General features: G+C 34.1%; 169 protein-coding genes and 1 pseudogene (1 of these 170 cut by a window edge). 110 read left to right on the plus strand and 60 right to left on the minus strand.

Annotated elements, in window-relative coordinates:
• Nucleotides 1-365: 365 nt before the first annotated feature.
• Both ACHRV0_RS15675 and ACHRV0_RS15680 read left to right on the plus strand, forming a co-directional pair.
• Complete coding sequence (locus ACHRV0_RS15675) at nt 366-1277, plus strand: type IX secretion system membrane protein PorP/SprF (RefSeq protein ID WP_395441512.1); 912 nt, start codon at nt 366-368, stop codon at nt 1275-1277.
• A 20-nt stretch (nt 1278-1297) separates the two neighbouring features.
• Entirely contained in the window at nt 1298-3277 is a 1980-nt protein-coding gene (locus ACHRV0_RS15680; protein WP_395441513.1) for an OmpA family protein, read from the plus strand.
• Nucleotides 3278-3362: 85 nt separating this feature from the next.
• On the opposite strand, the gene ACHRV0_RS15685 is transcribed toward ACHRV0_RS15680, so the two are convergent.
• The 4 genes from ACHRV0_RS15685 to ACHRV0_RS15700 all read right to left on the minus strand — a co-directional run bounded on the left by ACHRV0_RS15685 (nt 3363) and on the right by ACHRV0_RS15700 (nt 8135).
• A complete protein-coding gene (locus ACHRV0_RS15685; protein ID WP_395441514.1) occupies nt 3363-4364 on the minus strand; it encodes a helix-turn-helix domain-containing protein in 1002 nt (333 codons plus the stop codon).
• A gap of 59 nt (nt 4365-4423) precedes the next feature.
• On the minus strand, nt 4424-5404 hold the full coding sequence (locus ACHRV0_RS15690; protein ID WP_395441515.1) for a helix-turn-helix transcriptional regulator: 981 nt from the start codon (nt 5402-5404) through the stop codon (nt 4424-4426).
• A gap of 297 nt (nt 5405-5701) precedes the next feature.
• A complete protein-coding gene (locus ACHRV0_RS15695; RefSeq protein WP_395441516.1) occupies nt 5702-7036 on the minus strand; it encodes a sigma-54-dependent transcriptional regulator in 1335 nt (444 codons plus the stop codon).
• 4 nt (nt 7037-7040) lie between these two features.
• Nucleotides 7041-8135 carry a sensor histidine kinase gene (locus ACHRV0_RS15700; RefSeq protein WP_395441517.1) on the minus strand — a complete coding sequence of 365 codons (1095 nt, stop codon included), beginning with the start codon at nt 8133-8135 and terminating at the stop codon, nt 7041-7043.
• A 350-nt stretch (nt 8136-8485) separates the two neighbouring features.
• Between ACHRV0_RS15700 and ACHRV0_RS15705 the strand changes: the two genes are divergently transcribed.
• Together ACHRV0_RS15705 and ACHRV0_RS15710 are read left to right on the plus strand one after the other, a co-directional pair.
• Entirely contained in the window at nt 8486-9016 is a 531-nt protein-coding gene (locus tag ACHRV0_RS15705; RefSeq protein ID WP_395441518.1) for a YcxB family protein, read from the plus strand.
• Between the two features lie 98 nt (nt 9017-9114).
• Nucleotides 9115-9513, plus strand: coding sequence for a hypothetical protein (locus ACHRV0_RS15710; protein ID WP_395441519.1), 399 nt, complete (start codon nt 9115-9117; stop codon nt 9511-9513).
• Between the two features lie 55 nt (nt 9514-9568).
• Here the strand turns inward: ACHRV0_RS15710 and ACHRV0_RS15715 are convergent, their stop codons facing one another.
• The gene (locus tag ACHRV0_RS15715; protein WP_395441520.1) at nt 9569-10693 is read right to left on the minus strand and encodes a glycoside hydrolase family 88 protein; all 1125 of its coding nucleotides are present in this window, start codon (nt 10691-10693) and stop codon (nt 9569-9571) included.
• 22 nt (nt 10694-10715) lie between these two features.
• Nucleotides 10716-13517, minus strand: coding sequence for a glycosyl hydrolase (locus ACHRV0_RS15720; RefSeq protein ID WP_395441521.1), 2802 nt, complete (start codon nt 13515-13517; stop codon nt 10716-10718).
• Between the two features lie 445 nt (nt 13518-13962).
• Between ACHRV0_RS15720 and ACHRV0_RS15725 the strand changes: the two genes are divergently transcribed.
• The 8 genes from ACHRV0_RS15725 (at nt 13963) to ACHRV0_RS15760 (ending at nt 25201) form a co-directional block, all read left to right on the plus strand.
• Entirely contained in the window at nt 13963-17106 is a 3144-nt protein-coding gene (locus tag ACHRV0_RS15725) for a SusC/RagA family TonB-linked outer membrane protein (protein ID WP_395441522.1), read from the plus strand.
• Between the two features lie 6 nt (nt 17107-17112).
• The gene (locus ACHRV0_RS15730) at nt 17113-18648 is read left to right on the plus strand and encodes a RagB/SusD family nutrient uptake outer membrane protein (protein WP_129024867.1); all 1536 of its coding nucleotides are present in this window, start codon (nt 17113-17115) and stop codon (nt 18646-18648) included.
• Between the two features lie 161 nt (nt 18649-18809).
• Nucleotides 18810-20339 carry a sialate O-acetylesterase gene (locus ACHRV0_RS15735; RefSeq protein WP_395441523.1) on the plus strand — a complete coding sequence of 510 codons (1530 nt, stop codon included), beginning with the start codon at nt 18810-18812 and terminating at the stop codon, nt 20337-20339.
• A gap of 249 nt (nt 20340-20588) precedes the next feature.
• Entirely contained in the window at nt 20589-21659 is a 1071-nt protein-coding gene (locus ACHRV0_RS15740) for a glycoside hydrolase family protein (RefSeq protein ID WP_395441524.1), read from the plus strand.
• Nucleotides 21660-21695: 36 nt separating this feature from the next.
• The gene (gene rhaM, locus ACHRV0_RS15745; protein WP_395441525.1) at nt 21696-22022 is read left to right on the plus strand and encodes an L-rhamnose mutarotase; all 327 of its coding nucleotides are present in this window, start codon (nt 21696-21698) and stop codon (nt 22020-22022) included.
• A 38-nt stretch (nt 22023-22060) separates the two neighbouring features.
• A complete protein-coding gene (locus tag ACHRV0_RS15750; protein ID WP_395441526.1) occupies nt 22061-23353 on the plus strand; it encodes a DUF4861 domain-containing protein in 1293 nt (430 codons plus the stop codon).
• A 36-nt stretch (nt 23354-23389) separates the two neighbouring features.
• A complete protein-coding gene (locus tag ACHRV0_RS15755; RefSeq protein WP_395441527.1) occupies nt 23390-24718 on the plus strand; it encodes a glycoside hydrolase family 28 protein in 1329 nt (442 codons plus the stop codon).
• Between the two features lie 306 nt (nt 24719-25024).
• Complete coding sequence (locus tag ACHRV0_RS15760; protein WP_029272605.1) at nt 25025-25201, plus strand: histone H1; 177 nt, start codon at nt 25025-25027, stop codon at nt 25199-25201.
• Between the two features lie 129 nt (nt 25202-25330).
• Here the strand turns inward: ACHRV0_RS15760 and ACHRV0_RS15765 are convergent, their stop codons facing one another.
• Nucleotides 25331-26806: a rhamnogalacturonan acetylesterase gene (locus ACHRV0_RS15765; protein ID WP_395441528.1), complete on the minus strand. Its 1476-nt coding sequence runs from the start codon at nt 26804-26806 to the stop codon at nt 25331-25333.
• 176 nt (nt 26807-26982) lie between these two features.
• Entirely contained in the window at nt 26983-29838 is a 2856-nt protein-coding gene (locus ACHRV0_RS15770) for a glycoside hydrolase family 2 TIM barrel-domain containing protein (RefSeq protein ID WP_395441529.1), read from the minus strand.
• 330 nt (nt 29839-30168) lie between these two features.
• On the opposite strand from ACHRV0_RS15770, the gene ACHRV0_RS15775 reads away from it, so the two are divergent.
• From ACHRV0_RS15775 to ACHRV0_RS15800, 6 genes are all read left to right on the plus strand, one after another.
• Complete coding sequence (locus ACHRV0_RS15775) at nt 30169-33576, plus strand: DUF4450 domain-containing protein (protein WP_395441530.1); 3408 nt, start codon at nt 30169-30171, stop codon at nt 33574-33576.
• Between the two features lie 142 nt (nt 33577-33718).
• Entirely contained in the window at nt 33719-35845 is a 2127-nt protein-coding gene (locus ACHRV0_RS15780; protein ID WP_395441531.1) for a hypothetical protein, read from the plus strand.
• Between the two features lie 228 nt (nt 35846-36073).
• Nucleotides 36074-37927, plus strand: a complete 1854-nt coding sequence (locus ACHRV0_RS15785) for a rhamnogalacturonan lyase (protein ID WP_395441532.1) — start codon at nt 36074-36076, stop codon at nt 37925-37927.
• A gap of 266 nt (nt 37928-38193) precedes the next feature.
• A complete protein-coding gene (locus tag ACHRV0_RS15790; RefSeq protein WP_395441533.1) occupies nt 38194-38655 on the plus strand; it encodes a hypothetical protein in 462 nt (153 codons plus the stop codon).
• Nucleotides 38656-38672: 17 nt separating this feature from the next.
• The gene (locus ACHRV0_RS15795; RefSeq protein WP_395441534.1) at nt 38673-39365 is read left to right on the plus strand and encodes a hypothetical protein; all 693 of its coding nucleotides are present in this window, start codon (nt 38673-38675) and stop codon (nt 39363-39365) included.
• Between the two features lie 12 nt (nt 39366-39377).
• Nucleotides 39378-40091 (plus strand): DUF1266 domain-containing protein, encoded by a 714-nt coding sequence (locus ACHRV0_RS15800; RefSeq protein WP_395441535.1) that lies wholly within the window; start codon nt 39378-39380, stop codon nt 40089-40091.
• Nucleotides 40092-40233: 142 nt separating this feature from the next.
• Here the strand turns inward: ACHRV0_RS15800 and ACHRV0_RS15805 are convergent, their stop codons facing one another.
• The gene (locus tag ACHRV0_RS15805) at nt 40234-41160 is read right to left on the minus strand and encodes an alpha/beta hydrolase (protein WP_395441536.1); all 927 of its coding nucleotides are present in this window, start codon (nt 41158-41160) and stop codon (nt 40234-40236) included.
• On the minus strand, nt 41157-42212 hold the full coding sequence (locus ACHRV0_RS15810) for a serine hydrolase domain-containing protein (protein WP_395441537.1): 1056 nt from the start codon (nt 42210-42212) through the stop codon (nt 41157-41159). The genes ACHRV0_RS15805 and ACHRV0_RS15810 overlap by 4 nt, the downstream gene beginning before the upstream one ends.
• 295 nt (nt 42213-42507) lie before the next feature.
• Here ACHRV0_RS15810 and ACHRV0_RS15815 point away from each other — a divergent pair, with 295 nt between their 5' ends.
• Entirely contained in the window at nt 42508-43563 is a 1056-nt protein-coding gene (locus ACHRV0_RS15815) for a hypothetical protein (RefSeq protein ID WP_395441538.1), read from the plus strand.
• A 214-nt stretch (nt 43564-43777) separates the two neighbouring features.
• Here the strand turns inward: ACHRV0_RS15815 and ACHRV0_RS15820 are convergent, their stop codons facing one another.
• Nucleotides 43778-44818, minus strand: a complete 1041-nt coding sequence (locus tag ACHRV0_RS15820; protein WP_099718710.1) for a GntR family transcriptional regulator — start codon at nt 44816-44818, stop codon at nt 43778-43780.
• 394 nt (nt 44819-45212) lie between these two features.
• On the opposite strand from ACHRV0_RS15820, the gene rhaT reads away from it, so the two are divergent.
• The 7 genes from rhaT (at nt 45213) to ACHRV0_RS15855 (ending at nt 54595) form a co-directional block, all read left to right on the plus strand.
• Entirely contained in the window at nt 45213-46262 is a 1050-nt protein-coding gene (gene rhaT / locus ACHRV0_RS15825; RefSeq protein ID WP_129025552.1) for an L-rhamnose/proton symporter RhaT, read from the plus strand.
• A gap of 24 nt (nt 46263-46286) precedes the next feature.
• The gene (locus tag ACHRV0_RS15830; protein ID WP_395441539.1) at nt 46287-48428 is read left to right on the plus strand and encodes a bifunctional aldolase/short-chain dehydrogenase; all 2142 of its coding nucleotides are present in this window, start codon (nt 46287-46289) and stop codon (nt 48426-48428) included.
• A gap of 360 nt (nt 48429-48788) precedes the next feature.
• Nucleotides 48789-50063 carry a TIM barrel protein gene (locus tag ACHRV0_RS15835; RefSeq protein WP_129025556.1) on the plus strand — a complete coding sequence of 425 codons (1275 nt, stop codon included), beginning with the start codon at nt 48789-48791 and terminating at the stop codon, nt 50061-50063.
• A gap of 145 nt (nt 50064-50208) precedes the next feature.
• Nucleotides 50209-51570 (plus strand): FGGY-family carbohydrate kinase, encoded by a 1362-nt coding sequence (locus ACHRV0_RS15840; protein ID WP_395441540.1) that lies wholly within the window; start codon nt 50209-50211, stop codon nt 51568-51570.
• A gap of 161 nt (nt 51571-51731) precedes the next feature.
• On the plus strand, nt 51732-52472 hold the full coding sequence (locus tag ACHRV0_RS15845; protein WP_129025560.1) for a (Fe-S)-binding protein: 741 nt from the start codon (nt 51732-51734) through the stop codon (nt 52470-52472).
• A gap of 142 nt (nt 52473-52614) precedes the next feature.
• A complete protein-coding gene (locus ACHRV0_RS15850) occupies nt 52615-54018 on the plus strand; it encodes a lactate utilization protein B (RefSeq protein WP_395441541.1) in 1404 nt (467 codons plus the stop codon).
• A complete protein-coding gene (locus ACHRV0_RS15855; protein WP_395441542.1) occupies nt 54008-54595 on the plus strand; it encodes a lactate utilization protein C in 588 nt (195 codons plus the stop codon). Before ACHRV0_RS15850 ends, ACHRV0_RS15855 begins: the two co-directional genes overlap by 11 nt.
• A gap of 76 nt (nt 54596-54671) precedes the next feature.
• Here ACHRV0_RS15855 and ACHRV0_RS15860 read toward each other — a convergent pair whose 3' ends face one another.
• Nucleotides 54672-55004, minus strand: coding sequence for a YegP family protein (locus tag ACHRV0_RS15860; protein ID WP_129025566.1), 333 nt, complete (start codon nt 55002-55004; stop codon nt 54672-54674).
• 194 nt (nt 55005-55198) lie between these two features.
• On the opposite strand from ACHRV0_RS15860, the gene ACHRV0_RS15865 reads away from it, so the two are divergent.
• On the plus strand, nt 55199-55684 hold the full coding sequence (locus tag ACHRV0_RS15865; RefSeq protein ID WP_395441543.1) for a copper resistance protein NlpE: 486 nt from the start codon (nt 55199-55201) through the stop codon (nt 55682-55684).
• 77 nt (nt 55685-55761) lie between these two features.
• On the opposite strand, the gene ACHRV0_RS15870 is transcribed toward ACHRV0_RS15865, so the two are convergent.
• From ACHRV0_RS15870 to ACHRV0_RS15885, 4 genes are all read right to left on the minus strand, one after another.
• Complete coding sequence (locus ACHRV0_RS15870; RefSeq protein WP_395441544.1) at nt 55762-56325, minus strand: DUF2911 domain-containing protein; 564 nt, start codon at nt 56323-56325, stop codon at nt 55762-55764.
• A gap of 129 nt (nt 56326-56454) precedes the next feature.
• The gene (gene uxuA, locus ACHRV0_RS15875; protein ID WP_395441545.1) at nt 56455-57639 is read right to left on the minus strand and encodes a mannonate dehydratase; all 1185 of its coding nucleotides are present in this window, start codon (nt 57637-57639) and stop codon (nt 56455-56457) included.
• Nucleotides 57640-57671: 32 nt separating this feature from the next.
• Nucleotides 57672-58484: an SDR family oxidoreductase gene (locus ACHRV0_RS15880; RefSeq protein WP_129025570.1), complete on the minus strand. Its 813-nt coding sequence runs from the start codon at nt 58482-58484 to the stop codon at nt 57672-57674.
• 129 nt (nt 58485-58613) lie between these two features.
• Nucleotides 58614-59063 (minus strand): YhcH/YjgK/YiaL family protein, encoded by a 450-nt coding sequence (locus ACHRV0_RS15885; protein WP_395441546.1) that lies wholly within the window; start codon nt 59061-59063, stop codon nt 58614-58616.
• 216 nt (nt 59064-59279) lie between these two features.
• On the opposite strand from ACHRV0_RS15885, the gene ACHRV0_RS15890 reads away from it, so the two are divergent.
• The 4 genes from ACHRV0_RS15890 (at nt 59280) to ACHRV0_RS15905 (ending at nt 63170) form a co-directional block, all read left to right on the plus strand.
• Nucleotides 59280-60287: a LacI family DNA-binding transcriptional regulator gene (locus tag ACHRV0_RS15890; protein WP_395441725.1), complete on the plus strand. Its 1008-nt coding sequence runs from the start codon at nt 59280-59282 to the stop codon at nt 60285-60287.
• Nucleotides 60288-60395: 108 nt separating this feature from the next.
• Nucleotides 60396-61034 carry an HAD family hydrolase gene (locus ACHRV0_RS15895; protein ID WP_395441547.1) on the plus strand — a complete coding sequence of 213 codons (639 nt, stop codon included), beginning with the start codon at nt 60396-60398 and terminating at the stop codon, nt 61032-61034.
• 573 nt (nt 61035-61607) lie between these two features.
• Complete coding sequence (locus ACHRV0_RS15900; protein ID WP_395441548.1) at nt 61608-62633, plus strand: NAD(P)-dependent alcohol dehydrogenase; 1026 nt, start codon at nt 61608-61610, stop codon at nt 62631-62633.
• A gap of 162 nt (nt 62634-62795) precedes the next feature.
• Entirely contained in the window at nt 62796-63170 is a 375-nt protein-coding gene (locus ACHRV0_RS15905) for an STAS/SEC14 domain-containing protein (RefSeq protein ID WP_089054731.1), read from the plus strand.
• 138 nt (nt 63171-63308) lie between these two features.
• Here the strand turns inward: ACHRV0_RS15905 and ACHRV0_RS15910 are convergent, their stop codons facing one another.
• From ACHRV0_RS15910 to ACHRV0_RS15920, 3 genes are all read right to left on the minus strand, one after another.
• Nucleotides 63309-63590, minus strand: coding sequence for a PrgI family protein (locus ACHRV0_RS15910; RefSeq protein ID WP_129024895.1), 282 nt, complete (start codon nt 63588-63590; stop codon nt 63309-63311).
• A 269-nt stretch (nt 63591-63859) separates the two neighbouring features.
• Nucleotides 63860-64243, minus strand: coding sequence for a hypothetical protein (locus tag ACHRV0_RS15915; RefSeq protein ID WP_395441549.1), 384 nt, complete (start codon nt 64241-64243; stop codon nt 63860-63862).
• 296 nt (nt 64244-64539) lie between these two features.
• Nucleotides 64540-65457, minus strand: coding sequence for a DsbA family protein (locus tag ACHRV0_RS15920; RefSeq protein WP_395441550.1), 918 nt, complete (start codon nt 65455-65457; stop codon nt 64540-64542).
• 165 nt (nt 65458-65622) lie between these two features.
• Here ACHRV0_RS15920 and ACHRV0_RS15925 point away from each other — a divergent pair, with 165 nt between their 5' ends.
• The 11 genes and pseudogenes from ACHRV0_RS15925 to ACHRV0_RS15975 form a co-directional block, all read left to right on the plus strand.
• Nucleotides 65623-65940, plus strand: coding sequence for a winged helix-turn-helix transcriptional regulator (locus ACHRV0_RS15925; protein WP_395441551.1), 318 nt, complete (start codon nt 65623-65625; stop codon nt 65938-65940).
• A gap of 56 nt (nt 65941-65996) precedes the next feature.
• On the plus strand, nt 65997-66395 hold the full coding sequence (locus ACHRV0_RS15930; RefSeq protein ID WP_395441552.1) for a hypothetical protein: 399 nt from the start codon (nt 65997-65999) through the stop codon (nt 66393-66395).
• 894 nt (nt 66396-67289) lie between these two features.
• Complete coding sequence (locus ACHRV0_RS15935) at nt 67290-69800, plus strand: DUF1963 domain-containing protein (RefSeq protein WP_395441553.1); 2511 nt, start codon at nt 67290-67292, stop codon at nt 69798-69800.
• A gap of 11 nt (nt 69801-69811) precedes the next feature.
• Nucleotides 69812-70213: a hypothetical protein gene (locus ACHRV0_RS15940; protein ID WP_395441554.1), complete on the plus strand. Its 402-nt coding sequence runs from the start codon at nt 69812-69814 to the stop codon at nt 70211-70213.
• 337 nt (nt 70214-70550) lie between these two features.
• On the plus strand, nt 70551-71624 hold the full coding sequence (locus tag ACHRV0_RS15945; RefSeq protein ID WP_395441555.1) for an SMI1/KNR4 family protein: 1074 nt from the start codon (nt 70551-70553) through the stop codon (nt 71622-71624).
• Between the two features lie 5 nt (nt 71625-71629).
• Entirely contained in the window at nt 71630-72088 is a 459-nt protein-coding gene (locus tag ACHRV0_RS15950; protein WP_395441556.1) for a hypothetical protein, read from the plus strand.
• A 42-nt stretch (nt 72089-72130) separates the two neighbouring features.
• Nucleotides 72131-72784 carry a hypothetical protein gene (locus ACHRV0_RS15955; RefSeq protein ID WP_395441557.1) on the plus strand — a complete coding sequence of 218 codons (654 nt, stop codon included), beginning with the start codon at nt 72131-72133 and terminating at the stop codon, nt 72782-72784.
• A gap of 23 nt (nt 72785-72807) precedes the next feature.
• Nucleotides 72808-73737 carry an SMI1/KNR4 family protein gene (locus ACHRV0_RS15960; protein ID WP_395441558.1) on the plus strand — a complete coding sequence of 310 codons (930 nt, stop codon included), beginning with the start codon at nt 72808-72810 and terminating at the stop codon, nt 73735-73737.
• A 120-nt stretch (nt 73738-73857) separates the two neighbouring features.
• Nucleotides 73858-74514, plus strand: a complete 657-nt coding sequence (locus tag ACHRV0_RS15965; protein WP_395441559.1) for an Imm19 family immunity protein — start codon at nt 73858-73860, stop codon at nt 74512-74514.
• 112 nt (nt 74515-74626) lie between these two features.
• Nucleotides 74627-75103, plus strand: a complete 477-nt coding sequence (locus ACHRV0_RS15970; RefSeq protein WP_395441560.1) for a TlpA disulfide reductase family protein — start codon at nt 74627-74629, stop codon at nt 75101-75103.
• Between the two features lie 98 nt (nt 75104-75201).
• A pseudogene (locus ACHRV0_RS15975) lies at nt 75202-75726 on the plus strand (thioredoxin family protein); the annotation flags it as partial.
• Between the two features lie 49 nt (nt 75727-75775).
• On the opposite strand, the gene ACHRV0_RS15980 reads toward ACHRV0_RS15975, so the two are convergent.
• On the minus strand, nt 75776-76510 hold the full coding sequence (locus tag ACHRV0_RS15980) for an AAA family ATPase (protein WP_395441561.1): 735 nt from the start codon (nt 76508-76510) through the stop codon (nt 75776-75778).
• A 31-nt stretch (nt 76511-76541) separates the two neighbouring features.
• On the minus strand, nt 76542-77273 hold the full coding sequence (locus ACHRV0_RS15985) for a YggS family pyridoxal phosphate-dependent enzyme (RefSeq protein WP_395441562.1): 732 nt from the start codon (nt 77271-77273) through the stop codon (nt 76542-76544).
• A gap of 161 nt (nt 77274-77434) precedes the next feature.
• Between ACHRV0_RS15985 and ACHRV0_RS15990 the strand changes: the two genes are divergently transcribed.
• The gene (locus ACHRV0_RS15990) at nt 77435-77662 is read left to right on the plus strand and encodes a thioredoxin family protein (protein WP_089054721.1); all 228 of its coding nucleotides are present in this window, start codon (nt 77435-77437) and stop codon (nt 77660-77662) included.
• Between the two features lie 80 nt (nt 77663-77742).
• Nucleotides 77743-78006: a DUF2024 family protein gene (locus ACHRV0_RS15995; protein WP_089054720.1), complete on the plus strand. Its 264-nt coding sequence runs from the start codon at nt 77743-77745 to the stop codon at nt 78004-78006.
• A gap of 57 nt (nt 78007-78063) precedes the next feature.
• Here the strand turns inward: ACHRV0_RS15995 and ACHRV0_RS16000 are convergent, their stop codons facing one another.
• The gene (locus ACHRV0_RS16000) at nt 78064-79476 is read right to left on the minus strand and encodes a PLP-dependent aminotransferase family protein (protein ID WP_395441563.1); all 1413 of its coding nucleotides are present in this window, start codon (nt 79474-79476) and stop codon (nt 78064-78066) included.
• Nucleotides 79477-79573: 97 nt separating this feature from the next.
• On the opposite strand from ACHRV0_RS16000, the gene ACHRV0_RS16005 reads away from it, so the two are divergent.
• Entirely contained in the window at nt 79574-80035 is a 462-nt protein-coding gene (locus ACHRV0_RS16005; RefSeq protein WP_395441564.1) for a cupin domain-containing protein, read from the plus strand.
• 12 nt (nt 80036-80047) lie between these two features.
• Nucleotides 80048-80944, plus strand: coding sequence for a dihydrodipicolinate synthase family protein (locus ACHRV0_RS16010; protein WP_395441565.1), 897 nt, complete (start codon nt 80048-80050; stop codon nt 80942-80944).
• Between the two features lie 63 nt (nt 80945-81007).
• Here the strand turns inward: ACHRV0_RS16010 and ACHRV0_RS16015 are convergent, their stop codons facing one another.
• Genes ACHRV0_RS16015 through ACHRV0_RS16025 form a run of 3 tightly spaced genes read right to left on the minus strand, consistent with a single transcriptional unit; the run spans nt 81008 to nt 83093 of the window.
• Nucleotides 81008-81301, minus strand: coding sequence for a DUF3861 family protein (locus ACHRV0_RS16015; protein WP_089054716.1), 294 nt, complete (start codon nt 81299-81301; stop codon nt 81008-81010).
• 17 nt (nt 81302-81318) lie between these two features.
• The gene (locus tag ACHRV0_RS16020; protein WP_089054715.1) at nt 81319-82047 is read right to left on the minus strand and encodes a LytTR family DNA-binding domain-containing protein; all 729 of its coding nucleotides are present in this window, start codon (nt 82045-82047) and stop codon (nt 81319-81321) included.
• Between the two features lie 2 nt (nt 82048-82049).
• Nucleotides 82050-83093, minus strand: coding sequence for a sensor histidine kinase (locus ACHRV0_RS16025; protein ID WP_395441566.1), 1044 nt, complete (start codon nt 83091-83093; stop codon nt 82050-82052).
• Between the two features lie 265 nt (nt 83094-83358).
• Here ACHRV0_RS16025 and ACHRV0_RS16030 point away from each other — a divergent pair, with 265 nt between their 5' ends.
• Genes ACHRV0_RS16030 through ACHRV0_RS16040 form a run of 3 tightly spaced genes read left to right on the plus strand, consistent with a single transcriptional unit; the run spans nt 83359 to nt 89117 of the window.
• Complete coding sequence (locus ACHRV0_RS16030) at nt 83359-84522, plus strand: efflux RND transporter periplasmic adaptor subunit (protein ID WP_395441567.1); 1164 nt, start codon at nt 83359-83361, stop codon at nt 84520-84522.
• A 2-nt stretch (nt 84523-84524) separates the two neighbouring features.
• Nucleotides 84525-87692: an efflux RND transporter permease subunit gene (locus ACHRV0_RS16035; protein ID WP_129024884.1), complete on the plus strand. Its 3168-nt coding sequence runs from the start codon at nt 84525-84527 to the stop codon at nt 87690-87692.
• 18 nt (nt 87693-87710) lie between these two features.
• Nucleotides 87711-89117 carry an efflux transporter outer membrane subunit gene (locus ACHRV0_RS16040; protein WP_395441568.1) on the plus strand — a complete coding sequence of 469 codons (1407 nt, stop codon included), beginning with the start codon at nt 87711-87713 and terminating at the stop codon, nt 89115-89117.
• A gap of 130 nt (nt 89118-89247) precedes the next feature.
• Here the strand turns inward: ACHRV0_RS16040 and fucP are convergent, their stop codons facing one another.
• The 7 genes from fucP to ACHRV0_RS16075 all read right to left on the minus strand — a co-directional run bounded on the left by fucP (nt 89248) and on the right by ACHRV0_RS16075 (nt 97290).
• Nucleotides 89248-90552: an L-fucose:H+ symporter permease gene (gene fucP, locus ACHRV0_RS16045; protein WP_395441569.1), complete on the minus strand. Its 1305-nt coding sequence runs from the start codon at nt 90550-90552 to the stop codon at nt 89248-89250.
• A gap of 148 nt (nt 90553-90700) precedes the next feature.
• Complete coding sequence (locus ACHRV0_RS16050) at nt 90701-91141, minus strand: MaoC/PaaZ C-terminal domain-containing protein (protein ID WP_089059310.1); 441 nt, start codon at nt 91139-91141, stop codon at nt 90701-90703.
• A 118-nt stretch (nt 91142-91259) separates the two neighbouring features.
• Nucleotides 91260-92318 carry a Gfo/Idh/MocA family oxidoreductase gene (locus tag ACHRV0_RS16055; protein ID WP_395441570.1) on the minus strand — a complete coding sequence of 353 codons (1059 nt, stop codon included), beginning with the start codon at nt 92316-92318 and terminating at the stop codon, nt 91260-91262.
• Nucleotides 92319-92424: 106 nt separating this feature from the next.
• Nucleotides 92425-93657, minus strand: coding sequence for an extracellular solute-binding protein (locus tag ACHRV0_RS16060; RefSeq protein WP_395441571.1), 1233 nt, complete (start codon nt 93655-93657; stop codon nt 92425-92427).
• Between the two features lie 5 nt (nt 93658-93662).
• Entirely contained in the window at nt 93663-94799 is a 1137-nt protein-coding gene (locus ACHRV0_RS16065; RefSeq protein ID WP_395441572.1) for a CaiB/BaiF CoA transferase family protein, read from the minus strand.
• Between the two features lie 194 nt (nt 94800-94993).
• The gene (locus tag ACHRV0_RS16070; protein WP_395441573.1) at nt 94994-96145 is read right to left on the minus strand and encodes a CaiB/BaiF CoA transferase family protein; all 1152 of its coding nucleotides are present in this window, start codon (nt 96143-96145) and stop codon (nt 94994-94996) included.
• Entirely contained in the window at nt 96142-97290 is a 1149-nt protein-coding gene (locus ACHRV0_RS16075; RefSeq protein WP_395441574.1) for an ABC transporter substrate-binding protein, read from the minus strand. Before ACHRV0_RS16075 ends, ACHRV0_RS16070 begins: the two co-directional genes overlap by 4 nt.
• A gap of 325 nt (nt 97291-97615) precedes the next feature.
• On the opposite strand from ACHRV0_RS16075, the gene ACHRV0_RS16080 reads away from it, so the two are divergent.
• From ACHRV0_RS16080 to ACHRV0_RS16100, 5 genes are all read left to right on the plus strand, one after another.
• Nucleotides 97616-98380 (plus strand): SDR family NAD(P)-dependent oxidoreductase, encoded by a 765-nt coding sequence (locus tag ACHRV0_RS16080; RefSeq protein WP_395441575.1) that lies wholly within the window; start codon nt 97616-97618, stop codon nt 98378-98380.
• A 127-nt stretch (nt 98381-98507) separates the two neighbouring features.
• Nucleotides 98508-99362: a fumarylacetoacetate hydrolase family protein gene (locus ACHRV0_RS16085; protein ID WP_395441576.1), complete on the plus strand. Its 855-nt coding sequence runs from the start codon at nt 98508-98510 to the stop codon at nt 99360-99362.
• Between the two features lie 166 nt (nt 99363-99528).
• Nucleotides 99529-100542, plus strand: coding sequence for a zinc-binding alcohol dehydrogenase family protein (locus ACHRV0_RS16090; RefSeq protein WP_395441577.1), 1014 nt, complete (start codon nt 99529-99531; stop codon nt 100540-100542).
• Between the two features lie 161 nt (nt 100543-100703).
• The gene (locus ACHRV0_RS16095; protein WP_395441578.1) at nt 100704-101501 is read left to right on the plus strand and encodes an SDR family oxidoreductase; all 798 of its coding nucleotides are present in this window, start codon (nt 100704-100706) and stop codon (nt 101499-101501) included.
• Between the two features lie 6 nt (nt 101502-101507).
• Nucleotides 101508-102344 carry an amidohydrolase family protein gene (locus ACHRV0_RS16100; RefSeq protein ID WP_395441579.1) on the plus strand — a complete coding sequence of 279 codons (837 nt, stop codon included), beginning with the start codon at nt 101508-101510 and terminating at the stop codon, nt 102342-102344.
• Nucleotides 102345-102913: 569 nt separating this feature from the next.
• Here the strand turns inward: ACHRV0_RS16100 and pelA are convergent.
• Both pelA and ACHRV0_RS16110 read right to left on the minus strand, forming a co-directional pair.
• Nucleotides 102914-104104 carry a pectate lyase gene (gene pelA / locus ACHRV0_RS16105; RefSeq protein ID WP_395441580.1) on the minus strand — a complete coding sequence of 397 codons (1191 nt, stop codon included), beginning with the start codon at nt 104102-104104 and terminating at the stop codon, nt 102914-102916.
• Between the two features lie 13 nt (nt 104105-104117).
• Nucleotides 104118-105800 carry a glycoside hydrolase family 28 protein gene (locus ACHRV0_RS16110; protein ID WP_395441581.1) on the minus strand — a complete coding sequence of 561 codons (1683 nt, stop codon included), beginning with the start codon at nt 105798-105800 and terminating at the stop codon, nt 104118-104120.
• A gap of 430 nt (nt 105801-106230) precedes the next feature.
• Here ACHRV0_RS16110 and ACHRV0_RS16115 point away from each other — a divergent pair, with 430 nt between their 5' ends.
• The 5 genes from ACHRV0_RS16115 (at nt 106231) to ACHRV0_RS16135 (ending at nt 112858) form a co-directional block, all read left to right on the plus strand.
• The gene (locus tag ACHRV0_RS16115) at nt 106231-108750 is read left to right on the plus strand and encodes a right-handed parallel beta-helix repeat-containing protein (RefSeq protein WP_395441582.1); all 2520 of its coding nucleotides are present in this window, start codon (nt 106231-106233) and stop codon (nt 108748-108750) included.
• 145 nt (nt 108751-108895) lie between these two features.
• A complete protein-coding gene (locus ACHRV0_RS16120) occupies nt 108896-109960 on the plus strand; it encodes a Gfo/Idh/MocA family protein (protein ID WP_395441583.1) in 1065 nt (354 codons plus the stop codon).
• Complete coding sequence (locus ACHRV0_RS16125; protein WP_395441584.1) at nt 109957-111537, plus strand: sodium:solute symporter; 1581 nt, start codon at nt 109957-109959, stop codon at nt 111535-111537. The genes ACHRV0_RS16120 and ACHRV0_RS16125 overlap by 4 nt, the downstream gene beginning before the upstream one ends.
• A 132-nt stretch (nt 111538-111669) precedes the next feature.
• Nucleotides 111670-112500, plus strand: a complete 831-nt coding sequence (locus ACHRV0_RS16130; RefSeq protein ID WP_395441585.1) for a hypothetical protein — start codon at nt 111670-111672, stop codon at nt 112498-112500.
• Nucleotides 112484-112858: a hypothetical protein gene (locus ACHRV0_RS16135; protein WP_395441586.1), complete on the plus strand. Its 375-nt coding sequence runs from the start codon at nt 112484-112486 to the stop codon at nt 112856-112858. The genes ACHRV0_RS16130 and ACHRV0_RS16135 overlap by 17 nt, the downstream gene beginning before the upstream one ends.
• Before the next feature lie 85 nt (nt 112859-112943).
• Here ACHRV0_RS16135 and ACHRV0_RS16140 read toward each other — a convergent pair whose 3' ends face one another.
• Nucleotides 112944-113150, minus strand: coding sequence for a helix-turn-helix transcriptional regulator (locus ACHRV0_RS16140; RefSeq protein WP_395441587.1), 207 nt, complete (start codon nt 113148-113150; stop codon nt 112944-112946).
• A 163-nt stretch (nt 113151-113313) separates the two neighbouring features.
• On the opposite strand from ACHRV0_RS16140, the gene ACHRV0_RS16145 reads away from it, so the two are divergent.
• Nucleotides 113314-113517, plus strand: coding sequence for a SymE family type I addiction module toxin (locus ACHRV0_RS16145; protein ID WP_395441588.1), 204 nt, complete (start codon nt 113314-113316; stop codon nt 113515-113517).
• A gap of 427 nt (nt 113518-113944) precedes the next feature.
• Here the strand turns inward: ACHRV0_RS16145 and ACHRV0_RS16150 are convergent, their stop codons facing one another.
• Entirely contained in the window at nt 113945-115159 is a 1215-nt protein-coding gene (locus tag ACHRV0_RS16150; RefSeq protein ID WP_395441589.1) for an MFS transporter, read from the minus strand.
• A gap of 100 nt (nt 115160-115259) precedes the next feature.
• Here ACHRV0_RS16150 and ACHRV0_RS16155 point away from each other — a divergent pair, with 100 nt between their 5' ends.
• From ACHRV0_RS16155 to ACHRV0_RS16325, 35 genes are all read left to right on the plus strand, one after another.
• Nucleotides 115260-116078: an AraC family transcriptional regulator gene (locus ACHRV0_RS16155; protein ID WP_395441590.1), complete on the plus strand. Its 819-nt coding sequence runs from the start codon at nt 115260-115262 to the stop codon at nt 116076-116078.
• A gap of 476 nt (nt 116079-116554) precedes the next feature.
• Nucleotides 116555-118741 (plus strand): alpha-rhamnosidase, encoded by a 2187-nt coding sequence (locus tag ACHRV0_RS16160; protein ID WP_395441591.1) that lies wholly within the window; start codon nt 116555-116557, stop codon nt 118739-118741.
• A 285-nt stretch (nt 118742-119026) separates the two neighbouring features.
• Entirely contained in the window at nt 119027-120706 is a 1680-nt protein-coding gene (locus tag ACHRV0_RS16165; RefSeq protein WP_395441592.1) for a hypothetical protein, read from the plus strand.
• Between the two features lie 139 nt (nt 120707-120845).
• Nucleotides 120846-121970 carry a glycosylase gene (locus ACHRV0_RS16170; RefSeq protein ID WP_395441593.1) on the plus strand — a complete coding sequence of 375 codons (1125 nt, stop codon included), beginning with the start codon at nt 120846-120848 and terminating at the stop codon, nt 121968-121970.
• Between the two features lie 142 nt (nt 121971-122112).
• A complete protein-coding gene (locus ACHRV0_RS16175; protein WP_395441594.1) occupies nt 122113-125439 on the plus strand; it encodes a glycoside hydrolase family 2 TIM barrel-domain containing protein in 3327 nt (1108 codons plus the stop codon).
• A gap of 237 nt (nt 125440-125676) precedes the next feature.
• Nucleotides 125677-129117 carry a glycosyl hydrolase gene (locus tag ACHRV0_RS16180; protein WP_395441595.1) on the plus strand — a complete coding sequence of 1147 codons (3441 nt, stop codon included), beginning with the start codon at nt 125677-125679 and terminating at the stop codon, nt 129115-129117.
• Between the two features lie 181 nt (nt 129118-129298).
• Nucleotides 129299-130723 carry a sialate O-acetylesterase gene (locus ACHRV0_RS16185; RefSeq protein ID WP_395441596.1) on the plus strand — a complete coding sequence of 475 codons (1425 nt, stop codon included), beginning with the start codon at nt 129299-129301 and terminating at the stop codon, nt 130721-130723.
• Nucleotides 130724-130914: 191 nt separating this feature from the next.
• Nucleotides 130915-133242, plus strand: coding sequence for a DUF5703 domain-containing protein (locus ACHRV0_RS16190; RefSeq protein WP_395441597.1), 2328 nt, complete (start codon nt 130915-130917; stop codon nt 133240-133242).
• A gap of 15 nt (nt 133243-133257) precedes the next feature.
• A complete protein-coding gene (locus ACHRV0_RS16195; RefSeq protein WP_395441598.1) occupies nt 133258-135717 on the plus strand; it encodes a T9SS C-terminal target domain-containing protein in 2460 nt (819 codons plus the stop codon).
• Between the two features lie 313 nt (nt 135718-136030).
• Nucleotides 136031-138049 carry a glycoside hydrolase family 127 protein gene (locus ACHRV0_RS16200; RefSeq protein WP_395441599.1) on the plus strand — a complete coding sequence of 673 codons (2019 nt, stop codon included), beginning with the start codon at nt 136031-136033 and terminating at the stop codon, nt 138047-138049.
• A gap of 153 nt (nt 138050-138202) precedes the next feature.
• Nucleotides 138203-139189 carry a pectinesterase family protein gene (locus tag ACHRV0_RS16205; protein ID WP_395441600.1) on the plus strand — a complete coding sequence of 329 codons (987 nt, stop codon included), beginning with the start codon at nt 138203-138205 and terminating at the stop codon, nt 139187-139189.
• Between the two features lie 686 nt (nt 139190-139875).
• On the plus strand, nt 139876-143094 hold the full coding sequence (locus tag ACHRV0_RS16210; protein ID WP_129023177.1) for a SusC/RagA family TonB-linked outer membrane protein: 3219 nt from the start codon (nt 139876-139878) through the stop codon (nt 143092-143094).
• Between the two features lie 21 nt (nt 143095-143115).
• Nucleotides 143116-145128: a RagB/SusD family nutrient uptake outer membrane protein gene (locus ACHRV0_RS16215; RefSeq protein ID WP_395441601.1), complete on the plus strand. Its 2013-nt coding sequence runs from the start codon at nt 143116-143118 to the stop codon at nt 145126-145128.
• Between the two features lie 86 nt (nt 145129-145214).
• Nucleotides 145215-146924, plus strand: coding sequence for a polysaccharide lyase (locus tag ACHRV0_RS16220; protein WP_129023175.1), 1710 nt, complete (start codon nt 145215-145217; stop codon nt 146922-146924).
• Between the two features lie 190 nt (nt 146925-147114).
• The gene (locus ACHRV0_RS16225; RefSeq protein WP_395441602.1) at nt 147115-147804 is read left to right on the plus strand and encodes a DUF3826 domain-containing protein; all 690 of its coding nucleotides are present in this window, start codon (nt 147115-147117) and stop codon (nt 147802-147804) included.
• Nucleotides 147805-147859: 55 nt separating this feature from the next.
• The gene (locus ACHRV0_RS16230; protein ID WP_395441603.1) at nt 147860-149566 is read left to right on the plus strand and encodes a polysaccharide lyase; all 1707 of its coding nucleotides are present in this window, start codon (nt 147860-147862) and stop codon (nt 149564-149566) included.
• 243 nt (nt 149567-149809) lie between these two features.
• On the plus strand, nt 149810-152962 hold the full coding sequence (locus ACHRV0_RS16235; protein ID WP_395441604.1) for a DUF6298 domain-containing protein: 3153 nt from the start codon (nt 149810-149812) through the stop codon (nt 152960-152962).
• Between the two features lie 275 nt (nt 152963-153237).
• Nucleotides 153238-154644 (plus strand): glycoside hydrolase family 140 protein, encoded by a 1407-nt coding sequence (locus ACHRV0_RS16240; RefSeq protein ID WP_395441605.1) that lies wholly within the window; start codon nt 153238-153240, stop codon nt 154642-154644.
• A gap of 187 nt (nt 154645-154831) precedes the next feature.
• Nucleotides 154832-156400, plus strand: coding sequence for a glycoside hydrolase family 28 protein (locus ACHRV0_RS16245; protein ID WP_395441606.1), 1569 nt, complete (start codon nt 154832-154834; stop codon nt 156398-156400).
• Nucleotides 156401-156479: 79 nt separating this feature from the next.
• The gene (locus ACHRV0_RS16250; RefSeq protein ID WP_395441607.1) at nt 156480-157397 is read left to right on the plus strand and encodes a glycoside hydrolase family 43 protein; all 918 of its coding nucleotides are present in this window, start codon (nt 156480-156482) and stop codon (nt 157395-157397) included.
• Nucleotides 157398-157607: 210 nt separating this feature from the next.
• Nucleotides 157608-159470: a six-hairpin glycosidase gene (locus tag ACHRV0_RS16255; protein WP_395441608.1), complete on the plus strand. Its 1863-nt coding sequence runs from the start codon at nt 157608-157610 to the stop codon at nt 159468-159470.
• A 202-nt stretch (nt 159471-159672) separates the two neighbouring features.
• Nucleotides 159673-162453, plus strand: a complete 2781-nt coding sequence (locus tag ACHRV0_RS16260; protein WP_395441609.1) for a glycoside hydrolase family 78 protein — start codon at nt 159673-159675, stop codon at nt 162451-162453.
• 211 nt (nt 162454-162664) lie between these two features.
• The gene (locus tag ACHRV0_RS16265; RefSeq protein ID WP_395441610.1) at nt 162665-164083 is read left to right on the plus strand and encodes an acetylxylan esterase; all 1419 of its coding nucleotides are present in this window, start codon (nt 162665-162667) and stop codon (nt 164081-164083) included.
• 284 nt (nt 164084-164367) lie between these two features.
• The gene (locus ACHRV0_RS16270) at nt 164368-166824 is read left to right on the plus strand and encodes a glycosyl hydrolase family 95 catalytic domain-containing protein (protein ID WP_395441611.1); all 2457 of its coding nucleotides are present in this window, start codon (nt 164368-164370) and stop codon (nt 166822-166824) included.
• Nucleotides 166825-167013: 189 nt separating this feature from the next.
• A complete protein-coding gene (locus ACHRV0_RS16275) occupies nt 167014-168582 on the plus strand; it encodes an MGH1-like glycoside hydrolase domain-containing protein (protein ID WP_395441612.1) in 1569 nt (522 codons plus the stop codon).
• Between the two features lie 19 nt (nt 168583-168601).
• Nucleotides 168602-169225, plus strand: a complete 624-nt coding sequence (locus tag ACHRV0_RS16280; RefSeq protein WP_395441613.1) for a hypothetical protein — start codon at nt 168602-168604, stop codon at nt 169223-169225.
• A gap of 202 nt (nt 169226-169427) precedes the next feature.
• Entirely contained in the window at nt 169428-172178 is a 2751-nt protein-coding gene (locus ACHRV0_RS16285) for a glycoside hydrolase family 78 protein (RefSeq protein ID WP_395441614.1), read from the plus strand.
• A gap of 143 nt (nt 172179-172321) precedes the next feature.
• Nucleotides 172322-173467, plus strand: coding sequence for an exo-alpha-sialidase (locus tag ACHRV0_RS16290; protein ID WP_395441615.1), 1146 nt, complete (start codon nt 172322-172324; stop codon nt 173465-173467).
• Nucleotides 173468-173563: 96 nt separating this feature from the next.
• Nucleotides 173564-174448 carry a sugar phosphate isomerase/epimerase family protein gene (locus ACHRV0_RS16295; protein ID WP_395441616.1) on the plus strand — a complete coding sequence of 295 codons (885 nt, stop codon included), beginning with the start codon at nt 173564-173566 and terminating at the stop codon, nt 174446-174448.
• 209 nt (nt 174449-174657) lie between these two features.
• Nucleotides 174658-177387 carry a glycoside hydrolase family 20 zincin-like fold domain-containing protein gene (locus ACHRV0_RS16300; RefSeq protein ID WP_395441617.1) on the plus strand — a complete coding sequence of 910 codons (2730 nt, stop codon included), beginning with the start codon at nt 174658-174660 and terminating at the stop codon, nt 177385-177387.
• A gap of 374 nt (nt 177388-177761) precedes the next feature.
• Nucleotides 177762-181283 carry a malectin domain-containing carbohydrate-binding protein gene (locus ACHRV0_RS16305; RefSeq protein ID WP_395441618.1) on the plus strand — a complete coding sequence of 1174 codons (3522 nt, stop codon included), beginning with the start codon at nt 177762-177764 and terminating at the stop codon, nt 181281-181283.
• 262 nt (nt 181284-181545) lie between these two features.
• The gene (locus tag ACHRV0_RS16310) at nt 181546-183966 is read left to right on the plus strand and encodes a sugar-binding domain-containing protein (RefSeq protein WP_395441619.1); all 2421 of its coding nucleotides are present in this window, start codon (nt 181546-181548) and stop codon (nt 183964-183966) included.
• A 215-nt stretch (nt 183967-184181) separates the two neighbouring features.
• On the plus strand, nt 184182-184829 hold the full coding sequence (locus tag ACHRV0_RS16315) for a Pr6Pr family membrane protein (RefSeq protein WP_129023157.1): 648 nt from the start codon (nt 184182-184184) through the stop codon (nt 184827-184829).
• A gap of 84 nt (nt 184830-184913) precedes the next feature.
• Nucleotides 184914-185240 (plus strand): hypothetical protein, encoded by a 327-nt coding sequence (locus ACHRV0_RS16320; RefSeq protein ID WP_395441726.1) that lies wholly within the window; start codon nt 184914-184916, stop codon nt 185238-185240.
• A gap of 122 nt (nt 185241-185362) precedes the next feature.
• Complete coding sequence (locus ACHRV0_RS16325; protein ID WP_395441620.1) at nt 185363-186709, plus strand: WG repeat-containing protein; 1347 nt, start codon at nt 185363-185365, stop codon at nt 186707-186709.
• A gap of 90 nt (nt 186710-186799) precedes the next feature.
• On the opposite strand, the gene ACHRV0_RS16330 is transcribed toward ACHRV0_RS16325, so the two are convergent.
• From ACHRV0_RS16330 to ACHRV0_RS16355, 6 genes are all read right to left on the minus strand, one after another.
• Nucleotides 186800-188134 carry a hypothetical protein gene (locus ACHRV0_RS16330; protein WP_395441621.1) on the minus strand — a complete coding sequence of 445 codons (1335 nt, stop codon included), beginning with the start codon at nt 188132-188134 and terminating at the stop codon, nt 186800-186802.
• Nucleotides 188135-188164: 30 nt separating this feature from the next.
• Nucleotides 188165-190543 (minus strand): TonB-dependent receptor plug domain-containing protein, encoded by a 2379-nt coding sequence (locus ACHRV0_RS16335; protein WP_395441622.1) that lies wholly within the window; start codon nt 190541-190543, stop codon nt 188165-188167.
• A 318-nt stretch (nt 190544-190861) separates the two neighbouring features.
• Nucleotides 190862-191869: an FAD:protein FMN transferase gene (locus ACHRV0_RS16340; RefSeq protein ID WP_129023153.1), complete on the minus strand. Its 1008-nt coding sequence runs from the start codon at nt 191867-191869 to the stop codon at nt 190862-190864.
• 149 nt (nt 191870-192018) lie between these two features.
• The gene (locus ACHRV0_RS16345; RefSeq protein WP_395441623.1) at nt 192019-194202 is read right to left on the minus strand and encodes a PepSY domain-containing protein; all 2184 of its coding nucleotides are present in this window, start codon (nt 194200-194202) and stop codon (nt 192019-192021) included.
• A 97-nt stretch (nt 194203-194299) separates the two neighbouring features.
• A complete protein-coding gene (locus ACHRV0_RS16350; protein ID WP_395441624.1) occupies nt 194300-194770 on the minus strand; it encodes a DUF2271 domain-containing protein in 471 nt (156 codons plus the stop codon).
• 113 nt (nt 194771-194883) lie between these two features.
• Nucleotides 194884-196383 (minus strand): ankyrin repeat domain-containing protein, encoded by a 1500-nt coding sequence (locus ACHRV0_RS16355; RefSeq protein ID WP_395441625.1) that lies wholly within the window; start codon nt 196381-196383, stop codon nt 194884-194886.
• Nucleotides 196384-197106: 723 nt separating this feature from the next.
• On the opposite strand from ACHRV0_RS16355, the gene ACHRV0_RS16360 reads away from it, so the two are divergent.
• Both ACHRV0_RS16360 and ACHRV0_RS16365 read left to right on the plus strand, forming a co-directional pair.
• Nucleotides 197107-198081, plus strand: coding sequence for a ribonucleotide-diphosphate reductase subunit beta (locus ACHRV0_RS16360; protein ID WP_129023149.1), 975 nt, complete (start codon nt 197107-197109; stop codon nt 198079-198081).
• A gap of 15 nt (nt 198082-198096) precedes the next feature.
• On the plus strand, nt 198097-199794 hold the full coding sequence (locus ACHRV0_RS16365) for a ribonucleoside-diphosphate reductase subunit alpha (RefSeq protein WP_129023148.1): 1698 nt from the start codon (nt 198097-198099) through the stop codon (nt 199792-199794).
• 257 nt (nt 199795-200051) lie between these two features.
• On the opposite strand, the gene ACHRV0_RS16370 is transcribed toward ACHRV0_RS16365, so the two are convergent.
• Together ACHRV0_RS16370 and ribB are read right to left on the minus strand one after the other, a co-directional pair.
• Nucleotides 200052-200624, minus strand: a complete 573-nt coding sequence (locus ACHRV0_RS16370) for a Crp/Fnr family transcriptional regulator (protein WP_395441626.1) — start codon at nt 200622-200624, stop codon at nt 200052-200054.
• A 1-nt stretch (nt 200625) separates the two neighbouring features.
• Nucleotides 200626-201288, minus strand: coding sequence for a 3,4-dihydroxy-2-butanone-4-phosphate synthase (gene ribB, locus ACHRV0_RS16375; protein WP_395441627.1), 663 nt, complete (start codon nt 201286-201288; stop codon nt 200626-200628).
• 326 nt (nt 201289-201614) lie between these two features.
• On the opposite strand from ribB, the gene ACHRV0_RS16380 reads away from it, so the two are divergent.
• From ACHRV0_RS16380 to ACHRV0_RS16400, 5 genes are all read left to right on the plus strand, one after another.
• Nucleotides 201615-203216 carry a Na+/H+ antiporter gene (locus ACHRV0_RS16380; protein ID WP_395441628.1) on the plus strand — a complete coding sequence of 534 codons (1602 nt, stop codon included), beginning with the start codon at nt 201615-201617 and terminating at the stop codon, nt 203214-203216.
• Nucleotides 203217-203513: 297 nt separating this feature from the next.
• Entirely contained in the window at nt 203514-204545 is a 1032-nt protein-coding gene (metN, locus tag ACHRV0_RS16385) for a methionine ABC transporter ATP-binding protein MetN (protein WP_395441629.1), read from the plus strand.
• Nucleotides 204538-205191, plus strand: coding sequence for a methionine ABC transporter permease MetI (gene metI, locus ACHRV0_RS16390; protein WP_089054837.1), 654 nt, complete (start codon nt 204538-204540; stop codon nt 205189-205191). The genes metN and metI overlap by 8 nt, the downstream gene beginning before the upstream one ends.
• A gap of 41 nt (nt 205192-205232) precedes the next feature.
• Nucleotides 205233-206051, plus strand: a complete 819-nt coding sequence (gene metQ, locus ACHRV0_RS16395; RefSeq protein ID WP_129023144.1) for a methionine ABC transporter substrate-binding lipoprotein MetQ — start codon at nt 205233-205235, stop codon at nt 206049-206051.
• A gap of 240 nt (nt 206052-206291) precedes the next feature.
• Nucleotides 206292-206891, plus strand: coding sequence for a murein L,D-transpeptidase catalytic domain-containing protein (locus ACHRV0_RS16400; protein ID WP_129023143.1), 600 nt, complete (start codon nt 206292-206294; stop codon nt 206889-206891).
• 265 nt (nt 206892-207156) lie between these two features.
• Here the strand turns inward: ACHRV0_RS16400 and ACHRV0_RS16405 are convergent, their stop codons facing one another.
• From ACHRV0_RS16405 to ACHRV0_RS16450, 10 genes are all read right to left on the minus strand, one after another.
• On the minus strand, nt 207157-207603 hold the full coding sequence (locus ACHRV0_RS16405; protein ID WP_395441630.1) for a CopD family protein: 447 nt from the start codon (nt 207601-207603) through the stop codon (nt 207157-207159).
• Between the two features lie 51 nt (nt 207604-207654).
• Nucleotides 207655-208383 carry an anaerobic ribonucleoside-triphosphate reductase activating protein gene (locus tag ACHRV0_RS16410; protein WP_395441631.1) on the minus strand — a complete coding sequence of 243 codons (729 nt, stop codon included), beginning with the start codon at nt 208381-208383 and terminating at the stop codon, nt 207655-207657.
• The gene (nrdD, locus tag ACHRV0_RS16415) at nt 208325-208564 is read right to left on the minus strand and encodes an anaerobic ribonucleoside-triphosphate reductase (RefSeq protein ID WP_394335287.1); all 240 of its coding nucleotides are present in this window, start codon (nt 208562-208564) and stop codon (nt 208325-208327) included. Before nrdD ends, ACHRV0_RS16410 begins: the two co-directional genes overlap by 59 nt.
• Entirely contained in the window at nt 208473-210596 is a 2124-nt protein-coding gene (locus ACHRV0_RS16420; protein ID WP_395441632.1) for a ribonucleoside triphosphate reductase, read from the minus strand. Before ACHRV0_RS16420 ends, nrdD begins: the two co-directional genes overlap by 92 nt.
• Before the next feature lie 11 nt (nt 210597-210607).
• Nucleotides 210608-211339, minus strand: a complete 732-nt coding sequence (gene ric / locus ACHRV0_RS16425) for an iron-sulfur cluster repair di-iron protein (RefSeq protein WP_129023140.1) — start codon at nt 211337-211339, stop codon at nt 210608-210610.
• A gap of 23 nt (nt 211340-211362) precedes the next feature.
• Entirely contained in the window at nt 211363-212877 is a 1515-nt protein-coding gene (nadB, locus tag ACHRV0_RS16430; RefSeq protein WP_395441633.1) for an L-aspartate oxidase, read from the minus strand.
• 18 nt (nt 212878-212895) lie between these two features.
• Entirely contained in the window at nt 212896-213828 is a 933-nt protein-coding gene (gene nadA, locus ACHRV0_RS16435) for a quinolinate synthase NadA (protein WP_395441634.1), read from the minus strand.
• Between the two features lie 246 nt (nt 213829-214074).
• Nucleotides 214075-216069 carry a TonB-dependent receptor domain-containing protein gene (locus ACHRV0_RS16440; RefSeq protein WP_395441635.1) on the minus strand — a complete coding sequence of 665 codons (1995 nt, stop codon included), beginning with the start codon at nt 216067-216069 and terminating at the stop codon, nt 214075-214077.
• A 62-nt stretch (nt 216070-216131) separates the two neighbouring features.
• Nucleotides 216132-216983: a hypothetical protein gene (locus ACHRV0_RS16445; protein ID WP_395441636.1), complete on the minus strand. Its 852-nt coding sequence runs from the start codon at nt 216981-216983 to the stop codon at nt 216132-216134.
• An 80-nt stretch (nt 216984-217063) separates the two neighbouring features.
• Nucleotides 217064-217435 (minus strand): hypothetical protein, encoded by a 372-nt coding sequence (locus ACHRV0_RS16450; protein WP_395441638.1) that lies wholly within the window; start codon nt 217433-217435, stop codon nt 217064-217066.
• Between the two features lie 125 nt (nt 217436-217560).
• Here ACHRV0_RS16450 and ACHRV0_RS16455 point away from each other — a divergent pair, with 125 nt between their 5' ends.
• The 7 genes from ACHRV0_RS16455 (at nt 217561) to ACHRV0_RS16485 (ending at nt 224263) form a co-directional block, all read left to right on the plus strand.
• The gene (locus ACHRV0_RS16455; protein WP_129023135.1) at nt 217561-218037 is read left to right on the plus strand and encodes a cytochrome c family protein; all 477 of its coding nucleotides are present in this window, start codon (nt 217561-217563) and stop codon (nt 218035-218037) included.
• 36 nt (nt 218038-218073) lie between these two features.
• Entirely contained in the window at nt 218074-220047 is a 1974-nt protein-coding gene (gene nosZ / locus ACHRV0_RS16460; protein ID WP_395441639.1) for a Sec-dependent nitrous-oxide reductase, read from the plus strand.
• 61 nt (nt 220048-220108) lie between these two features.
• A complete protein-coding gene (locus ACHRV0_RS16465; RefSeq protein ID WP_129022886.1) occupies nt 220109-221116 on the plus strand; it encodes a nitrous oxide reductase accessory protein NosL in 1008 nt (335 codons plus the stop codon).
• A gap of 35 nt (nt 221117-221151) precedes the next feature.
• Nucleotides 221152-222384, plus strand: a complete 1233-nt coding sequence (locus tag ACHRV0_RS16470) for a nitrous oxide reductase family maturation protein NosD (RefSeq protein ID WP_395441640.1) — start codon at nt 221152-221154, stop codon at nt 222382-222384.
• Nucleotides 222381-223103, plus strand: coding sequence for an ABC transporter ATP-binding protein (locus ACHRV0_RS16475; RefSeq protein ID WP_395441641.1), 723 nt, complete (start codon nt 222381-222383; stop codon nt 223101-223103). The genes ACHRV0_RS16470 and ACHRV0_RS16475 overlap by 4 nt, the downstream gene beginning before the upstream one ends.
• Nucleotides 223087-223854 (plus strand): ABC transporter permease subunit, encoded by a 768-nt coding sequence (locus ACHRV0_RS16480; protein ID WP_395441642.1) that lies wholly within the window; start codon nt 223087-223089, stop codon nt 223852-223854. The genes ACHRV0_RS16475 and ACHRV0_RS16480 overlap by 17 nt, the downstream gene beginning before the upstream one ends.
• A gap of 37 nt (nt 223855-223891) precedes the next feature.
• The gene (locus ACHRV0_RS16485) at nt 223892-224263 is read left to right on the plus strand and encodes a group III truncated hemoglobin (protein WP_129022883.1); all 372 of its coding nucleotides are present in this window, start codon (nt 223892-223894) and stop codon (nt 224261-224263) included.
• A gap of 152 nt (nt 224264-224415) precedes the next feature.
• On the opposite strand, the gene ACHRV0_RS16490 is transcribed toward ACHRV0_RS16485, so the two are convergent.
• The 4 genes from ACHRV0_RS16490 to ACHRV0_RS16505 all read right to left on the minus strand — a co-directional run bounded on the left by ACHRV0_RS16490 (nt 224416) and on the right by ACHRV0_RS16505 (nt 227490).
• Complete coding sequence (locus tag ACHRV0_RS16490; protein ID WP_129022882.1) at nt 224416-225012, minus strand: Crp/Fnr family transcriptional regulator; 597 nt, start codon at nt 225010-225012, stop codon at nt 224416-224418.
• Between the two features lie 427 nt (nt 225013-225439).
• A complete protein-coding gene (locus ACHRV0_RS16495; RefSeq protein WP_395441643.1) occupies nt 225440-226669 on the minus strand; it encodes an MFS transporter in 1230 nt (409 codons plus the stop codon).
• A gap of 5 nt (nt 226670-226674) precedes the next feature.
• Complete coding sequence (locus ACHRV0_RS16500; protein WP_129022880.1) at nt 226675-226884, minus strand: hypothetical protein; 210 nt, start codon at nt 226882-226884, stop codon at nt 226675-226677.
• A gap of 12 nt (nt 226885-226896) precedes the next feature.
• Entirely contained in the window at nt 226897-227490 is a 594-nt protein-coding gene (locus ACHRV0_RS16505) for a TetR/AcrR family transcriptional regulator (RefSeq protein ID WP_206733582.1), read from the minus strand.
• Between the two features lie 224 nt (nt 227491-227714).
• Between ACHRV0_RS16505 and ACHRV0_RS16510 the strand changes: the two genes are divergently transcribed.
• A complete protein-coding gene (locus ACHRV0_RS16510; RefSeq protein WP_129053490.1) occupies nt 227715-228116 on the plus strand; it encodes a DoxX family protein in 402 nt (133 codons plus the stop codon).
• A gap of 129 nt (nt 228117-228245) precedes the next feature.
• On the opposite strand, the gene ACHRV0_RS16515 is transcribed toward ACHRV0_RS16510, so the two are convergent.
• Nucleotides 228246-230174, minus strand: coding sequence for an OmpA family protein (locus tag ACHRV0_RS16515; protein ID WP_395441644.1), 1929 nt, complete (start codon nt 230172-230174; stop codon nt 228246-228248).
• Nucleotides 230175-230185: 11 nt separating this feature from the next.
• Nucleotides 230186-230686 carry the 3' portion of a type IX secretion system membrane protein PorP/SprF gene (locus tag ACHRV0_RS16520; protein ID WP_129022877.1) on the minus strand. Its footprint extends 423 nt past the window's final position, so 501 of the gene's 924 nt are visible here — the last part of the coding sequence; the start codon falls outside the window, past its right edge; its stop codon occupies nt 230186-230188.

Genomic DNA, 230686 nt, shown 5'->3' on the forward strand with positions numbered 1-230686 from the left:
GTACGATGACAGCGGAAAACAAGTACAAAGATCAGGTTATCTGTATATTAGTAATCAATAACAAATAATCAGTAATTACTAACTAACCAATACTTAAAAATGGAAACAGGACTGCGAGAGCGGTCCTTTTTTTATATAATGTAAACTCATAATACACAATTCAATTATCAATTGTAGATAATCAATAATCTGCTATACAGGTATTTATGTTGTTTTTAAGTCAAGTGGGCAGAATTGTCTTAATCTGTTATTTTAAAAACTTTTACTAGTAAAAATAGTTATAGAATAGAAAGAATTTTGCAACGTAATATTTACTATAAAATTATAAAAGAACTATTTAATAATAATTAAAATTAATTTATGTAATGAAAAATATTTTTTACACAGTAATAATATTGTTAATAGGAATTTGGAGTGCTTCGGCTCAGCAGGAATCCCAGTATACACAATACATGTATAATACAATGACTTTTAATCCAGGGTATACAGGATCAAGAGAAGTGTTAAGTGCTATGGCTTTATACAGAACACAATGGATAGGTCTTGATGGAGCTCCGAAAACAATGAATTTTTCGGTGCAGTCACCATTAGGAATCCATAGTGGTTTAGGATTAAATGTAGTAAGTGATAAAATTGGCCCAGTAACATCTACAGGTGCAACAGTAAATTATTCGTACACTATTTTAGGAAGTACAGATATTAAGTATTCATTTGGAATCTCTGGAGGTTTCAACAATTTCGATGTTGACTATACTAAATTGAATACACAAAATCCTGACCCGTACTTATCAGGTAAGATTTCTCAATTTTCTCCAAATGTAGGAGCAGGGTTTTATGTACATTCTTATAATTGGTATGTAGGATTGTCAGTTCCGCAGCTTTTAAAAACCTCTTTTTATGATGATGTTAAGGCAACAACCTATGCTGAAAAATCACATATTTATTTAATGGGAGGTTATGTATTTGATCTTAATCCGTATTTAAAATTTAAGCCGGCAGCCTTAATAAAAGCAGTTCCCGGTGCACCAGTTGCAGTTGATGTTTCTGCAAACTTTTTATTCAGTGACAAGTTCACAATTGGAGCAGCTTATCGTTGGGATGCAGCGGTAAGTGCATTGGCAGGTTTTCAAGTCACAAACGGTATTCAAGTAGGGTATGCATATGATCATGATACCAATAATATAGGAAATTACAATTCAGGGTCTCATGAGGTTTTTCTGAGATTTGATTTGTTAAGCAGATCTAAAACAAGATTAGTTACGCCAAGATTTTTCTAATAACCAAAATATATACTATAATGATTTATAAAAATTCAAATTTTATTTTTGTTTTCCTAATAGCTTGTATACTAAGTATTGGGAATATAAATGCTCAAGATAAAAAAGTGCAAAAAGCAAATGACGCTTATGATAAGTTTGCATTTATAAAAGCAATTAAATTATATGAGAACCAAATTAGTAAAGGAAATAATTCAATAGAATTATACCAAAAATTAGGAGATTCATACTATTATAATGGGAATTATCCAGAAGCAGAAAAATGTTATTCTAAAGTTATGAGTTCTACAGATAATATTAATCCAGAATATTATTTTAGATATGCGCAAACACTAAACAACTCTCAAAAATACAGTGAAGCAGAGGCAGTAATAAAAAAATATTACAAACGTTCCGGACAAAAAGATCTAAGTGAAGATTGGAATGAAATAAAATTATTAGAAGGAATTAAAAAACAATCGGGGCGTTATACTTTTAAACCTGTAGATATTAATACTTCATCTTCAGATTTTGGAGGTGTTTTTTATGGATCAAATAAAGTTGTTTATACCTCAGCAAGAGATACAGGGGGAGTATTTAAACGTAAGCACAGCTGGAACGAGAAATCATTCTTAAAATTATATCAGGCTGATATTACTGCTGATGGAGGTTTACAAAATCCAACTTTGTTGAAAGGGGATATAAATACAGAATATCACCAAAGCACTCCAGCAATTACTAAAGATGGTAAAACCATGTTTTTTACCAGAAACAATTATATTGATGGAAAATTAGGGGAAGACAAAAAAGGAACTACATATTTAAAAATTTATTCCGCTCAAAATATTGGAGGAAAATGGAAGAATGTAAAAGAACTTGCATATCCAGTAAACAGCGATGGTTTTTCATCAGCTCATCCTGCTTTAAGTCCAGATGAAACAGAACTCTTCTTTGTGTCTGATAGAAACAATTCATTTGGTAATTCTGATTTATATGTAGTAAGTTTAAGAAAAGGAGGTTTTGTGGGGAATGATGTTACTAAATTGAGTGATGAAATTAACACTTTAGGAAGAGAAACATACCCGTTTATGGATGCATCAGGGATTTTATATTTTTCTTCTGACGGACATCCCGGATTAGGTGGTTTAGATGTCTTTGCTGCAATGAAAGATGCCGCAGGTGTATATCATGTAGTGAATTTAGGCGATGGAGTAAACAGCAGTTCTGATGACTTTGCATATGGTATTAATGGAAAAACTAAAATGGGATATTTCTCTTCTGACAGGAATGGAAATGATGATATCTTCAGTTTTACTGAAAATCGTCCAGTAGCATTTGATTTTAATATAAAACCTATTGTTTTTGGTACATTGAAATATACTTCAGGCGGACGAATTGAAGGAGCAGCTGTCGAAATTTATAATTTAGACAATGAATTAATTAATACAGTTTATACTGATAAAGACGGAAAATATTCTGCAGAATTGATGCCTTTTATCGATTATAAAATAATCTATAAAAAGACAGCTATAGCAGAAAAAATTCAAATTGCACCTCCATTTAAGCCATTAGAAAAAAGAGAATATTCATTTGATTTTGTAAATGAAATGGAAGTAGTTGTTGATAATCAAATTAAAACAATGCAACCTGGAAATAATTTAAACGAAGTATTGAATCTAAAACCAATTTATTTTGATTACAATGGCTATAAAATACGTGAATCGTCAAAAGCAGAACTAGATAAAGTTGTAGAGACATTGTTGACTCGTCCAAGTATTACAGTACAAGTCAATTCGTATACTGATAGTAGAGGGCGTGATGAGTTTAATATGACTTTGTCTGAAAATAGAGCTAAAGCTACTGTTGATTATATTGTAAAACATGGTATTCCTGCTGATCGTGTTTCAGGTAAAGGATTTGGAGAAACTAAAATACTAAATAAATGTACTAACGGTGTGCCATGTACCGAAGCTGAACATCAATTAAATAGACGCTCAGACTTTATTATAAACGTAAAATAAAAATATGATAGCTGCAATAAAATAGCGATAAATGGTTTATAAAAGAATGCCCCTAAAAGTAAGATACTTTTTTGGGGCATTTTTTTTATTTTTTTGCTTGATACTTTCTTACAAAATCCTGACTGGGTTTTCTGTTGAAATACTTATAATATTGAGATGAAAAATAGCTTAATTTACTGTAATTGAATTCGTAGAGGATTTCGGTAAGAGAATTATAATTTCCGCTTTGCAATAGTTTTTGAGCATATTTCATTTTTTCATTGATAAAGAAATAATTTGGAGTTATGTTCATACATTGTTTAAACAACATTTTGTATTTAGACTCTGACATTCCTGCCATCGCAGCTAAAAAAGTCAGAGAGGGAAAAGGACCTGATAAATTATCAAGAAGATATGTTTTTGTTTTATAAATTGCTTCATCTTCTGCATTGGTTGCAAGATTGGCTTTATGTTCAGCGTCATAGAATTTACTAAAAAAATTACCAAGCAGTTTTAATGATATACCTTTTAAAAAGGAATCAAAAGATAAATCATTTATTGATTTACTTTTTAATGACTTAAGCAATAAAGTGCTGTTACTGTCAATGTGCCCATAATGGTAAAAGCTGGAATTAGATTTTTCATAGGATTTGTTTTCATGTAATTTTACAGAGTATTTTGCAATAAAGTCATTTAGTAAGTTTTTGTCTACAAGTATTCTCAATGCAAAAGTTCGTTCGTGCAGGTTAGGTTTGAAAGAGCTTGCGATTTGGTTGTCAATAATAGCCAGATCCAATTTATCAAAAGATCCAATTTCATAATTTTCATTATTAATCTTTATAATATTTACATGTTCACTTAAATCATAATGAAAAATATACAATTCATTTTCAGAAGGTTCTCGACATATTTTTAGAGAAGTGTTAAGGATTACGTCCATAAAAACAATCGAAATACCAGGTGTTATAGGAGTAAAATACAAACATCCATTACCAATTTTCTTTGGAAATTTTATTATTTTATCATCTATTACTGTTGTTTCAACTTGTTCCGCTAATTTGTGAAGCCATTCTGGGGTTAGGCTATAATAATGAAATATTTTCTTCATAGATAAATTTTTATTTTTAAAAGCAGTATTAAAATTAAACTTATTTACTTGACGATATTTTATAACTGTTGTACGTAAGCTTTTGGAGATAGACCAAAATGGTCTTTAAATTTTGATGCGAAATAAGAATTATGAGTAAAATGTAATTGATCAGAAATTTGAGAAATTGTTAACTGTTTTGTTTCCAATAAATCTTTGGCAAGCAATAATTTACACTCCATAAAAAATGAACTTGGAGTCTGGCAGGTTATTTTACTAAAAAGAGCCTTAAATTTTGATTCTGACATATTGGCTTTTTCAGATAAGGACTTAATACTTGGAAAATGACCTTCGATATTTTGAATTAGATACATTTGAATTGAAATGATAGCGGCTAAATCTAATTGATTAACTCTTTGAATTATGAGACGTTTGCTGGCTATTTTTTTTAGGTAATTTGCAATGAGCATATGAACTGTGCCAATAAGATGGAGGTTAAAAATAGGACCGCCTACTTCTTTTTTTCTTAAGTCAGTTAATAAATTATAACTGTCACTGCTCATTCTATCAAAGCGAACCATTGTATTTTTTTCAGGGTCAATAACTTCATTAATATTTGTTATTGTTAAATGATTTTTTACTACAAATTCTTTTATGGCACTCTTTTTAATAAATATACAAAGGGCGTATGCTTTACTGCCAGCTGTTACATGATAGTCAGACTCTAGTGATCCATCGATCACGGATAAATTATATTGCCATTTAGACACATTATATAGAAAATTATGGATAGAAATGGTAGCATCACCTTCTGTAAGATTATAGTAAAATGCGACAAAATCATCATTTAAATTTTTTTGTATAAGATGAAGGTTTTTTTTATACTCTACATCAATATAATAAGCAATAATTCCATCTCCGCAATCGAGAAAGTATCTAGTTCCAGTTTGTATATCTTCAGGTACTATAATAAAATTTCCGTCTATTTTTCCCCCAAATTGCTTTGCCAAATCTACTGTCCAGTTTAGATTGGCATCATAGTAATGTTCTATTGTTTTCACCTGAAGAATTGTTTGTTTTGATAAAGTTAATATTTTTTTTTGTTAATTAATTGATTTTCAAAGTGTTTTTGGACAGTAGGGAGGTAACAATAGGGGCAGGGTGGTAAAGTTCTGCTTTTATTATTTTGTAATATAAATCCTATTTTGATACTTGTTTGTCTTATAGTAGACAAAAGGCGTGCCTAATATTGTTATTTTTGTTTAGTAGTTGGGTGTCAATTAATTAATTTTTAATTTAATAAAAATGAGACTTTTTTGCTTTGGAATTATTCCCGGTTATGGGAATAATTCCCCGTTTTAGTTTGTTAATTTTTGATTTAAAGTTTTTCTGTCAATTTGCAGGATTTTTGCTGCTTTTGTTTTATTATTACCTACAACATTTAATATTTTTAAAATCTGCTCTTTTTCAAATTCTTTCAATGATTTTAGCGATTCTATATTTTCAGAAAAATGATATTTTAAGTGTTCAGGAATGTTTTCGACAGAAATTGTATTATCACTCATAATAATCATTCTTTGTATTATGTTTTCAAGTTCTCTGATGTTACCCGGCCAATTATAACGAAACAAAATTTCGGAGGCTTTATTATCGATTATTGCTTCAGGCTTTTCGTATTCAAGGCAGTATTTTGAAATGAAATGTTTGGCAATTGGTAAGATATCTTCTTTTCGGTCTCTTAATGGAGCGGTTTTTATATTTACGACATTAAGACGATAGTAAAGATCTTCTCTAAAAGTACCTTTTGAAATCATTTGTGATAGATCATTATTAGTAGCAGCTATTATTCTAATATCTATTTTTTCGGTTACTGTTGAACCTATTTTGGTGATTTCTTTTTCTTGCAGAACTTTTAAAAGTCTTGTCTGCACAGTCATTGGAGCATTGCCAATTTCATCTAAGAAAATGGTTCCTTTATGTGCAGCCTGAAATAAGCCAATTCTTGATTCTGCTGCGCCTGTAAATGCACCTTTCGCATGACCAAATAGTTCCGACTCTATAAGACTTTCGGGAATTCCGCCGCAATTGATTGTTATAAACGGCATTTTGGCTCGGGCACCTTGATAATGAATGGCTCTTGCAATTAATTCTTTACTTGTACCGCTTTCACCTTCGATTAATACATTTGCAGTGTTGCTTTTTACGCGCTCTATTGTGTCAACCAATTTTTTAAATTGCTTAGAATACCCGATTATTCCGGCATAATTATTCTCTTCGGATAATGAAAGTTTGCCTTCTGAGGATAATATTTGGTTGTTTTTTGCTCTTAAAAGCGAGTTTTCAACAGCTAGATAAAATTCTTCAGCAGTAAAGGGCTTAGCTAGATAGTCTAATGCACCAGATTTTAAGGCATTTATGGCATTCGCAATAGACGGCATTCCTGTTATAACTAATTTTGGAAGCGATGGAAAATGTTCGGCAGCATATTTTAACAACTCTGTACCGTTAAGTTCAGGCATGTAAAAATCTGTAACCAACAAATCAATTGAGTTGTGTTTTAGAACTTCAATTGCTTCTATGACAGAAGATGCCTTATAAGTAAGATAATTCCGCTTGGTTAAATAGCGTTGAATTAACTCAAGCATCTCATAGCTGTCATCTACAATTAGTATTTTTTCTTTTCGTAAAGGCATATCTTTATTCAGTTATAGGTAGTTTTATTGTAAAAATGGTTCCTTGAGGAAAATTGTCCTTAATTATTATTTCGCCATTATGAATTTTGACTATTCGAGATACCATTGTCAAGCCTATACCACAACCATCACTTGAAACTTTTGTTGTAAAAAAAGGATCAAATATTTTTGATTTGATGTTTTCCTGTATACCTTGACCTTGATCTTCTATGGTGATAAATAAGTAGTGAAAATCGTTTTCAATTGTCGTTTTTAGTATGCTTTTTTCTGGAGAAGCGTCGATCGCATTTATTAATATATTTAGTAAAGCTTGTGTTAGTTGTATAGAATCAACATAGATAGAATCAATTGTATTTTTATACAGCAGTTCATTTTTAATTTCTTTTCTTTGGAAGTTTTGCTTTAAAAGCGAAAATGCGAAAGTTATAATGGGCTTAATTTCTTGTTTTTCTAAATGATATGGAACATCACTGGTGAATGATAAAATTTTGTTTATAATTTTCCTGCTGTAAATTGCTGAATTTATTATTGTTGTAATATCTGCATCAATTTCGGGGTCATTATTATTAAGTTTGATTAGTTCTGCATATCCTAAAATATTCGCCAAAGGACTGTTGAGTTCGTGTGCAATACCAGCCGTCATTTCACTTAGTATTGATAAACGATCCATGCGTTCCATGGCTCTTATCAATTGGTTCTTTTTTTCTAAAATTTGAAACTTTTCTAAGTAATTTCCAATTTCAAATGCAATTGCGTGAAGGAGTTTTTGTTCCTCATCAAGAAAATGACTGTTGTTGTATTTATTTTTAGGATAATGTGCTTTTATAAAACCTGTATTTGCTCCCAAAATTGTTATATCACTGATTTGAAAGGCACTCTGTTTTGGCAGTTTCGACGTAGTCAAAACGAAATCTTGAATCTGAAGTTCAATAACTATATCGTCATTGTGCAGATAGGCTTTTTTTGTGCTTAGAATTATTTTTTGAAGAATCTTTTTTTCAGCACGATCTGCTTGTGCAATTATCGATGAAATTTCAAGAAGACATGTTAGCTCTTTAACTCTTTCTTTAAGCTTTTTTTCAGTTGACTCCAATTTCATTTTGTAAGAAATAAATTTTTTATCGTTCTAGATTTCGGCAAAAGTAATTATTTTTTTGAGGTAGAGATATTAAATGTGTTATTTGTTTAACTATTTGAAAATAAAATAAATACGAATTATTTTTATGGCTTATTTTGATATTTTTTTAACCTATAGAGGCTGTTTGGTAATTTGTTTTGTGCGATAAAATTGCTTATTTTATGTTATGATGTTTCTTACAACGGTTTCTTGTAGTTAATTAAAGTCTTATTTTGATAATATTATGTCTTAGAGTGGTCAAATGCGCTTAGGAGTTTGTTATAATTTTGCTCTACTGAAAACAAATCCAGCCTGCCAATTTTATTATGAGTATGAGAACTTCTAACTTTTCATTACAATTTGAATTGAATGTTTCTGAAATACAAAAATTAAACGAAATGTATTTTAAAAATATTTATAGAAATTGGATTTTGCTTTTTTTTGGAGCGGTATTGTTTTTTTTGATTTTTCTTGACCTAAGTACACAAGATGATCTTGTAGAATGGGTAATAAGAAGCTTAGTCCTGATTATACTTTTTCTTATGATTCAATACTCTTTTGTTAATTCAATTTGTGAAATCATTTTTCGATTGGCAAAAAAGTTGAAATCTGAAAAAGGCAAAAATAAGTATAGAATCAGTTTTACAGATTGTTTTATCCATGTTTATTCGCCGTTTGGTCATTTCACACATAAATGGAGTAAAATTGAAAAAGCAATATTAACCAAGAAGTTTTTGTTTCTCTACTTTAAAGAGCGAAATGGATATATTATTTCTATTTCAAATAAAAAGACTAATGAGAGGAATATAGAGGAGTTGATTTCATTTGTAGAAAACAACGTAATTCATGTTGTAAAAGTATAATTACAGCTGATATATAAAGTATTTAATAGATAATTTTAAGAGAGATGATTAGGAAAGAGAGAGTTTTAGTGCGTGATAATAAAAAAGTTTTTTTAAAAATGTTTAAAAGAAAATTTAAAGATGAATTTGAATTTTCTGAAGATTCATTTTTATTAAAAAACGAAGAAGAATCAAAAGATTTTGACCGTTCTATTTTTGTTATTTATGAGAAATCAGAATTAATCGATTTTTTAAAATTAGATAAAAAAGGGAGAAATGTTATGATCTGCTTTTCAAATAAAAATCTTCTAAGCGGCTTGTTTTTTCTAGAAGACATAAAAAACCTTTGTTTAGTTGATATTACAAAAAGCAGAACAGAAATATTTAGAGATTTAAAAGCATATTTTAAAAACAAATCCGATCTAATGCCTAAATTGCCAGAAATTGCATTTTCAAATCCAAGTTTTACCCAGATGCAGTTTAATAGTTTTCAAAAGGCTTTATTTCAAATGTCATAATCTGTACCTTGAAATAGAAATAAAAGAATGGGCATATTTTAATATGCCCATTCTTTTATTTTAACTTATAAATTTCTGATCCAGCTAGTAAAAAGCATCCTAAACCGTAATCTTCAAAATCAGGGATTTTGTCATAAGATAATGGCTGACCGTCCTTAGGTTCTTTTCCTGTTGATTGTAAATAACCTAAAAAACCATTCGTGTGAAGACTTTCAGTTGTTATGGCTTTCCATGCTTTTTGAATTACAGGCAGATAAATCTCTCTTTTTAAAAGACCATTGTTAATTCCGTATGCCATTCCGTAAATAAATAGCGCGGTGCCAGAGGCTTCTTTTTCGCCAAAATTTGTTGGATCATACAGACTTACATTCCAAAACCCGTCTGCTCTTTGTACGGGAACTAGTGCAGCCGCCATGACCTTCAAATCTTTTACATATTGATCTCTATGCGGAGCATTTTCTGGAATAATAGTTAAAACCTTTGCCAAAGCTGCAATTACCCATCCATTTCCGCGGCTCCAGTAGCAGTTTTTTCCATTTGGCTCTTTGTAAGGCGGATCAAAATCAGCATCACGCCACCATAAACCTTCTTTTGGGTTGAATAAACCATTGTCTCCATGTTTGTTTCTAGAGAACATATACATTTCATACATTTTCTCAAAATAACGATTGTCTTTCTCTAAAACTCCCATTTTTGCAAAAACAGGCATTCCCATTTGAATAGCGTCAATCCATGACCAGTCATTTACCTGAGGCGTATTTAAAAGCATATTAATGTTTGCCTTTGTGCTTTTGAGCTTTTTAGAATCAGGTTCTAAATTATACAAATCGATATAAGTTTGTGCAGCGCAGTAATTGTCAGCGTTTCGGGTTACGTTACCGCCATTAAATCCCCATTTATGAAATTCAGCCCATGCATAAGCATAATCATAAAATGAATCTTTAGGATAAATTTCATGCAGAGCCATTAATCCTTCATAATATACCCCTCGAGTCCAAATATTGCTCGGGCGTTCTTTGTTTGTAATTATAGTTTTTCCAGTATCAGGCCATTTTTGCATAAAATAATCATTTGCAAGTATCATTTGCTGCAGTACCTGTTTTTTGTCAAAAGGCTCTTGAGCATTTAAGCAGCCTGACGAGAAAACAAATAGGAGAGAAAGAAAGAATAGTTTTTTCATTTTTTAATAGATGGTTATATAATTAGTTTAGTTCTTTTAAAGGTGTTAGTATTACTGGTCCTAGAAGCCCGGATGGCATTGGATTCCATTTTGTCGCATCAAATTTTTTGTAATCTTTGTCAACCATATTTATTTCATGGAAGATTTTCCATTCCTGTCCTTTCAGTTCCATATCTCTTATTCTGTTTGCAGGAAGATTAGTGACCTCAATTTTCAAAATATTTTTACCCGGTTTTAGTTTTTGAATGTTCAATTTATACGGAACAGACCAAGCAGTACCTACAAATTCATTATTTATCCAGACCTTGGCACTTTCTCGAACATCGCCAAGATCAAGACTCCAATGACTTACTTTAGAATTTGGATTCTCAAACTGCAGTATATAAGCAGCTGTGCCCGAAAAGGCTTCGGCTTCAGAGTTTAATTTTGTCCAAGATTCTAATTTGGTAAGTGTGGTGCTTTGAGGTAATTGCGGCCCGCCTTTTTCAAAACTTAGTTTCCAAGTACCTGTTAAAGGAATTTGCGGAGATACTGTTTCATAATATTTCCATTTTTTTTGAGAAGCGCTATTCTCAGTTTTTAAAAAATAGGATTGCCCGGGTTCTATTTTCATTTTAACATAGGTCATTCCGTTCTTTTTGTCAACTTGAGCATTGCCGTATGCTTTTGTTAAAGGATCAAAAATAACAACCTCTTTATTTTCAATTTGCAGCGGAATAAAATCATCTATTGTTTTTGTAGTGTGATTTACTACATAATAAATTTTTTCGCCGTCAACATCTCGTCTGATGAATTTAAGTCCTGTATTGACAAGGTTTTCAGGCTGAATCTTGAGATTTTCTAAAGCTTTTAAAACATCAGAAACTGGCTCAATTGTATTTTTATTTGAGGTTAAAAGATTTTGAAGATTTTGTTCTTGTTTTTTATAATCATTGAAACCCGGAACAGATTCTGGCAGACCTTCAAAGATGATTATTGCTCCCGCTTTTTTTAGTTCGATTAGTTTTTGCATGGTTGCAAACGGCATTTTTTTGCAAGATGGAATAACCAATGATTTATAACGTACTCCAGACACTATTATATTCCCATTTGCAACTGTTGCTTCGGTGATAAAATTATCCGAGATAAAATCAACACTATATCCTTTTTTCATCAGGCTTTTTGTAGTGTCATAGAAAGAAGTTCCGTATAGCCATTCTGATAAAGAGTGTATTTTGAACTGATAAAACAAATTTCCATTTTGAAATTTATCCCAAGTATCAAAAATGGGCCAATAAAGAAGGATTTCATTATCAGATTTTCCTTGTTGAAGCATCGATTGGCAATTTGAAATATAAGAAAACAAAGCGGGAGCATCTTCCCAAATGGTATTATTAGTATTAAAATTAACAGAGGCATAAAATTCCCATCCCGGCCATGCAGCGCGAGTTGGAGAGTAAGTAGAGCCGTGTAGAAAAATATGATTAACACCATTTAGCATTAAATCTTCGGCTTCGGGTTTGCATTGTGACAGTGCGGTTTTAAAATGTTCTCGCAGCCACGTGAAAGTTTCAGAAGAGACTAAATTTTTCCCAGAAATATGTGCTGCCGACGATGCAAATTTTAGCATTACTGGATCAGCATCGCCTTCACGAATATCTTCTTTTTCACGTCGAAAACCCGGAATATCAAATGGCATAGAACCAAAAGTTTCGCATTCTGGAATATCAGCAGATGCATACAAATCTATTAAATTACCCGGTGAACCATGTGCCTGCAGTTTTGTTTTAAATTTTTTTGAATGTGCCCAGTTTGTCCATGACTTATCAAACTTATTGAGTAATAAATCAGCGATAGTTTGACGATAGTCGCTTCTAATTCGATTTCCAATTTCATTGTCAGTTTCATTCAATAAAATCGAAAGCTGTTTTTTTAAATCGTAACCTCTTAATTTTTGAAATTCTTCAAAGAAATTGGGCGTAAAATCGGTTCCGTAAACTTCAAAGCTGTCATTAAAAACAGCTCTTATTTTTCCTTCTCTACCCTTAAGAGCATTGTTAAACGGAACTACATATGCATTTAAAGCTTCTGCTGAGTAATGATCTAAAGTATATCCTTTTCCTCCGGGAGCGGCTCTTTTTACCTGCTGTCCTGTTTTTCCGCTAAAGACGGCATAAATGGTATAATTGGTTTGTTTAGCTTTCCAGTTTAGTCGGTTTGGTTCCATTTTATTGGGAAGCTTAATTGAAGATCCCTCAATTCCTTTATCTTTTGAGGCTGCTTTGTTTTTTTCGAGATTGTCCGTTAAATTTATGTAAGAACCATCGCTTCCGTAAGCTACAACATATAAAAGTTCAGCAGGAGTTTTTTCTTTACTGCTGTCAAGTGTTATATTTCGATCAAATGTTTCATTTTTTTTAAGCGGATATTTTTCAACAATGAGTTTAGTTGCAGCATAAGGCAAAGTAACATGCGATCCGCCATAAGGCCATCCAGTACCTAAAACCATATCAACCTGCATTTTCAGGCTGTCAGCAGTCTGAATAGTGTAATCCAGCATTTCCATCCACTTTGGAGAAAGATAATCTATATAATTATTTTCTTCTCCTTTTACGCCATAGATAGGAGTGATCTCTACACCGCCAATTCCGGCTTTATTAAAATCGATTAAAGTCTTTTTTAAATTTGGTTTATCAACAGCACTGCCCATCCACCACCAGCGTGTCCATGGCTGATTTATGTTTGTAGATTTTGGCCACGGTGAAGTATTGCTGTCCTGCGCAGAAAGATTGTAATTACAAATAAAAAATAAGGTAATAAAGCAGAATGTTTGAAGTCGTTTCATTATTGATCTAAAAGATTTACCTGTTACTAAAATGTATTAATTTTTTGTAAAAACAGAATTCGTAAAAACAGATTTAAAATTCACTGTACAAAAGTAAAAGTATAAGCAACCCATCAAAATGCTATCCTGTTGCGTCCTGTTTTTGTTGAATATTGTAAAAATTAAATTATCATTAAATAAGTTATAAAGTTTTTTAATTGATATTAATTTATGGAAATAAATAGGAATAGTGAAAAAATAATTTACTAAAATTTAGTATAATGTATTTGTGTGTTTTGTGTGCAATTATTGGTTGTAAATCAAGTAGTTGAGTTGTTTTTTGTTAAAGTAAACTTAATATTGTTTTGTAATATATTGAAAGTTAACAGGATACTACAGGATGCCGTGAAAGTCGCTTCTAAATAAATTTGGTTTGAACTAATTACCTAACCAAATTTAACTTTTTATGAAAAACAAGCTTAATCTTTTGCTGATTATAGCCTTATGTGTACTAGTGTATTCATCAGGTTATGCGCAAGGAAAAACGGTTACAGGAACCGTTACTGACCCAGCCAAATTATCGATACCCGGCGTAAATGTAATTGTCAAGGGAACGAATAGATCTACAAGTACTGATTTTGATGGGAAATACAGTATTAATGCTGCTCCGGGAGAGACTTTAGTATTTTCGTTTGTGGGATTTGTCAAGCAGGAAATAAAAATTGGCACTGCAGCAAGTTACAATGTTTCACTTGATGCAGAAAGCTCAAGCCTAAATGAAGTCGTAGTTATTGGTTACGGCACACAAAAGAAAAAACTAACAACCGGTGCAATTTCTGGAATAAAAACAGAGAATTTTACAGAACGTCCGATTTCGAGAATCGACCAAGGTTTAATTGGTCAGGTTGCGGGAGTTCGTGTAAAACAAACTACTGGATTGCCAGGACAGCCTTTTAGTATTGAAATTAGAGGAGCTGGTTCTATTACAGCAGGAAATGAGCCTTTGTACGTTGTTGATGGATTTCCAATTTATACTGAAGGAAGCAACAGTAATGGATCATTCTCAAACGGAAGTCCGCTGGACAACATGAATCCAAATGATGTAGCTTCTATCGAAGTATTAAAAGATGCCGCAGCGGCTGCAATTTATGGTTCGAGAGCTTCAAATGGAGTTGTGATTATCACCACTAAAAAAGGTAAAAAAGGTAAAACAAAATTTACTTTTAATATGTACGGCGGGGTCAATAAAGAAGCTAACCGCGTGGATATGCTTTCATCTCAAGGATGGATCGACAGAGCCAAAACAATGATTGATGCACAATGGGTGGGTTCAGGAATAGCAGGAGCATCAGCAAGCCAATCAAATGCAGAACGTATTGCGGCTTACAATTTAAAAAACCCAACAGCACCGCTTACAACAGCAAATACTAGATATTATACGTATCTGTATGATGACAGATGGGATATTCCGGGACATCCAGGATTAGATTATATCGATTGGCAGGATAAAGTTTTCCGTACCGGAGAATTCAATAATTATCAATTATCTGCTTCAGGAGCTACAGATGCTGTAAATTATTATGTGTCTGCCAATTATCAAAAAAATACAGGATACATTGTAGGTACAGATTATTCATTATTCTCAGCAAGAGCAAATGTTGACGTGAAACTATCAGAAAGCTTTAAAATGGGAATTAATTTAGCGCCTTCTTATTCTATTAAGAATGATCCAGGTGTTGAAGGTAAAGATAATACGTTGTTTAAAGCACTTACTGCCACGCCAGTTTTTGAAAGCGCTTCGAATGCTGCTGGAGAAAAATATACAACCAGATATGCTTGGGGAAGCAGTACTACAAATATGTTGAACGCTTTAGCAAGAACTGGAAGAAATTCTATGTATAGAAATTTAATTTCTGGATATGCAAGTTATCAATTCGCTAAAAGTTTTACTTTAAAAAGTACTATTAACTTTGATAATTCTGATAATACTACTGAAAGTTACACGCCAAATGATGTAATAGCAAGTATTAGAGGAGCTTATAATACTTACAGAAGACAAAATATCGTTAATGAGAATACGTTAACGTATGACAGAACTTTTGGCTGCCATAGTTTTAATGTGCTTTTGGGACAGTCGTTCAACTCATACGAAATAACAAAATCGACACTTTCTTCTGGAGCACTTTATAATAGTTCAAGTATTGAAACACTTCCAGCAGGATCAATTGGATCTACAAATGCAGAAAAAAGTACATTACTGTCTTACTTCGCTCGTTTACAATACAACTTTAAAGAGCGTTATATTTTATCAGGAAGTATAAGACGTGACGGCTCATCTAAATTTGGTTCTGATAGAAAATGGGGAGATTTTTACTCCTTTTCATTAGGATGGAGAATTAAGCAAGAATCATTCTTAAAAGAGGTGAACTGGCTTAGCGATTTGAAACTTAGAGCAAGTGCTGGTACAAACGGAAGTAATAATATTGGCAGCTACGGATCTTATGCAACGCTTGGAACATTCAATTATTCAATAGGCGGTGCAGTAGCAATTGGTCAAGGAGCAGCTTCAATTCCAAATCCTACTTTACATTGGGAAGAATCAAAAAGTATAGATCTTGGAGTAGATTTTGGATTTATCAAAAACAGACTTTCTGGAACATTTGAAGTTTACAGAAAAAACAACAGCGAATTACTTTTAAGAGTTCCTGTTCCTGGAGATTCAGGTTTTCCTACTTACCTTACAAACATTGGAGAAGTTCAAAATCAAGGTTGGGAATTTGAGCTAAATTCATTAAACATTAAGACACCAAGTTTTGAATGGAGAACATCTGCAAACATAAGTCATAACGAAAATAAAGTAGTAGCATTAGGACCAGATCAATCTAAAATTGAAATTAGTAACTCATTTGACGGAGGTGTGCCATTCATTAAACTAGAAGTTGGAAAACCAATGTATACGATTTTTGGATTAAAACAAAATGGAGTAGTTACGCAAGCAGATATTGATACTGGAGGTACTACAATTGGAGGAAATAAATTAGTATTAGGAGATCCTAGATATATAGATCAAAACGGAGATAAAAAAATCAATTCAGAAGACCGTGTTGATTTAGGAAACCCAACACCAAAATACACTTGGGGAATTACAAATAGTTTTAAATACAAAGATTTAGATTTAAATGTTTTGGTTCAAGGTCAAAACGGAGGTACAGTTTATGGTTTAACAGGTCGTGCAATTGACCGTACTGGAATGGGATCTGTAGAAAATTCATTAAATGTAGATCCTGCAGTTAGAGGAAACTGGAGAACTTCTTTTGGGTATCAAGCCAATTCTGACTGGTTGTACAAATCAGATTATGTAAGTATTAGAAGTATTTCTATTGGATATAATCTAAGACAAGCCTTAAAAGGAATTACAAGAATTGATAATGCAAGATTATATGTAACAGGAGAAAACTGGTTCTACTGGAACAAATATAAAGTTGGTTTCAATCCAGAAGCAGTAAATACTTCAGCAAGTTCAAACAGTGATTTCTCTGTGCCGGTAGATTACGGTGGAGCGCCTTTGGCAAAATCATTAGTTATCGGACTAAACATTAATTTTAATTAAACGAAAATGAAAAAATATATCTTCATAGCAGCAGGTGCGTTAATGTTGTTCGCACAATCATCTTGTACAGATGAGCTGACTCAGCTGCCTTTATCGCAAGGCACGATCGAAAATTTTTATGCAACGCCGGGCGATTTTGTACAGGCAAGAAATGCAACTTATTCTGTTGCTTTTCACGGAGCAACTGTATATGGTTATGCAAACCGAGTAATGAATTTAAGTGAAACCAGATCTGATAACTTGATGGCTACAACAACAGCATCTAGAGACTGGGAAGGAATTAATAGTTTTTACACTTCTATCAGTTCAAATACTTATGTGAAAGAAGCATATCTTACCAATTATAATGCAATCTATAAAGCAAATCAGTTATTAGAAAAAATTGCAGAAAAAGGAGATGTAATTTTTACAAATCCAGCTGATAAAACCGCAATGGCTGCCGAAGCACGTTTTCTTAGAGCATTTTGTTATTTTGATTTGTTAAGATGGTTCGGGCGTGTGCCATTAATTGACAGAACAATGACTGCAGGAGAAGCTTCGAAAATAAAAAGAACTGCAGTTGCAGATGTTTACAAACTAATTATTTCAGATTTAGAATTGGCAATTCCAGATTTGCTTCCTTCTTATGATAATGCAAATTACGGACGTGTTACAAAATATGGAGCAAAAGCACTTTTAGGACTTGTTTATATGACTCGTTCAAGCCCAACTTACGGAATTGACGGTGCAATGTTAGGTTTAAATGAGTGGGACAAAGCGTATCAACAACTAAATGATATTAAGTTGAGTGGTTTATATGCCTTTGGTACAGATTACGAACCAATTTTTAAAACGGAAGGAAATGCCAATAAAGAAAACGTATTGACTATTTCTTACACACAAAATATTTCGACTCCTGTAGGAGGAAACTTTATGGTAGAGTTAGGGTACGAACCTTATTTTGCCTCTGTAAATTTATCAGCACAAGGAGCTTTAGAAGCAAGACCAATTTCGACTGGTTTCATGAAATTGTTTACAGCCGCTGATAAAAGACAACTTTATGGTATTGCTACAAGTTATACTGTAGCTTCTGGAACTTACAAAGGAAGTTACACCCTGCCGGTTTTCAAAAAATACATCGATCCTGCGAGATACGGAAACGGACGCGAAGATTGGGGAGTTGATTTTATGATTACTCGTTATACTGATGTTTTAATGCTTATGGCAGAATGTACACTTCATGGCGGCGGCGGTACTCAAGCAGATGTTGATGCAATTGTTAATAGAGTAAGAACCAGAGCTGGCGTGCCTGCAAATGCAGTAAATATTACTTTAGATCAATTATTTGAAGAAAGAAGAAAAGAGTTTTTTGCAGAAGGAACAAGATGGTTTGATTTAATTAGATCAGGAAAAGCAGTGGCTACGATGAACGCTTGGAGAATTGCTGAAGATACTGAGAATAAAATCAGAACAATCGATAACAACTCATTATTATATCCAATTCCGTTACAAGAACTTCTTGCAGTTCCAGGGCTTTATGATCAAAATTTAGGTTACGATTAGTAATTAGTATTTTTTTTATATATTTTTTGTTTTTAAAAAGCTGTCTTTTTCAGACAGCTTTTTTAGGTTTTATGTGTAAAAAAAAAACAGGTAAGCACAGGATGCAAAAAAAGAACAGCTAATTTAAATTTAAAGTGTTACTTAGATAAAAAAAACTAACAATGAAAAATCCAAATAAAATTCTTTTACTTTTATTGGTTTTGAGTGCAAAAATCTCACTTTCAGCGCAGGTAAAACTTCCAGCTCTAGTAAGCGATAATATGGTTTTACAGCAAAATACAAAAGTTAATTTATGGGGATGGGCTTCTCCAAACGAAAAAATAAACATTCAATTAGGATGGTCAAATCTTCCAGTAAATGTTACTGCTGATGCCGAAGGAAATTGGAAAACGACAGTCGAAACGCCAAAAGGAGGAGAAACGGCATACGATATAATAATTGAAGCTTCTAACAAAATTACGCTGAAAAACATTCTTATTGGTGAAGTTTGGCTTTGTTCTGGTCAGTCAAATATGTTTTTCCCTGTTGGAAGAGAAGAGGGAACTTGGAAAACAGGTGTCAAAAACTATGACGAAGAAGTAAAAAAGGCTGTTTTTCCTAATATCCGACTTTTTACAGTTGCACTCAATGCATCGGCAAAACCACTCGAAGATGTTACAGGAAGCTGGAAAATCTGTTCACCTGAAAGTATTAAAACATTCTCGGCAGTAGCTTATTTCTTTGGAAGAGATTTGTATCAAAAACTAAATGTACCAATCGGTTTACTATCTACTTCTTGGGGCGGAACCAAAGCCGAAGCTTGGACCGCGCAAAGTGTTTTAGAAGAAGATGTTGCTTTCCTGTCCATTTTGCAAGAAGATGCAAGGAACGAAAAAGTATATCAAGAAAAGCTGGAAGCATATTATTTAGCACTTACAAACGAACGAATTGCAAGCGCAGCAAATGCTCCAAAATCACAATTAAAAAAGCCCAAAAAAGAACCCAATAAAACTTCGTATGTTTTGTACAATGCTATGCTTCATCCTTTAGTGAATTACACAATAAAAGGAGCAATTTGGTATCAAGGCGAAAGCAATTCAGGAAAAGCCTATTTGTATCGAAGTTTATTTCCAACTATGGTAAAAAGCTGGAGAGAAGAATGGAAACAAGGAGAATTCCCATTTTATTATGTGCAGATAACACCGCATAAAGGGCAAAACGCAGAAATAAGAGAAGCCCAATTAATGTCTTTGAAAACAATACCAAGCAGCGGAATGGTTGTTACAACAGATGTTGGAGATGCACAAAATATTCACCCGATAGACAAACAGACTGTTGGTTATAGATTAGCCCTTATCGCACGAGCTAAAACGTATGGAGAAAATAAACTAGTGTATTCAGGTCCTATTTTTAATCATATGAAAATCAAGAAACAAAAAGTACAATTGTTTTTTGATTATGCTGATTCTGGATTAAAGAAAACAGGAGATACTTTGAAAGAATTTGAAATAGCAGGTAATGACCAAGTTTTTTATCCTGCCGAAGCAAAAATTGAAGGAAAAACAATAGTAGTCACTTCGCCTAAAGTAAAAGAACCCGCTGCAGTTCGATTTGCTTGGAAAGCTGTTCCTGAACCTAATTTATTCAACAATGAAAACTTACCCGCTTCTCCTTTTAGAACAGATGAATGGGTAATAGCTGAAAAGAAGTAAAAACGTTTTTTTCGAACACATAGAAACATAGCTTATTGAATTTAAGATAGGCGTTTCACTTGCATAAACACACATAGCTATGTGTAAAAACTAGTTTTTTAAAGACTCTTTTGCAGAATTAAAAAATCTATGTTTCTATGTGTTTAAGAGTAAAGCCAGAGATCAAATGATTAATTAGTTTGTAAAAAAAAACTGCTCAATCTGCGTGAGAATATTTAAGACATAAATATAAATCGGAATAAAAGTCAAATGAATCGAAGGCAATTTTTAATTGGAAATTCTCTAGCAGCCATTGCGTTGTGTCTTCCGTTTTCGGCAGAAGCCAGTGCTTTTTTCGACGATCCAAAACTCTCAGATTTTGAGAAAAGACTTCGACCAGTCGGGCGTGCCTTAGAATTTGAAGATTATTATGTTTGGTGTAACAGCCCAATTGAAGGACCAGATGGTAAGATTCATGTATTTTTTTCTCGTTGGAAAAAATCAAAAAGCATGAGCGGCTGGATAAACGGTTCTGAAATTGCACATGCAGTTGCCGATAAACCAGAAGGACCTTATGAATATGTCAGCACCATTTTAACACCAAGAGGTGAGGGTTTTTGGGATGCTACAACCTGCCATAATCCAAGTATTCATTTTGTAGACGGAAAATATGCGCTTTTTTTCATGGGAAATTCGAATGGAAAAATGGATACAAAGCGAATTGGTTTAGCAACTTCAGATTCACTTTACGGGCCATGGCAACGACCAGATAAACCATTGTTGCAGCCTGGAGAACAAGGTGATTGGGATGATTTACTAACTACAAATCCATCTTTTTTAAAACATCCAAACGGCGAATATTGGCTTTATTATAAATCATTAGATACAGAGAATTATGTTAATCCAAAATTCCCAATCAAAGGAAACAGAAAATACGGATTGGCAATTTCTAAATCGTTGACAGGTCCTTATATAAAATACAAAAACAATCCATTGATTGATTTTTCAAAATTAGGAGATAACAAACAATGTGAAGACGCTTTTGTTTGGCATGAAAATAAAAAGTTCAAAATGCTGGCGAGAGATATGGGTGTTTTTGGAATGGATTACGGACTTTATATGGACTCCAAAGATGGGATTCATTGGAGCGATCCGCAAATTTCATATCAGCCATTAAACAAATATGTAAAAGAACCTGAAGCTCCGAAACATTTAAATCGATACGGACGCGCAGAACGCCCTCAATTATTATTTCAAAACGGAAAAGCAACTTATTTATTTACGGCGTCGCAAGGAGGAAAATATGAAACTTCATCAGCATTTATTTTTAAAATCGTTTAGATGAAATTTTAAATCAAACAGTTTAACAGAGAAAAAATGGAAAATAAAATTGTTAGAAATGCCTTTACAATGCAACTGAAAAAAGGTTTTGAAACCGAATATAAAATAAGACACGATGCTATTTGGACAGAATTAACAGCTTTATTGTCTGAAAACGGTATTCAGGATTATTCTATTTTTTTAGATGAAGAAAGCGGAATACTTTTTGGCGTTCAAAAATTAAGTTTAGATTTTGATCGTTCACAACTTTCCAGCCATCCTCTTATGAAAAAATGGTGGAATTATATGGCTGATATTATGGAAACGAATCCAGACAATTCCCCGAAAACAAACACACTAAAAGAGGTTTTCCATTTAGATTAAATGAGTAAATTGTTTTAAATTAAAAAGTTATAATAAGAATGAAAAATACAATAAAATTTTATGCACCAATTGCATTATCGATCTTCGTTTTTGCAAGCAGTAATGCACAGAAAAAAACAGCTGGAAATACAATTGTTTTAAAAAACACTTCCAATTTAGAGCTGACTCAAAAAGCCATTTCCATCAAAAGAAACCAACTTTCCCTAAATAAAGAATCTGGAATTTACCCTATTTTAATTTACAAAAAAGATACAATTCCGGCTCAGGTAAATGATTTAGATGGTGACGGAAAATGGGACGAATTGTTTCTGGTAACTGATTTTGCAGCAAACCAAGAAAAGAAAGCCGTTTTAAGCTGGTCAAATAAAGATCCAAAGTTCACGGTTAGAACAAGTGCCAGATTTGGAAAAAGAGAAGGTAAAAACCTGCCCGTTCATCCAGATACACAAGAAGTTTTACTAGCCAATCAAGTACATAAAAAACTCGGTTACCAAAAATACCAAACTGATGGCCCGACTTGGGAAAATGATAAAGTAGGTTTTAGACATTATTTAGATGGAAGAAATTGCAAAGATGTTTTTGGAAAAAAAACGCCGGGAATTACCTCAGAAGATGTTGGAATAAACAGCAAAGGTGCTGTTGAAGACAATTACCACGTAATGCACGATTGGGGGAGAGATATTTTTCCTGTTGGAAGCTCAGCAGGTTTAGGAGGTTTTGCTCTGTTGACCAATGATAATAAAATAAACAGACTTGGAATTTTAGCCAATGATACTTTAAATAATATCGAAAAAACAACATTTAAAATTGTCAGCGAAGGCCCTGTAAATTCAGTTCTAAACTACAAATATCAAAACTGGGAAGCATCAGGAAATAAATACCAAGCAGAAGAAACAGCTTCGATCTGGCCGGGAATGTACGGTTATAAAAATACAGTTTCGGTAAATGGTTTAAAAGGAAACGACACATTACTAATTACGCTTTCTAATTTAAACAATCAAAACCCATTGCAAGTAATTGAGGCAGGAGAGTTTGTTTGTTTTATTCAGCATGATAAATTGACTTACGAACGTCAATGGATTTTAGGAACCGCAGTAATAGTTCCTAAAAATGTTTACAAGGGATATATAGAAGCACCAAAAACAGGACAGTTAACAGATTCATATCTAATAAAAGTTTCTGTAAAAAATAACCAAGAAGTAAGTTACTACCCAATCGCCGGCTGGGAACTCAGCGCCGACAAAAACTTTAAAGATTCAGCATATTTCACCTCTTACGTGACAACTTTGGCAAAGCAGTTATCGGCTAAAATTAAAGTTGAGGTAAAATAACAGTTATACATAACTACAAAACTAACAACTAACCAAATGAAAACTATTTTAAGAATCCTTTTTTGCGTTATTGGCTTTTCTCAAGTCACATTCTCGCAGAATTATACTAATGACACATTTCCAGACGGAAGTCCAATTTCAAATTGGTTCAAAGATTATTCTAAAATTCAATTAAAGAGTTTAGGCAAACAATATATTATTACAGATTTTAATGTTGGGAAAGACAGCACTAAAATTCAGACCGCTGCAATACAAAAAGTTATTGATAAAGCGGCTGCAAATGGAGGAGGAGTAGTTGTGATTCCAAAAGGAGTTTATTTAAGCGGTGCCTTATTTTTTAAACCAAAAACAGCATTATACGTTTCAGAAGGTGGAGTTTTAAAAGGCTCAGATAATATTGCTGATTTTCCAATAATGCCATCAAGAATGGAAGGGCAGAACCTAGATTATTTTCCTGCTTTGGTAAACGCTTACGGTGTTGACAATTTCTCGATTTCAGGAAAAGGAACCATCAACGGAAATGGTAAAAAATATTGGGAAGCCTTTTGGGAAAGACGAAAAATAAACCCAAAATGCACCAATCTCGAAGTTTCGAGACCAAGACTTGTTTTTGTATGGAACTCAAACAATGTACAACTTCAGGACGTAAAATTGATTAACTCTGGTTTTTGGACGAATCATTTTTATAAATGCAATAATGTAAAACTGCTGGATTTGTATATTTTTTCACCTCATATCGAAATTAAAGCACCAAGTACAGACGCTATTGATATTGATATTTGCAGCAATGTATTAATACGAGGCTGTTATATGTCAGTAAACGATGATGCAATAGCTTTAAAGGGCGGAAAAGGGCCTTATGCAGATCAAGATAAAAACAACGGTCCAAATTCTAATATAATAATTGAAAACACCAATTTCGGATTTTGTCATTCCGCATTAACAAACGGAAGCGAATCGATTCATAACAGAAATGTCATTATGAGAAATTGCAAAATAGATGGAGCTTCGCGAATGTTATGGCTTAAAATGAGACCAGATACACCACAGCGATATGAATACATAAGAGTAGAAGATATAAAAGGCGAAGCCAAAACTGGACTGGCGATATTTGCTTGGAAACAATTTTTTGATTTAAAAGGCCGTCCAGACGTTCCATTGTCTTACGGAGACAATGTAACCTTGAAAAATATTGATTTAAAATGCGAAACCTTTTATGGTGTAGAAAATGATCCAAACGTACGTTTATCCAATTTTACATTCGAGAATTTGAACATTCAAGCGACCAAAACAAGTATTGATAAAAGCCTAATAAAAGGGGTGAGTTTTAAGAATGTCTATGTAAATAAGCAGTTAATAGAGTAATTTTTACGCATATCCTCAATAAGCAGTTGCCTTTTTTTAACTAAAACAGAACAAAAATTAGCTTTTTTTTAAAGTTTGTATGTTTTTTTAAACTAGCATCTCGGAGTACTTGTAAGAGCATTCTCTTTTTTATTTGTTAGTAAATAGTTGATTAATAGTTTGTTGTGATGAAGGAGTTTTGATGAAAATAAAATGTGATTTTAACGCTAATTTAAAGCACAAAAAACAATGATAATTTTAACAGCAAATTTATTGTAACTATCAATCAAACCTCTATTTTTGCGCCTTAATTTAATAAGTACAAGCATGAAAGATCTATTAGTAAAAATCAACGCCGAAATTGACGCATTCAAAGCAGAAGCTGAATCTTTAACTGAAAAAGGTATCAAAGCTGCAGGACCAAGAGCACGTAAAGCTACTTTAGAAATCGAAAAACTTTTGAAAGAGTTCAGAAAAGTTTCTATCGAAGAATCAAAAAAATAATACAATTAAAACCTCGTCAACCTGATGAGGTTTTTTTTTGTTTCAAGTTGGCTTCAACTCCGCTCAGCTTGACAAATGAAAACAGCTGTCACCCTGAGCGAAGTCGAAGGCTTGTTCACAACTTATAACTCATAACTCATAACTTTTCTTAATACATTCTGCAGCAGTCAGTGCATTTAAATCAGCACCTTCTGCACCTGTATGTGTATGATCTTTTGGGAAAAAGCTTTTAACTTTTTCTTTCCCTAGAGCTTCATATTTTTTAGCAACCGCTTCGCTCAAATCTATATAAAGAACATTTTCTTTCTCCGTAATTTCTTTTGACCATTTTATATACGTATCCGTTCTGCGTTCTACTTTATCGTTTGGCCATTCATTTCTTGGCGTTAAGCTTAAAACAATTGGAATCGCGCCTTTTTCTTTAGCTTCTCGAATAAACTTTGTCATATACCAGCCAAAAGTATGTACAAGCTCTTTTGATCCGTCAGGACGAATTACTTCCTGAGTTTCATCGCCGATTCCTTTTAAAGAACCTCTGAATTTTTCCTTATCAACCGCGCCAGCGTCATTATGACCAAACTGAATTAAAATATAATTACCCGGTTCTAACTGATTTTTTACGTCATCCCAAAGACCTTCAGAAACAAAAGTTCTGCTGCTTCTGCCGCCTTTTGCTTTATTGATAACCGCAATGCGAGTTGTATCACAATATTTTGGAAAAGCAACGCCCCAGCCAACAGCATCTGGATTTCCATTATCAGCCATCGTAGAATCGCCTATTAAAAAGACTTTGTTTTTTACAGGTAGAACAATTTTCGGGTTTTCAAGAACATAATTTTTTAAGGAGTTTTTACTGTGTTTTACTTCGTCAATAATTACCGAAGCCGATAAAACAGCTCCTTTTGCAGAAGTATGCGTATGATCTCTTTTATAAAAATAAGTTCCAGTAATTTTTTGCTCTCCAAGTTTTTCCATTTCAACGGCCATTTTCTCATTCAAATTAATGAATGTGACTTTTTCTTTTTCGGCAATTTGTTTTGCCCATAAACCATATGAAGTATCGTTTCGAGGTACTTTCCCATTTTTCCAGTCATTCCTCGGAATTGGTGAACAAACAATCGGAATAGCCCCTTTTGATTTAGCCTCACGAATTACTTTCTGAATATACCAGCCGTAGCTGTGTACCGTTTCGTGCTTTTTAGTGAGGATATTATCTATTTCCTGAGTTTCACTTCCAATACCCTTTATTGTACCTCGAGCACGCAGACTGTCATTTAAAGGTCCGTCATCATTATGTCCAAACTGAATTAGTACATAATCGCCTTTTTTAAGTTTGTTTAAAACCACATTCCATAAACCTTTATCTTGAAAAGTACGACTGCTTGTGCCGCCTAGAGCATGATTTTCGACCTTAATTTTTGTAGTATCCAAAAACTGTCCAATAAAATCTCCCCAGCCCCAAAGTCCGCCTGCGCCGTTGCCTTTTCCGTTTTTTACAGTAGAATCTCCCACCGTAAAAAGAGTAGGTTTATGGTCTTGTTTTGATGTAAAATTGATGAATAATACAGCCAAAGAGAAAATAAAAAATATCTTAAGTGATTTCATGTTTTTTGATTTATGAATTTTGAGTTGTGGAATGGGTTTGTTTAATCGCAATGTTCACAAAGATTTACGCAAGGAACGCAAAGCTTTGCGTCCTTTGCGCTATTTCAACAATAATTTAAAAAAACTTTGTGAACCTTGCGGTTAAATGATAATGTGTTTTCAACTTGTAGCAAAATTTAGGTTCTAAAATCAAACCACAAATCCATCCTTATTCCATCGTCGCCTTTTTTAATTCGGATGTTTGTCGGCTGGCTTTGCGGGCCTTGTTGTTCCAAAGGTTTAAAATCTCTCATTGCCGGAATTTCATACATAAACGAAATATCACCTTCGGGAAAATCAGGCTGTGGGTAACTTCCTGGAAAACCATTTTTAGGCAGATCAGGAGTAAATAATCTCAGAAACAAATTTTCAGATTCGCTGAAAACTTTAAACGATGAGGTTCCTGCTTTTAAATTGGCACCCAATATATTTGCATGATATCCTTTGAATTCTGGATAAATCAAGTTTTCAAAGCTTTCTCCTGTAATTGTATTGTTGTACTCTTTTTCCCAAAAACCGAATGTCGTGCCTTTGATTCTGTTTTTCCAAACCCGATACGGACCTCTTCCAAACCATTTAATTCCAGTAACTTCTTTCTCAGGAAAACTAAATGTAATACCAAAAGCATTGATTTTATCTTCAAAAAAAGCACCGTCAAAACCCTCACCGCCAGAAGCATTTTTTAAAGCCAGTAATTCCATTTTTAATCTTCCATCAGCTTCCATAATCCATTTTATAGATGATAATCCGCCCGAATAATTTACAACGCAGACAGCTTTTTCACCTTCTTGCGAAATCTGAATATCTTTTAATTTCGCTTTCATGCCGATAGGACGGGGGCCATTCGTAAGCGGAATTACGGCAGTTTTAGTACTGATTTTTTGAAGTTCTCCAGTTGCCGCATTTATAACTACCGTAACATCATTTCCTTTTAAAGTAATTTCAGAATTGTTTTTGGTAACTGAAGCTTTTGCTTTTGTATTTTGAACCGCCAGAAATTTAGAAGCATAAAATGCAGCTTTGTGAATTGTCCATGTCCAAGTATAAATTTCCTTTTCAAATTGGTCAAAAGCTGTTATTGATAAAATATCACCTTCGTAGAAATTTTGGGGTACATCAAAATTTATCTTTCGTGTTTCTCCTGGTTCAATACTCGGAATTTCAATTTTTCCAGAACTTATTTCTTGAGATGTTTTATTCGTATACAAAACATCATTTTCTGACTTTAGAACTTTAAATTCCATTTTACAGGAATTCAAATTACTGAATAGATAATCATTCGAAATTAAAAAAGTACCATCAAAAGCATCCGTAATTTGTTTGGACTGAAACTGAATCGGTGCCCAAATTTCTTTAACCGAAAAATAACTTCCTTCCTTTTCACGATGAGGTCCTAGAATTCCATCAGCTGCCAAAGAGCCTTTTGAATCAAACTTTTGTTCCCCTTTCCAGTCCGAACGTTTTACCGCTTCATCAAGCATTGCCCACATAAAACCTCCTGCAAAAAGTGGACTTTCTTTGTATCGATTCCAAAAATCTTCTAATGCCGCGCCGTGTCCGTTATCGTAAGTTCCGTGCATAAATTCAGTTGGAAAAAATACATTTTCACCAGAATTAAAGCGATGCATTCCCGTTAGATAAGTTGGGTAATGATGCGTATCCCAACCATCAAAATCAGCCCACGGATGAATGACAATTCTTTTTTGCGGATCATTTTCGGGAAACACTTTATCAACATCATAATTCCAGCCGCCCTCATTTCCGTTATCCCAAATAATAACCGATGGATGGTTTACATCTCGTGTCACCATTTCTTTAACCAGCTTAGTTCCCGTTTCAGTATCATATGAATTTTGCCAGCCTGCCAATTCATTTAGAACAAAAAGACCAAGCGAATCGCAGACTTGAAGAAAATGATCATCAGGCGGATAATGACCGCGAACCGCATTCATATTCATATCTTTAATTAGTTTAACATCCAGTTCGCTGATACGTTTACTTGTACTTCGTCCGCCTTCCGGCCAAAAAGAATGGCGATTAATACCTTTCATGATAATTTTGGTGCCGTTTACATAAATACCGTCTTTCTTTTTAAACTCTAGAGTTCTAAAACCAATCTTTTTCTCGTATTCATGAAGTACAGTTCCGCTCTGTTTTACAACCAGTTTTAGATTGTATAAATTGGGAGTTTCAGGATTCCATAGCTTAATATTTTCCCATTTTGCCGTGATAGTTTCTTTTGTGGTTTTCGCTTTAAGCGGAAAAGTAAAAGCAGGGAAATTTTCTCCATTTTTACCAGAGAGTGAAACTTGTAAAAGCGTGTTTTTTGGAATATCCTGCAGGTTTAAATCAACAGTAATCGAACCGTCCATTTTCGGATTTACAGCAATATTCTGAATATGGGTTTTAGGAGAAACTTCCAGCCAGACTGGACGATAAATACCGCCAAAAAGCCACCAATCCGCTCTACGTTCAGCGTTATTTACAGATTTATTAGCAGAATGTTTCCAAACATGAACTTCCACTGTATTTTTAGAACCAAACTTTAATAAAGATGAAATATCATATTTAAATTCATAAAAACCACCCTGATGTATTGCACCCGCAATTTTCCCGTTGATTTTTACTTCAGTATCCGTCATGGCACCGCCAAAAGTGATTAGAACATTTTTATTTTTATAATCTAATGGTATTTGAAATTCATATTTATAAAAACCTTCTTCCTTGCTTGGTTCTTTTTGGTTCAATTCCTTATACCAGCGTCCATATGTATATTCGCCAAAACCTTCCAATTCCCATTGAGAAGGCACATTTATTTTAGACCAGACTTTGCTGTTGTTTCCATCAGTACAATAAAAATCCCATTGTACAGGATGCTCAAAATCTTTCCCCGAAAGGTAAATTAAATCTGTTTTTTGTGCTTGTGAGGTTTGAATAATAAAAAGGTGAAGCGAGATAAAAAATAGAATTTTGAAAGTAGGGTTTGAAAACATATTATTTTGTTGAACTTTAAAATTAAGTATAGTTTAATCCGTTTAAAATGTCATTTTACAATTTCTATTTCTTTTCACTTAATCAAGAATCAGCGATTGTACTTTCAAATCTACTTGTTCCTTTTTTATATTGTATCCTGTACTATGATGTTAAAAAATATTGGATAATTCTAAAAATTAATATATTTTTTAAATTTATAAAATCAGGTAGGTGCAGGATAGTATCCCGCTAAAAAACAAAGAAATTGCATCTCAATTATTGAATTAATAAAATAAACGAGCATAAATTTTATTATTCAAATTTTAAGAATTATCAATTATTTGAATTTTATGGGAATTAAAAAACGTACTATTTGCACTTTAGCGGGCTTATTTCTGACTTCAACTATGATTGTTTTTGGTCAGGAAAAAGCGCCCATTCGTAAACTACATTACGCACCCGAAGGAAATAGTTTTGTTTTAAAAAATGGTACCCGAAAATTTAATCGTGCACTTTATGGTTCCAACACCGGATTTAGAGTTGAAACGGGAGATTTGCCAGAATTTGCTATGTATATGCCTGGAATGGGCGGTAATTTTAAATTAGGTTTAACAAACGGAAAAGAAAGCAAATGGATTACCGAGGCAGCGAAAATTGATACACGTTATGTTTTGGGAACAATGCAATACACAATCGAAGATCCAATTTTGGAAGGAGGGAAATTATTTATTGACGTTGTCGCATTAAAAGAAAGCGAAGGTTTTATTGTAAAATTATACAGCGAAAAATGGTCTAAAAAGACTAGTTTAATTTGGGCTTATGGAGGCGCAACTGGAAAAAAGTTCAGTCGTGACGGCGATATTGGCGCAGATCCTGAATCGGTTTTTTATTTACAGCCCAATTATTGCCTCAATAATAAATATACGCTGAAAAAGGAATCTTTCCTTTTAGATTATGGTTCTGAAAGCAACAAACAGAAAACAGGAAATAATAAAAGTGTTACTGGATTTTTTCCAAATTCTGATGTTCGTTTAGCAGATGCTAATGTTCAGAATAAACCTTTAGCGCTTTTTAATTCTAAATCTGAAGCACTGCCGTTAATAAGCGGGAAAGTAAGCTCTATTTCCGATAAAGGAAGCTATTGGCTTTTTGTTCCTGAAGTTTCAAAAGTAAATTATACACAGAAAACCATTGCCGAACTTTACGAAAAATCGGTTACAGCAACGCATCTTTTAGCCAATCGAATTAAAGTAAAAACACCTGATAATTATATTAATACATTAGGTTCAGCGCTTGCTATTGCTTCTGATGGAATTTGGGAAAGTCCAGCTTATCTTCATGGTGCAATTGCCTGGAGAATGTATTTAAATGCTTGGCGCGGAGCTTATACAGCAGATCCTTTAGGATGGCACGACAGAGCAAAAACACATTTTACAAGTTACAGTAATTCGCAGGTAACATCGCCTGAAAGTGGTCCAGTTGTGTTTGATGAAGAAAAAAACCTAGCGCGTCAGAAAGAAGAAATAGGAACTTCAATGTTTAGCAGCGGTTACATCAGCCGAAGTCCGAATAAGAATAATGTGGCGCATCATTACGATATGAATCTGGTTTTCTTTGATCAGATGTTTCGTCATTTTAAATGGACAGGAGATTTGACTTTCTTAAAAGAAATGTGGCCGACAATTGAACGACATTTAAAATGGGAAAAACGAAATTTTGATCCAGATAATGACGGACTTTACGATGCTTATGCTTCAATTTGGGCAAGTGATGCTTTGCAATACAGCGGCGGCGGCGTAATTCATTCTTCGGCTTATAATTATTATGCGAATAAAATGACGGCAGAACTGGCTAAAAAACTAAATATAGATGCCGTTCTTTTTGAAAAAGAAGCAGATAAAATTTTAAAAGCGACAAACAATCAGCTTTGGATTCCGAAAAAAGGAATTTTTGCGGAATATAAAGATGCTTTAGGAAATAGAATATTGCACGATTCACCTGGAGTTTGGAGCATTTACCACACCATAGATTCAGAATTATCAAATCCTTTTGAGAGTTATCAAATGTTGGATTATATCAATAATCAAATTCCGCATATTCCAATTGCAGCAGACGGATTGGATAAAAAAGATTTATATGTTATAAGCACTACAAACTGGCAGCCCTATACTTGGTCAACTAATAATGTTGCTTTGGCAGAACAATTGCATACTTCGCTGGCATTCTGGCAAGGCGGGCAATCTGAACAAGCGTATACAATGTGGGAAAGCGCTTTGATTGAAAGTATGTATTTAGGCGCTTCTCCGGGTGGTTTTGAACAACTTATGTATCAAGATGCTATGCGAGGCGAATTATACCGCGATTTTGCTGATCCAATTGGAATGGCTTCTCGAACGTTAGTCGAAGGACTTTTCGGGATTCAGCCGGATGCTGTAAATGAAGTTTTAACCATAAAGCCAGGTTTTCCTGAAAAATGGGAAAACGCATCTTTAGAAATTCCTGATATTTCAATTGATTTTAGTCGAAAAGATAAGAAAGACAGCTATCATATCGAAAACCATTTTGTTGCAAAAATGGACTTGAAATTACTATTAAATGCTCCTTTTGACGGAGTTGAAAGTATTAGTGTTAATGGAAAGAATGTCTCTTGGAAAGCTATTCCGGAGAGCGTCGGAACTCCAAAAATCAGCGTTGAAGTTCCTTACAATATAGTTTATGATGTAGTCATCAATTGGAAAAGCGGAACTTTTAGAAAAATCTATACTAAGCCTTCATACAATTCAGGGGATGCTTTAAATATTAGTATTACGAAAGGAGAAATGGTTTCTATTTATGATCCGCAAGGCGTTTTAAGTCAAATTGATAAAAAAGAAAGAACACTTCAGTCAATTGTAAATGGCGAGGGAAATAAAACATTCTTTATTCAGATGAAACAGGGTGAATTATCGTGGTGGTATCCTGTTGAGTTAAACATAAAACCTAAAGAATCAAATCAGAAGGATTTTAATTGGGATATTCCGCTGGACAAATCACAGCGAACAGAAACGGTATCATTATCTTCTTTTTTTAATGCAAAGGTCACTGATATATTCAATTATGAATATTTGTCGCCAAGACCTAAAACGGTAACCTTACAATTGCCCAAACAAGGAATTGGAAATTGGTGTTATCCAAACGTTTCTGTTCAAATTGATGATAAAGGGTTACGTGAAAAAGCAAAGCAGACAGGAAAAATTACAACTTCAAACGGAGTTCCTTTTCAAACACCTTCTGATGAAAATCAGAAAAATATAATCTTTACATCGATGTGGGATAACTTCCCAGAAAGTATCAATATTCCGTTAAACGGAAAAGCTTCACACGCTTATTTTATGCTTGCAGGAACTACAAACCCAATGCAGAGCCGAATCGTAAACGGAGAAATTAAAATAGAGTATACTGACGGAACTTCGGAAGTTTTACCATTAAAAAATCCTGAAAACTGGTGGCCAATAGAACAAGATTATTTTATAGATGGACTTGCCTTTACAACCGATGCTGCAAGACCGCCAAGAGTTTATTTTAAAACAGGCGAAATTTCTAGAGATTTTAAAGATTTTAAAACCATAAAAGGATTTAGCAGCTACGGAGTTGACGGGGGAGCAGGAACGATTTTAGAATTACCCTTGGATAAAAATAAAACTTTAAAAAACCTGACTCTGAAAACTATTGCAAATGATGTTGTGATCGGTTTGATGAGTTTAACATTAATTAGATAATTAGTCAATTACATAATGAGATAATTGTAGAAATGGGCTTCGACTTCGCTCAGCCTGACAAAAGATTGGCTGTCAGGCTGAGTGAAGTCGAAGCCAATCTGAAACCCTAAACTTCAAAAAACTATCAAAACAAAATAACCACATGAAAAACTATAAATTCATAACCGTATTCTTATTTTCGGTTTCGCTTTTTGCACAAAAAATCGATCGAAAGGAATTAGTAACAAGACATAATGTCAAAATTTCGGCTATTGATACTCTCGCATCTTTAACGGTTGGTAACGGTGCTTTTGCTTTTACAGTTGATGCTACTGGGCTCCAGACTTTTCCGAAAGAATATCAAAACGGAATTCCGCTTGGAACACAATCGGAGTGGGGTTGGGATAGTTATAAAAACACCAATAATTATAAGTTTTCGGAGACTTTAAGAGATTATAAGCAATATGGAAGAGACATTTCATACACGGTTCAGATTAAAGAACCAAAACGAAAAGTTGAAGCAGTAAACTGGTTCAGACAGAATCCGCATTTATTGCAGCTTGGGAATTTAGGTTTTGAAATTACGAAGAAAGATGGAAGTCTGGTAAAGCCATCTGATGTAAAAGCCATTTCGCAAAAACTAAATGTGTGGACGGGAGAAATCGAAAGTTATTTTGAAATTGAAGGAACTCCAGTAACAGTTTTAACAGCTTCACATCAGGAAAAAGATGAAATTGGCGTAAAAGTAAAATCAGATTTATTACAGCAAAAACGTTTAAAGATAAGTTTACGAATTCCATTTCCAACAGGCGATTGGGCAGATATGGGAACAAAATGGGAAGGAAAACAAGATTATAAAAGCACACTTACACCAAAATCAAAAACAGAAGCCGTTGTTACTCATGTAATGGACAGCATTTCGTACAATGTAAATTTAAATTGGAAAGGAAACGCTCAGATAAAACAAATTTCAGGTCATTATTTTGTTGTTGAAGCTTCGAATACTAATACATTAGAATTGAGCTGTCTTTTTGCTTTAGCAGAAAAAAAAGCAATTAAAAATTCCTCTTTCACAGATATTCAAAACAGCAGTATAAAAGGCTGGGAGAAATTCTGGAACAGCGGCGCTGCAGTTGATTTTTCAGGCAGTACAGATTCTCGCGCCAATGAACTGGAGCGCAGAATTATTCTGTCACAATATCTTACGAAACTGCAATGTACTGGAAAAGTACCGCCTCAGGAAACGGGTTTAACATATAACAGCTGGTATGGAAAACCGCATTTAGAAATGCACTGGTGGCACGGTGTTCATTTTGCACTTTGGAACAGACCAGAATTGTTAGAAAAGAGTCTTCCTTGGTATCAAAAGGTTTTTGATAAAGCAAAAAACATTGCCAAAAGACAAGGTTTTGAAGGAGCAAGATGGCAGAAAATGGTTGATGCAGACGGCAACGAAAGTCCGTCGTCTGTAGGGTCATTTTTAATTTGGCAGCAGCCGCATTTTATTACTTATGCGGAATTGATTTACAGAGCAAAACCAACTGCTTCAACTTTAAATTTATACAGCGAACGTGTTTTTGCAACGGCTGATTTTATGGCTTCGTTTGCTAATTACGATCCAAAAACGGATCGTTATGTTTTAGGTCCGGGCGTGATTCCGGCTCAAGAACGTTTTAAAGCAATGGAAACTTTTAATCCAACGTATGAATTGGCATATTGGAACTGGGCTTTGAAAACAGCAATTGAATGGAAGAAAAAGCTAAATCAAAAAGTACCTGAAAAATGGGAAACGGTTTTGGCTAAATTGTCAAAACTTCCAGTTGCAGATAATGTGTATCTAGCAACAGAAAGCGCAACAGATTCCTATACCAATCCCGAATTCAAAACAGATCATCCGTCTGTTTTGGGAACATTTGGAATGCTTCCTGAAACTTCTCTTTTAGATAAGAAAATTATGAAAAACACCTTTGATCTGGTTTGGAAAACTTGGTCTTGGGATAAAACGTGGGGTTGGGATTTCCCGATGACGGCGATGTCAGCAGCCCGTTTAAATATGCCTGATAAAGCGGTTGATGCTCTTTTTATGAAAGTAACAACGAATACGTATTTAAAAAACGGACATAATTATCAGGCAGAACGATTAACGCTTTATCTTCCGGGTAATGGCGGAATTCTAACTGCTGTTGCCATGATGTGTGCAGGCTGGGACGGATCTGAAGGAGAAAATCCAGGTTTCCCAAAAGATGGAACTTGGAAGGTTAAGAGCGAGGGTTTTAAGAAGATGTTTTGATTTTTTGAGGTTCTAAGGTTCTAAGGTGCTAAGGAGCTAAGTTTTTATTTTCGAGGTCCTAAGGTGCTAAGGTGCTGAGGGACTAAGTTTTATATGCAGTTCTCGCAAAGTCGCCAAGACGCCAAGAAAATCTTAGAATAAAAATTTTGCGACTCTGAGACTTTGCGAGATTAAAATAAAACTGCTAAATCTGCGTGAAATAACTAACCACAATTCAATATAAAATTTATGAAAAAATATATTCTCTTTTTATTGTTTTTTGTGAGTTTGACAGTTTTGAGTCAAAGACAAATGGAAAATCTAGATCGTGGTATTATCGCGATAAAAGATAAAGGTCATTTTTTTGTGAGCTGGCGTGTTTTAGGAACAGATTCTGATGATCTGGCTTTTAATTTGTATCGAAAAAGCGGTGCTAAAAAAGCTGTTTTATTGAATGAAAAGCCAATTACAGGCGCGACCAATTTTGTTGATATTAAAGCTAATGCTAAAGAGGAGAATACTTGGTTTGTTAAAACGGTTTTAAATGGAAAGGAATCTGAAGCTTCGGGGAGTTTTACAATTCCAGCGAATGCTTCCGATAAACAATATTTATCTATTAAATTAAGAGAAATTGAGGGCTATACTGCAAATGATGTTTCTACAGGTGATTTAAATGGAGATGGAAAATACGATTTGATTGTTCATATGACGGGAAAAGGACATGATAATTCTCAAACAGGAATTACAGATCCACCAATATTTCAGGCTTATACTTTAGATGGAACATTTTTATGGCAGATTAATCTCGGAAAAAACATTCGCGAAGGTGCCCATTATACGCAGTTTATGGTGTATGATTTAGATGGTGATGGTATAGCGGAATTGGTCTGTAAAACTGCAGATGGCACAACTGACAGCGCAGGAAATGTGGTTGGAGATGTTTCAAAAGACTGGGTTGACCGCGATCCTGATTCTAAAACGTATGGCAAGATTTTAAAAGGGCCAGAATATCTTTCGGTTTTTGACGGCAGAACAGGAAAGTTGGTTACAACCGTAGATTATATTCCGCAGCGAGGCGATTTGGCTGGCTGGGGCGGAAGAGGTGGAAGCGGAGGCAATGATACAAAAGGAAACCGAATGGATCGTTTTATTGCTTGTATTGCTTATCTCGACGGAATTCACCCAAGTGTTGTAATGTGTCGTGGTTACTATGGCAGAACGGTTTTGGCTGCTTGGGATTTTAAAAATAAAAAATTAACGTCAAGATGGACTTTTGACAGTAAAGATGCCGAAAACCCATATTCGGGAATGGGGAATCACAATCTTACAGTTGCTGATGTAGATAATGACGGAAAAGATGAAATAATCTACGGATCAATGTGTGTTGATGATAATGGGCAAGGTTTGTATACAACGGGTTTTAGACACGGAGATGCGATTCATGTTTCTGATCTTGATTTGGATATTCCGGGTTTAGAGGTTTTTGGAATTCATGAAATTGAAAACGGAACGACAGGTCCGGGTGTTACTTTATTTTCGGCTAAAGATGGAAAAGTATTGTTTACAGGTTCTATTAATGAGGATGTAGGACGAGGAGTTGCTGACAATATTGACCCAACTCGAAAAGGTGCGCAATGCTGGTGGTCAGGTTCTCCGTATCTGCATGATATGAAAGGAAATAATATTGGTAAAGCGCCAAGTTCAACTAACTTTTTAATTTATTGGGACGGTGATACTTCGAGGGAACTTTTAAATTCAAATTATATCGATAAATATAATTACGGGAGATTGTTTACTGCCGAAGGAGCTGTTTCAAACAACGGCACAAAATCGACCCCTGCACTTTCTGCAGATATTTTAGGCGACTGGCGCGAAGAATTGATTTTGAGATCTGAAGATAATAAAGAACTTAGAATTTATTCCACAACAATTCCAACTAATGTCAGACAATATACTTTAATGCATGATCCGCAATATCGATTAAGCATCGCTTGGCAGAATGTTGGTTATAATCAGCCGCCGCATACTAGTTTTTATATGGGAGCAGCTATGGAACCCGCTCCAAAACCAAATATTGTATTAGTTAAATTCCAAGATAACTAAGCGAGGCAGACATTCTGAAAATTTTGTAAAATGTTAAAATAACATTTAAAATAAAATAACAATCAGCTCTTTAAAATAAGGTTATTCTAGTAAAAAAGTTAAAAGTTTAATTTTATTATTGTTTGGTGTAAGAAAAATGATATATATTTGAATAGAACTTTCCAAGAGGTTTTTTAAAACAATACTCGCCTATTTTATTTTTTGTATTGTATTAAAATATAGACTAATTTAAAATAATCCTGATTAAATTGAGACGATTGAAAATTATGAATGATATAAAAAAGATTTTCTTATTAGTAATTATTAGTCTATTTTCTTTCACTACGGCTTCAGCCAAATTAAAAATACCAATTGGAAAAATTGATAAAATCGAGATCGTCTCAGACTTGCCAAATACCGATGAATACCTTTCAAAAGAAGAATCAAATGTACACTTAGATCTTGGCAGACTTCACCAGGAATATAGTATAGCATGGATACCCGCTTGGATAACTCAAGAACCAAAGCTCGTGTTAGTAAAACCTGATTCTGACCGCTATTATGAGTTGTCTAATGAACAGCTTGAAAAAATAATCAGTACAAATAAATTAGATAAAAACCAGTTGTTAAAACTTGGATTTTATACACAGTATGGCGGAAAAATAATTCTATTTCTTCTGCTATGCTTGATTTTTTACGGCTTGTTCGGAAAAGAGAAAAAGAAAGATGTCAAACCACTTAACCTTTAAATAAATTTAATTAAATTATGAATCCACTATTTTTAATTCCCGTTGTTTTAGTAATTGCCGGTATCATTTTTATGGTATACATGAATAAAAAACATGCTTCGGTAAAAAAAGAAATTGACTTAGATGTTGAAAGAACAAAATATGATCTTTATAAAGAAGAGGTTCTAAAACAAGATTTTCCACAACTAAAAGAATGGATGAAAGGCAAAACTATAGATGCCTATACTTCTGCATCTGTGCCGCAAACTAAAGCTGAGAAAGTTCAGGAAATGGTAAGCGATGGTCTAAAAAATGTTGCGCTTTCGACAGTAGGAGTTAAACTGCAAAGAATAGAAACAGAATGTTTTTGGGTGTTGAGCGGTAATGATTTACACTTTTTTAGTACAGATACAGTTGGAGAATTAGACGAGCACATTGTTTTTGATAATTTCCGAATTGAAGAAGCAAAACTGAAAGATGGCGGAATCTTAAAATCACAGTTAGGAGTATACGCAAAATCGGCTGAAGAATATTTACCAAAAACACACATCATTACATTTAATATAGATGGTAATCCTTTGTCACTTGAAATTCACGACAGATTGCATTACACACCAGATCCAGCAGATATTTTAAATGTAAATAAACAGTTCTTAACAAGAGCAAAATATCAGGTAGTAGGAGAGAATTTTGTAAAAGTATTGCAAAGTAAGTTTCCTAATCTGAGATAAAAATAAGTAGAAATGGTTTTTCTTTCAAAGATTTTTAATGCATTTAAAAGTATACGATTAAACGATAAAAATGTAGTCGTTGGTCAACAATTGGATTATTTATTAATTAGTTCAATGTACGCTGAGCAGCAATCAGCCTTCCTTAACTCTTACGAAACAGGACTCAACAAAAGTGTTTTAAAAACCATTTTGGAGGATTACTGGAGTATATTTGATAAAGAGGGTGCCATCGAAATACTTTTAGATTTGCAGGAAAGAAATCAGGACGAATATATAGATATTGTATATAATGCTTTTGAGAATAAAGAAGATTATGTTTCAATTTTAAAATCGAATTTACCTCGTGAAGAAGAAATTTTTAAAAGATATTTAGAGATATATAGAAATCTAAATAATGTTGTTCCTGAGTTAATTGAGCAAAATGTAATTAAAGATTTCGCACAGATAAAAAGAACAAAAGATACCGCTTGGAATTATGGAAGAGGAGCTTTTTTAGCACGTTGTTGTTATGACGCTGGTTATCTTTCTGAAGCAGAATTGAAAGAATATCTTCAAAAATCATATAAAGATCTAAAGAGTTATTGCGTGACTTGGGAAGAATATACCAAAAGCTATATATTTGGAAGGCAGCTTTGGGGAGGTTCAAACAACAGCGGAATGATTCAAATTGCTGATGATTTACTTCATAACAAAAAAAGCCCTATGAGTAATAAAAAGTACTTATAAGACAGAGATTAAGTCTCATTTTTAGCAGAATAAAATTAGATATAAAGAAAAAAATCGCAGCGTATACTTTTGTAAACGCTGCGATTTTTTATTTTTAAGATTAGTTTCTCGATTAAAAGGAATTTAAATTATAGCCAAAAGATCAGCCTTTGCTCTTCAATTTGTTTGATACAAAATTTATAAAATCATTTTGTTGATCTACAAATAAATAATGAGAACAGTTATCCAGTATTTTGAAATTGTTTTTACCAGTAATTTGCTGCATATCTTTTAATTGCTTCTGTGAAAATATGCCGTCGTTTTTACCATAAATGGCATAAACAGGAATCTTTTCAGCTTTTATTTCTCGAAGTATCGATTTGGTGTCGATGTTATTTTTTGATTCATTTTTGTAAAACTTGATAGGCGATTCCGCATTTTTGACAGCAGTTTTATAAAAAATGCTTTTTTCATATTGATTTCTTAATGCTGTACTTTCTTTTGTTGGTTTTGGCATTACGAAATAATTCATTTCACTTGCTATATCATAACATCCCTTTCGGTATTCTGCAGTGCTTTTGTTCAGGTTTTCAATCTTCTTGATCTGAGAAAGTTTAGAAGTATCATTTTTAAAATATTCAGCAGCATTTTTTAGAATGTGATCATACGTTTCCTGCTGCGAGAACAAAGCTCCAGCCAGAAATAACGAATTTACTTTTTCAGGAAATTTAGCCGTATACAAAGTAGCAGCGATTCCTCCAAAACTATGAGCAAGGATATTGGCTTTGCTTATCTTGTAAGTCTTGTAAATTTGATTTAAATCATTAAAACTTTCATCAAAAGTCATTACAGCATTTTCATCTTTTGATCTTCCTTCTCCGCGTCGATCATAAACAATAACATAAAAACCTTTATTAGCTAGAGTTTCGGCAGTTGTTCCTTCAAAAAGGTTGGAGTTGCCGCTTGGTCCGCCATGAATAAAAATAATGGCAGGATTTTTACTGTTTCCGTATGCTTTAGAGTAAATAGTCTGAGCAAAAAATGGTATCGAGAAGAGAACCAAACTCACTATAAATAACAGCTTCTTCATTTTAAAAGATTAGATTTTAAAACAATTCTTCGTATTTGCTGTTCAAAATAGTAGGCAATATCAAAGTTTTCATTTGCTTGATTTTCCATTACGATTACGCTGGTGTTACTTGCAGGATAATACAAATTAACTGCAGTAAACCCCTCACTAGGATGAAAACCAGTATGTCCAATTTCTTTTATAGCCGCTTTATCATTAATTCGTAATCCATATCCATAACCAATTGGTTTGTCGCTAAAAAGAATATGTGTGTTTGTAATAGAGTAAGTTGTCATTAATTTATAAGTCTCACTTTTTAGCAGTTTACCATTATGTAATTTTTCATTCCATTTTGCTAAATCTGGTGCTGTTACAATTAAATTGGAACCAAAATATTGAGACGGCTCAAAATTGATTTTTTCATTTACTCTAATTGTTCCATCAGTTTTTACAGTATGTCCTTTTGTTAAAGTTTTTTGGGCACTTTCAGAAGGGTAAGAACTATTATTCATATCGCATTTTTTAAACAATGCTGTTACTAATTGATTATAGCTTTTTTTGCTTTGTTTTTCGAGAATTTCACCCAAAAGAGAATAGCCGGGATTAGAATAACTAAAATTACTTCCCGGAGAAAATTTCAAAGGTTTATGATAGCTTTCGCTGCTAATTCCCGATGTATTATTAAGCAATTGGTGTACAGTAACAGAGTCTGCCCAGCTGTATTTAAAATCTGGTAAATATTTTCGAACAGTAGCTTTTAAATCGATTGTTCCTTTTTCGACTTCAGTTAAAACGAGTACTGCTGTAACTTGTTTGGCAATGGACATTGTCGAGAATCTGTCAGTGATTTTAAGTGGCTCTTTTGTGTTAAAATTAGTATATCCAAAAGCTTTTGCATACTTCATTTTTCCATTTTGCTGTATATAAACAACCCCATTAAATGATCTAGGACTTGTGACTTTAATTAAGCTGTCAATTTTGCCGGAATAATTATCTTTTTGTTGTGCAAAAGAATGACAGGAAGAAAGAAAAAGAACAAATAAGACACACGTTAGTCGAAGAAAATGATTCATTTAAGGTTTGATTTTTTTGAAGTTAGGTTTGAAAATTAATACTGAAAACGATGGTTTTGTATTTTTATTTTAACAGGATAAATGTAGCTAAAATTCTTTTTAAGATGCTGCTCTTAAATTAAAACTTGATGATAAAATTATTTAGAAACTAATGTTCATTCTAAAGAGAAAAAGAATGGTTATTTTTTGCAATAAAATACAATTCGTCATAAAAAAAATACAGTTCAGTACATAAAAATTTATTATTTATTCAGCTTAAAATACTTTTGGAGCAAAATAATATAACTCTATAACCATGAAGAAAACTTTAAAATTTTTAAAAATCGCACTTATTTCTTTTTTAAGCATTTGTTTAATTTTCCTAGCCTATTTTTACATCAGCAGTAAAATATTTATAGGTTCTGCAAACCAAGAAAATATTGATTATTTAGCAAAAAATCAAGTTGAGATAACAAAGTCAATCAACGAGAAATTATTTGATGACGATTTTTATAAATCACAAGTTTTTCTTTTAGGAGAAATTCACGGTTATGCAGATAATCAAACTCTAGATAAGGAGATGTTATTTTTCCTGAATAAAAAAGCGGGAATCAAGTATTATATTGCCGAAATGGATAGTTTAACAGCCACAAAGCTAAATAGCTTTTTATTAAAAAACAGCAAAGATGAAGCAGTACTAAAAGATGTTGTTTTAAATATAGCTAAAAGAATTCCTCAGCAATCGAGCCAAGAGCTGTTTGATAAATGGAATGCTGTTTATGATTACAATCAAAAATTAGCTGATTCTGCAAAAATTACTGTGATCGGAATTGATAAGAATTTTGATGATACTTCAAAAGGTTCGAGAGATTTAGCGATGATCGCCAATTTTAAGAATTCAATTAAAAAAATGAATATAGAGAATGAAAAGTTTTACGGTCTTTTTGGATACTTTCATACTATACAAAAGAAATCTGAGGGAGGAAAAGATACATTTGCGGCACAATTGAAAGAGGCTGGAATTAAAACAACAAGTATGGTTAGTTATACTATAGACAGCGAAATGTATCTTCCTAAAAACCCACAATTTCCAACACCAGAAAACGAAAGAATAGATTGGTTGAATGCAGATGGACCTTTAATGCTTGTAAAAGGAATTAATGACTTAAAAGAATTGAGCAAACCTAATGCGATTACTCTTTTCAAACTTAATTCTCAAAAGTCGCCTTATCTTAAATCACAAAATCTGATAAACATAAAATCAAGAGTTTTTGGAGAAAACATTATTCCTCAGGAAAGTTCATTTACAACAGATTATTTTCAATATGTTTTTCTTCTTAGAAACTCTAAAGCATTAAGTAAATTGAAATAATAAAGTATTAGAACTTTTTATTGCGATTTTAGATTTGATCTTAAATTGTTCGAATCAAAAAATCAGAAAGCAGTGAAAATAGTATACTTATTTAAACAGTCTTGAAATTACCTCCAGCTAAGTTTGGAGGTAATTTAAAAGAAAAAATATTGTTTTGGGAATTTTATTTTAAAAGCAAAGGTTCAAAAGTTTTCTTTTAAAACCTTTGAACCTCTTAAATAGAATTTCGATCAATAAAATTAAAAGGCACTTTTACTTGTCCTTTTTCTTTATTTAAAATCATTCGTGCAGCGGTTTCGCCCATTACATTAAAGTCTGTAGACATTACAGTAATACCCAGTAATTCTTTCAAAGGAGTATCGTTATAAGAGATAACGCCTATTTCTTTTCCTAGAATAAATTCTTCATCACGAATCTGCTTCATTAAGTTTACAAGATCAGATTCTTCAATGGTAATAAATAAATCTCCTTTTTTAAGAATCATATCATCGTAAACCTCACTTAGAATTTCAAAATTAATTTCGTGTTCTACACAGAATTTTCTAAATCCGTGCAGAATTCTTCTTGGATAAGGATAAACAGCTTTGTCGGGATAAACCAGAATCAGCTTTTTGTATTTTGATATTTTTTCTAAACCTTCTTTTAAAGCGTTGTAAATATCATTTTCAAAATCCTGATATATTTTAATAATTTCGCCTTCCATTCCTAGTTTAATGTTGTCCATTAAAACTAATTTTTCCTGCGGAATTCTCTGAATTGCTTTTGCAACTTCATCAGTAAAACTCAAATGTTTTAACTCATCAGTTTTAAAATGGGTCGTAATCACATAATAATCATATGCACCTTCAAACTTGTCTAACAAATTTAAAAACAGTGTTTCATCACAATGATAAATATGAAGGTCAGTATGAGCATTAGCGCCAAGTGTGTTAATAAACGAGCTGTACGTTTTCATTTTGTAGGCACTCAGTTTATTAAATAAAAACAGAATATTTACTTTAGATTCTAGTTTTGTTCTGGTAATATAATATCCTTTTCCTCTAATCGATGAAATAATTTTTCGCTCTTTCAGGATATTATATGCCTTTTCTACAGTATCGCGTGACATATAAAATTCTTCACTGAAACTATTTATAGAGGGGATTTTTTGATTTATTTTTAAATTTCCGTTAGCAATATTCTGTAAAATCGAGTCTACAATTTGTTTGTATTTTGGAACCCTCGAATCTTCATCTATTTTAATTAATTTAATCATGATTATGTTTTGCAAACTAGTTTCATATTTTGGCCATGAAACATAATTTTAAATTATAATATTAAAAAAATGGTTTTTAAAACCTGCTTTACATACTGATTTTATTACTTTCCTTACAAAAAAATCGCAATTAAATACGACTTGTTTTATGTTTAAGTGTTTTTCACAATTTGGTAGTGAACTGAGGATATAATAATTACGAAATCAATCGCTAAAATAGCGTTTTTAAATTTACTTTTCCAATACTTAAGGATTGTTCTTTGCAAATAATAAGCAGTTTTAACATAATTACAAGATTCATAAAGGATAGTACAGGACAGTTTTCTTTCGAGCATTATATTATTTTACAAAACCAAATTAACTATCACAATTAACCAAAAAACAAAATTATTAAATGGAATCATTATTAGGAATTATTTTTCATTCTATCGGAGGATTTTCTTCAGGTAGTTTTTATATGCCTTTTAAAAAAGTTAAAGATTGGGCTTGGGAAAGCTACTGGCTTGTGGGCGGTTTCTTTTCTTGGTTAATTGTACCGCCGATTGCGGCTTATTTAACGATTCCAAATTTTACAGAAATCATTGTTGCAGCTTCTCCTTCTATCAAAGCCTTTACGTATTCGATGGGATTAGTTTGGGGAGTTGGAGGTTTAACATACGGTTTAGGCGTTCGCTATCTTGGAATGTCATTAGGAAATTCAATTACCTTAGGATTTTGTTCTGCTTTTGGAGCATTAGTTCCTTCTATTTATTACGATTTATACCCAACAGAAGGTAAAATTTCATTTTCGGATATGCTGGCAAGTTCTGGCGGACAATTGGTTTTATTGGGCGTTGCGGTTTGCCTTTTAGGAATCGCTATTTCTGGAAAAGCCGGAATGTTGAAAGAAAAGGATTTTGCAACAGGTCATGAAGACAAGGATAAAGATTTTAGTCTAGCAAAAGGTTTAACTGTAGCGGTTATTTCGGGTATCTTGAGTTCGTTTTTTAATTACGGAATCGAAGCTGGAAAACCAATGGCAGAAAAAGCAGTTGAATTTGGCTGTAATCCTTTATTTCAAAACAACGTAACTTATATTGTTTTGCTTTGGGGAGGTTTGACTACCAATTTTATTTGGTGTCTATATCTTAACTTCAAAAACAAAAGTATTGGTGATTACACCAACAAATCTACTCCAATTACTAAAAATGTGCTTTTCTCAGCACTTGCCGGAACAATGTGGTTTTTGCAGTTTTTCTTTTACGGAATGGGCGAAAGCAAACTAGGAAACGGTGCAAGTTCATGGATTCTGCACATGGCAACTATTATTCTAACGGCTAATTTCTGGGGATTCTATTTGAAAGAATGGACAGGAGTATCGAAAAAAACATTTAGAACATTCCTTTGGGGAATCGGATTAATTATGCTTTCGATTGTTTTAGTGGGAATTGGAAACTCTTTATAAATACTGAAAAAACATATGATAACAATGTCAAATACAAATACAAAAAATATGAATTTTAAGCATGTTAGCTATCTTTGGGATGAGGCAAAAGCTCAAGAACTAGCTGGTGATGAAGTAGCGCTTTTCATTTATCGCTCTAATTTATTAGGAGCCGATTTAAGATTGACAAACTACGGAGGAGGAAATACTTCTGTAAAAATTACGGATAAAGATCCATTAACTGGAGCAAGTTCTGAAGTTATGTGGATTAAAGGTTCTGGGGGAGATATTGGAACTTTAACAAAATCAGGTTGTGCGGCGTTATATTTAGACAGACTTCGCAATCTTGAAAATGTATACAGAGGAATTGAGTTTGAAGATGAAATGGTAGAATTGTTCAATCACTGTATTTTCGACTTAGCTTCAAAAGCGCCGTCTATCGACACACCTTTGCATGGTTTTTTACCATTCAAACACATCGATCACTTGCATCCAGATGCTGCTATTGCAATTGCAGCAGCAAAAGACGGAGCAAAAATTACAGAAGAATTATTTAACGGAGAAATCGGCTGGGTAGGCTGGCAGCGTCCGGGCTTTGATTTAGGACTTCAATTAAGAAGTTGTTTAGAAGAAGCAGAAAAGAAAGGTAAAAAACTAAGAGGAATCATGTTAGGTTCTCACGGTTTATTTACTTGGGGTGATACTGCATACGAAAGTTACATCAACACATTAGAAGTAATCGAAAAATGTGCTGAATATCTTGAAAACAATTACGGTAAAAAACGTCCGGTTTTTGGAGGTCAAAAAATCGAAAGCCTTCCAGAAGCAGATCGTAAATTGAAAGCCGCAAAAGTTGCTCCAATTTTAAGAGGTTTCTGTTCATCAGAACGTCAAATGATTGGTCATTATACAGATGATGCAAGAGTTTTGGAATTTATTAATTCAAATGATCTTTCAAAATTAGCTCCATTAGGAACTTCTTGTCCAGATCACTTTTTAAGAACTAAAATCAGTCCATTGGTTTTAGAATTAGATCCAAACGAGGATTTATCAGATATAAATGCGGTTAAAGCAAAACTAGCTCCTGCTTTTGAAGCTTACCGTGCAATGTACAAAGACTATTATAATGCCTGCAAGAAATCGAATTCTCCTGCAATGCGTGACCCAAATCCAGTTGTGATTTTATATCCAGGAGTTGGTATGTTCACTTTTGCAAAAGATAAAACGATGGCGCGTTTGGCATCAGAATATTATGTGAATGCAGTAAATGTAATGAAAGGTGCGGAAGCCGTTTCAGAATATACTTCGCTGCCACACCAAGAAGCTTTTGATATTGAGTATTGGTTGTTAGAAGAAGCAAAATTACAACGTATGCCAAAACCAAAAGCATTGTCTGGAAGAGTAGCTGTGATTACAGGTTCTGCGGGCGGAATTGGTAAAGCTATTGCTAAGAAATTTGCTCAGGAAGGCGCTTGCGTAGTAATCAACGATATTAACCAAGAACGTTTAGAAGGCGCAACAGCTGAGTTTATTAAAGCTTTTGGAAAAGATGCGGTTGCGAGTACATTACTTAATGTAACAGACGAAGCTAGTACAGCATTAGCTTTAGATCAAGCTTCTTTAGCTTTTGGAGGTGTAGATATTATTGTAAACAATGCTGGAATTAGTATTTCAAAATCTATTGCAGAACATACTCTTGAAGAATGGGATAGATTATACGATATCTTAGTAAAAGGACAGTTTATTGTTTCTAAAGCTGGAATCGAAGTAATGCGCAAACAAGGTTTTGGTGGAGACATCGTAAACATTGTTTCTAAAAATGCAGTTGTTGCTGGTCCAAATAATCCTGGATACGGTTCTGCTAAAGCTGCACAAGCACATTTAACACGTTTAATGGCTGCCGAATTAGGAGCTGATAAAATTCGTGTAAATACAGTAAATCCTGATGCTGTAATCTCAGATTCAAATATTTGGTCTGGCGGATGGGCAGAAGGTCGTGCAAAAGCATATGGAATTACAGTTGAAGAACTTCCAGCTTATTATGCAAAACGTACGTTATTAAACGAAATCATATTGCCAGATGATATTGCAAACGCTTGTTTTGCTTTTGTTGGTGGTTTACTTGGTAAATCAACAGGAAATGCTTTAAACGTAGACGGTGGTGTTGCAATGGGCTTTTATAGATAAAGATTGTTTAGGTTTTTTTATAAGTTTGTTTAAGCAAAAGTGGTTTTTTGTGGTCTAACGTTCGATATTTCGGACGTTAGATTTTTTTAGACATAAGAGTTTTATAAAGAAGACTAAATAGCATAAAATAATAAAGTTAAACGCAGAGAACGATTATATAATTTTCGAGTTCAAAAAAATGCTTTAACCTGTAGAAATATAGTTTTTTCTTAAGTTTTTAGAATGAAAAAATAGATTCATCATTAATGCATAATTAGGTGTTTTGATGTGAGAACTTTTAAGGTTATATTTTTATGTGTTAAAAATACACGAATAAAATTAAATTGTATATCTTGTATCTCTATTAAAATAATAAGTATTATGATAATCGGATCAAACAATATTGAATCTCATAACGAGGAATTATTAAAAAAACACCAAAATAAACTGGTTTTTACAGCATCAGAAATTGATAATACTGAGGCGATTATTCAAAAACTAATCGATTTTCAGATTGCAATTCCATCTTGGGCTTTAGGAACAGGAGGAACGCGATTTGGACGTTTTGCAGGTGGAGGAGAACCGCGTTCAATCGAAGAAAAAATCGAAGATGTTGGTTTGCTTCATAAATTAAATAATGCTTCAGGAGCTATTTCGCTGCATATTCCGTGGGATATTCCACAAGATTATAAAGCAATAAAAGCACTTGCAGCGCAGCACAATTTAAAGTTTGATGCCATGAACTCGAATACATTTCAAGATCAGGCAGATTCAGAGCATACTTATAAATACGGTTCGTTACAAAACGTAAATAAAGCAGTTCGTAAACAAGCGATTGCTCACAATATTGAAGTAATCAAACACGGGATCGAATTAGGATCAGAGTCATTGACAGTTTGGCTTGCTGATGGTTCTAATTTTCCTGGACAGTTGAACTTTCGTAAAGCGTATCAAAATACATTAGAAAGTTTAGAAGAAATCTACGATGCATTACCTTCGAACTGGAAATTATTTTTAGAATATAAATGTGCTGAGCCTAACTTTTACTCAACGACAGTAGCTGATTGGGGACAGTCTTATTCGTATGTTAAAAAGTTAGGCGATAAAGCGCAGACATTAGTCGATTTAGGACATCATTTACCAAATGCAAATATCGAGCAGATTGTTTCTTTATTATTAATGGAAAACAAACTGGGCGGATTCCACTTTAACGATTCAAAATACGGCGACGACGATTTAACTGCTGGAGCTTTAAAACCATATCAATTATTTTTAATTTTTAATGAATTAGTTGAAGGAATGGATGCAAGAGGAATGAATCATGCCAAAGATCTTGGCTGGATGATCGACGCATCACACAACATCAAAGATCCGTTAGAAGATTTATTGCAGTCTGTAGAAGCTATTATGATTGCTTATGCGCAAGCACTTTCTGTAGACAGAAAAGCATTAGAAAAGGCACAGGAAGAAAATGATGTAGTTAAAGCACAGGAAATTCTTCAAAATGCTTTCCGCACAGACGTTCGCGCGTTAGTTGCTGAGGCACGTTTCCGCTCTGGAGCTGCTTTAAATCCAGTTGAATTGTACAGAAGCCTTTCTGTTAGAAAAAATCTTATTGGAGAAAGAGGATTAAAAACATTAGCGACAGGATTATAATTATAAATTATTAGTTGTTAATTATAAATTATGAGTTAATGCCAATGTTATTTTTATGTTGGTTCTTTTAAAAAAGACTTGGCAAAAATCATAACTCTGTAATCTGTAATTAACACTTGATAATTAACAATTTACAATTAAAAAAATGAATGTAGTTGCAATTTTTGATATTGGTAAAACAAACAAAAAAGTATTCTTATTTGATGAAAACTATAGAATCGTTTGGGAGAAATCAGTCAATCTAGACGAAACAGTCGACGAAGACGGTTTTCCGTGTGAGAATATAGAAGTGCTTAAAAATTGGATTTTTGAGCGTTTAGAAGAAATAAAAGCTTTAACCAATTATGTATTAAAAGCGATCAATTTTAGTACCTATGGTGCTAGTTTTGTCTACATTGATAAAGAAGGAAAAATTTTAACTCCTCTGTATAACTATCTAAAAGATTATCCAGAGGATTTAAAAAACGATTTCTATCATAAGTATAAAGGTAAAGAACGATTTGCTGTAAAAACAGCTTCTCCAGTTTTGGGAAGCTTAAATTCAGGAATGCAGATTTACCGTTTAAAAGAAGAAAGACCAGAATTATTTGAAAAAGTAGAATACTGTTTGCATCTTCCGCAATTCTTAAGTTTTCTTTTAACCAATGAAGCTTACGCCGATATTACAAGCGTGGGTTGTCATACCAATCTTTGGAATTTCAAAAAAATGAAATACCATAAATGGTTAAAAAATGAAGGCATTTCATCTAAAATTCCTGAGTTTTATTCTGGAAAAGACGTTATCAAAACAAATGACGGTTTATCAGTAGGTGCAGGACTTCACGATAGTTCATCAGCCATAATTCCGTACACCATAAATTTTACAGAACCTTTTGTTTTATTGTCAACAGGAACTTGGAGCATTTCCTTGAATCCGTTCAATAATAAACAATTGACTTTTGAAGAATTACAAAATGATTGTTTGTGTTATTTGCAATACACAGAAAAACCCGTAAAAGCCGCAAGACTTTTTGCGGGAAATGAGCACGAAATACAAACCAAAAGATTAGCAGAGTATTTTAAAGTTCCGGTTGATACATACAAAGAGGTTTATTTTGATAAAAACATTGTATCTAATTTAAGAGCTTTAAATTTTCAGATTATTTACCCTAAAAAGTATAATTTTGATATACTGAAAGAATGCCCTTTTCAAAATAGAGAGCTTTCAACATTTAAAAGCTATGAAATCGCCTATCATCAATTGATGTTGGATTTGGTAGAACAACAAGTATTTTCAACTAACTTAGTCATTCATAACAGTCCTGTAAAGAAAATTTTTGTAGACGGAGGTTTTAGTAAAAATTCAATTTATATGAATTTATTAGCCGAAGCTTTTCCTGATATTGAAGTTTATGCCGCATCAATGGCGCAGGCAAGTGCTTTAGGAGCTGCATTAGCAATTCATCAAAACTGGAATCCTAAACCCATTCAGAATGACTTAATTGATTTGAAATTTTATAAGCATTAAAAAAAATCAGCCACTCCCGATAGTTATCGGGATAAAAGATTAAGTAGATTTTTGTTTCACGCAAATTCTGCAGATTTAAGCAGATTTAGTTTTAGAAAATCTGCGTACATCTGCTTAAATCTTTTTAAAATCTGCGTAAAAAAATAATAATTACCAAGAATATGAAAATCGGGCTATTTATACCATGTTATGTCGATCAGTTTTACCCAAAAGTGGGTATTGCGACATACGAACTTTTACAGAAATTAGGCTGTGAAGTTCATTTTCCGATGGGACAAACCTGCTGTGGACAACCAATGGCAAACAGCGGTTATGCACACTTAACAAAAGGCTGTGATACTAATTTTATAGCCAATTTTTCAGGATTCGATTATATTGTATGCCCTTCCGGAAGTTGTGTTCTGCATGTAAAAGACCATTTGCATGATGATAAAAATGAAGCAGCAGCGACAGCAATTCGAAACACCGTTTACGAACTAACAGAATTCATAACTGATATTTTAAAAATTGATCATATCGACGGGCGTTTTCCTTTTAAAGTGGGAATGCATGTAAGCTGTCACGGACAACGCGGATTACATCTTTCGCAGATGTCAGAATTAAATGCGCCATTTTTCTCGAAACCCGAGCAATTACTTCACAATATCGAAGGACTTGATTTGGTTGCTTTAACTAGAAAAGATGAATGCTGTGGTTTTGGAGGAACATTTTGTGTTACTGAAGAAGCCGTTTCTGTAAAAATGGGACAAGACCGAATTAAAGATCACGAAAGTCATAATGTTGATTATATTACAGGTGGTGATATGTCTTGCTTAATGCATTTGGATGGAATTTTGAAAAGACAAAAAAGCAGAATCAAAACCATCCATATTGCAGAAATATTAAATTCACTCGAAAATTAAGAACAAATGTTGAACATAAAATTTAACCGCGAAGTTCGCAAGGTTTTACGCAAGGTTCGCAAAGTTAATTTTAATCTTTGCGCACTTTGCGGTTAAATATAACATTATAAGCATTCCAAAATTGACTTTTAAATAACTAAAAATGTCATCAGAAAAAATAATACAGCACAGCGAAGCAGCAGCAAAATTCAACAAAGATGTAGAGCGTGTCAATTGGCATGATGAAACACTTTGGTTTGTTCGTGCGAAACGTGATAAATCGGCACATCAAATTGATGATTGGGAATTATTACGTGAAACGGCTTCAAAAATCAAAGCCAATGTACTTTCTAATATTCACGATTATTTAGTCGAATTTGAAGCCAATGCGCAAAGAAACGGAATCATTGTACATTGGGCAGCTGATGCGAAAGAACACAATGAAATTGTACATTCGATCATGGCAAAACATGATGTAAAGCAAATGGTGAAATCCAAATCGATGCTTACAGAAGAATGTCATTTAAATGATTATTTAGCCGAAAAAGGCATAGAAGTTATCGATTCAGATTTAGGAGAATATATTGTACAGCTTCGTAAAGAACCGCCAAGTCATATTGTACTTCCAGCGATTCACCTTAAAAAAGAAGATGTAAGCGAAACTTTCCACGAACATCTGGGAACAGAAAAAGGAAATTATAATCCGCAGTATTTAACAGAATCGGCTCGTCATAGTTTAAGAAATACTTTCTTGACTAGAAAAGTGGCTTTAACAGGAGTAAATTTCGCTGTAGCCGAAACAGGTGAATTTGTAGTTTGTACCAACGAAGGAAATGCCGATATGGGCGCACATTTAGCCGATGTTCATATTGCTTGTATGGGGTTTGAAAAACTGATTCCTCAACGTAAGCATTTAGGTGTTTTCTTGAGGTTATTAGCAAGAAGTGCAACAGGACAGCCTATAACAACTTTTTCAAGCCATTTTAAGAAACCAAGAGACGGAAAAGAACTTCATATTGTAATTGTCGACAACGGAAGAAGCAAACAGTTAGGGCGTGAAGATTTTAGAAATTCTTTAAAATGTATTCGCTGTGGTGCTTGTATGAATACCTGTCCAGTTTACAGACGAAGCGGCGGGCACAGTTATCACAATGCGGTAGCAGGACCAATAGGTTCTATTTTAGCACCGAATTTAGATATGAGCAAAAATGCAGATCTGCCTTTTGCCAGTACGCTTTGTGGCTCCTGTACCAATGTTTGTCCAGTAAAAATTGATATTCACGATCAACTGTACAAATGGCGTCAGGTTTTGGTAAAAGACGGTTATACACCAAAAGCCAAAACCATTGCAATGAAAACAATGGCAACAGTATTGGCAAATCCAACTATTTTTAACATTGCAGGAAAATCGGGAAGATTTGTAATGAAAAATATTCCAGCAATGGTTAATAATAAAATGAATAAATGGTACGATCAGCGCGAAATGCCGGACGTTCCTGAGGAATCTTTTAGAGAATGGTACAAGAAAAATTCGAGAGAATCTAAAGCAAAAGACAATGAGCAGTAAAGCCGAAATTTTAAACAGAATTAAACTAAATCAGCCTGATTTGGTTACAGAACTGCCAGATTTAAGTCTTTTAGGTTCCGAAGATTTTGATACGCTAGAAACTTATAAAACGGTTTTAAAAGGAATTGGAGGTGATCCTGTTGAAGTATCTAGTTATGAAGAGATAATCGATTATATAAAGGCCAATTATAATCTTAAAAAGAGATTAATTACAACGCTTCCAGAGCTTTCAGAAATAGCTTCTTTAGACTGGAATAATGTAGATCCACATTTGCTTCACGATGTTGAATTGACGATTGTAAAAGCACATTTTGGAGTTGCAGAGAACAGCGGACTTTGGGTTACAGATGATATTTTAGGACAGCGAGTAGCACCTTTTATTGCGCAGTATTTAGCGATAATTGTTCATAAAAAAGATATTATCCGAACTATGCAGCAGGCTTATGACAGAATTGGAAATCAGGAGTACGGTTTTGGGACTTTTATTGCTGGACCGTCTAAAACTGCCGATATTGAACAGTCATTAGTTTTAGGAGCGCATGGCGCAAGAGGTTTGATTGTATTCTTGTTAGATTAAGAGATGAATTATAGTATTAGTTTACATAATAATGAAAAAGCGGGGTATATGCCCCGCTTTTTTATGGTATAAATTTTTATGCTGTCTGATCATCAGTAACTGCATCTGGAGCGTTTTTCTTTACAGATTCAATTCCGTTTTCTCTCGCAGCTACACTTTCATACATTTCACTTGAACCAATTATTTGTCCATTGCTGGCTTTTAAATTAAAATACGGTTTTCCGTTACTTGATTCTTTTCTGTCATAACGACCATCATCTTGTGAGTTTGTTTTTACAGATTCGATTCCGTTTGTGCAGGCCGCTTTTGTTGTATAGCCTTCACTTGTTAAAATTGTCTGGCCGTTACCAGCTTTCAAATTAAATTGAAATTCACCATTGGTTCTTTTAGTAATTACAAATTTTCCCATTTAGTTTTTTATTTAAGTTAACTATAATATTTTGCTTTCTATAAAAATACAAAACTTAGTTATACAATCGCTAGTGTCAGAAAAAATAATTAATAGGATAATTATAACGGAATATTTTCTTTACAATTTATAGGTTTTGAAACAAGACAAAAGAGAATTCTTTATATTTGAGTTAAATATTAGCTATAATTATTATGAGAAAACTATGTATTGTATTAGTAATTGCAACGCTGATTTCATCTTGCAATTCTAAAAAGAAAGAAGATACAGTAGAAACTGCTGTGAAAGATTCGACAACAGTAAGTACTGAAAAAAGTACAGCCGCGAAGGTTGATGTTTATGAAGGATTATTACCATGTGCAGATTGCAGCGGTATAGAAACTGTTCTGAAAATTTATCAAGGTGATGGCACTATGGAAAGCCATAAGTTTGAATTATTTACCGTATACAAAGGAAAGTCGCCTGAAAAAGAGTTTGTAGAAAAAGGAACTTTTAATACCGAAAGAGGTTTAGAAAACGATCCAAACGGGACAATCTATATATTGAATTGGGACAAATCTGCAGAGAATCAGATTTATTACGGTTATTACAGTGCAGATCCTGAGAAAGTATATATGTTAGATCGAGAGAAAAAAATAATCAAGTCAGAGCTGAATTATGCTTTAACCTTGAAAAAGTAATAGCATACCAATGATTTGATTTTAAACAAATAAAGAGACTTTTTCAAGTCTCTTTATTATTATATATTATGTTTGAATTATTTAACTGTAATAGGCAGTTCAACCGTTGTTTTATCCCATCCAATTACCAAATTTGCTGTAGTGCCTTGTGATGTAAAAGCAATTGATAAAGCTTCGATAACTGTAGAAACAGGTTTTACAGGAACAGATACTCGAACAACATCTTTACTTTCGTCATATGCATAACCACCCCATAAATCAAGTTCTTTGTTGATAATAATTGTCCATTTGTCTTTTTCAGGAATTGCAAATAAACTGTAAGTTCCTGCAGGAACATTTTTACCGCCAATAGTTACTGCTTTGTAAAATTTAATTTCAGTATTTTCATTAGCACCAACTCTCCAAACTTCTCCATACTTAATCAAATCACCAAAAATAGTACGTCCTTTTACAGATGGTCTTGCATAGGTAACTTTTACAACAGGAGCTGGATTATCAGTTTTTTTGAACTTAACAGCTTTGTTAGGAAAATAAGAAATATCTACAGGACTTGCATCCAGTGGAGCAAATTTTACAACTTCCTGAGCTTGAACTGTAAATGCAGCAAATAAAGTAACTGCAAGTAAACTTAATTTTTTCATAGGATTACAATTTTTAGAATAAGTACAAAGTAAGTTAATAGTGATTAAAAATCACATCATTACAGTTGGTTTTTTGTTAATGAATTGGTAACGACTCTTAAATTTAATCTAAAAAGATATCGAAAAATTTTATAGCGATTTTTTAATTCCCATTTCAAGCCCTCTTAATTCAGCTAATCCACGTAAGCGGCCAATTGCAGAATAACCCGGATTTGTTTTCTTCTTCAAATCATCCAGCATTTGATGCCCGTGATCTGGACGCATCGGCAGTTTACTGTCGTTTCTTTTTTCAACCTCTAGAATTGCTTTTACCACTTCGTACATATCTACATCGCCTTCAAGATGGTTTGCTTCATAAAAACTGCCTTCTTCATCCCTTTGCGTGCTTCTTAAATGAACAAAATTCATTTTATCTCCATGACGTCTTATAATTCCAGGTAAATCATTATCAGCTCTAACACCGTATGAACCTGTGCACATCGTAAATCCGTTTGATTTTGAAGGAGCAGCATTCATTAATTCGATCAAATCTTCTTCTGTACTTACCACTCTCGGTAAACCTAAAATGGGATAAGGAGGATCATCAGGATGAATTGCCATCAAAACACCCTTACTCTCTGCAACAGGGATAATCTGCTTTAAAAAGTAAAACAAATTGTCTTTTAAAGCCTGTCTGTCAATATGATTATAAGCACTTAATGTAATTAAAAAATCCTCAACAGTATAAGCTTCTTCAGCACCCGGAAGCCCAGCCAGAATGTTTTGCTGTAATTTTACTTTGTCTTCTGCAGTCATCGCTTCAAAATAACTTTTAGCTTTTTGAATCTGCTCGGCAGAATATTCCTTTTCAGCACCAGGTCTTTTCAAAATAAACAATTCAAAAGCTGCAAAAGCATTAATGTCAAAACGAAGCGCTTTTGAGCCGTCTTCAACCGTATAAGATAAATCAGTTCTAGACCAGTCTAAAACCGGCATAAAATTATAACATACACATTGAATACCGCATGAAGCAAGATTGAGAATACTTGCTTTATAGTTTTCAATATATTGAAGATAATTTCCAGTTTGTTTTTTTATGTCTTCATGTACTGGAATACTTTCTACAACCGACCAAGTCAATCCTGAAGCACCTTTTTTAGGATCGCCGTCTTGGTATTCAATTTCGTTTTTTCGTTTGTTGATTTCGTCTATGCTCCAAACTTCTCCATTAGGAATATGATGTAAAGCAGTTACAATTCCAGTTGCTCCAGTTTGTGCAATATCTTGTAAAGAAACAGGGTCATTTGGTCCGAACCATCTTAATGTTTGTTCCATTTTGTATTATGTTGTTTTGTAATGTTAGATTATTAAATACTCGTAGCTGCAAATCCGCCGTCAACCTTTAAGATTGTTCCCGTTACGAATTTTGACATATCACTGCATAAGAATAAAAGAGCACCGTCAATATCTTCTGGCGTTCCAAATCTTCCCATTGGTGTATGATCGATAATCTTTTCGCCTCTTGGAGTTAGATTTCCTTCAGGAGTTAATAATAAAGCTCGGTTTTGTTCTCCAATAAAAAATCCAGGTGAAATAGCATTTACGCGAATTCCCTCGCCATATTTTTGAGCCAATTCAACTGCCATCCATTGTGTGAAATTATCAATTGCTGCTTTTGAAGCTGAATATCCCACAACTCGCGTTAAAGGTCTTTGTGCCGATGCTGATGAGATGTTTATGATATTCCCTGATTTCTGCTTCGCAAAAAGCTCAGAAAAAACCTGAGTTGGTAGCATAGTTCCAATAATATTCAAATCGACTACTTTTTGTAAATCATCACTTTTCATATCATAAACAGCTTGATCCGGTTGTACAGTTGCTCCCGGCATATTACCTCCCGCAGCATTAATTAGAATATCAAGACGACCATATTTTTCAACAATAAAGTCTTTCGCTTTTTCTAATTCTTCTTTATTCAAAACATTGGCTTGAATCGCAAAACCTTCTCCGCCATTTGATTTTATATGCTGTACTGTTTTTTCTGCTTTTTCAATAGATTGAGAAACAATCCCAACTATAACACCCTGTTTGGCCAAAACGTTTGCGAAATTGCTTCCTAACACACCCGCACCACCTGTAATAAGTGCAATTTTTCCTTTTAGATTAAATATAGAATCCATTTAGTTTTATTTAAAAATTCAATACTCTAAATTCCAATTTTTGAAAAATAAAGTAGATTATATATGTTTGATTTTAATGTGTACGTTTTTTAATTGGAATTTGAAATTTGGATTTTCCCCAACAAGTAATTAGATCTTTACCTTAAAAACCAGTTTTTTCAAAAAACCTTCGCCAATCATTGCTGCGTGAACATCATCAGGAAATAAAATGGCAAATTGTTTTTCCTGCAATTCAAAAAACATATCGGGTTTATCATAAAAAAAACGTACGTCTCTTTCGTCGTTGTAATCGCCATTTGGTTTTATACATTTTTCTCTAGGCTTCCAAGCGAAAGTTTCTGGTCCTTGAATCGAAATTTGAATATCAATGTTTTTATCATGACATTCAAAACCTTTAATGCTTTCTTCTCTAGTGTTTCCATCGCCATGAATAACAATAAGTTTTAAGCCTTCGCAGATTTCAAACGAACCCGTTTCAAGACTTGTTATATCAGTTTGATTTACGTACTCAAAAGCTTTTTGAAAATTGGGATGCAGACTGTAATATTTTGCTGCATTATGTAATGAATCTATTATCATGAGGTAAGATTTAATTTTTAGTTTTTGAAATAAATAGTATAAAAGGTTCCGCCGTTTATATATAATGTGTAATTTTACGTGTACGCACACGGTGTTTTACAAATGTATGTAAAATGTAAAGTATAACAACCTGTTTTTACTTAAAAAAATAGAATTTTATAATGGTGCTTTTATCATTTTAGCTTAAAAAGAATCAATATCATAACAATAAAGAAAATTGCCGAATTAGCTAATGTTTCAACTGGAACTGTTGACCGAATTATTCATAATCGTGGACAGGCAGCACAAGAAACTGTAGATAAAGTCAATGCTATAATCGAAGAATTTGGTTATAAGCGTAATATTTTGGCGAGTAATCTGGCTTTAAATAAGAAATTTCATTTTGCCGTTTTTCTTCCCAAACATGAAAATCTTGAATATTGGCGCAGTCAGGCTGAAGGAATTGAAAAAGCGGCTGCTGAGTTTGGTAAATTCGGAATTGTTTTGGATTATTTCTATTACGATTATAATACAGTTTCATTTAAAGAATCAGTAAAGAAAGTGATGGATTTTGAGTGTGATGGATTGCTTTTTGCGCCCATTTTTCACGAAGATTCTATTCAGTTTTTAAATGAATACAAAAAAAAGAATATTCCAGTTGTGATGATCGATTCGAATATTTCAAACAATAATGAATATGCTTATGTAGGTCAAGATGCCTTTCAGAGTGGTTATTTGGCTGGAAGACTCATAAGTTTTGCAGTTAAAAACGAAAGAAACATTTTGATTTTTAAAATCACTCAAGAAATCGAAAGTACATCCGTTTATTTACAGCGAATAAAAGGTTTTTATTCTTTTTTTGAAGACAATAATGAACTTACAAATTTTAAATTTTCAGAAGTTACTCTAAAAGATTCCAAGATTGATGAACTAAATCTTGAAATGTTTTCAGAGATAAGCAGCATTTTCGTGCCCAATTCGAGAGCGTATATTGCTGCCCAATTTTTAGAACAAAACAATATAAAAGGTATTCGAATTATAGGCTATGATTTATTAAAAGAAAACATAGAATACTTAAATAAAGGTGTAATTGATTTTTTGATTAATCAAAAACCCGAAGATCAAGGTTATATGGCAATTCAGTATTTATATAAAAAATTAGTTTTAAAAGAAGATACCGAGCAAATACATTATATGCCGCTTGAAATTATTTTGAAAGAGAATTATTCTCCAATCAGAAAGTGATTTTTTATCATTTATAATAATACGGCAGTTAAATGAATTATATTCTGTAATTTACAGGACTTCACTTTTGTGCGAGTTAAAATTGTAATTAAATGAAAATCAATAAAAATGGTTAAGTGTATTATTTTCGATTGTGATGGTGTTTTAGTAGATACAGAGAAAATTGGTAATGGAGTATTACTTGAAATGGCATCTGAGCATGGATTTGAAATGAAAATTGAAGATGCATATCGTAATTTCAACGGTCGTAAGTTAAAAGACTGTTTCAAGTATATTGAAGAAACTATTGATAAAGAACTTCCAGAAACTTTTGAATCAGAATTCCGTCAAAGAAGTTTTGATGCTTTTAAAACGCAGGTCAAACCAATGGAAGGTGTTCTTGAGTTTATAAATAAACTTAAAATTCCGTATTGTGTTGCTTCAAGCGGGCCGGTCGAAAAGATTTGTTTAAATCTTGAAGTTGCTGGTTTATTAGATAAGTTTGAGAACAAGCTTTTTAGTTCTTATCAAATAGGGAGCTGGAAACCAGAACCAGGAATTTTTTTGCACGCAGCCAAAGAAATGGGTTTTGATGTAAAAGACTGTATTGTGATCGAAGACAGCGTCGCCGGTGTACGAGCCGGAATAGATGGCGGTTTTAAAGTATATGGTTTTGCAAACGGATATAATGATAATGATTTAGAAAAGGAAGGAGCAATACTCTTTAGAAGTTACCAAGAACTTGCTGTTATTTTAAATTTAGAATAGAAAAATGGTTGTCACAAAAAGACAGCCATTTTTTATTTAAGATATTTCCATTTCTTGTCGTGATTACTAAAAGAGAGTGTGAAATAGTTCGTTCGAATTTCTATTGAAATTCCTAAACATTATGATTTCGTAACAATGCCATAAACATAATAGCAATTTAAAGTTCTAAAATTGCAACTCCTTATAGAGTTTATATCAAGTATAGTTTTTTTAATTGTTTACGTTTTTTAATGAATGAAAATACGGCTCATTTTTTTTAAATAAAACATTTATAAACGATACAAGATTCAAACTATAATAACAACAATAAAATAGTTGTTAATACTTTAAATTAAACCAATAAAGTTTATGATTTAGTATTAAAAGACAATTAAAATGTTGTGTTAGTTTATTTTTTATTTTTTTGACAAAACCTATTTCTGTACTGAAATAGGTTTTTGTGTATCTACACACTTAACCAGACTCTTGATTCTTGTTTTAGATAGCGTTAAGAAATGTATAAATAGCCTTGAAAATGTGATAGTTGAATTTTATTTGATTAAATTTACTAAACTAACTTATAAAAAAAATCTTATGAAAGCAGTGCGTTTTTTTGGGCATAAAGATGTGAGAATAGTAAACGATTTAGAAAAACCATCTCCAAAAGGCGATGAGGTATTATTAAAAATTGGAGGTGCTGGAGTATGCCATTCAGACTTGCATATAATAGATGATGGTATTGTATCTGGTGTTACTTTTACATTGGGGCATGAAAACGCAGGCTGGATAGAAGAAATAGGTGAGGATGTAAAAGGATTTAAAAAAGGAGACGCAGTTTTAGTCTACGGTCCTTGGGGATGCGGACATTGTAAACCTTGTCAGCATTCTAATGAAAATTATTGCGATCATCAGTCTGAAATGGCTTTTGGCGGCGGACTTGGGCTAAATGGCGGAATGGCCGATTATATGCTGGTACCTTCCTCACGTTTGCTGGTACCAATTCATGATTTAGATCCCGTGATTGCGGCTCCGTTAACAGATGCAGCTTTAACACCGTATTCAGCTATAAAGAGATCATTACATAAGTTAATGCCAGATGAGTACGTAGTTGTAATTGGCGTTGGCGGATTGGGTCATGTTGCTCTTCAAATTTTATCAGAAATATGCGGCTCAACTATTATTGCCTGCGATATAACTCTAGAAAGACTCGAATTTGCTAAAAAATTAGGAGCGACTTATGCCATTAATTCTACAGATAAAGATGCAGCCGAACAAATAAAGAAGATTACAGGAATTAAAAAAGCCAAAGTTGTAATTGATTTTGTTGGAGCAACTTCTACAATTGACTTAGGAACTAAAGTTGTTGGTTTAGATGGAGACTTAACGATAGTTGGTCTTGGCGGCGGAAATTATGAATACAATATGAATGGCCTGCCATTTGGTGTAAGTTTAACAAATCCTTACTGGGGTTCTAGAATCGAATTAATGGAAGTCATTGGGCTTGCGCTTCAAAAGAAGATTCATATTGAAGTCGAAAAATACAGTTTAGACCAAGCAGTTGAAGTTTATGATAAACTAAGACATGGGCAAATAAAAGGGAGAGCAGTATTAATACCCTAATTATAATGTTGTAAAAAAGGAATGAAAGTGTGTAATAAAAAATAAAAATCTAATAGTAATTTTGAGTTGCCTTTTACTATTCTAATGGTAAAATTCCAATTAATATTCTGAAGGAATAAGACTTGGCAAGCTCAAAAATAATAACTCAAAAAGTGTAATATCATGATACATCAAATTGACACAACTGATAATTTAGTTGCTTTTAGAGCATTGGCAGAAATGACAAAAGAAGATTTTTTGATTGTTGTAGTTCCTGCCGTCGAGCATTTGGTAAAGCAGACTAATGAGATTAATTTTTTACTGGTTTTAGATACTGAAGTAGAAAAATTTACTGCAGGCGAGTGGCTTCAAGAAGCACTGCTAGGTCTAAAGAATCTTGGAAAATGGAATAGAGCAGCGATAGTATCAGATTCTGAGGAGATAATTTCGCTTGCAAACGGATTCGGCTATGTAGTTCCGGGAGAATTTCACGGTTTTAGAAAAGAATCTTTTAATAAAGCATTAAACTGGGTAGAAGGGAATATTAATCTGGCCTAAAAATTTAATTCTAATTTTACTTTTAAACTAAAAAAAACACCTGCTAATTCACGATGTTATCTAATTATAACTTGTGAGTTGTCAGGTGTTTTTTGTTTTATATTTTAAGTATTCCTAAACTGAAACTTAAAGCGCTTCTTAATAATTATATTCGATACCGCTGCTGTCTGTTTTTTCTCTTTTCTCTTTAGAAGTCTCTGTTATCTTTTTATAGCATGCAGCTGCAAGCAAAGGTACTGCAAGACTTCCTACTACTGCAGCCGTTTTATTTTGTCCGGCTTTTTTAAGTACAGCTCCAGCCAAAAGAGAACCTAATCCCGCAAATACTAAATGTTTAACAGATGGCCTATAGTCCTTGTAATCTTTTTTTTCAGGTTTAATTCCGTGTAATAATGGGTCTATAAAATTTAGTTTTTCCATAATTATGATAATTTTTTTAATGATACCTAATTTTGTCTAATGTAATAAAATTGTTACGTTTATTCTACTTTTAACTGTTGATTTTTTTTACGGATTGTTAAACCAGAAAGAAATCGTAAGATTATAAAGATCGGCGAAAATCTAGCCAAAATCAATCATCAGGCGGCGTTTAACAAAAGTTTATAATAGTAAACGATAAAAACGTTAATTGTATCCTAAAGCCTAGATTCTTATTTGCTAAAGGTGTTTTGTTCTAAAATTTAGCCGTTTTAGGCTCTAGGATGATTTTCAGGATAATGCTCGGCATCAAAATCACTTAAATCCTCATCTTCATCTAAATCCCTTTCTTTCTCTAGATCATTTTCAAAGTTTAGTTCATTAGTGCTGTTGTCCTTCTCTTGATTTGCTTTTTCACTATCATTAGTGATCGAATTATCTTCGTTTATAACTCGTTCTTCATTAGGAATGTTTTCCATTCTTATCGATTCATTTCTAGTAAAATCAGAAGTTTGATTTCGTCCGTCATCGATAAACTCTTCTTGATATTGATATGGATCTTCGTCAGGTGAAAAATTTACTGTATAATCAAAATTTTCCTGATCCATAAAATCAGGGTCTCTAAGACCATAATCTTGGTTGTTTAGCTTTTTCATAACTTTTCTATTTTTTCTTTATTTCTTAGCTTCCGAAGTTTTTATATATTCCGAAAACAGCGAAAATGACCTCTTTTGTAGTTGATTTAGAGGAGTTTATTTCTCATGAATTTTCGGCATATTTACAAAGGTACTTTAAAAATTGAAAATACTTTTATAGAAAAATAGATTATAGTTGCATAATTTTCAGGTACTTAGGTTTAGTTCTGAAATCAAAAGAAATTGCAGTCTGCAGTTAAGTAAAAACCTTAAAAAAGCCATAAAGAAAATGATCTTTATGGCTTCGGTCCAAAAAACTAACTTCTAAAATAAAGTGAATGATTTTTTATAGATATTTTCCCCAATTTTCCATCCTTAAATAATTCATCAAGTATTTCTTCCGCCTGATTATATGAAATATCTAAAATCACGGCATATTCTTTTGGAGCCAATGTTGGATAAATCTCAAAAAGAGATAATGGATTTTCATTTTTAAATGTCTTCTTTTTTGCTTCAGGATATAATGCCAGCAAAGCATTTTCATAATGAGCATATGGTTTAGAACCATAAACAGTAAGTTGATTGTTATTCTCATCAGCAAAAAATAAGGTAGGAAAACCTCTTACTCCAAGTGTTCTTGCTAAATTTAAATCCTCTTGAAAAAGTTTTTTAGCATCTCCCTCAGAATCGCTTTTTAATCTTGCAATATCAAGATTTGCAATTTTGGCCGCTTCAGCAATATTTTCCCATTTAGCAATATTCTTTTTTTCGAGATATAATTTCTCACGAAGGATACGCATAAAAATAACTGCTTTTTCTTTACTCTGAATTTGAGCCGCTTTCATAGCAATGCAAGAAGGATAAGAAGAATTCAAAGGATCTTCAAGCCAAACATCGCCATCGATAGGCATTTGGTAATGCTGACTTGCTTCATCCCAATGATGCGCAACATCTGATGGTTTACTGATTCCGCCGCTGTTGTAACTCCAATCAGGCAGTAAACCGCCCATTTTGTAATCTATTTCAAAATATTCAGAATATTCCAGTTTTAGTTTTCTTAATTGCGGCTCAATTCCCCAGCATGAAGAACAAATAGGGTCTGTATAATAAATAATTTTTACAGGTTTATTTTCGGATTTAATAACCGTTGTTTCATTTGATGCTTTACCAATTGGCATTTCGCACATACCGCTTTCAGGATCACACAGTAACGGATTTGTTTTATTATCGTTCATTCTAGAATTAGTTTGCGATTGACAGCTCGCACTGCAAATCAGGATTAATAACAGCGAAAGTATTTTCATAATTACTGTTTATAATTCTTGCTTTAGGTTTTAATTTATATTTTTACATAACAAAGCTCGCCCATATTTAATAACAAATCAATTAGTCTAAAAAAGATGACTACAGAAAGTAAACCAGAAAAAGATAACGAATGTCCGGCACAAGCACTTTTGAAGTTATTATCAGGGAAGTGGAAACCAGAGATTTTTCTATTAGCAGTAGAGGGACCGCTGCGTTTTAATACGCTTTTAAGAGATTTAAAAGGATCAAATAAACAATCAATCGCCGTCGCACTTCGTGAACTGGAAGATTTTGAACTTCTAGATAAAAAGGTTATCAAGCTAAAACCGCTTCATATTGAATATACGTTATCTGAGAAGGGAAAATCATTGATTCCTGTTTTTAAGCAACTAGAATTGTTTTTGGTGAAATAGATTTTTTTTGAAGTGAAATAGATTTTTTTTGAAGTATAAAGAAAACTTAAATAGATATGAAAAGACTGCTTTTAATTTTATTTATGCTGTTGCAATTTCCATTAAGTTTTGGGAGTAATCAAACAGAAGAGCCATCCTCACAGAAAATTATTGGAACTTGGTATGCCGACAGGAATCGAAATACAAAATGGGTTTTTACTCAAGACAGGAAAATCTATAATTATGATAAGGATGTTTTTAAAGTAATGTATGGTTATACTATTTCTCACCGCTGTCAAAACAATTCAAATGATACTACCGAATTTTTAACTTTCATGGACAGAGATGGTAATGAATTCTGTTTTAGAATAAATGGGATTAATGAGAATAAAAACGGAATTCTATCTCTTACTAAATTGGATAATGGAGAGACGCTTTTGTTTGTTAACAATTTAAATGTAACTACAGGAAGGTAATTTTTATTTGATGTAAAAACTCCAGCGGAACGGCATATATTTAAAAAATAAATGTTTCGCTCCTCTGGAGCTTAAAATCACAGGGTATATAATCACTATAAATATTGTGCTCCGCTGGAGCATTTTTTTTTACTGAATAGTCTAATTATACTAGACGTTTTTTCTAGTATTAAACTTTCATTAACAAAAACTTTATTGTCCTCTTGTTAAAATAAAAAATAAGGTTAATATATAAATTCAACGAAGAACTAAAATGATCTATTTTATTTGTGGTAATTTAGATTCTTTACTTTAATATGAAATATAAGTGATTGGTAATGTGTTGTTTGGACTTGTAATGAAAAAGACTGGATCAGGTTGAACAGGAAGGTGTAATTGTATCTCTAATAGTAATTGAAAATTATTCTTAAAACATTTATTTTAATTGTTAAGCGACATATCAGAATTGCTAAGAAATGAAAATTAAAAACAGTATAAGTCTAATGAATATCATTTAAAAGTTATGAATGATAAAATTTATCTTTATACCATTCTGCATTTAAGAGATTTTTTCTAAGTCAAAGTCGATAGATTGAAGTAATTTAAACAGATCGCTGTAGAACTTACAAGTGGTTCATATTCACTTATTATTTTAGTAGGCTTAATTAAACTGTTTTTTAAAATAGATGTATTTTTTAGAAAATATAGAAGAGTTTGAAAGTATGATGTTACTTTTTAATTCATACTAAATCTTTTGTAGAAGAATTTAGATTATACCGCTAGTTTATATATCTTTTTAGAGTTATTAATTGAAAGAAAGTCTGGCTTTTTATAATACATTAATACCTTTTAAAGGATATTTTATAAGTATTAAGGATTTATATTTATGATTTTATATGACTTAAAGACATTAATATGAATAATCAAGAATTTAAAACTTCAACTTTTAGTCTTTCTATACCAGATGTTTACAGTGATGTTCAAATTGCGTGGGAAAGTATTCGTGCCGCTCATGAAGTCCTAGATGATGACTATTTGTCTTTTGCCACTACAGGACTAGTTCCGATAGTTTCTTTTGATAAATTTTTACATAAGGAACTTATTTTTCGTTATTGGAAAAGTTGCTTATCCGAGGAAAATATCAAAGAGATTATTGCAGAAAAAATAATACAAATAGAAAATCATAATTCGAATGTTAGATTAGTAAGGACAAATGATAACATTTTTTATTATTTGGGGATAGTTCAAATTAGTGATGAGTTTTGCTATACTTTCAAGGCAGATTGCAAAATTGAACATAGAGATTTTTATGAGCCATTGTTTGAACAAATATGGATGAGCCTTAAATATTTCGGAGATCCTCAGGAAGCAATAGACAAATTGCCTTCATTTTTAAGAGGTTTTTATTATAACGAACAAGCCACAGAAATTGTAGCAGATCAAAGTGTACTACAAAAACAACAAGTAGATATTTCAAAAGAAATAGAAGCTTTTTGTATTCCTCAAGATGAAAAAGAACATTGGATAATTGATGATGTTGTTTTTGATTTTTCATCAGAGTGTAATGTAAATAGTAACGATAAACTATATGTAGCATTAGAAGGTTTAGTTAGGGATTATGACAAAGAGCGCCATGGACATGTGGTAAATTCGTATAATGGAGGGGCGCACTTTAACTTTAGTTTCAGTAAAGTGTATGATGCTGGTATACCAACAGGTGTTATTCAATTTGAATTGAGCCGTGACAAGACATACAATCATTATCTCTGGGAAAGTGGTTTTACTTTTTCTCTTCGTTTTACAGGAAATGTGACTCTTAAAGACGGTTGGATAGGGTTGAACGGATACTTGGAAGATGAGTGCGGAGAACAAAAAAAATGCTATAAAATAAGCTTAGCAAAAAGAATTCCGTTACAAGAATTAGAATGGGAAAAGTATGAATTTACTACTTTTAAAGAACTTGAAGGTGCAATACCAAAAGCTGTCCGTCATCTAAAGTTAACCAATCCAGCTTATGTTGAATTTAGGGAATCTATTGACTCTTTTACAGATTTAGAAACCTTAATTGTCCAATTTACAAATGATAGTCAAGAGGTATTTGAATTCGTTGAAATTCCCTCATTTATCAAACATTTTAAAAATTTAAAGAAATTATATTTTTCCGGTATTTCTGCCATTACAAAATTGCCAATATGGATAGGAGATTTAAGAGAGTTAGAATTTTTCCTTTTCACAGACAGTAAAGTTGAAGGGATAAACCCGAATACATTTCAATACTTAAAAAAACTTAAATTTTGTTATCTACAGTATAATAAGTTAGTAAGTGCTCCTGCTTTTCCATTAGATGGTTCGATTGAAATAATACATTTAGAAGGAAATCAGCTTAATAAAGTCCCGGCATCGTATCTTAAATTAGAGAATCTGACAAGACTTAATATTAAAAATAACCCAATTACATGGCTTCCATTAGGATTGGAAAATATTCCTGAACTGGAATTAGAACTGGAGAAAAAAACGACTCTGCTCGATTATTCTTATAAAGGAGCCGATGGAAAAGGAGTAGTTCCATATAACGATGAAATCTTTTATGCCCGTAATGACATTGTGCTTCGTAATTTACTTGCTCATGCTATTGAAAAAGTAGGTTTTAAAAAATATGAAGAGGGTATAAATAAGCTTGCGCGCCACTCAGTCAGTTTTGTAACTACTGTTTTTGATGATTATGATGAAATAGGAAATAATCGTTTTGGCGGTCTCCCGGATTTACCTGAATCTGTTGGTTTTCCTAAGATTATTACCGAAACCCAAGAAGAAACAAACTATGTCTGGCAGTTTATTGCACAGATTAATTGTGCATCTGTTGCTCATTTGCAAGAGTATTTGCCCCGTACAGGTATATTGTATTTTTTTATTGAAGATCAGCAGGATTTTAAACCTAAGGTAATTTATTTTGATGGAGAAATCAGTCAGCTGAAATCAGCACGAGAATTTGATAATACTGAAAAATTAGAATATTTTGAATTTGATATTTTTCAACCTTTTAAAGCAATCGCAGAGAAAGCCGTAAGTACTCCTGTATTCTATTATGATGAACATTATTACGAAAAGATTGCACCTGAACTGGAAGAGTTAACAAGAAAACATAATGAAACAGAATTGTTCAAAAAAAAGCTTTTACCATTTAATGAAGAGCCCATTCATGGTATTAACAGCTATGTGTTTAAACAACACGACTCACCAGAAATAGAGGCTGTAGATAAACTAAAGGGAAAAACGGATGAATGGATGGTTTTGCTAAAGGTAAGTACTGATAATAAACCAGAATTTTGTTTTTGGGATGCAGGTGAAATTTATTTTGTAATTCATAAGAGCGATTTAGCAAAAAGAGATTTCTCCAATGTGTATTGCGGGTTAGAGAGTAGTTAATAGTATTTATTATGTTTTGGAGAAATTGTATAGTACTGATTTGCTTTTTTTGTCTATTGAATGTTAAAGTAAGTGGACAGACTGTAAAGCAGTCCAATATTTTCAAAATCAAATGGGTCGATAAATTAAAAGCAGATTTTTCGTTTACGAATCAATGGAGCTACTCTGAAGGCATCTATAAAAATGATTTTGGACAATTGGCTTGTGATGGATTCTGTCCTTCTGAATTAGATAATATGATAGATGAAAGTGGTAAATTTTTTAAAGATTCGATTTCTGCTTATTACGCTATAGTAGATACGACATATCTAGCACATACAATTCAAAATGTTGCCAAGGTTTGGGAATGGGCAGGAACAAATTTTATTGAAGTAGAACAAAATCTCGGAATATTGTATACGCTTACACAATAAATAATCTCGCAGCATATAGTAGTTTGATGTTAACAATTGTTTGGAGATAATTATAAAGCAGAGGTATCACTTTTGAGTATCACAGGTATAGAAAATATTTTAGGGTTTACGTCAGGTTATATTATAATTGACAGGAAGTTTTGGCAGAAAGGTATAATGAAAGCAAAGTTTGAATTTTGACGTAAACATAGTAATAAACGTAGAGATAATAAGGAAAGTCCCTTTTATTGGAAAGGAAAAATATTATCGCCAATTAAAGAAGAAGTAAATAAAAGTTAAATCTGCAAATCTATTGAACGAGTTACAAGAGGATATAGTTTAATGAAAAAAAAAGAATATGATAAAATTAGTCTTAGACGAGAACAGATTTCAAATTAATGATGTTGATTTTGAATTTCCAGTAAATGTTTATGCTCTAAGAAATTTGTTAGGAGAATTTCGTCATACTGTGAAAGAATTTAACACTATTTATACTTGGGATGAATATGGAATATTAGCTTATTCCAAAAATGGAACATGGATTGAAAGTATTGTGCTAAGTATAACAAATATGGGTTTTGACTTTAGTCCGAATGAAATATTTACAGGTCAATTTTGGGTTAAGGAACAAGATGTATTTGATTATCAGGAAAACAATAAGAATAAATTATTTAGACGTTTTTCAGGTGATACAGATGGGGCATTTGAAATAAATGGAATTGGTTTCTCATTATACAAAAAAAGGAATAGTGAAAATGTAGAATTAATTCAAATTTTTGAATATAAAAGTTCTCAAAAACCACATGAACGGCTTCCAGTAGAGGAGAAATATCAAAAACTTATTGGTCTGTGGGAAGAATGGATAATAGAAACAACAAATATTATTTCGGTTGGAAATCCATATTACAACCTCATACACGGAATAACTCAGGAAGATATTGAAAAAAACACAGAATTAGATCTAGAAAATCATATAGTTATTCCGAACGAGCTTGTAAATTTTTACAAAATTTACAACGTTCAATATGATCCTGTAACCTCTCCGTTTTCTTTTTATAAGCACAATTGCCAGTATGATTTATTGCCTTTTGAAAAAATAAAAAAGGATTGGGAGAATATACAATCAATGAATGATGAAGATGATTACGAAGCGATAAAAGATTTAATAGCGGAGTTTGATGAAAAGGTAAAAGCCAATAATTATGCTAATCCAGGCTGGATACCTTTTGCAGAAAGCCGTGAAGGGGATTACCTGCTTTTTGACACAGACCCAAGTTCAAAAGGAAATTACGGACAGATAATTGAGCTCCAGAACGAATCATGGTATAGAGGTGTATTTGCAGACTCTCTGGAAGAATTATTACAAAATGAGATAAATACTGTAAAAATGGGACAATCGCAGAAGTTTGATTTTATGCTGGAAGAAGAATAATTATTATGTGGATCATTAAACCTTATAAATCAGTTGGCCAATTAGAGTTTAATATGTCTCCTCAGAATATTGAAGAGCTGATTGGACCGCCTTCTGATATTCAGAGAGGAATTGCACATGTTTTTACTGAGTTTCGTTTTGGGAAAACGGCAGAGGAAATTAAACCTTCTGTCCAATACAGAAGCGGAAAAGTCACCTCTTTTGAACTTTATGACAGTATTTCTAATGTTGAACTTAATGGCTTTCGCATCTTTGAGAATAAAAAAAGAATAGTTAATAAATGGTTCAAAGAAAAATCTAAAAATTACGCAGAAAATGAAGATACTTATGTTTTTCTTGATTTCGGAATTGCTATGAGCAAAGATCAAACATGGAAATATTGCCCTTCGATAAATGTTTTTCGATATGGAGACTATGATGAGTTAATTTTCAATTCAAAATATGGGTACACCATTATTAAATAATAAATTTAAGTTTATGTATTGCAAAATAAATCATTTATTATCATGAATAAATTAGAGAGACTAGCTCAAAATATAGAACCATCTGCTAAAAATTCTTCTTTAACAGAAAAGAGTCTTTTACATTTTCCTGAAAATTTAAGAAAAATTCATTCCTATAAAGTTTTTGGAAATGATTTGCTGGCAATTCCAACAGGCTTAATAATGGAAGGGGATGATGAGGAATTTGAAAAACCATTTCAGTTTCTTTCAAGTGAAGATGAACTGGAAACGTTCGAAGAGGAATTTAGAGAGGCGGTTCCGCCAGAATTTATACAAATTGGGAGTCTCTATGGAGCAAGTGAAATAGTTTTGTTGAACAAACTCCAAAATACAATACATATTTTTCATGTTCAGGATATCTGTGAAACAGATTGGATGGCATATAAATTACAAGATGTGATTTGTACATTTGAAATATTCATTGAAAATATAAGACCTCAAACGGTTGTTTGTTTAATGCATTCTGCTGATTATACTCAATTTGAAATGTTTGAAATTCGAAATGAAACGGAAATATATGATGGTGCAGATTCAATGGAATATTCTAATTCTGAAGAAGTTTGGGCAGCGTATTTTGAACTTGTAGAAAAGGCTATATCCAATGATTTCAAAATTCATTATGCTCCTAAAAAAGTTATAGATAGATTTTCAAATTAGAATGGTATTATTAAATGGAAAATATGAAATTATTAGAACAATTTACAAGAATAATAAATATTCAGAAAAATATTTCAGTTGCATCTTATGGAGAGTTAAATTCTGGAATTTCAGTAAATGATATTCAACAAATTGAAATGTTGCTGGAAGAACCTTTGCCTGAGGACTTTAAAGAGCTATATAATTTTGCCAATGGACAGTGTTTTGATGGGGAAGGTTTATTATTCAAGGATTATTTTATTGATTCTGAAGAAATAATTAGACAATTATCATTCAGTAAGAGTTTATTAAAACCAGAGATCAGAAAAATTGAGTTTCCTCAAAAGTCGGAAAAAATATTACAGAAGATTATTGATTTTTATGTTGAAAGGGCGCCTAAGCATAAATTATTTGGTTTGCAGAAAAGCTGGTATAAAATTGAATTTTCTTTTGGAATAAATTCCTATAATGGACCCTACTGGTATGCAGATAATAAAACTACACTATTAAAACGTGAGCTTTTTAAGATAAATGATTACAAAGTAATCGAGCCAATTATAGAAGAATTGCATGAATTGGAAAAAACAGGTTATAATTGGGATGAAATAAAACTTGTAGTTTATACTAATGGACAGTATGAAATAGAACGACTTGATTGGGATTTCGATAGTGAAATGACTTTTACATGCTTTCCAGAAGATTCAATAAAGAAAAAATATTTTCACTACAAATGGTTGCCAATCTTCTCGGATCTTTGTGGTAATTATATTGGAATGGACTTGGATCCTGATAAAAATGGAACTAAAGGGCAAATAATTAATTTTGGAAGAGATGAGGAAAACATGATTACGCTAAGTAATAATCTTCATGATTTTTTTAATTTTTTATTAGTTGAATTACAGAGAGAGAATAATCCAATACAAAATTCCAAAACACATTTACATGACGTATTGAGAAAATTGAAAAGAACTTAATAGGAAGAATATAGTATCAATAAAAGTAGTAAGCTAGTAAAACTAAAATCATTTCTATTAATATACATTATAAACAAAATAGAAAAAAATAAGACCTGAAGGTGAGCCAAATTGGGAAGTATGAATAAACAAATTGCATTGCAAGAAATAAACGAAAATACCTTTTTTTGGAAATTTTATTTTTGCTGGTCGAGAGGTTATGATAATGAAAAAGAAATAAATATCGATGAGGTTCTAGAAGTTGTAGAAATTGACGAAACTGAATCTTATGAGTGGGAATGGAAGTTTTTCAATCAAAATGATATAGAAGAAAATCCTAGATATGTCGCAGGGAAAATTAATGATGATTTAAATTATGCCATTGAATTTGCTGAATATGAAATCAATTTTTTTCTTAATGATATTTACATTGGCAATTTAGGAGGTCATTTTGAAGCTTGGTTTTTTACAATGGATGAGTTATTGTCTTTTGAAAAATATCCAAATCTGTTTCTTCTTTTTCTTCCGATGACGGGAATACAAGAAAGTGAAAGAGATATTTTGAAAGTCATAACTGTAAAACATTTAAATGCAATTCCAGAGTTTGAATCGCATTCAGAATATATTTCAGATTGCATTTTAAATGGATTAGTGATGCAGTCTCCATTTCTAGAAATAAATAATATTGGATTGTCAAATGCCGAAAATCATAGTGTAAGAAACATAACAGATTACCCACATTATAAAAAAGATGTAACGAAATTGAATAAGATTCTGAAAAACAACTTAGTATGTTAGAATCATAGCCAATTAGCAGCTTAAAAAACTTATTAAACTTTCATTAACAAAAACTAAAACTTCATTAGTTTATATTTGTGAAGCATAAATTAATCCTAAAGTATTGTAGCTCATGAAAATTAAGTCTGTTTTTTATCTGTTTCTATTTGTTGTTTTTTCAGTTTCATCGTATAGTCAAAATGTAAAACTGCTTACAATAGATCAGCTTAACGAAAGAATTGAAAAGGGAAAAGACAGTACTTATGTTGTTAATTTTTGGGCAACTTGGTGCGCGCCTTGTATAAAAGAGTTACCGCATTTTGAAAAATTGGGTGCAGAACATAAATCAGATAAGCTGGCGGTATTACTAGTAAGTTTGGATTTTAAATCAAAGCTGAATTCAAATGTGATTCCGTTTGTGAAAAGAAAAAATCTGAAAAATGAAGTATTTCTATTGAATGAAGGAAGTCCGCAGGAATTTATCGACCGTATCGATTCAAGCTGGTCAGGAAGTATTCCGGCGACGCTTTTTATAAAAGATGGCAAGCGAAAGTTTGTCGAAAGTGAATTTACTTACGAACAATTATTAACTGAATATAAAAAACTGTAAATCCAAAAACCATGAAAAAAATAATTCTTTTATTAACGCTGGCGTTCTCTGCCTTTCTAGCTCAGGCTCAAACTGCAACACTTTAAGCTGGTGATACTGCTCCAGATTTTAAACTGAAAAATGTAGATAATAAAGAGGTTTCTTTTGCAAGTTTTCCAAAAGCAAAAGGCTATATAGTAGTTTTTACTTGTAATACGTGTCCTTATGCAGTAGGTTACGAACAAAGAATAATTGATTTAGATAAAAAATTCAAACCGCAGGGATATCCTGTAATTGCAATTAATCCTAACGATCCAGAAGCTTCTAAAGCAGATACTTTTGATAAAATGCAGGATTTGGCAAAAGAGAAAAAATATCCTTTTCCATACTTGTTAGATCCAGGACAAAAAATTACAGATGAGTATGGCGCAAAACGTACGCCTCACATTTTTATCGTTTCTAAAACTGCAAAAGGAAATGTAGTAGAATATGTTGGTGCAATCGATAATGATCCAGAAGGCACAAAAGCAGATAAAGTAAAATATGCCGAAGATGTAATTGCAGCTTTAAAAAGCAATCAAAAACCTGCTGTAACACAAACTAAAGAAATTGGCTGTACTGTGAAAAGAAAAGCTAAAGCTTAATAATATTTGTTTTATAAATGAAAACGCCTCAAAATTTTGAGGCGTTTTTTTATGAAATAGTTTCAATACGTTTCTTTTGTTCTTCAAGCTCCAATTCGGCAATAATTTGTCTTTTCATCGCTGTATGAACGTAATCTTTCGCTTCGGCATATGAAATATCATATTTACGTAAAATATCCTGTAAATGGGCAGGAAAAACATCAAGTATTTTATCATAATACACATTCAGTTCATTTTTACTCGGCATTTCAAATTTTAGTTTAATTTGAAACCTGCGAAGTAAGGCTGAATCAATACTGTTGTAAAAGTTAGTGGCACAAATCAGCAAACTATCTGTTGGGAAATAATCAATTAACTGAATTATCGTATTTACCAAACGTCTCATTTCGGCAACATCTTTATCGTCACTTTCTCGGCTTCTGCCAATTTGATCAAATTCATCTAGAAATAAAACTGCTTTTTCGCGAATTGCTTTATCAAAAAGAGCTTTTACATTTTTTGAAGTTTCCCCAATTTTAGCATTAATTAAAGTGCTGAGGTTGATAATAACAATGCTTTTATTTAAAGCTGTTGCTATGGCTTTTGCAGTTGTAGTTTTACCGCAGCCAGAGTGACCGTGAAGCAGTATTTTATTGTCGACCTTGAGATTGTATTTTTTTAATTCGTCAATATACTTATGCTCTTTGATTGTGTTAAGTAATGCCGTTTTGTTTTCTTCGCTGAAAAGCAAATCATCAAGTGCAATTTTTTCAGTATCGTTGACAACAAGTTCGTACAGATTCATTTGTGTGTTTTATTTGATGCAAAATTATACTTTATTCTGCAATATTTTCATTCCATATTTCTTTTCCTAGAAAACGATTTCCAAAAATTGAAGTTCCCACTCTTACGATATTAGAACCCTCGGCAATAGCCAGTTCTAAATCTTGAGACATTCCCATTGAAAGTTTTAAATGTGTTATACCTTCAATTTTAGCATCATAAATTTCATCTCTTATTTTTCGAAGTAATTCTAATGACGGACGCATTTTTTCTTTCTCAACGTCTAATAAACCAATCGTCATTAAACCTTTTATATTTAATGTTTTATACTTTTTTATTTCTCTAATATAAGGGACTACTTCAGTTGGTGCAAGTCCAAATTTGCTTTCTTCAAATGAAGTGTTTACTTGAATAAAAACATCGATGCTTCTGTTTTCTTTTAGTAATTGTTTGTCTAATTCTTCTGCTAGAGATAATCGGTCTAAAGATTGAATACAGGAAATATATTTTAAAACATCTTTTACTTTGTTAGTTTGAAGATGTCCAATAAAATGACGTTCTATATTTAAATCTTTCAAACCCGAATCTTTATCGCGAAGTTCCTGCATTTTGTTTTCGCCAATAAGCGTTTCACCAGCTTCTATTGCAATTCGTATTCTCTCCGCAGGGACCGTTTTAGTAGCCAATAATAATTGCACATCTGATGGATTTCGGTTAGAAAGTCTGCAGGCATCCTCAATACGCTGATGAACTTGCTTTAAATTGTAAATTATATCTTCTTTCATAGCAGCAAAGGTAAAGGCAATGAGAAACGTAAAAAAGATCCAGTTTTGAGTATTTCAAATAGTCCAGTTTCTTCTATAAATGAGAAAACTGGATTATTTAACGACTGTATATCCTTTCTAATTTTGTTGTGGCAATAAAGTCAAATTAAAAACAAATACAAATGAGCAAATCAATTTTTTATCACGCCGGCTGTCCAGTTTGTGTAAGTGCCGAACATGACATTTTAAGTTTAGTTAAAGATGTTGAAGTAGTAAATATTGGAGAAGACAGAGCGAGAATTTCAGAAGCTCAAAAAGCAGGTGTACAATCAGTGCCTGCCTTAGTAACTCCAAACGGAAATGTGCTTCATATTAATTTTGGAGCCTCAATTGCAGATGTAATTGGATAGATATAAGTACCTCTTTAGAAACTATCTAAAGAGGTTTTGTAGCTTTTAAATTTAGAATAATTTATATACAATAAAATAATATGAAAGTAGCAGTATGGGATACTTATGTAACTCGAAAAGACGGAGAGGTTATGCATTTTGATATTTTGGTTGATGAAAATACAAGCGATACAGAACAGGTTTTTGAATATGGAAAAGCGTATCTAAAAAGTGTTTCTCAAGAAGGTCAACCTTTAACTTCAAAAGAATGCCGATTTTGTCATATCGATAAAGCGCCTTTGGAAATTGAAAACCAAATTCGTAAAAACGGCTTTTCGATTATCGAAATGGAAAATTGCAATTAACTAACATTTCTTAATTTAATATAGACTGAAAATCATGTGTTTTCAGTCTTTTTTGCTTTATAGATATTTAGAGAGCGCAATAATGCCTTCTTCTAGCTGCTTTTCGCTGAGTGAAGCATAACCTAAACGTAAACCTAAAACAGGCTTTTCAAAACTGAATTTCTCAGGATTCATGATTTTGATTCCTTTGCTTAACAATTCATCACAGACTTTTTGAAGATTGGTTTCTGGACTTGGAACAATCCAAAAAGCCAAACCGCCTTCTGGTTTAATAAAAGTAATTTTGTCTTTAAGATGCAGCTTACAAAGGCTTTCAAAATAATCTCTTTTTGCTTTATAGATTAAACTGGTTCGTTTGAGATGTCTTTTTATTTTGCCTTCGTTTATAAGGTTCAAGACCGCTTCTTCCATAATGTTATCTCCTTGAACGTCGATGATTTTTCTGTGTTTTCCAATCTTTTCTACATTTTCTACTGAACTTGCCAGATAACCAATTCGCAGTGCCGGCGCTACAATTTTACTTAATGTGCCTATGTAAACAAAGTTTTTTGCTTTGCTGTAACTTGAAATGGGTAAAATTGGTCGTTGTCCAAAATGAAATTCATTATCATAATCATCCTCAATAATGGTAAAATTATAGTGATTGGATAATTCGATCAATTTCAATCTTTTTTTTAAGCTCATTGTAACCGTCGTCGGAAATTGATGATGAGGTGTAACATAAATGGCTTTTATATTTTTGTGTTTTTTTAGATAAGCTTCAACTTCATGTAAATCTAAACCATCTGATGCGACATTTACTGGAAGCAGTTTTGCACCTGCATTTTCAAAAGCTTCCCAAGCAGGTTTGTAGCCGGGATTTTCGATTATAACAAAATCATCTTTAGTGAGCAAACAATGCGCAGCTAAATACATTGCCATTTGACTTCCTCTTGTAATACAGATTTCATTTGCCGAAACGTTCATCCCTCTTTTAAAATTCAGCATCTGGACTATCGCTTTTCTAAATTCAATGTCACCAAGTTCAGTGCTGTATCCCATAATTTGTCTTCGGGATTTTCGATTAAAGATTTCCCTGTAAGCACGTGCAAGATCATTCATTGGCGCAAGACTGCTGTCGGGTAGTCCATCATCAAAAACAAGATGCGTTTTTGCTTCTGCTATAGTTGTATTAATCTGAGAATCGTTCTTTTTATCACAGAGCATATCAGGTGATAAATCGGCAATAAAAGTACCTTTTCTATCGATTGTAATGAGCCAGCCTTCGGCGGTTAAAACGTCTAATGCTTCGATGACTGTGTTTCGGTTTACGTTCAGTAAACCAGCTAATTGCCTACTTCCAGGTAAAGCATTTCCTGAGGTAAGTTTATGTGATTTAATGGCGACGATAATAGCATCGGCAATTTGCAGATAAAGTGCTTTATCGGATTTTTTATCTAATTGAATTTCAAATTGCCATGGTCGTAACATCTGGACTAGTTATTTGTGATAAAACTGTGTTATCTGTGCAGTCCAAAGTTACAATATTTTTGTCACGCAATAATGCATCAACTAAAATTTAATGAACATGGAAACTAAAGAAAAAAAATTCTCATCAAAAGATTTTCATCAAACTTATGCAAGACCAAGTTTTGTAATGCCTGAAAAATTAATTCATAGAAATGTTGAAAATGCGGGGGTACACGATCAATTTTCGATAGAAAGAAAACATCCCGTGTTTTTTGTCGATCTGCCAAGTAAAAATGTAAGTATGACTATTGGAGGATTATTGCCTGGACAATTAACAAACAAACATAGACATACCTATGAAACATTGTTGTATGTAATTGAAGGTTCTGGATATACTGAAATTGAGGATCAAAAAGTAGAGTGGAAGGCTGGAGATGCCGTTTATATTCCCGCTTGGACATGGCACAGACATCAGAATTTAAGCAATACTGAAAATGCAAAATACATTGCGACTGAAAATGCACCGCAATTGCAAAATTTAGGAGTTGCACTTAGAGAAGAAGAAGGTAGAGATTTATAAAAAAGCAAAGAAATGAAAAACAACCAGTTTAAAGGTATTATTGCCTATCCAATTACGCCATTTGATGAAAATGAAAAAGTTGATATTAAGCTTTATAAGCAATTATTAGAGCGGTTAATTGTATCAGGATCTCACGCAGTTGCTCCGCTGGGAAGCACAGGAGTAATGCCTTATTTGAATGATGAAGAAAAAGAGGCTATTACTGAAGCAACTGTTGAGCAGACAAAAGGGCGGGTTCCGATATTAGTAGGAGTTTCAAATTTAACAACTGAAAAAACTATTTATCATGCAAAATCGGCAGAAAAGGCGGGAGCCGATGCTGTAATGATTATTCCGATGAGTTATTGGAAATTGAGCGATGACGAAATCGTGAAGCATTATGATACTGTAGCAAAACAAATCTCGATTCCGATAATGGCTTACAATAACCCAGCTACAGCAGGAATTGATATGTCGCCTGCTTTATTGAAAAGACTTCTTGAAATTCCGAATGTTACGATGATTAAGGAAAGCACAGGAGATGTTCAAAGAATGCATTATTTGAAGAAAGAGTTAGGTGAAGATGTTGCTTTTTACAACGGATCTAATCCGCTGGCACTTTCTGCATTTGCGGCAGGAGCAACGGGCTGGTGTACGGCAGCTCCCAATTTAATTCCTGAATTGAATATTGCCTTATACAACGCCATTCAAAACAATGATTTAAAAGAAGCGCAAAAAGTATTTTATAAGCAGATCAATTTATTGAAGTTTATTGTAGATAAAGGACTTCCGAGAGCAATAAAATCAGGTTTGAATAGTATAGGAATTGAGGGCGGAAAATTGAGAAAACCGTTATTGCCTTTAACTGAAAAAGAAAGCAGCGAACTTAGTGCTATTTTGAAGTTAGTTAATGATTTGAATAAGAAGTAAGAATAGATTCAAAAAAAAACAGCCAAACTTGATTATCAGGTTTGGCTGTTTTTTGGTATAGAATTATAAACTTTTAAGCTTTTTCATAAAGATAGGAAACACTTCGTTTAATTCGTCAAACAAAGGATTTTTGCGATGTTTGATGTGTATTTCATTAAACAATTTTAAACCTACTGCAAACTGTGTGGCTTCATGCGGATTATCGAATATGTTTTTGTCTTTTATTTTTTCTATGATTCCAAAGATTTCATCGTGATTACTAAACTCCAGTCCAAGTTCTTTTGCGGGTTCTGTTTCACCATTTGCATATTGTTTTAGACTTAATGTCAAATGATATTTGTTTGATCTTTTTTCCATGATATTCTATTTCAATTTTATTTTAACCATTTATCTACAATGGTTTTAAACGTTTCTTTGTATTGTTCGCCTACTGTAATTTCAAATTTTCCAATAAAAAGTGAATTTTTACTAATAGCGGTAATTTGATCCAGCGAAACAATAAATGAGCGGTGAACTCTCATAAATTTGGTTGAAGGCAGTTTTTCTTCCAGTGCTTTTAAGGATATAAGTGACAGCACTGTTTTTTGAGAATCGTCGAGATGTACTTTTACATAATCTTTTAAACTTTCTATATATAAAATATGTTTTAAAGAAATTCTAACCCACTGATATTCTACTTTTAAGAAAATAAATTCATCATCGGCAGTAATAGACTGAAATTGGTTAGAATTATCTTCTGTTAATTGCAGTACTTTGTTTGCGGCGCGCAGAAACTCTTCATAGCTAAAAGGCTTTAAGAGATAATCTACAGCATTTACTCTATAACCTTCTATAGCATAATGGTTGTAAGCTGTTGTAAAAACAATTCTAGGAAGTGATCCTGGCTGATCTTGCAAAAGTCGGGCGAGTTCCATACCAGTTAAATTTGGCATGTTTATATCCAAAAAAACAAGATCTGGCTGTTTGTCACGAATCAAAGCCATAGCTTCGACTGCATTATCGCAACTGGCGCTCAATTGTAAAAAAGGCGTTTGCTCAATAAAAGTTTCCACGAGCTTTAATGCGAGTGGTTCATCGTCTACAGCTATACATTTTAATACCATCGTTAATCTAAAGTTAAGTGCAGTTTTACATTGTATTTGCCATTTGGGGCAATACCGGCTTTTAAAGTATGCTTGTCAGGGTAAATTAAATGCAGTCTGCGTTTTGTATTTGTTAACCCAATACCGCCTTCATTTGTAGTTGAAGATTTTTCGAAATATGTATTTTCTACTTCAAATTCTAAAGTACTGTCCTTCTGTCTCAGCGAAATATGAATTTCACTTTTATCAGTAGCATGAACACCATGTTTAAAGGCATTTTCTACTAAAGGTAGTAATAACATTGGAACTATTGGGTAATCGTGAATTTTTTGCGGTATATCAGTTGTAATACTAAGTTTACTGTTAGCACGAAGTTTCATTAAAGCAATAAAATCCTTCATAAAGTCAGCTTCTTTTAGTAAAGTTGTTGTTTCTTCAGTACTATAAAGCAAGTAACGCATCATTCGGCTTAAAGTATGCAGCGCATTTCTTGAATCTTCAATATCAGTATAAGTAAGCGAATAAATACTATTAAGGGAATTAAAGAAAAAGTGCGGATTTATCTGTGCTTTAAGCATTGCCAGTTCTGCCATTGTTTTATCCTGTTCCAGTTTTTGTTTATGCTGAGCCGCTTTTTGCCAATGCTGGAGCATCGCCCAGCTTGTACTGATTCCTAGAACCAATAAAGTCAGCATTAAAACATAATTGTCAAAATAAGGACTTTTATACTTTCTTAATCCTAAAACCAGACGTATTTTACTGTGAAGATCTGTTTGCGATGTATAAAAATAAGCAATGATCTGCATGACAAAAACAATCAGCAAAGCCCACAGTAAAAATGGCGAAGTATTATCTTTTATTATGGTTTTTGGAACTATAATTCGGGCATTCGAATAGAAAACAATTATTAATAAAAACAGCACTATTATCTGCCAAATCCAAAAAACCGTTGGAAGCACTACATTCCAGGTTAAAGGGATGTAAAACAACATGATAAATCCCAATAATAACCAGCTCAATATATGCAGTCCGGTAAATAAATAAGGTCTAAAAATGTTTGAAGCCATTATACGTTTTCTTTTTTATGACAATATTACATTTTATTTAAATAAGATATAAAAGCAATCGCTAAAAAGAGATTTAGAGACTTTATAAACCTTATTAGAACCGATGAGTTTAGAAATTAAACAGTTGTTTAATTTTTAAAAAATTTCATCGTGTGTCAGCTCATCTCTATCGATTGTCTTTTGCTTTTCGTCTATTTCCTATTTTTCGCGTAGTCTATTTTAGTTCTTTTGCTTACTAATAAATAGATAATTACACATTTTAACAATGAATAAGCAATCGTTTTTAAGCATTTTCGCAGCATCAATTATTATCGCATCTTGTGGTAATAAAAGTGATAAATCGGCTCAAGCCGGAGGCGCGCCACAAGTTAAAGAGTATAAAACGCTGATATTACAGCCAGAATCGGCTACACTAAACAGCGATTATCCTGCTAGTATTCAAGGACAGCAGAATATAGATATTCGTCCAAGAGTTGAAGGTTATATTGACAAGATTTTTGTAGATGAAGGTGCAGTAGTAAAAGCAGGCCAGCCATTGTTTAAAATCAGTGCGCCAGAATATGAGCAGCAAGTACGAACAGCGGCTGCAAGTATTAAAAGTGCACAAGCAGATGTAAGTACTGCAAAACTTGCAGTTAATAAAGTAAAACCATTAGTAGAAAAAGGTATTATAAGCAAATACGACCTAGAGTCAGCTCAATATACTTACGAATCGGCATTAGCAGCTTTAGCACAGGCAAATGCAGCTTTAGTAAATGCCAAAATCAATTTAGGATATACCACCGTAACAAGTCCAGTAGACGGTGTTGTAGGTTCAATCCCATTCCGTTTAGGAAGTTTAGTAAGTTCTAATACTGCAGAAGCTTTAACAACAGTTTCGAGCATAGGAAATGTGTATGCTTACTTTGCTATGAATGAAAAAGCGCTTTTAAACTTTACTAAAGATAATACCGGAATATCGTTAAGTCAGAAAATTAAAAGTCTGCCAGATGTTTCTTTATTACTTTCAGATGGTTCAACTTACGATCAAAAAGGAAAAATAGAAACTGTAAACGGGTTAATTAATACTGAAACAGGAACTGTAAATATTAGAGCTCGTTTCTCAAATCCAAAAGGAATTATTAGAAGCGGAAGCAGCACAACTATTAGAATTCCGAGTGATGTAAAAGATGCTATGATTATTCCTCAAAGTGCAACATTTGAACTTCAGGATAAAATTTTTGCTGTAGTCGTAGGAAAAGATGGCAAAACTAAAAATGTCAATATTACGATTCTTGAAAATACGGCCAAAAACTATTATGTAGTTACAAGTGGTTTAAACGCAGGAGATGAAATTGTATTAGAAGGAGTAGCTTCTTTGAAAGAAGGAAGTGAGATTAAAGCTAAAAATCAAAAATCAGAAATGGTTTATGCTGACTTAAAATCATAAAAATGTTTAAAAAATTTATACAAAGACCCGTACTCTCGACGGTAATATCTGTTATTATTGTCATTTTAGGTGTTTTAGGCCTAATTGAGTTACCTATTTCTCAATATCCGGATATTGCGCCTCCTACAGTAAACGTAGCGGCAAGTTATACAGGAGCTAATGCCGACGTAGTACTTAAAAGTATTGTAATTCCGCTTGAAGAGCAGATTAATGGTGTAGAGAACATGACTTACATGACTTCTACAGCAACAAATGATGGAAATGCTTCGATTAAAATTTTCTTTAAAGTTGGTACAGATCCAGATTTAGCGGCGGTAAACGTTCAAAATAGAGTTTCAAGAGCAACAAGTTTATTACCAGTAGAGGTAACTCAGGCAGGGGTTACAGTAACCAAAAGTCAGAGTAGTAACTTATTGATATTCTCTTTATACAGTGATGATAAAGCGTACGATCAAACTTTTCTTCAAAATTATGCTAAGATCAATCTTGTTCCGCAGATTCAGCGTGTAGTTGGAGTAGGAGATGTAACCGTTTTTGGTGCAAAAGATTATTCTATGCGTATTTGGCTGAAACCAGATGTAATGCAGCAATATAAATTGATTCCGAGTGATATTTCGGCTGCTTTGGCAGAACAAAATATCGAAGCGGCACCTGGTAAATTTGGTGAAAACGGAAATCAAGCATTTCAATATGTAATTAAATACAAAGGACGTTTAACAAGCGCTCAGGAATTTGAGGATATCGTTATTAAATCGGTAGGAAACGGACAAATGCTCCGACTTAAAGATGTGGCTAAAGTAGAGTTAGGATCTTTAAGTTATGCACAAACGATTAAAACAAACGGTGTAGAATCGGCAGCAATGGCGATCAGCCAGACTCCAGGATCTAATGCACGTGATGTAATCATTAATTCTAAAAAGTTAATTGAAGAAGCGGCAAAGACTTTTCCAAAAGGGATGAAGTACACCATTATGGTGGATGTTAATGAAAATTTAGATGCTTCTATCGAGAAAGTAATTCATACTTTGATCGAAGCTTTTATATTAGTTTTCATCGTAGTATTTATTTTCCTTCAAGATTTTAGATCAACTTTAATTCCAGCGATTGCAGTTCCGGTTGCAATTGTGGGAACGTTCTTCTTCCTGAATTTATTCGGATTTACGATCAACTTATTAACGCTTTTTGCGATGGTTCTTGCCATTGGTATTGTCGTCGATGATGCAATTGTGGTCGTCGAGGCGGTGCACGCCAAATTAGACCACGGTTATAAATCGGCTAAAAAAGCAACTATTCATGCTATGGACGAAATTTCGGGAGCGATTATTTCGATTACATTAGTAATGGCGGCGGTATTTATTCCAGTAACTTTTATTACAGGATCAACAGGAGTTTTCTATAAGCAGTTTGGTATAACACTGGCTGTTGCGATTATACTTTCGGCAGTAAATGCCTTGACGCTGAGTCCGGCTTTGTGTGCGCTTTTACTTAAACCACATGCTGACGATCATAAACATAAAAGTTATTTACAGCGTTTTTATACCTCATTTAACGTTGCATTTGATAATGTAACCAAAAGATACAAACGTTCAGTAAGTTTCCTTTCTGTAAAAAAATGGATCGTTTTAGCTTCAATTTTGATATCGGGTCTGGCATTATTTTATATGATGAAAACCACGCCTTCTGCTTTCGTTCCATCAGAAGATCAAGGAACTGTTTTTGCTAATATAAGCTTACCGCCATCAGCTTCTATGGAGCGTTCAGATATAATGGCTAAAAAAGTAGACAGTATTGCAAAGACAATTCCAGGAGTTAAAAATACACTTCGTATTGTTGGGCAGAACTTTACCGCTGGAGCGGGAAGTGCTTACAGTATGGTTATTGTAAAATTAGTGCCGTGGGATGAGCGTGATTTAAGTGTAAATGATGTTATTGGGCAGCTTTTTGCTAAAACAAGCGGAATTCGTGAAGCTAATATTTTCTTCATTTCACCGCCGACTATTCAAGGTTTTGGACAAAGTGGGGGATTCGAATTTCAGCTTCAAGATAAAGGCGGGCACACAACTGCTGAGTTCTTTAAAGTGAATACTGAGTTTTTAGAAAAGTTATCTAAACGTCCAGAAATACAATACGCAACAACACCTTTTAATCCGGGTTTCCCTCAATATATGATGGATATTAATTTGGCAAAAGCCAAAGATGCAGGAGTTTCGATAAACACAATTTTATCAACTATGCAGGGATATTATGGTGGATTGTATGCGTCGAATTTCAATAAGTTCGGAAAGCAATATCGTGTGATGATTCAGGCTTCGCCAGAATTTAGAACTAATACAGAAGGATTAAATAAAATCTTTATTCGTAACAGTGCTGGAAACATGGCTCCAATTACAGAGTTTGTAAAAATGACCAGAGTTTTTGGACCAGAATCGATTTCAAGATTTAACCTTTTCTCTTCTATTTCGATTACTGGAGCTCCAAATCCAGGATTTAGTTCTGGAGATGCGATTAAAGCCATTCAAGAAGTTGCAGCAGAAAATCTGCCTGCAGGTTATGGATACGAATTTTCAGGATTAACGCGTGAGGAGTTAGCATCAGGAAGTGAAACGATTTTCATCTTTATTTTGTGTTTAGTATTCGTTTACTTCTTATTAAGTGCACAGTATGAAAGTTATATTCTGCCGTTTGCAGTATTATTCTCCATTCCGTTTGGATTAGCGGGAGCGTATTTGTTCTCGATTGTGTTCAAGCTAAACAGTAATATTTACCTGCAGATTTCCTTAATTATGCTTATCGGACTTCTTGCGAAGAACGGTATTTTGATCGTCGAATTTGCCCTCGATAGAAGACGTAAAGGTCTGCCAATCGTACAAGCCGCAATTGAAGGAGCCGTAGCACGTTTACGACCAATTTTAATGACTTCGTTTGCCTTTATTTTAGGACTTGTTCCTTTAATGTTTGCTACTGGAGCAGGAGCTGTAGGAAATAGATCGATTGGAACAGGAGCTGTTGGAGGTATGTTAATTGGAACCATTTTGGGAGTATTTGTAATTCCGGTTCTGTTTATCATTTTCCAAACCTTACAAGAAAGAGTAAGCGGTCCTGCAAAAGACGGTTATGATGATGAAGACGATGATGAGGAAATTCAGTTACTAGAAACTCACAAAGAGTAAAATTTAATTAAAACAGAGATGACTAATAGTTCAAATAAATATATTCTGATGGTAATCACAGCCGCACTTTTAAGTGCGTGCTCGATTACCAAAAAGTACGAACGTCCAACAACGCTCTCAACAGATAAGCTGTATCGTGATCAGGCTTCTGCCGATTCTACTACAATTGCTGATATGCCTTGGCAGAGCGTTTTTAAAGATGAAAAATTAAATGCGTTAATTCAAAAAGGATTAGACCAAAATCTTAATCTGAAAAATGCAATTGAAAATATTGTGCAATCGAGAGCTGCTTTGCGTCAAAGCAAATTAGCGTATTATCCAACATTAAACGTAGATGCAAACATTACGCGAAATAAACAATCGCAAGCGGGACTTAATTTTCCTCCGGGGATTAATATCAATACATTAACTACAACCCATAAACTAGGTTTAAGTTCTTCTTGGGAAATTGATGTTTGGGGAAAACTAAGCAGTTCAAAAAGAGCTGCTTTAGCTTCTTATCTTGCTACAGATGCTGCAAAGCAAGCAATTCAGACACAATTGATCTCAGACATTGCAAATAATTACTTCTTGTTGTTAGCTTACGATAAACAATTAGCAATTACAGAAGCTACATTGGCAAGTCGAATCAAAAATGTTGAAACGATTAAAGAATTAAAAGAAGGTGCTATTGTAACTGGTGCGGCTGTAGTACAAAGTGAAGCCAATCAGCATGCTGCTGAGGTTTTGATTCCAGATTTAAAACAAAGCATTCGCGAAACCGAGAATGCAATAAATATTTTGTTAGGGCAGGCGCCTGGAGCAATTGAAAGAGGAGTATTAGGTACGCAGATTATTCCTGAGAATATTGCTGTAGGCATGCCTTCACAATTATTGCACAATCGCCCAGATGTTCGTCAAGCGGAATTTAATTTCAGAGTTGCTTTTGAATCGACGAATTTGGCTAAAACGTATTTTTACCCAAGTTTGACACTTACAGCGAGCAGCGGATTTTCGAATTTAGAGTTGAAAGATTTCTTTAGTAATTCTATTTTCTACTCGATTATTGGCGGTTTAACACAGCCGATTTTTAATCAAGGGCTTAATAAAATGAGATTAACAAATGCGCAGTCACAACAATTACAAGCTTACAATAATTTTCAGCAAAGTCTTTTAAATGCAGGACAAGAAGTTTCAAATGCTTTGTATGCTTATGAGATGGCAGTAGAAAAAGAAGATTCAAGAGAAAAACAAATTGAAGCTTTAGAAAAAGCAGTCGATTTTACGCAACAGCTTTTAGAGTACAGTTCGGCAACAAATTACACCGATGTATTAACTTCAGAACAAAACCTTTTAGCGGCGCAATTGAGCGGTGTAAATGATAACTTGCAAAAACTGCAAGCCGTTGTTAATTTATACAGATCTCTTGGCGGAGGCTGGAAATAGAAGCAAAAGCAATAAAAATTCCACAATGATCATGTTTCTTCGATGATCGCCTATTAATTAAATTTAAACATGACGAAAAACGCCTCAATTAATTGAGGCGTTTTTTATTAAATCTAATATTTAAAATGATTTATTGTTTTAAAGCTTTCACTTTATGTCCGTACAAACCAAACGATAAAATAATCACAAAGCACAAAAGCGGAATAATATATCCTGATTGAATGTCATCGTGTTTCATATCGATTAAAGTTCCCATTGCATAAGGAAGAATTGCACCACCCACAATCGACATTACAAGCCAAGAAGAACCCGTTTCTGTATTCGATTTTAAACCGACTAATCCTAATGAGAAAATAGTTGGGAACATAATTGACATAAAAAAGCCAATACCGCCTAAAGCGTAAATTATATAAATCCCTGATCCGTAAATAGCTACTAAACAAAGAAAAGCGCTTATTATACAATATATTGACAATAAAATATAATCTTTAATAAACTTTAAAAAGAAAGTTCCGCTAAATCTTCCCAACATGAATAAGAAACCATAAATTCCTAAATAATAAGCAGCTGTTTTTTCATCTAAGCCAGCTTCTTTTTGTGCAATTCGCACAAAAAAGCTAGTTACACAAACTTGTGCTCCTACATAAAAAAATTGTGCAACAACTGCCCAGCTTAAGTGAGAAAATTTCAAAACTGAAAAGAACCCTGGTTTAGGTTCAGTTTCTGTCTGTTGAGATTTCATAGATGGTAAGTGCATAAAATAGAATATGATAGCAACTAAAACTAAAACGCTTCCTAAAATAATATAGGGTAATTTTACAGCAGAGGCTTCTTCTAAAAGATATGATGCTTTTGCCACTTCTGACATGGATGCCATTTGCTCGGGGGTGTGATTAACTCCTGAGAGTATAAATACTCCTCCTAATAATGGAGCTAATGTTACTGCTAGACCATTAAAAGAAGCAGCTAAATTTAATCTGGTAGAAGATGATTCAGCTGGCCCTAATATAGCAGCATACGGATTAGCACTTGTCTCTAAAATTGTTAAACCACAGCCGATAATAAATAAAGCAAGTAAAAAAAGCTCGTACGTTCTATTGTTTGCTGCTGGCACAAATAAAAAAGCTCCAGCTGCAAAAACTAATAATCCAGTAATGATGCTGTTTTTGTAACCTATTTTTTTTATAATAATTCCTGCAGGAATAGCCATTATAAAATATGCAAAAAAGATAGAAGTATCAATCAAAGTAGATTGTCTATTGTTTAATTCACAAGCCTTTTTTAAATGCGGAATTAAAATACCGTCAAGGCCATGCGCCATTCCCCAAAGGAAAAATAAGCTGGTAATTAAAATAAATGGCAAAAGGTATTTTGTTCCCTTTCCGCCTTCTGACGCTACTTCGTGTATGTCGCCAGTTTGGTTTGTTACTTGCATTAGTTAGTTTTTTTAAAGGTTCAAAGATGCAGAGGTTCAGAGGTTCAAAGGTTTTGTAGAGACGCACAGCAGTGCGTCTTGATCTAAAGGTAATGAAGGCAAAACCTCTGTCCCTTTGCAACTTTGAACCTTTGTCCCTCAAAAAGAGTTATTTCTTTTTGACCAAAAGAAGGTGATCACATACCAAAACCACTTCACCTCTTTGGTTAATGATTTCAACATGTTCTGTTACGGTTCCCATTTCGGGATTTTTGGCTTCGCCTTTTTCAGAAATGGTAATTTCAGAATGGATTGTATCGCCAATATGAACTGGTTTTACAAAACGCATTTTGTCATATCCTCTAGAAAAAGCTTCAGGATTTATTTCAGAAGCAGTTAGTCCGATACCAATGGCAAAAACCATAGTTCCGTGCGCAATACGCTGTCCGAATGGTTGTGTTTTGCACCATTCAGCATCCATGTGATGAGGGAAAAAATCTCCCGTATGTCCGGCATGAACCACAAAATCAGTTTCTGTAATGGTTCTGCCTAAAGTTACTCGCTTATCATCAAGTAAGTAATCCTCGAAAAAAGTTGATTTGAAATACATAAATATTTAGTCGTAAAGTTGTAAAGTCTAAAGTTTGAAAGTCTAAAGTTGTAATGTTAAAAGTCATAAAGTGTTATAAAGCCAAGTCTTTAAGACTTTCGACTTTTGACTTTAAGACTTAAATTAAAATCCCTCCGTTTGTGTTGCTGATGTAGCAGGCTTCAACGACTTTCATGGTATCTAAAACGTCTTGAACGCTTGCTAATAATTTTGAGTCTGAGCCTTCTTTAAAGCGCATTAAATTTGACATCGTTCCAATGAAAGCTTCAGGAAACCATGAGCCCTCAAGATCAACTTTTTTCCATTCATATTTGCCTTCTTCGTTCTCAATCGCATATTCAAAAATGTCTGGAAGTCCATCAGGATAATTCATCAGTAAACCCATTTTGGCTTTGATGGCTCCTTTTGTTCCTTCCCATTTTATATAGCTTTCTTCGTGTTTTGGACCAAAATGATGATCGTGATTTGTGTTGATAACAACGTGTTTATTTTCGCCATAATCTAGAATAATAGTAGAGCGGCATGATGATAATTTTTTAAGCGGATGTTTGGCTGTTTTCGCCATTACACTTTTCGGATTTCCTAGAAAAGATCTAATACAATCAATGTAATGCACACTGTGAAAAAGAATCTCCAATCTTGGATGTTCTTTAATTAACGGAAATAATTCCCAAGGTGTATTTACCGTAACTTTAAATTCAAAATCATATAAATCGCCAATCAATCCTTCATTGATTAAATATCTCGCAGCGCTGACAAATGGTGAAAAACGAAGCTGAAAATTGATAGCTGCAACAAGATTTTTTCTTTCGCATACTTCGACAATCTCTCTTGCCTGAGCCAAATCATTCCCCATTGGTTTCTGAATCAAAACTGTTGCTCCATCTGGCAATTGCTCTAATATTTCGATATATTGATCAGGCAGAACCGTAATATCGTAAACCGCATTTGATGGCGCATTTTTAACCGCATCGGCAACATTTTCAAAAACATGCTGAATTTCAAATTCTTTGGCTAAATCGTGTGCTTTTGCAATCGTTCTATTCGTAATGCCAAAAACCGTAAAACCAGCCATTTTATAGGCAGGTAAATGCGCGTCTTTCACAATTCCGCTGGCTCCGATAATGATAATCGGCTGTTTGGTTTCGGGCAGTAAAGGTTTATATGGAATATTCATTTTTTTATGTTTTTAGTTAATCAAGGAATTTTGATGAAGGTCTTGTCGCCAAAGCCAATATCCTCATTTTTGTCATCCCTCATTTCTCATGATGACAAGATTGTGGTTAAACATTTTGAATTAATTTTTCGATATTATGCTGTGTTATTTCTAACAATATTTTTGATGGAATTTCTGTTTCAATCGCTTTCAAAACCATCTGATCTATAAATTCAGTTACTTTAGGCCAAATTGGAGTTTGCGGTAAAGTCAAAGCATTTTCATGCAGCATTTCGAGTTTATGGTAATACGGAATCGTTTTATTGATTTCGGCATCATTCCAAGTCGATTTTCGACAGCCAATTCCTCCTTCAGTAGTCAATAATTTATCGCTTTCAGCCGTTGTTGCGAATCGTAAAAAATCGTAAGCTAATTGCTGATTTTTACTTCCAGTTCCAATCGTGTACAGCCAATACACATTTAACGAAGCCGTTTTGCAGTTTGCGTTAAAAGGCAATTCTGTAATATCTACTTTGCCTTTTACTTTCGATTCATCGATAACTTCACACATCGAAGCAAATCCAAACCAGTTTATAGCCATTGCAGCTTGTCCTTCGGCGAAAGCCATACCTGCTTCAACAGAGCCAAAATTCTTCGACCCTGGATGAACAGCAGCTGTATTACTTACAATAGTTCTATAATAATCTAAAGCCTCAGCAGCTTGATTATGATTGATATTAATTTGATTGTTATTGTCTAAAAGAGAGCCGCCTCGTGTCCATAATTGCAAACAGAAATCGAAAACCATATTATGACCGTCAGGATAATTGGCAAAAACACAGCCGTATAAATTGCTTTCAGGGCGGTTGAAAAATGTCGCGATTTGGGTGAATTGCTCCCAAGTTTTAGGAGGGAACAATTCGTAACCAAATTGTTTTTTGAAGTTTTCTTTTTCAATTGGATTTTCAAATAGATCCTTTCTAAAGATCAAGCACTCTGGGCCATCATGAAACGGAAGACCGAACGTTCCGTTTTTAATCTGCTGCAAATGCAATAACGATTTGTGCCAGCCGTCGGGATAATTCTGCGGAGGATTTTGAGTAATAAAAGAAGTTAAATCCAGAACTGCTTTTTCATTTACAGCATCAAAAATCCAATCTGTATTTAGGTGTGCAATATCCCATTTACCCTTTTTTAAGCCTTTTTTTATGATGGTTTTTTCATAGAGATCGTGCAGTTCCAATGGAACCATTTCAATCTCAATTTGAACATTGTTTTTCAAACAAAAAGCATCCCACAGCTTTTGCAGCGTGCTTTCGAAAGGAGAAAATTTTCTAACAGCGATTCTAAATTTTGCCATACTTTTTATACTATAAACTCATTTATAATTCGCTCATTATCCTGTCCTAATTTTGGAGAACCTTTAGTTGATGTAAAATATTCACCATCAATTTTTATCGGACATCTAGTAGTTTTATACGAATAACCGTCAAGCATTTCAACCTGTTGTGTAAACTCTAGAACTTTAAAGCCGTCTTCTTTAAAAAGCTGTTCATAGTTTAAAACTCCTGCACACCAAATATCGGCAGGTTCTAAAATATCCAGCCAAAACTGCGTTTCCTGTGTCAATAGGTGAGAGGCTAAAATATTTTTGATTTCATCTCTAAGCGTAAATTTATTCTCTGGGAATGGCAGCAATTCATCACATTTCAGCAATGAAGCCAAAACAGGAATCGATCCCATTGCCAAAGCCAGATAACCGTTTTTGGTTTCGTAAATTCCGTATGGCGCGCCTAGATAAGCATGAGCATTGTTAGTTTTAGTTCGAACGGGCAATTCGCCGCCATCATTAAAGAAAGTTGTAATAGTTTCAAATTGAAAATCAAAAGCTGATTCCAGCATACTTACTTGAACAGTTCCGCCTATATTTTGTGTTGCTTTTTTATATAAAGCAGCTAAAATTCCTTGTGCTAAATGTGCGCCAGCAAGCATATCAACAATCGACAATCCCATTGGTACAGGACCATCTTCCTGATTACCGCTCAACCAAGTTAAAGCCGTTAAAGATTGCAATAATAAATCCTGTCCTGGTAAATCTTTAAGTTCAGGATGATTTCCAAAACCCGAAATTGAAGCATAAACTACCGTTGGATTTATTGCTTTTACATCATCATAACTTAAACCAATGCGTTCCATTACGCCCGGTCTGAAATTATGCATGACAACATCGGCTTTTGCTAATAATTTTTTTAATTTTTGAAGTTCTTCAGGTTGTTTAAAATCAATAGCAAACGATTCTTTATTTCTGTTTATGGTATGAAAAACAGACGATTCGCCGTTCATAATTAAGTCAGAAGTATATAAGGTTCTGCAAATATCGCCAGTTCCTGGTTTTTCAATTTTTATAACGCGTGCGCCCAAATCAGCCAAGCGAAGACTTGCCGACGGACCTGAAAGAAACTGACTAAAATCTACTATTAAATAATCTTCTAATGGTTTCATTTTTTTTGTTTAACCGTTTTATCGTTTTATCGTTGAATCGTTTATTTGTTTAACCGTTTTCATTCAAAAAGTAAAATCTAATTTGATCTGCTGAAATCTTTCAAAATCTGCGTGAAATACTTTTTAAATAGATTTTTTCACGCAGATTTACACAGATTGATGCAGATTTAAATATAATACTGATGAAGAAAAAATCACTCAAAAGATTGAATTAGCTCTTTGTGTATACTTAAATTATTTTGACCTACTTTTGGTGCTGCTTTTTCACTTAACAGAATTTTTCCATCTAACTGAATCGGACTTCGGGTGGTAACCAAAGTTTCTCCGTCTGAATTTTTTACGGTTTGTTTTAATTGTAAATCCTTCACAAAAGGCTGTTGGTCTAAAGTTTCATAATCGAGAACTTTTCCAGCCCAAATTTCTTGTTTTTGAAGTAATTCTAACCAATAATCTGCTTTTTGTTCCGCTAATTTATTGGCTAAAAGGATTCTGATTTCGTCTCTTTTTTCAAACCAAAGATGTTTGTCAGCATATTGATTTAAATCGACTCCAAGCGTATTTCCTATAAAAAGTAAATCGCCCATTGCCAGCGAAATATAATCGTCTTGTGTTTTATAAACTCCATAAGGTGCACTCAAAAAAGCATGTGCGCTCCCTTTAATATCGCCTCGTTCCGGTTGTTGTCCGCCATCGTTTAAGAAAGAAGTAAGCGCTTCAAACTGAACATCTAGAATAGATTCCAATAAACTCACTTCAACCAAAACACCTTTTCCTGTTTTGGCTCTTTTTAATAATGCAGCCAAAATTCCTTGTACAAAATGATTGCCGCACATTAAATCGGCTACAGCCAGACCAAACGGAACTGGGCCTTGACTTTTTCGTCCGCTCAACCAGCTTAAACCCGAAAGCGACTGTAAAAGCAAATCTTGTCCCGGTTTTTTTGCCCATGGACCTTTATCTCCGTAACCTGTTATAGTTCCGTAAATAATCTTCGGATTAATGGTAAGCGTTGTATTATAATCCAGTCCGATTTTTTCCATTACACCTGGTCTGAAATTATGTGTCATAATATCAGCCTTTTCGATTAGTTTTTTAATTAAAACCAAATCGTCGGGATTTTTTAAATCGGCCGCAAAAGATTCTTTATTTCTGTTAATCGTGTGAAACAAAAGGCTGCTGTCATCAACAAAAAGATCTTTGATGCTTAATTGCCTGCAAGCTTCACCTTTTATGGGACGTTCGATTTTGATAACTCTCGCACCTAAATCGGCCAGTTTTAATCCAGCAGAAGGACCTGCCAAAAACTGGCAGAACTCTAATACAATTAATCCTTCTAATGGTTTCATGAGTTTTGTAATTTTAAAGATTTAGCATAAAGTGAATCCAATTCTTCTAAAACCAGTTCTTCGTTACCGCCGTACAATAAATAATCACGAACCACATCGCCCGCATGATCTTGAAAATACATATGTCCAGAATATCTTGGTCTTAAAAATGCTCTTTCTAAAGCAGGCAGCGTATTTTTGAAATAATTATTTGTTATCGAATTGATTCTGTCGTTTTTCCATGCTTGCAAATGTCCTGGCTGACCGCCATTATCAGCAAAAATATTCTGCTGAACATGAGAAGATCCTGTAAATTCGGCATAACGAATCGCTTCGGGAATATGCTTGCTGAAAGAAGAAACTGCTAATCCTGTTCCTCCCAAAGAACTAATCATTGGCGCATTATGTAGCTTTACTAAATCATAAAAATGAAGCAGGTTTTTGCTGTATCCCGCTCTTGAATAGTTCGAATATCCATAAGCAAAAGGGCAGTAGGCAATTTCATTTGAATTAACCATCGCTTCGTAAACCTGAATTGGATTTCGATTAAAGTTGGCAGGATCAATTAATTGTGCCAATTCTCGAAATAACTGCAAAGCTATTTTTCCTGTTTGAACAGAAATAACTTTATCTTCAGATTGAAAAGGAGCTTCACCCAAACTGCAGCAGAACATATAAAAGCTCATTAAAACATCAACTGGAATTCCAGCAAATGCAACCAAACCTTTTTTGGCTAAAGCCAATAAATCGTCATATGTTTGAGGAACCTCAAGTCCTGCTTTTTCTAAAATATCCAAACGAGCTGCTGCAACTGGAGTCGCAGCGTCAATAGGCAAAGCCCATAGTTTATTGCTGAAAATATAACTTCCGTATGATTTTCCAACCGTATTTGTTTCTTGATCTTTTATATAATCAGCAGACAAATAATCAGAAAGTGGGAGTATAGTATTAGTATGCGCACCAAAACCCGTCCACGGATGATCGATTACAAGTAAGTCAAATCTTTTTGCAAGATCTTCAATAGAAGCATCTGCAAATTCTTGTAAACTTCTTTTCTCCCAAGTAATTTCGATTTCAGGATTTAACTCGGTAAAGCGCTGTGCCGTTGCAACCATAGGCAATAAACCTCTTGTATGATTCCACGTAATGCCTTTTAATACTGCCATTTTTGATTGAATTATGTGTATGGAAAATAATAAATGTAAAAAATACAATTACAAAATTAGGAATAAGATTGAGATAGGCAAGAAATTGTAGTTTTTAACACATTCTTTTTTGTGTAAAGCTTTAAACTTCTGTAAAATTTTTACAAAGCGCACAAAAAATGTTATAATTTATTAAAGAAAGATCATTTTATTAGATTAGTAAAAAAATAAAACTCAAATTTAATTTATATCAGCTACATTTGTAATTGTGTTTTTTACATTTATTATTTATGCAAATGATTTTAATCAAAAAATACGGTTTTTATAATACTAAATAATTAAAGAGATGTTTTCATTACAAAATAAAAAAGCAGTCATAACGGGCGGCGGAAGCGGAATAGGAAGAGCAATTGCTGCTTTGTTTGCCAAGCAAGGTGCAGAAGTTCATATTATTGATTTATCTATTGAAAGTGCACAAGATGCTGTTGACGAAATTAAAAAAGAAGGAGGAAATGTGTTTTCATATGCCTGTAATGTTTCTAGTCAAGCTGATGTTAAAGCAACTTTCGAAAAAATAGGAAATATCAATATTTTAATCAATAATGCCGGAATCGCAAATGTTGGGAAAGTAGACACTACTTCTGAAGCTGATTTTGATCGTGTAATGGACGTAAACGTAAAAGGAGTTTACAACTGTTTGTTTGCGGCGATTCCACAATTCCGACTTTCAAATGGCGGTGTGATTTTAAACATGGCGTCAATTGCTGCGTGGGTTGGAATTTCGGACAGATTTGCATATTCAACAGCAAAAGGAGCTGTAATGGCGATGACTTTATCTGTAGCAAGAGATTATTTAAATGAAAATATCAGATGTAATTCTATTTCTCCTGCAAGAGTTCACACACCTTTTGTAGATGGATTTATCTCTAAAAATTATGCTGGAAAAGAAGAAGAAATGTTTGATAAACTTTCTAAGTCACAACCAATCGGCCGTATGGGAAAACCAGACGAAATTGCCGCTCTGGCTTTGTACTTATGCAGCGAAGAAGCTGGATTTATCACAGGATGCGATTACCCAATCGACGGAGGATTTATTAAATTAAATAACTAGAAAAGGGATTAAGGTTCTGAGGGACTAAGGTGCTAAGAAAAAAACTTAGAACCTTAGAATCTTAGTAACTCAGTACCTTTAAAAACCTTAGAACCTAAAAAATAATTAATCAAAAAATAGAAAAAAAATGAAATTAATACGTTTTGGAGAAATCGGAAAAGAAAAACCAGGAGTTTTAATTAATGAAAAAAGATATGATGTTTCTTCTATCGTTTCAGATTTTAACGAAAGTTTTTTTGAAGAAAATGGTTTAGAAAAATTACAAAAGGCATTAGACAGCAATCCTTCTTGGCCAGAAGTTGATGCGAGTATTCGTTTAGGGTCTCCTGTTGCGAGGCCTTCAAAAATAATCTGTATTGGATTGAACTATGTAGATCACTGTAAAGAAACAAACGCACCAATTCCAACAGAGCCGATTATCTTTTTTAAGTCAACGACTTCTTTATGCGGTCCAGATGATGATGTAATTATTCCGAAAAACAGTGTAAAAACGGATTGGGAAGTGGAGTTAGCTTTTGTTGTAGGCAAAAAAGCAAGTTATGTTGAAGAAGCTGAAGCTTTAGATTACGTTGCTGGTTATGCTTTATTGAATGATTACAGCGAAAGAGAATTTCAAATTGAGCGCGGCGGACAATGGGCAAAAGGAAAAGGCTGCGATACATTTGCACCTCTTGGACCATTTTTGGCTACAAAAGATGAAGTAAAAGATGTTGATAATTTATCGATGTGGCTGAGTGTAAATGGTAAAAAATACCAAGACAGCAACACCTTAAATTTAGTTTTTAAAATTCCTTATTTAGTGCATTATTTAAGTCAGTTTATGACTTTGCTTCCTGGTGATATTATTAGTACAGGAACGCCTCCGGGAGTTGGTTTAGGTATTAAACCAGATCCAATTTACTTAAAAGCAGGTGATGTTGTAGAACTTGGAATTGAAGGTTTGGGAACAAGTAAACAAAAGGCTGTAGCTTACAAAAAGTAATATAACTATCTATTATTGTGACGCGGATAAAACGGATTTACTTCGTAAAAACGCGGATTTAAACGGATTTTATATTTAAGAAAATTAATAAAAATCCGTCCCATCCGTGTCTTCGCGATAGCGAATCTGTATCATCCGCGTCTAATTAGAAAAACAAAACAAAAAAATGAAATATATAGTTTGCGAAAAACCTCAGGAATTTCTATTAAAGGAAACCAGTATTCCAGAACCAAAAGAAGGTGAAGTTTTATTGAAAATAAAAAGAATTGGAATCTGCGGAACTGATATTCACGCTTTTGGAGGGACGCAGCCGTATTTTGAATATCCTAGAGTTTTAGGGCACGAATTGGCAGCAGAATATGTAAAAGGAAATGCTGCAGGTTTTATACCAGGAGATAAAGTAACTTTTATTCCGTATTTCAATTGTGGAAAATGTGTTGCGTGCCGAAACGGATTAACAAACTGCTGTGTAAATATTAAGGTTTTTGGAGTTCATATTGACGGCGGAATGGCTGAATATGTAACGATTCCGGAGCAGTATTTACTTCACGGTCAAGGATTAGATTACGATGAACTGGCTTTGGTCGAGCCATTGGCAATTGCGGCGCACGGAGTACGAAGAGCGGCTGTGAAATCAACAGATACTGTTTTGGTAATGGGAGCAGGACCAATTGGAATTGGATTGATTCAGTTCGCAAAAATTGCCGGAGCAAAAGTGATCGTAATGGATATCAATGATTACCGATTAAATTTCTGTAAAACCGAATTGAACGCGGATGAAACCATTAATCCGTTAAACGATGATGTAACTGCTAAATTGGCTGAATTAACAAATGGTGATATGGCGAATGTTGTGATTGACGCAACTGGAAATCAGAAAGTAATGAACAGTGCTTTCAATTATATCTCGCATGGCGGAAGATTTGTTTTAGTTGGACTTCAAAAAGGAGAATTAAGTTTCAGCCATCCTGATTTTCATAAGAGAGAATCTACTTTAATGAGCAGCAGAAATGCCACTATTGAAGATTTTGAATATGTAATGAAATGCTTGAAAGAAGGTAAAATTGATCCTAAAAAATACATTACACATAGAACGAGTTTCTCAGAAATGATTACTGATTTTGGGAAGTTGATTGATCCGAAGAATAATGTGATTAAGGCGTTGATTGAAATAGACTAAGAGTATATTGTAAAGTACTGTTTGTCATTTCGACGAAGGAGAAATCTTCGTAAGAAACTCAGTAAAGATTGGCGAATTTCTTGGTGGAGCTACTCGTGGAGATTTCTCCTTCGTCGTAATGACAAAAATGAGGAAAAATATAACTTTAAATACCCACAAAAATGGATTTAAATTTAAAAAATAAGATAATTGTCGTTTCTGGTTCTGCTGGAAAAGAAGGCAGTATTGGAGAAACAATCATTAACCGAATTGCAGATGAAGGAGCTATTCCGGTTTTAGTAGATCGAAATGCAAGAGGTTTCGCTTACGCGGAAAAGCTTCAAAAAAAGGGAATCGATTCTTTATTTGTACAGACGGATGTAACTGATCCTGTGGAAATCGAAAATGCTGTGAAAACAATCGTGGCAAAATACGGACGAATCGACGCTGTTATCAATAATGTTGGTGTAAATGATGGTGCAGGTTTAGACGCTTCTTACGAGGAATTTATGAATTCTTTAAAACTAAATGTAGTAAGTTATTTTTTACTGGTTAAATATGCGCTTCCATACTTAAAAGAATCAAAAGGAAATATCCTGAATATTGGTTCAAAAGTAGCTTTAACGGGACAAGGCGGAACTTCAGGTTATGCTGCTGCAAAAGGCGGCGTTTTAGGACTTACAAGAGAATGGGCGGTAGATTTAATTCAATTCGGAATCCGTTCGAATGCTATTATTATTGCTGAAAGTTATACGCCCGCATACGAAGATTGGATTAAAACGTTGGAAGATGGAGAAACTGTTTTAAAGAAAATCAACAAAAGCATTCCATTTGAAGGCAGAATGACCAAAACTGAGGAAATTGCAGATACAGCGCTTTTCATTATTTCTGATCGTTCCTCGCATACAACAGGACAATTTGTTTTTGTAGATGGTGGTTACGTACATTTAGATCGTGCTTTAATCAACGATGTAAACTAATTCAAAATGAATAATAGAATTGATTCTCATCAGCATTTTTGGAAATTTGATCCCGTTAGAGACAGCTGGATTGACGAAAGTATGTCAGATATTCAAAGAGATTTCCTGCCAGAAGATTTATTGCCATTGCTAACAGAAAATAAGTTTTCAGATTGCGTAGCAGTGCAAGCAAGTCAATCTGAAGACGAAACTAATTTTCTTGTGGATTTGGCATCTAAAAATGATTTTATAAAAGGAATCGTGGGCTGGGTTGATCTTCGTGCAGATAATATTTCAGAACGTTTACGTCATTTTTCTTCGAATAAAACAATTAAAGGATTCCGACACGTTGTACAAGGCGAAGCTGATGATTTTATGTTTAGAGAAGATTTTCGCAACGGAATTTTGGCTTTAAAAGAGTTTAATTTTACGTATGATATTCTGATTTTTCATCGTCAGTTACCCGCAGCAATAAGTTTGGTAAAAGATTTTCCGAACCAAAAGTTTGTAATCGATCATATTGCTAAACCAGATATTAAAGCAGGAAGTATTGATTCGTGGAAAAAAGGAATCGAAGAAATAGCTAAATACGATAATGTATGGTGTAAGATCTCAGGAATGGTCACCGAAGCCGATTGGGAAAACTGGACACCAGAGGATTTAAAGCCGTATTTGGATGTGATTTTTGAAAATTTCTCAACAGATAAAATACTATACGGCTCAGATTGGCCGGTTCTGAATATTGCGTCTGATTATAATGAGGTTGTAAAAACTTTAGAAGATTATATTTCGAAGTTTTCTATCGAAGATCAAAATAAGATTTGGTTTGAAAATGCAAATGCGTTTTATAATTTAAAAGAGTAATTTTTCAGCCACAGATTAAAGGATTTTCATAGATTTTTTTAATCATTTTAATCCCTTAATTCTATCTAACTCTTTTGAAGTCATGTTTGAAATAATTGAATAGCCTCCAGTTTTAACTGGAGGAATAAAATGAAAGCTGTTGATTAAGGGCTTTAGCCAAACTTATGAATTTTGGCTAAAGCCTAATCATAATCTTAATTATTAACATCCATCTAAAGATGGACGCAATTCATTTATGTTAGCAATTTACTGTCAAAGTCCGTCCATTTTTTTTTGAAATCTGTGGCTGAATATATTTTTCTGCAAAATTTGCAGATTTTTGTTCGCAAATTTGTAAAACATAGCCCGTGGTTTCAACCACGGGAAAACAATACGAGACGTTACAATATTGCGTCACCGTGGTTGAAACCACGGGCTATGGATTTAAACGAGAAATTAGATTAATCTCGTCGTAGTATGTCATTTCGACTGAAGGGAGAAATCACACTAGTTTGTCTACAAAGATTAGCGATTCTCTTTGTGGAGTTCCTTGTGCGATTTCTCCCTTCGGTCGAAATGACAAACTATTTCTAATTCTTCAAAACATCATTTCCTGCGCCCCATTTCTTCTGCCAAGCGGGATACTTTTTTAATGCTTTTTCAGGTTTATCTGTATACCATGCGTAACCGCTTCTGCGTTCTCGGCTTACTTCTGTCAATGAATACAAAAATTGACTGTCTCTATCGCAGAATAAAGGTTTGTGAGTTCCTAATTCATAATATCTCGTCCAGATTGGCGGTGCAGTAGAATCAGTTACAACACGCACATCGTTGGTGATTTTCTTGTATTTAGAGTCCATTTCCGGAGCCTGAAAACTTTCGACTCTGGTATTGTATATTTTAGAATCCTGAAACCATTTTACAGCTCCCTGAATAGAGTTGATTATTTTCTCATTCGGATTATCGATTGCCATTAAAAACAATACTACATCAACACTTTCTGCATTACAGATACTTGGCGGTTCGAACTTTCGTGCCCATGCTGGTAGAAGTGTAATTTCATCATGCTGCTGGCACCAAGCCGTTAGTTTTCCATCTTCTTTAATCTGCATTTTTAAAATACAGTCGATTCCTTTTTCATACGAAACGGTCACTTTTTTTCTGGTTTTAGCATCAATAAATGCAAAATCAGGATCATTGTTGACGATCTTTTTCAAAAGATTCATAATGCCCATATAAGCACCGTCATTAAATGTAATATGTCGGCTGTAACCTTTTTCTAAAGGAAAATATTGAGGCCAGCCTCCGTTGCCGTATTGCGCTTCCAAAATAAAATCAATTCCTTTTAACGCACCGTCTTTGTATTTAGCTTCTTTAGTCAAAGTATAAACCTGAGCTAGATAATTGACGTGCGTGTAAGTCGTTTCATTGTCAAAAGTAGTATGCAGAATCGGTTTGGTTGCAATAACTGTATCAATTTGCTTTGGAGTCAGAATTGCTTTCATATCGTAATTCTTCGGCCATCCGCCATTATTACGCTGAAAAAGCAAAATATTATCAGCAATTTTAGCGTAATCCGTTTCAGCATATTGCGGCTGATTCGGAATTGGATTTACGATATTAGTTTTGTCTTTAATATGGTACCAATGATTGGTCCCATCTGTAAAAACTTTTGTACTGATTACTGATTTTTCCTCTTTGTTAGTTTGTGCATTCGAATGTAGAAACGAGAAAACACAAAGACTTAAAACAACTGCTTTTGAACTATTGATAAATTTCATTTTGAAATCGTGATTAAAATTTTACAGCTCCTTTTGGAACATCACTTCCAAGTGTAGTTGTTTTTGAAAAATCTAAATTTTTAGAAGAAACCAATTCAATATTTGCGTTTCCTTCACCATTTATATTTACTGCTTTAGCCGATGTAGAATTGAATTCGACATTTTTTAAAGACATATTTTTCACATTGTAAACTTTAAATACATTACTGTTTTCGATATCTAATTTTGCATTGGTGATTTTGATTCCGTTTGCGTCAATAATCGAAAATCCTTTTTCAGCCGTAACTGTCAAGTTTGAAATTTCGATATTCTCTAAATTCATTTCAGGTAGACCTTGTAAAAATACCGCTTGCTGAGCACCTTTGATCGTAATATTTTTAATTGAAATATTTTTAAACTGAGGTGTTTCAACCGTTATAGGCATTGCTTTATTAATGATTTTATCTCCGCCTTCTTCTAAAGTTTCTGCTATCGATTTTCCTCCGTAATACAAATTGAAAGAAATAGCCTGCGACGGAATATCGGTCATATAAACATCCGAAATAAATACGTTTTCTACGACACCGCCTCTTCCGCGTGCACTTTTAAAACGTAAACCAACATCAGTTCCCATAAAAGTACAATTTGAAACATGCAGGTTTTTTACACCGCCAGACATCTCGCTTCCAACCGTTACACCACCGTGTCCGTGATATACAATATTGTTTCTTACGATGATATTTTCGCTGGGAATACCTCTTTCACGACCATCTTTATCTTTTCCTGATTTAATGCAAATGGCATCATCACCAACATCAAAACTTGAATTTTCAACCAAAACATTTTTACAGCATTCTATATCAAGACCGTCTCCGTTTTGAGAATACCAAGGGTTACGAACCGTTACATTTCTCACAATTAAATCTTCAACCATAAAAGGGTGAATATTCCAAGCTGGCGAATTTTGAAAAACAGGACCATCAAATAAAACTCTTTTACTGTTTTGGATACTCACCAATACAGGTCGTAAAAAGTCATGAATTTTTTCAAAATCTTCTTTAGTTTTTAAATCAGGGCGCACGTTTTGATCTGCGCCTTTAGAAGCATTCATAAAGATTTCTGATGGATACCAGCTCGTTTTTTGAGCATTTAAAACACCGCCTTTTGAAATTGCTTCTTTCCATTGGCTCTCAGTTAATTTGCTCTTTTTAATTTGTCTCCAAACTTCTCCAGAACCATCCCAAACACCATTTCCTGTAAAAGCAATGTTTTCAAGATTTTTGCCATAAATAGGAGAGATACATCGCCAAGTGTTTAATCCTTCAAAATTAGTTTCGATAATAGGATATAAAGATTTATCTGTAGAAAATTTTATTAGCGCACCTCTTTCAGCATGTAATTCAATATTGCTTTTTAGAATAATTGGACCTGTAAGCCAGATTCCAGGAGGAATAATAACTTTTCCGCCGCCTTTTTTTGAAACCGCATCTATAGCATCGGCGAAAGCCTTAGTGTTTAAAACATAACCGCCGTTTACGGCACCAAAATCTTTTATGTTTACACTGTTTTTAGGAATAACCGGCTCTTTTATTTTGGTCATTTTAAATTCAATGTCTTTGTAAGTGTCAGATGCTTTTTGCGCCAAAACTGGTACAGAAAAACTTGCTGCCAGAATGGTCAAAACTGTACAGAAAAGGTTAGTCAGGTTAGTTTTCATTAGAATTGTATTATGGTTAAAATTTACTTTTGATGTCGGTTAGATTTTTTATCTGCTATTTTTTTATTTGATGAATAAAAAAATCCGTTATAAACTATAATTTAATAATGTAATCGATTACACAAATCTATTAAAAAAATATTATCAAACGACAATTTTGATTTAATTATAACAGATTTTTTATGAATTTGATTTTTTTATGGGAAATGGATTAAGATTTCCATTTGAATTTCTAGATTAAAAGCTAGAGCAAAAATCTGATATTTATCCTAGTTACAGGAGGGTACAGGATACCTGTCATTTTATATTCTTATAAATTGTCCTAATTATTTGGTAAAAGTGTTAAAAATACATTTATTTGTAAAAATAATAATACTTTAAATTAATGCCTTATAATTTTATCCCAATAAAAAAATCAATACTATAAATAATGCGTTTAATTCCTTTCAACAAATTACTAATCGTTTTTTTAACGGTATTTACAATTTTTTCGGCAAACGCTGCAGAAATTTGGGTTTCACCATCTGGAAATGATTCCAACCTCGGAACAAAATCAAATCCGTTGGCAACGGTTCACATGGCAATGCGAAAAGCCAGAGAACTTCGTCGTTTAAAAGATCCATCAATAAAAGACGGAATCCGAATCATAGTAATGAATGGAACGTATTATTTAAACGAGCCTTTATTTGTGCGTCCTGAAGATTCTGGAACGGCGGACAGTCCGACAATAATTGAGGCTGATGCAAACGCAAAACCAATTATAAGCGGTGGAATTGAAATTAAAAACTGGACAAAATCGACAACCATTATCAACGGACTTAAAAAAGGCTCTGTTTGGGTAGCTGATGCTCCTAAAAAAGCAGGAAGTTTTATTGATTACAGACAATTGTGGGTAAACGGAAAAAAAGCCGTTAGAGCCAAAAATACTGCAGGAACCACAATGGAACGTATTTTATCATGGAATCACGAGGAACAAACCTGCTGGATTCCGTTTAAAGATAAATCGGTTAAGTTCGAACCGGGAATGGAAATGTTTATTGTGCAATGGTGGTCAAATGCGAATCTTAGAATTAAAAATATCGAAGTTCAGAAAGATAGCGCCAGACTTTCATTTGAAGAACCTGAAAGCCGAATCCAAAGCGAACATCCTTGGCCAGCACCGTGGATTTCTAAAAACAACGGAAATTCGGCTTATTTCTTAAATAATGCTTTTTCACTTCTAAACGAACCTGGAGAATGGTATTTGGATAAGAAAAATGCTAAAATCTATTATATTCCGAGAGCTGGAGAAGATATTAATTCGGCAATTGTAATTGCGCCTGTTTTAGAAAATCTGGTTGAAGTAAAAGGAACAATCGATTCTCCTGTGCATCATTTTCAGTTTAAAGGAATTTCATTTCAGTACAGCAATTGGCTTCGTCCTTCACAACAAGGTCATGTTCCGTTGCAGTCAGGATTATATTTGTTAGACGCTTATAAACTAAAACAACCGGGAACACCAAATCAGGCAAATTTAGAAAATCAGGCGTGGGTGGGAAGACCTCGCGCTGCCGTAGAAATAAATTATGCGAATAATATTCAGTTTGAATCGTGTCGTTTTGAGCATTTAGCCTCGACTGGTTTAGATTTAAATAAAGGAACAAATCATAATACTGTAAAAGGAAACTTATTTAAAGATATTGGCGGAAGCGCCATCAATGTTGGAATTTTCTCTGAAGAAGCTTTTGAAGCACATTTGCCTTTAATCATAAAAGATGAAAGAGAAATGTGTTCTGATGAAGTAATTTCGGATAATTTAATCACCAACGTAACCAATGAAGATTGGGGAACTTTAGGAATCAGCGCTGGTTTTGTTCGAAATATTACAATTGAACATAATGAAATTTCAGATGTATCATACTCCGGAATGGCAATGGGCTGGGGATGGACACACACGCCAAACGTAATGCAGAATAATAAAATTTTAGGAAATAAAATTCATCATTATGCGAAACACTTGCATGATGTTGCTGGAATTTACACCCTTTCGGCTCAGCCAGGAAGTCGAATTGAAGAAAATTATATTGACAAGGTTTACAACAGTCCGTATGCGCACGATCCGTTTTTATGGTTGTATTTGTATACCGACGAAGGAAGTGAAGGTTTTACTATTAAAAACAACTGGATTGCGGAAAAGAAAATCCTTAAAAACCATAACGGCCCAAAAGGAAATATCTGGGAACACAATGATCCGTATGTGAGCACTAAAATAAAAGATGCAGCAGGAATTAGAGCGCCTTACAAAGATTTAGAAAAAGAAGTTGTAATCGATGAAAAATGGGGCTTGCAGGAAATGCCAAAACCGTATGCAATCGAATTGATAGGTTCTGATTTTGATATCGAAAAAATCAAATCGACTTTAACTGGTTTTAGAATTGTAGGTCAGGAATTGTACCAATGGAAAAATCATTTGGTGATTTACGGAAAAATGAATCAGCCCGAAAGAACAAAACGAAAACTGGCAGGTGCTTTTCCTTCTTTAGAAATTAAAATCTATGAAGATTTGGTTTACGATTTCCAAAATTTCGAAAGATGTAAAGATTCAAAACCAGCATCAGATTGGGAAAATATTGTTTTAACAGCGAATCTTCCAGCCGATGAAAAACTGCAAAAAGAATATGTAGAGTATCACAAAATACAATTCGAAAAATGGCCGGAAGTTGCTAAAGGTTTCTGTAACGCCGATTTTCAGCAATTACAAGTCTTCAAAAAAGACAGACAATTAATCTTGGTAATCAGTATTCCGAAAGGGGAAAGTTTGGATAAGCTGAATCCAAAAACCACAGAAAATAATCCGCGTGTAGACGATTGGAACACCTTAATGAAAAAATATCAATCAGGAATTGAAGGCGCAAAACCAGACGAAACCTGGATTTTCTTGAATAAAGTAGAAGTAGAAGCAAAAAAATAATACGCATAATGAACCCGACAGGTTTTTAAAACCTGTCGGGTTTAAACGCGAAAAAAATATTTTGCCACAGATTAAAAAATCCATTTAATCCTTTTAATCTGTGGCAAAAAAAAACAAAATCAACAATCTAAAATAACCACACCTCATGTTAAAAATAGCCATTCTGGGACTTGGAGAAGGACGAAGCACAATGTCGGCTGCTATAGAAAGTTCAAAACTAGAACTCGTTAAAATATGCGACCGAAACGAAGAATTGTGTAAACAGCGAGCAAAAGAATTCGACTTTCATTCGTACACAACGAATTACGACGATTTATTAAATGATTCTTCAATTGATATTATTGCGATTTATACGCCAGATCATCTTCATGCACAACATGTGAAACAAGCTTTATTGCACGGAAAACACGTTGTTTGTACAAAACCGTTTATTGATGATCTTTCGGATGCAAAAGAGCTTTTAGAATTAAGCAAATCAACAGGAAAGAAAGTTTTTATCGGGCAAAGTTCTCGTTTTTTCGAACCAGCAAAAAGACAAAGAGCGGATTATGAAGCAGGTTTAATAGGTGATTTGATTACAATTGAAGCACAATATCATGCCGATCACAGATGGTTTTTAAAGAAAGAATGGTCATTATTACAGTCATTTAAATGGTTGTACGGAGGTTTGAGTCATCCTGTAGATTTCATTAGATGGTATTTGCCGAATATTCAGGAAGTGATGGGTTACGGAATGATTAGCAGTAACGGACAAAAGGCAGGATTGAAGAATGAAGATACGATGCATTTTATTTTTAAAGCAACCGATGGAAGAATAGCTCGTGTAAGTGGTGTTTATACTTCGCCAACTCAGCCAGCGCAACGTGACAGCGGCATGAGTACAATTCTACGCGCTACTGAAGGAGCAAGCCAAGCCGATTACCACGAATTGCGTTATGCCGTTACAGATAAAACGGGCGAAGAAAAAGTAATTACTTGGGGCGACAGCACGATAAAGTATTATTTCCGTTTTGAAGGACAAAGTCATCATGGCGGGGAATATCAGAATTATTTGGAATATTTTACAGATAGCATTGAGCAAGGTTTTGAAGCCTATCCAAACATGGAAGAAGGAATTGGAACGGTAGCTTTATTACAAGCAATGGACAAATCTTTGCAAACTGGAATGCCGGTTAAAATTGCCGATATTCTTAACGAATACGGACTATGAACAGTATCTACGATAAATTAACTACGCTAGATTTTGTAATTGTTGCGGGTTATTTAGTGGCTTTATTGGTCATTGGGTATGTGGTAAGTATGAAACAGAGAAAGAAAAACGAAACGCTTTTTCTGGCTGGAAACTCCTTAAACTGGTACAGCATCGGATTTAATATGTGGGGAACCAATGTTGGGCCTTCGTCATTATTGGCTTTTGCGAGTATTGGTTACGCTACGGGAATTGTTGCAGGAAATTTCGAATGGTACGCTTTTGTTTTCTTATTGCTTTTGGCAATGGTTTTTGCACCACGTTATATTGCGAGTAAAGTAAGCACAATGCCGGAATATATGGGAAAACGCTATGGCGACAGTACTCAAAACATTTTAGCTTGGTATGCTTTGGTAAAAATCTTGGTAAGCTGGTTGTCTTTAGGATTATTCAGCGGAGGCGTTTTAGTACGCCAGATTTTGGGAATCCCGATGTGGCAGAGCGTTACGGTTTTAGTGATATTTTCGGGAATTTTTACTTTTGCTGGAGGATTGAAAGCAATTGCTAAAGTGAATGTTTTTCAGATGATTTTGCTGATTGTCGTTTCATTAACTCTTTCCTTTTTAGGTTTACAAAAACTAGGTGGAATCGATGTTTTAATTGCTAAAACACCTTCAAACTTTTGGAATTTAGTTCGTCCTTCTGATGATGTACATTATCCTTGGCCTGCTATTTTGTTAGGATATCCTGTAGCTGCTGTTGCTTTTTTCTGTACCGATCAATCGATGGTGCAGAGTGTTTTGGGAGCGAAAAACCTAGAACAGGGACAATTGGGAGTAAACTTTATTGGATGGCTGAAAGTTATGGCTTTGCCGTTGTTTATTCTTCCTGGAATTTTGTGTTATGCGTTATATCCTGAATTAGGAAGCAATTCTGATTTGGCTTATATGACCATGGTTACAAATCTTTTCCCAAGCGGAATGAACGGTTTGGTAATCTGCGTGATGATTGCGGTTTTAGTGGGGACTATTGGTTCTTCTTTAAACGCTTTAAGTACCGTTTTTACGAATGATATTTATGTAAAGAAAATAAATCCGACGGCGACGATTCAGGATCAGATTAAAATTGGTCGTTTAACGATTGCAGCAGGTTGCGTATTTGCGATTTTGATTGCCGTTGCGATTGACAATATCAAAGGACAGAATTTATTCAACATTTTTCAGGCGGTTTTAGGTTTCTTGGCACCTTCGTTATCTGTTGTTTTTCTTTTGAGTGTTTTTTGGAAACGAACTACAAAAAAAGCCGTAAATGCAACACTTTCTTGGGGTTCTGCTTTTAGTTTGTTTGTTGGGGTTTTATATTTATGGATTTTCCCTGCTGATAAATATCCAGTTTGGCCTCACTTTTTATTGATTTCGTTTTACATTTTTGCTGTGCTTTTAATTACAGCTGTTATTATTTCTTTAACCGATAAAAATCCTGAAGTTAATGTTTCAGATGAAAGGGATATTCCTAAAACTAGTAAAAAGGTAAAGCTTTTGTTTGGGTTGTTGGGATTGACGATTTTGGTTTTGTATTTGGTTTTTAATGGGCACTAGGCAATTCAATAAAATATTATATACAAAAAACGCTTTCTTAAAAAGAAGGCGTTTTTTGTATATTATTGAATGAATCAAAAAATAAACTGTAGGTTTGTTAAAGCAACGAATAGAAATCTAAAAACAAGTAAAGTGGAAAAATTTCGATTAGATAACCAATCTTTGACTTTTAAAGTAATTTATAATCAAATGGAGGTTTCCCAGAATAATATTCTGTTACATACAATAAAAGGAATGTCAATAATTCCAATTCATGTAAAAATTTCACCTCTCGAAATAAAAGAAAATTTTATTCAAAAAAAGAGTAATAATTTAGAAATTCGAAATGAATTATACCAAGGAAATTATTATACAAATATTATAGATTACACACTTGGAGAAATTTCTTTAGCAGCAAATTTTCTAACTGATTCTTGGGGTAATAAAATTTGGAATCTTCTAAATGAGGAAAAGGAAAATTGTTTTACAATATCATTAACAGATGATGCCATAAAGAAACAAATCATCCTTGCAAATCCTAATCTTTTTAGTTGTGAATCTGATATAGATAATTTTTGTGTTGCTTATAATATTACTGTCCAAGATTTTGTTGAATGCGGAAAATTCGAACAACTTGAAATAGATTTAGAAGGGATTTCTGCAAGATTAAGTTCTGAAATAATATTTTTTAGAAAAAAACTTTTTACAGAACTTCTGATTCAGAAGCTAGACGCTAAAATTTTTGATTTTGAAGAACTAAAAGGAATGGTTCTCCCATTAAATAAAAAGAAGCTATATAATGATTGGAGAAAATCACAATTAAAAGAAATTGAGCTTGTTCAAAAATATGTTAAGTCTCCATTTATTTTTGACGATTTAGAACAATTTTCAAATTTTAAAGAAATCAACAATTTTTCAGTTAAAAATATAAAAAAAACAGGATTTAGTAACAGAAACTTTTTATTGGATGGAATACTTTCCTAAAGCAAAATCAAGATTTGAAATTGCAGCAGAATATTATCAAAAAGGAGAAGATTTACGCGATTCTGTGGATAATCTTAGGTTGTCATTAGAACTACTGCTTAAAGAATTATTAGGTAATGAAAAAAGCTTGGAAAATCAAACTTCTACTATTAGTGAATATCAAGAAGCACTTGGAATTGGAAAACAAATTAGAAATACTTTTCAGAAAGTACTTGAATATTATACTAGATTTCAAAATGATAAAGTAAAACATGATGTAGATCTAAATAATATTCATGAAGTTGAATTTATTTTTGGATTGACAATGATTTTTATAAGGATGCTTGTTAAGTCAAATTCAAAATTTAATTTGCAATAATTAATAAAGTTAAATAAGTATTTTTTAATAGAATTTAAATTTTGTGGATATTCTTAAATCTCTTTTCCTAGAATAAAAACATTTTTTATTTAGTCGAAACCAACAACTCCCGAATATCAACCTTCAAATATTTAGAAATCTCATAAAGTGTTTCAATAGAAGGTTGATATTCATTTGTACACCAACGCGAAACAGTAGCAACTGTTTTACCTAAATGATTGGCTAATTCCTTACTACTTCTGTTGTTTTCAACTAAAACAACTTTTATTCTATTTAACTTAAGTTTCGACACAATGATGATTTATTGCTATATTATGCAAATATGATGCATTTTAAATATAATAAAAAATATAATTTTATTACTCAAAAGCATCATAGAATTATAATTTATATATATGTAATTATTATTTGTAGTATAATTTTTACTATTTTTGTTTCGTAAAAAGAGAAATATAATGAAACAATCAGCGAAAAGACGATTAAAAATACAGCCAAAATATATTGCAAGATCCTATCATCGATATGTTATATTTCCAGAAATTCGTCTTTGCGGAAAATGGCTTCAGAAAATTGGTTTTCATTACGGGAATTTCGTAACGATTGAACATCAGCAAAATAAAATCATTATTACAACCAATAATGAAATTGAAACAAAATAAAAATCATCTATTTAAACATAACCCTTGGTTTCAACCACGGGGACGAAATGTATAACATTACGTTTGCCAAAATACGTTTCCCGTGGTTGAAACCATGCGCTATGTTTTGAAAAAGATTGTAAATAAAGCAAGGCTATTTTATGAGTTGCCTCCAGTTTTAACTGGAGGTGTACGTAATTAAGAATAGAGAAAGGCTTTAGCCAAACTGTAGATATTTTGGCTAAAGCCTTTTGAGCTTCCTAATAATTTGTTCATCCAGCTAAAGCTGGACACAATTAACTCTTCATTTTAAAACTAAACTTTGAAAGTTTCTAACCTTTAAATAAAAAACACATAGCTTTCAATCTAGAAAACTATGTGTTTTATTATCAAATGAAAATGCCTTTTTCAGACAATCCAAATACTATGTTTCTATGTGTTTAAAAAATTATTCCTGAGTTTTCTTTTTCTTCTCCAAATTAGGCAAGAACCCAGTAATAACTCCAATTAAAGGCAGAAATGCACAAATTTTAAATACATATTCAATACTTGTAGCATCGGCAATTTTCCCTAAAATAGCAGAACCTAAACCGCCCATTCCGAAAGCAAATCCGAAGAAAAGACCCGCTACAAGTCCGACTTTTCCTGGCAATAATTCAGTTGCATAAACCAAAATCGCAGAAAATGCCGAAGAAAGAATCAATCCGATAATTACAGATAAAGTTCCAACCCAGAATAAAGAAACGTAAGGTAACATCAAAGTAAACGGAGCAACGCCCAAAATAGAAACCCAGATTACATATTTTCTACCGTATCGATCTCCAATTGGTCCTCCAATTAAAGTTCCTGCAGCAACAGCGCCAGAGAATAAAAATAAATAGACTTGTGATTGCTGAATCGTAATATGAAATTTATCAATCAAAAAGAAAGTATAATAACTTGTAATACTACTCATATAGAAGTATTTAGAAAAAATAAGGACCAATAAAATAATCAACGAAGCAATTACTCGGTTTTTAGACAAATGATGTGTTTCGATTTGGTGAGAAGTTTTATTCGCATTTCTTTCAGATAAATGTGCCGTATACCAAATCGCAATTTTATACAAAGCAAAAACACCAACTAATGCAATAATACAAAACCAAGCGATATAAGATTGCCCGTGTGGAATCACAATAAAAGCTGCCAATAAAGGACCAATTGCACTTCCTGCATTTCCTCCCAATTGAAAAATAGATTGTGCTAAACCTCTTTTTCCGCCCGAAGCTAAGTGTGCTACTCTAGAAGATTCAGGATGGAAAATAGAAGATCCAATTCCGATTAAACTTACTGATAACAATAAATTGATAAAACTCGAAGCGATAGAAACAAAGAAAAGTCCAACCATTGTAAAACACATTCCGATAATCAATGAATATGGTCTTGAGTTTTTATCAGTGTACATGCCCACAAATGGTTGTAAAATAGACGCCACCAATTGATACGTTAAAGTGATAATACCAATTTGAGTAAAACTTAGATTAAAATTTTCTTTCAAAAGAGGATATATTGAAGGAACTAGAGCTTGTAAAAGATCATTGATTAAATGAGAAAAACTTATAATGAATAAGATCGAGTAGGTTGTTTTTTTTACTATATCAGGATTTGCTTTGATAGTGTCCATGCGTTATCTTTTTTAATTTTAATTAGTGTTAAAACAACAATTGTGTTATTTTTTGCAAAGATTAAAAGAATACTAATGTCAGAATTGCTATATTTGGACAATGAATAACCAGATTCGGACATATCGAATGGCGCAGGAACATGGATACAGAGTAGATCCATCAATTCCTGTTATTGGCTATACCGAAATGGTAACCAATGAAATGTGTATTTCGCACTCACATCCAAGAGGTCAGCTTATTTATGCAACTCGCGGCGTAATGAACGTTGTCGTTGGAAATCATATTTGGGTTGTGAATCCGCTGCAGGGTTTGTGGCTTCCGGGTGGCGTAGAACATCAGGTTACTTTTCAGAAAGACGTTAATTATTACAGCGTTTTTATCGATCCGTCTGTAATGGAAGGATTGCCAGAAAGCAGTTTTTCATTTGATATTCCGATGTTTTTAAAGCAGTTGGTTTTCAAAATCATTTCTTTCGGAATAGAAGGAAATCTCACTCCGCCACAAAAAAGAATCATTGCAGTTTTCTTAGACGAATTAGCTTTAATTGAGCCAAGTGCAACTTTCTTGCCAACAACCAATCACGAAAGATTGCAAAAAGTAGTCGAACTTTTAATGGAAGATATTGCCAGCAAAAACACCATTGATTATTACGCCGAACTTTCGTTTATGAGCAGTAGGACTTTATCGCGTTTATTCATCAAAGAATTGGGAATGAATTTCAGTGACTGGCGCACACGTTTAAAATTACTCGAAGCTATAAAACGTTTAGGCGAAAAACAATCCATAAAGGAAATTGCATTTAATTTAGGTTACGAAACTACAAGCGCCTTTATTTATATGTTTAAAAAGCATTTAGGAAAAACGCCTTCTAATTATATTTTAGAAGATGAAAATGAATCAGATAGAATGATTGCTTAGCTTTTGAGCATAAAATTGAACGCAGATGAGACGGATTTACTTCGTAAAGACGCGGATTTGCACGGATTTTTTTAGTTTTATCTAGAATAACCACAATCATTGTCATTTCGACTGAAAGGAGAAATCACACTAGTAATTCTACAAAGATTGGCGACATACGTTGCGTAACCTCGCGTGTGATTTCTCCTTTCAGTCGAAATGACAAAACTATATGCAAATTCCAAGTTTTACAGGAATGACAAAAAAGAGTAAAAAAAGAAAAAATCCGTTTTTATCCGCGTCTTTACGAAGTAAATCCGTCTCATCCGTGTCCTCTAAAATTGTAACATCATTTTTTTTAGTACTAAAAAAGTGATAACTCGTAATTTTTCCCTTAAAAAATTATCAAACATTGCAATTTTTTATAAAATAACAGGATACTACAGGTTGTGAAATGTAAAAATAACACTTATCTTTAGTCCCTAAATATACTAACTATGCTAAACCGCTTTTCTATTTTTAGGACTTTACTTCTTTTTGCTGGCCTTTTTTATTGTTCGCTATTATCAGCACAGGAAAAATCAAAAGAAGCGACATGGATCTGGTATCCAGGCGATTTTGAAGTTTGGTTAAGCAATAAAATGCAGGTAAGACGTACAGAACGCGAAGCCGTATTTCCGCCGCTTTGGCAATATTACAGTCCGTATGCTTTGGTCACTTTTCAGGCAGAAGTAGATATTCCACAACCAGATGAGGTGGAAATTTTCTCAGAAGGACCTTTTCAATTACTTTTAGATGGCGTTCAGATTTACGGACAGCCAAAATCAATTACAGTTCCTGCAGGAAAGCACAAAATTTCCTTTAAAGTGTATAATCAAGAAGTGTTGCCAGCTATTTATATTAATGGAAAATACCTTAAATCTGATGCCTCTTGGAAAGTTACCAATGAGGATAAACTTTGGATTGATGAAACTGGAAAAGCACAACAATCTGGCACGCCGTGGGTTCCTGTTGGTTCTTGGAATTTTAATTCGCCAGAAAGTAAACCTTCAGAATTCAAATTAACAACCAAACCTTTGAGTGCAAAGAAAACAGAAAAAATAGGAACTGGTCAATTAGTAGATTTTGGTAAAGAAACTTTCGGTTATATTAAAATTCATGGTTTAAAAGGAAAAGGAAAACTAGCATTGTATTATGGGGAATCTCGTGAAGAAGCTTTGGATTCTGCTAAATGCGAAACTTTAGACCATTTATCTTTTGATGGAAAACAGTCTGAAACCTATACACACGATGGGTCGAAAGCATTCCGCTATGTTCAGGTTCAAGCAGATGCAGGAGTAAAATACGATTCGATTTCGATGCTTTATGAGTATCTGCCATTAGACTATCGTGGTGCATTCAAATCTTCTGATCAACAATTGAATCAAATTTGGGATGTCTCAGCTTACACAATGCATTTAACGTCTCGTGAATTTTTTATCGACGGAATTAAACGTGACCGCTGGGTTTGGTCTGGCGATGCCTATCAAAGTTATTTAATGAATTATTATTTGTTTTTTGATTCGGCTTCGGTAGAACGAACCATGTTAGCACTTCGTGGAAAAGATCCTGTAACGGCTCACGTAAATATCATTATGGATTATTCGTTGTATTGGTTTGTAGGCGTTTACGATTACTACTTACACACGGGCGATACAAAATTCATTAAAACTTTTTATCCGAGAATGAAATCACTTATGGATTTCTGTTTAGAAAGAAGAAACAAAAACGGATTCCTTGAGCCATTAGAAGGTGATTGGGTTTTCATCGACTGGGCGGACGGATTGCCAAAAACAGGCGAAGTTAGTTTTGAGCAAATGCTTTTAGCCAGAAGTTTAGAAGCTATGGCTGTAAGTGCTGAAATTGCTGGAAAAACTGAAGACCAAAAACAATATCAAAAATTAGGTGATGATTTAAAAACAAAATTATTTGATGTGTTTTGGGATAAAAAAGAAAACGTGATGAAACACCAGCGTATCGACGGTAAAATGCAAAATATTGTAACCAGATATGCTAATATGTTCGGTATTTTCTTTAATTATTTTAATGAAGAACAAAAACAAAGCGTAAAAAATAAAGTGTTGCTTAATAAAGATGTTCTTCAAATTACAACGCCATATATGCGTTTTTACGAGTTGGAGGCATTGTGTGCGATGGGTGAACAAGACTATGTTTTAAAAGAAATGAAAGATTATTGGGGCGGAATGCTGAATGAGGGCGCAACCTCTTTCTGGGAAGAATACAATCCGAACAAAAAAGGAACGGAGCATTTAACGATGTACGGTCGTCCTTATGGAAAAAGCCTTTGCCACGCTTGGGGTGCAAGTCCGATTTATTTACTAGGAAAATACTATTTAGGCGTAAAGCCAACCGCTCCGGGTTATTCAGAATATGAAATCAAACCAAATCTTGGTGGTTTAAAATGGATGGAAGGAAAAGTGCCAACACCAAACGGAGAAGTTGCCGTGTATTGCAGTACCAAAGAAATCAAAGTAAAAGCAGGCGAAGGAGAAGGAAAATTGATTTTTGAAAGTGCTAGCAAACCCAAAACAAACTCTGGAACAATTACAGAATTAGCCAAAAATAAATATCAATTGATTGTAAAACCGAATGTGGAGTATAAAGTTAGTTACAAAGCGATTTAGTAATTAGTGATTAGCTCATAGTAATTAGTTCCTAGTAATTAGTTCTTAGTCTATAGTTTATAACGTCGAGTTTGTCATTCCGAGGAACGAGGAATCACACTCACAAACACAAAGATTGTCACGTCAGTTTTGTCATTTCGACGGAGGAGAAATCTTCGCAAGTAGCTCCGCAAAGATTGATCTGCAAAGCGTGCTCTGCAAACGAAGATTTCTCCTTCGTCGAAATGACAAGATCGGGGGAAATGCATAAGAAAGAATAAAAGCCAATAAAAAAATAAAAAACCTATGTTTTCAAAAAATAAAATACACAACTTCAAATTAAAAACAGCATTGTTAATGTTGTTAACTGTCTGCATCCAAGCCACAGCACAAACAACCGCATGGAAACCAGCATCATTTGAAATTGTAAAATCAAATTACAAAACTTTCAAAACCACGCAATACGCACATGTATTTTCAGGAAGCAAGCACAATATTGTTCGTTTAGCTCCAGAATTACAGGGTTTAACAGGTATTGAACTTCCTTTAGATAAATATAAAAACGGAACTAATGCTCCATTACAATTAAAATTTAAAGAACCTGTTACGGTTTTGATTGGTGTTTTTCAGGATAAAAATGCTGAGTATCTTCAATCCAATCAAATTGGAAATAATAATGAGATTCTAGAAAACGGAGTTACGATTACAGGTTTACCGCCAGTAAGTGTTTATGCAATACCTTACGGAAAAGGAATTCACACTATTTTACCAAATCAAAAAGGATTATTTGCTGTTTTGGGAGTTTTGAAAAGCGACCAGCAATTGAATGCAAGAGATGTTAAATTACCAGATGGTAAACTTTGGAATCCAACTTTTATCGTTGAAGGATTTTCAGATGAAAAACCACTTTTCGAAGTTATCGGCGGAGAAAACAAGCCCGTTATTGATGAAGGAATGTCTGGAACAGAAGGAATTCAGGGAGGTTTTGAAGGCGGGCGTGTGGTAAAAGTCGGAGACACTTATCATATGTTTCCAACCGAAAGAGCAGGAGAAAAAGGCGTTGATTATTATTACGATCGCGTAAAAACCAAAATCGGGCATTGGACAAGTAAAGATGCCATTCACTGGAAAAGAGAATCTACAATCTATCAGGCAAGCGGAACTTACGCCGTTACCGAAGATGACAACCCAATGAACGATCGTCGTGGTGCAATTTGGTCATACATGCCAGTTTTCAATGAAAAAGCAAACAAATGGTACGGCTATTATTTAGCTTATACCGTAAGTAAAACAATAGAACCAAATCACTCTTTTGGAAGAATTTGGCGTTGTGAATCGACTGTAGACGGAATCAACGGAATTGGCGGGCCGTATAAAGATATGGGAATTATTATGGAACCGGGATTGGATTCTCAACCTTGGGAAGGACGTCAAGGAGTTGCCTCTTTTTTTCCATATCAAGTTGGCGACAAATATTTCGGATTCTATAGTGGCGCATATCCATTTAATTCGTGGGCAGATTATCCGAAGAAATCAGGAAAAGGCTGGTTTGTAGCTTTAGCTGAATCCAAAAGTTTAGAAGGTCCTTGGTTGAGAATGAATAAAGGTTTGGAACCAATAAAAACCATGCATCCGTTATTCGTAGAAAATCCAATTGTAAGTCAGTTGCCAAACGGTCTGTACATTGCAATTTTCGACGGAGGTCCAGACGGCTGGGGACATCATTTACCAAATATGATTGCGTATTCGTTATCGGCAGACGGCGTTAATTGGGCAGAAGCACATTATTTACCAATAGAAATCAAAGTAGATAAATGGTGGGATATTATGAGAACGCCATTATGTTTAATCCCAGAAGGAAATGACGTTTATACCATAGTATATAACGCCATCGATTTGAAAAGAAGATTTCATCCAACAGGAATGGTAAAAGTAAAATTAAACAAAGACGTGATGGAATCTAAATTAAAAGAGTTAAAGAAATAATTTCACGCAGATTTTGCAGATTTAAGCAGATTATTAATTGATTTTTATCTGCGCCCATCAGCTAAAATCTGCAAAATCTGCGTGAAACAAAAAATAAAAAATTAGTGCCTTAGCGACTTCGTGGCAAAAAAACATAAAAATGAAAATTAAATACCTAATCCTAACCATTTCTGCACTTGCGATAACCAGTTGTGCAACCAAATACAAGAAAAGAGAAATTACTGACAGTGTAATGCAGGAGATTTACGAAGAAATCAAAACGCCTTACAAATACGGTTTGGTAATGGTTCCTACCGACAACTCATACAAAATGGATTGCCCAAGTGTATTTAGAAAAGACGGGAAATGGTATATGACGTATTTAATTTACGACGGAAGAGGTTATGAAACCTGGCTAGCTGAAAGCGACAATCTTTTAGACTGGAAACATCTAGGAAAAGTAATGTCTTTCTCAGAAAACGAAAAACATTGGGATGTCAACCAAAAAGCAGGATATATTTCGTTGCAGGATCTGACTTGGGGCGGAAGCTACGAATGGGAAAAATACGATGACAAATACTGGATGAGTTATTTTGGCGGAGACAGCAAAGGTTACGAAGCAGGTGTTTTATCAATCGGAATGGCATATACCAAAGAAGCGCCTACAAAACCACACGAATTTCAAAGATTAGAAAATCCGGTTTTAACCCCAAAAGACAAAGACGCTAAGTGGTGGGATAATAGTACAATGTACAAAAACAGCGTGATCCGTGATAAAGATAAAGTTACAGGATACAATTTTATCATGTATTACAATGCTCGCGGAGACAGTATAAATCCTGCAAAAGGTGCTGAGCGTATTGCAATGGCGGTTTCAAACGACATGAAAACATGGAAACGTTATGGCGATAAACCTTTAATTAATCATCACAAAGGAATTTCGGGAGATGCTTATATTCAGCGTATTAATGATACTTGGGTTATGTTCTATTTTGGAGCTTTCTGGACGGGTTGGAATCAAGGTGCATTTAACCGTTTTGCAGTTTCGAATGATTTAGTGAACTGGACGGACTGGAAAGGAGACGATTTAGTTAAATCTTCTGAACCTTACGATAATATGTTTGCGCATAAATCATTTGTGGTAAAACATGATGGCGTTGTCTATCATTTTTACTGTGCTGTTAACAAAGCAGAACAAAGAGGAATTGCCATTGCAACGTCTAAAGATTTAGGAAAAAGCAAATTGAATTTTGTGGCACCGCCGGAGAAAAAGAAGAAGAATTAAGTACAAAGTATTAAGATACAGTTTGTCATTTCGAGGAACGAGAAATCACACTCGTAACCATAAAGATTGTCGATTATAATTGCGGAATTTCTAGTGCGATTTCTCGTTCCTCGAAATGACAAAAAAAAATAAAAATAAAAGAATGTTTCAACCAATTCAAAATAATAACTTTTCAAGGTTTCGATTTTCGATGCTAAAATCAGTATTCACATTTTACATTTTACTGTTCACAATTTGCACGCAAGGACAATCCGTTACAGGAGAACCAGCGGGAGTTCCGGAATTGCATAAAAAATACGAATTTGCACCTTGGGAAGATCCAACAGTTACAAGTATCAACAGACAGCCTTCAAGAGCAACAGCCTATTCATACGCAAGTGTAGAAGACGCTTTAAAAGGCGACAGAACCAAAAGCCGAATCCAAATGCTGAATGGCGATTGGAACTTTAAATATGCAGTAAACTTAAATTTAGCTTCAAAAGATTTCTATAAAAACACCGTTTCAGGCTGGGATAAAATCGAAGTGCCTTCAAATTGGGAAATGAAAGGATACGATAATCCAATTTACAAAAGTGCCGTTTATCCGTTTAGACCTATAAATCCGCCTTATATTCCTAAAGATTATAATGGAGTTGGTTCTTACCAAAGAAGTTTTACCGTTCCAGAAAACTGGAAAGATATGACCGTGACTTTACATTTCGGAGCCGTAAGTTCAGGCTTTGAAGTATGGCTAAACGGAGAATTTTTAGGATATGGAGAAGACAGTTTCTTGCCGTCAGAATTTGATGTTACACCTTATTTAAAAGCGGGAGAAAATGTAGTTTCAGTTCGTGTAATTCGTTGGACAGATGGTTCTTATTTAGAAGATCAGGATCACTGGCGTATGAGCGGAATCCAGCGTGAAGTTTTCATTATGGCAGAACCAAAATTACGTATTCAGGATTTCTTTGTTCAAACTAAATTAGACAAACAATATACAGATGCGATTTTTAAACTGCGTCCGAAAGTAGAAAACCTTACTGGAGCAAAAATCAAAGATTATACAATGAATGTTCAGTTGTACGATGCTAATAATACGGCAATGTTCAAAGAACCGCTTCAAAGACCTGTAATCGATTTAATCAACGAAAGTTATCCTCGTTTGGATAATGTTCGTTTTGGATTCTTCCAAGAAAACATTAAAAATCCTAAAAAATGGAGTTCAGAAGAACCGAATTTGTATACGATGGTTATTTCGATAAAAGACAAAAACGGAAATGTTACAGAAGCCAAAAGCTGTAAAGTGGGTTTCCGTTCGATTGAATTCTCGAAAGAAAACGGAAAAATGCTCATCAACGGAAAAGAGACTTATGTGTATGGTGTAAACCGTCACGATCATCATCCGACAAGAGGAAAAGCGGTCACAAGAGAAGACATCAAACAAGATATTACGACGATTAAAAAGTTTAATTTCAACTTTATACGTACGAGCCATTATCCAAACGATCCTTATTTCTACGAATTATGCGATCAATACGGAATCATGGTAATGGACGAAGCCAATCAGGAAACACACGGAATTGGCGGTAAATTAAGCAACGATCCGCTTTGGACAAATGCTTATATGGAACGAATGATCAGAATGGTTGAAAGAGATAAAAACCATCCATCAGTTGTAATGTGGAGTTTGGGTAATGAAGGTGGAAAAGGCCCAAATCATGCTGCAATGTCGGGTTGGGTTCACGATTTTGATATTACGCGTCCCGTACATTACGAACCTGCACAAGGGAATGCAAAATTAGACGGTTATATTGATCCGCTTGATCCAGGATATCCAAAAACAATCGATCACGCGTACCGATTCGAAAATCCGCAGGATGATTCGTATGTCGATATGGTAAGCCGTTTTTATCCAGGCGTTTTTACTCCGAAATTTTTAGTCGATCAAAAGAAAGACACACGTCCGATTATTTTCGTTGAATATTCTCATGCTATGGGGAATTCAGTTGGAAATTTAAAGGAATTATGGGATGAATTCCGTTCACTTCCAAGAGTTATTGGCGGGTGTATCTGGGAATTTAAAGATCAGGGATTAGTGAAATTTGATTCCAGATCAGGACAGAATTATTTTGCTCACGGAGGAGATTTTGGAGAAAAATACCATGATGGAAACTTCAATACAAAAGGAATTGTAGATTCTAACGGAAAACCAAAAGGTTCGATTTTTGAGAATAAATGGGTGTATCAGCCTGCGATTTCAACTTTAAACGGAAATCAATTAGAAATTAAAAATCGTCAGGCGGTTAAATCTTTAGAAGATTATGTTCCGGTTTTAAAAGTGTTAGAAAATGGAAACGTAATCAAAACTCAGATTTTAAAACCATTAAAAGTAGAAGCAGGACAATCGACAACAATAGATGTAAGTTCTTATCTTCCAAAAATGAAAAACGATGCTGAATATCTTTTAAATATTGAATTTCAGCTTTCAAAAGATGAACTTTGGGCGTCGAAAGGTTACGCTGTCGCGGAAGATCAATTCATATTGAAAAAGAAAGAAGCCGTTTCTCCAGAATCTAAAAAAGAAACTTTAAACGTTTCAGAATCTGATTCAGATTTCAAAATCAAAGGAAAAACATTTGATATTACGATTGGAAAAACAAATGGCGCTTTGAGTTCGTATATTTTTAACGGAGAAGAACAAGTTTTTGCACCGCTTTTACCAAACTTCGTAAGACCACTTACTGACAACGACAAACGCGGATGGAAATCGCAAAAATTGTTGAAACAATGGTACAAAGCAAAGCCAAAATTGGTTAATGTAAAAATCGACAAATCGGCTTCTGAAATTAAAGTAATAAGCGATTACGAAATTATAAAAGACAGTGCGAGCGTAAATGTTGTTTACAATATAAGCCCAGACGGAGTGATAAAAGTAGATTACAGTTTGAAAGCTTCGGACAAATTGCCAAACATTCCAAAAATTGGAATGCAGATGGGAGTTCAAAGAAAATTCGACCAAATTTCATGGTACGGAAAAGGAGAATTAGAAAATTACAGCGACAGAAGTTTCGGTTCGTTTGTTGGGAAATATTCACTTCCAATAAATGATTTTATCGAACATTATCCAAAACCTCAGGAAAACGGAAACCGATGTGATGTAAGATGGATGGCATTAAGTACTCCGCTGAAAAGTAATGGTTTTCTAGTTGTAAATGATACCAAAGTTCTAAGCATGAGCGCATGGCCGTATACACAAGAAAACTTGAGTTCATCTGGTCATACATACGATTTGAAAGATCCGGGATTCTTGACTGTAAATATCGATTTAATCCAAATGGGAGTAGGAGGAAATGACAGCTGGACATTGGTTGCACAGCCTTTAGAGCAGTATCAGATTAAATCAGGAGATTATCAGTATAGTTTTTACTTGATGCCTTTTAATGGTTCAAAAAATGAATTGGAAAGTAGTTTGAAGAAGTTTAAATATTAATTGATAATTGATAATTTTAAAATTAAGAACTAAAAGTTTAAGGCACAGTTTGTCATTTCGAGGAACGAGAAATCACACGCGTATATCGACAAAGATTGGAGAAATACTTTGCAGAGTTTCTAATGTGATTTGCTATCGCTCGGGTCTCCTTACGTCGAAATGACAAAAAAAACGACAATACAAACCCGACAGGTTTCAAAAACCTGTCGGGTTTACGAACAGAAAATAATAACAATAATGTCTAACCGTAACCACATTTTTCTTTTCAAAAAAGACTTTCGACTTTGGACTTTCCAACTTTCGACTATTATCTTTTTTCTTCTCTTTGCAAGCATCGTCTCTGCACAGGAAGTCCATAAAAAAGAAACCAATATTCAGCCAACATTAGAATCCTCAAGGACTTGGGTGTATTGGTATTGGATGAAATCGGCGTATTCTAAACCCGGAATCACTGCCGATTTAGAAGCCATGAAACAAAACGGAATTGCAGGAGCTTATTTAATGACTATTAAAGGGCCAGCAAATCCGCCATTGATAGATCCGCCAGTTTTACAGTTGACGCTTGAATTTTGGGATATGATTCATTGGGCTTTTAATGAAGCTGATCGTTTAGGATTGAAACTGGCCTTTCATGGAGCAGACGGATTTGCAGTTGCTGGCGGGCCTTGGATTACTCCAGAAATGTCAATGCAAAAAGTAGTCTGGTCGACAACTGAAATTTTGGGAGGCAAAAAAGTTATTTCGAAATTACCAATTCCAGAACACTATAAAGACTATTATAAAGACATTGCCACTTTTGCGATTCCGATTAAAGAATACCAAATTACTTCACAGATGCAAGTGCCAAAAGTAACTACATCCAACTATACAGATGCTTCATTTTTGGCAGATCCTAAAAAAGATGAAAACTTCAAGTTTGCTGATGCAGGTTGGATTCAGTATGAATTTACTCAGCCTTTTACCTGCAAATCGATTGTAATTGAAACTAAAGGAAGAGATTATCAGGCACAGCGTTTAATTGTGGAAGTTAGTGATGATGGAGTTCATTTTAAATTCCACGAAAGACTGATCGCACCGCGTCACGGCTGGCAGGATATGGATTTTCCAAATACACATTCCATTGCCCCAGTTACAGCAAAATATTTCAGATTTGTGTATGATCCAGTAGGAACAGAACCAGGAGCTGAAGATTTGGATTTTGCGAAGTGGAAACAGAACCTGAAAGTAAGTAAAATTACACTTTCAAATCAATCACTAATAAACAATTACGAAGGAAAATCTGGAGCAATTTGGCGTTTAACTCCGCAAACTACAGAAAAAGAAATTCCAAATTCTGATGCATTTAAAAAATCAGAAATTATCAATATTTCGAAGTTTGTTGATGCTGATGGAAATCTAAATTGGAAAGCGCCTAAAGGAAAATGGAAAATTATCCGAATGGGACATACTTCGACAGGACATGAAAATGCAACTGGCGGAGCAGGAAAAGGATTAGAAGTAGATAAATTCAATCCAGATTTAATTCGTTTTCAGTTGGATCATTGGTTTGGAGAAGCCGTTCGCTCTGCTGGCCCTAAACTGGCTTCAAAAGTTTTGGAAATCCTTCATTTTGACAGCTGGGAATGTGGAAGTCAAAATTGGTCTTCGGTTTTTCAAGCTGAATTTAAAAAGAGACGTGGCTACGATCTTGTAGAATATCTTCCAGTTGTGGCTGGAATTCCTATAGAAAGTGCCGATTTCTCTGAGAAAGTTTTATACGATGTTAGAAAAACAATTGGTGATTTAGTAGCCGATAATTTCTACGGAACTGTTGCTCAAATTGCAAAAGAATATAACGTTAAGTTAAGTTCAGAGAATGTTGCGCCAACAATGATGAGTGATGCTTTGTTACATTATAAGTATGTTGATTATCCGGGTGGAGAATTTTGGCTGAAAAGCCCAACGCACGACAAACCTTTTGATATGGTTGATGCCATTTCGGGTGGACATATTTATGGAAAAGATATTATTCAGGCGGAATCTTTTACCGCTCTACGAATGGATTGGGACGAACATCCCGGAAATTTAAAAACAACAGCAGACCGTAATTATGCTTTAGGAATCAACCGTTTATTCTATCACGTTTTTGTCCATAATCCGTGGACGGATAGAAAACCAGGAATGACTTTAGACGATATCGGAACTTTTTTCCAAAGAGACCAAACTTGGTGGAAACCCGGAAAAGCTTGGTTTGATTATTGTCAAAGAGTGCAGTTTCAGTTGCAAAAAGGAAAACCTGTGATTGATTTGGCGGTTTTTATTGGTGAAGATTTTCCTTCTCGTTCTTTTGTGCCGGATCGTTTGGTGCCTTTGATTCCGAATGTTTTCGGAAAAGAAAGATTGGAAAGCGAGAAAATCCGTTTAGAAAATGAAGGTCAGCCAACGGCTAAAATGCCAAAAGAAGTGACCTATTCTAAAAATATCACTGATTTATCGCAATGGATTAATGCGTTAAATGGTTATCAATATGATTCATTTAATACAGATGTTTTAATTAACAGAGCGAAAGTTCAGAATGGTAAAGTAACATTTGATGGCGGAATTGAATATGGAGCTTTACTATTTCCGGGAAGTCATAAAATGGCACCGAATAAAATTTTGTCTTTGGCTTCCGCCGAAAAAATCCTGCAGTTACTAAAAGAAGGAGCGACAATTTTTGTGGATGAAAAACCAAATCTTCAACCGGGAATTCAATCAGAAGCAGATCAAAAGAAATGGAAAAATTTGATTGATGAAATTTGGAATAATGCCAATTCATCAACATGGAAAATAGGAAAAGGAACGGTTGTTAAATTACCATATTTAGGAAATGATTTTGCTTCAATCGGAATAACACAAGATGTTTATTTTCCAAATTTAAATCGAGCCGATTCAGAAACATTGGCTTGGGCGCATCGTAAATCGGATACTGAAGATATTTATTTCATTTCCAATCAAAAAGCAGAAAAAAGAACATTAGATGCCTCTTTCAGAATTTCAGGTAAATTACCGCAATGGTACAATCCTGTAACTGATCAAACTTCGGCTTTAGTCAATTGGAAATTAGAAAATGGAAGAACAATTGTGACTATTAATTTAGATGAAAACGAATCTGGTTTTGTGATTTTTAAAGAGGAAACCAAAGAGATTTTAACAAAAGGAAAATCTTCTGAATTGGAGAAAGTTCAAACTTTAGATGAAAATTGGGAATTGCAGTTTGATCCTGAATTTAAAGGTCCAAAAGAGGTTGTAAAAACAAATAAACTTTTTGATTGGAGTGCTTCTGAAAATGATCAGATTAAGTATTATTCTGGAACTGTAGTCTATAAAAAAGAGTTTGTTTGGAAAGGAAAAGAAACCAATAAAATCTGGCTGGATTTAGGAGAAATCTCAAATATCGCTGAAATCAAAATCAACGGAAAAGATTGCGGAACGCTTTGGACTTCCCCTTTCAAAACAGATATTTCAAAAGCTTTGCAAAAAGGAAAAAATTCAATAGAAATTAAAGTTACAAATACGTGGGCAAATAGATTAATAGGCGATCAAAAATTGCCAAAAGAAGAGAGATTAACGTGGACAACAGCGCCATTTCGTTTGGAAGGCGAACCGTTGTTGAAAGCGGGATTATTTGGACCAGTGAGTATTGTAAAAGAAAAATAAAAGTTAGCCACAGATTAAAATGATTAACACAGATTAAATATTTGCCACGACCCGAGCGATAGCGAACGGGCGAAGCAATTCACGATTTTTTTTTAAATAAGAATTAAGTAAAATTCGTGAATTCGTGGCGAAAAAAAATCCTTCTAATCTTATTAATCTGTGGCAGAAAAATAAATAAAAAATGAAAAAATCAATTATTGCTTTTTTAGTAGTTCTATCAAGTCTGCAAATCAATGCCAAAATCAAATTACCAGCGTTGTTTTCAGACAATATGATGTTACAGCAAAAATCCAATGCACCAATTTGGGGTTGGGCAGAAAAGAACGCTAACGTTGTAATCAAAACTTCTTGGGATTCTAAAACCTACAAAGTAAAAACAGACGCTTCAGGAAAGTGGAAAACAGAATTAAAAACGGTTTCTTTTGGTGGCCCATACACCATTGAAGTTTCAGAAGGAAACGAAAAAGTAACGATTAAAAATGTTTTATTGGGAGAAGTCTGGTTATGTTCCGGACAGTCAAATATGGAAATGCCATTAAAAGGATTTCAAGGGCAACCTGTTAAAAATGGAAATGAAATTATTGTAAGATCAACCAATAAAAACATTCGTTTAATTACGATTCCAAGAGCAACAGTTTTAGAACCTTTACAAGATTTCGACGGAAAATGGGAAGAAGCTTCTCCAAAATCAACCTCTAATTTTAGTGCAACGGCTTGGTATTTTGGATCGCTTTTACAGGAAGTTTTAAATGTTCCGGTTGGATTGATTCATTTTTCGTACGGAGGTTCAAGCATGGAAGCATGGATGAACAAGGAAATGCTGAAAGATTTTGCCAGCGCTAAAATTCCGACGACAAAAGAAGAATTGGCAAAAGATCCAAACCGTGTGCCGACGACTTTATTCAACGGAATGCTTTCGCCTGTAATTGGTTACGGAATCAAAGGCTGTATCTGGTATCAGGGAGAATCAAATTACGAAAGAGCTTCTGAGTATACCGCTTTGATGAAAAAAATGGTAAGTAGTTGGAGAACGCTTTGGAATCAAGGCGATTTTCCTTTTTATTTCGCACAGATTGCGCCGTTTAATTATGCTTCATTTCATCCAAAAGATTATCAGGAAAAATACAATTCGGCTTATTTGAGAGAGGCGCAGTTTAAGGCCTCAAAAGAAATTCCAAATTCAGCAATGGCAGTTCTAATGGATATTGGAGAAGAAAACAATATTCATTCTATGGATAAGGAAAAAGGAGGAAACCGTTTGGCTTTTCAAGCTTTAGCAAGAACATACGGAATTGAAGGTTTCGAATTTGAAAGTCCGAAATACAAATCAATGGAGATAAAAGATGGTGCTGTAACTGTTTCTTTTGATGATGTTACCAATGGAATTACGTCTTATGATAAAGAAGTGACGGGTTTTGAAATAGCGGGCGAAGACAAAGTTTTTTATCCAGCAAAAACTGTGGTAAGAAGAAAATCGGTGGTTTTAACTTCGGATAAAGTAAAGAAACCAGTTGCTATAAGATATTTATGGAAAGATTTCGCAAAAGCGGAATTATTTAGCGCAGGAGGTTTGCCGGTTTCTTCGTTTAGAACGGATGAGTGGTAATACACGCTCGTTCCTGCAAGGTTTTCAAAAGCTTGTAGATGTGATTGAATAATGAGTTTAACGTCTAGTTTGTCATTTCGACGAAGGAGAAATCTTTGCAAGTAGCTCCGCAATCTTTGTCGATCATGCAACGAAGATTTCTCCTTCGTCGAAATGACAACAGAAAGGATAATTAAAAATCAAAGAATAAATTGAAATACATAAAATACATACTTCTCTTCACCACGCTTTGCCTTAAAGCGCAAATCCCTGTGCTTGATAATTACAATCAAATATGGACGACGCAAAGCAATAATTCATCAGAATCTATGCCTTTGGGAGGCGGTGATATTGGTATGAATGTTTGGGTAGAAAAGGGCGATTTGTATTTTTATTTTTCACGAAGCGGGACTTTTGATGAGCATAATACTTTACTGAAATTAGGTCGAGTAAAAATTACATTAAGTCCAAATCCGTTTGAAGGGGCAGCTGGTTTTCGTCAGGAATTGAAACTGAAAGATGGTTATGTTTCGGTTGGACAAAACGATACCAAAATCAAACTTTGGGTTGATGTTTTTAAACCGATTATTCATGTTGATTTAGAAAGTAAAAATCAGTTGAAAATGACTGCTTCTTATGAAAGCTGGCGTCATCAGAATCGTATTTCAAAAGGAAAAGAAAACAATGCCAATTCTTATAAATGGGCGCCTCAAGGAGATCTTGTCAATTTTAAAGATTCGATTGCTTTTGAAAATAACGGGCTAAAATTCTATCATAGAAACCGCGAACAAACCGTTTTTGATGTTGCTGTAAAACAGCAGAAAATGGAATCGGTTAAAGACGAAATGATGAATCCGATTGCCAATCTAACTTTCGGTGGATTCATGAAAGGTAATAATCTAAAACCAGACGGTACTTATTTAGGAAAATACCAAGATACCGATTTCAAAGGTTTTAATTTAACGAGCATTAAACCTTCAAAAAAGCATTCGTTAGAAATTTATTTAAACACGAGCCAATCCGATTTTTCAACTTGGAATAATGATTTGCAAAGTTTTATTACTGGAAATAAAAACACAGCAAAACAAGCCGAAAAAAACACGATAAAATGGTGGAATAATTTCTGGAATCGCAGTTTTATTTTCACTCAAAAAAATCAATCGACTGCTAAAGATTCGGTTTATCAAATCGGGCAGAATTATCAGTTGTTCCGATACATGTTGGGATGCAATGCGTACGGAAAATATCCAACGAAATTCAACGGAGGGCTTTTTACAGTTGATCCCGTTTACACGAATAAAGATCTAGATTTTACTCCTGATTTTAGAAATTGGGGCGGAGGAACCATGACAGCTCAAAACCAGCGATTAGTTTATTTTCCAATGGTAAAAAGTGGTGATTTTGATATGATGAAATCGCAATTGGATTATTATTTGAATTTACAGAAAAATGCTGAATTGCGAAGTAAAGTGTACTGGAAACATAACGGAGCATCTTTCACAGAACAATTAGAAAATTTCGGCTTGCCAAATCCAGCTGAATACGAATGGAAACGTCCCGCAGATTACGATCCTGGAATGGAATATAATGCGTGGCTAGAATACGAATGGGATACGGTTTTGGAATTTTGCCAAATGATGTTGCAGCAGAAAGAATATGCTGGAGAAGATATTCAAAAATATAATCAATTTATTATAAGCTGTCTTCGATTTTTTGATGAACATTATCAATATTTAGCGAAACAACGAGGAAGAAAAGCCTTGGATGGAAACGGAAAATTAATTCTTTTTCCGGGTTCAGCAGCTGAAACTTATAAAATGACGAATAATTCGAATAGCACGATTTCGGCTTTACAAGTTATTACAGAAAGTCTTTTAAACCTTTCTGCAAATGAATTATCTAAAGAAGACGTTGAATATTTAAAAGCATTTCAAACGAGAATTCCGCCTTTGAATTTTGGGCAGATCGAAAATCATAAAGTATTGCTTCCTGCTAAAACTTGGGAAAGAGTTAATAATTCTGAAGTTCCGCAACTGTATCCTGTTTATCCGTGGGGAATTTACGGTGTTGGAAAACCAGATTTAGAAACAGCTTTAAATACATGGAAATATGATTCTGATGCTTTAAAATTTAGAAGTCACATCGGTTGGAAACAAGACAATATTTTCTCGGCTCGTTTGGGATTAACTGAAGAAGCGGCAAAATACAATACGTTGAAAATGGCGAATTCAGAAAGACGTTTTCCAGCATTTTGGGGACCAGGTTTTGATTGGGTTCCAGATCATAATTGGGGCGGTTCGGGAATGATTGGAATGCAGGAAATGCTTTTGCAGGAAGCAGACGGAAAAATTTATCTTTTTCCAGCGTGGCCGAAAGAGTGGAATGTTCATTTTAAATTACATGCTAAACAAAATACTACGATTGAAGCCGAACTCCTGAATGGAGAATTGAAGGTTTTAAAAGTAATTCCAGAAGAAAGAAAAAAAGACATTATAAATCTGTTAGGAAAATCTGAAGCAGAGAAAACGAAATTAAACTAACTATTGCTAATTAAAATGATAAAGAAATTAATAAGTGCTGCAGTTTTGTCCCTATTTTTGACCACAAATGGACAAGCACAATCAGTTCAAAATACTGATAAGCAAATTGTAAAAGTTGACTTTGATTTTTTTCAAAGAAGACTGGAAGAAGTTCATGATCCGAGTTATGATTCGTGGGTAATTAACGAAGGAAAAGAAGCCGAGAAATCATTTAATAATGTATCATTTAAGTTAAAGGGTAACTTTACTTCAAAGTGGTACAAAGTCGGAATGAGTGCTCCGTTTTATAATAGATTAGGAAGTGATGGTTTGGTTACGGCCGAGAATTTGGAATTGAAAATCAGTGGACTGAAAGCAGGAAAACATACACTTTTGACTTTTCATAACGCTTTTGATGTCATTACAGGAAAAACTTTTTCTCCAATCAAAATCTTCGTAAACGGAAAACTTCAGGAAACAGTAAATGCGAGTCAGAGAGCCAATGCTAAAATTGATGCTTCGATGGCGTATATTACTTTTAATGCTGAGAAAGGTAAGGATGTAATCGTCCGTTTTGAAATTGATCCGACATCTAATCCAGATGTTGTTAAGCAAATTGTAATTAACGGTTTTGAAATTGATACACCCAATTTGATGAATCAGGCAAGAACTCCGGAACCTAAAAACAGAGACGAACATGTTGAAGTGGGTAAAACTTTAACTCTAAAATGGGATGCTGTAAAAAATGTGGCATCGCATAAAATATATTTTGGTGAAGATAAAAATGCGGTAGAAAATGCAACTGAATCTTCAAAAGAATTTAAAGGAAAACTGACGGAGAAATCTTTTACAGTTTCTGATTTATATTCAGGAACAACTTATTATTGGAGAGTCGATGAAGTGGATAATAATGGTGAAGTAACTTTAGGAAATGTTTGGTCTTTTAAACCTGCACAATTAGCATTTAAAGGAGCAGAAGGTTACGGACGTTACGCCGTAGGAGGTCGTGGCGGAAAAGTAATTGAAGTAACGAATTTAAATGACGATGGTCCGGGAAGTTTACGCGATGCTATCAATCAGGAAATTGGTCCAAGAACGATCGTTTTCAATGTTTCGGGAAATATAAAATTGGCTTCGAGATTAGTGGCAAATCAACCTTATATTACTATTGCTGGACAAACGGCTCCGGGTGAAGGAATCACAATCAGTAGAGCACCAATTGGATTGACAGGAAATGATGGTGTAATTCGATTCTTAAAAGTGAGAATTGGCGGCGGAACTACTTTTGACGGAATGGGATTAACAGGTGCAGATTATAGTATAATTGATCATTGCTCAATTAGTTGGACAATCGATGAATCGTTTAGTTCACGTGGCGCGCATCATATTTCGCTGCAAAGAACTTTAATTTCTGAAGCTTTAAATGTGGCGGGACATGATAAATATCCTGCTGGAAAAATGCACGGTTTTGCAGCAACAATTGGCGGTGATATCGGTAGTTTTCATCATAATTTACTAGCGCATAATCAAGGTCGTAACTGGAGTATTGGCGGTGGTTTAAACGGTGACGGTTATTACACAGGAAGATTGGATATCACAAACAATGTGGTTTACAACTGGGGAGGAAGAACAACTGACGGAGGAGCAAACGAAGTGAATTTTGTAAACAATTTTTACAAACCGGGCGCTTCAACTACCATATTTGTGGCATTAAATGCACAGCATGAAGGTGTTGGAAAAGGAATGCAACGTTATTATTTTAACGGAAATATTATGCCGGGTTACTTTGATGAGAAATCTCAGGATAAAGGCAGAAAATCTACTATAAGTCATAACGAGAAAGTAGAATATGAAACTTTCGTAGATAAACCGTTTTTTCCTTCTTACGTAGAAACGCAATCAGCAAAAGCGGCGTATAAAAATGTGCTTTCAGATGTTGGTGCCAATCAGCCGTTTTTTGATAAACACGATAATAGAATTATAGAGGAAACTTTAAAAGGAACTTTCACTTACAAAGGAAGCAAAAGCGGTTTAGGAGGTATGATTGATAACGAACAAGATGCAGGCGGATGGCCAAATTTTGCTTCAGAAACTCGTCCTGCAGATTGGGATACAGATCATGATGGATTACCAAATTGGTGGGAAAAGGCTTTTGGTTTAAACGAAAATTCAAAAACAGGAGATTTTTCAGATGCAAATCAAGATACAGATAAAGACGGATTTACGCAGTTGGATAATTATTTAGACTGGCTGGCGCAGCCTCATTATTTTTTGAATTCTGGGGAGAAAAAGACTTTAACTGTTGCAGATTATTTCAAAGGTTATGAAAATAAACCGGTTTATACTTTCTCCGATGTAAAAAATGGAAAAGTAAGTTTAAAAGGAAAAGAAATTCAGTTTACGGCTTCAGATAAAGGTTTCGCTTCTTTCATCGTTACTGTAAAAGATGCGGATGGAGATTCAATGAGCAGAACCATTAATTTCTTTGTAAAATAAAAAAATGGTTTTGCCACGAATTACACTAATTTCCACGAATTAGTTTTTTGCCACAGATTAAAAGGATTAGCACAGATTATTTAGTATAAAATCAATTTAATCCTTTTAATCTGTGGCAAGAAAAAGAAAAAATTAGTGCAATTCGTGTAATTCGTGGCAAAAGAAAAAATCTGAATAATCTGCTAAATCTGCGTGAAAAAATTAATCTCTCGCAGATTTTACAGATCAAGCAGATAAAAATCCGTTTTAATCCGCGTTTTTACGAAGTAAATCCGTGTCATCAGCGTTACAAAATCATCACAATAAAAAAAAAATGAAAAAGAACATCATCCTATCCTCTTTATTTCTTTCAACCGTGATCTTTGCACAGAACAAAGGTTTGGTTGCCAATTCAGAAAGTCCATATTCGAAATTACAGAGTGTAGGCTTGCAAGACGTAAAATGGACAAACGGTTTTTGGAAAGAACAATTTGATGTAGAAACCAAAAACACTTTGCCATATATGTGGGATTTGTATCATAACGATGAAGTTTCACATGCTTACAAAAACTTCGAAATTGCAGCAGGAATAAGCAAAGGAACTTTCAAAGGTCCTTCATTTCATGATGGTGATTTCTACAAGATTTTTGAAGGAATGGCAGCAACGTATGCCGTTACAAAAGATAAAAAACTCGATGCCGAAATGGATAAAGCGATTGCGCTTTTCGCGAAAGTACAGCGCAAAGACGGTTATATTCATACACCGGTTTTAATTGATGAACGCTGGGGAACTTTAGGACCGGATGAAGTGAAAAAACAATTGGGTTTTGAAAAATACAATATGGGACATTTAATGACTGCAGCTTGCATTCATTATCGTGCCACAGGAAAAACAAATTTCTTGAATATTGCTAAAGGAGTGGCTGATTTCTTGTATGATTTCTATAAAAAAGCTTCACCAGAATTGGCTAGAAATGCTATTTGTCCGTCTCATTATATGGGAATTGTCGAAATGTACAGAACGACGAAGAATCCGAAATATTTAGAGTTGGCCAATAATCTAATTGACATTCGCGGAACTACAAATGACGGAACTGATGATAATCAGGACAGAGTGCCGTTTAGAGAGCAAACAACTGCGATGGGGCACGCTGTAAGAGCAAATTACCTTTATGCCGGAGTTGCCGATTTGTATGCTGAAACTGGAGAAAAGAAATTATTGGACAATTTAGAATCTATTTGGGATGACGTAACGTATCGTAAAATGTACATTACTGGCGGTTGTGGTTCTTTATATGATGGAGTTTCGCCAGACGGAACTTCTTATGATCCAACTGTAGTGCAGAAAATTCATCAGGCTTACGGAAGACCTTTTCAATTACCGAACGCTACAGCTCATACTGAAACCTGCGCCAATATTGGAAATGTTTTATGGAACTGGAGAATGCTTCAAATTACGGGAGATGCCAAATATGCTGACATTGTTGAGTTAGCATTATACAATAGCGTGCTTTCCGGAATGGATTTAGAAGGAGAAAAATTCTTGTATAACAATCCGTTAAATGTTTCTAATGATTTACCATTTCACCAACGTTGGGGAAATGAACGTGAAGGTTATATCGCTTTATCTAACTGTTGCGCGCCAAACGTAACCAGAACCATTGCGGAAGTTGGAAATTACGCTTACAATATTTCGAAAGAAGGTTTGTATGTGAATTTATATGGAAGTAATCAATTGAAAACAAAATCTTTAAATGGAGAAGAAATCGAAATGGAACAGCAAACCAATTATCCTTGGGACGGAAAAATAACGTTGAAAATTGTAAAAGCGCCGAAAGATTTGCAAAATTTCTTTTTAAGAATTCCGGGTTGGAGTCAGAACGCTGAAGTTTCGGTGAATAATTCAAAAATTAATGATAAAATCGTTTCGGGAACTTATTTACAATTAAATCAAAAATGGAAAAAAGGAGATGTGATTGAATTGAATCTTCCAATGCCAGTTGAGTTGATGGAAGCAAATCCATTAGTAGAAGAAGTTAAAAATCAGGTAGCTGTAAAAAGAGGGCCTTTGGTTTATTGTTTAGAATCAGATCAGCTTCCTGCGAAAATAAGCGTAAATGATGTGGCTTTGAATTTGAAATCGAAATTTACGACTAACAATTTCACATTAAATAATAGAAACTTGGTTTGTATTGATGCAGAAGCTGTAATAAATTCAGATAATTCATGGAATAAAACGTTGTACAAACCGCTTTCTTCTAAAGATGCAACGGCTGTATCAGTAAAACTAATTCCGTACTTTGCATGGGGAAATAAAGGAAAAGGTGAGATGACGGTTTGGTTATCGCATTAAAAGATAATTGGGTTAGGTTTGTCATTTCGACCGAAGGGAGAAATCACACACGTAACTCGACAAAGATTGGCGATTAAGATTGCGGAGTTTCTAGTGTGATTCCTCGTTCCTCGTTCCTCGGAATGACAAAAAACGAAAAAAAGTAAAAAACGTATGAAATATATCCTAACTCTATTTTTAATAACAACACTTTCCCTATCAGCTCAAACGCTCGATAATAAATTAGCATTAACCGTTGCACAAGACGGTTCTGGAGATTTTAAAACCATTCAGGAAGCGATAAATAATGTAAAAGAGAATTCAGAAAAACTTGTTGTAATAACTATAAAGCCAGGAAAATATGTAGAGAAATTAGAAATTCCAGTTTCTAAAACATTCATTACTTTAAAAGGAACAGACAGAAATAAAACCATTATTTCATTTGATGATTATTCAGGAAAACCATTAAGAGAAATTGATGCATCGGGCAAAAAAGAATTTGGAACAGGAACTTCGTATTCTTTTTTAATTAAAGGAAATGATTGTACGTTAGAAAATCTTACTGTCGAAAACACAGCAGGAAGAGTAGGACAGGCGGTGGCGCTTCACATAAAGAGCGACAGGGTTGTGGTGAAAAATTGCAATCTTTTAGCAAATCAAGATACCCTTTATTTATCAGAAGGAAATACCCGAGTTTATTTTGAAAACTGCTTTATCAATGGTACAACCGATTTTATTTTCGGTGCTGCAACGGCTTATTTCTACAAATGTACCATCGAAAGTTTAACGAATTCGTATATCACCGCAGCTTCAACTCCACAAGGACAAACTTATGGTTTTGTTTTTGCAGATTGCAAACTTACTGCAAAAGACAAATCGGTAGATAAAGTGTTTTTGGGAAGACCTTGGCGACCATACGCTCAAACAGTTTTCATTAATACTGATATTGGTTCTCATATTGCACCAGAAGGTTGGAACGCATGGATTGATACAAGATTTCCTAATAAAGATAAAACGGCGTATTATGCTGAATTGGGAAGTAAAGGATCGAGCGCAAAAGATTTGTCTCAAAGAGTTGTATGGTCGCATCAGCTAAAAAAAGCAGATGGTAAAAAATACACTAAGGATTTAGTTTTAAACGGATGGAATCCTAGTAAATAAACTTTAACCGCGACAAAAAAACTTCCTTTTCAAAAATATTTGATTGTTCTGCTATTCTAATAGTTTTTAGGTGAACTATTTTTGATGCGAATTCTGGATATTTGTTCATTTTACACTTATAAAAAGTATTGGTCAGAATTTACGTTTAAAAAAAAAATATTTTTTGTGAAATTTTTAAGGAATATTCAAAACCCATAAGCTGTAATATTTGTAAGTTTTATTACTCTAATATCTCTTGTTGAAGATAAGTAAAAACCTCTTATTTGAATTATAAGTGTAAAGTTAACGCTTTAAAATTCAGTGCTTCACAGTGTTATTTTGCAAAATTAACAGCTAATTTTTAGTTTTGATGAAGATACTGCTGCATTTCTTAAAATTGCTATCTTTCTATTTAATTATGCGTAAACATATTGCCTAATTTTTCGATATCGCATACATATTCTTTCTATTTTTTATTAATATTGTTTTTTTGAGTTGCTTTTTTTTAGATAATGCCATTAAAGCAGGATAGTGCAGGACGGTTGTAATGTATCATCGTTATATTTTTGGGATACAAAAAAATAAATGTGTTTTTAACATTTAATTTTATCGCTTTAAGTTTTCATTAAAATCTTAGAGAAATAAAGAGGCACATTTACCATGACTAACTAACATTAAATAATAACCTAACCAAAACAAAAACATTTATGAAACAAGCACTTATAAAAAGATGTAGTTTTCTTTTGTTTACACTGATGAGTGTGCTGAGTTATGCTCAAACAACAAACAGTCAAGGAACTGTAACCGTGACAGGAACGGTTACAGATAATTCAGGAGGAGTAATGCCTGGAGTAAACGTAACTGAAAAGTCTACAAAAAATACTGTCACTACAGATTTTAATGGGCAGTATCAGATTAAAGTAAAAGCTGGAGGAACATTAGTTTTTTCTTTTATTGGAATGAAAAAGAAGGAATTACCTCTTTCAGGAAGAACAGTAATTGATGCGAAATTAGAAGAAGATTCAAATCAATTAGAAAACATTGTGGTTGTAGGATATGCAAGTCAGAAGAAAAGCCATCTTACGGGTTCAGTAGTGACCGCTAAGATGAGTGAAATTTCAGATCTGCCTGTTGGTGATTTAGGAACTGCGTTGCAAGGACGAGTTTTAGGGGTTGGAGTTTCAGGTGGATCAACAAGACCTGGAGCAAAATCTAATTTAACAATTCGTCAGCCTTATTCATTAGCAAAAGATGGTGGAAATCTTAATCCATTGTATGTAATTGATGGTGTTTTACAAATTGACGCACAAGGTTTAAACGACAGTACTTTGTTTGATAACTTAGACGCCTCTGAGGTTGAAAGTATTTCATTTTTGAAAGATGCGGCTGCTGCTATTTATGGAGCTCGTTCTGCTCAAGGGGTTGTTTTAGTAACAACTAAAAGAGGAACAAAAGGAGATCCAAAATTTACTTATAGTGGTTCTTACGGTATCAATGACAAAACGTACCAGACAAAAACGTTAAATGCATATGAGTTTGGAAAGTATGTGAATATAATGAATGGACCTAATGGTTACAATCAGCCTGTAACAGATCCTCAGTATTTCTTTTCAGACGATGAATTGGAATATTTCAAAACTTTAAAGAACACCTATTTAGATGATGAATGGAAGCCTTCTTTTAACTTAAGACAGAACTTAAATGTGAGTGGCGGAACAGATAAAGCTACTTATTTTGCTGGAGTTTCTTACTATAAACAAAATGGTAACTTAAGTACTCTAGATTATGAAAAATGGAATTTTAGAGCTGGTACTGATATTAAACTATCTAGTAATTGGAAAGCTGGAATTCAGTTGTCTGGTTTTTACTCAGATCAGACTAAAACGTTTAATAAAATTGGAGGAGAGGTTGAAGAGAATGATTACAATAAATTATTGATGCACGTACCGTACATTCCAAATTATGTAAATGGACTTCCAATGGAGCTTCCTAATAATAATGATGGTAATCAGCGTTATCACTATAACGAAATTAAACGTTTAAATAATCTTGCTGAAACTACAGCTACTACAATGACCATTAATATGTACACAGAGTACAAATTTCCTTTCGTAAAAGGATTAATGGCTAGAGGAGCATATGCTAGAACTATGGGGAGTGGAAGAGGAACTCAAGTTGGTACTGGATACACATTGTATCAATTTACAGGTTTGGGAACTAATGGTCATATTTATAATGATGATATTACAACACCACCGCTTAGATCAAAATTTTATGATAACGGAAATCGTTTGTATTTTTCAAATACAACAAATTTATCTCAACAGTATAATTTAAACTTTTCTTACGATCGTACTTTTGGAAAACATAACGTAAGTGGTTTATTTGCAATAGAAAGATCTGAAGCAACATCTAATAATGAAGTTGTTTTTAAATCAAACGTTCTAGAAGGTACAAATGGGCAGTTTAATACAGCGACTGGGCCAATTGATGGTTCTACTACAAAAAGTGAATCAGGATCTTTATCATATGTTGGAAGGGTAAACTATGCATATGATGACAAATATTTAGCAGAGTTCTTATTTAGATCTGATGCTTCTACAAAGTTTGCTCCTGCAAACTACTGGGGTAATTTTTATTCGGCATCTGTTGGATGGGTAATGTCAAAAGAAGACTTTTTTAAATCTTCAGTTATAGATTTCCTTAAAGTAAGATATTCTGTTGGTCTTTTAGGAAAAGATGATACTAAGGCTTGGTTATGGAGACAACGTTATACTTTCCAAGGTTACAAAGGTGGTGTTTTTGGAGGAAATTCAGACTTGACAAATGGATGGAAAATGGAGGCTTCTCCAAATCCTGACGCAACTTGGAGTGATGAACTTAAAATGAACTTTGGTGTTGATGCTAGATTTTTAAATAATAGATTAAGTGTTACAGCAGAATCGTATTATAATGTAGGAACTAATTTGCTTTTAAACAAAACTGGTAATCTTCCTTTTACTATTGGAGGAACAGTGGCGGCACAAAATTATGGTTCAGTAGATACATATGGTTATGAATTATCTGTTGGCTGGTCTGATAAAATTGGTAAAGACACAAGTTATGGAATTGATTTACGTTTTGGCTGGTCAGGTGATAAAGTTATTAAAGGAGATTTTAATGATGAGGACATCTTAAAACCATGGAATCCTAAACCTGGATATTCATCAGATAATGGAGTTTGGGGATATGATTACATAGGTATGTTCAAAACTCAGGAGGATATAAATGCATATGTGAGTAAGTATAATATTACTTCGGTATTTGGAACAGCAGTAGCAAACCTTAAACCAGGAATGTTGTATTACTCAGATGTAAGAGGTGCATACTTAGGAAATGGAAAATTTGCAGCTCCAGATGGTATTATCGATGTAAACGATCAAGTACAGCTGGCTTCAAAAGCAAATACTCAATATTCTATAGGAACTACTTTGCGTTTTGCTTATAAATCATTTAGTTTGAATACAGTTGTTAATGCTTCGTTTGGAAATGGATGGAGCGACATTGGAAGCCAAGCAAGAAAATCTTTAAAAACTAAAATTCCGCAAATAGTAGATAATACAGTTTCAATTTGGAATGATATATATGATCCAACAGTTAATCCAAATGGATCAATGCCAAATCCAGCTTTTGAATCTATAAACTCAGTTGCATCTAAATTTTGGGAAGTTGATTCGTTTAGAATCGCTTGTAGAAACATAACACTAAGTTATGCATTGCCAGAAAATGCTTTAAAGGCTCTTAAAATGAATAGCTGTAAGTTAAATCTTGTGGCGCTTAATCCTTTTAATCTTTATAATCCATATAGTTTTCAGGAAGCTAACGGTAGTTATTTAGATTATCCTACTTTACGAACAATTTCTTTGGGACTTAATTTAGGATTCTAATAACTCATAAAATACGATATTATGAAAATAAAATATATAAAAATAGTAGGTTTAACTACAGTTTTAGCAGCTTTATCTTTGGCTAGCTGTAATGATGATTTTCTTGAAGAGAAAAAAGATTTTAACGGTGTAAATGAAGATGTATTTAAAGTTCCTTCATTAGCTACTGGATATGTTGATTATGTTTATGGATTGTTTTTGCCGGGAAATAATGCAGCAGTTAATACATGGGATTTAGCAGCTGGTGGAAATGACGATTTTTCGCAAACAACAGAAGAGTTAACAGGCGAAGTAAACTGGAATAAAATTTGGGCAACCATTTCTCCAAACAATGCAAACTGCCTTCCTTACATTGGAAGCAGAGTTTCTTCAAGTATTGCAAACAATACTTGGACGAGATTAAGACAGATTAATATCTTCTTAGAGCAAATTGATAAAAACGGAATGGCGGATGCAGATAAAAATCCGTTAAAAGGACAGATGTATTTCTGGAGAGCGTATCAATATTATGAAATGGTAAAATTGTATGGTGGTGTGCCAATTGTATTAACCGCTCAAAATCCTATTATCGATGAAGGATCTACCGTTTCTCAAATTCCTAGAAGCCCAACATCAGTATGTATCGAACAAATTGTATCAGATTTAGATAAGTCAAAAGAATTATTGAAAGATGTAAAATGGACTACTGCAAACTGGGGTAGAATTACAGCAGGTGCGGCAGCAGCTTTTAAAGGAAGAGTTTTATTAACATGGGCAAGTCCGCTTTTTAATCCAACAGATGATGCACAACGATGGAAACGTGCCTATGATGCAAATCTTGAAGCGAAAACACTTTTAGAAGCAGATGGAAAAGGACTTTTCTCGGTTGGAGGAACAGCAAATGGAACTGCATGGGGAAATATGTGGCTTGCAGAAGTAGGAAATCCTGAAGCAGTTATCGTTTTTGGATTTAACAATTCTACAATAGTAAATGCTCAAAAAAATAATGGATGGGAAAGAGCAGTAAGATCTAAAGCATCGGGAGGAAATGGAGCTATTTCACCTACCAAACAAATGGTTGACGTTTTTCCTATGGCAGATGGTAAAAGCATAGTTGGAAATCCAGCTTACAATCCTGTATTATTCTATAAAAATAGAGATCCTAGATTTTATAAAACTTTTGCATACAATGGTGCAACTTGGAAATATGCTGAAAATACAGCATTTAAACAATGGACTTATAGCTGGTATAGTAAAGCACCAACTACTGCAGCACCAAATCCTGATAAATTTACAGAAACATTAGGAGCTAACTCAAGTGGTATTTATCTTAGAAAAGCAACAAATGAAGCATCAAGCAGTTCTGCAGGATATTTGAACAGCGGAACTGATTATATGGAAATGCGTTTTGCTGAAGTTGTTTTGAATTTGGCTGAAAGTGCAATCGGTATTGGTAGTTTGGCAGAAGGAAAAACTTTGATCGAATCAGTTAGAGCCCGTGCAGGAATTACAAACGGTGACGGACATTATGGTTTGGCTGCAGTAAGTTCAAGAGATCAACATTTTGCGGCAGTATTAAACGAAAGAACAATTGAGTTTGCATACGAAAATAAGCGTTTTTATGATTTAAGACGTTGGAAACTTTTTGATGCTGGTGCAACTACATCAAGACTTGGAGTTAAGCCATTGAATGGAACAAGAAGAACAGCTTATTACATTGTAGCAAAGAAAGCTGATGGTACAAATTACATCGGAACTGCTGATCCATTTTATGTAGCAACGGGTAATGCACCTGTGCTTAATAGAGAACCAGCTTCGTTTCCTGTAACAATAAACGGAACTACATTGGCTAATTTTGATGCGTATTTAGATTATATGTATACCAATTATTTTAAAATTGTAGAAAGAGATAATTTAGATCCTACAACAAACAATTGGAAGTTTACATGGTATAATGAATACTATTTCTTCGGAATTTATCAATCATTATTAGATTCTTCTCCATATTTAGAGCAAACTCAAGGATGGGGCGGATCATTTGACCCACTTAAATAATAGTTTATAATACAAAAAACAGTCACCTGTATCTTAAGAAATACAGGTGATTTGTTTAAAAAGAATTACCATAATTAAAAAATAACATGAAAAATTCCGCATTATTTATCACAGCTCTGCTTTTTTTGGGAAGTGCAAAATGTTTTGCTCAATATCCAAAGATAAGTCCGGAAGTTCAAGCGCAGGAAAAAGCAATTAAAGAAGAAGCCCAAAAACTTTCTGATGAAGCTTGGGAAAAAGCTTTAGTTATTATTGAAGAAGAAGCAAAACATGGAAAACCTTATATTCCGTGGGCAGCAAGACCTACAGATTTACCTCAGGCAGAAATTCCTGCTTTCCCGGGTGCTGAAGGAGGTGGAATGTTTACTTTCGGTGGTCGCGGCGGAAACGTTTATACGGTAACAAGTCTAGAAGACCGCGGGCCTGGAACATTGCGTGAAGCGTGCGAAAAAGGAGGAGCAAGAATAGTGGTATTTAATGTTGCTGGAATTATCAGATTAAAAAGTCCGTTAATTATTCGTGCGCCTTACATTACAATTGCAGGACAAACAGCTCCTGGAGATGGTATTTGTATTGCAGGAGAATCAACTTGGATCGATACGCATGATGTAATTATCAGACATGTACGTTTCCGTCGTGGAGAAACTTTCGTAGGACGTCGTGATGATGCTATCGGAGGAAATCCTGTTGGAAATATTATGATCGATCACGTTTCTGCAACTTGGGGATTAGACGAAAATATGTCAATCTACAGACATATGTACAATCCAGGACCAGGTTATCCAGATATTAAAGTTGGAACAGTAAATATTACAATCCAAAACAGTTTATTCGGAGAAGCTTTGGATACTTACAATCACGCTTTCGGAAGTACTTTAGGTGGAGAAAACTGTTCTTTCATGAGAAATATGTGGGCGAATAATGCAGGAAGAAACCCTTCTATCGGTTGGAACGGAATTTTCAATTTCGTAAATAACGTAGTTTTCAACTGGTATAATAGATCTACAGATGGTGGAGATTATACAGCAAACTACAACATCATCAACAATTTCTATAAGCCAGGACCTGTAACCGATTTAACACAGCCAATCAGCTATAGAATTTTAAAACCAGAATCTGGAAGAAGCAAATTACCATACATGGTTTTTGGTAGAGCTTACGTAAACGGAAACGTTGTTAACGGTAACGATAAAGTGACTAAAGACAACTGGGATGGAGGAATTCAGTTAGAGAATAAAAAAGGGGAATTAATGGCTTATGATGAAGCAAAAGAGTATTTCGCTAAAATGAAAACAGATAAACCTTTCCCAATGCCATGGTTCAACAAATTCATGACTGCAGAAGAGTCTTATGAATTTGTACTTAAAAATGTTGGAGCAACTTTGCCAATTAGAGATAAAGTTGACGAAAGAATCGTAAGAACAGTAAAAACTGGAGTTCCAGAATATGCAAAAGGATTAGAGAAAAAAGAATTCTATCAATTCGAACACAGACGTTTACCGATGGATTCTTATAAAAAAGGAATTATTACAGATATTTCTCAAGTAGGAGGATATCCAGAATACAAAGGAAAACCTTATGTAGACACTGACAAAGACGGTATGCCAGATGCATGGGAGAAAAAATACGGTTTAAATCCAAACGATCCATCTGATGCAAAAGGAGATTTAAATGGAGATGGTTACTCTAATATTGAGGATTACATCAACGGTGTAAATCCAGCAATAAAAGTAAACTGGAAAGATTTGGCTAATAACAAAGAAACTTTAGTTAGACCTTTATTAGATTTAAAATAAGAAAAACAGAAAGAATTATTTAACACATAGAAACATAGATTTAAAGCTTTATTAAAAGAATAAAAAAGAGAAATACATTTCTTTCGCATAGCTTACTCTGTGTATTTAAAATAAGTGAAACATCTTTAAACGTTATAAAAAAGTATGTTTCTATGTGTTTAAAATAATTATGCTAAAAAGGAAAAAAATCATGGCACTAAATAAAATAAATGCTGGTTTATTATCGCTGGTTTTTGCATTTTCAACTTTAAATGCGCAACAACATTTGGATCCTGAATATGTAAAAGTTACTAACGAAAGAGCTGCAAAAATCGTTACCAAATTAGATTTAAAAAACGAAGCAAAAGAAAAAGCAGTTTCAAATATCATTGCTCAGCAATTTAGAGATTTAACTGAAATCCAAGACGGAAGAGATGCTGAAATCAAAAAAGTAAAAGAAGACACTAGTTTAGCAAAAGAAAAGCAAAACGAGAAAATTGATAAACTGAAAGCAAAAGCAGACGAATCAATTGCAAAATTGCATAAATCTTACATTAAAAAATTAAGTAAAGAATTATCAGAAGATAAAATCACCGAAGTTAAAGACGGAATGACTTATGGCGTACTTCCTATTACTGTGGCAGGTTACAACGATATGTTGCTAAATTTAACAACAGAGCAAAAAGACTATATCTACAAAGCTTTAGTTGAAGCCAGAGAACATGCAATGGACGGTGGTTCATCTAAAGAAAAACACGGCTGGTTTGGTAAATACAAAGGAAGAATTAATAACTATTTATCAAAACAAGGTTACGATTTAAATAAAGAAAGTGCCGACTGGCATAAACGTGTTGAAGAAAGAGAGAAGAATAAAGTAAAAGATTCTACTTCGAAAGAATAATTTTCTGTTTAAAAACTTGCACCAAAAACTATTAACTACAACCACATACAATTCAATGCAAAATTTTTTCCCAAACCACAATTTAAAAAGAGCATTTATGGCATTGTCATTTTGTTCTCTAGTGTCATCGGCGTATGCCCAATATCCCGTAATTCCAAAAGACGTTCAAGCAAAAGCAGATGCCCTTTTAGAAGCTGACGAAAAGAGACTAAGCGAAATATGGAATGCTAACTTACATATTATTAAAGAAGAAGCAAAACAAGGAAAACCTTATTTACCTTGGGCTTCATACCCAAAAGATTTTGTAGTGGCAGATATTCCTGCTTTCCCGGGAGCTGAAGGCGGCGGAGCTTATACACAAGGTGGTCGTGGCGGAAAAATATTTGTTGTAACAAGCCTAGAAGACAGCGGAAAAGGAACTTTTCGTGAAGCTTGTGAAGCAGTTGGAGCAAGAACAATCGTTTTTAATGTTTCGGGAATTATCCAATTGAAATCAAGAATCAGCATGCGCGCACCATACGTTACAATTGCTGGACAAACTGCTCCGGGTGACGGAATTTGTATTGCAGGAGAAACTTTAGAAATTGATACACACGATGTTATAATCAGACACATGCGTTTTAGACGTGGTGCAACAGAAGTTACAAGAAGAGATGATGCCTTGGGCGGAAATGTAATTGGAAACACCATAATTGACCACTGTTCTGTAAGTTGGGGATTAGATGAAAATATTTCTTTATACAGACATCAATTTGCACCTAACGCAAAGTCGAAATTGGAGAAATTGCCTGCTTGCAATATCACAATTCAGAACACGATTTCGTCAGAAGGTTTAGATACTTATAATCATGCTTTCGGAAGTACAATTGGCGGATTAAATAGTACGTTTATGCGTAATTTATGGGCAGATAATATTTCTCGAAATGCTTCTATCGGAATGCATGGCGATTTTAATTTTGTCAATAACGTAGTATTTAATTGGTGGAATCGTACTCTTGATGGAGGAGATTATCGTTCGATGCTAAACATCATCAACAACTATTTTAAACCAGGCCCAGTAACGCCGGCAAATGAGCCTATTGCGTATAGAATAGTAAAACCTGAATCAGGATATATTGAGCCAAAACAATACGGTAGAGCTTATGTCTCAGGAAACTTTATTGTAGGTTCTCCAGAAGTAACAGCTGATAACTGGAATGGTGGAGTACAATTGGAAAGTCTTCCTGAATCTGAAACTAAAGAGTTTTTAGCCGCAATCAAACAGCCAAAACCGTTTTCAATGCCTGCATTTAAAATTATGAAAGCAGAAGAAGCATACGAATATGTTTTGACAAATGTTGGAGCAACAATTCCGAAAAGAGATGCTGTTGACGAAAGAATCCTAAAACAAGTTAGAACAGGAAAAATCGAAGTGAAAGACGGTTTAGAAAACAATATAGGAAAAGAGTTCATTAAAAGAAGATTACCTGCTGATTCATACAAAAAAGGAATTATTACACATCCTGACCAAGTTGGAGGATATCCAACATATAAAGGAAAAGCTTATAAAGATTCAGATAATGACGGAATTCCTGATGCTTGGGAGAAGAAATTTGGTTTAAATCCAAATGATGCTTCAGATGCCAATAAAGATGCAAACGGAGACGGATATACAAACATCGAGAAATACTTTAACGGAATAGATCCAAACAGTAAAGTTGATTGGACGAAAATCGAAAATAATACTGATACTTTGGCTAAATTGAAATCATTGTTGCAATAGCAAATATTGGGAAGACCTAACAGGTTTTAAAAACCTGTTAGGTCTCTTAAATGTAATATATTAATCTAGTTTGTCATTCCGAGGGACGAGGAATCACACTAGAAACTCCACAAGAGTGCGTAAATCTCGCGTGAGATTTCTCCTTCGTCGAAATGACAAGATTGTGGAAAAAGACAAACCTAAAAATTATATGAGCTTATATTACTTATATGGTTTAAATTTAAAGTCTAAAAAAATAATAAGGTGAATTTTATCCAGTTAAAAAATACAATCTCTCTTCAAAAAGATAAAATAGTTTTATCCGGTTTGGCGATGCTTTTTAGTATAAACATCACAGCCCAAAACACTTTCCCGGATATCATTAAAACCAAAGAAGGAAAACTTTCTTTCACAACAGATAATCAAGGAAATCAAATCCCAGATTTTTCTTTTGCAGGATATAGAAACTCCGAAGTTGCCATTCCGAATCTAGACAACAAGATTTTTGTTTCCAACCAAGAAGAAGATGCAACTCAAAAAATCCAAAATGCGATTGATTATGTAAGTTCATTAAAGCCAGACAAATCGGGTTTTAGAGGAGCAGTTTTTTTAGATAAAGGAACTTTCAAAATCAGCGGAACATTATACATCAGAAAATCGGGAGTAGTTTTAAGAGGAAACGGAAATTCGGAAAATGGAACTATACTTTTAGGAACAGGATTAGAAAGAGAAGCTTTAATTAGAATTTTGGGAGTAAACGATAAAGTGTATAAAGATTCATTTGAATTTGCGAACGCTTATACACCACTAGGAACGCAGAAAATCCAATTAAAAAACACTTCAAAATTAAAAGTCGGAGACGAAATCGAAATCAGCAAACCTTTAACGGATAACTTCATTAAAGAAGTAAACATGCAGGATTTCGGTGGAGAAACTTCCTGGATTGGATGGAAAAAAGGCGACTGGATTACAACATGGAATAGAGTTGTAAACAAAATAAACGGAAACGAAGTAACCGTAAACGCTCCAATTACAATGTCTTTGGATGATGTTTTCGGAACTTCAAAAGTCACTGTATATTCTTGGCAAGGAAGAATTGAAAATGACGGAATTGAAAATATCTTAATAAAATCAACTTTTAATCCTTCAAATTTAAAAGACGAAGAACACCGTTGGCAGGCAATCAGTATTGAAAATACCAGAAATGCTTGGGTAAAACAAGTTAATTTCAAACACTTTGCAGGAGGAGCTGTTACGATTTTAAAAACAAGTCAGCAAATTACGGTTGAAGATTGTATTGCCACAGAACCAATTTCTGAAATCGCTTCATTTAGAAGACATACTTTTTATACCGAAGGTCAGCAGACTTTATTTCAGCGTTGCTATTCAGAATTTGGATATCATGATTTTGCCGTTGGCGGATTCGGGACAACAGGTCCAAATGCTTTCGTTCAATGCGAATCACATTTACCATTCGAAAACAGCGGTGCAATCGGAAGCTGGGCAACAGGAGTTTTATTCGATATTGCCAATATCGACGGAAAAGCGTTAAGTTATAACAACAGAGAACAAGGCGGAAGAGGCGCAGGATGGACAGCAGCCAATTCTGTAATATGGGAATCGTCGGCATCAAAAGTAGAATGTTATAGTCCGCCAACAGCACAAAACTGGGCTTTTGGAGTTTGGGGACAATTTGGAGGCAACGGACACTGGAAAGACGTAAACGGCCACATTAGTCCAAGAAGTTTATTTTATACGCAATTAGAAGCTAGATTAGGAAAACTTCCAGTGCAGCCATTTATCTACGATTTAGGTTCAGAACCTTCTTCAAGCCCAACAATTGAAGTGGCACAAGAACTGACTAAAAACTCGGCAACAACAGCAAAAAGTTTGCAGGAATGGATTGAAGAAGCTTCAAAAGCAAATCCAATAAATACAGACACTAAAGGTTTAAAAAATGCAAATGATTTAAAAGTTGCTTCAAATAAAACAGAAAAATCTACTTCAAAAGTAACAACAAAAAATGGCTGGCTGACTTTTGAAGGAAAAGTAATTGCTGGAAAACAAACCAATGTAGCATGGTGGAGAGGCGATTTAACCGATGATTTCGTAAATAAATCGACACCACATTTAACACGTTTTGTTCCAGGAAGAACAGGAAACGGATTGACTGATAAAGTACAGGAAACAGTTGATTATTTAACTAAAAACAATATTGTTGCCTTAGAACACAATTACGGATTATGGTACGACAGAAGAATGGACGATCATGAACGTGTACGCCGAGTTGATGACGATGTTTGGCCTCCGTTTTACGAACAACCTTTTGCCAGAAGCGGAAAAGATTTTGCATGGGATCACTTGAGTAAATATGATTTAACAAAATTCAACGATTGGTATTGGACACGTTTAGCACAGTTTGCAACGCTTGCAGAACCAAACGGAGAATTGTTAATTAATCAGCAATATTTTCAGCACAATATTTTAGAAGCTGGAGCGCATTGGGCAAGTTCGCCTTGGCGTTCAGCAAATAATATTAACAGTACAGGATTTCCAGAGCCACCGCCTTACGCAGGAGACAAACGCATTTTCATGGCGGAGCAGTTTTACGATATTACGAATGCTCAAAGAAGAAAATTACACGAAGGGTTTATTAGAAAATCATTTGAAAACTTTCAGGAAAACAGCAATGTAATTCAGTTAACAAGTGCCGAATATACAGGTCCGTTACATTTTATGGAATTCTGGTTAGACCAAGCCCAAAAATGGAAAGACGAAACAGGTAAAAAAGGCTTAATTGGTTTAAGTGCCACAAAAGATGTTCAGGATGCTATTTTAAATGACGCCAAAAGAAATAAAACCGTTGATGTAATCGACATTCGTTATTGGTATTACAAAGAAGACGGTTCAGCTTATGCACCGCAAGGAGGCGTTAATTTAGCACCAAGACAACACGCCAGAAAACTAAAAACCGGAAAAGAAACCGACAATCAGGTATATCGCGCCGTTCGTGAATACCGAGAAAAATATCCTGAAAAAGTAATTTTATATTCAACAGACGGTTCGTCAAGATTCGGATGGCCAGCATTAATGGCTGGAGCTTCATTGCCAAATATTCCGAAAATCGAACTGCCTCAGTTTTATGCCGCTTTAAGCGAAATGAAATTAATTGACGGAAATACGTTTTCAGATAATCTTTGGAAGTTAGAAAACAAAGGAAAAAGTTATCTTTTCTATTTAAAAAACAGTCAGGATATCATAATAGATCTATCAAACGAAAAAGGAACATTTGAAGTATTTGCAATCAATGCAACGACAGGAAATACAACAAAAAAAGCAAACATCAGCGGAGGAAAACAAATGGTAATCCCACAAGCTGAAATAAAAGAAAAAGTGCTTTTTGTAGTGAAAAAGTAAAAGAAGGGTTTGCCACGAATTGCATGAATTAGCACGAATTTAATTTTGAATTAAATCTGCTCAATCTGAAAGATCTGCGAGAGTAAATTTTTCACGCAGATTTTAAAAAGATAAAAGCAGATTCAACAGATTTTTTAAATTTTGATCTGCGAAAATCTGCCAAGATCTGCGAAATCTGCGTGAAACAATAAACACAAGCAGAATAGAAATTAGTGAAAATTAGCGCAATTCGTGGCAAACAAACTTAAAAAACATAAATTCAAAAACAAACCAAAATGAATCTGAAAATTAAATCTTTATACGCTCTTAGTATAGGCTTTCTGTTAACAGCACAAAGCGGATTTTCGCAATCTGCCAAAACAAAAGCATCTCTGCCTGAAATCAAAGTTTCTAAAAATCAGCATTATTTTGTTACCGAAAACGAAAAACCATTTTTCTGGTTGGGCGACACAGGCTGGCTGGCATTCGGTAAATTGGATAGAGCTGGAATTGATCAATATTTTAAAGACAGAAAAGAAAAAGGATTCAACGTTGTTCAGGTGATGGTTTTGCATAATATAAATGCCGTTAACGTTTATGGCGATGCAGCTTTAATCAACGAAGATGTTTCAAAACCATTGACTACATCAGGAAATGATTTCAAAGATGCAAAGCAATACGACTACTGGGATCATGTTGATTACACTTTAGACGTGGCTCAGAAAAACGGAATTTACTTGGCAATGGTTCCAGTTTGGGGAACCAATGTTTCAAAAGGAAATAAAGTAAGCAAAGAACAAGCAATTGTTTATGCTAAATTCTTAGCTGATAGATACAAAAATAGAACCAACATAATTTGGTTAAACGGAGGTGATACTCATGGAAATGAGTTTATGGATATTTGGAATGCCATCGGAAATACTTTAAAAACAAATAATCCGAATCAGTTGGTGACTTTTCATCCGTTTGGAAGAACAGATTCTTCTGATGATTATCACAATGCAAAATGGCTGGATTTTAATATGTTTCAATCAGGTCATCGTCGTTACGATCAGGATTCAGTGAAAACAAACTTCAAAGAAGACAATTACAAATTTGTTTTAAGAGATTTCGAATTAAAACCAACCAAGCCAACGCTTGACGGAGAACCATCTTACGAAGGAATTCCACATGGTTTGCACGATACTTTACAACCCAAATGGAAAGCAAGCGATGTTCGCCGTTACGGATATTGGTCTGTTCTTTCAGGTGCAGCAGGTTACACGTACGGACACAACGCCGTAATGCAGATGTTCAGAAAAGGAGACAAACCAGCGTACGGAAACAAAGAATTATGGACATCTGCCATCAATGCGCCGGGAGCAAAACAAATGGTTTACATTAAAAAACTAATGGAAAGATATAACTCTCCAGACCGTATTCCCGATCAAAGTTTAATTGCTAATCAAGGAGAAAAATATGATTATCAGGCAGCAATTCGAGGAGTAAATTTTGCATTAATATATACTTATAATGGAAGAAAGATTTCTGTCAATATGGGAAAAATACTAGGAGATAATATTTATGCATCATGGTATAATCCAAGAGATGGACAACGTAAAGTAATTGGAACGTTTGAAAATAAAGGAGTAAAAGATTTTCAACCCAGCGGAAAAAAAGAAGATGGAAATGATTGGGTTTTAATTTTAGAATCAGAGGAGTAAGATTCTCAACAGCTAAGCACAATCTTGTCATTTCGACGTAAGGAGAAATCTTCGCAAGAAACTCTACAAAGTTGCTCAAGCATGCAGAGCTACTAACGAGGATTTCTCCTTACGTCGAAATGACAAAAATGAGAGAAAAGAATCTGTGCTAATCATTTTAATCTGTGGCAAAAGAAAAAACACAACTATGAAAAACATACTAATAATACTCTGCTTCATAACCGGATTAAACACCACTTTCGCAAACGACGGCTGGTTAAACATCCTAAACGAAGGAGGAAACAACAAAGGAATAAAATGCACTCAAGCCATTCAGAATGCCATTGAAAAAGCATCTAAAAACGGCGGCGGAACTATCTTTTTCCCTGCAGGAGAATACCTAACTGGAGCTTTAACACTAAAAAGTAACATCACGATTCACTTAGATTCGGGAGCACTTTTAAAGTTTTCAGAGAACTTCGATGATTTTCTTCCTTACGTAGAAATGCGTTACGAAGGAATTGTAATGAAAAGTTTCCAGCCCTTATTTTATGCAAAAGACGTAGAAAACATCACCATTACAGGAAGGGGCGTAATCGACGGACAAGGAAAAACGTGGTGGAATGAAGTGTACAGAATCGAAACGGCCAAAGAACCACTTCCTCCAACCAAATACCAAACCATGTGGGAAGAGCAAAACAAAGGTCTTTACACAGAACCGTATTATAAAAGAACAGTTGATAAAAAGTTTTTCAGGCCATCTTTTTTTCAGGCATACAACTGCAAAAACATTTTAATTGAAGGAGTTACATTTCAAAATTCACCTTTCTGGACGATCAATCCTGAATTCTGTGATAATGTAACCGTTACTGGAATTTCGATTTTTAATCCGCATTCACCCAATACAGATGGAATCAATCCTTCTTCGTGTACCAATGTTCATATTTCAAACTGCCATATCAGCGTTGGTGACGATTGCATCACAATTAAATCTGGTAGAGACGGTGACGGACGTAAATACGGAAAAGCAACAGAAAATGTTACCATCACAAATTGTACGATGTTAAGCGGTCACGGTGGCGTTGTTATTGGAAGTGAAATGTCGGGCGGAATCAAAAAAATAACCATCTCAAACTGTGTTTTTGACGGAACAGATCGCGGAATCCGTATTAAAGCAGCTCGTGGAAGAGGTGGAGTTGTAGAAGATATACGGGTAGATAATATCGTAATGAAAAATATCAAAGAAGAAGCCATCGTGTTGAGCCTTTTTTATGATAAAGGAACACAAGTTGAACCTGTAACCGAAAAAACGCCAATTTTCAGAAACATTCACATGAGCAATATTACGGCTTCAAACGTAAACAAAGCTGGACAGATTTTGGGAATTACCGAAATGCCGATTCAAAACATCACTTTCTCCAACATCAATATGGATGGAAAAGAAGGTTTTACAGTAAGTACGGCGACAGATGTTGAATTTCATGATGTAAAAGTAAACGCAACTGTAGGTTCGTCGTTCAAAATATCAGATTCAAAAAATGTGATTTTAGACAACGTTGGATCTTCAACAGCCATAAAAGGAGTTCCAGTTATCAAATTAGATAATGTTTCGAATGCTTTGATCAACAATAATTTTCCATTCAATCTAACCGATATTTTTATCGAAGCTGATGGGAAAGACACTAAAAATGTTTTCCTGAAAAACAATGTGTTTAACAATGTAACAACAGCGATAAAAAAAGGAAAAGATTTAAATAAAAAAGCAATTACAGAATAGATTATAATAAGACAGATTTCACGAATTTACACCAATTTAATTTGTGATAATTCGTGAAATTAGTGTTCAATTTTATATCATGAAAAAAATATTTATTTTAGTAACCCTTTCCCTTTTTGCGATTAGTTATTCGCAGAAAAAGAAAGATTTATATCTTTTTACGTCGTTTAGGGAACCCGCGACAGAAGGTTTGTATTTGGCGTATAGCGAAGACGGATACAATTGGAAAGGATTAGATGGTTCGTTTTTAAAACCCGAAATTGGAGCCAGTAAAATCATGCGCGACCCGTCAATCACAAAAGGAGCAGACGGAACCTATCACATGGTTTGGACAACCGATTGGAAAGGCGGAAACGGTTTTGGTTACGCCAGTTCAAAAGACCTGATTCATTGGTCAGAGCAACAATACATTCCGGTGATGAAAAACGAACCAGAAGTAATAAACGTTTGGGCACCTGAAATTTTTTATGATGATGTAAAAAAAGAATACATCATCATTTGGGCATCAACAATTCCGTTCCGATTTGAAAAAGGAGTGGAAGAAGAAAAAAACAACCACAGAATGTATTACGTAACGACGAAAGATTTCAAAACGTTTTCGGATACCAAATTATATTACGAACCAGGTTTCAGCGTAATAGACTGCGTGATTGTCAAAAAAAGCAAAAAAGATTATGTTTTGGTTTTGAAAGACAATACAAGACCAATGCGAAACATAAAAGTAGCTTTCGGGAAATCGCCTTTAGGTCCGTTTCAAAAAAGTTCTAAACCTTTAACCGAGTATTTATCAGAAGGTCCAACAGTAGTAAAAGTCGGTAAAAACTGGCTGTTGTATTATGACAATTACGGTTCAAAAAATTATAAAGCGTTAAGCACAACAGATTTTGTTCATTTTGAAGATGTTTCATCAAAAATAAGTCTTCCCGAAGGACACAAACACGGAACGATTACAACAATTTCAGAAGATGTTTTAAAAAGATTAATTGACAAAAAATAAGAATCGGCTAAATCAGCCAAATCTGCGAGAGTAAATTTTTTCTCCCGCAGATTTAGCAGATCAAGCAGATAAAAAAGTTTAGAAAAATTTCGCGCAGATTTAAAATGATTTTAGCAGATTTTTTTAATCTGTATAAATCAAAGGATTAAAATTAAATCTGCGCAAATCAGCCAAAATCTGCAAAATCTGCGTGAAACAAAAAAATATAAAATGATTACCTTCCAAAACATAAAAACCAATATTATTACAGCCACAATTCTTTTGGCTTGTACCGCTGTAAATGCACAAAACGATACTGTGCGTTATGTTGGCAAAACACTTTCAAACATCGATTATCATCACGGGCAGTTAAGTCCCGCAGTTGGGGTTCACGCTACACAAATCATGCGTGCAAGCCGTGAACATCCCGAAAAAGCAGATGGTTTTGGTTGGACCTACAATCACCAGCCAATGATGGCGTATTGGAATAATACCTTTTATCTGCATTATTTAAGCGATCCTTCTGGAGAACATATTCCGCCAAGCCAGACTTTTATTATGAATTCTAAAGATGGCGTAACGTGGACAAAACCAGAAGTTATTTTCCCTATTTACCGCATTCCTGACGGATGGAAAAAAGAAGGTGTTGAAGGCGTTGCGAAAAACTTAGATGCGATTATGCATCAAAGAATGGGCTTTTATACGTCAAAAGACAACCGCCTTTTTGCTTTAGCCTATTACGGAATTGCAATGGATGAAAAAGACGATCCAAACGATGGAAAAGGAATTGGACGTGTCATTCGTGAAATCAAGAAAGATGGAAATTTTGGCGAAATCTATTTCATCAGATATAACAAAACTTGGGACAAATCAAAATCGAAATTTCCATTTTATACAGCATCAAAAGACAAAGGTTTGAAAAAAGCCTGCGAAGAAATTTTATCAGAACCGTTAGTTTTACAGCAATGGGTAGAAGAAGCCGATCGTGATGATGAATTGATTCCGTTGCAGAAACCATACAAAGCATTTAGTTATTACCATTTATCAAACGGAAATGTAGTGGGTTTATGGAAACATGCTTTAACATCTATCAGTAAAGACGGTGGAAAATCTTGGGATTATATGCCATTAAGAGCGCCAGGATTCGTAAACAGCAATGCTAAAATCTGGGGACAAAAAACACCAGACAATCGTTATGCAACACTTTATAATCCATCAGAATATCGTTGGCCTTTGGCGATTTCAACAAGTGACGACGGATTAAATTACAAAGATTTATTATTGGTTCACGGTGAAGTAAGTCCGATGCGTTATGGTGGAAACTATAAATCGGCAGGTCCTCAATACGTTCGCGGAATCACAGAAAAAAACGGAACTCCGCCTGATGGAAAAATTTGGGTGGGTTACAGTATGAATAAGGAAGATATTTGGGTGGCGTCGATTCCTGTTCCAGTAACTTCGGTGGTTACCGAAAATGTAAATGATGTTTTCAATGATCTTCCTGACGGACAAGAGTTAAAGTTATGGAATACGTATGATCTTTCTTGGGCATCAACAAAAATCGAAAAGAAAGCCGATGGTAAAAAATGGCTGACTTTAAGAGATCAGGATTATTTTGATTATTCCCGTGCTGAAAGAGTAATTCCTTTTGCATCAAAAATGGAAGCTGTTTTCACAGTAAAACCAGAGCAAAACAATCACGGTTTATTACAGATTGAATTCCAAAACAAACAAGGTCTGCCTTCCGTAAGATTGATTTTTGATTCGGATGGAGAATTAAAGGTGAAAAATGGTGCGCGTTTGAGTTCGGTTATAAAATACGAAGCAAACAAAGCATATACAATCACAGTTAAGTTAGATGCTAAAAACCGTCAGTACACTATAAAAGTAAATGATGGAAAAGAATCAACAAAGATATTTTATGCGCCAACAGATGGTTTTGAGCGAATCATGTTCCGAACAGGAGAGCAGAGACATTCACCAGATCCGGATACAGCGCCAGACATAGACGATTACGACGACCTGCCTCAAACCGGAAAATTAATACCAGAAGCAGTATTCAATATCGAATCGTTGATTACTAAAAAGTTGTAAAGAAAAACAGCCACTAATTCACGAATAATTTTATAAAAAGTTCGTAGTTATTTGCCACAGATTAAAATGATTAACAAAGATTATAATCCAATTAATCCTTTAATCTGTGGCAGAAAAAATTAGAGAAATTAAACGCAAAGAAAAAATTTGAGTTAATTCGTGATCGCGATAGCTATCGGGAGTGGCAAAAAAAATATACAAAGTGAAGTTTTTTAAAAGCATATTATTAGCCGTTTGTCTTCTAGCAACTGTAGTTTCTAAAGGACAAATTATGCCTGTACGTTTAACAACAGAAATGGCAGAAAACCCATTAGCAGTTGTTGAGAATCAACCAAAATTAAGCTGGCAATTAGTTTCAAAAGAATCCGATGCCTCACAAGTCGCTTATTTGATTTTAGTAGCTTCTTCGGAAGAAAAACTAAATAATGACGATGGAGATATCTGGAATTCGGGAAGAGTAAATACAGATAAAAACCTGCATATCATTTATGGCGGAAAACCATTAAAAAGCGAAACCAAATATTTCTGGAAAGTAAAAGTCTGGAATCAAGAAGGGAAAGTTTCAAAATGGAGCAAAACAGCTTCATTCAGAACTGCTTCGTTAGAATCAGATTTAAATCCGACTTGGATTGGAGCGATTACCAAAGCCGATAGCCATTTGCCGGAAGGAAGAAATTATCATACAGCGACTTTCAACAGAGAAAAAAAGAACTCCTTTATCAATGCTTCCGATTCGTTGGCACGCAGAAGTATCATGCTTCGCAAACCTTTCGAAATAGAAAAAGCAGTCAAAGAAGCCGTTGTTTACATTTCAGGTTTAGGGCATTACGAATTGACGATCAACGGGAAAAAAGTGGGTAACAGCCAATTTGCGCCTTTGTGGACAGATTATGATAAAACGGTTAATTACAATGTTTACGAATTAAGCGCCAAAGAATTTCAAAAAGGCGATAACGTAATTGGCGTTTTGTTAGGAAACGGAATGTACAATACGTTGGCAGAAAGATATACTAAATTCTTCGTGAGTTTTGGTCCGCCGACTTTATTTTTTAAAATGAAAATCAAGTATAATGATGGTTCAGAAGAAATTATAAAGTCAGATGGATCTTGGAAATACAGCAAAAGTCCGATTACTTATAATAGCATTTTTGGAGGAGAAGATTATAATGCTAATTTAGAACAAAGAGGCTGGAATCGAAAAGGTTTCAAAGATAGAGATTGGAAAAAAGTAGTGATTCAGGAAGCGCCAAAAGGAGTTTTAAGACCTCAGACAGCTCCACCGGTTACGATTCAGAAACAATACGAAGTGAAAGCCGTAAAAGAACTGAAACCAAATTTCTTTGTTTTTGATATGGGACAAAATCTTTCGGGATTTCCAACCATCAAAGTAAAAGGAAAAAGAGGACAAACGATTCGTGTTTGGGTTGCTGAAGGACTAAATGAAGAGGGCACAATTGCTCAAGGAAGATCTGGAAAGCCATACTATTACGATTACACTTTAAAAGGAGACGGAGTTGAAGAATGGACGCCAAAATTTAGTTTCTACGGTTATCAATATGTTCAAATTGAAAATATCAATTATAAAGAAGATAAAAATAAAGAACTTCCAACTTTGGTTGATTTAAAATCTAATTTCATTTATAATTCGGCAGGAGAAGCAGGAAGTTTTGCTTGTTCCAATGAAATTTTCAATAAAACACACGAACTGATTAACAACTCAATAAAAAGTAATTTCCAAAGTGTTTTTACCGATTGTCCGCAACGTGAAAAGTTAGGCTGGCTGGAAGAAATTCAGTTGAATGGTCCAGGTTTAATGTTCAATTATAACTTGCAGACTTTCCTTCCTGCAACCATGCAGAATATTTCTGATTCACAACGTGATAACGGTTTAATTCCGACAATTGTTCCAGAATATGTAATTTTTGGTGGTGATTTTACCGATTCTCCAGAATGGGGAGTAACAGGCGTAATTCTGCCTTGGATGTATTATGAATATTACGGAGATGTCTCATTATTAGAGAAATATTATCCTGTAATGAAAAAGTATGTCGATTATTTAGGAACCAAAGCGACAAACAATATTGTTTCTCATGGATTGGGCGATTGGTACGATTACGGAACGCATCCAGCAGGATATTCTAAAAATAGTCCAATTGCACTTTCTGCTACTTCTCATTATTATTATGGAGCATATTTGACGGCTAAAGCAGGTAAATTATTAGGTAAAACCGAAGATTTTGAAAAATACAATGCTTTGGCTTCAGAGATTAAAACCGCTTTCAACAAGGAATTTTTCAACGAAGAAACCAAACAATACGGAACCAATAGTCAGTTTAGTAATGCTGTTCCGATTTTTATGGATATTGTAGAACCGCAGTATAAAGAAGCGGTAATGCAAAATCTTTTAGCCGATATCAAAGAAAAAGGAGACCGTTTGACAACGGGAGATGTTGGAAATCGTTATTTATTCCAAACTCTGGCGCAAAATAACGAAAACGAAACGATGTACAGAATGCACAATCATTACGATGCGCCGGGTTATGGTTTTCAGATTAAATTTGGCTTGACCACTTTAACCGAACAATGGGATCCGAGAAAAGGAAATTCGTGGAATCACTTTATGTTAGGTCAAATTGAAGAATGGTTTTACCAAAGTTTAGCGGGAATCAAATCGGATCTTGAAAAACCAGGATTCAAACATTTCTTTATTCAGCCAGAAGTAGTTGGTGACATGACTTTCGCGAAAGCGGACTATAAATCGGTTTACGGAAAAATTGCTTCTTCTTGGGAAAAGAAAGATGGCAAATTTATTTTGACAGTTCAAATTCCGGTAAATACCACTGCGACAATAAAATTGCCGGTTGCTAAAAATTCAGAAATTAAAATTGACAATAAAAAGGTTAGAGCAGGTTTTGATGAAAAAGCACAAAAGCCTGTTTTGGAATTAGGATCGGGAATTTATACAATAGAATGTCAATTGTAAAATGTGAAATGTGATTTATAAAAATGTAAAATCACATTTACATAAATAAAGAAATCAATTGCCTCCAACTTTAGCTGGAGGTTTAGAATAATGCAAGTTAAAAGGCTTTAGCCAAATGAATGATTTAGGCTAAAGCCAATTTTAGAAATCAATCTATTTTCCTCCAGCTAAAGCAGGAGGCAAATCAAAAAATGTGTTGAATTATATCAAAATGAAAAAAATAAAATACATCTTCTTAGTTTCCATTTTTGCTTTGACATTTGCCAATGCGCAAAGCACTTCTGATACTAATTTTAGAAAACCAGTATCAGAAACACTAAAAAAAATTGAAACTACATTTAACGTAACCATCAACGACGACAGAGGATTACTGAAAGGAAAAGAACTGGACTATGCCGACTGGAGAATTGAACCGGGAAATCTGCCACTTTCACTGACTAATATTTTAGCGCCGTTTGAATTGATGTATTTTAAACAACCCGATGGAACCTACATTATACGCAAGTATGAGAACCATAAAGTTTCGGTAGATAAAGGAAAAGAACGCTTGTTTTACTTAGAGAGCCTTTATTCGACCAAAGAAGAATGGGAGAAACGCAAAGCGGAGTTAAAAGCTTGTATGATTGCATCATTTGGATTAGAAAAGGCACCCCCTATGCCCAAGTCAAAACCACTTTTAACTCCAAAAAGAATTTACAAAGACTACAGTGTAGAAAATATTGCTTTAGAAATTCTTCCTGGAGTTTATGCCACAGGATCGATTTACAAACCGTATCCATTCAATAAAAAGGCGGCTGTAATTATTACGCCTGACGGGCATTTCGGCGATGGAAGATACAGAAAAGACGAGCAGTACAGATGTGCCATGATGGCCAAAATGGGTGCCATTGTAGTAGGTTACGATTTATTTGCCTGGGGAGAATCGTTGTTGCAATTTCCAGAAGAAACACACAGAAACAGCATCGCATCGACAGTCCAATTGTTGACAGGAATGCGTTTATTGGATTATTTGGCAACCGTAAAAAATGCCGATATGTCTAGAGTTGGTGTTACTGGAGGTTCTGGCGGAGGCTCGCATACGATGTTTTTAGCTGCAATTGATGATCGTGTAAAAGTTTCGGCTCCGGTTGTAATGGTTTCGTCTCACTTCTCAGGAGGTTGTCCATGCGAAAGCGGACGTGGCATTCACTTATGCGGAAACGGAACTAATAACGCTGAAATTTCAGCTATGATGGCTCCAAAACCACAATTGATTGTTTCTGATGGAAAAGACTGGACATTGGCGGTTCCTGAATTGGAATTTCCTTTTATACAAAGAACGTACGAATTGTACGGAAAGAAAGATTTAGTAGAGAATGCCCATTTTGCCAAAGAAGGACATGATTTCGGAATCTCAAAACGTATGGCTTTGTATCCGTTTATGGCGAAATATTTAAATTTAGATTTGAATAAAGTGAAAAACGACAAAGGCGAAATCGACGAATCGACTTGCGTGATTGAGCCAAAAGAAAAGTTATTGGTTTTTGGAGATAAAGGCGAAAAACTGCCAAAAAATGCTTTGAAAGACATCAACAAATTATATGAAATGTTCGGAGAAAAAAATCTGAAAGTGTATGAAGTTAAGAAATGATATTTGGGCGTGACCCAATTTGAAAAAGGGGGCATCTTTGTAACCGCATATTTCGCCCCCTTTCTCAAATCGGGTCGGGCTATCCGCGCTACTTTGGTAGCCAGCTTCTATCCCTCACGCGCTCTCGTAACTCAAGAACATTTGGGTTTTGATTAGAAATAATACCTACAAGGTTTTGTAAACCTTGCAGGATTCGTAAAATTTTAAAACAAATGAATTTGTGATAATTTGTGCAATTTGCGGTTAAAAAAAACAATTCGGGCTTTGCCTAAAAAGTATAAAATATGAATTTAAGAAATAAAATTACAGTCCTCTGTTTCGGAATTGTTTCCTTCGCTACAACAGCGCAAAGCAACAGCGACCTAAAACTTTGGTACGATAAACCAGCCTCAATCTGGAACGAAGCCTTGCCTTTGGGTAACGGACGTTTGGGTGCAATGGTTTTTGGCGATCCTGCAGTAGAACGTTTGCAGTTGAACGAAGAAACCATTTGGGCAGGTTCTCCAAACAGCAATGCACATTCCAAATCAATTGAAGCTTTGCCAAAAGTAAGACAACTTATTTTTGACGGAAAATTTGATGAAGCACAGGATTTGGCAACGCAGGATATCATGTCGCAAACCAATGACGGAATGCCATATCAAACTTTTGGAAGCGTTTATATTTCATTCAATGGACATCAAAAATATACCGATTATTATCGTGATTTAGACATCAGCAATGCTACGGCGAAAGTAAAATACAAAGTAAACGGTGTTGAATTTACGAGAGAAATTCTAACCGCATTTTCAGATCAGGTTATTGTGGTCAAACTTTCTGCAAGTCAGCCAGGACAGATCACTTGTAACGTTTTCATGAACAGTCCGATTGATAAAACAGTCGCTTCGACAGAAGGAAACCAGATTATACTTTCGGGAGTTGGAACTAACTTTGAAGGTGTAAAAGGGAAAGTAAAATTTCAAGGCAGACTAACAGCTAAAAATAAAGGTGGCCAAATCGATGCCAGCAACGGTATTCTAAGCATTAACAAAGCCGATGAAGTGACTTTATACATTTCAATTGCAACCAATTTCAAAAACTATCAGGATATTTCGGGAGATGAAATTGCCAAAAGCAAAGACTATTTAGCGAAAGCCGAAGCAAAAGATTTTGAAACCATAAAGAAAGCCCACGTTGAGTATTACCAAAAATTCTTCAACAGAGTTGCTTTAGATTTAGGTTCAAATGAATTGACAAAGAAACCAACAAACGAAAGAATCAGAGATTTTTCGAAACAATTCGATCCACAGTTGACTTCGTTGTATTTCCAATTCGGACGTTATCTTTTAATTTCGAGTTCACAGCCAGGCGGACAGCCAGCCAATCTACAAGGAATTTGGAACGATATGGTCACTCCACCTTGGGACAGTAAATACACGACAAACATCAATGCCGAAATGAATTACTGGCCAGCGCAAGTAACGAATCTTCAAGAAATGCACGAACCGTTTGTTCAAATGGCGAAAGAGTTAAGTGTAACCGGTGCAGAAACGGCAAGAATGATGTACAACGCCAGTGGTTGGGTTTTGCATCATAATACTGATATTTGGCGCGTTACTGCTCCAGTCGATTCAGCTGCTTCGGGAATGTGGCCGACGGGTGGTGCTTGGATTTGTCAGGATTTATGGGAAAGATATTTATACACGGGCGACAAAAAATATTTGGTAGAAATTTATCCAATTATGAAAGGCGCAGCCGATTTCTTTTTAGATTTTATGATTGTGGATCCGAACACAGGATATTTAGTGGTTGTGCCGTCAAGTTCGCCTGAAAACACACATGCAGGCGGAACGGGAAAAGCAACAATTGCATCGGGAACTACAATGGACAATCAGCTGATTTTTGATTTGTTTAGGCATGTTATCGAAGCTTCGGCTTTGGTTTCTCCTGATGCTGCTTATGTGAAAAAAGTAAGTGATGCTTTGGCAAAAATGCCTCCAATGAAAATTGGAAAACACAATCAGCTACAAGAATGGCAGGACGATTGGGACAATCCGAAAGACAATCACAGACACGTTTCGCATTTGTACGGATTGTATCCGAGCAATCAGATTTCGCCAATCAAAACACCAGAATTATTTGAAGCAGCAAAACAATCATTGATTTACAGAACAGACGAATCTACAGGCTGGTCAATGGGATGGAAAGTGAATTTGTGGGCAAGATTATTAGATGGAAATCATGCCTACAAATTGATTCAGGATCAATTGCATTTGGTAACAGCAGATCAAAGAAAAGGAGGGGGAACGTATCCGAATATGTTAGATGCACATCAGCCATTTCAAATTGATGGAAATTTTGGATGTACTGCCGGTTTTGCCGAAATGCTGATGCAGAGTCAGGAAGATGCAATTCAGTTACTGCCAGCTTTACCAACGGTTTGGAAAGACGGAAGCATAAAAGGCTTAGTAGCAAGAGGCGGTTTCGTAATCGATATGACTTGGAAAAATAACAAAGTTTCGACTTTAAAAATTTATTCTAAAATTGGAGGAAACTGTAGATTGAAAGTAGAGAATTCATTAAGCGGTTCTTCAATCAAAAAAGCAAAAGGGAAAAATTCAAATCCGTTGTTTTATGATGTGGAAGTGAAGAAACCGATTATTTCTAAGGAAGCAAAATTGCCTAAAGTTCAATTGCCAAATTATAATATTTACGATGTGAATATGAAAGCAGGGCACACGTATACTTTTACGGGGATTTAAAAACAACGAATTAAACCCGACAGGTTTTTGAAACCTGTCGGGTTTAAGTACAGTTTGTCATTTCGACGGAGGAGAAATCTTCGTTAGAAGCTCGACAAAGATTGGTGAATTGCTTTGCGGAGTTACTTGCGAAGATTTCTCCTTCGTCGAAATGACAAGATTGAGTAAAAGAATTAAAAAAGAAAACTAATGTTACAATATTTCAAACATAAAATAATAACACTTTCAATAGTAATTGCATGTATAAACAGCAGTTGCAAATCTGGTGCAGACCATTCTCAAAAAGGAAAATCAGTTATTTTAAAAGAAAAAAACTTCAAACATTATGTTGATTATTTCAATACAATGGAAGATGAAAACTTGAAGTTTGCGATTCCAAATGACAGTGCGTGGACTTGGATGGAAAAGAATATTCCGTTGTTTGAATGTCCACAGCAGAATTTTGAAGAGATTTATTATTTCAGATGGTGGAGCGTTCGTAAGCATATTAAAAATACGCCACAAGGATTTGCAATAACAGAGTTTTTGGTTGACCGTTCGTATGCCGATAAATACAATATGATAAGTTGTGCTTTGGGGCATCATATTAATGAATTTAGATGGGTTCATGATCCTAAATATATTGAGCAGGATGTGAAAATCTGGTATCGAGGAAATGATGGAAAGCCAATGAACAAATTGTATAAATTCAGCAGTTGGACTGCCGATGCTTTGTACAATCGTTATTTGGTGAATAAGGATGAAAAATTCTTATTGGATTTGTATCCGGATATGGTTACTGATTATGGTGTTTGGGAAAAAGACCGTCAACGCAAAGATGGTTTGTTTTGGCAACATGACGTAAAAGACGGAATGGAAGAATCCTTAAGTGGCGGACGAAAAGTGCAAAATGCAAGACCAACGATTAACAGTTATATGTACGGAAACGCTGTAGCGATTTCTAAAATGGCTGAAATGAAGGGCGATAAAGAAGCAGAAGCAAAATTCAAAGCGAAAGCTGATGTTCTGCAAAAATTGGTAGAAACGAAATTATGGAATCAGAAAAGCGATTTTTTTGAGACCTTTACAGAAAAAGATACTTTGGCACAGGTTCGAGAAGCAATCGGATTTATTCCGTGGTATTTTAATCTGCCTGAGCGAAACAAAGGATTTGAAAAAGCGTGGGAACAAATTAAAGACGAAAAAGGATTTTCGGCTCCGTTTGGATTAACAACAGCAGAAAGAAGAAGTCCGAGATTTAGAACACACGGAACAGGAACCTGCGAATGGGACGGTGCCATCTGGCCATTTGCAAGTTCGCAGACATTAACGGCTTTAGCGAATGTCTTGAATAATTACAATCAGAATTATGTGGGTAAACCTGATTATTTCAAGGAGATGGAATTGTATGTTCAATCACAATATTACAGAGGAAGACCTTATTTGGGTGAATATCTGGATGAAACAACCGGATATTGGTTAATGGGAGACAGAGAAAGAAGCCGTTATTATAACCATTCGACTTTTAACGATTTATTGATTACAGGATTAGTTGGTTTACGTCCGAGAGCAGATGAAAAGATTGAAGTAAATCCGTTGATTCCACAAGAAAAATGGGATTGGTTTTGTCTGGATAATGTTTTGTATCACGGTAATATTATTACGATTCTTTGGGATAAAACAGGAGAAAAATACAAAAAAGGAAAAGGTTTTAGAATCTTTAAAAACGGAAGAGAAATTGCAGCTTCTGATAAATTGGAGAGAGTAATTTCAGAATAGAAAATTTATTCTAAGACTTATGATTGAAAAAAAAATAATTTACAAACCTATACATGATTTTGATCAAATCATTACTCTCGATGAGTATTATGAACTTGAACATGAAGAATCAGAAAAAGCGATTAAAGATATTCAGAAATTAGCTGTAAAAGATCTCGATGGAGTAAAACGTTTCTGTGAAAATCAACTTTTTGCACAGTCTGATAAAGTTAGCTTTGTTTATTATTCGCTAAGCGAAGATGAAGATATTGATAAATGGGCAGATTTTCTATGCGATGAATTTAGCAGAGTGTATCAAATAGCACTGAACCAAAATAAAATTAAAGAACTTTCGGCTGTTTTAATTGAGATTTTAGTTGAAGATATAAGTTCATATAATGCAGACAGTGTTAGGGAAACATTATTAAAGGGTTTGGATCATATGGATTTGGAAATTCGTTTGAATGCTTTAGAATTTCTCCCTGATTGGATTGATGAACAGGTTTTGAAGAGTAATCCAGCTGTAGTATCAAAGCTGAGACAAAAGCTGAAAGATCCTGAGTGGAAGATGCGTTGGGAATCAAGTAAAATATTAGAACAAAATAAAATTGCGTTTGAAAGTTTAAGTACATTGGATAAATTAAGACGATTTATAAAAGCTTAATTTTTTTTTAGAATTAATGTAGGTATTAAGCTTCGGAGAAGCATAATATTTATAGAAAATACAAACCCAAATGATAAAAAGCTCCAGTGGAGCGATACCTATAGAAAAATTATATCGCCCCGCTGGGGCTTATTGAGCCTACTATTATAAAATCTATAAATATATCGTCCCTCTGGGACTTTACATTGGTTAAAATAACATTATGAAAAAGTTTTTTTTACATCTTACCTTAATCATCTCACTTTTTACATTTTCGGCGAAAGCCCAAAACAAGATTATTGTGAGTGATTTAAAATGCGAAATGCTGACCAATCCAGAAGGAATTGATGTTTTACAGCCAAGATTGAGTTGGAAAATAAAAGCGAACGTAAACGATGTAAAACAAACTCATTATCAAATTTTAGCCTCTTCATCTTTAGAAAAACTAAATGCAGGGAATACCGATTTATGGGTCAGCGGAAAAGTACAAAGTGATGCTTCTGTAAGTGTAATTTATAACGGAAAAAAGCTAAAAGACCGACAAGACGTTTACTGGAAAGTAATTGTTTTTACCAATAAAGGAGAAGTAAAATCGGCAGAAACGGCGCATTTCAGCATAGGAATTTTGACTTATGCAGATTGGAAATCGACACGCTGGATTGGGTATGAAAAAACTTCTCCAGGCGATAGTATTTCGCAGTATTCTAGATTGTCAGCTCGTTATCTGAGAAAAGAAATTGACTTAAAAAAGAAAGTCAAAAGTGCCAAAGTTTATATTATAGGGATGGGCTTGTATGAATTATTCATTAACGGAAATAAAATTGGAGATCAAGTTCTGGCGCCCGTTCCTACGGATTACACCAAAAATGTAAAATACAATGTTTTTGATGTGACTTCGCAATTGCAAGAGGGGAAAAATGCGTTGGGAACGATTTTAGGAAATGGACGTTTTTTTACCATGCGTCAGGATTATAAACCTTATAAAATCAAAACTTTTGGTTATCCGAAAATGGCTTTGCAGTTGTTTGTAGAATATACAGATGGAAGCAGAGATGTGATTAGAACCGATGATACTTGGAAAATCACAACTGACGGACCAATTTTATCCAACAACGAATACGATGGGGAAGAATATGATGCTCGTAAAGAAATGAAAGGCTGGAATACCATTAATTTTAATGATAAAAAATGGCTTTTGGCAGAATATGTTCAGGAACCAGGCGGATTCTATGAAGGACAGATGTCAGCGAATATGAAAATTAAACGTGAGGTAAAACCTATTTCGATCAAACAAACAGCAAAAGGAACTTATATCTTAGATATGGGGCAAAATATGGTTGGCTGGTTACAATTGAAAGTAAAAGGACATGCAGGCGAAAAAATCACGATGAAATTTGCAGAGTCTTTACAGCCAGATGGTTCATTATATATTGCCAATCTTCGTGATGCCAAAACGACTGATATTTACACGTTAAAAGGCGAAGGCGAAGAAGTGTGGGAACCTCGTTTTGTTTATCACGGATTTCGATTTGTTGAAATTTCCGGCTTCAAAACAAAACCTACTTTAGAAAATTTTGTTGGGAAAGTAGTTTATGATGATATTCAGACCACGGGAACTTTCGATTCTTCGAACCCGATAATGAACCAAATTTTTAAGAATGCATGGTGGGGAATCAGCGGAAATTATAAAGGAATGCCAATTGATTGTCCTCAGAGAAACGAGCGTCAGCCTTGGTTAGGAGACAGAACAACGGGAGCTTACGGAGAAAGTTTTTTATTTGACCATCAGACTTTATACGCAAAATGGTTAGATGATATTAAAAATGCCCAAACTATCGATGGCGGAATTCCAGATGTAGCGCCGGCTTTCTGGCGTTATTATGGCGATAATGTAACCTGGCCGGGAACTTATATTACAGTTGCAGATATGTTGTATCAGCAGTTTGGAGATAAAAAAGTAGTGGAAAAACAATATCCGTCTATGAAAAAATGGATGGATTATATGGAAGAAAATTATCTGGTTGATAATATCATGACCAAAGATAAATACGGCGACTGGTGTGTGCCGCCAGAATCGTTGGAATTAATTCGTTCGAAAGATCCTTCTCGTTTAACAGATGGCGAATTGATTTCGAGTGCGTTTTATTATCAGCTTTTAAACATCATGAAAAAGTTTGCTGTAATTGCCAATGCTCAAAATGACATCAAACATTATGACGAATTAGCGTCAAGAATCAAAAAGGCATTTAATTCGAAATATTTCAATGCATCAAAAAATAATTACGCCAATAATACGGTAACAGCCAATTTACTGCCTTTGACTTTCGGAATGGTTCCAGAAGAATTGCAGCAAAAAGTTTTCGAAAATCTGGTTAATGAAGTAGAAGTGACTAAAAACGGTCACGTAAGTACAGGCGTTATCGGAACTCAGTTTTTAATGCGAACATTAACCAATTTTGGGCGTGGCGATTTGGCTTTCAAGTTAGCTTCAAACAAAACCTATCCAAGCTGGGGTTATATGGTCGAAAATGGTGCAACAACCATTTGGGAACTTTGGAATGGAAATACTGCCGATCCTGCAATGAATTCGCAAAACCATGTCATGCTTTTAGGTGATTTATTGATTTGGTATTACGAAAATATGGCTGGAATCAAAAGCAATCCTGAAATTCCAGGTTTCAAACAAATTATCATGAAACCTGACTTCAATGCAGGATTGACTTCTGTAAATGCTTCTTACGAATCAATTTACGGAACAATAAAAAGTAATTGGAAAAAAGACAAAAAATCTTTAGTTTGGAATATTACCATTCCTGCGAATACTTCTGCGGTTGTATATCTTCCAACAGACGACGTGGCTGCTATTTCGATCAATAAACAAAAGTTAGATAAGAGTTCTTACGTGCATTCTGCAGAAAAAAATCAAATAATTGTTACACTTTCGTCAGGAAATTTTGCTATAAACGTTAAATAATTTACATTTTTAGTAATTCGGGACAGTACAGGATACATTGTTAATTTTTTAGTGTTATTTTTACACTTAATAAATATTTTTGCCTAAAAAAATAGTAGGTATGTATTTATAATCGAAAATTTTAATTCATAATAAAATTGAGAATGAAAATAACAAAATTAGCATTTGTCTTGTTTGGACTTTTCCTTTTAGGAAGTTGTAAATCAGCTTTAGAAAAAAAAACTTGGAAAGAAGGAATTTTAGTAGATGAATTTATTTATGATAAAGCACCTTATCCATCTTGTCACGCTGTTACAATTGTCGAAGCGACAAATGGTGATTTAGTTTCATCTTGGTTTGGAGGAACTCACGAAAGAAATCCTGATGTTTGTATTTATGTAAGCATCAAACCTAAAGGAAGTGATAAATGGGGTGAGGGAGTTAAAGTAGCCGATGGTGTTATGAAAGAAGGACCAAGATTACCTACTTGGAATCCAGTGTTATATCAAATTCCAGGTGGCGATTTAATGCTTTTCTACAAAATAGGACCAAAACCATCAGAATGGTGGGGCGTAATCAGAACTTCATCTGATGGCGGAAAAACTTGGTCTGAGGCTAAAAAAATGCCTGATGGTTTCTTAGGTCCAATCAAAAACAAACCTGTTTTATTAAGCAACGGAACATTGTTATGTCCGTCAAGTATTGAAGGCGATGGCTGGAGACTTCGTATGGAATCTACTCCAGATTTCGGAAAAACTTGGGTGATGGGCGATACGCTTCCAAGAGGAAAACAAAAAATCAATGCGATTCAGCCAAGTATTTTGTTTCATAAAGATGGAAGTATTCAAGCAATTGGAAGAACTAGAAACCGAGCTATTTTCAGCACTTTCTCAAAAGATAACGGAAAAACGTGGTCGGATGTTGAGTTAATCGGGCTTCCAAATAACAACTCAGGAACAGATGCTGTTACACTTAAAGACGGCAGACATTTGTTAGTTTACAATCATGTTCTTCCTCCAGGAAAAGAAGCAAAAGGACCAAGAACGCCTTTGAATGTTTCCATTTCTAAAGACGGAATCAATTGGAATGCTGCTTTGGTTTTAGAAGATTCGAAAATCAGTCAATATTCTTACCCTTCGATGATTCAGAGTTCTGATGGAATGGTGCATATTGTGTATACTTGGAGAAGAGAAAAACTGAAATATGTAAAAGTTGATCCAAGTAAACTGATTGCACTTCCTATCAAAAACGGAATTTGGCCAGGCGACGAAGGAAAAGTAGTTACGGCAGTAAAAGCTGAAGAAGAGTAAAGAACAGTTGGCCACGAATTCCACTAATTTCCACTAATTTTTTCTCTAATATTAATTCGTGAAATTGGTGTAATTCGTGGCAAAAAAAATATAACCATGAAATCTAATAGAAATTTATTTATTGTACTGTTTGTTGTTCTATCAGTAATATTCAACAGCTTTGCAACAGCTCAGTCTTCGAGCAAAAAGCAAAAGTATAAAGTGGCAGTTTGTGACTGGATGATTTTAAAAAGACAAAAATTAGGCGCTTTTGGTTTAGCTGCTGAAATAAAAGCGGACGGAATCGAATTGGATATGGGAGGTTTAGGAAACCGACCAACTTTTGACAGTAAACTAGGCGACCCAGTCGAAAGACAAAAATTCTTAGATAAATCAAAAGAAACAGGAGTAGGAATTAGTTCTATTGCCATGTCTGGGTTTTATGCACAATCTTTTGCGACAAGAGAAATCACACCAATGATTACGGATTGTATCAAAGCGATGAAGTACATGAAGGTTAAAGTAGCGTATCTGCCTTTAGGAACTCAAACCGATTTGGTTAAGAATCCTGAATTACGTCCAGAAGTGATCAAGAGATTGCAGTGGGCAGGAAAAGAAGTAGGGAAAATTGGCGGAGTTATCGCAATTGAGACTTCTTTGAGTGCGACAGAAGAGAAAAAACTTTTAGAGGAAGTTGGCTCAAAATACATTAAAAGCTCTTTCAATTTTGCGAATGCTTTAGATAATAAAAGAGATATTTCTTCGGAATTAAAAATCTTAGGAAAGAAATATTTAGCACAGATTCACGCTTCAAATACCGATCAATTTTGGTTAGAAAATGACAAAGCGATCGACATGCCAAAAATCAAACAAACTTTGGACGAAATGAAATGGAGCGGATGGCTTATTGTAGAGCGTTCTCGTGATGTGACACAAGTTCATAATGTAAAAGCCAATTACGGAGCAAATGTGGCTTATTTAAAACGCGTTTTCCAGAATTAATATTATAGCCACTCCCGATAGCTATAGGGATAAAATGATTAAAATGATTTTTTTTTTAATCTGTGAAAATCTTTTTAATCTGTGGCAAAAAAAAACAAAATCTGCTTAAATCTGCCTAATCTGCGTACAAAAAATTTCACGCAGATTTTTATAGATAAAGGCAGATTTAGCAGATTATTTTTAGAATGGATACCCAAAAACAACATATCATGAAATATTTACAATTACTTTTTTTATGTTTTTACGTCTCTTTCGCGACAGCACAAAATATCACTATTGTTAGTGATGCCAGTTCGCCAAGAGCAAAATTTGGAGCAGAGAAATTATCAGGAACCCTTTCTGCAAAAGGTTTCAAAGTTGCTTCTGCTGAAAAATTCAAAAAATCAAAAGATAAAGTAATTGTCATTGGTGAAAAAGGAACTGATTTTTGGAAACAAAATGCTAAAAGCGCCAAAATCGACGATAGTAAATTGACAAAGAAAGAAGGTTTTCAGATTCGTACTCAAAATAATGTAATTTACATTGAAGGAACAGATGCTTCAGGAACTTTGTACGGGGCATTAGAATTAGCAGATCGTATTAAAAGTTCAGGTCAGCTTCCATCAGAAATTAATGTTGAAGATAGTCCAGAAATGGTTTTGCGTGGAGCTTGTATCGGAATGCAGAAACCTGTTTATCTTCCGGGACGTGATGTTTACGAATATCCGTATACACCAGAAACTTTTCCTTGGTTTTATGATAAAGCTTTATGGGTAAAATACTTGGATATGCTGGTAGAAAACCGCATGAATTCTTTGTATTTATGGAACGGACATCCGTTTGCTTCTTTAGTAAAATTAAAGGATTATCCGTTTGCAGTTGAAGTAAGCGATGAGGATTTCAAAAAGAATGAAGAAATTTATAAATTCCTTACGGTTGAAGCAAACAAGCGTGGAATCTGGGTAATTCAGATGTTTTATAACATTCTTGTTTCCAAACCTTTTGCAGAACATTATAATATTAAAACACAAGATCGTTCAAGACCGATTACACCTTTATTGTCAGATTATACAAGAAAATCAATTGCAGCTTTTATTGAAAAATATCCAAACGTAGGATTAATGGTTTGTTTGGGAGAAGCCATAAATACAGTTGATGATGACGTAGAATGGTTTACCAAAACCATTATTCCAGGCGTTCGCGATGGTTTACAAGCATTAGGAAAAACAGAAGAACCGCCAATTATTTTGCGTTCTCACGATACAGACGGACCTTTGGTAATGGAAAAATCACTTCCATTATATAAAAACTTATATACAGAAAGTAAATATACAGGAGAATCTTTAACGACTTACACGCCGGGTGGTCCTTGGGGAGAAACGCACAAGCAGTTGAGTGCTCTTAAATCAATTCATATTGAAAACGTTCATATTTTGGCAAACTTAGAACCTTTTAGATACGGTTCACCAGATTTTATCCAGAAAACGGTAAAAGCTATGCATAGCGTTCACGGAGCAAATGCTTTACACTTATATCCGCAAGCATCGTATTGGGATTGGCCGTATTCAGCAGATAAAACAAAATCAGGAGAACGTTTACTAGAAATGGATCGTGATTGGATTTGGTACAAAGCTTGGGCAAGATACGCTTGGGACAGCAAAAGAGACCGTAACGAAGAAGTGAAATATTGGGATAAAGATTTAGCTGCGAAATTCGGAACTTCTCAAGAAGCAGCAAATAACATTTTAAGAGCTTACGAAGAAACAGGAGAAATTGCTCCAAAAACCTTAAGACGTTTCGGAATCACCGAAGGAAACCGTCAAACCTTATTGTTAGGAATGTTCGAAAGTCAGTTGGTAAATCCATCAAAATGGAGAGTTTATCCAGGATTCCACGAATCATGTGGACCTGCGGGTGAATTGCTTTTAGAATATGCTAAAAAAGAATGGAACAAGGAGCCACATTCTGGTGAGCTTCCAACACAGATTATTGCCGAAATTACAGAACACGGAAGATTAGCCGTTGAAGCGATTGACAAAGCTGAAGCAAGCGTAACCAAAGACAAAGAAGAATTTGCGCGTCTTAAAAATGATATGCATGCTTATAAAGCGTTTGCAGATTTCTTCTCAGAGAAAGTAAAAGCTGCTTTATTGGTTTTAAGATACAGTTATTCAAATGACATTACTGATTTAGATAAAGCTATGCCTCATTTAGAGAAAAGCATCGAGCACTACGAATTATTGGTAAACTTAACGAAAGATACGTACTATTATGCAAACAGTATGCAGACGGCTCAACGTAGAATTCCAATTGGAGGAGACGACGGAAACAACAAAACTTGGGCTGAATTATTACCACATTATGAGCGTGAATTAGCCAATTTTAAAAGAAATTTAGAAAAACTAAAATCTTCTAAAGATGGTAAAATTGAGACGAAAGAAGGAAAACCTTGGAAAACGGCAGAAGTAAGTTTCATTGATGAAAAACCAGGAACTTATTTAGTGAAAAAAGGAACAAAAGTGTACGGAACAGATATTTCTGAGTTAACCAAAGTTGCTCCTGAACTTCAAAACCTAAGAGGATTCTCATTCGTAGAAAACGATCAAAATGAAAAAGGAACACATTTGAAGTTTAGAAACACAAAAGCGGTTAAATTAGTGGTTGGATATTTCAATTCAGATCAAAAGAGGTTTTTGTTACCGCCAAGTTTAGAAACAGATGCAGCAGGAAACGCTCACGGTCAAGCCGAAGTAATTTTAGCAAGTGCGATAAATTTAAAAGAATTACCACGTGTAAACATTCATACCTATACTTTTCAGCCGGGTGAGAATAAATTAGATTTAGGAAAAGGAAAAGTATTGATTTTAGGTTTCATCGATGTAGATCAAACCATAACGCCGCGTGATGTTGGATATATTGATGCAGGAGAAAAAGCAGCTATTGACTGGTTGTTTTATTAAGAATAATTTGGGCGTGTCCCTCCGGGTCGGGCTTTCGGCTATATCTTTTATTCCGCTCCGCTACATAAAAGGATACCGCCTCAATCCCTCACGCGAACTCGTATTTAATTTAGATCTAACAGGTTTTTAAAACTTGTTAGGTCTAATTAAGAATATAAACACAATCTTGTCATCCCGAGGAACGAGGGATCTTCGCAAAAAGCTCCGTACAGTTTGTCATTTCGAGGAACGAGAAATCACACGCGGGATTCGACAAAGATTGGGAATAACTATGAGGAGTTACTAGTGTGATTTCTCCCTTCGGTCGAAATGACAAAAAGAAGGTTAAATAAAAACTTAAACAACCTTATAATTACTTATATGGTTTTAATAATATGAACAGAGTAGTTTTTTTTATTTTTTGTTTTTTTTCAAGTTTATGCTTTGTTTGGAGTCAAAGCACAAAAGGTTCGGCGAAAGTTCGAAAGGAAGTTTCGCTGAACTCATCTTGGGAAACCATTATTTTGGATAATCCGAAAGACGAGAAATCTTTTGTGGAGAATCCAAAATCAGATCAATGGTTAAATGTAAATGTTCCTCACAACTGGGATCAGTATTATGGTTTTAGAAGAACAAAACATGGGAATTTGCATGGTACAGCTTGGTATAAAAAGACTTTAAAGCTTGATAAAAAAGACAGTTCAAAACAGCATTTCCTCTATTTTGAAGGTGTTAGTTCGTACGCAACTGTTTGGGTAAACGGCAAAAAAGTAGGTGAACATAAAGGCGGACGAACTACTTTTACAATAGACATTTCAAAAGCAGTTTCTTTTGATAAGGAAAATACGATTTTAGTAAAAGCAGCGCATCCATCTTTTATAGCAGATCTTCCTTGGGTATGCGGAGGCTGTTCTGGCGAATGGGGATTTTCAGAAGGTTCGCAACCAATGGGAATTTTCAGACCCGTTTCTTTGGTAATTACAAACGATGTTAGAATTCAGCCGTTTGGAGTTCATATTTGGAATGACAAATCGGTTTCAAAACAAAAAGCGATTCTTCATACCACTACAGAAATCAAGAATTACGGCACTTCAGATCGAAATGTAACGATTGAAAATATCCTTTTTGATGCTTCAGGAAAGAAAGTTGCAACCCAAAAAACGAATATCAAAAACAGTTCAGGAGAAACAAAGGAAATAGCACTTACACTTCCTGAGATTCAGAATCCGAAATTATGGTCGCCATCCAATCCGTACTTGTATAAATTGATGACTTCAGTTTATGAAAATGGAAAAATAATCGACCAATTAACAACGCCTTATGGAATCCGTTGGGTGAGCTGGCCAGTTAGCCGAGACGGAAAAGACAACCGCTTTTTTATCAATGATGAACCTGTATTCATCAACGGAACTTGTGAATACGAACATTTAGTTGGAAACAGTCATTCGTTTTCAGATGAAATGATTCATTCTAGAATTGAACAGATAAAAGCAGGTGGATTTAATGCTTTTAGAGAAGCACATCAACCTCATAATTTATTATATCAAAAAGAATTAGACGAAAACGGAACCTTGTTTTGGAGTCAGTTTTCAGCGCATATTTGGTACGATACGCCTGAGTTTAAAGAGAACTTTAAAACTTTATTGCGAGAATGGATTAAGGAACGCCGAAACAGCCCATCTGTAGTAATGTGGGGATTACAGAATGAAAGTACAATCCCGAAAGAGTTTGCAGAAGAATGTACGCAGATTATCCGTGAAATGGATCCGTTATCAGCTTCACAAAGAATTGTAACGACTTGTAACGGCGGAGAGGGAACAGATTGGAATGTAGTTCAAAACTGGTCGGGAACGTATGGCGGAGATCCATTAAAGTATCATTTAGAAATGACGACTCAGTTGTTAAACGGAGAATACGGCGCATGGCGTTCAGCTGATTTACATACTGAAGGCGAGTTTGATCAAAAGGGAACTTTAAGTGAAAACCGTTTTTCTCAATTAATGGAAATCAAAGTTCGCGAAGCCGAATCGGTGAAAGATAAAATTGCGGGACAATTCAACTGGCTTTTTGCTTCGCACGAAAATCCGGGGCGCGTGCAAAATGGAGAAGGTTTTAGGGATATTGATAAAGTCGGGCCCGTAAATTATAAAGGACTTTTTACAATTTGGGGAGAACCTCTGGATGCTTTCTATATGTATCGTGCGAATTATGTTTCGAACAAAACCAATCCGATGGTTTATATCGTTTCGCATACTTGGCCAAGTCGTTGGGAAAAATCAGGAATCAAAAATGGAATTGATATTTATTCGAATTGTGAAGAAGTAGAATTGTTCAACGATGTGAATAAATCTTCTTTAGGGAAGCTAAAAAATCCTGGAATCGGACAGCATTTTCAGTTTAACAATGTCAATGTTCAATACAATGTTTTGTATGCCGTTGGATATGTTAACGGAAAAGCAGTTGCTAGAGATTATATTGTTTTGAATAATTTTCCAAAAGCACCAAATTTTGAGGCTTTAACAACCAATAAAGCAGATGTTATAAAAGCGAAAAGCGGTTATAATTATATTTACAGAGTAAATTGCGGAGGTTCTGAATTGACAGATTCATTAGGAAATATTTGGCTTTCTGATACGCACAAAAACGGACAAAATACTTGGGGATCATTATCTTGGATAGATAATTTTGAAAAACTTCCTGATTTTTTCGCAAGTCAAAGAACAACTTTTGATCCAGTTAACGGAACAAAAGATTCAGCGTTATTTCAAAGTTTTAGATATGGTGTTGATAAACTGAGTTATGAATTTCCTGCACCAGACGGAGAATATTTGGTAGAATTGTATTTCACAGAACCTTGGTACGGAACAGGAGGAGGAATGGACTGTAAAGGATGGCGTTTGTTTGATGTTTCTATTAACAACAATGTTGTTTTAAAAAATTTTGATATTTGGGCAGAAGCAGGGCATGACAATGCATTAAAGAAAACTTTTGTTGTAAAAAGTATAAACGGAAAAATCGTGATTTCGTTTCCTAATGTAAAAGCTTCGCAGGCAATTATTTCTGCGATTGCGATTGCGACAAAAGATAAAAATGTAAAACCAGCAAATGAATCACCAAAAAATATTCAGAATGTAAGTTTAGATTCTAAAGATTTTAAAATTGCTTCTTGGTTAGATATTAATTCGAAGCAATTCACAAACTCAGAAGTGATTTTTACAGAATTGCCTTCGGAAGTTTTTGGAGCAGATTATTTACAGTTTTCTAGTAGTACAAAAGTTTTAGGTTCATTTACAGTGAAAGAAGAATCGACTGTTTATGTTCTAATTGACAGTAAAATCACTAAGACATTAAATTGGCTTTCTGATTATAAAAAAATTGAAGAAAAAGCGAAAAACAGCAACGGAATTTCATTTGAGGTTTTCACTAAAAAAGTAAAGAAAGGAGAAAAAGTCGTTTTTGATAATGCGGAAGCAATATCTTCAATTGCCGTTGTTCCAATTTATGATATGGGCGAAAAAGACGATTCAAGACCAGTTGTAATTATTGAAGCTGAAAAAACGAAAACAACGGGAGACGGAATCGAAAAAGGAAATTTCAAAAAAGCTGATTATATTGAATTCACAAAAAAGACAAACAACAGCATCGAGTTTGAAGTAAAACCGGGTGTTGCCGGAATTTATTTAATGCGTTTCCGTTTTATGAATAGAAATGAAACTCCGTTAAAAGTCAAATTCAAAATGGAAGATGCTTACGGAATTTTAATGCGAAATGATACAATTGAGTTTTTTCCATCGCCTGAAAAATGGAAAATTTTAAACACAACTTCGGGTGGTTATATTAACGCTGGAACATATAAAATAACGTTGGAAGGTGATGATTTGAAAGGATTAATGTTAGATAATTTTGAGTTTCAATAATTTTTTTTGAGGTTCAAAGTTACAGAGATGCAAAGGGACAAAGGTTTTTCTCTGTACCGTGAAATTAGTTTTGTCAGGCTGAGCGAAGTCGAAGCCTGCGCAAAGTTGATACTAAGTCTAGTTTGTCATTTCGACCGAAGGGAGAAATCACACTAGAAACTCGACAAAGATTGGCGATTTACATTGCGGAATGCCGTGTGTGATTTCTCCCTTCGGTCGAAATGACAGAGAAGTTATTAGATTAGAATAAAAAAACATATTTATGATTAAACATAAAAACATATTTCAAAAAATTACAATTGCCTTATTGTTTTCAGTTTCAATTTTTGCACAAAAACAAGCCAGGATTGTCGAAGACTTCAATAAAAATTGGAACTTCAAATTAGGAGATTATCCAACAGCAATTCAAGCTGATTTTAATTCGAAAGATTGGCGAACACTTCAATTGCCGCACGACTGGAGCATCGAAGGTGCTTTTGATAAAAACAGTAAAACAAAACAAGCACAGGGATTTTTAGCTGCGGGAAAAGGCTGGTATCGCAAGGTTTTTACCGTTTCTAATAATTGGAAAAACAAAACGATTTCGATTGAATTTGATGGTGTTTTTAAAAACAGTGAAGTTTTCATAAATGGAAAATCTTTAGGAATACGTCCGAACGGCTATATTTCTTTTGGTTATGATTTGACTCAATATTTGAACTTTGGAAAAGAGAATGTAATTGCTGTAAAAGTTGATAATGATGCGCAGCCAAATTCTAGATGGTATACAGGTTCGGGAATTTATAGAAATGTAAGATTGGTTGCGAGCGAAAAACTGCATGTAGGGAAGTGGGGAACTTATGTAACGACTCCAGAAGTTTCAGCAGAAAAATCAACAATACATTTAGAAGTAACAATTGATAATGATAACACTTCTGCAAAAGAATTTAAATTGGTTACTTCGATTGTAAATGTTGAGAATAAAGAAGTTGCTAATTTTACTTCAACAGAAAAAATTGGTGCTAAAACATCAGAAAAAAAGGTTCATAATTTGGTTTTAAAGCAACCGAAATTGTGGAGTACAGAAAATCCATATTTGTATAAAGTGATTACTAAAGTTTATGAGAAATCTAAACTTGTCGACAATTACGAAACACCGCTAGGATTCCGTTATTTTAATTTTGATTCAGAGAAAGGATTCTCTTTAAACGGAGCTCCAACGAAAATTTACGGAGTTTGTCTGCATCATGATAATGGCGCTTTGGGAGCTGTTGAAAACATTCATGCGGTTAGAAGAAAACTGACTTTAATGAAAGAAATGGGAGCAAACGCAATCAGAATGTCTCATAACCCGCATTCGTTAGAAATGATGCAATTGTGCGACGAAATGGGTTTTATTGTTCAGGACGAAGCTTTTGACGTTTGGAAAAAGAAAAAAGTAACCAACGATTACCATAAAGATTGGGATGCGTGGCACAAACAGGATTTAGAAGATTTTATCAAGAGAGACCGCAATTATCCATCGGTTATGATGTGGAGTATTGGTAACGAAATTAGAGAACAGTTTGATTCAACTGGAATTGCAATTACCAGAGAATTAGCTAAAATTGTAAAATCATTAGATACAACTCGTCCTGTAACTTCGGCTTTGACCGAAAATATAATTGAGAAGAATTTCATTTACCAATCTGGAGCTTTAGATATTTTAGGATTTAATTACAAACATGAAGATTATAAAGATTTTCCAACTCGTTTTAAAGGACAAAAAATATTGGCTTCTGAAAGTGTTTCGGCTTTAGAAACACGCGGACATTATGATTTTCCTGATGGAATTAAAGCGTGGCCGACAAAACACGGTGCGCCGTTTGACGGAAATGCTGATTGGACGGTTTCGGCTTACGATCAGGTGAAATCGTATTGGGGAGCAACGCACGAAGAAAACTGGAAAACGATCAAGAAACAAGATTTCATGGCGGGAACTTTTATTTGGACTGGATTTGATTATATCGGAGAACCTGATCCGTATCCATTTCCAGCGAGAAGTTCGTACTTTGGAATTGTAGATTTAGCTGGACTTCCAAAAGATGTGTATTATATGTATCAAAGTGAATGGTCGAACAAAGACGTTTTGCATATTTTCCCACATTGGAATTGGAAAAAAGATCAAGAAGTTGAAGTTTGGGCATATTACAATAATGCTGATGAAGTGGAATTATTCTTAAACGGAAAATCCCTCGGAAAAAAATCAAAACAAAACGATGATTTGCATATTTCATGGAAAGTCAAGTTCGAACCAGGAATTTTAAAAGCAATTTCAAGAAAGAATGGAAAAGCAGTTTTAGAAAAAGAAATCCACACAGCCGGAGAAGCTTCTAAAATTGACTTGCAAGCAGATAAAACGACGGTTAAAAATGATACTTACGATTTGGTTTATGTAACTGTTTCTATGAGGGATAAAGAGGGGAATTTAGTACCCGATGCCATGGATTTAATCAATTTTGAAGTTACAGGCGGTGGGAAATTGGTTGGAGTTGATAATGGTTATCAAGCCAGTTTAGATTCATTTAAAGCGAATTCTTGTAAATTGTTTAATGGAAAATGTATTGCGATTATTCAATCGAATGGGAAAAAAGAGAATATTCAGTTGAAGGCTTTGACTGGTAATGGAATTTCAGTTTCGTCAATTCAGATAAAGGTTAATTAATTTTATATTGTTTTTTATAAATAGTAAGCTCCACTTGAACTTGTTCTAAAGAAAAAGACGAGCAATAATTTTTTTAAGCGCTGGAAGAGCGAGATAGGTATAGAGAAAATATGTTGTATATAGAACAAGCTCCAGAGGAGCGAAACATAAAAAATCCGCTTTCAAAATTTCGAAGCGGATTTTTTTTTATTTTAGTAAACTGACTTACATGAAATATGGAAAAAGAAAATACCACAAGAATTAAAGGGGAAATTTTGCTGGGTATTATTTTTGCCCTGGAGTTGTACGCTTTACCAACACAGTTTTATTTATTATTAAATGGATCTGATTTCACCTTTTTTAGCGCCGCAGTTCGCTTTTTTAGCTTTTTTACAATTACCACAAATACCATCGTTTTTCTTTGTACAGCAATACTATTATTTGGCGGAAAAAGTATAGCAAATGCTTTTTTTAGAAAATGTACAACCATCACTGCGATTACCGTTTATATTTTGATTGTAGGAATCGTTTTTAATTTGCTTCTTCGTTCAATTGCTGATTTAAAAGGACATCACCTTATCGTGAGTGAAATATTTCATACGGTTGTTCCTGTTTTATTTTTCTTTTATTGGCTGTTTTTTATAAGTCCAGAAAAAATCTCCTTTAGAGTTATTCTGTATTGGCTGTTATATCCAATCTTGTATATGATTTACACAATATTTCATGGCTTTTTATCTAGTTTTTATCCTTATCCTTTTATAGATGTTACGAAACTAGGTTTTAAAACTGCGCTTGTAAACGGATTATTGGTTCTAATTGCTTTTGTGATTTTGTCCTTGATTTTAGTTTCTATTTCTAAAATCAGAAGTAAGGATTCTGCTTAATTGTTTTTGTAAAAATCAGTTTCAAGAAAGAATGGAAAAGTAGTTTTAGAAAAAGAAATTCATACAGATGGAGAAACTTCTAGAATTGATTTAAAAACAGACAAAACAATAATCAAAAATGATAATTACGATTTAGTTTATGTAACTGTTTCTACAGTTGACGCAGCTGGAAACTTATTGCCAAATGCGACAGATTTAATCAATTTTGAAGTTACTGGCGGCGGAAAATTGGTTGGAGTTGATAATAGTTATCAAGCCAATTTGGATTCTTTTAAAGCTAGTTTCTGCAAGTTATTCAGCGGAAAATGTATTGCTATAATTCAATCGAATGGGATGAAAGAAAATATTCAGTTGAAGGCATCGACAGGAAATGGAATTTCTGAAGAAATAATAAATATAAAAGTTGATTAATACCATAGCATTAGAATATTGATTTTATCTTTTTTTCTATTTTAAATTGCAAATAAAAAATAATGTTATTTTAGCTATTAAAAAGAACTTTGTGTTCAGATTTAATATCTTAAAAATAATAAATGAAAAGAAAAATTACCCTTTTATTTTTTGTAATATCTGCGTTTAAATCTTTTGCTATTAATGATATAAAGCAATTAGAGAAAACAATAAAAACTTTTCAGGATCAACTTCTAGTAAAACCGTTGGTTGTTTCTAATACTTTTATTTTAACGTTTGAGGAGTTTAGTTCTTTAGCATTGATACAAAATAAAGATAAGCCAGATCCTATACAAATTCGTAAAGAGTATGATAATTATTATATTAAAAGAATAGCTAATAAAGTAAGAGATTTTAATGAAAATTTTGCGTTGTTGCAATCTGTTGTATCGTATGATACTTTGACTTATCATGAAAGGCAGAATAAAAAAGAGGTCATAAATTTTATTGACATCAGTTTTGTGATTAAGTACAAAAATAATTTTGAACCTAATGAAATTTCTACTCGATATAAATTTAAATTTGTCATTATAGAGAATAAAATAAAATTGACAGGACAATTATATTCTCAATCAGATTTTAGCTATGGACTAGAAAAAATGGATATTTTACAAAGTCAGGAAAAAAGTGATTTTAATTCTAAATTTAAAGGAAAAATATTCAATAAAATAAGTGCTAATTGCATTCCAAAATTTAAAAATGGAAAATGGGGTTTAGTAAGTTTTAGAAATGAAGAAATTTCTCCCTGTGTTTATGATTCTATTTTTCCTTTTGTAGATAATTTTTCAATAGTGATTTTGAATGGAAAATATAATCTTTTAAACACATCTTTTAAGCTCCAATTAAAGAATGGTGCTCCAAAAGTTAAATATGAAAATGGTAAGTATTTTATTCTAAATAATAAAAAAGAATATATGTCTTACCCTTTTGAAAGTAAATCTGATAAATTGGAAGTTGCAATAGATGCTCCAGCTCAAAAACAAATTGAAAAAAGAACATCAGTAAATAAAGCCAATCAAGAGGATGATTTTTGGATTTCAACGAAGTATGGTTCTGAAAGTTATATGAATAAGTATTATATAATTGATAATAAAACCAAAGATACACTAACAAAAAAATCAGGTTTTAGCTTTATAGACATACATAATAATAACCTTTATGGGGTAAAAGAAAATGTTACTTATTTAATGAATTCAAAAGGAACAGAATTATTTAAAAGTAAATTTATCTGCCGTTATAACAAGGAAGATTATATAGATGTTTTTAATTCTGAAACGCGTTTATCGGGGCTTTACCTGCCTAGCAAAAATTTGTATATTGAACCTAAATATCTAGTTATTTATCCAGCAGAAAATCAAGAGTATTTTATAGTAATGACAAAATCTAAAGCAATAAGATATTTAGATGGAAATGGAGATGAATTATTTTAAGTAAAAAAATATTCCGCCCCAAAATAGGAGCGGAATATTTACCATTTAAAAAAAAATCAAGAATTATCGCTATAACTCAAGTTATCGTTCCTAGAAAACACCAATGTAGTGGTTTCCTGGTTTGTTTACCAATTTAGCACCTTTGGTAACAGCGCCAGTTGCAGCATTGATAATGTAAATGTTTCCATCTTTACCAACTGGTGTAACTGCAATATATATATCGTTTCCGTCAACTACAAAACCTTGGTATTGACCAAAATCTAAAGCTGTATCATAAGCAATACCTTCAACTAGTTTAGCTGTTTTTGCATTAAGATCAATTCTTGCTACATAACCTTGGTTTGTACCTTCGTAAGTATAAACTGCGTAAGCAATTCCGTTTCCTACATATCTCCATGCATCAATATAAGAACCTTTAACTCCAAGGGCAGTATCTAAACTGAAAACATAAGAGTTGTCGTATTCATTGCTTTGGTTGATTTTTAAAATATAAGAACCTTTTTTAGTATCTCTTTGAGTTGCTTGATAGATGTTTCCATCATTTGCTACAAAACTGTTGAAACTTCTGTATCCGCTTGTATCTCCAAAACCAACTGTCGAAGTAATTACTTTAGGGTTTTGTAATGAAGGATAGTCAACAACAACAGATTTAGATCCTAAACGCTCAAAATCACTTTCGATCAATCCTGTAGAAGGATTCGTTTTACGCATCCAAGTTCCAATGATTAATTTGTTTCCTGCTTTGTTTAATGTTGGTGCATCTAAACGGAAAATATGGTGACCTAAAGCTTCTTCAGCTGCAGTTAATGCAATTTCATATTGTCTGTAATCAGAAATTAAGAACTTTTGTAAATCAAGGCTTAAAACGGTTGCAGAACCTCTTGTATATTTATATGTTTTTCCATCTGTTTGTGTAACAACTGTAGGAGTAGTTACGTTTACTGCTACACCAGTTTTATCGCCGTCAAAAAGTTTTACCCATCTAGGAGATGTTCCTGCATATTGAGAGATATTTACTGTTGTTCCTGATTGTGTAAAGCTTTTTCCTCCATTAACTTTGTAAGTCATGAATTCACCACCATTAGCACCAGTATAGGTAATATTAAATAGTGTGCTTCCATCTACAGACGATTGTAAACGAGCTGTTCTTGTTGATTGTACAGGCTCACCATTATCAAAAGCATTAATAGAAATGTTTGGGTTTTTAGCATCTTCTTTGCTAACAGAAAAAACTCTTGTACCACCGTTTCCATCTCCAGGATTCGTTTGCATTAAAGCTCCTGCAACCGTGATCCATCGGTTTTCAGTAACTGGAGGCAATACAGATGGTTCCTCTTTATTATCATCACTGCTGCAGCTTGTAGTAAGGGCAAATGTGGTTAAAACCAATCCACATGCAAGTAGTTTAAATGTACTTTTTTTCATATCTATGTGTATTAAAAAATTAATTATTTACTAAAATTTATTGAGAGTGTAATTTAATTTTAAGTAGAAACCTCTTCCAGGTTTTTGAACAGCAAAGTTGTCGTAGACCTGAACATTTGTAATGTTCTTGACATCAAAACTTGCTATAAATTTCTTGTTTGGGAATGTATAAGTTATCCCTAAATCCTGCGGAAATTGATTTGGTGTCTGATCGTTTTCACTTTCTTGCCATGTTGTATAAAATGCACCTACATAGCCTGCATTGTAATAGAGATTTAATTCTGAATTTTTTTGCAGGATGTCTTTAAAATTATACTGAATGTTACCGTTTACAGTAAAATACGGCTCATTTGGTAATTGCTGATTGTAGTATTCTAACAACAGTCCTTTCTCATCGTATTTCGTTTTATACAGTGAATTAAACTTCGACATATTCATCGATACAAACAATCTGTTATTATTAGAGTATTCAGCCGAAAATTCATAACCCAATGATTGCGCTGTTCCTAAATTTACAAATGGAGATGTCTGCAAGGCTTCATTTACACGATTACTAAATGCAAGTATAATTTTATCTTTAGAATTTCTCCAAAACCCAGAACCGTTAAAACTAAATTTATGATTGTTAATTTTATACGGCCCAAATCGTAAGCCTATATTTAAGTTATCACTTTGTTCTGGTCTTAATCCACTATTTGGTGTTTGATTTTCACTAGGATTACCAAAGATTTCACCTTCTGAGGGAAGTCTTATTGCTCTTTCTGCAGATAAATTAAACATCATTTTTGGGAGAATAAAATAAGATGAAGCTAATCCGTAACCGTAAAAAGTGGTATTGTTCTTTTCTAATTTTTCTTGAATAGTGGTCTGCTCTCCAGTATTAACTATTACTGGTGTTCTTTGTTCTGTTTTTTGATTGTATCTTTTTCCAAATAAGCTTGTTCTTAATCGAGAATTAAACGCTTCTAGTTCGTAAGCCAATGATAAAACGCTTTTTTCAAGGTCTCGTTTTTGCTGAAAATTCCTTTCCAGTTCAGACTTCATTTCGTCATAATCGTCTCGCTCAAAAGAGTATAGCATACTGCTGAATACAAACTTATGATTCTCATTCAGTGAATAATTTAAACCACCTCTGGTGCTAAAAATTTTACTGTTGATATGCAAAATAGTAGGTGCGCCTTGTTGCGCTCCGTAAGGTGATAAAATAGGTTCACCGCGAAGCCCCAATGTTTTTTCATTAAACCAGTTGTAATTCCATTTGACCGTATCGCTCAGTACTTCGTTTCTTTGGCTGAAAACAGAATTAACTGTAAACTCAAGTCCTTTTACAAGAAAATCCTTCTTACTGTAATTAATGCTTATTACCTTGGCATCAGACTCGGTAAATCGACCTTTATAAGGTCTTGACATCGCTTGTCCGTGCTGAATTTCATTATAATCATCAGAAGTATTAAAACCTATCAAGAACGTATCTGCCCAATTAACGTTTGTAAAACCCGCTTCGATTCGACCTCCGTAAGAACGGTAAGCATCTTCAAAACGTTTTGCTTTAATAGGCGTTTTTTGTCCGTTTGATAAAATGTTGTAAGCAAATTTTCCCCAAATTTCATAGTCATTATCAGAGTAATTATAAAAACCGGAACCTTTTAAAGTAAAACCATTTTTATCTCGATAAGTAGTGTTGAAATTAGATTGAATGGTATTAAACGAACCATAAGATACAGATGCGTTTAGGGTATTTTTGGCTCCTTTTTTTAGTATTACATTAATTGCACCGCCTAAAGCATCATCCGCCAAATATGCAGGAACAACACCTTTGTACACTTCAATACGCTCAATTAATGCTGGAGGAATACTGTTTAAACTAAACGATGAACCGTAGGTTGAAATTGGAATACCATCAATAAATATTCGGATTGAATTACCTGTCATTCCGTTTAGGTTATAATTTACACTTGAGCCTAAACCTCCGTTTTGTCGAACACGAACACCAACTGATTGCGCTAATAAATCATTAGTTTGAATGTTTCTTTTTGCAGCCTCTTGCGTTTCGATTACATTTACAGAAAAACCTTTATCTATAATCTCTTTTTTAGCCGTCTTTTTTGTGATTACAACTTCTTCTAAATGTTTAGTATCATTTTTTTTCTCTAATGTAATAGCAATTTGATGTGAAGAATGATTCAAATGAACTTCGATCATTTTTGTATTTGCTTCTAGTGAAGAAACTTCTAAAGTGTATTTTTTAAAAGGAAGACCTTTGATTTGAAATTTACCCTCATTGTCAACAATAGCGAATTTTTGTGTGCCAGAAACCAATACTGTTGCTCCAAGAGCTGTTTCATGTTTGCCAAATGTTACTTTTCCTGTAATAGTACCGGTTTGTGACCATCCCGTAATTGTGACCATTAAAAAGATAAAATAAATAAACCTCATAACTGCGTGTAGTAAATAAATTGTGCAGCAAACTTATGAGTTTATTTAAATTTAATCTAAATAAACGAATTAGAAAATCATTAGATTTACATTAGAAAATCATTAGAATAGAATTAGAATTTCTAATGTTGGGAAAACAGGGAAAACAAAGGCCTTAGGGTAAATTGTAAGTGCTTTGTTGTTAGTTTTTTACTTGTTTTTTGTGTGGTAAAATAAAACAGATAAAACGAGAAAACAGTTTAAAAAGTATTAATAATCGAATATTTTAATCTTTAAAATTAGAGACTATTATTAAAGTTTTGCCTTGAAATGTTTAATATTGAAGTTCTTCGATTTGATCACTTTTCCGTTATCAGTAATCATAAGGCAGCTGTATTCTGGGAATTTTTGCAGTAAGAGCAGACCGTCTTTTTGACCTAATACCATTAATGAAGTGCTTAGTCCATTTGCGGTTTCTGCATTTGGGCCAAAGATTGTAACGCTGCATAATCCAGTTACAGGATAACCAGTCGCAGGATTTATAATATGAGAATATCGTTTGCCGTTAAAAACAACAAACTTTTCATAACTGCCAGAAGTGGTTACAGCACCTTGATTTAAAGGCACAACTGCCAAAAGTTTTTCAGGTTTAAACGGATTTGTAATACCTATTTTCCAGTCTTCTCCATTAGGTTGTTTTCCCCAAGTACTCATATCACCAGAACCGTTTATAATCCCGGCTTTAATGCCTTTTTCAAGCATCATTGTACGGCATTTATCAGTTGCATAGCCTTCACCTAAAGCGCCAAAACCAATTTTCATTCCCTTTAGTTTTAGAAAAATAGTCGATTGCACACTGTCTAGAATAATGTTTTTGTAACCTACTTTTTCTACAGATTTTTTTATGGCATCCGCCGAAGGCATTTCCGTCATCGATCCGTCAAATTTCCAGATTCTATCCATCGCAGCAAAACTTACGTCAAAGCCGCCATTTGTTATTTCAGAAAATTTGATTGCTCTTTGCGTTAGTTCAAAAACTTCTCGGTCTACTTTAATTGGTTTTATTCCGGCATTTTGATTGACTTCAGAAACTTGTGAAGTTGATTTCCAATCCGAGATTAAATTCTCAATTCGGGTAATTTCAGCAATTACTTCGGTTATATTTTTTTCAGCAGTTAGAGAATCTTTGGCAACAATACTGATATCAAAACGACCGCCCATAAGAAGTGTAGTTCTTTTTCGCAAAACCTGCGAATGTGCAGACAAACTAAATAGTAGGAGAGAAAGAATTAGATAAATGTTCCCGTTTTTTCTAAGCATGAAAAATCTTTTTTGATAGAAATTTTATAAAAGCCCCAGTGGAGCGATCTTTAATTATTAAAATATGTCACCCCTCTGGGATTTGTATTGACTATTTGGAAAATAAAGATTTGAAAATTAACCATTAACAATTTATAATTATCAATTAACTAATAGCAATCCGTTAATATTTGTCCGTTATTTTTATAATGCAGGAGATCTTTGGTTCCATTTACCAGACACAATTCATCAAGAATGGTTTCAACATCTTTTTGCATGGCAAGTGAACCACAGATCATAATTACGCCGCCTTGTTTTAGTAAATCAACAAAAAACACAGCATCTCTTTTTATAAGATCCATTACATAAATATGTTCTGCTTCTCGTGAAAATGCCAAATGAAAACTTGACAGCTTTTGTTTCCCAATCATTTCATCTGTAAACTTTTTGTAACTCGTTACAGTTTCTGTCTCCATTCTAAAACCGCAATACAAATGTGTTTCGGTTTTTTTCTTGTTTTGCTCAATCATTCCTAGAAAAGGAGCAATACCAGTTCCGTTTGATATTAAAGCCGCTTTTGGAGCTTTTGTTGGAAAATGAAAAGCTTTATTATTTATAATTCTAGCTTTAATTACATTTCCAGGAGTAAGATCATTAAGATAACCAGAACCCAATCCGTGCGGATGTAGTTTTACAACTAATTGTATGTTTCCAGAATGATTTCCAATCGAGTAGAGACGTTCTCGTGTGTCATTAGCAGGATAAATGGCTAATAAATCGCCAGAGTTAAATTTGGCGCGCATATTAGCACGTAATGTTACAAGAAAAGTATGTTCTTCCTCAGAAATTGCGGTTTTATCTAAAACCATTAATTTCTGTAAACCTTTTGGAACATGATTGTATAAAGAAGGTGTTGTGGCTAAAGGAATTCCAGTTTCGGCGCTCCATAATGTTGCCCAGTTTACAAATTCCACAGCCGATTTATCATTTACAGTCTGCATTTCTAAAACGCGTTCTGTCCAGTTTTGATTTTCTAAAAGCTGATCGATTTCAACAGCAAATTTGCAAAAATCAGGATAAGCAGTAGAACCAAAACCAACTACTGAAAACTTAATTTTTTGCTCTTGATTTTGTTTTTGCAGTAAGGCTTTAAATTTATTTCCATTTGATGGCGGATCTCCTAAACCATGTGTTGAAGAGAAAACTATAATATGTTCTGCTTTTGGATAAATCGAAAAACTATTCAATTCTGCAATAAAAGCTTTTTGTCCTTGATCTATTAATTGTTTATGAATTGCGTTTGCAAATCTAAAAGAGCTTCCGTTTTCAGAACCAACTAAAAGTATGTAATTGCTTTCGTGTGCTTTGAATTTGTTTTTGATTCGGCTTGATCTGCGTTTTAAAGTAATCGCAAAACCAGAATAAATAAAGAATAGAATATTAATACAAGCAATGGCTAATATTACAGCCCAAACAGCATTAATTCGTCCTGTATGAAGATCAAGGCTCAAATCGGCAAATTGAGCAGTAATTGGCGACTGTTTTTCTGTAATTATGGCTCCTGTAACTTGGTTTACTTCAATTTCTTTATTTTTTAATGCTATGATATAGTACTCTTCAGGATCATCAGTAAACGGAAATTCGATTTTCTTTACATCTGAAAGAAGTGTGCTTTTAAAGATTGAAGTTTTTTTAGCTTCTGCTGAAAGTTCCGTTTTTACAGGTTTGGCTTTTTTATCGCCCATAAAAAAGTTGAATCTTTCAAGCGTTAAATAAGTCCCTGTTAATGCTATAATCAAAATCGGAATTAAAGTCAATCGCCCTAAAACCACATGGTAATACTGCGCGAAGTATTCTTTAATGACTTTGGAGAAAAAATTACGAATTCCTCTCTGTCTGTTTAAAACAAGAGCAAAACCGGAAATAGAAATCAGGACTAATAAAAAAGAAATAACACCAACAAAAAAACGCCCTGCTTCATGCAGGTTTAAAGAACGATGAAAAGCAGTTATCCATTGAATAAATTCACTTTTTTTTGCAGGTGTTCCTAAAGTTTTACCTGTTCTTGGGTCTATATAAGCATTAATATCATTTCCATCTTCATCAATTGCCTGAAGCGTTACAAATTGATTATAATCAACACTTAATTCTGTAATTTCTGGATATGCTTTTTTTAATGCCGGCAGCGTTTGCTCTAAGGTTATCGCATCAAAATTTTCGACTTTGTACGGAAGTGTTTTTTCCTGTACAGCATCAACGGCAAGAATAGTACCTGTTACAGAAGCTAAAAGCAGAAATATCGAAGAAAATAGGGCTAAGGCCAAATGTGCGTAACGCCAGAATGAAAGAGTCATTGAGTGTAATCTATTGAAATGTAATCAAATGTTTTAAGCTTTGTCAAAGTTTAGAACCTTAACAAAGCTTGAATTTTGAGCAAGTTACTTGCTTGAATTATATTTTATTCAGTCTCACGTATCTGATATACCCTTTACCATCTGTTTTTGCGGCTAAACCTTCAGTAGTAAGAGGAATTTCAAGATCGCTTACATAGTATTTTTGATCTTCAACAGCTGATTCAAATCTTAATTTGTAACCTTTGTTTATCTTAGAGTTTTCAATTTCTATTGTTGTTATGCTGCGATCTCCGCCAGTTACAGAAGCACCTGTTTTGGCACTAATATCTTCGTTTTTTTTACTTTGAAATTTATTCCATTCTTTTAACGATTTAGACCATTTTTTATCGTCTCCCATTACATAAAGAGTTTTTTCGTAGTCGCCGTTAGCATTAACAAGTGATACCACAATATAAGCTCCTTCACCCATATAATTAGCCATTTGAAGCATGCATTTGTATTTGCTTGTTTGTGCGTTTGCCTGAAATGAAATTAGGCAGATAAGAGCGATTTTAAGTATTGATTTCATTGAAATATGAGTTATTATGAGTTATGAATTATAAGTTTTGAGTTTTAAGTTCTGTTTGATATAAAGAAAATCTATACACAAACTTACAACTCAAAACTCAAAACTTTTAAGAGTTATTTTAAAAATTCTACTGAAACGTTGTTTTTTGTAAGCGACTCGTTTTCTTTTGCTAATGCGTAAGCGCTTTCATCAAATTCTGTGGTAACCTCTTTTTTTGCACCAACAGAAACAAGATATTTTAGAATAGAATCATCTTTTGCAACCATAGCGGCTCTGTGCAATGCTGTTAAACCATCTTTGTTTTTAGCATTTACATCCACTTTTAAGTCCGTTATTTTTTTAAGTAGAGAAATATCATTTTTTGGAATTGCTAAATGATATAAAGTATTACCGTCTTTTTGAGCAGCAGCTAAATTTAACCCTTTATCTTGAAGTAATTTTGCTTTAGCATCAAAAGGATCTTGTTTTGGTGCAGCCTCTCTATCTCTTCCAGCTGGTCTGTAAGATTGAACAAGGTAAACCCCTAGATTGTTTCCGTCTTTATCAGTAACATTTACATCAGCACCTTTGCTTAATAATAAAGATACAGCTTCAGGAGTTCCTGAACGCACAGCATAAGTTAAAGCCGATTCTCCTTTTAGGTTTTGAGAATTTACATTTTTTGCAAGCGGAAGTAATAATTCTAATATAGAAGTGTCTCTTGCCGAAGCCGCGATCATTATCGGAGTCGTACCTTCTTTATTTGCTTTATTAGCATCAGCACCTTTGCTTAAAAAGTATTTTACAATTTCAGTTTGATTTGGTTTTCCAGCCAAGAAATAAAGTACATTTTCGCCTGATTTGTTTTCTGCAGTTGCTTTGATTTTTACTTCTTCAACTAAATATTTATAAGTTTCAAGAGTGTTAGATTCTCTACGACTTCCTTGCGCTGCAAAAAGTAAAGCATTATCAGTTGGTTTTACACCTTTTGCTAAAAGTTTCTTTAAAAGATCTATGTTTCCAGTTCTTGCTGCATATGTAAAAGCAGTGTTTCCGTCATTATCAACATCTTTAAGAGACATTCCTTTAGTAGTAAAGTATTCCGCTGCTTTAAGATCTTTATCAGCAGGAATAGCTAAAAGTAATAAGTTAGCACCGCCTTGGTATTTTTTCTTCGGATTAACTCCAGCTTTAAAAAAAGCTTCGTACAAAGCAGGATCAGATTGACCATTTGATGCTGCAAAATCTACAGGAGTAGTGCCATGACTGTCTTCATAGTTTACATCAGAACCCTTTGCAATTAAATATTGTACTAATTCTGTATTACCTCTATAGGCAGCCCAATGCAGGTAAATACGGTTATCATGAGTCATTTTATTTATTGGATTCCCAGATTGCTCTAATAAGAATTTGATGGTTGCAATAGGAGCATCATTGTTAATAGCTAAAGTGGTAACATCAAAAGCATTTGCATTTGCTTCTGCAGGATTACTGCCTTTTGCTATTTCTGCTTTTACTACAGTTACGTCAGGTGAGTTTTTCCAGAAAGATTGCTCTAGTAAAGTGTTTTTTTGCTGTGCATTAACAAACAAAACAGCTGTTAAAGCCAATGAAATAAAAAGATTCTTTTTCATAATTTATTATTGTTGTTTAACGTCCCTTTATATATGGGGATAATGATCTATTTAGAATAAATAAAAATAAAGGACAAATGTAAAGATTTATAGTTTTAAATCAAGTTTTATTGATGCCAAAAAAAATAATTCTAATGATTTTTTAATGTTGCCTTTTTAGACGCTTTTGAAAAACGATCGATTATCGTTTTTAGAAGGCTTAGATATCAATATTATATTTTGGTTTAAATTGATCTATAGGTTTTTGGTTTTTTATGGTTTAAATATTTGATAAAGAGTTTTTTATGTTTTATTTTTTTATAATGTGAATGGCTTTTTTTTGTTTTTTAATTTGAAAAAGGAACATGCCTTTTTTGTGAATTATTGGCGTTTGTATTTTGTTAAATAACAGATTTTGAAGGCAAAATTTGGAGTTAGATGTTGATAAGTGTTTTTGAAAATTTGGTATTATTTCAGTTTTAATTGTTGACAACTCTATTTAGATTTAGTATAAATAGCTGATAATTCAGCAAGTACTGAAAATTATGCACCTGTTGATAAGTAGTTTTTTTACCACTTTTTTGGACTGCTTTTGGCTGTTGATAATTGATTGGTTTTTTAACATCAATCTTTGGTCAAAAATAGAACTGTGGGTTAATTTTGTAAGTATAAAAAATAAAGTAATTACCACTTCAGACTTTCGTTTTTTATCTTTTTTTAGTCACCACTTAAATAGTATATATTATGTCTATATTTGATAAAAGAGTCAATTATAAACCTTTTGAATATCCAGAGGTTTTACAATTTACAGAAGCTATAAATAAAGCGTATTGGGTTCATACAGAAGTTGATTTTACTGCTGATACTCAAGACTTTCATGCACATTTAACATCAGCAGAGAAAACTGCAGTAAAAAATAGTTTATTGGCTATTGCTCAAATTGAGGTAGCCGTAAAAAGCTTTTGGGGAAATATTTACGAGCACTTTCCAAAACCTGAATTTAATGGTTTAGGAAGTACTTTTGCAGAGTGCGAATTTAGACATTCAGAGGCATATTCCCGCTTGCTTGAAGTGTTAGGATACAATGATGAATTTGAGAAACTTTTAGATGTTCCAGTTATTCGCCGACGTGTAGAATATTTGTCAGATGTACTTAAAGATACTCGTTCGCAAGACAACAGAAAATATATGGTTTCGCTGATACTATTCAGTATTCTAATCGAGAACGTTTCACTTTTCAGTCAGTTTGCAATTTTGCTTTCATTTACACGATTTAAAGGTTACATGAAAAATGTGAGCAACATTATCGCGTGGACTTCAATCGATGAACAAATTCATGCTAATGGCGGAATTTATATCATCAATAAAATCAGAGAAGAGTTTCCTGATTATTTTGACGAAGAAACGCTGACACTTGTTAGAGAAACAGTAAAAGATTCAATTGCAGTTGAAGCAGATATTTTAGATTGGATATTTGAAGAAGGTGAGATTGAAAGCATCAAAAAAGGCGATTTGGTTAATTTCATGAAGTTTAGAATTGATGAGAGTTTAAAACAAATCAATATTCCAACCATATTTGATGTAAAAGTGGAAGATTATAAAGCTTTGGCTTGGTTTGAAGAAGAAGTTTTTGCTAACAGTTTGGATGATTTTTTTGCTAAACGTCCTGTAGAATATACAAAACACGACAAAAGTATAACAGCAAACGATCTTTTCTAAAAGCAAAAAATACATATGAATACAATAGACATAAATGAAGTAAATGATCTTCCGCAAAATGAAAATGGGTCTAAAATGTGGTGGAAGAACTCAGAGAGTGAACAAATTTTAAATCGTGGTTATCTTTTAAAAGGAGAAACTGTTGAAGGTGCAATTGACAGAATATGTACTGCAGCAGCCAGAAGACTTTACAAACCAGAGTTAAAAGAATCTTTTGTTGAAATGATCGAACGCGGCTGGATGAGTATAAGTTCGCCGGTTTGGGCAAATATGGGAACCGAAAGAGGACTTCCAATTTCTTGTTTTAATGTACACGTTCCAGATAAAATTGAAGGAATTACGCATAAACTGGGCGAAGTGATTATGCAAACCAAAATTGGAGGAGGAACTTCTGGTTATTTTGGCGAACTGCGTGAGCGTGGAAGTGCTGTAACAGATAACGGAAAAAGCAGCGGAGCAGTAAGTTTTATGAAGCTTTTTGATACTGCAATGGATACGATTTCGCAAGGCGGAGTACGTCGTGGTGCATTTGCGGCATATTTAGATATTGATCACCCGGATATTGAGGAATTTTTGAAAATTAAAAGTATCGGAAATCCTATTCAGAATTTGTTTACTGGAATCTGTGTTCCTGATTATTGGATGCAGGAAATGATTGACGGTGACAGCGATAAGAGACAAATTTGGGCAAAAGTTTTAGAAAGCCGTCAGCAAAAAGGACTGCCATATATTTTCTTTAGTGATAATGTAAACAAAAGCAAACCACAAGTTTACAAAGACAAGAATCTTAGAATTAACGCTAGTAATTTATGCAGCGAAATTATGCTTCCGTCAACGAGCGATGAATCATTTATTTGTTGTTTATCTTCAATGAATTTGGAGCTTTATGAAGAATGGAAGGATACTGAAGCTGTAAAATTGGCTATATTTTTCTTAGATGCTGTTTTGCAAGAATTCATCGAAAAAACAGAAGGAAATTATTATCTTTCTGCGGCAAATAAATTTGCAAAAAGACATCGTGCACTTGGGCTTGGTGTTTTAGGATGGCATTCGTATTTACAGAAAAATATGATTCCGTTTGAAGGAATGGAAGCTAAAATGAAAACGACAGAAATTTTCAAACATATAAGCGATAAAGCCGATAAAGCAACGCAGGAATTGGCTAGAATTTATGGTGAACCAGAATTGTTAAAAGGTTACGGAAAACGTAATACAACAACAATGGCAATTGCTCCTACAACATCATCATCGGCGATTTTAGGACAGACTTCTCCAGGAATTGAACCTTTTAGCAGCAATTATTATAAAGCAGGTTTAAGTAAAGGTAATTTTATGCGTAAAAATAAATATCTGAAAAAGCTGCTTGAAGAAAAAGGTTTAGATAATGAAGAAGTTTGGAGAGAAATTATGCTAAATGGCGGAAGTGTTCAGCATATGTCACAGCTTTCTCAAGCTGAAAAAGATGTTTTTAAAACGTTTAAAGAAATCAGTCAGCTTGAAATTGTACAGCAGGCGGCAATTCGTCAGAAATTTGTAGATCAAGGGCAAAGCTTGAATCTTAATATTCCGGCAGAACTTCCAATTAAAGAAGTAAACCGTTTAATGATAGAAGCGTGGCAGTTGGGAGTAAAAAGTTTGTACTACCAAAGAAGCCAAAGTGTTTCGAAAGAATTAGTAACAAGTTTAGTTAGCTGCAGCAGCTGCGAATCATAAATATCAAAAGCCGAATCTAAAATTAAGATTCGGCTTTTTTGTTCATATTTATTTATCAATGGCTTCGACAGAAGCTCCAGAAAGTTTAGTGTAGCAATAAAACGTTGCTATTTGTCATTTCGATGTAAGGAGAAATCTCCACGAGAAATTCTACAAAGATTGGTTTACTGTTGCGGAGTTACTGGCGGAGATTTCTCCTTACGTCGAAATGACAAAAAACGAGAAAAAAATTTGGGACTAGGTGTTTAAATTAAAAACTAAACTTTAGATTTCAATCGGCTCAACGTTTCCTGTGAAATATTGATATACGATGCCACAATTTTATTAGGAAGTCGTTTTACAATTGTTGGATTGATTTTTAAAAGCTGATTGTATCTTTCCAAAGCATCCATAGTTGTAAATGACATTAATCGATTGGCATTATTTACATATGCTTTCTCTAAATAATTGCTATAAAATTCCCGCCATTGCGGAATGATTTTCATCAAATGATTAAAATCTTCATGTGATATCGCAAGCAATTCAGATTTTTCGATTACCTGAATATTTTCTACAGTAGGCATTTTAGTTATAAAACTAACTAAAGCTGTGGCAAATTGATTTTCAAAAGCAATATATCGAGTCGCGTCTTTTCCTTCTTCATTAATAAAAAAGATTCGGACACAGCCTTTACCAACAAAAAAAGTCTGCTGACTAGTTTGTCCTTGTTCAAGCAGTATCTCGTTTTTATTTTTCTTTAAAGGTTTAAAATAGGAGAATATCGTTTTTAAATCTTCATCAGAAATAGCAATGCTTTTTCTAATATAATTGCCAAGCTGTTCGTATATCATTTTAGTTGTAATCTCGCACGAATTTACGGTAATAGATAATATCTTCTATCGATAAAACTACTAAATCATGTTGTTGTGCAAAGCTAACGATTTTGTCAAGTTTTGCCATGCTGCCGTCTTCATTCATTAATTCACATAAAACAGCTTCAGGTTTTAAATTGGCTAATTTCATTAAATCGACACTTCCCTCAGTGTGACCGTTTCTTTCTAAAACTCCATTATCTTTGGCACGAAGCGGAAATATATGTCCTGGTCTAGCCAAGTCTTCGGGTTTGGCATTTTGCGCAACAGCCGTTTTAATTGTTGTAATTCGATCAGCAGTAGAAACTCCTGTCGTGACACCTTTTTTTGCTTCAATTGTTATAGTAAATGGCGTTTGAAAACTGCTGGTATTTTCTTTTACCATGTACGGAAGATCTAATTGATCTGCCTTTTCATTCGGAAGGCATAAACAAACAATTCCGCTGCATTCACGAATCATAAGTGCCATGTCCTTTACTGTAATGTGTTCGGCTGAAAAGATTAAATCGCCTTCATTTTCGCGATTTTCATCATCAGTTACTATAATTCCTTTTCCGCTTTTAAGCTGTACTAAAGCATTTTCTACGCGTTCTTTGCTTGTAATTCCAAATTGAACTAACGGACTTAATTCTGTACTAATCATTTTACTGTATTTTGAAATTGTTTTAGAAATAATTGAATCAACAAATCTAAAGTGGTTTGTAATGTAAAAGTTTGATATAGGTCAATAAATAGATAGTGCTTTAGATTTGTTTCAGCATGACGTAAGACAGGGAAAACAAGTTTTCCTGACTAATATGCCCACGAGATACTTATAAAATATTTCCTGTAAAGGCGCACGGCAATGCTTCTCCATTCAGATAAAAATTCACTGGATTATTTTTTTAGTAAGCGCCACTAATAATTATCATAAAATCTTAATTTAGCAACTAGAAAATTTAATCCAAAACCACTAAAAATCAGTAATAAATGGAAAATGTTACCGTAATTATAATGCTGCTGTTTGGCGTCGCTTTTTTGAGTCTTGTAAGCAAAAGATATAATTTTCCGGTTCCAATAGTGCTTGTTCTCTGTGGTGTAATTATAAGTATCGTTCCTGGACTTCCTGTAATATCACTTAGTCCAGAAGTTGTGTTTATTATATTTTTACCTCCTTTGTTGTATCATGCCGCTTGGTACACAAGCTGGTCAGATTTTAAACAATCCATTCGGCCTATAACTTTGGCGGCTGTCGGATTGGTTTTGTTTACTACAGTTGCGGTTGCAATTGCAGCACACGAATTAATAGAAGATGTCTCTTGGCCGTTAGCCTTTTTAATTGGCGCAATCGTTTCTCCTCCCGATGCTGTTTCAGCAACTTCTATTACCAAAGGTTTAGGATTGAATCCGAGGCTTATTGCGATTCTTGAAGGAGAGAGTCTTGTTAACGATGCGAGTGGTTTAGTAGCTTATAAATATGCACTTACAGCGATCACAGCTGGAAATTTTGTGTTGTGGCAGGCAGGATTAAATTTTGTACTGATGTCGTTAATTGGAATTGCGATTGGTTTAGTCGTTGGTTTTATAATGAGTTATATTCATAAGCGATTTGTCTGCGACGAAATAATCGAGGTTACTCTTACGCTGCTAACACCATTTGCGTCGTATTTGCTGGCAGAGCATTTTCATGGTTCAGGAGTTTTGGCTGTTGTTGCTACAGGACTTTATTTATCGGCAAGATCAGGAACTATTTTTACGCATGAAAGCCGAATTATGACGGGGACAATCTGGAGTGTTTTAACTAATATTTTAAATGGTTTGATTTTTATTTTAATTGGACTTCAGTTGAGACAGATTATGGCTGGAATTAGTAATTACTCGGGAACTTCATTGTTGCTTTGGGGGGCAGCGATAAGTGCAGTGGTTATTTTGGTTCGCTTTTTATGGGTAGTTCCTGCCGTTTTGATTCCCAGATGGCTTAGTAAACGAATCAGGCAAAAAGAGGAGTTTGACTACCGCAATATGATTATTTTTGGCTGGTCTGGAATGCGCGGTGTTGTTTCTATGGCGGCAGCATTAGCACTTCCGCTTATGCTGAATGAAACGGAAGCATTTCCGCTGCGAAATTTGATTATTTATCTGGTTTTTTGTGTCATACTTTCGACTTTAGTAATTCAAGGTCTTACGCTTCCTTGGGTGATTAAGAAGCTAAAAATCGAGCGTTATTCTATACTTGCCGAGGAATATAATATTCGAAATGTAATTGTATCCGAAACGATTGCTCATATTGAAGATAATTTTTCATTATTAGATGGTGATTTACTGCACAATATTAAAAGTAAATATGAAGTGAAATTTAATCGTTTACAAAAAACGGAACTGCCGGCTAATTTTTTTGGAAATGGAAAAATGCTTGGAGGTGAGATTTTTAATGATTTTACAAAACTTCAGATTGATCTTCTAAATGTAGAGCGTGGGAAACTTGAAGTTATGCATAAAGGAGGATCTGTTAATGAAGAGATTTTTAGAAAAATTGAAAAAGAACTTGATCTTGAAGAAACCAGATTGTGGATGGAAATGTATGAGGAGTAGTTTTCTTTACGAAAAACAGAATAACCTATTATTTTGATAGGTTAATAAAAGTTTTGATGTTTTTTGCTTTTTATTTCAAAATAACTCTTTAAATTTGCCGCACCAATGAAAAATGATAACCAGAGAAAAAAATATTATAGCTGCAGCATGATGATGTGCTGTATGACTGCTGTGAGATTTATTGATCTGGCTTGTATATAAAAAATAATGATATTTATTTTAAAAGCCTTTCATGATTTAATTGAAAGGCTTTTTTATTTAAAATTTCCATATTCTAAGTAAAATTGAATAGACAAAATGATTGAATTAAAAAATGTAACTAAAACTTTTCATCAAAAAGACAGGATTGTAACTGCTTTATCTGATGTTTCACTTACAGTTCCGCCAGGAAAGATTTTTGGTGTAATTGGAACTTCTGGAGCAGGGAAAAGTACGCTGATAAGATGTGTGAATCTTTTAGAAAGACCAACTTCAGGAGAGATTATTGTAGACGGAAAAGCATTAATGCAGTTATCAAGTGCCCAATTGGCGATTGAAAGACGACAAATAGGAATGATTTTTCAGCATTTTAATCTGCTTTCTTCTAGAACTGTTTTTGAGAATGTTGCTTTTCCGTTAGAACTTGTTGGCACTTCAAAATCAGTTGTAAAAACACGCATTTTAGAGTTGCTTCAGTTAGTAGGTTTGGCAGAAAAAGCAAACGATTATCCTGCAAGCCTTTCTGGAGGTCAAAAGCAAAGAGTTGCCATTGCGAGAACATTAGCTAATAATCCTAAAGTTTTGCTGTGTGATGAAGCGACAAGTGCACTAGATCCTGCAACAACACGATCAATTTTAAACTTGCTGAAAGATATAAACCGTCGTTTAAATATTACGGTTTTATTAATTACGCATCAAATGGAGGTTGTAAAATCAATTTGCGATGAAGTAGCCGTAATTAGTCATGGAAAATTGATAGAACAGGGAAGTGTTGGAGAAATTTTTGCAGATCCGAAACACGATTTAACGAAGGAATTTATTGCATCATCATTGCATCTTGATGTTCCTACGGTTTATCTTGAAAAATTACAAAAAGAAGATAACGGAAATTTAAATCCGTTATTAAGACTTGAAATGACTGGAAAATCAGTTAATGAGCCTGTTATTTCAGAAGTTTCCAGACTTTTTGATACTAATTTCAAAATTGTAAGTGCTCAAATGGATCAAGCGGGAGATGTTAATTTTGGCGTAATGCTGATTGAATTATCTGGTAAACGGGAGAATTACAAAGCTGCTATCGAATATTTTATTTCAAAACATATTAAAACAGAAATCATAGGTTATGTCTGAATCCATTATTGACTTATTATTAAAGGGAACTTTGGAAACTATAGTAATGACATTTGTGTCTGGCTTTTTTGGCTTTTTACTAGGTCTTCCAACAGGAATTTTACTTTTTCTGACTCGAAAGAATCAAATATTAGAACAACCCGTATTAAATAGAATATTGTCTGTTTTAGTAAATGTATTTCGTTCTATTCCATTCATTATTTTAATCGTTTGGATGATTCCGTTTACACGTGCAATCGTAGGAACTTCTATTGGTGTAAGCGCAGCTTTGGTTCCATTAAGTATTGGTGCCGCACCGTTCATTGCTCGTCTTGTAGAAAACAGTCTTTTGAGTCTTCCATCAGGATTAATTGAAGCCGCAAGAGCTTTAGGAGCAACTCCTTTGCAGATCGTATATAAAGTATTACTTCCAGAAGCATTGCCGTCATTAATAAACGCTGCTTCTATAACATTAATTACACTTGTGGGGTATTCTGCAATGGGTGGTGCAGTTGGTGCCGGCGGTTTAGGGCAGGTAGGATATCAATATGGATATATTGGTTATGATGCTGTAACAATGAATTCAGTGTTAGCTTTACTGGTACTCTTGGTATTCTTGATTCAGTTTGCTGGAGATGCTTTATCAAAACGATTTGATCACAGATAATTTCAATTAAAAATTAAGTAGTAAAAATTAAAAACATAGGAATGAAAAATATAAAAAGTTTTATTAAAGCAGGTGGAATTATTGCATTGTCATTAGTTTTATCGAATTGCGGAAAAAGCAAAAATAATGACCCGCATCATATTAAAGTGGGTGTTGCAGCTGGACCAGAATATGCTGTTGCTCAGGCAGCACAAAAAGTAGCTAAGGAAAAATACGGACTAGAAGTTGAACTCGTTTCATTTAATGATTATGTAATTCCAAATGAAGCTTTGAGTCAAGGAGATATAGATGCAAATGCTTTTCAGCATAAACCTTATCTTGACGAACAGTCTAAACAACGAGGTTACAAATTGGCGATAATTGGTAAAACATTTGTATACCCAATTGCTGGTTATTCTAAAAAAATAAAAAGTCTTTCGGAATTGAAAAACGAAAGCACAGTTATTATTCCAAATGATCCAACAAATGGAGGTCGTTCATTATTGCTTTTAGAGAAAAATGGTTTGCTGAAACTTAAATCAGGAATCGGTTTGTTACCTAAAGTAACAGATATAGTAAGCAATCCTAAAAATCTGAAAATATTAGAATTAGAAGCACCGCAATTACCTCGTGCTTTAGACGATCAAAATGTAACGATTGCAATTATCAATAATACATTTGCTTCTCAGGCTGGATTAGTTCCTGCTCGTGATGCATTGTTTGTGGAAGATAAAGATTCGCCTTATGTAAATCTTGTTGTAAGCCGTGAGGACAATAAAAATGAAGAAAAAGTAAAGCAGTTTTTGCAAGCTTTTCAATCACCAGAAGTAGAACAGGCTGCAATTCGCGAGTTTAAAGGCGGTGCTGTAAAAGGCTGGTAAAAAAACATAAAAAACTATTATCTTAAAGGCCTTTAGAGGCCTTTTTTTATGTTCTTATTTTAAGTTTTGGGAAATAAAACTGTTTGATCTCGAATGAAATAAGTCTTATTTTGTTGTTTTTCAGACGTTTGAGGATTAGTTAGATTAAGGTTTACGTTTATTTTTGCTGCTGAGAAAAATGATTTAGAACGTTCTGAATCATTTGTTATGAAGTAAAAAGTATTCTTAATTAATTCTGTTATGAAAATATTCAATTTAACACTATTCTTTATTGTAAGTTTTTTTAATACTCCTGTAGAAAACGTAAACGACAAGCCTGCTGCAATTATTGAAGATGCAAGACTGACACAGCAGCTAACTGAAGTAAAAGCATTATTAAAGAATCGCTCTGGGTATAATGATAAGATTGTTTTTCTGGTTGATATGAAAATCAAATCTGGGTACAATAGGTTTTTTGTTTATGATATAGCCAACAATAAAATTTTAGATAAAGGACTTGTGGCTAATGGATCAGGATCTGAAACGGCTGTAAAAGGAGATTTGAAATTTAGTAATGAACCCAATTCTAAATGTACTTCGTTAGGCAGATATTCCGTAGGTAAATCGTATAAAGGAATGTTTGGTAAAGCCTATAAATTAAGCGGACTTGATGAAACTAATAGTAACGCGGCTAAAAGAGCAGTAGTTTTACATTCGTACTCTGCAGTTCCAAATGATGAGCAGGAGTATTATATATCAAACAGTCAAGGTTGTCCTATGGTAAGTGAAGTTTTCTTTAAAAGATTAGAAAAGATCATTGACGGCTCAAAATCGAACATTATCTTGCATATTTTTTATTAATTGAAAACATTGAGGCTTTTTGTTACGGAGTTTCGTGTGCGATTTCTCCTTACGTCGAAATGACAAAAAAATCCCTAACCATATTAGACTTTTATCAAAGACTTTCGCATTTTTGTGATTCCTAGGAACGAGGAATCTTCACGAGAAGCTCCACAAAGATTGGTATTTTACTATGTCGAGTTACTTGCGAAGATTGCTTCGCCAGTTCACTATAGCTCGTGTCCTCGTTCCTTGGGATGACAAATTTTAAGAACTAAGTCTTGTATTATATTCCTCCATATCGAATACTTGATCCTAAAATAAGCATCGTTACACCTATTAAAGTAACACTAATAATAAGGACTGCCATTTTATTGATATTATGTTTGCTGAGATTTGGAATAATACTAAATTGAGCAATGAGTGCAAGTAAAAAAGTAGAGAGTAATAATAAGAGTTTTACAGAAACAACTTTTTCGATTCCGCTGGAAAAACTAAACCAAGAATCAAAAGAAACTCCAAAATCATACGCCATCATTATTCCTGTAATAATTAGTAAAAGGAGAGAGCTCATGCCTAGAGCTTCAAATTTTTTCTCATAGTTTAAAATAATTGCTGGGTCTTTTTGCTTTAAAGCTAAAGGCAGGTATCGAATGCTTAAAACAAGATGTCCGCCCACCCAGATTGTTGCTGAGATAAGATGAATTATCAAAAGAAAATGGTGCAGTTTCATGAGCTTTTTGGTTTTGGATTGATAAAAGGTAAGAGCAGCATTTTTTAGAAATTATTCTCTAAAAACAATTTTTACTTTTGATGCAGAAAAATTGGTACTACTCATTTTTTGATCAGAACGACCTAGAGATGTTAGTGTTGGCACATTATTTCTAAAATGCTGGATATAATAGTTTCCCTCAAAATTTTGAGTTTCAAGATAGGTTCTCATCTTTAATAATTCAGATTTATTGATAAGATTTGAATGTACTGTTGTGCGTACTTCAAACTGAATTGAAGAGGCTATTAAAAGTAATAAACTTTCTTCAAATTTTAAAAATAGATTTGATTTTGTAATCTCTTTAAAAGCATCTGGAAGGCTTTTAAAATCTAAAGCAACATAATCGATCAGTTTTTCAGAGATCAGTTTTCGCAGAACATTTGGTTTCGAACCGTTAGTATCAACTTTCACTGTAAAACCTAGGGCTTTTATTTTTTTTATAAAAATGATTATGTTTTTATGCATGGTACATTCGCCACCGCTTAATACTACACCATCTAATAATCCTTTGCGTGTTTTAAGAAACGCAAGAACTGTTTCGAAATCAATACTTCCTTTGCCAAGAACAATATCAGGATTGTAACAATATAAACACCGCATATTACAGCCTGCAAACCATATAATGCAGGCTGTCTTATCCGGATAATCTAATAAAGTAAAGGGCGTAATGTTGTAAACTGCCTTATTGGATAGTGGATTCCTTGAAATGGGTACGCTGTTGATGTTCGCCTTTTTTTCCAATATTAAAACTTTCTACGGGTCTATGATAGCCCATTACTCTTGTGTAAACTAAACATTTGCTTCTTTTAACTTGCTGCTGTGCTAGAATTTCATGACATTGTGTTTTCATATATTTCGGATTTTTGATTATTCTCGCTGAGTAAAATTTCGTCGCATTTTGGGCAGTATTCATGTTCGCCATTTAGATATCCATGAATAGGACAGATGCTGAAAATTGGTGTAACCGTTATGTAAGGCAGTTTGAAATTTGTCAATACCTTTTTCACAAAGTTTTTACAGGCTTCTGGACTGCTTATTTTTTCTCGCATATAGAGATGCAGTACCGTTCCGCCGGTATATTTACATTGTAATTCGTCCTGAAGCAATAAAGCCTCAAACGGATCTTCGGTATGATCTACAGGAATTTGTGAACTGTTTGTATAATAGATATTGCTGTTTTGACCTGCCTGCAAAATTTCTGGAAAACGTTTTTTATCCTCTTTTGCAAAACGATAAGTCGTTCCCTCTGCAGGAGTAGCTTCAAGATTGTATAAGTTTCCTGTTTCTTCTTGGAATTCTTTCATTCTTGATCGAATATGATCTAAAACTTCAGTTGCAAAATGAATCCCAGAATTGGTGGTAATATTTTGTTTTCCATCCGTAAAATTAAGCACCATTTCATTCATTCCGTTCACACCGATGGTTGAAAAGTGATTTCTAAAATGCTGAAGATAACGTTGTGTATAAGGATAAAGTCCTCGGTCGTACATTTTTTGAATAAAGATTCTTTTTTTCTCTAAAGTCGATTTTGCTTTTTGGAGCAGCTCATCTAAATGATAAAACAGTTTTATAATATTCCCTTTATGTAAATATCCCAAGCGAGCCATATTGATCGTTACTACGCCAATGCTTCCAGTCATTTCGGCACTTCCAAATAAGCCGTTTCCTCGTTTTAATAATTCACGTAAATCAAGTTGAAGTCTGCAGCACATACTTCTAACAGCATTTGGTTTATAAGCTTCGGGATTTTCTATTCTGTTGCCATTTTCATCTAATATATACTGACTTCCAATAAAGTTTTGAAAGTATGAAGAACCAATTTTAGCTGTATTTTCAAACAATAAATCAACATTTTCACCTTCCCAGTCAAAATCCTCTGTTATATTAACCGTAGGAATTGGAAACGTAAATGGCTGTCCGTTTGCATCACCTTCGGTCATTACGGTATAATAAGCCTTATTAATCAAGTTCATTTCCTCTTGAAAATTGGCATATTTTAAATTCGTTAAAGCTGCAACTCCTCTTTCGTTAGCCTTTTTTATTAAGATTGAATCATTTGAAGTAAGAAATAAATGTTCGTTATTTCTAGTTGGAATCTGCTCTTTTAAATCATCAGGAGCGATCCAATCTAAAGTTATATTCGTAAAAGGAGATTGTCCCCATCTTGCGGGCACATTCAGGTTATAAACAAAACTTCGAATCGCTTTTAAAACTTGATCGTAAGTGAGCTGGTCTTTAAAGACGTATGGCGCAAGATAAGTATCAAATGAACTGAAAGCCTGAGCGCCTGCCCATTCGCTTTGCAGAATTCCTAAAAAGTTAGCCATTTGTCCAAGCGCCTCTCTAAAATGCGATGGAGGTCTGCTTTCAACACGACCGCGCACGCCGTTGAATCCTTCATTTAATAAAACACGCAGACTCCAACCAGCGCAGTAACCAGTTAAACAATCGAGATCATGAATGTGTAAATCACCATTTCTATGTGCAAAACCTTCTTCCTTATTGTAAATTTTATCCAGCCAGTAATTCGCAATTATTTTTCCTGCGGTATTATTAACTAATCCTGCATTAGAATAGGAGGTATTGGCATTGGCATTAATACGCCAATCAGATTGGTTGATATATTCTTCAATAGTTTGTGTACTGTCGACATACGTCGTGCTGTCATTGAAACCATCAATATGTTCCCGCTGCAGTTTTCGGGTATGACGATAGATAATAAATGAGCGCATGGTTTTAAAATAACCATTTTCAAAAAGAACTCTTTCTATAATGTCCTGAATTTCTTCTACCGGCCATGAATATTTTGATTCAAGACCTAAAGAAACCAGTTTGTATATCTTTTTATCAACAGGCAGATTTACGCTCTGAAAGGCTTTTTCAATGGCGTCTTTAATTTTATAGGCTTCAAAAGGTTTGTAATCGCCGTTACGTTTGATCACATATTTTTCCATGTTTTGTATGTTTAAGAAACTTTCTCAAATTTTTTCTCGAGACTAATAGCTTTTGGAAACAGTATATTGTTTTCCATATGAATGTGTTTGTGCAGATCGTTTTCAAATTCTTCCAGCATTGCAAATGTTACTTTGTAGGTATTGCAGGCATCAGCAGGAGGAGAGTAATTGTTGGTCAAAGCGGCAATTTTTTTAAAACGATCACCCTCAGTATTATGTTCCTGCTTCATCATTGCAATAGGATTTTCGATAGTTCCAAAATGCGGCATTTCTAGAAAATCACCTTTTATTTGAGCCGTTTTCATTTTTCGGATAAAAGGAAAAAGTATAACTTCTTCTTTTCTCATATGCGCCGAAAGATCTGCAGCTGATGCTGAAAAAAGAGAATTAATATCGAATAATTCTGGATGTCTTTCGCCGTGAACATTACATAGTTTGTTTAAAAACTGAAATAGTACCGGCGTTTTTTCTTTTACATAACGATGATGTGTTTTTTCTATATAATCTGTAAGTAAGTCGAGCGGCCAGGTTTTATAATCAAATGATTGATTTGCTTCGCTTGTTCGAGTTCTTTCAATTTCTGCAATTAATAACTCTTCATCAATAGCTCTTTTTTTGCATACTTCTTCGATCGTACGGTGTCCTTTGCAACAAAAATCAATACTGTATTTAGAGAAAGTTGCTGCTGTTCTGAAATCATCTGCCACGATTTCGCCAATTGTATTTTTTGGTGTTATTTCCATTTTTTTGGAGAGGTTTTAATCATTCAATTAGTTAGAATGGGTTCTTTTATTTTTTTACATTGTTTAATGATAATTAAGGCTGTGACAAGCATATTGCTGAATTCAATAAAAGGAATTGCGATTTTGTCTTTTTCGATTAGAGAAACGGCTGCATTTTTCAGCATTTTTATTTTTTCTACTGCATGATCTTTATCACGATTTTCGCTGGTATAAAAAACGGTAATTAAGACTTGCAGTTCTTTTTTTAGGATAGCAAAAGCTTCGGTAGTACTATTGTCTGCTTGGGAAAACTTTGGACTAGGTATTTTTGATGAAAATGCAAAATTTTGTATTGTTTTATCTATTTGTTCTGAGGCTTGATGTGCAAAAACTAAGGCTTCTAAAAGCGAATTGGAGGCTAAACGATTTTTGCCATGTAATCCTGTTCGGGCACATTCTCCTATGGCATATAGATTTTGAATTGCCGTTAAACCGTTGCGATCAACTTTTATCCCGCCGCATTGATAATGAGCCGCCGGAACAATTGGAATTAGATCTTTTTCGGGTTTTAAACCTGCTAGATTGCATTGTTTTGCAATTACAGGAAATTCTTTGTAAAACTCGACTGAATCTAAGTGACGACAATCAAGATAAACGTGTTTTTTATTAGATTGAAGCATTTCGCTGTTAATGGCATGAGAAACAATATCACGTGTTGCTAATTCGCCTCGTGAATCATATTTAAACAAGAATCTTTTTTGATCTTCATTAACAACATAAGCGCCAAAACCACGAACTGCTTCTGAAATTAGAAAAAACGGATTTTTGCTGCCGTCAAACAAGGCGGTGGGATGAAACTGGATGTATTGGAGGTCTTCAATTTCGATCCCAGCGCGGGCAGCCATTGCAATACCGTCACCCGTGGCAATTTCAGGATTGGTTGTGTTCTCAAAAAGCTGGCCGCAGCCGCCTGTACTCAATATGATAGTTCTGGTTTGTATGTATTTTACGGAGTTACTTTTTTTATCATAATAAAAAGCTCCAGTGCAAAGATTTTCTTCTTCATTTTTTTCAGTATTCAAATCAATAACTTGATGATTTTCGAGTAACTGTATATTTGGAAGTTCTTTTATGATATTTAGAAGTTTTTTTTCAATTTCTAAGCCAGAACTGTCTTTATGATGCAATATGCGATGAGTAGAATGACCGCCTTCTAAACCCAAATTCCACTGTCCGCGCTCATCTTTATCAAAAGAAGTTCCAATGTCTAAAAGCTCATTTAACCTTTCTGGCGCCTGCTTAATTACCATATTTACAATAGTTTGATCACAGCTTCCGTCGCCTGCGAGCAGTGTATCTTTAATGTGCTGGTCAAAGCTGTCTTTTATCAAATCGGTTACAACCGCAATACCGCCTTGTGCCAATTGTGTATTTGTATTTTGAGCACTTTCTTTGGTCATAATTACAATTGACAAATCGGGTCTTTTTTGAGCTGTTTTCATAGCTAGAAAAAGTCCCGAAATACCTGAGCCAATTATTAAGATGTCAGTTTTAAGCATTTTGTTGTTTTTTTTGTTCTATGATAATTCAAGCATTCTTTCAATTGGCTGCAGGGCTTTAACTCTTAAGGGTTCAGCTATTTTAATTTCTGGACTTTCGTTACTGAGGCATTGCAGGAGTTTTTCAAGGGTATTAATTTTCATAAAAGCACATTCACTGCAGGCACAGCTGTTATCTTCTGTGGATGGGGCCGGGATCAGCGTCTTATCAGGTACAGTTTTTGAAAGTTGATGCAGAATGCCGGCCTCCGTAGCCACGATGAAAACGGAAGCAGGATCCGTTTTAATAAAGTTAATAATACCCGAAGTAGAGCCAATATAATGCGCCGTTTTCAAAATATGACTTTCTGACTCCGGGTGGGCGGCAATTTTTGCCGTTGGATTTTTTATATAAATTTCAATTAACTTGTTTAATGAAAAGGCTTCGTGAACCACGCAAGAACCTTCCCAGAGTACTAAATCACGCTGAGTTTCTTTTTTTAGATAATTTCCCAGATTTTGATCGGGAGCAAAAATTATCTTTTTGTTTTGAGGAATTGATCCTATTATCTTTTTTGCATTTGATGATGTGCAAACAAGATCGCTCATCGCTTTTATTTCGGCAGAACAATTAATGTACGTTACCACAACATGATCTGGATATTTTTCTTTGAATATCTTAAAATCTTTCGGGTCACAGCCGTCAGCGAGTGAACAGCCGGCCTTTAAATCTGGAAGCAGTACTTTTTTTGACGGATTAAGGATTTTTGCGGTTTCTGCCATAAAATGAACTCCCGCAAAAACAATAACATCTGCATTGGTTGCCTGTGCTTTTTTGGATAATTCTAAACTGTCGCCAACAAAATCTGCAATATCTTGAATGTCTTCATTTTGATAATAATGAGCTAGAATGACAGCATTTTTTTGCTGTTTTAGGCGGTTTATTTCCTGTATCAAGAATTGTTTATCCATTTTTTTTAATCTGTTTTTTTTGAAAAAATCAAGCTCTACTAAAGAAATGCGACAGTTGGTAAAACTGAAGTTTGTAATGAAAGTGGTAGTTTTTAGGATGCTTGATTGTAAATTTTAATAGCGTAAATATATTGTCATCAAAATTTTCAAACTATGATTCCAATCATACTGTATTATTTTTATTTTTTTATGTTCTGTTTTAAAAGTCAAACGTAAAACTGGAAAAAAATGTAGTTCAAAAAAGGTTTATCTAAAGCTGAAAGTAAGATTAACAAAGACGTTGCGTCCCATTCGCGGAATTTTATTCCAGTCTGAAAAAGTGGTGTAATATTTATCAAAGATATTTTCTACACCCGTTTGCAGTTTTATTAAATTTTGATTGTAATGAAATACATATCCAGCATTGAAATTAAAAATCAAATAATCCTGTGTTTTTGTCTGACCGTATGTTGCTGCAAATTCTTTTTGAGCAAGATTTCCCAAAGCCGAAATTCCTAAATTTAGATTCTGCTTTTTATAGTCAATTCCTACACTGTATCGTATTGGACTTATAAAAGGAAGATTGTTTCCTTGATTGTCTTTGCCTAAACTATAAACCAGCTGTGTTTTTAAAAGCCAGTTTTCAAATAGAGAATATTCTAAATTTAAATCGGCATTAAAAATAGAGGCATAGCTTAAAGCTTCGTATTTTTTTACACCAGACGCTCCAATTGTCATAGGCAGAATATTAGGATCAATTTGCCCTACGATAAAATCATTAATATGAAAGTATGACGCTGTAATTTTTGTGCTCAATTGATTTGTTTTATACCCCAGTAAAAGATTGGCTTCTAGGGCTTTTTCGTTCTTTAAAAATGGATTTCCTATGTAATCATAAAAATCACTGCTGTTATAAAGATAAAAACCATAACCTTCAGAAACAGAAGGAGCTCTTTCTGCATAAGCACCTCCAAAACCATATTCAAAATTGCCTTTTTTTTGAGTAAAGTTTGCAGAGAAACTTTTTAAGAAACGGTTTTTTGAAGCCTCCATTTTAGGATAAAAAATACGCAGACTCTGCAATCCAAAATCATTTGCAACATCATTTGAATGAAATCCAACAGAAGTTCCAATTCTCAAAGTAGTTTCTGAAGCTATTTTAATATAATCTTCAAGCGATAAACCGTTATAAAAAGTTCGTACATCAGGCCAAGTGTACATAAACATTAAATTTTCTGTGGGATCAGAAGGATACATTGTCATTTCGGCAATCGATTTGTTGTAAAAAGCATTTAAGTCTGCCGTAAAATCGTGTATTTTATATTTCCCTTTTAGTTTAGAATAAAATCCATAGGTATCAGACCAGCCAGGCATATCCATATGAATGGGAACAGATGGTCTTTTAGTATCGTCCATTTTATGAGTTATGCTGTTTCCGTAAACCTTTGTTTCCCAGTTTGAAATAATACCAGAATCGGGTGTGTAACGATAGCTTAAAGACATAATTTCGGCTTTTGCCAGCGAAACATCCATCGGCAGAGCGGGATAACCTACATTTGTTGCGTTATCATAAATTAACGAAGCTTCTAGATTATTTCTCTTATTTATAAAATATCCAGCAGTTGCTGCAATGTTGTATTTTGTAAACTGAGAAAAATTGATTTCTTGATTTCCACCAGCTTTATAATTCTCAGCATCACGATGCATAAAATCAACATGAGCGTAAAACTTTTCATTATTGTAGCCCAATGAACCTCCAATAATTTTTTGCTGATTGTTACTTTCATAACCTGAGTTAAAACTGCCATTCCACCCCAAAGTATTTTGACTAAAAACAGAACGTTTTAGATCTATAGAGCCGCCAATTGCCGCTCCATGACAGCTTGCCTGCTGACCAGAAGCAACCGCAGCTTCTGATAAATTTGATACTTCAACATAAGAGGTTATAGGATCCATTTTATCAGTACAAGCTCCAAAAATGCGCATTCCGTCAATAGTAATAACAGTGCGTTCTGTAGACATGTTGTTAATTGTAGGTTCCCAGGCATAAGCGCCTCTTTTTATCATATTTACTTTTGTAGATTTTTGAAGATAATCTTCTACAGAAGTCAATGATTTTGGCTGTTTTTGATGTAAAGCTGCTTTTTTTCCAATAACAATAATTTCATTTAAATTTTGAGCCAAAAGACTGTCTTTTTGTTGTTCTTGTCCCCAGCAGATTGTTGAAAAAATAGTTAGAATACATACTATTATCTTTTTCATCACTAGATAAATTATAAGAAAGAGACAACTACAATTGCCTCTTTCTTGTTAATAATGAACGCTTAAAATTCGATTTCAAAATAAAGACTGCTTGCAGGATTTTCTGTTGTTACAGGTTCTCCTTTTAGTACTTCATCTGAGGCATTTAAAACCTGCATATTAATTTTCCAATATCCAGTCATGGTCAATGAAAGTTTCCCTTTATAGAAATCTCCTGCTTGAGATTGTACTAAATCGGTGTTATTTGGTGAACCATGATTTCCCATGCTTGGCATTCTAGGATCTATTTTTATTTTAAAATTGTTTGCCGCAGTAAACGTCATCATATCTTCCATTTTATAAAGTCCAATAGCAGCATCGTTTACGGCTACTTTCGGATTTTCGGGTGCGATATAAGCCAGTACATATTTGTTGCCGTTATTGTCTTTAAATGAGGTTACAGTACGTTTTGGCGATGCAGTTACCGCAATAGTATCTGCAACGGTATAAACAACATTATTGATAGTATAATTAATTTTAAGTTCCCAAAACTCCTTATCGTTTTGTGCCATCTGAAAAATAATATCACCTGAGTATAAGGTTTTTTTATCTGCCGTTTTGGTCACAGCTGATTTTGGACATGAATGCTGCATCATAGTCATATGCATAATTGGCGTCCAATCAATTTGTGCATCCGTAATATAAGCGCTGCTTTTTTTGTCTTTTATTCTAATGGTAACAGCATTGTAGCCTTGAATTAAAGTGCCTTTTTTTGAGTACAACTCAACTACATGATTGTCATTCGTTAATTCTTGAATTTTTTGAAGTCCAAGTGTTTCATCAGCAGGAATTGAAGTTGAAGAATCATCATCAGAAGAACATGAAATATAGGTAATCGCTAAAAGGAAAAGGGTAATGTATTTTAAAGTTTTCATAGAATATTAATTTAAATTAGGATAATACGATTTCTGCCGAAATAGATTTCGGAGAAAATAAAGTGTAAAACATTGAAAAATTAATAGTTGAAAGCCGGTGGGCGAAATACAGAAACTGCGTCTAAATGGGAGTATAGATTTTTATAAACTGAGTTTATTTTTAAGTAGGTTTTGTGAGTTGTTTCAAAACAAAATACTGGAAGGTTTACTATGAATAGTACAACTGTTTCTGCTGTTTCTGTTTTTTTCTCGTTAGAGGCTGGAACATCATTTTTATACGCTTTTGCCAGCTCTTTTTTCAAATGACATTTTCCATTACAGCTTAGTTCAGGTGCATTTTTGTTTTCGCATAATTCGGTAACAATGTAATGGTAGTTTACCACATAATCCAAAAATGGAAACGCAGGTCTGAAAACCACTGAAAAGAGAAATATGTAAACAAAAAACTTCATCTGTTTATTTTAGAGTACGAAGGTATCATCAACTTTTTCTTTAAAGTATGATCGTAATCATAATTTAAGAAATACATCTTGTGGAACTTTGACCTGTAGTTTAACAAATAAAAAAAAGCAAACACATGAACAAATTATTTTTAATAGCAATGTTTGGCATTTTCTTTTTCGTGTCCTGCGGAAAGGATAAATCAAAAACAGATGAAGATTTTTCGACTCCGCCGCCTGCAGAAAAAACTGCCGAAGCTGAATCATATGATCCTCAAAGGGGACTCGGGAAATATTCGACTGTAGAATTAGGCGCTTCCTTAGATAAAGCAATGGCAGAAAAAGGGCTTAAAGCTGCCGAAGTAAAATGTACTTCATGCCACAAACCTACAGATGAGAAACTTGTTGGTCCGGGATGGAAAGGTGTAACGGAACGAAGAACACCACAATGGATTATGAATTTTATCACAAATCCTGATCCTATGATTGATAAAGATCCAGAATTGCAGGCTCAATTAGAGCTTTGTATGATTAGAATGCCTAATCAAGGTTTAAGTGATGATGAAGCTAGAAGTATTCTGGAATATATGCGTCAGAATGATGGAGTAAAATAATCTCCAAAATAAATCAGAAATCTAAATAATAACCATATGAAAAATAACTTTTTAAAATCAGTTTTTGCCATTACTTTGGGCTGTGCTTTTTTTGTTTCTTGCAAGCCTAAAGACTCTTCAGATGCTGTTGATGGCGATGTAGCCAGCAAAGTATATGTTGCTCCCGGTAAGTATGATGAGTTTTACAACTTTGTCTCTGGCGGATTTAGTGGTCAAGTGAGTGTTTACGGACTTCCAAGCGGGCGACTGCTTAGAGTAATGCCTGTATTCTCTGAAGATCCTCAAAGCGGCTACGGCTACAGCGAGGAAACAAAACCAATGTTAAACACTTCTCACGGATATGTGCCTTGGGATGATCAGCATCACCTTGATTTGTCGCAGACAAATGGTGAAGTAGACGGACGCTGGCTTTTTGCCAATGCAAACAATACACCTAGAATTGCACGTATTGATCTAAAAACTTTTAGAACAGCTGAAATTATCGAACTTCCAAACTGTGCAGGAAATCACTCTTCACCATTTATTACTCAAAATACAGAGTATGTGGTAGGAGCAAGCCGTTTTAGTGTTCCTCCTGATAATGATAATGGAGATGTGCCTATTAATACTTTCAAGAAAAACTTTAAAGGATATTTAAGTTTTGTAAAAGTAGGTAAAGAGGGAGAGTTAGATCTTGCTTTTCAAATTGTAGCACCTGGAGTTAATTTTGACCTTAGTCATCCAGGTAAAAAAGAGTCTCATGGCTGGTTCTTTTTCTCTTGCTATAATACAGAACAAGCAAATACATTACTGGAGGTAAACGCATCTAAAAATGATAAAGATTTTATCATGGCGGTTAACTGGAAAAAAGCAGAGGAATATATTAAAGCTGGTAAAGGAAAGCGTGTACCTGCAAACTACGTTCATAATACTTGGGATGAAAAAACGCAAACAGCAAAATCTGAAACTAAAAAAGAAGTATTAACTCTTGATGCTGCAGAACTTAAGGATATTTGCTACATGATTCCTTGTCCAAAATCACCTCACGGTTGTGATATTGACCCAACAGGTGAATATATTATTGGAAGTGGAAAATTGGCAGCTTTGATTCCTGTATTTAGTTTTACAAAACTGAAAGCAGCGATTGCTAATAAGCAATTTGATGGTTCTTATGCAGGTATTCCAGTAGTAAAATATGAAGCTGCGCTGCACGGCGAAGTTCAAAAACCAGGATTAGGACCTTTACATACTGAATTTGACGGTAAAGGAAATGCATATACAACAATGTTTGTTTCTTCCGAGGTTGTAAAATGGAATATTAAAGATCTTAAAGTTCTAGATAGAAAAGCGACTTATTATTCTCCAGGTCACCTTATGGTTCCGGGTGGTAATACAGAAAAACCATTTGGAAAATATATGGTAGTTTATAATAAAATTACAAAAGATCGTTTCTTGCCAACAGGTCCTGAACTAGCACAAAGTGCACAATTATTTGATATCAGCGGAGACAAAATGAAACTGCTGCTTGATTTTCCAACAATTGGAGAACCGCATTATGCACAAGGAATTCCAGCTGATAAGATTCGTAACAACGGACAGTTGAAGTTTTACAAAATGGCTGATAACAAGCATCCTTTTGCAGCCAAAGGGGAAAAAGAAACTAAAGTGGTTAGAGAAGGAAATAAAGTACATATTTACATGACTTGTATTCGTTCTCATTTTGCTCCAGATAATATCGAAGGAATTCGTGTAGGTGATGAGGTTTATTTCCATGTTACTAATCTTGAACAAGATTGGGATGTTCCTCACGGATTTGCCATTAAAGGAGCTAATACTGCCGAATTGCTGATTATGCCGGGAGAAACACTTACTTTAAAATGGACACCTCAGAAAAAAGGAATATTCCCATTCTATTGTACAGATTTCTGTAGTGCATTACATCAAGAAATGCAGGGTTATGTTAGAGTTTCACCAGCAGGAAGTAACGTTCCAATTAGCTACAGTCTGGGAACTAATTTACCAAAAGAATAACTACTAACCAAGTAAAGGGGACAGAGCATATTCTTTGTTCCCTTTTTTATTTTGAATTATTATGAGAAATAATACAATTTCGACATTTTCTAAAATAGTTCTCTTGTTATCAGGATTACTGTTTATTGGATCCATTTTTGTGCCCATGTGGAAAATTGAATTAACTGCACCTCAATATCCAGAAGGATTGGTTTTAAAACTTCATGCTTCTAAAATTGCGGGTGATGTAGAGATTATCAACGGACTTAATCATTATATTGGTATGAAAACTTTGCATACAGAAGATTTTATTGAGTTTACAATTCTTCCTATTATTCTAGGTTTTTTTGGAGTTATCGCTTTAGGATGCATATTCTACAAAAATCAGAAAATTTTATATACACTCTTCGGCTCTTTTGTCCTTTTTGGGATAGCTGCAGGTTTTGATTTTTATCGTTGGAATTATGAATATGGTCACAACCTTGATCCAAATGCTGCAATTCGTGTACCCGGAATGGCATACCAACCGCCCGTTTTAGGTTATAAGCAACTGCTTAATTTTGGAGCCTATTCGATACCCGATATCGGCGGATGGATGCTGATTACTGCTGGAGTTTTACTTTTTCTTGCTGTATTAAAAGAAAAGAAAATGCTTTTTTTTAAAACAAAAACAGTACTAAGTATGGCAATATTGGCCGTTTTATTTTCTTCATGCGCAAATGACAAACCAGTTCCAATTAAACTGAATACGGACAACTGCGATTTTTGCAAAATGGGTATTACGGATGGAAAACATGGTGCTGAAATTATTACTGAAAAAGGCAGAGCTTATAAATTTGATGATATTGCTTGTATGGTTAATTATACCAAGGAAAATCCAGAATTAAAAGTTAAGGGATACTATGTTCATGATTATACTTTAGAAAATGAATTAATTCCTGCCGAAAAAGCTTTTTATGTTTCTGGAGGCGCAATCAAAAGTCCAATGAATGGAAACATTGCTGCATTTTCTAATAAAAGTCAAGCAAAAGCATTTGAAGCAGAGTCTCACGGACAAGAAAAGGAATGGAGCACTTTTATTGAAAAATAAGAGAACGACAACTCAAAACACAATTTTTAAAAAATATGAAATTATTTCTCTGTCTTTTTCTATCGTTGTTTTGTTTCAATCTGCAGTCGAAGACTATTGAGGTTGGGAAGAACAAGGTAATAAAAAGTATAAAAAAAGCTATTGATCTGGCAAACCCTGGCGATACAATCTTGATTTATAAAGGAGTGTATCGTGAGGGAAATATCGTGATCAATAAAAGAATTGTGCTGCAAGGAAAGGATTTTCCAATTCTTGATGGACAAAGAAAATATGAAGTGGTTTCTATCAAAGCTGATAGTGTTGTTGTATCTGGTTTTAAAGTAATTGATTCTGGTTACGGTTCGCTGAACGATCCTTGCGGCATTAAGATTTATGATAAAATAGGTGTAATAGTAAAGAATAATATACTGGAAAATAACTTTTTTGGCATTTACGCTCAAAAAGGGAGCAGCTGCATAATTGAAAATAACACCATAAAAGCTCATCAGACAGAAGAACAACGTATAGGAAACGGAATTCATTGTTGGAAAAGCGATAGTATGAAAATTATCGGAAACCGAATTTCCGGGCATCGTGACGGGATTTATTTTGAGTTTGTTTCGAATTCGATTATCTGGAGAAACATTTCTAAAGGAAATATTCGATACGGACTGCATTTTATGTTTTCTAATGACGATTCGTACATCTCAAATGTATTTAAAAACAATGGAGCAGGAGTGGCTGTAATGTTTACCAAAAATGTAAAAATGTTTAACAATTATTTTGAAGAAAACTGGGGAGACGCCGCCTATGGTTTATTGCTGAAAGAGATTGCAGACAGTTATATTATTGGAAACAAATTTATACGTAATACTTCTGGAATCTATATGGAAGGTACGAGCAGAGTAATGCTTAATCATAACATATTTAAAGACAATGGCTGGGGAATGAAGATTCAGGCAAGTTGTATGGATAACGAAATTTCATTCAATAATTTTCTTGCCAATACTTTTGATATCAGTACTAATGGAAGTCTCGTTTTAAATCATTTCAATAGTAATTATTGGGATAAGTATGAAGGATATGATTTAAACAAAGACGGGATTGGCGATGTGCCTTTTCATCCATTGAGTCTTTTTGCTGTTCTTACTGAAAATAATCCTTCGGCAATGCTTTTATTCAGGAGTTTTATGATTACCCTGTTAGATAAATCAGAAAAGGTACTGCCAAGTATTACACCAGATAATTTTATTGATGAAACCCCCTATATGAAATCTCTCATTTTATGATTACTATAAAAAATATAAGTAAAAAGTTTGGAAAACTTCAGGTGTTAGAAAATGTAAATCTTGAATTTAAAAAGGGAGAATGTATTGCATTGATTGGTCCTAACGGATGCGGAAAAACAACTCTCATTAAATCTATTCTTGGAATGGTGCTTCCTGACAACGGTGATATTTTGTTTAATGAAAATTCTATTTTAAAAGAGTTTGATTACAGAAATAAGATTGGGTATATGCCGCAGATTGGGAGATATCCTGATAATATGGAAATAGGACAGATAATTAGTATTATTAAAGAAATTAGAAATTCAAAAACAGTTTTAGACGAAGATTTGATAAAAGCCTTTAATCTTGACAAAATGTATGCTAAACAAATGCGTACGCTTTCTGGCGGAACAACGCAAAAAGTAAGTGCTGCACTGGCTTTTCTTTTTAATCCTGATGTTCTTATACTTGATGAGCCTACAGCAGGATTAGATCCATTAGCATCTGAAATTCTGAAAGAAAAAATTCTGAAAGAACGTGACGCTGGAAAATTAATTTTAATAACATCACATTTATTAAGTGAACTCGATGATATGATTACTCAGATTATTTTCATGCAGGATGGAAAAGTACATTTTCATAAAACGATCAGCGATTTACTTGAATATACAGGCGAAAGCAAAATTTCAAAAGCCATTGCCGCAATCTTAAAAGAGAAACATCATGAACAGAATAATTAAAATTGTTTTACTCGATATACTTAAAAATAAGATTGTTGTTAGTTACACCATTATTTTAGCCTTACTTTCTTGGGGATCATTCGGATTAGAAGACAATTCAGCCAAAGGACTGCTTACTATATTGAATGTAATTTTGTTTACAGTACCTTTAGTGTCGATATTGTTTTCTACGATTTATCTTTATAACAGTGCCGAATTTATTGAACTTTTGTTGAGTCAGCCTTTAAAGAGAAAAAAAATTTGGATTAGTTTATTTGCAGGTCTTTCGATTGCAATGGTTACCGCATTTTTTCTTGGAGCTGGAATTCCGCTTATAATAAACGCACCAGGAGTAGTTGGATTGATGATGCTTTTGGTAGGGTGTCTCATTTCAGTAGTTTTTGTCTCATTGGCTTTTTTAAGCTGTATTTATGCAAGAGACAAAGCAAAAGGAATTGGAGTTGCTATAATGTTCTGGCTTTATTTTGCCATGCTTTTTGATGCTGTAGTATTGTTTTTGCTTTTTCAGTTTTCCGAATATCCTATAGAGAAAGCTATGGTAGGTGTAACAGCATTGAGTCCTATAGATTTGGCACGTATTCAAATATTACTGCATCTCGATCAATCGGCAATGATGGGATATACAGGAGCGATTTTTAAAGATTTTTTTGGAACAACAATTGGACTGATATTATCGTTTCTATTATTACTATTATGGATAGGAATTCCGTTTTTTATATCTCTTAAAAAGTTTAATAAAAAAGATTTGTAAAAGTATTTTAAGCACAAATGAAGAAACAAATAGAAAGATGAAAACAGATATTAAGGGAAAAGATGATATTATAATACTGGTAGATGCTTTTTATCTAAAGATTAGAACTGATCCTACGATTGGTTATTTATTTACAGAAGTAGCGGCGGTAAACTGGGAAAAACACCTTCCGATAATGTATGATTTTTGGGATAATATTTTATTCCATACTGGTAATTTTGATGGAAACCCGATGATGAAACACCGAATGTTAAATCAGAAAAGCCTTTTGACGGAGGCTCATTTTAAACACTGGACAAAATTATGGAAGAAAACAGTCGATGATTTGTTTGAAGGAGAAAAAGCTAGAGAAGTTAAAATTAGGGCTGATAATATCTCAAAAGCAATGATGAATAAAGTAATAAGTTAAAAAAGCGGGAACTATTGAAGTTCCCGCTTTTTTACTTTAAAACGTTATGAAATTTGAATTAATAATTTATCATTTAACCTTTGCTCAAAGGACGTAAATATTTGAACCATAGATTATGATTTGAGTCATACAGTTGTAATTTTTTAGACGTTCTAGTAGAATAATTTGTGATCAATGATTTCAATTTTTTTATTCTTTTTCATAAGAGTGAGAGTTCTAATAACAGTTTCAACTCTTAATCCCGTAAAATCAGCAATTTCTTGACGTGTATATGGAATCTTAATTTTTTGATTTGATTTTGTGCAATGCTGTCTTTTAAAATTATCTAAAAAATATTGTATTCGATGTTCGGGCTTATGGTTAATAATGTTTTTGGAGAAGACGATTTTATTATAAATTCTTGAGGCAAATAGTTTTAGTATTTTCTTTTGTGCTTCAGGGTTTTCTTCTAGAAAGGAAAAAAAATTAATTCGAGAAAGCTTTAAAATAACACAGTCCGTTTGAGCTAATGCCGATGCAGGATAGGGCTCGCCAATAATTAACGGCGGTTCTCCAAAACTCTCTCCTTTATTAAATACACCAATAGTAAGATCTTTACCATCTTCGTTGGTATAGCTCATTTTTACAGTTCCTTCTAAAATTTGAAAAAAGGATAGAGCAGGATCATTCTCATAAAAAATGATAGCGTTTTTGGGAATTTTTTTTGCAATTGCTCCCCACGTATACAGCAAATCAGTATCAATGTGCATTTTTATCAATATTTACTTTATTAATAAACGTGACGCATTTATCTGCTTTTTTAATTTTAAAATTAGTGCTCTTATACATTATGAGATGGTTGGTTTTGAATATTGGTTGCGTCAAACAAAGGAAAGAATTTACTAAAAATCAAAACATGATAAATGTTAGTTTCTTAAAGTAATTTATTATTTAAAAATGTTTGTAATTTATTAATTACTAGTTTTTTAAGTAAATTCAGATATAGTGGGGTTTCTTTGTATTCGATGAATCTTAAAGGTAGTTTTTAAAGACATTTTCGTTCTCCAAAAACAGAAAAATATCTTAGTTTTTAGTTTTTATCCCTACAGATAAATAAAAAACTCCTACAAATAATGCAGGAGTTTAAAGTTGTTAGTTTAGTTTCTTTTTTTGCTTAAAATAAAAGCTTATTTCTTATCACTTTTTGTATACAATTTTGCTGACGCGAGAGACTAAATAAATACTTATAAGCATAATAACAGAAGCAACCATTGCTAGAGTATCATAATGTTCTAATGGTGCATAATTGTCTTTTTGTACAATGATTAATCCAGCGATCATAGCACCAAAACCTCCTGCCATTTGTTGTAGAGAAGAGTTAATGCTCATAAAAGCTCCTCGATCCTGAGGTTCTGGTATAGCTGAGGTTAATGTTGTTGAAGGCACCATTCTGCTCATAATCGCCATCATCATTAAAATATTGGTAACTAATACAATCCAAAATGGAGTAGCGGCAAAATGCGCATAAACATTCATTACAATTATAGCAAACAAAGTGGCAAAAGCAAAAAGTTTGAATTTGCTGAATTTATCACTAAGTTTTCCAGCGATAGGCATGGTAATTAGTGTTGCAACACCAGTAATCATAAAAAGCAATGGTAACTCATCATTAGTTACTTTTAAGTTGTTAATGGCAAAGGCACTTCCAAAGGGCATCATCATAAAACCTCCAATAGAGAGCAGGGCAGTAGACAAGAAACCAACTTGATAGTGTGGTTTTGATATAGTATGCCACAAGTGCTGAATAGGTGTTTTTTCTTGTTTTAAACTTAAATGCTCCACAATTGGCTGCAGTTTAAAGGATAAAACCAATGTTATGATCGCTGCCATGGCGGCTATCCATAAAAAAGGCACGTGCCAGCCCCAAGCATTAGCAATATATAGTCCAATCGGAATTCCTAAAACTTGACTTACTCCAAATCCCATTTGAATAAATCCCATTACTTTTCCTCTTTGCTGCAAGCTGAATAAATCGGCAACAATTGCCATAGAAATAGAACCAATTACACCGCCAAATATACCGGTGAAAATACGAGCTGCAACAAGTAATATAAAGCTTGGTGCGATGGCGCAAAATACAGTTCCTATTGTAAAGCCAATATAGAAGAAAAGTAAAAGTTTTTTTCGGTCAAATTTATCAGCAAATCCTGCTGTTAACAGTCCTGAAATTCCGGCACTAAAGGCATAAGCCGAAACGGCGATACCAAATTGAGATGCTGTAATTTTTAATGTTTTCATCATAATATCTCCAAGGGGCGACATTACCATAAAGTCGAGCACAACTGTAAATTGTGTAAGGGCTAATAGAAATATGACAAGTTTTTGATAGCCGTTAAAGCCTGTTTTGAGTGTTTGTTTTTCGTTCATTTATTTTAAAGTTCTTTGCAGTCAAAGTCAAGAAAGTTCAACATCTCGATTATTTGACCTGCGTTAAGATTTTCGCTTATAATTCTAAGTACACAATCAATATCTTCTTGATCGATACTCCATTGCAGGATTGATTTGTTTGTATTAAAGAATGCTGCAATTTTATTTTTGCTGGTTTCTGTTTTTATATTAGTAGCAAATATCATGACATTCATGGCTATTAATTTTTAGGGTGTTAGTGCTTTGATTACTAAACGTAATGCTTCTTGTTGTACATCGTTTGTTAATTTAAACGGAGTGGTTCCGCCCAATCCTTTTCCTTTTTCATGAAAACGCAGTAAATTGTATAAAGGTCCGTAGGCGATACTCCAAAATACTTCTTTTGAAACTGGTACAATTTCTTTTCTCTCGATGGCTCCATTTAGAAATTTTGTCATGATTTCTTTTAATTCCATCAAGCTTTCATTTACTATAAAATCACCGTAGTTTGAGTTTTGAAGAATTTCCCAGCAAACTAGCTTATCAGTATTGTTCATCATAAATGAAGACCGATTTTCCCATTGCTTAGCAAGCCCTACTGCAAAAGGCATATCGGGAGTAAAATCTTTTAAAGAGCTTTTAAAAAAGAATGTTCCCATCTCAATCCCTATTTTTTTTATGAGATCCTCCTTATCTGCATAATAAATATAAAGGGTTGCGACAGAGATACCGCATTCTTTTGCCAAACGATTCATTGCAAAGCCTTCAATGCCATACTTTACAATCATTTCTATCGTTTTTTGCTTAACTAATTCTTCTTTATTACTATCTCTAGTTCTCAAATGAAAGGATATTTAAATTGAGAGCAAAGATATAATAATAAGTGAACGTTTGCTTATTTATGATAAAAAAAATTACGAGGCTTTCAATAAAACAAAAAACAGATTTTTTTGACAGATTTAGATTGTATGATTTTTTTGCTATTTTTACTACCAGCAGTTATCGTACAAAATGAAAAAGTTTGTTTATAAAACTGGTTTGTCTTACTAAATTAAATTTTAAAAAAATGAGAAAAAACAATGATTTTGGCCTGTTAATACTTCGTATTACAATTGGATTATTAATGCTTTTGCATGGTTTTGCAAAGTTTAATGGAGCTTTAGACTATATTTCGGGAATGCTTGTTGAAAAAGGTCTTCCAGGTTTCTTTTCGTATGGAGTATTAGTGGGAGAAATTTTAGCACCAATTGCTATTATAGTTGGTTTTAGAACCAGAATCGCTGCATTAATTTATGCTTTTAATTGTTTTGTTGCAGCATTAATGGCTCATAGTGCTGATATATTTAAAATGGGTGAGCATGGAGGCTGGGCTTTAGAATTGCTTGGTCTTTACTTTTTTACTGCACTTGTTTTGTTTTTTACTGGAGGAGGGAAGTATAGTGCTTCTACAAAAAGTAATTGGGATTAATATATTCTTGATAAGAATTCAAATAAAAAAAAACGGTTTAATACCGTTTTTTTTTATTCCCTATTCTAAAGTTTAAACTCCAAATCGTAGTCTTAGAGTTTGGAATTTAAACTTTGTAATTTAAGGTTTTTACATTTTTGTAATAATGAATTCGCTTCGTCTGTTCATTTGATGTTGTGCTTCTGTACAAGGAACCCCGTTTGAGCAATTATTGATGAGCTGGGTTTCGCCGTAACCAATCGCACTTTCAATTCGTTCAGCAGTAATCCCTTGAGAGATTATATAATCTCTGGTTGCTTTGGCTCTACGATCAGATAATTCCAGATTGTATTGATCATCGGCTCTTGAATCTGTATGAGATTCGATTTTTATCACTACAGTAGGATATTGATTCATTAATAAAACGACTTTGTTAAGTTCTATTGCAGCATCGTATCGTATATCTGATTTGTTGAGGTCAAAGAAAATAATTCCGATTTTGATTTTTAGAATACCATCTTTACGTTCTATTAGATTTGGATCAAGTCCAATTGGCACTTGGGTTATTCCTGAATTCTCAGCAGTAACGATTGCTTTTGATGAGGTTGTAAAATTATCTTTAGCCGCTTCTATAGTGTATGGTGTATTGCAGTTGATGTTTTCTTCAAACTCAAATTTTCCATCCATTCTAGAAACGGTTTGCTGCAATTGCTGGTTTTCATTGTTTTTGAGTGTAATTATGGCACCTGGAATTTTTTTGTTCGAAATGGCATCAAAAACATAACCTTCTATAGATTGTGTGCAGCTTCTTTCGAAAGAGTAAATATCATCATCGCCTTTTCCCGTTTTTCTGTTTGAGCATACAAAACCTTTGTTGGTTTCTTCGTTTACAATATATCCAAAATCGTCTAAACTGCTGTTTAAAGGTGCGCCAAGATTAACTGGTGAATCAAAAACTTCATTATTTAATCGGCTTTCAAAAACGTCGAGACCTCCTAAACCTAAAAAACCGTCTGAGGCAAAGTACAGCGCTTTGGCTGTTATAAACGGAAACATTTCACGTCCGCTAGTATTTATTTTTTCGCCTAAGTTTTTAGGATTTGAATATTGGTCTTCGCTCAAAATGTCTACCATAAAAATATCGGTAGAACCAATTGTTCCGGGCATATCAGAAACAAAATAGAGTTTTTTACCGTCTTTGCTTACAGTTGGCTGTCCAACAGAATAGTTGTCACTGTTAAACGGAAGTTCTTTTACATTTTCCCATCGAACAGTACCGTTGCTGTTTTCTACTGCTTTGGCAGAATATAATTTTAAATTATTTACACCTTTGTCGTCTCTTTTTAGTTTGCCATTGTAATTGTTTCTAGTAAAATAGATTGTTTTTTCATCGGGAGAAAAAGCGACACAGGCTTCGTGATATTGGGTTGTAATTTCTTTTGCAAAACGTTCTTTAAAAGTTACGTTTGTTTGTGTAGGGCTTATTTTTCCGAGCTGCATATTTAAAAACGGCTGATCGTTCCATCCATATTTTGCTGTTTTTAAATAAGAGGAATCTACTGTTGTTGAATAAACTAAGTCGCTTTTATAGAACATTGGTGCGAAATCGGAGTAAGCGGAATTGATTTCTAAATTCTCTAAAATAAACTGTGGTTTTATCTTTTTTATATCTTCGAGAGTTACTGTTTTTAGAGAGAAGTTTTGAGCTCTAGAATCAGATGATTTTTGTTTCTCGGAGAAATTTTTCATCCATTTTTTTGCCAGATCGTAATTCTTGATTCCCTGTAAGGACTGTGCATAGCGAAAGTAATATTCTGCTGAAACTTCGGCAGAATAATCAGCAAGCAGTTTGCTGTACCATTTGCTGGCATCTTGCATTTGGGTATTAAAATAGTGTGCATCTCCTAAGCGCTGCAAAATTTCTTTTGAAGTATCGCCATTCTTTACTGACAGTTCATATGATTTTGCGGCATCTATATAATACATTTTATCAAAAAGAGCATCGGCCGTTTTGTTCTTTGTTTGCGAATTAACCATTTGGATGATTAGCAAGGCGAGTATAATAATTCTTTTTTCCATAGCTGCTAGTATTAAAAGAATCTAGGAGATTTTAATCCCTTTTTGCGTGATACTAATTCAAATCGAAGCATAATTTCGTGTGTGCCGCTATTGTAGTTTTGTAATTCGGTAGTAGAATAATCATAAGCATAACCTACAAGAAACTGCGGTGTAATTTGTAACGATGCGAGGGCACTTACAGAATCTCCTGTTCTATAAGAAGCACCTAGTGTTACGCAGTTATTGAACATAAAATTGGCTGAGAAATCGGCAATTAATGGAGCTCCGGCTACATATTTTACCATTGCGGCTGGTTTAAACTTAGTGTGAGCTGAAAGATCAAAAACAATTCCTCCAATAAGATAGACATGCATTCTTTCGTTAACCAAATCATCGGCAATATCATCATAATTGTATCGTTCTCTGGTCATAAAATTCGGAACAGCCAATCCGATATAATCTCTTTCGCCATGCCAGTATAATCCCGCACCAACTACTGGAAGAAATTTATTGGTGATGTTTTCACGAAACTG

It is taken from the genome of Flavobacterium sp. FlaQc-30, from assembly GCF_044005885.1.
GTDB lineage: Bacteria > Bacteroidota > Bacteroidia > Flavobacteriales > Flavobacteriaceae > Flavobacterium.

Excerpts from the sequence above, each read along its gene's own strand:
- ACHRV0_RS15675 (WP_395441512.1), top strand. The coding sequence starts at position 366 with ATGAAAAATATTTTTTACACAGTAATAATATTGTTAATAGGAATTTGG.
- ACHRV0_RS15680 (WP_395441513.1), top strand. The coding sequence starts at position 1,298 with ATGATTTATAAAAATTCAAATTTTATTTTTGTTTTCCTAATAGCTTGT.
- ACHRV0_RS15685 (WP_395441514.1), bottom strand. The coding sequence starts at position 4,364 with ATGAAGAAAATATTTCATTATTATAGCCTAACCCCAGAATGGCTTCAC.
- ACHRV0_RS15695 (WP_395441516.1), bottom strand. The coding sequence starts at position 7,036 with ATGCCTTTACGAAAAGAAAAAATACTAATTGTAGATGACAGCTATGAG.
- ACHRV0_RS15700 (WP_395441517.1), bottom strand. The coding sequence starts at position 8,135 with ATGAAATTGGAGTCAACTGAAAAAAAGCTTAAAGAAAGAGTTAAAGAG.
- ACHRV0_RS15705 (WP_395441518.1), top strand. The coding sequence starts at position 8,486 with ATGAGAACTTCTAACTTTTCATTACAATTTGAATTGAATGTTTCTGAA.
- ACHRV0_RS15710 (WP_395441519.1), top strand. The coding sequence starts at position 9,115 with ATGTTTAAAAGAAAATTTAAAGATGAATTTGAATTTTCTGAAGATTCA.
- ACHRV0_RS15715 (WP_395441520.1), bottom strand. The coding sequence starts at position 10,693 with ATGAAAAAACTATTCTTTCTTTCTCTCCTATTTGTTTTCTCGTCAGGC.
- ACHRV0_RS15720 (WP_395441521.1), bottom strand. The coding sequence starts at position 13,517 with ATGAAACGACTTCAAACATTCTGCTTTATTACCTTATTTTTTATTTGT.
- ACHRV0_RS15725 (WP_395441522.1), top strand. The coding sequence starts at position 13,963 with ATGAAAAACAAGCTTAATCTTTTGCTGATTATAGCCTTATGTGTACTA.
- ACHRV0_RS15730 (WP_129024867.1), top strand. The coding sequence starts at position 17,113 with ATGAAAAAATATATCTTCATAGCAGCAGGTGCGTTAATGTTGTTCGCA.
- ACHRV0_RS15735 (WP_395441523.1), top strand. The coding sequence starts at position 18,810 with ATGAAAAATCCAAATAAAATTCTTTTACTTTTATTGGTTTTGAGTGCA.
- ACHRV0_RS15740 (WP_395441524.1), top strand. The coding sequence starts at position 20,589 with ATGAATCGAAGGCAATTTTTAATTGGAAATTCTCTAGCAGCCATTGCG.
- rhaM (WP_395441525.1), top strand. The coding sequence starts at position 21,696 with ATGGAAAATAAAATTGTTAGAAATGCCTTTACAATGCAACTGAAAAAA.
- ACHRV0_RS15750 (WP_395441526.1), top strand. The coding sequence starts at position 22,061 with ATGAAAAATACAATAAAATTTTATGCACCAATTGCATTATCGATCTTC.
- ACHRV0_RS15755 (WP_395441527.1), top strand. The coding sequence starts at position 23,390 with ATGAAAACTATTTTAAGAATCCTTTTTTGCGTTATTGGCTTTTCTCAA.
- ACHRV0_RS15760 (WP_029272605.1), top strand. The coding sequence starts at position 25,025 with ATGAAAGATCTATTAGTAAAAATCAACGCCGAAATTGACGCATTCAAA.
- ACHRV0_RS15765 (WP_395441528.1), bottom strand. The coding sequence starts at position 26,806 with ATGAAATCACTTAAGATATTTTTTATTTTCTCTTTGGCTGTATTATTC.
- ACHRV0_RS15770 (WP_395441529.1), bottom strand. The coding sequence starts at position 29,838 with ATGTTTTCAAACCCTACTTTCAAAATTCTATTTTTTATCTCGCTTCAC.
- ACHRV0_RS15775 (WP_395441530.1), top strand. The coding sequence starts at position 30,169 with ATGGGAATTAAAAAACGTACTATTTGCACTTTAGCGGGCTTATTTCTG.
- ACHRV0_RS15780 (WP_395441531.1), top strand. The coding sequence starts at position 33,719 with ATGAAAAACTATAAATTCATAACCGTATTCTTATTTTCGGTTTCGCTT.
- ACHRV0_RS15785 (WP_395441532.1), top strand. The coding sequence starts at position 36,074 with ATGAAAAAATATATTCTCTTTTTATTGTTTTTTGTGAGTTTGACAGTT.
- ACHRV0_RS15790 (WP_395441533.1), top strand. The coding sequence starts at position 38,194 with ATGAATGATATAAAAAAGATTTTCTTATTAGTAATTATTAGTCTATTT.
- ACHRV0_RS15795 (WP_395441534.1), top strand. The coding sequence starts at position 38,673 with ATGAATCCACTATTTTTAATTCCCGTTGTTTTAGTAATTGCCGGTATC.
- ACHRV0_RS15800 (WP_395441535.1), top strand. The coding sequence starts at position 39,378 with ATGGTTTTTCTTTCAAAGATTTTTAATGCATTTAAAAGTATACGATTA.
- ACHRV0_RS15805 (WP_395441536.1), bottom strand. The coding sequence starts at position 41,160 with ATGAAGAAGCTGTTATTTATAGTGAGTTTGGTTCTCTTCTCGATACCA.
- ACHRV0_RS15810 (WP_395441537.1), bottom strand. The coding sequence starts at position 42,212 with ATGAATCATTTTCTTCGACTAACGTGTGTCTTATTTGTTCTTTTTCTT.
- ACHRV0_RS15815 (WP_395441538.1), top strand. The coding sequence starts at position 42,508 with ATGAAGAAAACTTTAAAATTTTTAAAAATCGCACTTATTTCTTTTTTA.
- ACHRV0_RS15820 (WP_099718710.1), bottom strand. The coding sequence starts at position 44,818 with ATGATTAAATTAATTAAAATAGATGAAGATTCGAGGGTTCCAAAATAC.
- rhaT (WP_129025552.1), top strand. The coding sequence starts at position 45,213 with ATGGAATCATTATTAGGAATTATTTTTCATTCTATCGGAGGATTTTCT.
- ACHRV0_RS15830 (WP_395441539.1), top strand. The coding sequence starts at position 46,287 with ATGTCAAATACAAATACAAAAAATATGAATTTTAAGCATGTTAGCTAT.
- ACHRV0_RS15835 (WP_129025556.1), top strand. The coding sequence starts at position 48,789 with ATGATAATCGGATCAAACAATATTGAATCTCATAACGAGGAATTATTA.
- ACHRV0_RS15840 (WP_395441540.1), top strand. The coding sequence starts at position 50,209 with ATGAATGTAGTTGCAATTTTTGATATTGGTAAAACAAACAAAAAAGTA.
- ACHRV0_RS15845 (WP_129025560.1), top strand. The coding sequence starts at position 51,732 with ATGAAAATCGGGCTATTTATACCATGTTATGTCGATCAGTTTTACCCA.
- ACHRV0_RS15850 (WP_395441541.1), top strand. The coding sequence starts at position 52,615 with ATGTCATCAGAAAAAATAATACAGCACAGCGAAGCAGCAGCAAAATTC.
- ACHRV0_RS15855 (WP_395441542.1), top strand. The coding sequence starts at position 54,008 with ATGAGCAGTAAAGCCGAAATTTTAAACAGAATTAAACTAAATCAGCCT.
- ACHRV0_RS15860 (WP_129025566.1), bottom strand. The coding sequence starts at position 55,004 with ATGGGAAAATTTGTAATTACTAAAAGAACCAATGGTGAATTTCAATTT.
- ACHRV0_RS15865 (WP_395441543.1), top strand. The coding sequence starts at position 55,199 with ATGAGAAAACTATGTATTGTATTAGTAATTGCAACGCTGATTTCATCT.
- ACHRV0_RS15870 (WP_395441544.1), bottom strand. The coding sequence starts at position 56,325 with ATGAAAAAATTAAGTTTACTTGCAGTTACTTTATTTGCTGCATTTACA.
- uxuA (WP_395441545.1), bottom strand. The coding sequence starts at position 57,639 with ATGGAACAAACATTAAGATGGTTCGGACCAAATGACCCTGTTTCTTTA.
- ACHRV0_RS15880 (WP_129025570.1), bottom strand. The coding sequence starts at position 58,484 with ATGGATTCTATATTTAATCTAAAAGGAAAAATTGCACTTATTACAGGT.
- ACHRV0_RS15885 (WP_395441546.1), bottom strand. The coding sequence starts at position 59,063 with ATGATAATAGATTCATTACATAATGCAGCAAAATATTACAGTCTGCAT.
- ACHRV0_RS15895 (WP_395441547.1), top strand. The coding sequence starts at position 60,396 with ATGGTTAAGTGTATTATTTTCGATTGTGATGGTGTTTTAGTAGATACA.
- ACHRV0_RS15900 (WP_395441548.1), top strand. The coding sequence starts at position 61,608 with ATGAAAGCAGTGCGTTTTTTTGGGCATAAAGATGTGAGAATAGTAAAC.
- ACHRV0_RS15905 (WP_089054731.1), top strand. The coding sequence starts at position 62,796 with ATGATACATCAAATTGACACAACTGATAATTTAGTTGCTTTTAGAGCA.
- ACHRV0_RS15910 (WP_129024895.1), bottom strand. The coding sequence starts at position 63,590 with ATGGAAAAACTAAATTTTATAGACCCATTATTACACGGAATTAAACCT.
- ACHRV0_RS15915 (WP_395441549.1), bottom strand. The coding sequence starts at position 64,243 with ATGAAAAAGCTAAACAACCAAGATTATGGTCTTAGAGACCCTGATTTT.
- ACHRV0_RS15920 (WP_395441550.1), bottom strand. The coding sequence starts at position 65,457 with ATGAACGATAATAAAACAAATCCGTTACTGTGTGATCCTGAAAGCGGT.
- ACHRV0_RS15925 (WP_395441551.1), top strand. The coding sequence starts at position 65,623 with ATGACTACAGAAAGTAAACCAGAAAAAGATAACGAATGTCCGGCACAA.
- ACHRV0_RS15930 (WP_395441552.1), top strand. The coding sequence starts at position 65,997 with ATGAAAAGACTGCTTTTAATTTTATTTATGCTGTTGCAATTTCCATTA.
- ACHRV0_RS15935 (WP_395441553.1), top strand. The coding sequence starts at position 67,290 with ATGAATAATCAAGAATTTAAAACTTCAACTTTTAGTCTTTCTATACCA.
- ACHRV0_RS15940 (WP_395441554.1), top strand. The coding sequence starts at position 69,812 with ATGTTTTGGAGAAATTGTATAGTACTGATTTGCTTTTTTTGTCTATTG.
- ACHRV0_RS15945 (WP_395441555.1), top strand. The coding sequence starts at position 70,551 with ATGATAAAATTAGTCTTAGACGAGAACAGATTTCAAATTAATGATGTT.
- ACHRV0_RS15950 (WP_395441556.1), top strand. The coding sequence starts at position 71,630 with ATGTGGATCATTAAACCTTATAAATCAGTTGGCCAATTAGAGTTTAAT.
- ACHRV0_RS15955 (WP_395441557.1), top strand. The coding sequence starts at position 72,131 with ATGAATAAATTAGAGAGACTAGCTCAAAATATAGAACCATCTGCTAAA.
- ACHRV0_RS15960 (WP_395441558.1), top strand. The coding sequence starts at position 72,808 with ATGAAATTATTAGAACAATTTACAAGAATAATAAATATTCAGAAAAAT.
- ACHRV0_RS15965 (WP_395441559.1), top strand. The coding sequence starts at position 73,858 with ATGAATAAACAAATTGCATTGCAAGAAATAAACGAAAATACCTTTTTT.
- ACHRV0_RS15970 (WP_395441560.1), top strand. The coding sequence starts at position 74,627 with ATGAAAATTAAGTCTGTTTTTTATCTGTTTCTATTTGTTGTTTTTTCA.
- ACHRV0_RS15980 (WP_395441561.1), bottom strand. The coding sequence starts at position 76,510 with ATGAATCTGTACGAACTTGTTGTCAACGATACTGAAAAAATTGCACTT.
- ACHRV0_RS15985 (WP_395441562.1), bottom strand. The coding sequence starts at position 77,273 with ATGAAAGAAGATATAATTTACAATTTAAAGCAAGTTCATCAGCGTATT.
- ACHRV0_RS15990 (WP_089054721.1), top strand. The coding sequence starts at position 77,435 with ATGAGCAAATCAATTTTTTATCACGCCGGCTGTCCAGTTTGTGTAAGT.
- ACHRV0_RS15995 (WP_089054720.1), top strand. The coding sequence starts at position 77,743 with ATGAAAGTAGCAGTATGGGATACTTATGTAACTCGAAAAGACGGAGAG.
- ACHRV0_RS16000 (WP_395441563.1), bottom strand. The coding sequence starts at position 79,476 with ATGTTACGACCATGGCAATTTGAAATTCAATTAGATAAAAAATCCGAT.
- ACHRV0_RS16005 (WP_395441564.1), top strand. The coding sequence starts at position 79,574 with ATGGAAACTAAAGAAAAAAAATTCTCATCAAAAGATTTTCATCAAACT.
- ACHRV0_RS16010 (WP_395441565.1), top strand. The coding sequence starts at position 80,048 with ATGAAAAACAACCAGTTTAAAGGTATTATTGCCTATCCAATTACGCCA.
- ACHRV0_RS16015 (WP_089054716.1), bottom strand. The coding sequence starts at position 81,301 with ATGGAAAAAAGATCAAACAAATATCATTTGACATTAAGTCTAAAACAA.
- ACHRV0_RS16020 (WP_089054715.1), bottom strand. The coding sequence starts at position 82,047 with ATGGTATTAAAATGTATAGCTGTAGACGATGAACCACTCGCATTAAAG.
- ACHRV0_RS16025 (WP_395441566.1), bottom strand. The coding sequence starts at position 83,093 with ATGGCTTCAAACATTTTTAGACCTTATTTATTTACCGGACTGCATATA.
- ACHRV0_RS16030 (WP_395441567.1), top strand. The coding sequence starts at position 83,359 with ATGAATAAGCAATCGTTTTTAAGCATTTTCGCAGCATCAATTATTATC.
- ACHRV0_RS16035 (WP_129024884.1), top strand. The coding sequence starts at position 84,525 with ATGTTTAAAAAATTTATACAAAGACCCGTACTCTCGACGGTAATATCT.
- ACHRV0_RS16040 (WP_395441568.1), top strand. The coding sequence starts at position 87,711 with ATGACTAATAGTTCAAATAAATATATTCTGATGGTAATCACAGCCGCA.
- fucP (WP_395441569.1), bottom strand. The coding sequence starts at position 90,552 with ATGCAAGTAACAAACCAAACTGGCGACATACACGAAGTAGCGTCAGAA.
- ACHRV0_RS16050 (WP_089059310.1), bottom strand. The coding sequence starts at position 91,141 with ATGTATTTCAAATCAACTTTTTTCGAGGATTACTTACTTGATGATAAG.
- ACHRV0_RS16055 (WP_395441570.1), bottom strand. The coding sequence starts at position 92,318 with ATGAATATTCCATATAAACCTTTACTGCCCGAAACCAAACAGCCGATT.
- ACHRV0_RS16060 (WP_395441571.1), bottom strand. The coding sequence starts at position 93,657 with ATGGCAAAATTTAGAATCGCTGTTAGAAAATTTTCTCCTTTCGAAAGC.
- ACHRV0_RS16065 (WP_395441572.1), bottom strand. The coding sequence starts at position 94,799 with ATGAAACCATTAGAAGATTATTTAATAGTAGATTTTAGTCAGTTTCTT.
- ACHRV0_RS16070 (WP_395441573.1), bottom strand. The coding sequence starts at position 96,145 with ATGAAACCATTAGAAGGATTAATTGTATTAGAGTTCTGCCAGTTTTTG.
- ACHRV0_RS16075 (WP_395441574.1), bottom strand. The coding sequence starts at position 97,290 with ATGGCAGTATTAAAAGGCATTACGTGGAATCATACAAGAGGTTTATTG.
- ACHRV0_RS16080 (WP_395441575.1), top strand. The coding sequence starts at position 97,616 with ATGTTTTCATTACAAAATAAAAAAGCAGTCATAACGGGCGGCGGAAGC.
- ACHRV0_RS16085 (WP_395441576.1), top strand. The coding sequence starts at position 98,508 with ATGAAATTAATACGTTTTGGAGAAATCGGAAAAGAAAAACCAGGAGTT.
- ACHRV0_RS16090 (WP_395441577.1), top strand. The coding sequence starts at position 99,529 with ATGAAATATATAGTTTGCGAAAAACCTCAGGAATTTCTATTAAAGGAA.
- ACHRV0_RS16095 (WP_395441578.1), top strand. The coding sequence starts at position 100,704 with ATGGATTTAAATTTAAAAAATAAGATAATTGTCGTTTCTGGTTCTGCT.
- ACHRV0_RS16100 (WP_395441579.1), top strand. The coding sequence starts at position 101,508 with ATGAATAATAGAATTGATTCTCATCAGCATTTTTGGAAATTTGATCCC.
- pelA (WP_395441580.1), bottom strand. The coding sequence starts at position 104,104 with ATGAAATTTATCAATAGTTCAAAAGCAGTTGTTTTAAGTCTTTGTGTT.
- ACHRV0_RS16110 (WP_395441581.1), bottom strand. The coding sequence starts at position 105,800 with ATGAAAACTAACCTGACTAACCTTTTCTGTACAGTTTTGACCATTCTG.
- ACHRV0_RS16115 (WP_395441582.1), top strand. The coding sequence starts at position 106,231 with ATGCGTTTAATTCCTTTCAACAAATTACTAATCGTTTTTTTAACGGTA.
- ACHRV0_RS16120 (WP_395441583.1), top strand. The coding sequence starts at position 108,896 with ATGTTAAAAATAGCCATTCTGGGACTTGGAGAAGGACGAAGCACAATG.
- ACHRV0_RS16125 (WP_395441584.1), top strand. The coding sequence starts at position 109,957 with ATGAACAGTATCTACGATAAATTAACTACGCTAGATTTTGTAATTGTT.
- ACHRV0_RS16135 (WP_395441586.1), top strand. The coding sequence starts at position 112,484 with ATGGAATACTTTCCTAAAGCAAAATCAAGATTTGAAATTGCAGCAGAA.
- ACHRV0_RS16145 (WP_395441588.1), top strand. The coding sequence starts at position 113,314 with ATGAAACAATCAGCGAAAAGACGATTAAAAATACAGCCAAAATATATT.
- ACHRV0_RS16150 (WP_395441589.1), bottom strand. The coding sequence starts at position 115,159 with ATGGACACTATCAAAGCAAATCCTGATATAGTAAAAAAAACAACCTAC.
- ACHRV0_RS16155 (WP_395441590.1), top strand. The coding sequence starts at position 115,260 with ATGAATAACCAGATTCGGACATATCGAATGGCGCAGGAACATGGATAC.
- ACHRV0_RS16160 (WP_395441591.1), top strand. The coding sequence starts at position 116,555 with ATGCTAAACCGCTTTTCTATTTTTAGGACTTTACTTCTTTTTGCTGGC.
- ACHRV0_RS16165 (WP_395441592.1), top strand. The coding sequence starts at position 119,027 with ATGTTTTCAAAAAATAAAATACACAACTTCAAATTAAAAACAGCATTG.
- ACHRV0_RS16170 (WP_395441593.1), top strand. The coding sequence starts at position 120,846 with ATGAAAATTAAATACCTAATCCTAACCATTTCTGCACTTGCGATAACC.
- ACHRV0_RS16175 (WP_395441594.1), top strand. The coding sequence starts at position 122,113 with ATGTTTCAACCAATTCAAAATAATAACTTTTCAAGGTTTCGATTTTCG.
- ACHRV0_RS16180 (WP_395441595.1), top strand. The coding sequence starts at position 125,677 with ATGTCTAACCGTAACCACATTTTTCTTTTCAAAAAAGACTTTCGACTT.
- ACHRV0_RS16185 (WP_395441596.1), top strand. The coding sequence starts at position 129,299 with ATGAAAAAATCAATTATTGCTTTTTTAGTAGTTCTATCAAGTCTGCAA.
- ACHRV0_RS16195 (WP_395441598.1), top strand. The coding sequence starts at position 133,258 with ATGATAAAGAAATTAATAAGTGCTGCAGTTTTGTCCCTATTTTTGACC.
- ACHRV0_RS16200 (WP_395441599.1), top strand. The coding sequence starts at position 136,031 with ATGAAAAAGAACATCATCCTATCCTCTTTATTTCTTTCAACCGTGATC.
- ACHRV0_RS16205 (WP_395441600.1), top strand. The coding sequence starts at position 138,203 with ATGAAATATATCCTAACTCTATTTTTAATAACAACACTTTCCCTATCA.
- ACHRV0_RS16210 (WP_129023177.1), top strand. The coding sequence starts at position 139,876 with ATGAAACAAGCACTTATAAAAAGATGTAGTTTTCTTTTGTTTACACTG.
- ACHRV0_RS16215 (WP_395441601.1), top strand. The coding sequence starts at position 143,116 with ATGAAAATAAAATATATAAAAATAGTAGGTTTAACTACAGTTTTAGCA.
- ACHRV0_RS16220 (WP_129023175.1), top strand. The coding sequence starts at position 145,215 with ATGAAAAATTCCGCATTATTTATCACAGCTCTGCTTTTTTTGGGAAGT.
- ACHRV0_RS16225 (WP_395441602.1), top strand. The coding sequence starts at position 147,115 with ATGGCACTAAATAAAATAAATGCTGGTTTATTATCGCTGGTTTTTGCA.
- ACHRV0_RS16230 (WP_395441603.1), top strand. The coding sequence starts at position 147,860 with ATGCAAAATTTTTTCCCAAACCACAATTTAAAAAGAGCATTTATGGCA.
- ACHRV0_RS16240 (WP_395441605.1), top strand. The coding sequence starts at position 153,238 with ATGAATCTGAAAATTAAATCTTTATACGCTCTTAGTATAGGCTTTCTG.
- ACHRV0_RS16245 (WP_395441606.1), top strand. The coding sequence starts at position 154,832 with ATGAAAAACATACTAATAATACTCTGCTTCATAACCGGATTAAACACC.
- ACHRV0_RS16250 (WP_395441607.1), top strand. The coding sequence starts at position 156,480 with ATGAAAAAAATATTTATTTTAGTAACCCTTTCCCTTTTTGCGATTAGT.
- ACHRV0_RS16255 (WP_395441608.1), top strand. The coding sequence starts at position 157,608 with ATGATTACCTTCCAAAACATAAAAACCAATATTATTACAGCCACAATT.
- ACHRV0_RS16265 (WP_395441610.1), top strand. The coding sequence starts at position 162,665 with ATGAAAAAAATAAAATACATCTTCTTAGTTTCCATTTTTGCTTTGACA.
- ACHRV0_RS16270 (WP_395441611.1), top strand. The coding sequence starts at position 164,368 with ATGAATTTAAGAAATAAAATTACAGTCCTCTGTTTCGGAATTGTTTCC.
- ACHRV0_RS16275 (WP_395441612.1), top strand. The coding sequence starts at position 167,014 with ATGTTACAATATTTCAAACATAAAATAATAACACTTTCAATAGTAATT.
- ACHRV0_RS16280 (WP_395441613.1), top strand. The coding sequence starts at position 168,602 with ATGATTGAAAAAAAAATAATTTACAAACCTATACATGATTTTGATCAA.
- ACHRV0_RS16285 (WP_395441614.1), top strand. The coding sequence starts at position 169,428 with ATGAAAAAGTTTTTTTTACATCTTACCTTAATCATCTCACTTTTTACA.
- ACHRV0_RS16290 (WP_395441615.1), top strand. The coding sequence starts at position 172,322 with ATGAAAATAACAAAATTAGCATTTGTCTTGTTTGGACTTTTCCTTTTA.
- ACHRV0_RS16295 (WP_395441616.1), top strand. The coding sequence starts at position 173,564 with ATGAAATCTAATAGAAATTTATTTATTGTACTGTTTGTTGTTCTATCA.
- ACHRV0_RS16300 (WP_395441617.1), top strand. The coding sequence starts at position 174,658 with ATGAAATATTTACAATTACTTTTTTTATGTTTTTACGTCTCTTTCGCG.
- ACHRV0_RS16305 (WP_395441618.1), top strand. The coding sequence starts at position 177,762 with ATGAACAGAGTAGTTTTTTTTATTTTTTGTTTTTTTTCAAGTTTATGC.
- ACHRV0_RS16310 (WP_395441619.1), top strand. The coding sequence starts at position 181,546 with ATGATTAAACATAAAAACATATTTCAAAAAATTACAATTGCCTTATTG.
- ACHRV0_RS16315 (WP_129023157.1), top strand. The coding sequence starts at position 184,182 with ATGGAAAAAGAAAATACCACAAGAATTAAAGGGGAAATTTTGCTGGGT.
- ACHRV0_RS16325 (WP_395441620.1), top strand. The coding sequence starts at position 185,363 with ATGAAAAGAAAAATTACCCTTTTATTTTTTGTAATATCTGCGTTTAAA.
- ACHRV0_RS16330 (WP_395441621.1), bottom strand. The coding sequence starts at position 188,134 with ATGAAAAAAAGTACATTTAAACTACTTGCATGTGGATTGGTTTTAACC.
- ACHRV0_RS16335 (WP_395441622.1), bottom strand. The coding sequence starts at position 190,543 with ATGGTCACAATTACGGGATGGTCACAAACCGGTACTATTACAGGAAAA.
- ACHRV0_RS16340 (WP_129023153.1), bottom strand. The coding sequence starts at position 191,869 with ATGCTTAGAAAAAACGGGAACATTTATCTAATTCTTTCTCTCCTACTA.
- ACHRV0_RS16345 (WP_395441623.1), bottom strand. The coding sequence starts at position 194,202 with ATGACTCTTTCATTCTGGCGTTACGCACATTTGGCCTTAGCCCTATTT.
- ACHRV0_RS16350 (WP_395441624.1), bottom strand. The coding sequence starts at position 194,770 with ATGAAATCAATACTTAAAATCGCTCTTATCTGCCTAATTTCATTTCAG.
- ACHRV0_RS16355 (WP_395441625.1), bottom strand. The coding sequence starts at position 196,383 with ATGAAAAAGAATCTTTTTATTTCATTGGCTTTAACAGCTGTTTTGTTT.
- ACHRV0_RS16360 (WP_129023149.1), top strand. The coding sequence starts at position 197,107 with ATGTCTATATTTGATAAAAGAGTCAATTATAAACCTTTTGAATATCCA.
- ACHRV0_RS16365 (WP_129023148.1), top strand. The coding sequence starts at position 198,097 with ATGAATACAATAGACATAAATGAAGTAAATGATCTTCCGCAAAATGAA.
- ACHRV0_RS16370 (WP_395441626.1), bottom strand. The coding sequence starts at position 200,624 with ATGATATACGAACAGCTTGGCAATTATATTAGAAAAAGCATTGCTATT.
- ribB (WP_395441627.1), bottom strand. The coding sequence starts at position 201,288 with ATGATTAGTACAGAATTAAGTCCGTTAGTTCAATTTGGAATTACAAGC.
- ACHRV0_RS16380 (WP_395441628.1), top strand. The coding sequence starts at position 201,615 with ATGGAAAATGTTACCGTAATTATAATGCTGCTGTTTGGCGTCGCTTTT.
- metN (WP_395441629.1), top strand. The coding sequence starts at position 203,514 with ATGATTGAATTAAAAAATGTAACTAAAACTTTTCATCAAAAAGACAGG.
- metI (WP_089054837.1), top strand. The coding sequence starts at position 204,538 with ATGTCTGAATCCATTATTGACTTATTATTAAAGGGAACTTTGGAAACT.
- metQ (WP_129023144.1), top strand. The coding sequence starts at position 205,233 with ATGAAAAATATAAAAAGTTTTATTAAAGCAGGTGGAATTATTGCATTG.
- ACHRV0_RS16400 (WP_129023143.1), top strand. The coding sequence starts at position 206,292 with ATGAAAATATTCAATTTAACACTATTCTTTATTGTAAGTTTTTTTAAT.
- ACHRV0_RS16405 (WP_395441630.1), bottom strand. The coding sequence starts at position 207,603 with ATGAAACTGCACCATTTTCTTTTGATAATTCATCTTATCTCAGCAACA.
- nrdD (WP_394335287.1), bottom strand. The coding sequence starts at position 208,564 with ATGGCGAACATGAATACTGCCCAAAATGCGACGAAATTTTACTCAGCG.
- ACHRV0_RS16420 (WP_395441632.1), bottom strand. The coding sequence starts at position 210,596 with ATGGAAAAATATGTGATCAAACGTAACGGCGATTACAAACCTTTTGAA.
- ric (WP_129023140.1), bottom strand. The coding sequence starts at position 211,339 with ATGGAAATAACACCAAAAAATACAATTGGCGAAATCGTGGCAGATGAT.
- nadB (WP_395441633.1), bottom strand. The coding sequence starts at position 212,877 with ATGCTTAAAACTGACATCTTAATAATTGGCTCAGGTATTTCGGGACTT.
- nadA (WP_395441634.1), bottom strand. The coding sequence starts at position 213,828 with ATGGATAAACAATTCTTGATACAGGAAATAAACCGCCTAAAACAGCAA.
- ACHRV0_RS16440 (WP_395441635.1), bottom strand. The coding sequence starts at position 216,069 with ATGAAAAAGATAATAGTATGTATTCTAACTATTTTTTCAACAATCTGC.
- ACHRV0_RS16445 (WP_395441636.1), bottom strand. The coding sequence starts at position 216,983 with ATGAAAACTTTAAAATACATTACCCTTTTCCTTTTAGCGATTACCTAT.
- ACHRV0_RS16450 (WP_395441638.1), bottom strand. The coding sequence starts at position 217,435 with ATGAAGTTTTTTGTTTACATATTTCTCTTTTCAGTGGTTTTCAGACCT.
- ACHRV0_RS16455 (WP_129023135.1), top strand. The coding sequence starts at position 217,561 with ATGAACAAATTATTTTTAATAGCAATGTTTGGCATTTTCTTTTTCGTG.
- nosZ (WP_395441639.1), top strand. The coding sequence starts at position 218,074 with ATGAAAAATAACTTTTTAAAATCAGTTTTTGCCATTACTTTGGGCTGT.
- ACHRV0_RS16465 (WP_129022886.1), top strand. The coding sequence starts at position 220,109 with ATGAGAAATAATACAATTTCGACATTTTCTAAAATAGTTCTCTTGTTA.
- ACHRV0_RS16470 (WP_395441640.1), top strand. The coding sequence starts at position 221,152 with ATGAAATTATTTCTCTGTCTTTTTCTATCGTTGTTTTGTTTCAATCTG.
- ACHRV0_RS16475 (WP_395441641.1), top strand. The coding sequence starts at position 222,381 with ATGATTACTATAAAAAATATAAGTAAAAAGTTTGGAAAACTTCAGGTG.
- ACHRV0_RS16480 (WP_395441642.1), top strand. The coding sequence starts at position 223,087 with ATGAACAGAATAATTAAAATTGTTTTACTCGATATACTTAAAAATAAG.
- ACHRV0_RS16485 (WP_129022883.1), top strand. The coding sequence starts at position 223,892 with ATGAAAACAGATATTAAGGGAAAAGATGATATTATAATACTGGTAGAT.
- ACHRV0_RS16490 (WP_129022882.1), bottom strand. The coding sequence starts at position 225,012 with ATGCACATTGATACTGATTTGCTGTATACGTGGGGAGCAATTGCAAAA.
- ACHRV0_RS16495 (WP_395441643.1), bottom strand. The coding sequence starts at position 226,669 with ATGAACGAAAAACAAACACTCAAAACAGGCTTTAACGGCTATCAAAAA.
- ACHRV0_RS16500 (WP_129022880.1), bottom strand. The coding sequence starts at position 226,884 with ATGAATGTCATGATATTTGCTACTAATATAAAAACAGAAACCAGCAAA.
- ACHRV0_RS16510 (WP_129053490.1), top strand. The coding sequence starts at position 227,715 with ATGAGAAAAAACAATGATTTTGGCCTGTTAATACTTCGTATTACAATT.
- ACHRV0_RS16515 (WP_395441644.1), bottom strand. The coding sequence starts at position 230,174 with ATGGAAAAAAGAATTATTATACTCGCCTTGCTAATCATCCAAATGGTT.